Source organism: Corynebacterium freiburgense (assembly GCF_030408815.1).
In the GTDB taxonomy this organism is placed as follows: Bacteria; Actinomycetota; Actinomycetes; order Mycobacteriales; family Mycobacteriaceae; genus Corynebacterium; species Corynebacterium freiburgense.
This window is the reverse complement of record NZ_CP047355.1, coordinates 2,536,141-2,766,826: the sequence shown is the minus strand read 5'-3', so window position 1 is coordinate 2,766,826 and position 230,686 is coordinate 2,536,141. Positions and strand designations below refer to the sequence as shown.

The 230,686-nt window shown below is 49.7% G+C and carries 200 protein-coding genes and 2 tRNA genes (2 of these 202 running past the window's edge); 120 read left to right on the top strand and 82 right to left on the bottom strand.

The genetic code is table 11. From position 1 onward, the window contains the following. Positions 1 to 687, bottom strand: the 5' portion of a protein-coding gene (locus tag CFREI_RS12475) for a metalloregulator ArsR/SmtB family transcription factor (protein ID WP_205618463.1). It extends 60 nt beyond the left edge of the window; the window shows 687 of its 747 coding nt (coding positions 1-687); it begins with the start codon at positions 685 to 687; the stop codon falls past the left edge of the window. Between the two features lie 92 nt (positions 688 to 779). On the opposite strand from CFREI_RS12475, the gene arsD reads away from it, so the two are divergent. Together arsD and arsA are read left to right on the top strand one after the other, a co-directional pair. Continuing rightward, entirely contained in the window at positions 780 to 1,181 is a 402-nt protein-coding gene (gene arsD, locus CFREI_RS12470) for an arsenite efflux transporter metallochaperone ArsD (protein ID WP_027012922.1), read from the top strand. Continuing rightward, complete coding sequence (arsA, locus tag CFREI_RS12465) at positions 1,172 to 2,944, top strand: arsenical pump-driving ATPase (RefSeq protein WP_027012923.1); 1,773 nt, start codon at positions 1,172 to 1,174, stop codon at positions 2,942 to 2,944. Before arsD ends, arsA begins: the two co-directional genes overlap by 10 nt. A 563-nt stretch (positions 2,945 to 3,507) precedes the next feature. Here the strand turns inward: arsA and CFREI_RS12460 are convergent. Together CFREI_RS12460 and CFREI_RS12455 are read right to left on the bottom strand one after the other, a co-directional pair. Next, complete coding sequence (locus tag CFREI_RS12460) at positions 3,508 to 5,061, bottom strand: recombinase family protein (RefSeq protein WP_027012924.1); 1,554 nt, start codon at positions 5,059 to 5,061, stop codon at positions 3,508 to 3,510. A gap of 115 nt (positions 5,062 to 5,176) precedes the next feature. Further along, positions 5,177 to 6,151: a recombinase family protein gene (locus CFREI_RS12455; protein ID WP_156907772.1), complete on the bottom strand. Its 975-nt coding sequence runs from the start codon at positions 6,149 to 6,151 to the stop codon at positions 5,177 to 5,179. Positions 6,152 to 6,250: 99 nt separating this feature from the next. Here CFREI_RS12455 and CFREI_RS12450 point away from each other — a divergent pair, with 99 nt between their 5' ends. Beyond that, positions 6,251 to 8,467: a DEAD/DEAH box helicase family protein gene (locus tag CFREI_RS12450; protein ID WP_240483214.1), complete on the top strand. Its 2,217-nt coding sequence runs from the start codon at positions 6,251 to 6,253 to the stop codon at positions 8,465 to 8,467. Positions 8,468 to 8,549: 82 nt separating this feature from the next. On the opposite strand, the gene CFREI_RS12445 is transcribed toward CFREI_RS12450, so the two are convergent. From CFREI_RS12445 to CFREI_RS12430, 4 genes are all read right to left on the bottom strand, one after another. Further along, on the bottom strand, positions 8,550 to 9,377 hold the full coding sequence (locus CFREI_RS12445; RefSeq protein WP_205618464.1) for an NTF2 fold immunity protein: 828 nt from the start codon (positions 9,375 to 9,377) through the stop codon (positions 8,550 to 8,552). 559 nt (positions 9,378 to 9,936) lie between these two features. Beyond that, positions 9,937 to 10,010: transfer RNA gene (locus CFREI_RS12440), tRNA-Gly, on the bottom strand. A 42-nt stretch (positions 10,011 to 10,052) separates the two neighbouring features. Then, complete coding sequence (locus CFREI_RS12435) at positions 10,053 to 12,056, bottom strand: YhgE/Pip family protein (protein ID WP_027012926.1); 2,004 nt, start codon at positions 12,054 to 12,056, stop codon at positions 10,053 to 10,055. Further along, positions 12,053 to 12,739, bottom strand: coding sequence for an ATP-binding cassette domain-containing protein (locus CFREI_RS12430; protein WP_051255978.1), 687 nt, complete (start codon positions 12,737 to 12,739; stop codon positions 12,053 to 12,055). Before CFREI_RS12430 ends, CFREI_RS12435 begins: the two co-directional genes overlap by 4 nt. Positions 12,740 to 13,161: 422 nt before the next feature. Between CFREI_RS12430 and dcd the strand changes: the two genes are divergently transcribed. The 5 genes from dcd to CFREI_RS12405 are packed head-to-tail and all read left to right on the top strand — an operon-like array spanning position 13,162 to position 16,691. Continuing rightward, positions 13,162 to 13,725, top strand: a complete 564-nt coding sequence (dcd, locus tag CFREI_RS12425) for a dCTP deaminase (RefSeq protein ID WP_027012927.1) — start codon at positions 13,162 to 13,164, stop codon at positions 13,723 to 13,725. A gap of 6 nt (positions 13,726 to 13,731) precedes the next feature. Further along, positions 13,732 to 14,529 (top strand): ABC transporter ATP-binding protein, encoded by a 798-nt coding sequence (locus tag CFREI_RS12420; protein ID WP_027012928.1) that lies wholly within the window; start codon positions 13,732 to 13,734, stop codon positions 14,527 to 14,529. Beyond that, positions 14,526 to 15,182, top strand: coding sequence for an ABC transporter permease (locus tag CFREI_RS12415; protein WP_027012929.1), 657 nt, complete (start codon positions 14,526 to 14,528; stop codon positions 15,180 to 15,182). Before CFREI_RS12420 ends, CFREI_RS12415 begins: the two co-directional genes overlap by 4 nt. Further along, positions 15,175 to 15,765, top strand: a complete 591-nt coding sequence (locus CFREI_RS12410; RefSeq protein WP_051255979.1) for an ABC transporter permease — start codon at positions 15,175 to 15,177, stop codon at positions 15,763 to 15,765. The genes CFREI_RS12415 and CFREI_RS12410 overlap by 8 nt, the downstream gene beginning before the upstream one ends. Next, on the top strand, positions 15,762 to 16,691 hold the full coding sequence (locus CFREI_RS12405; protein ID WP_027012930.1) for an ABC transporter substrate-binding protein: 930 nt from the start codon (positions 15,762 to 15,764) through the stop codon (positions 16,689 to 16,691). Before CFREI_RS12410 ends, CFREI_RS12405 begins: the two co-directional genes overlap by 4 nt. Before the next feature lie 23 nt (positions 16,692 to 16,714). Here the strand turns inward: CFREI_RS12405 and CFREI_RS12400 are convergent, their stop codons facing one another. Further along, complete coding sequence (locus CFREI_RS12400; RefSeq protein WP_051255980.1) at positions 16,715 to 17,020, bottom strand: transposase; 306 nt, start codon at positions 17,018 to 17,020, stop codon at positions 16,715 to 16,717. Between the two features lie 87 nt (positions 17,021 to 17,107). On the opposite strand from CFREI_RS12400, the gene CFREI_RS12395 reads away from it, so the two are divergent. Next, the gene (locus CFREI_RS12395) at positions 17,108 to 17,701 is read left to right on the top strand and encodes a metallophosphoesterase (RefSeq protein ID WP_051255981.1); all 594 of its coding nucleotides are present in this window, start codon (positions 17,108 to 17,110) and stop codon (positions 17,699 to 17,701) included. On the opposite strand, the gene CFREI_RS12390 is transcribed toward CFREI_RS12395, so the two are convergent. The 3 genes from CFREI_RS12390 to CFREI_RS12380 all read right to left on the bottom strand — a co-directional run bounded on the left by CFREI_RS12390 (position 17,698) and on the right by CFREI_RS12380 (position 21,167). Continuing rightward, the gene (locus CFREI_RS12390; RefSeq protein ID WP_084170775.1) at positions 17,698 to 18,945 is read right to left on the bottom strand and encodes a YibE/F family protein; all 1,248 of its coding nucleotides are present in this window, start codon (positions 18,943 to 18,945) and stop codon (positions 17,698 to 17,700) included. The genes CFREI_RS12395 and CFREI_RS12390 overlap by 4 nt on opposite strands. 11 nt (positions 18,946 to 18,956) lie before the next feature. Beyond that, entirely contained in the window at positions 18,957 to 20,201 is a 1,245-nt protein-coding gene (locus tag CFREI_RS12385) for a pyridoxal phosphate-dependent aminotransferase (RefSeq protein ID WP_035112208.1), read from the bottom strand. Positions 20,202 to 20,597: 396 nt separating this feature from the next. After that, positions 20,598 to 21,167, bottom strand: coding sequence for a DUF1707 SHOCT-like domain-containing protein (locus tag CFREI_RS12380; protein WP_027012933.1), 570 nt, complete (start codon positions 21,165 to 21,167; stop codon positions 20,598 to 20,600). 67 nt (positions 21,168 to 21,234) lie between these two features. Here CFREI_RS12380 and CFREI_RS12375 point away from each other — a divergent pair, with 67 nt between their 5' ends. The 4 genes from CFREI_RS12375 to CFREI_RS12360 all read left to right on the top strand — a co-directional run bounded on the left by CFREI_RS12375 (position 21,235) and on the right by CFREI_RS12360 (position 23,828). Next, positions 21,235 to 21,861, top strand: coding sequence for a hypothetical protein (locus CFREI_RS12375; protein WP_027012934.1), 627 nt, complete (start codon positions 21,235 to 21,237; stop codon positions 21,859 to 21,861). 2 nt (positions 21,862 to 21,863) lie between these two features. Next, a complete protein-coding gene (locus CFREI_RS12370; protein ID WP_051255982.1) occupies positions 21,864 to 22,802 on the top strand; it encodes a permease in 939 nt (312 codons plus the stop codon). A gap of 22 nt (positions 22,803 to 22,824) precedes the next feature. Then, entirely contained in the window at positions 22,825 to 23,022 is a 198-nt protein-coding gene (locus CFREI_RS12365; protein WP_051255983.1) for a MarR family winged helix-turn-helix transcriptional regulator, read from the top strand. Between the two features lie 203 nt (positions 23,023 to 23,225). Then, positions 23,226 to 23,828 (top strand): DUF998 domain-containing protein, encoded by a 603-nt coding sequence (locus tag CFREI_RS12360; protein WP_027012936.1) that lies wholly within the window; start codon positions 23,226 to 23,228, stop codon positions 23,826 to 23,828. Between the two features lie 557 nt (positions 23,829 to 24,385). Here the strand turns inward: CFREI_RS12360 and CFREI_RS12355 are convergent. Further along, complete coding sequence (locus tag CFREI_RS12355) at positions 24,386 to 27,013, bottom strand: (Fe-S)-binding protein (protein WP_051255984.1); 2,628 nt, start codon at positions 27,011 to 27,013, stop codon at positions 24,386 to 24,388. 82 nt (positions 27,014 to 27,095) lie between these two features. After that, a complete protein-coding gene (locus tag CFREI_RS12350) occupies positions 27,096 to 28,742 on the bottom strand; it encodes an alkaline phosphatase D family protein (RefSeq protein ID WP_084170776.1) in 1,647 nt (548 codons plus the stop codon). A 975-nt stretch (positions 28,743 to 29,717) separates the two neighbouring features. Between CFREI_RS12350 and CFREI_RS12345 the strand changes: the two genes are divergently transcribed. Continuing rightward, the gene (locus CFREI_RS12345) at positions 29,718 to 30,605 is read left to right on the top strand and encodes a glycerophosphodiester phosphodiesterase family protein (protein ID WP_051255986.1); all 888 of its coding nucleotides are present in this window, start codon (positions 29,718 to 29,720) and stop codon (positions 30,603 to 30,605) included. Positions 30,606 to 30,684: 79 nt separating this feature from the next. Here the strand turns inward: CFREI_RS12345 and CFREI_RS12340 are convergent, their stop codons facing one another. After that, positions 30,685 to 31,821 carry an ABC transporter ATP-binding protein gene (locus tag CFREI_RS12340; RefSeq protein ID WP_027012938.1) on the bottom strand — a complete coding sequence of 379 codons (1,137 nt, stop codon included), beginning with the start codon at positions 31,819 to 31,821 and terminating at the stop codon, positions 30,685 to 30,687. Between the two features lie 296 nt (positions 31,822 to 32,117). Between CFREI_RS12340 and CFREI_RS12335 the strand changes: the two genes are divergently transcribed. The 11 genes from CFREI_RS12335 (at position 32,118) to CFREI_RS12285 (ending at position 43,246) form a co-directional block, all read left to right on the top strand. Then, a complete protein-coding gene (locus tag CFREI_RS12335; RefSeq protein WP_027012939.1) occupies positions 32,118 to 33,446 on the top strand; it encodes an ABC transporter substrate-binding protein in 1,329 nt (442 codons plus the stop codon). A 60-nt stretch (positions 33,447 to 33,506) separates the two neighbouring features. Continuing rightward, positions 33,507 to 34,352 carry a carbohydrate ABC transporter permease gene (locus CFREI_RS12330; protein WP_027012940.1) on the top strand — a complete coding sequence of 282 codons (846 nt, stop codon included), beginning with the start codon at positions 33,507 to 33,509 and terminating at the stop codon, positions 34,350 to 34,352. Then, positions 34,349 to 35,197 (top strand): carbohydrate ABC transporter permease, encoded by an 849-nt coding sequence (locus tag CFREI_RS12325; RefSeq protein ID WP_027012941.1) that lies wholly within the window; start codon positions 34,349 to 34,351, stop codon positions 35,195 to 35,197. The genes CFREI_RS12330 and CFREI_RS12325 overlap by 4 nt, the downstream gene beginning before the upstream one ends. Position 35,198: 1 nt before the next feature. Beyond that, the gene (locus CFREI_RS12320) at positions 35,199 to 35,777 is read left to right on the top strand and encodes a hypothetical protein (protein WP_027012942.1); all 579 of its coding nucleotides are present in this window, start codon (positions 35,199 to 35,201) and stop codon (positions 35,775 to 35,777) included. 159 nt (positions 35,778 to 35,936) lie between these two features. After that, positions 35,937 to 36,185, top strand: coding sequence for a hypothetical protein (locus CFREI_RS12315; RefSeq protein WP_027012943.1), 249 nt, complete (start codon positions 35,937 to 35,939; stop codon positions 36,183 to 36,185). 306 nt (positions 36,186 to 36,491) lie between these two features. Then, positions 36,492 to 37,181: a glycosyltransferase family 2 protein gene (locus CFREI_RS12310; protein ID WP_051255987.1), complete on the top strand. Its 690-nt coding sequence runs from the start codon at positions 36,492 to 36,494 to the stop codon at positions 37,179 to 37,181. Next, a complete protein-coding gene (locus CFREI_RS12305; protein ID WP_051255988.1) occupies positions 37,168 to 38,766 on the top strand; it encodes a glycosyltransferase in 1,599 nt (532 codons plus the stop codon). The genes CFREI_RS12310 and CFREI_RS12305 overlap by 14 nt, the downstream gene beginning before the upstream one ends. After that, positions 38,748 to 40,679: a hypothetical protein gene (locus tag CFREI_RS12300; protein ID WP_027012944.1), complete on the top strand. Its 1,932-nt coding sequence runs from the start codon at positions 38,748 to 38,750 to the stop codon at positions 40,677 to 40,679. The genes CFREI_RS12305 and CFREI_RS12300 overlap by 19 nt, the downstream gene beginning before the upstream one ends. Positions 40,680 to 40,839: 160 nt before the next feature. Then, entirely contained in the window at positions 40,840 to 41,649 is an 810-nt protein-coding gene (locus CFREI_RS12295; protein WP_027012945.1) for a serine hydrolase, read from the top strand. Further along, positions 41,646 to 42,590, top strand: a complete 945-nt coding sequence (locus CFREI_RS12290; protein WP_027012946.1) for a glycosyltransferase family 2 protein — start codon at positions 41,646 to 41,648, stop codon at positions 42,588 to 42,590. Before CFREI_RS12295 ends, CFREI_RS12290 begins: the two co-directional genes overlap by 4 nt. Then, positions 42,584 to 43,246 carry a glycoside hydrolase family 16 protein gene (locus tag CFREI_RS12285; protein ID WP_084170778.1) on the top strand — a complete coding sequence of 221 codons (663 nt, stop codon included), beginning with the start codon at positions 42,584 to 42,586 and terminating at the stop codon, positions 43,244 to 43,246. Before CFREI_RS12290 ends, CFREI_RS12285 begins: the two co-directional genes overlap by 7 nt. Before the next feature lie 120 nt (positions 43,247 to 43,366). Here CFREI_RS12285 and CFREI_RS12280 read toward each other — a convergent pair whose 3' ends face one another. Then, positions 43,367 to 44,497, bottom strand: coding sequence for a lipopolysaccharide biosynthesis protein (locus CFREI_RS12280; protein WP_035112209.1), 1,131 nt, complete (start codon positions 44,495 to 44,497; stop codon positions 43,367 to 43,369). Positions 44,498 to 44,798: 301 nt separating this feature from the next. Between CFREI_RS12280 and CFREI_RS12275 the strand changes: the two genes are divergently transcribed. Beyond that, a complete protein-coding gene (locus tag CFREI_RS12275; RefSeq protein ID WP_027012949.1) occupies positions 44,799 to 45,380 on the top strand; it encodes an AMP-binding protein in 582 nt (193 codons plus the stop codon). Positions 45,381 to 45,506: 126 nt separating this feature from the next. Here CFREI_RS12275 and CFREI_RS12270 read toward each other — a convergent pair whose 3' ends face one another. After that, positions 45,507 to 45,896, bottom strand: coding sequence for a hypothetical protein (locus CFREI_RS12270; protein ID WP_027012950.1), 390 nt, complete (start codon positions 45,894 to 45,896; stop codon positions 45,507 to 45,509). A gap of 194 nt (positions 45,897 to 46,090) precedes the next feature. Here CFREI_RS12270 and CFREI_RS12265 point away from each other — a divergent pair, with 194 nt between their 5' ends. After that, positions 46,091 to 46,663 carry a nucleosidase gene (locus CFREI_RS12265; protein ID WP_035112256.1) on the top strand — a complete coding sequence of 191 codons (573 nt, stop codon included), beginning with the start codon at positions 46,091 to 46,093 and terminating at the stop codon, positions 46,661 to 46,663. A 47-nt stretch (positions 46,664 to 46,710) separates the two neighbouring features. On the opposite strand, the gene CFREI_RS12260 is transcribed toward CFREI_RS12265, so the two are convergent. Next, complete coding sequence (locus CFREI_RS12260) at positions 46,711 to 48,072, bottom strand: AI-2E family transporter (RefSeq protein ID WP_051255989.1); 1,362 nt, start codon at positions 48,070 to 48,072, stop codon at positions 46,711 to 46,713. A gap of 223 nt (positions 48,073 to 48,295) precedes the next feature. Here CFREI_RS12260 and CFREI_RS12255 point away from each other — a divergent pair, with 223 nt between their 5' ends. Further along, positions 48,296 to 48,568, top strand: coding sequence for a hypothetical protein (locus tag CFREI_RS12255; RefSeq protein ID WP_027012952.1), 273 nt, complete (start codon positions 48,296 to 48,298; stop codon positions 48,566 to 48,568). Positions 48,569 to 49,511: 943 nt separating this feature from the next. On the opposite strand, the gene CFREI_RS12250 is transcribed toward CFREI_RS12255, so the two are convergent. Continuing rightward, on the bottom strand, positions 49,512 to 52,715 hold the full coding sequence (locus CFREI_RS12250; protein ID WP_035112210.1) for a bifunctional proline dehydrogenase/L-glutamate gamma-semialdehyde dehydrogenase: 3,204 nt from the start codon (positions 52,713 to 52,715) through the stop codon (positions 49,512 to 49,514). 1,222 nt (positions 52,716 to 53,937) lie between these two features. Between CFREI_RS12250 and dnaK the strand changes: the two genes are divergently transcribed. The 6 genes from dnaK to adhP all read left to right on the top strand — a co-directional run bounded on the left by dnaK (position 53,938) and on the right by adhP (position 61,131). Beyond that, on the top strand, positions 53,938 to 55,770 hold the full coding sequence (gene dnaK / locus CFREI_RS12245; protein ID WP_027012955.1) for a molecular chaperone DnaK: 1,833 nt from the start codon (positions 53,938 to 53,940) through the stop codon (positions 55,768 to 55,770). Then, the gene (grpE, locus tag CFREI_RS12240) at positions 55,767 to 56,420 is read left to right on the top strand and encodes a nucleotide exchange factor GrpE (RefSeq protein ID WP_027012956.1); all 654 of its coding nucleotides are present in this window, start codon (positions 55,767 to 55,769) and stop codon (positions 56,418 to 56,420) included. Before dnaK ends, grpE begins: the two co-directional genes overlap by 4 nt. Positions 56,421 to 56,522: 102 nt before the next feature. Next, positions 56,523 to 57,671, top strand: coding sequence for a molecular chaperone DnaJ (dnaJ, locus tag CFREI_RS12235; RefSeq protein WP_027012957.1), 1,149 nt, complete (start codon positions 56,523 to 56,525; stop codon positions 57,669 to 57,671). Continuing rightward, positions 57,668 to 58,084 (top strand): heat shock protein transcriptional repressor HspR, encoded by a 417-nt coding sequence (locus CFREI_RS12230; protein WP_027012958.1) that lies wholly within the window; start codon positions 57,668 to 57,670, stop codon positions 58,082 to 58,084. Before dnaJ ends, CFREI_RS12230 begins: the two co-directional genes overlap by 4 nt. Before the next feature lie 406 nt (positions 58,085 to 58,490). Then, positions 58,491 to 60,011, top strand: coding sequence for an acetaldehyde dehydrogenase ExaC (gene exaC, locus CFREI_RS12225; protein WP_027012959.1), 1,521 nt, complete (start codon positions 58,491 to 58,493; stop codon positions 60,009 to 60,011). A 91-nt stretch (positions 60,012 to 60,102) separates the two neighbouring features. Next, positions 60,103 to 61,131 (top strand): alcohol dehydrogenase AdhP, encoded by a 1,029-nt coding sequence (adhP, locus tag CFREI_RS12220; protein ID WP_027012960.1) that lies wholly within the window; start codon positions 60,103 to 60,105, stop codon positions 61,129 to 61,131. A gap of 531 nt (positions 61,132 to 61,662) precedes the next feature. Here adhP and CFREI_RS12215 read toward each other — a convergent pair. Together CFREI_RS12215 and CFREI_RS12210 are read right to left on the bottom strand one after the other, a co-directional pair. Beyond that, on the bottom strand, positions 61,663 to 62,748 hold the full coding sequence (locus CFREI_RS12215) for an alpha/beta hydrolase (RefSeq protein ID WP_051255990.1): 1,086 nt from the start codon (positions 62,746 to 62,748) through the stop codon (positions 61,663 to 61,665). After that, on the bottom strand, positions 62,739 to 62,978 hold the full coding sequence (locus tag CFREI_RS12210) for a hypothetical protein (RefSeq protein ID WP_027012961.1): 240 nt from the start codon (positions 62,976 to 62,978) through the stop codon (positions 62,739 to 62,741). Before CFREI_RS12210 ends, CFREI_RS12215 begins: the two co-directional genes overlap by 10 nt. Before the next feature lie 102 nt (positions 62,979 to 63,080). Here CFREI_RS12210 and CFREI_RS12205 point away from each other — a divergent pair, with 102 nt between their 5' ends. Next, positions 63,081 to 63,863 (top strand): carbon-nitrogen hydrolase family protein, encoded by a 783-nt coding sequence (locus CFREI_RS12205; RefSeq protein ID WP_027012962.1) that lies wholly within the window; start codon positions 63,081 to 63,083, stop codon positions 63,861 to 63,863. Here CFREI_RS12205 and CFREI_RS12200 read toward each other — a convergent pair. Continuing rightward, the gene (locus CFREI_RS12200) at positions 63,858 to 64,979 is read right to left on the bottom strand and encodes an FAD-binding oxidoreductase (protein WP_084170780.1); all 1,122 of its coding nucleotides are present in this window, start codon (positions 64,977 to 64,979) and stop codon (positions 63,858 to 63,860) included. The two genes, CFREI_RS12205 and CFREI_RS12200, sit on opposite strands and share 6 nt — an antisense overlap. A gap of 94 nt (positions 64,980 to 65,073) precedes the next feature. Here CFREI_RS12200 and clpB point away from each other — a divergent pair, with 94 nt between their 5' ends. Both clpB and CFREI_RS12190 read left to right on the top strand, forming a co-directional pair. Continuing rightward, entirely contained in the window at positions 65,074 to 67,596 is a 2,523-nt protein-coding gene (gene clpB / locus CFREI_RS12195) for an ATP-dependent chaperone ClpB (protein WP_027012963.1), read from the top strand. Between the two features lie 191 nt (positions 67,597 to 67,787). Then, positions 67,788 to 70,235, top strand: a complete 2,448-nt coding sequence (locus CFREI_RS12190; RefSeq protein ID WP_051255992.1) for a right-handed parallel beta-helix repeat-containing protein — start codon at positions 67,788 to 67,790, stop codon at positions 70,233 to 70,235. 84 nt (positions 70,236 to 70,319) lie between these two features. On the opposite strand, the gene CFREI_RS12185 is transcribed toward CFREI_RS12190, so the two are convergent. Next, entirely contained in the window at positions 70,320 to 71,168 is an 849-nt protein-coding gene (locus CFREI_RS12185; RefSeq protein ID WP_027012964.1) for a M48 family metallopeptidase, read from the bottom strand. A gap of 148 nt (positions 71,169 to 71,316) precedes the next feature. Between CFREI_RS12185 and CFREI_RS12180 the strand changes: the two genes are divergently transcribed. The 7 genes from CFREI_RS12180 to CFREI_RS12150 all read left to right on the top strand — a co-directional run bounded on the left by CFREI_RS12180 (position 71,317) and on the right by CFREI_RS12150 (position 77,795). Next, positions 71,317 to 71,880: a lysoplasmalogenase gene (locus CFREI_RS12180; protein ID WP_027012965.1), complete on the top strand. Its 564-nt coding sequence runs from the start codon at positions 71,317 to 71,319 to the stop codon at positions 71,878 to 71,880. Further along, positions 71,880 to 73,025: a TtfA family protein gene (locus CFREI_RS12175; RefSeq protein ID WP_027012966.1), complete on the top strand. Its 1,146-nt coding sequence runs from the start codon at positions 71,880 to 71,882 to the stop codon at positions 73,023 to 73,025. Before CFREI_RS12180 ends, CFREI_RS12175 begins: the two co-directional genes overlap by 1 nt. Then, positions 73,009 to 73,542 carry an orotate phosphoribosyltransferase gene (gene pyrE / locus CFREI_RS12170; protein ID WP_027012967.1) on the top strand — a complete coding sequence of 178 codons (534 nt, stop codon included), beginning with the start codon at positions 73,009 to 73,011 and terminating at the stop codon, positions 73,540 to 73,542. Before CFREI_RS12175 ends, pyrE begins: the two co-directional genes overlap by 17 nt. Continuing rightward, positions 73,526 to 74,191, top strand: a complete 666-nt coding sequence (locus CFREI_RS12165; RefSeq protein WP_027012968.1) for a TrmH family RNA methyltransferase — start codon at positions 73,526 to 73,528, stop codon at positions 74,189 to 74,191. Before pyrE ends, CFREI_RS12165 begins: the two co-directional genes overlap by 17 nt. A 29-nt stretch (positions 74,192 to 74,220) precedes the next feature. After that, positions 74,221 to 75,435 carry a glycoside hydrolase family 76 protein gene (locus CFREI_RS12160; protein WP_035112212.1) on the top strand — a complete coding sequence of 405 codons (1,215 nt, stop codon included), beginning with the start codon at positions 74,221 to 74,223 and terminating at the stop codon, positions 75,433 to 75,435. A 110-nt stretch (positions 75,436 to 75,545) separates the two neighbouring features. Then, positions 75,546 to 76,580 (top strand): class II fructose-bisphosphate aldolase, encoded by a 1,035-nt coding sequence (fbaA, locus tag CFREI_RS12155; RefSeq protein ID WP_027012969.1) that lies wholly within the window; start codon positions 75,546 to 75,548, stop codon positions 76,578 to 76,580. Positions 76,581 to 76,658: 78 nt separating this feature from the next. Then, the gene (locus CFREI_RS12150) at positions 76,659 to 77,795 is read left to right on the top strand and encodes an FUSC family protein (RefSeq protein WP_027012970.1); all 1,137 of its coding nucleotides are present in this window, start codon (positions 76,659 to 76,661) and stop codon (positions 77,793 to 77,795) included. Positions 77,796 to 77,913: 118 nt separating this feature from the next. Here CFREI_RS12150 and CFREI_RS12145 read toward each other — a convergent pair whose 3' ends face one another. Then, positions 77,914 to 78,741: a DUF1963 domain-containing protein gene (locus CFREI_RS12145; protein WP_027012971.1), complete on the bottom strand. Its 828-nt coding sequence runs from the start codon at positions 78,739 to 78,741 to the stop codon at positions 77,914 to 77,916. Between the two features lie 31 nt (positions 78,742 to 78,772). Next, positions 78,773 to 79,624, bottom strand: coding sequence for a hypothetical protein (locus tag CFREI_RS12140; protein WP_027012972.1), 852 nt, complete (start codon positions 79,622 to 79,624; stop codon positions 78,773 to 78,775). A 72-nt stretch (positions 79,625 to 79,696) separates the two neighbouring features. Here CFREI_RS12140 and CFREI_RS12135 point away from each other — a divergent pair, with 72 nt between their 5' ends. Then, positions 79,697 to 80,986: an adenylosuccinate synthase gene (locus CFREI_RS12135; RefSeq protein WP_027012973.1), complete on the top strand. Its 1,290-nt coding sequence runs from the start codon at positions 79,697 to 79,699 to the stop codon at positions 80,984 to 80,986. 153 nt (positions 80,987 to 81,139) lie between these two features. Further along, positions 81,140 to 82,348 carry a formate-dependent phosphoribosylglycinamide formyltransferase gene (purT, locus tag CFREI_RS12130; RefSeq protein ID WP_035112213.1) on the top strand — a complete coding sequence of 403 codons (1,209 nt, stop codon included), beginning with the start codon at positions 81,140 to 81,142 and terminating at the stop codon, positions 82,346 to 82,348. A 27-nt stretch (positions 82,349 to 82,375) separates the two neighbouring features. On the opposite strand, the gene CFREI_RS12125 is transcribed toward purT, so the two are convergent. The 3 genes from CFREI_RS12125 to CFREI_RS12115 all read right to left on the bottom strand — a co-directional run bounded on the left by CFREI_RS12125 (position 82,376) and on the right by CFREI_RS12115 (position 84,956). Further along, positions 82,376 to 82,876, bottom strand: a complete 501-nt coding sequence (locus CFREI_RS12125) for a phosphoribosyltransferase (protein WP_027012975.1) — start codon at positions 82,874 to 82,876, stop codon at positions 82,376 to 82,378. Between the two features lie 69 nt (positions 82,877 to 82,945). After that, the gene (locus CFREI_RS12120; protein WP_027012976.1) at positions 82,946 to 83,419 is read right to left on the bottom strand and encodes a GNAT family N-acetyltransferase; all 474 of its coding nucleotides are present in this window, start codon (positions 83,417 to 83,419) and stop codon (positions 82,946 to 82,948) included. Between the two features lie 172 nt (positions 83,420 to 83,591). Continuing rightward, positions 83,592 to 84,956 (bottom strand): FAD-dependent oxidoreductase, encoded by a 1,365-nt coding sequence (locus CFREI_RS12115; RefSeq protein WP_027012977.1) that lies wholly within the window; start codon positions 84,954 to 84,956, stop codon positions 83,592 to 83,594. A 285-nt stretch (positions 84,957 to 85,241) separates the two neighbouring features. Between CFREI_RS12115 and CFREI_RS12110 the strand changes: the two genes are divergently transcribed. The 3 genes from CFREI_RS12110 (at position 85,242) to CFREI_RS12100 (ending at position 89,327) form a co-directional block, all read left to right on the top strand. Next, positions 85,242 to 85,745 carry a hypothetical protein gene (locus CFREI_RS12110; protein ID WP_027012978.1) on the top strand — a complete coding sequence of 168 codons (504 nt, stop codon included), beginning with the start codon at positions 85,242 to 85,244 and terminating at the stop codon, positions 85,743 to 85,745. Positions 85,746 to 86,771: 1,026 nt separating this feature from the next. Then, complete coding sequence (gene pta / locus CFREI_RS12105; RefSeq protein ID WP_027012980.1) at positions 86,772 to 88,115, top strand: phosphate acetyltransferase; 1,344 nt, start codon at positions 86,772 to 86,774, stop codon at positions 88,113 to 88,115. Next, positions 88,116 to 89,327, top strand: a complete 1,212-nt coding sequence (locus CFREI_RS12100; RefSeq protein ID WP_027012981.1) for an acetate kinase — start codon at positions 88,116 to 88,118, stop codon at positions 89,325 to 89,327. Between the two features lie 26 nt (positions 89,328 to 89,353). On the opposite strand, the gene CFREI_RS12095 is transcribed toward CFREI_RS12100, so the two are convergent. Genes CFREI_RS12095 through CFREI_RS12085 form a run of 3 tightly spaced genes read right to left on the bottom strand, consistent with a single transcriptional unit; the run spans position 89,354 to position 94,001 of the window. Further along, the gene (locus CFREI_RS12095; RefSeq protein ID WP_084170781.1) at positions 89,354 to 91,657 is read right to left on the bottom strand and encodes a serine/threonine protein kinase; all 2,304 of its coding nucleotides are present in this window, start codon (positions 91,655 to 91,657) and stop codon (positions 89,354 to 89,356) included. Beyond that, positions 91,654 to 92,619 (bottom strand): glutamate ABC transporter substrate-binding protein, encoded by a 966-nt coding sequence (locus CFREI_RS12090; RefSeq protein ID WP_027012983.1) that lies wholly within the window; start codon positions 92,617 to 92,619, stop codon positions 91,654 to 91,656. Before CFREI_RS12090 ends, CFREI_RS12095 begins: the two co-directional genes overlap by 4 nt. Next, positions 92,616 to 94,001 (bottom strand): GlnX family signal transduction membrane protein, encoded by a 1,386-nt coding sequence (locus tag CFREI_RS12085; RefSeq protein WP_051255994.1) that lies wholly within the window; start codon positions 93,999 to 94,001, stop codon positions 92,616 to 92,618. The genes CFREI_RS12090 and CFREI_RS12085 overlap by 4 nt, the downstream gene beginning before the upstream one ends. Here CFREI_RS12085 and thiE point away from each other — a divergent pair. The 6 genes from thiE to CFREI_RS12055 are packed head-to-tail and all read left to right on the top strand — an operon-like array spanning position 94,000 to position 98,419. After that, a complete protein-coding gene (gene thiE, locus CFREI_RS12080) occupies positions 94,000 to 94,704 on the top strand; it encodes a thiamine phosphate synthase (protein WP_035112214.1) in 705 nt (234 codons plus the stop codon). The two genes, CFREI_RS12085 and thiE, sit on opposite strands and share 2 nt — an antisense overlap. Next, positions 94,701 to 95,756: a glycine oxidase ThiO gene (gene thiO, locus CFREI_RS12075; protein ID WP_027012985.1), complete on the top strand. Its 1,056-nt coding sequence runs from the start codon at positions 94,701 to 94,703 to the stop codon at positions 95,754 to 95,756. The genes thiE and thiO overlap by 4 nt, the downstream gene beginning before the upstream one ends. Next, positions 95,756 to 95,959, top strand: a complete 204-nt coding sequence (thiS, locus tag CFREI_RS12070) for a sulfur carrier protein ThiS (protein ID WP_027012986.1) — start codon at positions 95,756 to 95,758, stop codon at positions 95,957 to 95,959. Before thiO ends, thiS begins: the two co-directional genes overlap by 1 nt. Then, positions 95,910 to 96,707 carry a thiazole synthase gene (locus CFREI_RS12065; protein WP_051255995.1) on the top strand — a complete coding sequence of 266 codons (798 nt, stop codon included), beginning with the start codon at positions 95,910 to 95,912 and terminating at the stop codon, positions 96,705 to 96,707. The genes thiS and CFREI_RS12065 overlap by 50 nt, the downstream gene beginning before the upstream one ends. A gap of 29 nt (positions 96,708 to 96,736) precedes the next feature. Next, positions 96,737 to 97,657: an ATP-binding cassette domain-containing protein gene (locus CFREI_RS12060; RefSeq protein WP_027012988.1), complete on the top strand. Its 921-nt coding sequence runs from the start codon at positions 96,737 to 96,739 to the stop codon at positions 97,655 to 97,657. A gap of 3 nt (positions 97,658 to 97,660) precedes the next feature. Beyond that, positions 97,661 to 98,419 carry an ABC transporter permease subunit gene (locus tag CFREI_RS12055; protein ID WP_027012989.1) on the top strand — a complete coding sequence of 253 codons (759 nt, stop codon included), beginning with the start codon at positions 97,661 to 97,663 and terminating at the stop codon, positions 98,417 to 98,419. On the opposite strand, the gene CFREI_RS12050 is transcribed toward CFREI_RS12055, so the two are convergent. Together CFREI_RS12050 and CFREI_RS12045 are read right to left on the bottom strand one after the other, a co-directional pair. Then, entirely contained in the window at positions 98,416 to 99,480 is a 1,065-nt protein-coding gene (locus tag CFREI_RS12050) for an alpha/beta fold hydrolase (protein WP_240483224.1), read from the bottom strand. The two genes, CFREI_RS12055 and CFREI_RS12050, sit on opposite strands and share 4 nt — an antisense overlap. A 57-nt stretch (positions 99,481 to 99,537) precedes the next feature. Then, positions 99,538 to 99,891, bottom strand: coding sequence for a hypothetical protein (locus CFREI_RS12045; RefSeq protein WP_051255997.1), 354 nt, complete (start codon positions 99,889 to 99,891; stop codon positions 99,538 to 99,540). 87 nt (positions 99,892 to 99,978) lie between these two features. On the opposite strand from CFREI_RS12045, the gene CFREI_RS12040 reads away from it, so the two are divergent. Together CFREI_RS12040 and CFREI_RS12035 are read left to right on the top strand one after the other, a co-directional pair. Next, entirely contained in the window at positions 99,979 to 100,701 is a 723-nt protein-coding gene (locus tag CFREI_RS12040) for an ABC transporter ATP-binding protein (protein ID WP_051255998.1), read from the top strand. Beyond that, positions 100,702 to 103,116 (top strand): FtsX-like permease family protein, encoded by a 2,415-nt coding sequence (locus tag CFREI_RS12035; protein ID WP_027012990.1) that lies wholly within the window; start codon positions 100,702 to 100,704, stop codon positions 103,114 to 103,116. It begins immediately after the preceding gene. A 57-nt stretch (positions 103,117 to 103,173) separates the two neighbouring features. Here the strand turns inward: CFREI_RS12035 and CFREI_RS12030 are convergent, their stop codons facing one another. The 5 genes from CFREI_RS12030 to thiC all read right to left on the bottom strand — a co-directional run bounded on the left by CFREI_RS12030 (position 103,174) and on the right by thiC (position 107,624). Then, a complete protein-coding gene (locus CFREI_RS12030; RefSeq protein ID WP_027012991.1) occupies positions 103,174 to 103,680 on the bottom strand; it encodes a DUF2004 domain-containing protein in 507 nt (168 codons plus the stop codon). 212 nt (positions 103,681 to 103,892) lie between these two features. Then, the gene (locus CFREI_RS12025) at positions 103,893 to 104,036 is read right to left on the bottom strand and encodes a hypothetical protein (RefSeq protein WP_156907774.1); all 144 of its coding nucleotides are present in this window, start codon (positions 104,034 to 104,036) and stop codon (positions 103,893 to 103,895) included. Between the two features lie 164 nt (positions 104,037 to 104,200). Further along, the gene (locus CFREI_RS12020) at positions 104,201 to 104,428 is read right to left on the bottom strand and encodes a hypothetical protein (RefSeq protein WP_027012992.1); all 228 of its coding nucleotides are present in this window, start codon (positions 104,426 to 104,428) and stop codon (positions 104,201 to 104,203) included. Positions 104,429 to 104,443: 15 nt separating this feature from the next. Continuing rightward, positions 104,444 to 105,637 (bottom strand): Na/Pi symporter, encoded by a 1,194-nt coding sequence (locus CFREI_RS12015; RefSeq protein ID WP_169719163.1) that lies wholly within the window; start codon positions 105,635 to 105,637, stop codon positions 104,444 to 104,446. A 283-nt stretch (positions 105,638 to 105,920) separates the two neighbouring features. Beyond that, positions 105,921 to 107,624, bottom strand: a complete 1,704-nt coding sequence (thiC, locus tag CFREI_RS12010) for a phosphomethylpyrimidine synthase ThiC (protein WP_051255999.1) — start codon at positions 107,622 to 107,624, stop codon at positions 105,921 to 105,923. A 186-nt stretch (positions 107,625 to 107,810) separates the two neighbouring features. Here thiC and CFREI_RS12005 point away from each other — a divergent pair, with 186 nt between their 5' ends. Beyond that, entirely contained in the window at positions 107,811 to 108,986 is a 1,176-nt protein-coding gene (locus CFREI_RS12005) for a multidrug effflux MFS transporter (RefSeq protein WP_240483215.1), read from the top strand. Positions 108,987 to 109,006: 20 nt separating this feature from the next. On the opposite strand, the gene CFREI_RS12000 is transcribed toward CFREI_RS12005, so the two are convergent. From CFREI_RS12000 to CFREI_RS11980, 5 genes are all read right to left on the bottom strand, one after another. Continuing rightward, positions 109,007 to 109,483, bottom strand: a complete 477-nt coding sequence (locus CFREI_RS12000) for a MarR family winged helix-turn-helix transcriptional regulator (RefSeq protein WP_051256000.1) — start codon at positions 109,481 to 109,483, stop codon at positions 109,007 to 109,009. A gap of 106 nt (positions 109,484 to 109,589) precedes the next feature. Further along, complete coding sequence (gene cls / locus CFREI_RS11995; RefSeq protein WP_027012996.1) at positions 109,590 to 111,053, bottom strand: cardiolipin synthase; 1,464 nt, start codon at positions 111,051 to 111,053, stop codon at positions 109,590 to 109,592. Then, positions 111,053 to 111,832 carry an exodeoxyribonuclease III gene (locus tag CFREI_RS11990; RefSeq protein WP_027012997.1) on the bottom strand — a complete coding sequence of 260 codons (780 nt, stop codon included), beginning with the start codon at positions 111,830 to 111,832 and terminating at the stop codon, positions 111,053 to 111,055. Before CFREI_RS11990 ends, cls begins: the two co-directional genes overlap by 1 nt. Before the next feature lie 10 nt (positions 111,833 to 111,842). Beyond that, positions 111,843 to 112,826 carry an N-acetylglutamate synthase, CG3035 family gene (locus CFREI_RS11985; protein ID WP_027012998.1) on the bottom strand — a complete coding sequence of 328 codons (984 nt, stop codon included), beginning with the start codon at positions 112,824 to 112,826 and terminating at the stop codon, positions 111,843 to 111,845. Further along, positions 112,819 to 113,412, bottom strand: coding sequence for a peptide deformylase (locus tag CFREI_RS11980; protein WP_027012999.1), 594 nt, complete (start codon positions 113,410 to 113,412; stop codon positions 112,819 to 112,821). The genes CFREI_RS11985 and CFREI_RS11980 overlap by 8 nt, the downstream gene beginning before the upstream one ends. A gap of 43 nt (positions 113,413 to 113,455) precedes the next feature. On the opposite strand from CFREI_RS11980, the gene CFREI_RS11975 reads away from it, so the two are divergent. The 3 genes from CFREI_RS11975 to CFREI_RS11965 are packed head-to-tail and all read left to right on the top strand — an operon-like array spanning position 113,456 to position 115,413. After that, on the top strand, positions 113,456 to 113,698 hold the full coding sequence (locus CFREI_RS11975; protein WP_084170791.1) for a DUF3263 domain-containing protein: 243 nt from the start codon (positions 113,456 to 113,458) through the stop codon (positions 113,696 to 113,698). A 3-nt stretch (positions 113,699 to 113,701) separates the two neighbouring features. Continuing rightward, positions 113,702 to 114,292, top strand: coding sequence for a LytR C-terminal domain-containing protein (locus CFREI_RS11970; protein WP_084170782.1), 591 nt, complete (start codon positions 113,702 to 113,704; stop codon positions 114,290 to 114,292). Continuing rightward, positions 114,292 to 115,413: a glutamate--cysteine ligase gene (locus CFREI_RS11965; RefSeq protein WP_027013002.1), complete on the top strand. Its 1,122-nt coding sequence runs from the start codon at positions 114,292 to 114,294 to the stop codon at positions 115,411 to 115,413. The genes CFREI_RS11970 and CFREI_RS11965 overlap by 1 nt, the downstream gene beginning before the upstream one ends. Before the next feature lie 294 nt (positions 115,414 to 115,707). Here CFREI_RS11965 and mnhG read toward each other — a convergent pair whose 3' ends face one another. The 8 genes from mnhG to CFREI_RS11925 all read right to left on the bottom strand — a co-directional run bounded on the left by mnhG (position 115,708) and on the right by CFREI_RS11925 (position 124,457). After that, entirely contained in the window at positions 115,708 to 116,073 is a 366-nt protein-coding gene (mnhG, locus tag CFREI_RS11960) for a monovalent cation/H(+) antiporter subunit G (RefSeq protein WP_027013003.1), read from the bottom strand. Continuing rightward, a complete protein-coding gene (locus CFREI_RS11955; RefSeq protein ID WP_027013004.1) occupies positions 116,070 to 116,342 on the bottom strand; it encodes a monovalent cation/H+ antiporter complex subunit F in 273 nt (90 codons plus the stop codon). Before CFREI_RS11955 ends, mnhG begins: the two co-directional genes overlap by 4 nt. Positions 116,343 to 116,344: 2 nt before the next feature. After that, complete coding sequence (locus CFREI_RS11950; protein ID WP_027013005.1) at positions 116,345 to 116,839, bottom strand: Na+/H+ antiporter subunit E; 495 nt, start codon at positions 116,837 to 116,839, stop codon at positions 116,345 to 116,347. Then, a complete protein-coding gene (locus CFREI_RS11945) occupies positions 116,836 to 118,443 on the bottom strand; it encodes a Na+/H+ antiporter subunit D (protein ID WP_027013006.1) in 1,608 nt (535 codons plus the stop codon). Before CFREI_RS11945 ends, CFREI_RS11950 begins: the two co-directional genes overlap by 4 nt. Continuing rightward, on the bottom strand, positions 118,440 to 118,922 hold the full coding sequence (locus CFREI_RS11940) for a Na(+)/H(+) antiporter subunit C (RefSeq protein ID WP_027013007.1): 483 nt from the start codon (positions 118,920 to 118,922) through the stop codon (positions 118,440 to 118,442). Before CFREI_RS11940 ends, CFREI_RS11945 begins: the two co-directional genes overlap by 4 nt. A gap of 3 nt (positions 118,923 to 118,925) precedes the next feature. Continuing rightward, on the bottom strand, positions 118,926 to 121,784 hold the full coding sequence (locus CFREI_RS11935; protein WP_027013008.1) for a Na+/H+ antiporter subunit A: 2,859 nt from the start codon (positions 121,782 to 121,784) through the stop codon (positions 118,926 to 118,928). Positions 121,785 to 122,269: 485 nt separating this feature from the next. Further along, positions 122,270 to 122,851: a hypothetical protein gene (locus tag CFREI_RS11930; RefSeq protein WP_027013009.1), complete on the bottom strand. Its 582-nt coding sequence runs from the start codon at positions 122,849 to 122,851 to the stop codon at positions 122,270 to 122,272. A 250-nt stretch (positions 122,852 to 123,101) separates the two neighbouring features. Next, on the bottom strand, positions 123,102 to 124,457 hold the full coding sequence (locus CFREI_RS11925; protein WP_027013010.1) for a dipeptidase: 1,356 nt from the start codon (positions 124,455 to 124,457) through the stop codon (positions 123,102 to 123,104). Positions 124,458 to 124,772: 315 nt separating this feature from the next. Between CFREI_RS11925 and CFREI_RS11920 the strand changes: the two genes are divergently transcribed. The 14 genes from CFREI_RS11920 (at position 124,773) to ppk2 (ending at position 145,367) form a co-directional block, all read left to right on the top strand. Continuing rightward, the gene (locus CFREI_RS11920) at positions 124,773 to 125,495 is read left to right on the top strand and encodes a hypothetical protein (protein WP_027013011.1); all 723 of its coding nucleotides are present in this window, start codon (positions 124,773 to 124,775) and stop codon (positions 125,493 to 125,495) included. A 20-nt stretch (positions 125,496 to 125,515) separates the two neighbouring features. After that, positions 125,516 to 128,245: a vWA domain-containing protein gene (locus tag CFREI_RS11915; RefSeq protein WP_156907775.1), complete on the top strand. Its 2,730-nt coding sequence runs from the start codon at positions 125,516 to 125,518 to the stop codon at positions 128,243 to 128,245. A gap of 28 nt (positions 128,246 to 128,273) precedes the next feature. Further along, positions 128,274 to 131,870, top strand: a complete 3,597-nt coding sequence (locus tag CFREI_RS11910) for a tubulin-like doman-containing protein (RefSeq protein ID WP_027013012.1) — start codon at positions 128,274 to 128,276, stop codon at positions 131,868 to 131,870. Continuing rightward, positions 131,870 to 134,617: a hypothetical protein gene (locus CFREI_RS11905; protein WP_027013013.1), complete on the top strand. Its 2,748-nt coding sequence runs from the start codon at positions 131,870 to 131,872 to the stop codon at positions 134,615 to 134,617. The genes CFREI_RS11910 and CFREI_RS11905 overlap by 1 nt, the downstream gene beginning before the upstream one ends. Beyond that, a complete protein-coding gene (locus CFREI_RS11900; protein ID WP_051256003.1) occupies positions 134,617 to 136,911 on the top strand; it encodes a SaeA-related protein in 2,295 nt (764 codons plus the stop codon). The genes CFREI_RS11905 and CFREI_RS11900 overlap by 1 nt, the downstream gene beginning before the upstream one ends. A gap of 4 nt (positions 136,912 to 136,915) precedes the next feature. Continuing rightward, positions 136,916 to 139,042, top strand: coding sequence for a GAP1-N2 domain-containing protein (locus tag CFREI_RS11895; protein WP_027013014.1), 2,127 nt, complete (start codon positions 136,916 to 136,918; stop codon positions 139,040 to 139,042). After that, on the top strand, positions 139,036 to 139,971 hold the full coding sequence (locus tag CFREI_RS11890; RefSeq protein WP_027013015.1) for a hypothetical protein: 936 nt from the start codon (positions 139,036 to 139,038) through the stop codon (positions 139,969 to 139,971). The genes CFREI_RS11895 and CFREI_RS11890 overlap by 7 nt, the downstream gene beginning before the upstream one ends. A gap of 54 nt (positions 139,972 to 140,025) precedes the next feature. Next, entirely contained in the window at positions 140,026 to 141,051 is a 1,026-nt protein-coding gene (locus tag CFREI_RS11885) for a TRAFAC clade GTPase domain-containing protein (protein ID WP_051256004.1), read from the top strand. Next, positions 141,048 to 141,194, top strand: coding sequence for a hypothetical protein (locus CFREI_RS11880; RefSeq protein WP_156907776.1), 147 nt, complete (start codon positions 141,048 to 141,050; stop codon positions 141,192 to 141,194). The genes CFREI_RS11885 and CFREI_RS11880 overlap by 4 nt, the downstream gene beginning before the upstream one ends. Continuing rightward, a complete protein-coding gene (locus CFREI_RS11875; protein ID WP_027013016.1) occupies positions 141,191 to 141,487 on the top strand; it encodes a hypothetical protein in 297 nt (98 codons plus the stop codon). Before CFREI_RS11880 ends, CFREI_RS11875 begins: the two co-directional genes overlap by 4 nt. Positions 141,488 to 141,664: 177 nt before the next feature. Next, positions 141,665 to 143,308, top strand: a complete 1,644-nt coding sequence (gene groL, locus CFREI_RS11870) for a chaperonin GroEL (RefSeq protein ID WP_027013017.1) — start codon at positions 141,665 to 141,667, stop codon at positions 143,306 to 143,308. Positions 143,309 to 144,009: 701 nt separating this feature from the next. Beyond that, on the top strand, positions 144,010 to 144,147 hold the full coding sequence (locus tag CFREI_RS11865; protein ID WP_156907777.1) for a hypothetical protein: 138 nt from the start codon (positions 144,010 to 144,012) through the stop codon (positions 144,145 to 144,147). A 56-nt stretch (positions 144,148 to 144,203) separates the two neighbouring features. Then, positions 144,204 to 144,326, top strand: a complete 123-nt coding sequence (locus CFREI_RS11860; RefSeq protein ID WP_276201889.1) for a hypothetical protein — start codon at positions 144,204 to 144,206, stop codon at positions 144,324 to 144,326. Between the two features lie 141 nt (positions 144,327 to 144,467). Next, complete coding sequence (ppk2, locus tag CFREI_RS11855) at positions 144,468 to 145,367, top strand: polyphosphate kinase 2 (protein ID WP_027013018.1); 900 nt, start codon at positions 144,468 to 144,470, stop codon at positions 145,365 to 145,367. Positions 145,368 to 146,221: 854 nt separating this feature from the next. On the opposite strand, the gene CFREI_RS11850 is transcribed toward ppk2, so the two are convergent. The 4 genes from CFREI_RS11850 to CFREI_RS11835 form a co-directional block, all read right to left on the bottom strand. After that, complete coding sequence (locus tag CFREI_RS11850; RefSeq protein WP_027013019.1) at positions 146,222 to 150,028, bottom strand: Pls/PosA family non-ribosomal peptide synthetase; 3,807 nt, start codon at positions 150,026 to 150,028, stop codon at positions 146,222 to 146,224. Between the two features lie 7 nt (positions 150,029 to 150,035). Next, the gene (locus CFREI_RS11845) at positions 150,036 to 150,485 is read right to left on the bottom strand and encodes a MarR family winged helix-turn-helix transcriptional regulator (RefSeq protein ID WP_027013020.1); all 450 of its coding nucleotides are present in this window, start codon (positions 150,483 to 150,485) and stop codon (positions 150,036 to 150,038) included. A gap of 155 nt (positions 150,486 to 150,640) precedes the next feature. Then, positions 150,641 to 150,928 (bottom strand): rhodanese-like domain-containing protein, encoded by a 288-nt coding sequence (locus tag CFREI_RS11840; protein ID WP_027013021.1) that lies wholly within the window; start codon positions 150,926 to 150,928, stop codon positions 150,641 to 150,643. Between the two features lie 26 nt (positions 150,929 to 150,954). Beyond that, entirely contained in the window at positions 150,955 to 151,431 is a 477-nt protein-coding gene (locus CFREI_RS11835; protein WP_027013022.1) for an inorganic diphosphatase, read from the bottom strand. A gap of 101 nt (positions 151,432 to 151,532) precedes the next feature. On the opposite strand from CFREI_RS11835, the gene dacB reads away from it, so the two are divergent. Genes dacB through hpt form a run of 3 tightly spaced genes read left to right on the top strand, consistent with a single transcriptional unit; the run spans position 151,533 to position 154,268 of the window. Beyond that, positions 151,533 to 152,750 (top strand): D-alanyl-D-alanine carboxypeptidase/D-alanyl-D-alanine endopeptidase, encoded by a 1,218-nt coding sequence (gene dacB, locus CFREI_RS11830; protein WP_027013023.1) that lies wholly within the window; start codon positions 151,533 to 151,535, stop codon positions 152,748 to 152,750. Next, positions 152,747 to 153,655 (top strand): tRNA lysidine(34) synthetase TilS, encoded by a 909-nt coding sequence (gene tilS / locus CFREI_RS11825; protein WP_051256005.1) that lies wholly within the window; start codon positions 152,747 to 152,749, stop codon positions 153,653 to 153,655. Before dacB ends, tilS begins: the two co-directional genes overlap by 4 nt. A gap of 25 nt (positions 153,656 to 153,680) precedes the next feature. Continuing rightward, entirely contained in the window at positions 153,681 to 154,268 is a 588-nt protein-coding gene (gene hpt, locus CFREI_RS11820; RefSeq protein WP_027013025.1) for a hypoxanthine phosphoribosyltransferase, read from the top strand. Between the two features lie 638 nt (positions 154,269 to 154,906). Here the strand turns inward: hpt and CFREI_RS11815 are convergent. Together CFREI_RS11815 and CFREI_RS11810 are read right to left on the bottom strand one after the other, a co-directional pair. Next, positions 154,907 to 155,812, bottom strand: a complete 906-nt coding sequence (locus tag CFREI_RS11815) for a pirin family protein (protein ID WP_051256006.1) — start codon at positions 155,810 to 155,812, stop codon at positions 154,907 to 154,909. Further along, positions 155,812 to 157,179, bottom strand: coding sequence for a DHA2 family efflux MFS transporter permease subunit (locus tag CFREI_RS11810; RefSeq protein ID WP_240483216.1), 1,368 nt, complete (start codon positions 157,177 to 157,179; stop codon positions 155,812 to 155,814). The genes CFREI_RS11815 and CFREI_RS11810 overlap by 1 nt, the downstream gene beginning before the upstream one ends. Positions 157,180 to 157,222: 43 nt before the next feature. Between CFREI_RS11810 and CFREI_RS11805 the strand changes: the two genes are divergently transcribed. From CFREI_RS11805 to CFREI_RS11750, 12 genes are all read left to right on the top strand, one after another. Further along, positions 157,223 to 157,363 (top strand): hypothetical protein, encoded by a 141-nt coding sequence (locus CFREI_RS11805; protein ID WP_156907778.1) that lies wholly within the window; start codon positions 157,223 to 157,225, stop codon positions 157,361 to 157,363. A gap of 48 nt (positions 157,364 to 157,411) precedes the next feature. After that, on the top strand, positions 157,412 to 159,778 hold the full coding sequence (ftsH, locus tag CFREI_RS11800; RefSeq protein ID WP_051256008.1) for an ATP-dependent zinc metalloprotease FtsH: 2,367 nt from the start codon (positions 157,412 to 157,414) through the stop codon (positions 159,776 to 159,778). After that, the gene (gene folE / locus CFREI_RS11795) at positions 159,778 to 160,356 is read left to right on the top strand and encodes a GTP cyclohydrolase I FolE (RefSeq protein ID WP_027013026.1); all 579 of its coding nucleotides are present in this window, start codon (positions 159,778 to 159,780) and stop codon (positions 160,354 to 160,356) included. The genes ftsH and folE overlap by 1 nt, the downstream gene beginning before the upstream one ends. A gap of 19 nt (positions 160,357 to 160,375) precedes the next feature. Next, positions 160,376 to 161,134 carry a dihydropteroate synthase gene (gene folP, locus CFREI_RS11790; protein ID WP_240483217.1) on the top strand — a complete coding sequence of 253 codons (759 nt, stop codon included), beginning with the start codon at positions 160,376 to 160,378 and terminating at the stop codon, positions 161,132 to 161,134. Beyond that, positions 161,127 to 161,474: a dihydroneopterin aldolase gene (gene folB, locus CFREI_RS11785; RefSeq protein ID WP_027013028.1), complete on the top strand. Its 348-nt coding sequence runs from the start codon at positions 161,127 to 161,129 to the stop codon at positions 161,472 to 161,474. The genes folP and folB overlap by 8 nt, the downstream gene beginning before the upstream one ends. Then, positions 161,474 to 161,959, top strand: coding sequence for a 2-amino-4-hydroxy-6-hydroxymethyldihydropteridine diphosphokinase (gene folK, locus CFREI_RS11780; protein WP_027013029.1), 486 nt, complete (start codon positions 161,474 to 161,476; stop codon positions 161,957 to 161,959). The genes folB and folK overlap by 1 nt, the downstream gene beginning before the upstream one ends. After that, positions 161,956 to 162,423 (top strand): DUF3180 domain-containing protein, encoded by a 468-nt coding sequence (locus tag CFREI_RS11775; protein ID WP_027013030.1) that lies wholly within the window; start codon positions 161,956 to 161,958, stop codon positions 162,421 to 162,423. Before folK ends, CFREI_RS11775 begins: the two co-directional genes overlap by 4 nt. 11 nt (positions 162,424 to 162,434) lie before the next feature. After that, positions 162,435 to 163,862 carry a DUF6779 domain-containing protein gene (locus CFREI_RS11770; protein ID WP_156907779.1) on the top strand — a complete coding sequence of 476 codons (1,428 nt, stop codon included), beginning with the start codon at positions 162,435 to 162,437 and terminating at the stop codon, positions 163,860 to 163,862. A 7-nt stretch (positions 163,863 to 163,869) separates the two neighbouring features. After that, positions 163,870 to 164,292 (top strand): hypothetical protein, encoded by a 423-nt coding sequence (locus CFREI_RS11765; RefSeq protein ID WP_027013031.1) that lies wholly within the window; start codon positions 163,870 to 163,872, stop codon positions 164,290 to 164,292. Positions 164,293 to 164,328: 36 nt separating this feature from the next. Continuing rightward, positions 164,329 to 165,147: a pantoate--beta-alanine ligase gene (locus tag CFREI_RS11760; RefSeq protein WP_027013032.1), complete on the top strand. Its 819-nt coding sequence runs from the start codon at positions 164,329 to 164,331 to the stop codon at positions 165,145 to 165,147. A 170-nt stretch (positions 165,148 to 165,317) separates the two neighbouring features. Then, positions 165,318 to 165,752 (top strand): RrF2 family transcriptional regulator, encoded by a 435-nt coding sequence (locus CFREI_RS11755; RefSeq protein WP_156907780.1) that lies wholly within the window; start codon positions 165,318 to 165,320, stop codon positions 165,750 to 165,752. A 9-nt stretch (positions 165,753 to 165,761) separates the two neighbouring features. Further along, on the top strand, positions 165,762 to 166,916 hold the full coding sequence (locus tag CFREI_RS11750) for a globin domain-containing protein (RefSeq protein WP_027013034.1): 1,155 nt from the start codon (positions 165,762 to 165,764) through the stop codon (positions 166,914 to 166,916). On the opposite strand, the gene CFREI_RS11745 is transcribed toward CFREI_RS11750, so the two are convergent. Together CFREI_RS11745 and CFREI_RS11740 are read right to left on the bottom strand one after the other, a co-directional pair. Continuing rightward, a complete protein-coding gene (locus tag CFREI_RS11745; protein WP_027013035.1) occupies positions 166,913 to 167,113 on the bottom strand; it encodes a type II toxin-antitoxin system antitoxin in 201 nt (66 codons plus the stop codon). The two genes, CFREI_RS11750 and CFREI_RS11745, sit on opposite strands and share 4 nt — an antisense overlap. After that, complete coding sequence (locus CFREI_RS11740) at positions 167,106 to 167,993, bottom strand: SPFH domain-containing protein (protein WP_084170783.1); 888 nt, start codon at positions 167,991 to 167,993, stop codon at positions 167,106 to 167,108. Before CFREI_RS11740 ends, CFREI_RS11745 begins: the two co-directional genes overlap by 8 nt. A 175-nt stretch (positions 167,994 to 168,168) precedes the next feature. On the opposite strand from CFREI_RS11740, the gene lysS reads away from it, so the two are divergent. Beyond that, the gene (lysS, locus tag CFREI_RS11735) at positions 168,169 to 169,740 is read left to right on the top strand and encodes a lysine--tRNA ligase (RefSeq protein ID WP_027013037.1); all 1,572 of its coding nucleotides are present in this window, start codon (positions 168,169 to 168,171) and stop codon (positions 169,738 to 169,740) included. 12 nt (positions 169,741 to 169,752) lie between these two features. Here the strand turns inward: lysS and CFREI_RS11730 are convergent, their stop codons facing one another. The 3 genes from CFREI_RS11730 to CFREI_RS11720 form a co-directional block, all read right to left on the bottom strand. Continuing rightward, positions 169,753 to 170,394: a lipocalin family protein gene (locus CFREI_RS11730; protein ID WP_027013038.1), complete on the bottom strand. Its 642-nt coding sequence runs from the start codon at positions 170,392 to 170,394 to the stop codon at positions 169,753 to 169,755. A 128-nt stretch (positions 170,395 to 170,522) separates the two neighbouring features. Next, positions 170,523 to 171,425, bottom strand: coding sequence for a YegS/Rv2252/BmrU family lipid kinase (locus CFREI_RS11725; protein WP_027013039.1), 903 nt, complete (start codon positions 171,423 to 171,425; stop codon positions 170,523 to 170,525). 16 nt (positions 171,426 to 171,441) lie between these two features. Beyond that, positions 171,442 to 173,052: an FAD-binding oxidoreductase gene (locus tag CFREI_RS11720; protein ID WP_240483218.1), complete on the bottom strand. Its 1,611-nt coding sequence runs from the start codon at positions 173,050 to 173,052 to the stop codon at positions 171,442 to 171,444. Between the two features lie 211 nt (positions 173,053 to 173,263). On the opposite strand from CFREI_RS11720, the gene CFREI_RS11715 reads away from it, so the two are divergent. The 3 genes from CFREI_RS11715 to CFREI_RS11705 are packed head-to-tail and all read left to right on the top strand — an operon-like array spanning position 173,264 to position 175,505. Next, entirely contained in the window at positions 173,264 to 174,835 is a 1,572-nt protein-coding gene (locus CFREI_RS11715) for a glycerol-3-phosphate dehydrogenase/oxidase (protein ID WP_035112279.1), read from the top strand. Beyond that, positions 174,819 to 175,043 (top strand): hypothetical protein, encoded by a 225-nt coding sequence (locus CFREI_RS11710; protein ID WP_156907781.1) that lies wholly within the window; start codon positions 174,819 to 174,821, stop codon positions 175,041 to 175,043. The genes CFREI_RS11715 and CFREI_RS11710 overlap by 17 nt, the downstream gene beginning before the upstream one ends. A gap of 9 nt (positions 175,044 to 175,052) precedes the next feature. Beyond that, positions 175,053 to 175,505: a DIP1984 family protein gene (locus CFREI_RS11705; protein ID WP_027013041.1), complete on the top strand. Its 453-nt coding sequence runs from the start codon at positions 175,053 to 175,055 to the stop codon at positions 175,503 to 175,505. Between the two features lie 1,014 nt (positions 175,506 to 176,519). Here CFREI_RS11705 and CFREI_RS11700 read toward each other — a convergent pair. After that, complete coding sequence (locus tag CFREI_RS11700; RefSeq protein WP_027013042.1) at positions 176,520 to 177,902, bottom strand: MFS transporter; 1,383 nt, start codon at positions 177,900 to 177,902, stop codon at positions 176,520 to 176,522. Between the two features lie 268 nt (positions 177,903 to 178,170). Here CFREI_RS11700 and CFREI_RS11695 point away from each other — a divergent pair, with 268 nt between their 5' ends. The 5 genes from CFREI_RS11695 (at position 178,171) to CFREI_RS11675 (ending at position 182,798) form a co-directional block, all read left to right on the top strand. After that, on the top strand, positions 178,171 to 178,398 hold the full coding sequence (locus tag CFREI_RS11695; RefSeq protein ID WP_027013043.1) for a hypothetical protein: 228 nt from the start codon (positions 178,171 to 178,173) through the stop codon (positions 178,396 to 178,398). A gap of 255 nt (positions 178,399 to 178,653) precedes the next feature. After that, on the top strand, positions 178,654 to 179,262 hold the full coding sequence (locus tag CFREI_RS11690; protein ID WP_051256011.1) for a TetR/AcrR family transcriptional regulator: 609 nt from the start codon (positions 178,654 to 178,656) through the stop codon (positions 179,260 to 179,262). A 212-nt stretch (positions 179,263 to 179,474) separates the two neighbouring features. Beyond that, the gene (locus CFREI_RS11685; protein WP_027013044.1) at positions 179,475 to 182,024 is read left to right on the top strand and encodes an ATP-dependent Clp protease ATP-binding subunit; all 2,550 of its coding nucleotides are present in this window, start codon (positions 179,475 to 179,477) and stop codon (positions 182,022 to 182,024) included. Positions 182,025 to 182,180: 156 nt separating this feature from the next. Beyond that, positions 182,181 to 182,351: a DUF4236 domain-containing protein gene (locus CFREI_RS11680; RefSeq protein ID WP_084170784.1), complete on the top strand. Its 171-nt coding sequence runs from the start codon at positions 182,181 to 182,183 to the stop codon at positions 182,349 to 182,351. Positions 182,352 to 182,378: 27 nt separating this feature from the next. Then, positions 182,379 to 182,798 (top strand): hypothetical protein, encoded by a 420-nt coding sequence (locus CFREI_RS11675; protein ID WP_051256012.1) that lies wholly within the window; start codon positions 182,379 to 182,381, stop codon positions 182,796 to 182,798. On the opposite strand, the gene CFREI_RS11670 is transcribed toward CFREI_RS11675, so the two are convergent. The 4 genes from CFREI_RS11670 to CFREI_RS11655 are packed head-to-tail and all read right to left on the bottom strand — an operon-like array spanning position 182,795 to position 186,413. Next, positions 182,795 to 183,625: an HAD-IIB family hydrolase gene (locus CFREI_RS11670; protein ID WP_027013046.1), complete on the bottom strand. Its 831-nt coding sequence runs from the start codon at positions 183,623 to 183,625 to the stop codon at positions 182,795 to 182,797. The genes CFREI_RS11675 and CFREI_RS11670 overlap by 4 nt on opposite strands. Before the next feature lie 48 nt (positions 183,626 to 183,673). Continuing rightward, complete coding sequence (locus CFREI_RS11665; protein ID WP_051256013.1) at positions 183,674 to 184,555, bottom strand: PTS system mannose/fructose/sorbose family transporter subunit IID; 882 nt, start codon at positions 184,553 to 184,555, stop codon at positions 183,674 to 183,676. A 20-nt stretch (positions 184,556 to 184,575) separates the two neighbouring features. Continuing rightward, a complete protein-coding gene (locus CFREI_RS11660) occupies positions 184,576 to 185,379 on the bottom strand; it encodes a PTS mannose/fructose/sorbose transporter subunit IIC (protein WP_027013048.1) in 804 nt (267 codons plus the stop codon). Then, complete coding sequence (locus CFREI_RS11655) at positions 185,376 to 186,413, bottom strand: mannose/fructose/sorbose PTS transporter subunit IIA (protein ID WP_027013049.1); 1,038 nt, start codon at positions 186,411 to 186,413, stop codon at positions 185,376 to 185,378. Before CFREI_RS11655 ends, CFREI_RS11660 begins: the two co-directional genes overlap by 4 nt. Before the next feature lie 1,012 nt (positions 186,414 to 187,425). Between CFREI_RS11655 and CFREI_RS11650 the strand changes: the two genes are divergently transcribed. Continuing rightward, positions 187,426 to 188,679 carry an MDR family MFS transporter gene (locus CFREI_RS11650; protein ID WP_027013051.1) on the top strand — a complete coding sequence of 418 codons (1,254 nt, stop codon included), beginning with the start codon at positions 187,426 to 187,428 and terminating at the stop codon, positions 188,677 to 188,679. Further along, complete coding sequence (locus CFREI_RS11645) at positions 188,651 to 189,913, top strand: GNAT family N-acetyltransferase (RefSeq protein WP_027013052.1); 1,263 nt, start codon at positions 188,651 to 188,653, stop codon at positions 189,911 to 189,913. Before CFREI_RS11650 ends, CFREI_RS11645 begins: the two co-directional genes overlap by 29 nt. Positions 189,914 to 190,550: 637 nt before the next feature. On the opposite strand, the gene CFREI_RS11640 is transcribed toward CFREI_RS11645, so the two are convergent. Further along, positions 190,551 to 191,399, bottom strand: coding sequence for an HhH-GPD family protein (locus CFREI_RS11640; RefSeq protein ID WP_027013053.1), 849 nt, complete (start codon positions 191,397 to 191,399; stop codon positions 190,551 to 190,553). Positions 191,400 to 191,462: 63 nt separating this feature from the next. Here CFREI_RS11640 and CFREI_RS11635 point away from each other — a divergent pair, with 63 nt between their 5' ends. Further along, positions 191,463 to 192,101: a carbonic anhydrase gene (locus CFREI_RS11635; protein ID WP_027013054.1), complete on the top strand. Its 639-nt coding sequence runs from the start codon at positions 191,463 to 191,465 to the stop codon at positions 192,099 to 192,101. A 5-nt stretch (positions 192,102 to 192,106) separates the two neighbouring features. Continuing rightward, positions 192,107 to 192,817: a hypothetical protein gene (locus CFREI_RS11630; RefSeq protein WP_027013055.1), complete on the top strand. Its 711-nt coding sequence runs from the start codon at positions 192,107 to 192,109 to the stop codon at positions 192,815 to 192,817. 143 nt (positions 192,818 to 192,960) lie between these two features. On the opposite strand, the gene disA is transcribed toward CFREI_RS11630, so the two are convergent. From disA to CFREI_RS11615, 3 genes are all read right to left on the bottom strand, one after another. Next, positions 192,961 to 194,019: a DNA integrity scanning diadenylate cyclase DisA gene (disA, locus tag CFREI_RS11625; RefSeq protein ID WP_027013056.1), complete on the bottom strand. Its 1,059-nt coding sequence runs from the start codon at positions 194,017 to 194,019 to the stop codon at positions 192,961 to 192,963. A gap of 7 nt (positions 194,020 to 194,026) precedes the next feature. Then, positions 194,027 to 195,370 (bottom strand): DNA repair protein RadA, encoded by a 1,344-nt coding sequence (gene radA, locus CFREI_RS11620; RefSeq protein WP_027013057.1) that lies wholly within the window; start codon positions 195,368 to 195,370, stop codon positions 194,027 to 194,029. 69 nt (positions 195,371 to 195,439) lie between these two features. Next, positions 195,440 to 195,985, bottom strand: coding sequence for a hypothetical protein (locus CFREI_RS11615; RefSeq protein WP_027013058.1), 546 nt, complete (start codon positions 195,983 to 195,985; stop codon positions 195,440 to 195,442). 167 nt (positions 195,986 to 196,152) lie between these two features. Here CFREI_RS11615 and CFREI_RS11610 point away from each other — a divergent pair, with 167 nt between their 5' ends. From CFREI_RS11610 to CFREI_RS11585, 6 genes are all read left to right on the top strand, one after another. Beyond that, positions 196,153 to 196,734 carry a CarD family transcriptional regulator gene (locus CFREI_RS11610; RefSeq protein ID WP_027013059.1) on the top strand — a complete coding sequence of 194 codons (582 nt, stop codon included), beginning with the start codon at positions 196,153 to 196,155 and terminating at the stop codon, positions 196,732 to 196,734. Further along, on the top strand, positions 196,721 to 197,389 hold the full coding sequence (ispD, locus tag CFREI_RS11605) for a 2-C-methyl-D-erythritol 4-phosphate cytidylyltransferase (RefSeq protein ID WP_240483219.1): 669 nt from the start codon (positions 196,721 to 196,723) through the stop codon (positions 197,387 to 197,389). The genes CFREI_RS11610 and ispD overlap by 14 nt, the downstream gene beginning before the upstream one ends. Continuing rightward, the gene (gene ispF, locus CFREI_RS11600) at positions 197,386 to 197,868 is read left to right on the top strand and encodes a 2-C-methyl-D-erythritol 2,4-cyclodiphosphate synthase (protein ID WP_027013061.1); all 483 of its coding nucleotides are present in this window, start codon (positions 197,386 to 197,388) and stop codon (positions 197,866 to 197,868) included. Before ispD ends, ispF begins: the two co-directional genes overlap by 4 nt. An 85-nt stretch (positions 197,869 to 197,953) precedes the next feature. Continuing rightward, on the top strand, positions 197,954 to 199,330 hold the full coding sequence (gene cysS, locus CFREI_RS11595; RefSeq protein ID WP_027013062.1) for a cysteine--tRNA ligase: 1,377 nt from the start codon (positions 197,954 to 197,956) through the stop codon (positions 199,328 to 199,330). Between the two features lie 3 nt (positions 199,331 to 199,333). Beyond that, on the top strand, positions 199,334 to 200,284 hold the full coding sequence (gene rlmB, locus CFREI_RS11590) for a 23S rRNA (guanosine(2251)-2'-O)-methyltransferase RlmB (RefSeq protein WP_027013063.1): 951 nt from the start codon (positions 199,334 to 199,336) through the stop codon (positions 200,282 to 200,284). Positions 200,285 to 200,391: 107 nt separating this feature from the next. Further along, positions 200,392 to 201,165, top strand: coding sequence for an NYN domain-containing protein (locus tag CFREI_RS11585; RefSeq protein ID WP_035112216.1), 774 nt, complete (start codon positions 200,392 to 200,394; stop codon positions 201,163 to 201,165). A 78-nt stretch (positions 201,166 to 201,243) separates the two neighbouring features. On the opposite strand, the gene CFREI_RS11580 is transcribed toward CFREI_RS11585, so the two are convergent. The 3 genes from CFREI_RS11580 to CFREI_RS11570 are packed head-to-tail and all read right to left on the bottom strand — an operon-like array spanning position 201,244 to position 203,727. Next, positions 201,244 to 202,092, bottom strand: a complete 849-nt coding sequence (locus CFREI_RS11580) for a metal ABC transporter permease (RefSeq protein WP_035112217.1) — start codon at positions 202,090 to 202,092, stop codon at positions 201,244 to 201,246. A 1-nt stretch (position 202,093) separates the two neighbouring features. Further along, positions 202,094 to 202,783: a metal ABC transporter ATP-binding protein gene (locus CFREI_RS11575; RefSeq protein ID WP_027013064.1), complete on the bottom strand. Its 690-nt coding sequence runs from the start codon at positions 202,781 to 202,783 to the stop codon at positions 202,094 to 202,096. Beyond that, positions 202,780 to 203,727 carry a metal ABC transporter solute-binding protein, Zn/Mn family gene (locus CFREI_RS11570; protein WP_027013065.1) on the bottom strand — a complete coding sequence of 316 codons (948 nt, stop codon included), beginning with the start codon at positions 203,725 to 203,727 and terminating at the stop codon, positions 202,780 to 202,782. Before CFREI_RS11570 ends, CFREI_RS11575 begins: the two co-directional genes overlap by 4 nt. A gap of 69 nt (positions 203,728 to 203,796) precedes the next feature. Between CFREI_RS11570 and CFREI_RS11565 the strand changes: the two genes are divergently transcribed. Then, positions 203,797 to 204,858, top strand: a complete 1,062-nt coding sequence (locus CFREI_RS11565) for a LacI family DNA-binding transcriptional regulator (RefSeq protein WP_035112218.1) — start codon at positions 203,797 to 203,799, stop codon at positions 204,856 to 204,858. Here CFREI_RS11565 and otsB read toward each other — a convergent pair. The 5 genes from otsB to thrE form a co-directional block, all read right to left on the bottom strand. Further along, positions 204,830 to 205,513, bottom strand: coding sequence for a trehalose-phosphatase (gene otsB, locus CFREI_RS11560; protein WP_035112219.1), 684 nt, complete (start codon positions 205,511 to 205,513; stop codon positions 204,830 to 204,832). The genes CFREI_RS11565 and otsB overlap by 29 nt on opposite strands. A 950-nt stretch (positions 205,514 to 206,463) precedes the next feature. Next, positions 206,464 to 206,961, bottom strand: a complete 498-nt coding sequence (locus CFREI_RS11555) for an META domain-containing protein (RefSeq protein WP_027013069.1) — start codon at positions 206,959 to 206,961, stop codon at positions 206,464 to 206,466. Further along, a complete protein-coding gene (locus CFREI_RS11550; protein ID WP_027013070.1) occupies positions 206,949 to 208,349 on the bottom strand; it encodes an alpha,alpha-trehalose-phosphate synthase (UDP-forming) in 1,401 nt (466 codons plus the stop codon). Before CFREI_RS11550 ends, CFREI_RS11555 begins: the two co-directional genes overlap by 13 nt. Next, positions 208,346 to 208,687, bottom strand: a complete 342-nt coding sequence (locus CFREI_RS11545; RefSeq protein ID WP_027013071.1) for a hypothetical protein — start codon at positions 208,685 to 208,687, stop codon at positions 208,346 to 208,348. The genes CFREI_RS11550 and CFREI_RS11545 overlap by 4 nt, the downstream gene beginning before the upstream one ends. Positions 208,688 to 208,728: 41 nt before the next feature. Next, positions 208,729 to 210,123 carry a threonine/serine exporter ThrE gene (thrE, locus tag CFREI_RS11540; protein ID WP_051256015.1) on the bottom strand — a complete coding sequence of 465 codons (1,395 nt, stop codon included), beginning with the start codon at positions 210,121 to 210,123 and terminating at the stop codon, positions 208,729 to 208,731. Positions 210,124 to 210,181: 58 nt separating this feature from the next. Here thrE and CFREI_RS11535 point away from each other — a divergent pair. Beyond that, positions 210,182 to 210,257: transfer RNA gene (locus CFREI_RS11535), tRNA-Thr, on the top strand. An 11-nt stretch (positions 210,258 to 210,268) separates the two neighbouring features. On the opposite strand, the gene CFREI_RS11530 is transcribed toward CFREI_RS11535, so the two are convergent. The 4 genes from CFREI_RS11530 to CFREI_RS11515 all read right to left on the bottom strand — a co-directional run bounded on the left by CFREI_RS11530 (position 210,269) and on the right by CFREI_RS11515 (position 214,070). Further along, a complete protein-coding gene (locus CFREI_RS11530) occupies positions 210,269 to 211,681 on the bottom strand; it encodes an MFS transporter (protein WP_051256016.1) in 1,413 nt (470 codons plus the stop codon). 753 nt (positions 211,682 to 212,434) lie between these two features. Beyond that, positions 212,435 to 212,710: a 2Fe-2S iron-sulfur cluster-binding protein gene (locus CFREI_RS11525; protein ID WP_027013072.1), complete on the bottom strand. Its 276-nt coding sequence runs from the start codon at positions 212,708 to 212,710 to the stop codon at positions 212,435 to 212,437. Between the two features lie 100 nt (positions 212,711 to 212,810). Further along, positions 212,811 to 213,626 carry an esterase/lipase family protein gene (locus tag CFREI_RS11520; RefSeq protein WP_084170786.1) on the bottom strand — a complete coding sequence of 272 codons (816 nt, stop codon included), beginning with the start codon at positions 213,624 to 213,626 and terminating at the stop codon, positions 212,811 to 212,813. An 18-nt stretch (positions 213,627 to 213,644) separates the two neighbouring features. Continuing rightward, positions 213,645 to 214,070 (bottom strand): HIT family protein, encoded by a 426-nt coding sequence (locus CFREI_RS11515; RefSeq protein ID WP_027013073.1) that lies wholly within the window; start codon positions 214,068 to 214,070, stop codon positions 213,645 to 213,647. Positions 214,071 to 214,136: 66 nt separating this feature from the next. Here CFREI_RS11515 and purD point away from each other — a divergent pair, with 66 nt between their 5' ends. From purD to CFREI_RS11470, 9 genes are all read left to right on the top strand, one after another. Next, positions 214,137 to 215,399, top strand: a complete 1,263-nt coding sequence (purD, locus tag CFREI_RS11510; RefSeq protein WP_027013074.1) for a phosphoribosylamine--glycine ligase — start codon at positions 214,137 to 214,139, stop codon at positions 215,397 to 215,399. Between the two features lie 529 nt (positions 215,400 to 215,928). Next, the gene (locus CFREI_RS11505; RefSeq protein ID WP_027013075.1) at positions 215,929 to 218,385 is read left to right on the top strand and encodes a DUF5979 domain-containing protein; all 2,457 of its coding nucleotides are present in this window, start codon (positions 215,929 to 215,931) and stop codon (positions 218,383 to 218,385) included. A gap of 535 nt (positions 218,386 to 218,920) precedes the next feature. After that, complete coding sequence (locus tag CFREI_RS11500; RefSeq protein ID WP_290246083.1) at positions 218,921 to 221,485, top strand: DUF5979 domain-containing protein; 2,565 nt, start codon at positions 218,921 to 218,923, stop codon at positions 221,483 to 221,485. 593 nt (positions 221,486 to 222,078) lie between these two features. Beyond that, positions 222,079 to 224,484 carry a DUF5979 domain-containing protein gene (locus CFREI_RS11495; RefSeq protein ID WP_027013583.1) on the top strand — a complete coding sequence of 802 codons (2,406 nt, stop codon included), beginning with the start codon at positions 222,079 to 222,081 and terminating at the stop codon, positions 224,482 to 224,484. Between the two features lie 22 nt (positions 224,485 to 224,506). Next, on the top strand, positions 224,507 to 225,643 hold the full coding sequence (locus CFREI_RS11490; protein ID WP_027013584.1) for a pyridoxal phosphate-dependent aminotransferase: 1,137 nt from the start codon (positions 224,507 to 224,509) through the stop codon (positions 225,641 to 225,643). Positions 225,644 to 225,673: 30 nt separating this feature from the next. Next, positions 225,674 to 227,113 (top strand): adenylosuccinate lyase, encoded by a 1,440-nt coding sequence (gene purB, locus CFREI_RS11485; RefSeq protein WP_027013585.1) that lies wholly within the window; start codon positions 225,674 to 225,676, stop codon positions 227,111 to 227,113. Between the two features lie 1,145 nt (positions 227,114 to 228,258). Further along, positions 228,259 to 229,152, top strand: a complete 894-nt coding sequence (locus CFREI_RS11480; RefSeq protein WP_027013588.1) for a phosphoribosylaminoimidazolesuccinocarboxamide synthase — start codon at positions 228,259 to 228,261, stop codon at positions 229,150 to 229,152. Between the two features lie 145 nt (positions 229,153 to 229,297). Beyond that, a complete protein-coding gene (locus CFREI_RS11475; protein WP_027013589.1) occupies positions 229,298 to 230,476 on the top strand; it encodes an ABC transporter substrate-binding protein in 1,179 nt (392 codons plus the stop codon). Further along, positions 230,473 to 230,686, top strand: partial view of a FecCD family ABC transporter permease gene (locus CFREI_RS11470; protein ID WP_027013590.1) — the 5' end (the start) only. Its footprint extends 857 nt past the window's final position; the window shows 214 of its 1,071 coding nt (coding positions 1-214); its start codon is at positions 230,473 to 230,475; the stop codon falls past the right edge of the window. Before CFREI_RS11475 ends, CFREI_RS11470 begins: the two co-directional genes overlap by 4 nt.

The following is a 230,686-nucleotide window of genomic DNA, read 5'->3' as shown; positions in this document are numbered from 1 at the left end:
GCCCCGGACTTCTTCGAGTGAATGGTCGCTGGGGTCGTCGATCTTCCAATCCTGATAATGGACGCCCGGGAAGAAGGGACAGGCTTCGCCACACCCCATGGTGACGACCCAGTCAGACGTTTTCACCTGTGCGGGGTCTAGTGGTTTGGGTTGAGAATCGGGTTGGAGGCCAATCTCGTCGAGAGCCTCAACGACGACGGGATGAACCGCATCAGCAGGCTCGGATCCTGCCGACAGAATCGTCACACCTTCTGGCGCAAGCTGCTTAGCTAACGCTGCGGCAATCTGGGAACGCCCAGCATTTTGCCGGCAGGCGAACAAGATTGTGGTTTCTGAGGTTGCGTCATTGACATTCATGGCGACTCCTGACTCAAGGTTTTCAAGAAGATTGTGATCAAAGCTTGGATGGAGCGTGAAGTACGCCCATTTCCCTCGCTTCTGTCTTTCGAGAACCCCTGCTTTGACCAGCTTGCCTAAATGATGGGAGATCGTCGACTGGCTCATGCCGAAGGCTTCAGGGAAGTTGCATGCACACACTGGGGACGGTGCAGCCTGCTTGACCATCAAAGCTAGCTGCAGCCGGGTGATATCCCCCAATGCCTTGAACTGCTCCACCCAAGCTTCAAGCGACGTTGACGGCGAGGTCACCTCGCCAACAGGGCAAGCGCACATGTAACTATCGTTCACCCTTCCATCATGCCGCATATTGATAGATTTCGATATGTAGGTGTAGCATGTATCGTATCGACAATCATCGATATGACGTGTGGAGGTAAGAGATGACCAAGATCGAGATCTTTGATCCGGCGATGTGCTGTTCGTCGGGCGTATGTGGAGAGGACGTTGATCAGGGAGTCGTTGATGTGGCGGCGGCTGTGAGTGCCGCGCGGAAGGAAGGGTTAGATGTGGTGCGTCACAATTTGGCCAGCGCTCCGTTGGACTTCGCATCCACTCCGGTTGTGCGTGAGTTGCTTGAGTCTGAAGGGGCCGATTCTCTTCCCGTGGTGGTGATTAACGGCGAGATCGTCCTTAAGGGCGTGTATCCCACCCTGGCGCAATTGCGTGCGTGGGCGCGTCGGGATTCTGCGGGCGCCTCCGATTCTCAAGTTGCACGTGACGGCAGATCGGAGCTTCCAGTGGCAGGCTCGTCGTGTTGTGGAGGTGCTTCGGGATGCTGTTGAGCCAGTGGCCGCCAACAACAAAGTTTCTGATGTTCACCGGCAAGGGTGGGGTCGGTAAGACGACGGTGTCATGCGCTACCGCCCTTTCGCTTGCTGCGCAAGGGCGCAAAGTCTTGCTGGTGTCGACGGATCCGGCATCAAACGTTGCACAGGTTTTCGGGCAACCTATCGGATCTGAAATTACTGCGCTAGGTGACGTCGTCGCCAGGGAGACGGGGATAAAGGTCGAGCTTGATGCGATCGAGATCGACCCGAACATGGAGGCAGAAAAGTATCGCGAGTCGATTCTTGCGCCAGTTCGTCATCTCCTGCCGCCCGAAGTGTTGCGCGAGTCCGAGGAGACGCTCTCTGGCTCATGCACGGTGGAGGTCGCCTCATTCAACAGGTTTGTTGATTTCCTCGTTTCCTCGAACATTGTCGACGCTTACGATCACATTGTTTTCGACACCGCACCCACAGGACATACGTTGCGGCTGCTCGCGCTACCGGGTGACTGGTCGTCTTTCATTGAGAAGGGCACTGGTGACGCTTCCTGCCTTGGCCCATTGTCAGGACTCGATAAGCATCGCCAGACCTACGAAGATGCGGTCAATACACTGAAGGACCCTGCCCTGACCACTTTGGTGCTTGTGGCACGTGCTCAAGGTTCCACTCTCCAGGAGGCTGAGCGCGCAGCCAGCGAGCTCTCGGAACTCGGGGTTAATCCGCAGGCGCTGGTTATCAACGCACTCTTGCCCGAAGCAGGCAATGACCCGCTCCACCGTAGGCTTATGCTCGGCGAGCAGAGTGTCCTCAGTGGACTCGCAACTACCCATCCAGTGCTCAGTGGATTGGCATGCTTCACGATTCCCATGAACCCTGAACCTGTCATGGGAATCAAGGGACTGACCACTGTTGCCCCGCAGCCCCACGAGAGCGTGGCCGGCCTTGAGGAACTGTCCTCCGCCGAAGTTGCCGACATTAACGAGGTGGTGCAATCTGCCCTATCTCAGGCAACAGAACAGATCGTAGAAGGCAGCCCCAAAGTCGTTCTGGCTATGGGTAAAGGTGGAGTAGGTAAGACGACCGTCGCGCAGGCACTTGCCATCTCTGTTGCCAGCAAGGGGCTGCCTGTGCTTCTGGCGACCACTGACCCAGCCTCGCACCTGGATATGACTCTTCCGCAGAAATATCCAGGTCTCGATGTGGTCAGCATCGATCCTCACAAGGTCGTCGAAGAGTACCGTCAAGAAGTGCTCAACACAAAGGGTGTGACACTGGAATCTGATGGCCGAGCACAGCTTATCGAGGACCTCGCCAGCCCATGCACGGAAGAAGTTGCTGTCTTCAGAGCGTTCTCTGCTGTCCTGGAAGAAGCCGACCACCGCTGGGTCATCATCGATACAGCTCCCACCGGACACACCCTGCTGCTTTTGGACGCTACGGGTTCCTATCACCGAGAGCTCATGCGCCAGTCCGGGGCAACTGAAGGGAGCGATGGCACACTAACTGCTCTTATGCGTCTGAGAGACCAGAACCGGACATTCCCAATCCTGGTAACGCTTCCCGAGTCAACTCCGATCTTGGAAGCCAAGGAACTTGCTGATGACCTCGCCCGTGCTGGCATTACGCCACGAGCCTGGGTCATCAACCAGTACCTACCAATGAACCAGTCACAGTCAACATTCCTCAAACAACGAGCCACAGCGCAACACAACACCGTGGAGCGTCATCGGGCCACAGACCAGATGCACACCCCAATCTGGGAAATCCCAGTGGCATAGCCATATCGAGCGAAAGTGGGGTGTTCAGAAGAAATCGATTCCTGGACACCCCACCTCGATCGTTTCTAATGGCGTTACACAAAATCTACATTGAGCGCTACGCCAATTTATACAAAATAAGATCGGCTATCCCACGACTATGGCACATTCTGTATCAAGGTCGAAAAACATTCGAACGCCTAGATGATTGCACCCTCCCACGCTACATACGGCATCGGTGCATGGCTTCGGAAAACCTATTGACATTAGCCCCATACTTTTTGACGCTTCGTGCCTCAACCTGCTGAGCAAGCCCCCGAGAGGACTCTCCGAGCGCCTAATCAACCGTCTCCAGGAATCCATCAAGGGGCATCAGCGATCAGTCGCCACAGATCAAAACCGCTCCAGAACACGGAAAACGCCACCCCGTACACCGTCCAGTCAGGCCAGGATTCTTTATATCCAGAGTGATGTTCTAGGGCCAAAGGTGGTTACGCTGGATACAAAGCTTGGGGTGGGCGCATGTCGTCCGGGAGACGGGAAACCCTAGGTAAGGTGTGCCCGGGGTGAAGGATCCGGTTGGGTCAGTGTGTTGCGCCGTTGTTGAACGTGATGGTGATGGTGCCGTCTGGATGGATGGTGGCGTGGTCAACGAGGGCTCGCCAGGCTTCGGGCGTGTAGCTGATTGCGGGGTTCTCGCTGCGGTACTGGTGGAACGCGGTGATGGCAGCGCGTTTGGCTTCGAGCTCGTGTAGTTGCTTCTCGATGGTCTCGACCGTGCCGAGGTGGTGCTGGTAGTCGGCTTCGAGCCGAGCATGGTCAGCCTCGAAGGTGTCAGGGTCGAAGTCGGTGTTGGCTGCGGTTTGGATGAGTGCGTTGATCTCGTCTACCACGGTGTCGCGTGCGGTGATCGCATGGGCGAGCTTGGCCTCGAGCGCGTCCGGGTTGCCGAGCTGGTCGAGGGCTGCCTCGAGTACTTCCGGGCTGGGTGGTGGTGCGAGCTGGCGGGTGGTCTGCTCAAACGCGGCGATCAGGTCGTTGTCGGTTACGTGCTTGGTTGTGCATGGCTGATCGCCGGCGGGGTCGTATTTGCGGTTGCACCGCCAGATGCGCCGCTCGTACCGGCTGCCAGCATGCCAGGTTTTCGGCCCGTACCATCCCCCGCAGCACCCGCACTCGATCTTCGAGGCGAACGGGTGGCTGAAGGAACGTGACCTGCCTGTGCGCCTGGCCAGTTCGTGCTGGACTTGGCCCCATACGGCCGGGTCGATGATGGGCTCGTGGTTGCCACTGACGTAGTACTGGGGGATTTCTCCTTCGTTGCGTTTGGTGGTTTTGGTTAGGAAGTCCACTGTGAAGGTTTTCTGTAGTAGGGCGTCGCCTTTGTATTTTTCGTTGCGCAGGATCGAGTTGATGGTGGAGACCGACCAGGTGTTCTTTCCTAAGGGCGTGGGGATGCCGTCAGCGGTGAGTCGAGCGGCGATGGTTTTGGGTGAGTGTCCTGCCAGGTATTCGCAGTAGATGCGTCGCACGATCCGGGCTTGGTCTTCGTCGATGGAGAGCTTGCCATCGGCGCCTTTTTTGTAGCCGAGCAGGGAGGCGTAGGGCACCATGACTTTGCCTTCCGCGAAGCGTCTGCGGTGTCCCCAGGTGACGTTTTCGGAGATGGAGCGAGATTCTTCTTGGGCGAGGCTGCTCATGATGGTGATGAGTAGTTCGCCTTTGGAGTCCAGGGTCCAGATGTTTTCTTTCTCGAAGTAGACCTCGACGCCGGCTTCTTTGAGTGCGCGCACGCTGGTGAGCGAATCGACTGTGTTGCGGGCAAACCGCGAGACGCTCTTGGTGACGATCAGGTCGATTCTGCCGGATAGGGCGTCGGTGATCATGGTTTGGAAGCCTTTGCGGTGTTTGGTTGAGGTTCCTGAAATGCCTTCGTCGGCGTACATTCCGACGAAATCCCAGTCGGCTCGTCCCTGGATGTAGGTGGTGTAGTAGTCGATTTGTGTCTGGTAGGAGGATTGTTGTTCTTCCAGGTCTGTGGACACTCGCGCGTAGGCGGCGACTTTGCGCCGGGCTCGCATCGTGGTGGGGGCGAGGGTTTTGGCTGGCCTTGCCGGGATGGTGGTGATGGTGGCCATGGTTTTACTCCTTCCTTGTCATCACGGGCTCGGTTGCGTGTGTGCCTCGTTTGGTCACGGTGACTTTTCCGCTGGGTAGACGGTGACCTGCTCAAGGAGGTCGAGGACGTGCTTGTCATCCCACGCGTCCAACCCCAGGTAGGCGGTGATGGCTGTCTTTAGTTGGGCTTCCCTGATCTGGGGTGCTTGGCAGGGGGTTGCCTTGCCCGCGGGTGGCGCTTTCACACCACCAGTACTTGTAGGAGATGTGCTTGCGGGTTTTGGTGCGCCGGTGGAAGCGGCGCCCGCACTGGCTGCACACGACCCGGTGGGTGAGCGCGCACGTCCCACCACTGGGGGTCAATGCGCGTCCGCCGGATTCGCGTCTGCGGGCGAGTTCGGCTTGGACTCGGCTCCAGGTATGTGGATCAATGATGGGTGGGTTTGCTCCCTCCACCCAGTACTTGGGCAGGGCTCCGTCGTTGGCGACGCGTTTTCCTCGGGGGCTGTCGGTGTAAGTGGCTTGCAGCATTTCATTGCCGACATAGCGGGGGTTTTCCAGCCAAGTGCGAATGACTGAGCCGAGGAATGCTCCGCCTTCGCGTGCGCGTAGGCCCTCGGCGTTGAGGCGGTGGGTGATGTTTTCAGGGCTGACACCGGCCAGGTATTCACGGTAGATGCGGCGGGAGTTGGTGATGCCCGCCTTGTAGCGGTTGCGGGTTGCCCATTTGACGTTGTGTGACAGGGAGAGGGATTCCTCTTGGGCGAAGGAGGCCAGCAGGGTGAGCATGAGTTCACCCTTGGCTGTGGAGGTGTCGATGTTTTCTCTCTCGAACCGCACCACCACCCCGAGTGCGGTGAGCTCGCGTATGCATGAGAGCAGGTCGACGGTGTTGCGGGCTAGGCGGGAGATGGATTTGACCAGAAGGATCTGGAAGTCGCCGGCTCTGGCGTGGTCCATCATGTCGGAAAATCCTGGCCTGTTGCTGGTGGTGCCTGAGATGCCTTGGTCTGTGTAGATCCCGGCGAACTGCCAGGTGGGGTGAGCCTGGATGAGCTGAGAGTAGGCCGAGATCTGGGCGGCCAGGGAGCCTGCTTGGGCCTCGGACATGGTCGAGACCCGGCAGTAGGCGGCCACTCGGATGTGGCTGGTGGGTGTGCGGTGGGGTGTGATGGTCTGAAAGTGTCGGCGTCATATCTGTGGGAGAGAGTGCTGGATCGTGACGCGTGGCTGAACATCCTGGGCTCGTTCCTGCACCTCACCATCGAGCAACAGGTCGATCCGATCACTGGAGCGCGCTCGACATCCTCGAAGATCCTCTTCCCTCGTTTCCATCAGTGGGAGCTAGTTACCTCCCTGCTAGATACGGTCCGTTGCGAAGGACCAGGGAACCGCTACCTGGTTCAACACTCGGCTGGTAGCGGCAAGACAAACTCGATTGCGTGGCTCGCCCACGGCCTGTCCAAACTGCACGACGATGACAACCACAAGGTTTTTGACTCGGTTGTGGTGGTCACGGACCGCACCGTGCTTGATGACCAGCTTCAAAAGGCCATCACCAGTCTGGAAGGCACTGCAGGGACCATCGCCAGCATCAATATCGATGAGGCCCGCAGAGCCGGTGAAACCTCAAAGTCTGCTCTACTGGCTGGCTTGTTGCTGTCAGGCAAGCAGATCGTGATTGTCACGATGCAGACCTTCCCATTCGTGCTCGATGCGATTGCTCAAACCGAAGGGCTGGCTGACCGTAGCTTCGCGATCATCGCAGACGAGGCGCACTCGTCCCAGACAGGCAGAGTGTCACAGAAACTGCGGACGGTCCTCACTACCGCAGAGCAGGAAGATGTCGATGACGGTGGCGACGTTGCCCTAGAGGACATGATTGCCGCCGAGATGAGTGCCCGCGCGGATGCACCAAACTTGTCCTTCTTCGCGTTCACGGCCACCCCGAAGGCTAAGACCCTTGAGCTCTTCGGCCGGCTGGATTCAGATGGCGTTCCTCAGGCGTTCCATGTCTACACGATGCAGCAAGCCATTGAGGAAGGCTTCATCCTGGATGTGCTGCGCAACTACACCACCTACAAGACAGCCTTCCAGGTTGCTGAAAGCACGAAGAACCCATTTGCTGATGATGATCTAGTTGATGAGTCAACAGCAACCAAGGGACTAATGCGTTGGGTCTCGCTGCACCCGACGAATATCGCGCAAAAGGTACAGATCATCATCGAACACTACCGCGCCAACGTTGCTCATCTGCTTGACGGTCACGCGAAGGCCATGGTGGTCACGGCCTCACGGGTGGCGGCGGTCAAGTACAAGGAGGCCATGGATCGCTACATTCGCGACCACGGTTATGACCTGGCCACGCTTGTCGCATTCTCGGGTTCGATCACCGCCGAGCAAGCCCCCGATGTGTCTTTTGGGTACACGGAGCCGCCATACACGGAGAACACCCTCAACCGGGGTCTTCGCGGCCGTAGCCTGCCGAATGCGTTTGCAACAGACGAGTACCAGGTACTGATTGTGGCCAATAAGTACCAGACAGGGTTCGACCAGCCTCTGTTGTGTGCAATGTACGTGGACAAACGACTGTCTGGGATTACCGCTGTCCAGACGCTCTCACGTCTTAACCGCACTTATCCCGCGGCAGGCAAGGACACTACCTACGTGCTGGACTTCGTGAACGACCCTGAGGAGATCTGCAAGTCGTTCTTGCCGTACTACCGCACAGCCGAGATCCTCCAGCCCACCGATCCCGACCTGATCTACGACATCCAAGCCAAGCTAGCGATGCAAGCGATCTACACCGACCAAGAAGTCGAGAACTTCGCCGCCGCATTCCTCACCAAAGGAACCACCCATGGGGCACACGCCGGGCCTCTCAAAGCTGCAGCGGACCGCTTTAACGATCGCTACGTCCAAGCCGTACAAGGCAAGGACAAGCATCGAATCGACGAACTGGACCTGTTCAAAAAGGACGTCTCCTCCTTCGTCAAGACCTACGACTTCCTTTCGCAGATCATCGACTACCACGACACCATGCTCGAAAAGCTTGCACTGTTCCTGCGCTTGCTGCTGCCGAGACTAACGGGCAAGAAGAACGTCGAAGATCTCGACTTCTTCAGCATCGAGCTAACCCACATCAAACAAGCCCGAAAGGCCGAAGTGACAATCGACCTCAGTGGTGGGACAAGCGACAAGCTCAAGCCTGTCGGTGTGGGCAGCGGTGGCACGCACGATCCGAACCTGGTCGAGTGGAACACGATCATCGAGCGGATCAACAGCCTGTTCGCGGATGAGGATTTCAGCCCATCGGCGGTGGAGTCTTGGGTCCAAGGCGTGGTCACGATCCTCGTCGAACAAGAAGACATCCGCCAGATCAGCGACCTGGTATATAGCAAGCTGACACGCAAGGATCAGTCGTAGCCCAGAACGCCCCTGGGTTGCCTCCACCATCCATCGACGAGGGGGAGCATGGGTTGACGTTGAAGCAGCTTGAAAAACTGCGTCACAATCCTACTCGCTGCCAGCCATCCAACCGCTCCTGTACCGCGTCGATTTTCCAACTCTCTCCCACCTGCTTCATAAGGAAGCGGCGCTCGAAGCCGGCATTTTTCTCTCTGGTGTAGATGTAGAGCTTGTTTTTGTTAATCTGCTCTGCGTCAAGGAATTCCTCCCCCTCGTAGGTGCCTTGGGTGCTGTAGGAGAGGCTCAGGGGCCGGTAGCCCGGACGGGGCTTTTCACTCACGTATTTTTCCCAGATTGCCAGCAACCGAGATATCGCCTCGGCATCTTCAAACCCGGCCTGCTCCACATACTGCTCCCATCGTGTCATTTCGACAAAGAATGAGGACAACAAGCTACGACAATCCTGCGCTGCCTGCTCATCCAGCTGGGCAGACTTTTTGGCCTTTTCTCGCTGAAGCTGGGAGAAATGTTCCATCTGCTCTTCGGTGAACTGCACCTGCGCCACCGGTTTTATGTAGCTGTTGTGGGCCATGGCCAGTAAACCCTCATTGGTAACAGCGGTATGGTCGAGCTGGATGCGGGAGAGCTTGGGGATGGAGGCCGCCTGGAGCAGTCCGGCATCGTCCAGCCCGGTACGGTTGAGGGCGAGAAGGTCTAGCTTGGAGTTTTGCAGGGCCGCCAAACCGCTACCGTGAATGGCTGAATTCCCGTCCAACAGCAAATAGCGTAGCTTGGGCATGGCGGCAAAAACCGGGAAACAAGCGTCGGTGAGCGCACCGTCCTGCACACCGAAGTTAGCCATGCTTTTGTGCCCGGCAAAGGGTACAAGCAATTCATCGGTAACCGGGTAGCCTGCCCACCAGAGCATAACCGGCCAGCTGCTCTATGGTCTCTGTGGTCAGTTCTGGGACTTCAAATTGTTTCTCTCTGTCTAGGTACAGGACTCCGTTTTCCCAATCTGCGGTTCGCGCCCGTTTTGGCCATTCCATACCTTGCCCTGCCTGCCCTCGTATCCATTTAGACTTCACCCATTGCAGCCGTTCCACCCTGGACTTTGTCAACCTGACGGAGCTGTACCAACAGTATAAGTATGACCCTCCAGACTCCCCGTGACGCCCCAAACCATGCGACGCTTTCGAGATACCTGTTGATGCTTGCTCGATACCTTTTGATGCAAGCCCCATACTTTTTGACGCGGGGCTGAACCTTTTGACGCTAGGCCATACTTTTTGACGCTTCCTGCCTCAACCGGCCAAGCCACCCACTGAGAGAACGCTCCGAAGCCCCGATCCGCCCCAGCTGGGAGCCGCTCCATAGGTCCGTGCGTCCGCCCCAAACGCCCCGAAAACCGCACCAGAACAGCGAAACGCCACCCCGGAGGCTTCCCGGCCGGGCCGGAAATCCTTGTATCCAGAATGACGTGCTATTGGAGCCGATGACGGGAATCGAACCCGCGTATTCAGCTTGGGAAGCTGATGTTCTGCCATTGAACTACATCGGCGGACCGCTCAATCATAGCACTAGGGGTTCGCAACTCACGAATCTATACGCTTATCGCAGGGTGCAGGCGTTTCATTGTCCACAGACGATCTCTCCTGGCTCCTAGGGATGTGAGAGTTAAGGAAATCAGGGTAACAATAACAAGGGCGGCGATTGCTTGCGGTAGGCGGTGGTCAATGTGACCGTACATGAGTTGACGGAATCCATGTACCGAATATGTCATGGGGTTAATTGGATGGATGAGTTGGAAGAATTTCGGTTGTGTTTCTACTGGGTAGAGCCCGCCGGATGCAAGGATTTGAAGCATAAGTAATGCCATTGCCAGGACTTTGCCGGGGCCAGGACCGAATAGTACATTCAGCATTTGGTTGACTGCGGCGAACATAATAGAAACGCCGACTGCGAATGCCCAGAGTCCTATCGGGTATCGGGGGTCTAGTCCTACGGCAAACATAGTAACAGCAACAATGACTGTTGCTTGGAGTGAAGCGATTATTATTGCTGGCCAAAGTCCGTCCAATGCGGCGCGTAGTGGTGCTACCCCGGAGGCTACGGCTCGGTTTTGTATGGGGCGTAGTAGGAGGAAGATAATCAGCCCGCCGATAAACATTGCGAGCGAGAAGAAGAATGGCGCGAGTCCACCACCAAAGGTGTTCTGACCTGCTTCATTGGTTGCTTTCAGTGCGACGGGACCACCGAGTACACTTGCGGTTCCACGTCGTTGCTCTTCATCCCATTTGGGTACGGCGCTTGCTCCTTCTGTGAGTTTGTTTGCCAGAGTTGCGGAGCCGTCTTCAAGTTTATGCAATCCATCACCGAGCTTTTCGACGCCCGCGACTAGCGGTGTGGTGCCTTCGTCATGGAGTCGGTGTGCGCCCAGATTTAAGGTTTGCATTCCATCGTTGAGTTGGTTCACGCCTTGTTGAAGTTCAGTAAGTTTCCCCGAGCCTATTTGAGAAATTCCTTGGCGTACAGGGGATGTTTCATTGCTAAGTTGTGTGTTTAGCGTATGCGTTGTTTGTTCGAGGTTGCGGAGGGTGATAGTAGCGGGCGCGTTTTCTCCAAGACCCGAATTATTAAGGGTATTCGCTAGCTGGTCGAGCTGTATTACTGCGTTTTGAACATTTGGTTCTTGTATCCCACGGAGTTGATTTGCCAGGTTGCGAACGTTTTCACTGGATTGAGTTTGAAAGGCCGTCACATGGCCCAGTTCTTGATTCAGCGAGGTTATATCAGCATCGATGTTTTGGGCGGTGGCGGTGATTTCAGGCAGTTTTGCTTCAAGGTTTTGTGCATGCTGCTCAAGTTGCTGGAGTTGTGGACCGGCTTTATTAATACTGTCTGCCAGTTGCTGGGTGCCGTTGGCAAGTTGATCGCTACCAGTGGCGAGCGTTGCTACAGAATCATTGAGTTTGTGTGCACCAGCGGCGAGTTCATCGCTACCCGTCGCGGCCGAATGCAAGCCTTCATTAATTTGCTGTGCGCCTTCGGAGGCTTTTTCTAGGCCGGAGCCTGCCGATTGCACTCCAACAAGTACTTTATCAATTGCCTCTTCACCGATTTGCTGGGAAATCACCGGAATCATTGTCCGCATGACATTCTCCCCAATCATGGTTGAGAGGTAGCCGTTCGTATCGTTGTAAGTTGTTTGGATTACTGCTTGGCGGGCTTCGCCGGTGGCTGGTGAAGCTACGGCTTCGGAGAAATCTTGCGTTAATTCAACAACAAAATAGTAGCGTCCTTCGGCTACACCTTCGATTGCATCCTGATGATCTACGTATTCAAAATTGATTTCTTCAACCTTTTGGAGTCCCTCTACTACCTTATCGCCGGCCTTGAGTGGCTTTCCTTCCACAACAGTTCCATGGTCTGAATTTACAAAAGCTACGGGTAGTCGATTGATATGTGCAAAAGGATTCCAAAATGCCCACAGGTACAACGCAGAATAGAGCAAGGGCATGAGAGTAATTGCTAAAAGAGCAATACGCCCCATTTTGGAGCGTCGAAATCTCTGTAATTCACTACCGAGCGTAAGGCCGGATATCATTGTTGCTCCTTGACTGCGTGGGTGTACGAGGCGTCGGTACGCAATGCAATATGCGGAAAATCTGGGAGAGGATTGACGGCATTGACCACTACGGGCATGGTGGTTGCCAAACGCGAAAGGGTGTCGATTAATTGTTGGCGATCAGAGTCTTCGTGTACTTGTTCAAGATCGTCCATAACCAGCATTTCGATCGGTCTGCCATGGGCAGGATGCAATGCTAACGCGATGCGCAAAAGAATGCGGTCGAGTGCGGGGATTTCACTAATATATGCGGAAAGGGGAGGCAATCTGCGGTCCCCAAAGACAGGTTGGCAGAGGTTCTCATAGTAGGTTTGATCTACTTGTGGCCGCCAAATAATCCATAAGGAGGACCAAGCGCGATGTTCGTTTAAGACTGTCTTAACGCGTACGTCGCGGTCGAGTTGGTCTATTGCCTCGACTCCGGCAATCGCAACTTTCGGGCGGATTTTTGTAGGTTTTGTTTCCCCAAGAACAGTGAGTTTTCCGCCACTTGGTTTCATCCGCCCAGAAAGGGTAAGCGCCAGTGCCGTACGCCCAGAACCTCCCCTTCCGGAAAGCACCACTAGGCCGGTGGCAGGTATTTGAAAATCGAGAGGTCCATAGACGAGGCCTTCTGAACCTTCAAGAGTGATCCCTTGAGCAGTAACTGCCAGCGAATCCATAGCAATCCTTAGAATTAGCAAAAATAGGCGTATTCCGAGTTCACGGACCTTGTTTTTTATTCTGGTGCCTTGAGACTCTAATGGATTGCGTACAGGAGTTTCTAGTGAGTATGTGCTTAGGGAAAGTAAAATCCCAAAAGGAAATTAGTATATTTCCGGCATTCGAAATAGTTTCAAGTTTGATTTTCAATGTGTAGCTGGTTTCTTGCATAAGTCGATGAATATTTTGTGCAGTGCGCTCCTCCCGCTAAAAGTCGCCCTGTACAGCTTGTATGTGTTTTATTTTTGCTCGCAGCCATGTCGGATGGAATAAAATAATGACAAATTCAAAACATGCAAACGCGTGTAAGCATTATTGCTAAATGGTAAAATTGTCTCCTTGATCACCATGCTGCGTACATATACATGGCTATGATGAAAGGGTGCTTCTTTCAGATCGAGATATTCGTGCAGCAATCGATGCCGGAGCTTTAGGTATCGATCCATTCGACCCTGATCTAATTCAGCCTTCTAGTATTGATGTTCGAATGGATCGCTATTTCCGGGTGTTTAATAACTCTCGGTATACGCATATTGATCCGAAGCAACAGCAAGATGACCTCACTAGTCTTGTTGAAGTAACGGAAGGTGATGCTTTTGTTCTTCATCCCGGAGAGTTTGTCCTTGGTGCTACCTTGGAAAAATTTACATTGCCTGCGGATTTAGCTGGCCGCTTGGAGGGTAAGTCCTCACTAGGGCGCCTTGGTTTACTTACGCACTCTACGGCTGGTTTTATCGATCCTGGATTTGAGGGGCACATCACACTTGAACTTTCAAATGTGGCCAATCTCCCAATTACGCTTTGGCCTGGAATGAAAGTTGGACAACTCGCGTTGTTTTCTATGTCCTCGCCTGCAGAGACTCCCTATGGGTCTAATGTTCTTGGTTCAAAGTACCAAGGACAACGTGGGCCTACGCCTTCAAAGGCGTACCTCAATTTCCGCTAGGAATATATGATAATCTTCGACCAGGTCAGTAAGAATTTTGATGCAAAAATACCCGCAGTGGATGGGTTTTCCTACCACTTCCGCCAGGGCCGCACGACTTGCCTGGTTGGTTCTTCTGGTAGTGGGAAGACAACACTTTTACGGATGATTAACCGTATGGTCGAGCCGAGTGCTGGACGTATTACGGTTCGCGGGGAGGATATTTCCGGGGTGGATCCCGTAAAACTACGGCGTTCTATAGGTTATGTGATGCAGAGCGCCGGATTATTGCCGCACCGCACTGTTGCCCAAAATATTGGGACGGTTGCACGGCTAAATAAGTTGCCTGATATTCAATCTCGGGTAGAAAAACTTATGCAAATGCTGGACCTTTCACCAGATTTAGCTCCTCGATACCCAGCTGAATTGTCTGGTGGTCAAGCACAGCGTGTCGGGGTGGCTCGGGCACTAGCTTCGGACCCGGACATTCTGCTTATGGATGAGCCGTTCGGTGCGGTTGACCCCGTGGTGCGTCGAGAATTGCAAAATATGGTGCTTCGCCTGCAACGACGTCTTAATAAAACCATTATTTTGGTGACCCATGATATCGATGAGGCATTTCGCCTCGGTGATGATATTGTGCTGCTTTCTCAAAAAGCACATATTGAGCAGGCTGGCTCGGCGGCTGATTTTGTAACTCACCCCGCAAATGATTTTGTAGCGAGTTTTGTTGGGGTGGAAGATCGCGCGGTACACGTTGAGGAACGTGAAGGCCAGCGCGTCGTCGTTGATCGGCACGGTCGAGTAAATGGGGTGGTGACATGAAGTGGGCGCTAGCAAACTGGCAGTTTATTACCGAGCTCACCGTGGCGCATATCCAATTGTCTTGGCCGCCAATATTGTTATCGTTTCTGATTGCATTACCGCTTGGATGGCAGGCGAACCGTAATAGCCGATTGCGGGAAGTATTGGTGATTAGCACTGGGTTAATGTATGCAATCCCATCATTGGCATTATTTGTAGTGATGCCGCAGTTTATAGGGACGTCGATACTCTCACCCTGGAATGTTATTGTCGCCATGACGATTTATGGTTTGGCGCTGCAGGTGCGTTCCACCACTGATGCATTTGCCGCCATCGACGCCGATGTTTCCGACGCCGCGACTGCCATGGGGTACTCTACCTGGCGCAAGCTTTTTACCGTTGAGTTGCCACTTGCGCTCCCTATAATGATCTCTGGCCTGCGGGTAGTGAGTGCCTCAACCATTAGTTTGGTTTCTGTGGGCGCGCTGATTGGTGTGCAATCATTAGGCACATTATTTACCAATGGCTACCAACGGCTTTTTGCCACCGAAATCCTGGTGGGCATTGTGGGCACACTCATTCTGGCAATTGCCTTCGATTTAGTCCTAGTGCTGATTCAACGCATTGCCACCCCATGGGCTAAAGCACACCGGAAAGCGGGGCAATATGTCTGAGCTACTTACCCGCACCCTAGAACACTTGGCTTACTCAGGGTTGGTAGTGGGTTTGGCGGTGTTGGTTGGCATTCCGCTGGGGCTTATTATTGCCCGCACCAAGCTTGCCGACGCCATTCTCGCCTGTGCTGGCGCTTTGCGCGCGTTGCCTTCCCTCGGTGTGCTCACCCTTCTAACTTTATTATTTGGCATTAGTATTCCACTGATTCCAACAGTGATCGTTCTTCTATTCTTGGCCGTACCACCACTTCTTGCTGCGACTGTTGCGGGAGTAAGGTCAGTTCCAATTGAAGTCAGCGACGCAGCGCAAGCAATGGGTTTTACAGAACGGCAAATTATTTTGCAGGTTTCTGGTCCACTTGCATTGCCAACAATTATTGGTGGGTTACGATCTTGTATTCTTCAAGTGCTTTCCACCGCCACTATCGCCGCATATATTGGCCTAGGTGGTTTAGGTAGATATGTGTTTGACGGCCTAGCACTTCATGATTACTCTCTTGTACTCACTGGTGCGCTAACTGTAACGGTTTTGGCCCTTGTAGCGGATATTGTATTAGCAATACTGCAACGGAGACTCCGATGAAAAAGACCTTTGTTTTTGGCCTTCTAGCATTCTTACTTACTGCTTGCGGGCATGATCCCCTAAATACACCTACAGGTTCTGAATCCGCCGCCACGAACTCTACCGCGCAAAACGGTAAGCATATTACAATTGGCACCGCTAATTTCCCAGAGTCCGAAATTATTGGACAAATTTGGGCGGTGTCTTTAGAAGACGCTGGCTATGACGTCAAAGTGCAATCTGGGATTGGTTCTCGTGAGGTTTATCTTAAGGCACTCCAGGAAGGCACCGTAGACCTCGTTCCCGAATACTCAGGTAACCTCGCCCAGTATTACATTAGTGAAGCTGGGCACGAAGAACTTAAGGCTGGCGCCGACAATGCTGAAGTACTAGCCGCCTTAAATAAAGTCCTGCCTGCTGGTCTTTCCACCGGAAAAGTCGCCCCGGGGGAGTCTAAAGACTCATTCCGGGTGACTAGGGAATTCGCCGAACAACACAAACTGGTGTCCCTCGAAGACCTTGCCAATATGGAAGGCCTGCGTTTGGCTGGCAACCCCGAATTAAAAGAACGCCCCTATGGACCAAAAGGTCTTGAAGAGGTATATAACATTCCTGCGGTCGAGCTCGTGCCTATAGCCGATAGCGGTGGTCCTTTAACAGTAGCCGCATTGAACGACGGTGCTGCAGACATAGCGGATATATACACAACATCTCCTACTTATGGTCACGATCTAGTGACTTTGGAAGACCCAAAAAACCTTGTGCTTCCACAGCATGTTCTGCCGTTGATGCGAGGAAAATCCATTCATGGCGAAGCCAGAGATATTATTGGGGCAGTCACGGAGCGCTTAACCACCGAGGAACTGCAAAAACTCAACGCCCGAAATGTTGGCGATGAAAAAGCAGAACCCCGCACCATCGCGCTTGATTTTGTGCACTCTGGTTAGGGGATCGGCTTTGGCGCTACACATTATGTGCGATGATGCCGCTCTTTAAAAAATGTTTCTAAAGAATTGACAAACTCATGGTCGTGGCGGAGTGCTTCCACTTCAGCGCGGAGTTTCTCTACCTCGTCGCGTAATTGCAGTAGTTCTGCTTGTTCCTCTGCCTTGTGTGCAGCCTTCTTTCGTTCTTCTGCAGCTTGTACCCAGTCTTTGAGCGTAGACGCACTAACTCCGAATTCCCGAGCAATTTCAGGAACGCTTCGCTGGGCTTTGAGGACTTCTTTTACGGCTTTTTGTTGAAATTCAGGGGAGTACTCACGATGGATAGCCATGACTATTATCCTTTCGACCGGATGGAATAACGCATTACAGTTAGTGTAATGGGAAAAGCTAAAGCACATCGAAGGAATTGGACAATTGTGACTAACTTTGATAAGCAAGATTTTTGGATCGTTTCTGACCTGCATCTTGGACACCCCCTTATTACTGCTAAACGGGGATTCTCTACCGAGAACGAACATGATTTAGCCGTTTTGAGTCCCCTATATGAGGTGCCCGAAGGTTCCACATTGGTGTGCTTGGGAGACATTTCCGTCCGTAAAGATGAATTTGCATTAAAGAAATTACTGGCACTGAAATCTGCCAAAAACCTTCGGATGATACTTACCCCAGGCAATCATGATGCCTGCCACCCGAAATTCGGTATCGACGCCGCATTTGAGTGGATGCCTCGCTATCAACAAGTCTTCGACCTTGTGGTTTTGGAGTTTTATCTTCGCTATCAAGGTAAAAATGTGCTTTTTACTCATATACCGAGGCTGGAGGATCCATTCCGTGGGCCCAAATTGGATAGGTGGATTGCTCGGGACGGATTTGATTGTGTTGTTCATGGTCACACCCACTCATCGGTGCCAATTGATAGGCAACATGTGAATGTCTGCCTTGAAGCCACAGGTCTCAAACCATTGCATAGTTCGGACCTGTGGCCGCTCGTAGAGAAAGCGAGCGCTTAGTCCTTGGATACGGTAAACGCTGCAATGAGTGTTGTAATCGGAACAGCAAGTGTAAGAGCGAGTGCACCTATTGCGGAGCGGAGTAATTCTGTAGCCATAACATCGCTGGTTAGTACTTGCATAAATGGGCGATCTGCCACGCTGAGTAGCAATAATAGCGGCAGGGCAGCACCGGTGTAGGAAAGTACAAGGGTGTACACCATCGAAGCAATATGGTCTCGGCCCACTTTCATAGCCCCTGTAAAAAGCCGCCAAGGGGATGCGTCTGGTTCAATTTCAGCAAGCTCGTTTACGGTTGATGATTGCGCTATGGTGACATCATTGAGCACGCCAAGGGCACCAATAATGAAGCCGCAGAGCATAAGCCCAGTAACAGTTACGTCTGGTAGATACAGCTGAATGAGGAGATTATCTTCATCGCCTAAGCCGCGCAGGTGGTTAGTGGCAATTGCAATATGTGCGAGTCCTGCGGCGAGTCCCAAAGCGATAAGGGTTCCGGCCAAGGCTGAGGATGTTTTCCAACTTACGCCATGAACCACATATAGCACGGGGAATAGCACCGCCGAGCCGCAGACGATAGCTAAAAGAAGTGGCGGACCACCGTGCAGAAGTGCTGGGAGGAGGAAGAATGCCACGGCCGCGAAGGTTACAATCAACCCAAAAAGCGAACGAATTCCGGGGCCGAGTCCAATAATTACAATGGCAATTGCGGTAATTATGATCCAAAATGCAAGCGGCAATGTGCGTTGGAAATCAGTGAAGGTATAGGCGTGTGATCCGTCTGCGGCAGTGGTTTCACTCATGCGAATAACCTCGCCTTCCTTAAGATCCGGGTCGCCAGGTTTTTCGCTGACCATGAGTAGGGTACGTTTGCCCATATTGTCGCCTTCTTGGATTTCTATAATGGCGAGTTGGCATTCCTCGGATTTCTGCTCCAATGAGGTCACTGGTGAAGTATCAAATACCCGTCCCACGGAAGGGGAGTTGCATTCACCGGTGTCACGTATCAGCACTACCCCATCAACCTGAGTTTGAGAGAGTGGCGACGTCGTGTTGAATTCAGGTGCTACTCGAGGCTCGGCGCTGGAGGGCCATAGCAACACGAGCCCAATGGACGTCGCAATGAATCCGCATATGAGTAGAAAACTAAGAATCCACTGCCAAATACTGAACCCCTTGCGTTTCTCTTCCGGATAATAATCCTTCGGTGGAAATGTTGGTTGTTGCGATGTGTGGCGTCCCATAATTACTCGAATTACTGTTTGTAGCTAGCGAGGAAATTACCTAAACGTTCGATTGCTTGCGCTAGATCGGCAGCATGAGGCAAAGTAACAATCCGGAAATGATCAGGCTCCGGCCAATTAAACCCAGTTCCCTGCACCATCAGTATCTTCTCCTGGCGCAATAGGTCAAGCATTAACTGTGCATCATCGTGAATCTCATGTACATTTGGATCCATTTTCGGAAATGCATATAACGCGCCCATGGGTTTTGTGCAGCTAATGCCTGGTATCTCATTGAGCTTTTCCCAAGCCACATTGCGTTGCTCCAGCAACCGACCGCCGTGACGAGTGAGGTCGAAAATCGATTGACGGCCACCGAGAGCCACCTGAATTGCGTGTTGTGCGGGAACATTCGGACATAACCTGGTTCCAGCCAGTAATTCCAAGCCTTCCAGGAAACCAAGAGCGTGATGCTTCGGCCCAGTTACGACCATCCAACCAGCACGATATCCCGCTACCCGGTAAGCCTTGGAAAGGCCGTTATACGTAATGCACAGTAAATCTGGGCATAGTGTTGCAATCGAAACATGGTGGGCGTCGTCATATAAGATCCGGTCATAAATCTCATCTGCGAGAATTAGTAATTCGTGTTCACGAGCCACCTCTACGATAGCTTTCAAAGTCTCCTTCGAATACACGGCACCTGTTGGGTTATTAGGATTAATCACCACAATAGCTTTAGTTTTATCGGTGATTTTCGAACGGATATCATCCAGGTCTGGATTCCAATCATCCTCTTCATCGCACAAATAGTGCACAGGTTTACCGCCAGCCAATGAAGTTGCAGCAGTCCAAAGTGGATAATCTGGAGCTGGAATAAGTACTTCATCTCCATCATTAAGCAGTGCCTGAGTTGTCATAGAGATCAACTCAGAAACACCATTGCCCAAAAACACATCATCCACATCGAATGAAGGAAAACCAGGAATCACCTCATAGCGGGTAACAATTGCTCTGCGAGCAGGAATAATACCTTTTGAACTTGAATATCCCTGGCTTGTTGGTAGTGCGGCAATCATATCCCGCATAATCACATCTGGAGCATCAAATCCAAAGACTGCTGGGTTGCCGGTATTGAGCTTAAGAATCCTGTGTCCATCAAGCTCTAAACGCTCAGCCTCCGCTGCCACGGGTCCGCGGATTTCATACAGTACATCTTTCATCTTCTCGGACTGATCGAAAATACGCGGGCTACGGCGAGGGGGCAGATTATTCATTCCACTATCGTGCCACTTTCATCCGCCACAATGCGAAAATTAGGCCAATTTTTTCTAATGAATCTTATTCACGGAGCCGAACTCCAGTTGACTTACTTATCCAATGCCAAGAATCAAAGCAGATCGATGATCCTTCGATGCGTTTGCCGCAGGAATCTAACGAAGCAGAGAAGAGTAGCGCTCAATGTAAATCTGCCTGAGGCAGATTTGACGGGCCAATTTTGCGACCTGCAGAAATAGTGCACAAAATATCCGTTGATGTCAGATCTGCCTGATTTTGTCGCACCCTACATCAAATAGTGCTAGGTCACACTGGTAACCTTCGGGCACCGGCCCAAGAGCCCACAAACCCTAAACCCCACCAGCCTTGCCGTTGTTTAGCAGAGCTGACCCAATCTATGAGGTTTTCTTTTTCAAGAAACCTTCTGCAAGGTTCATTGCTTGGTTCGCTATTTCGTGTTGGCGCGCCCGACTTTCTTGTTTCATCTCAATTTCTCGCATTTTGGCGCGAGTCCGGAGTTCGCGGAGGCGTTCTCGTTCGAGTTGGTGTGGGCTCGGCATATGCCATTCGCTGGGGCCGAGTTTCATTACATATAGCAGGATATAAACCGTTGGTATAAGGAATAGTAGCAACGGTCCGACGGTGGATTGTAAGGCAATAGAGCCTGCTATTGCCGCGATTGCGGTGAGCCCTAGGATCCCGGCCTTAGGTTTTGCGTTTCGGCGCCGTAGTTCGTCGATTTCCGCTACAGAGTAGGACCGTCCGGTAGTTGCTGGGAGTCGGTCTGCGGAAGGTAAATCGGCGAAAAGTGGTTGGAGTTCGCCGCGCGTTGTGGCGGCGAATATTTGGTCGCAGCGTTCTTCATATTCTGGCAAGGTGAGACGACCCGCAGCGAAGTGTGCGCCCAATGTGTTCATTGCGTTATTGCGCTCTGCGTCGCTGATCCGGACGTGTTCATTGCTCATACACTCAAGGATAGTGAACGGCGGTTTAAAATGTTAGGCCTAAAGTGTAAGGAATGAGGGATGCGGAGTGCATAAGGCTACAGCTGGGGATACTTGGAGCGGCACACTGATCTTTACACTGGGCTTGATGCTATGTCATTTGTGTTGGTCTGGACTGGTCTTCCGGTATGTGCAGCCAGGTTTTAGGTGGGCTGTATTAGCTACTGGTTTTGGGCTTTTAATCTTGGGTACTGAGGTGTTGCGCCGGGTTTTTCTGGGGAGCGGTTTGGGGCATGGTTCGTGGATTACTGTGTTGCTTGTAGTCCCGGTGGTGCTCGTGGCGTTGGCAGCGCCCGGGCCGTTATTGCCTAGGTCTGGTGGAGTTCAGGTTGTTGGGTCGTCCGAGGTTGAGTTACCTGAGTTGCATAATGATGTGAATGATATGACGGTCTTGGATTTTCCGTTGTATAGCAAAAAGGATATCGAGGGTAAGCAAGTACGGATGATAGGCCAGGTTACTGAGGTGGAGGATGGCTGGATGCTTACCCGATATCGGGTGTTGTGTTGTGCCGCTGACGCAACGTTGCATGGCGTGAAGATGATTGGTTCGGTGCCTGATGCTGATTGGGTGGTGGTCACGGGCGTCGTAATGCAGGATGCCGTGTATGTTCACAGTGCGGCACCGATAATTCCGCCAGAAAGGCCCTACCTCTAGTTATGCGTATCGACGTCCCTACCGCCACATGGGCTTTCCCCCTGTTGAGCGCGGTGTCCCTTACGGGCGCTTTTATTGTGATTATTGCTGAGGGTCGAATTTTTACACTGCCTTCAAACATGGACATGTGGGCCACTATTTTCTTAGCGATTATGGTGCAGGCAATCCCGTTCTTGTTGCTCGGTACGCTGTTATCAGGGGCTATCGCTGCGTGGATTCCATCATCGGTGTTTCATAAAATCCCTCGTGGAATTCCATTTGCTGCATTATCAAGTATGGTGTTGCCAGCTTGTGAATGTGCGTCAGTGCCAGTGGCGAATTCCCTGATGCGGCGTGGAATTTCACAGGCCCAAGCATTGGTTTTTCTCGTGGCTTCACCAGCAATTAATCCAGTGGTACTGGTTGCTACGGCGGTAGCCTTTCCGGATAACCCCACAATGGTGTGGGCGCGTTTTCTTGCCAGCTTTCTTGCAGCAATCATCATTGGTTGGATTTGGAAAAAAGTAGGCCATGAGATCGATATCCCCCACGACCATGAACATCACCACGGATTTATAGATACCGCTGCCCGAGACTTTCTTCAAGCAGGCAGTTTCCTTGTCCCAGGTGCGATGCTTGCAGCAGCCTTTAAGACATGGATACCGCTGAATTTTGGTACGGGAATTCTAATCCCAGTTCTAATGCTCGTGGGTGCGGCAATTATCTTGAGTCTTTGTTCAGAAGCTGACGCATTCGTTGCTGCCTCATTCACAAGTGCGCCAGCAGCAGCCCAATTGGCGTTTATGGTGGTGGGGCCGATGATCGACCTTAAGCTTATTCTGTTGCATGCTGGCACTTTTGGCACTCGCTTTGCCATACGCTTTCTACCGTTGGTCCTTATATGCGCCACGACTGTTTCTATATTGGTTAGCTTTGCCTTATTTGGGATTGACGGGAGATAACTTAAGGGCTTAAGTTAGTGGTATGGACGATTTAGCCACGGAAATCCACGAGTTGGCATTGGTCTTAGGAAAGCGTGCCGAAGCAAAGCTACGTCCATTTGGGCTGACCTACCGAAAATATGTTGCGTTGTTTATTATCGCTGAGCATCCTGGCTTGACCTCGAAAGACCTTGCCTCAGCTTTGGGAGTCACAGAGTCTGCGGTGAGCCAGATGTTGTGATCGCTTTTAACCCATAGCTGGGTCATTGACACGCGCAAGCATGGAGATTCAAATAGAAAAATCCTTTCTATTACTGATTCTGGGAAAAAGGTTTTGCGGGAAGCTGCTCGCAGTCTTGGAAACTCTCTGGATGATCATGCCACAGAGCTCGGCATTGATGTTGCTGAACTAACTAAGACATTACAAACGATTAGGGAGTCATTATGATTGCGGTGGTTTGCGCTTTCATTGTGCTATTGGCGACAGTGGCCCGGCTCGGGCTGATGACAAAATTGCACACCATGCCCAGTGGATATCACCCAATCCGTCACGCTGTTAGCGACTACGGAGTCGGGCCAACTGCAAAGGTAGCCAGACTTCTTGCTGCGCCAACCGCAATTGGTTGGTGGGCATTTGCTGCCTCAGCATATGCTGCGTTTCCTCCGGGGGCCCACCGGGCCTGGACGATTGCTTGTTGTTGCGTTGCAGGTTTGAGCGTTGTAGCGATCCAATGGCTACCGACCGATTTGGAAGGCGAAAAACTAACGTTTCGAGGCTTAGCCCACTATATTTTGGCCATTGTGCAATTTGCGTGCGCCTATTCTCCAATGTCTAATATTGCGGAAGTGTTGAATTCTTCGGTGCTTTCCGGGGTGCGCGTGGCCACGTTGATTTCCTTGATCTCTGTGTGTGTGACCATCGCAGGGCCAGGCCGCCGGGTATTTGGCCTATTCGAGAGATTGTTCCTGCTGTCTGTTCTTTGCTTCTACGCTGCTGCGGCAGTATTGATTATCAATCAGTGCCTCACGCTTTATGGTGGTAGCTAGTTCTCTTTATTTTCGTTGGCTATATGTGGAGAGGGGTACGGAGATTTAAAGGTCGCGTAGCGTCGCTGGTGTCGGCACACTCGTGCCCAACTTAAGCCATCTTAGTGCGGAAACTGAGGCTGAGAATCGTGTCTGTGATGCAATAGGTTGTGCAATTGTCGCAGATTCCATAAAATCGGCCGAAAAAATGGAATTTGTGACACAAAAATAAATCGTGTGCAATCGTTGACCAGGCATCTGTCGCAAGTTCCATAAAAATCGCGAAAAAAATGGAATCTGTGACAGAAATGGCCCGATTTTGTCGCAAATTCCATAAATTTCCTCAAAAAAATGGAATCTGTGACAGATTGCAGGTCGACTATTGCGTGCAACCTAAAGTCTAGGGCGATGCGGAAGAGGGTGAGGTAGGCCAACCGGCAGACCTCAACTTGATTTGTGTCATATTGTCCGAATATTCGCAAGCAAACAATCTGCATAGTAGCAGTGTCGGATGTTTGGGCTTGGTGCGAAAATACGGTTCATAGAAAATCGCGCTACTCTCCACCTTCTGGCACTAGCTATTCCTCTTTATCCTTATCAGCTATTGGTGGAGGAGGCACCGGACTTGAAGGTGGCGTTGGTGGTGTAGGCGCACTCGGAGGTCCTGGCACACTCGGCGCAGGGGGAACCGGGGAAATACTCGAATGAGTTGGAACCTTCGGTGGGGTAGGAACCTTCGGTGGGGTAGGAACCTTCGGTGGGGTAGGAACATTACCTGGAGGTTTTGGAATATTCGACACCGCGGGCGGACCAAGGGTGGTAGAAATTGAGGGCGTTGACATGTTCGGTGGTGGCGGCACCGACGGAGTTGCTGGCGCAGCTGAAGAGATGCCGGGAGGTTTCGGATTAGATGAAACGTTCGACGGTAAAGAGGTGCTCATTGGAGGTGCTGGAACCCCAGGAGGTGCTGAAACCCCAGGAGGTGCTGGGACCCCAGGTGGCGCTGGGACCCCAGGTGGCGCTGGAACCCCAGGTAGCGCACCTTGTGGAACGGGCGTTTGTAGGCTTCTCGGGCCGAGCGCCGTCTTTGGCAGAGCCGAGGCATCTGGAGGAGTTGGAGCATTCTGCGTTGGCAAAGGTTTGGCGGTGCGTTTGGGCGGATCAAGGAATTCGAGTTTTTGTGCTGGTGGCAGGGCGCCGTCAAGCAAGATAGAGTCTCGAAGCATTTGTGCAACATCGCGAACTTTGACATTGCTTTGGTTTGCTTTTACGCCACCGACCAGCATTGTTGTGCAGTAGGGGCACGCGGTTGCGATTTCAGTGGCACCTGTGTCGACGGCTTCTTTGGCGCGGGTGTCGGAAATACGGGTGCCTAGGTTTTCTTCCATAAACATGCGTGCACCACCCGCACCGCAGCAGAAGCCTTCGTTTTTGGCGCGCTGCATATCGCGTAGTTCGGCTCCGGCGGCGTCGATAAGTTCGCGTGGTGGGTCGAACACTTTATTGTGCCGGCCAAGGAAACAAGGGTCGTGGTAGGTGATCGGTTTGCGTGCCGACGCCGGGCGGGGCACAGGTTTGAGCCGCCCTTCGCGTACCAGGCGGTTTAAAAGCTGAGTTTGATGCAAGACGTCGTAGTGTCCACCGAAATCGGGGTATTCATTGCGCAATGTATTAAAGCAATGTGCGCAGGAGGTAATGATTTTGCGTTGGCCTTGGGGCACTCCTGTAAATACATCATTGAGCGTTTCGACGTTTGCGGTGGCCAAGGTCTGGAACAGAAACTCATTGCCAGCACGGCGTGCGGGGTCTCCGGTACAGCCTTCGGACTTTGAGAGGACTGCATATTTGACGCCAGCAGTTTCTAAAAGCTCTACGATTGCTCGGGTGGTCTTTTTGCCATCATCGTCAAATGCGCCTGCGCAACCAACCCAGAAAAGGTATTCAGTGTCTTCGAAGGAACCGTCGAATTCAGGGACGGTAAGACCATCGCGGCGGGCCTCTTCGATCCAGGTGGCACGCTCGGAGTTATTGCGTCCCCACGGATTACCTTTAGTTTCTAGATTTTTGAAAAGACTCGTAAGTTCGCTGGGGAATTCTGATTCTGCGAGTACTTGGAAACGCCGGAGATTTGCCACATGATCGATGTGTTCGATATCAACTGGGCATTGTTCGACACAAGCACCACAGTTTGTGCAGCTCCATAGCTCGTCCTCGGTGATTGTTGCACCGACGAGCTGTAATACATCAGTTTCTGCGAGGGCAGCATCACGAAGGTCAGTAATAACTTTCTTGGGGCTTAAAGGCTTGCCCGTATTCCATGCGGGGCAGAGCTCCTGACAGCGACCGCATTCGGTGCAGGTCGCGGCGTCGAGAAGCATCTTCCAGGAAGCATCGGCAATGGTGCCAACCCCAAGCGACTCCTCAAGATCAATGGTAGGAACCCCTCCAAGCGCAGGTTTACCATCAGGGTTACGTTGAAAGAAAATATTGAAAAACGCCAGGAAGCGATGCCACGCGACGCCCCAATGTAATTGTTGACCAACGACAAAAAGCCAAACCATACCCGTAAGTAACTTCACTAATGCAAAGCCACTAACCAACTCTGGGCTGGCTGGAAGTACTTGGGCGACGTGCCTGCTCAAAAAATCCGCAACTGGATCGGCATGACCGTAGGTGGCGATCTTGCCGGCCTTGACTAAGATCATGCCTATGCCCTCAACCAGCACAACCGCTTCCACAAAATGCGCTGCCCGAGCATTGGATCCATAGAAACGGTCAACCCGATTGTTATTACCCACTACGATCCGAACTGCGATCAGGGCGAGTATCCCCAATACAGTCCCAAGGCCAAGAACCTCATCCAAAAAATGATAGATTCGCAGCTCATGCAATAAAGGCCAACCACCTGCAGGATTAAATGTTTGAATATAGGCTTCAAACCAAACCAAGGAGCCAATAAGGAATCCCACCATTACAAACCAGTGAGCAATAGCCACAACTGGTTTTCGAGCGAGCTCCGTATGCAAAAAAACCTCTTTGAACATGGTCCATGCTCTGAGCAAAGGTTTTGTGGTGCGGCCAGGCGAAGGCTTACCTGAAGCGATAAAACGATAGAGCCTTAAAGCCCCGCGTACGAAAAAGAACCATGCGGGCAATGAAAGCAAAATGCCAGCAATACCGAACACTGTTGTGATGGCAACAGGCATGAGAGTAGATCACGGTCCTTCAAAATAAGTGTGGGTTAGTCGCCATACAGCATAAAAGGAAAGCCGCTGAAATACGATCCTGCTAGCGAATAGGCTCGTGATAAGGCTCTATACCGCGTCCATGGTAGGCACGAAATGAATGAGACCAATACGTGGGGGATTCTGGATGCTCTTTTTCCTTCACGTAAATCCAATCATTCTGTACAAAATCGTGCGTCACATTGAGTACGCAATAACCGTGATTATCTAGATTTACAGATTTTATGTGGGGGTTGAGTTCCTGAACGGCTTGCTCAACCCCAGTAGATACAGAATTGCGCTCCGGTAACTGCAGAATATCGTCTCCATTTTTCGCGGAAACCGAAGGTCCTGCAAATTCCACACCTACTATCCCGGAATTTGGGTAGTCACCTGGCGTAATCGGCACGTCAGAAGCCCAAGAAGAGTGCAAATCACCAGTTAACCACACCACATTCCGGAGGTCTTGTTCTTGTAGAAGCTTGAATAAGCGCTTACGCTCAGCGGCATAACCATCCCATTGGTCTGTGTTTACAGGCATTCCTTCTTCAGGTAGGTCAAGAAGCTCGGTAAACATTTTGGCAGGTTCTGGATCAAGTGGGGGTATTAGTAATGGGGCAATCATTACCGAATTGCCAATGAGATTCCAGCGACTATTGGAAGTACTCAGCTTTCGATTGAGCCATTGGAATTGCTCAGATCCGAGCAGTGTACGTTGCTCGTTATCAATTTCAGAGATTTGATGAAATTCGATTTGTTGGGAACGATAGGAACGTAAATCCAACATAGAAAGCTCAACTAATGACCCGAAACTTAGGTTTCGGTAGATTTTGCCGCTTGGGGAATGCTCCGTGGTACGAACAGGCAACCATTCGAGATATGCCTGCATCGCAGCTTCCCTCCGCGCGATGAAATCGCCTTCTTCGGAAGAGTGATTTTTAGCACCAAACTCCCAAAAATTATCAGCAACTTCATGGTCATCCCAAGTGACGATCCAAGGACACGCCGCATGGGCAGCCTGTAAATCAGCATCCGTCCGTTGTACCCCATAACGAGCGCGGTAATCCGCGAGAGAGAGGAGTTCGTTTGGAGGTACGTGTGGTCGGATAACCGTATCTTTACCTGGATACTCGCCCGTGGCGTACTCATAGAGGTAATCCCCTAGGCAAAGGGCATAGTCGATATCTTGGCGTTGAGCCATATCACGATATGCCGCATAATATCCGGCTTCCCAATTGGCGCAAGAAAAAAATGCAAACCGAAGATGAGAAACAGCTTGGTCTTCACTTGGTGCTGTCTTTGTTCTCCCTACAGGTGAGCGTTGTCCGCTGTAAGGTCCGCTTACCACGGTAAAGCGGTAGAAGTAGTTTGTATGCGGTAGTAATCCAGTGGCATCCACCTTTACTGTCATATCTTTTTCAGGAGTGGCGACCCCCTGGCCTGCGGCGATATTGGAAGAGAAATCTTCATCAGAAGAAACCTCCCAATGCACAGTGGTGGGGGTACCGAGCAGTGAGCCAGGCATGTCATCCGGGTGTGAGGTTATGCGCGTCCACAACAAAACCCTGTCTGACAAGGGGTCACCTGAAGCAACACCATGCTGAAAAACAGCATGACCAAGTTCTGCGGCTGCCTCTGGAATAAAAACCGAGGAAGCTGCTAACAATGCCGCAGTACCTAAAAAATACCTACGACTGACTTGGCTGCTCATGGGGTTCAATCTAAAAGTGCATTGTGAAACTAAGATGAACTCAAAATGAGAAAAAGAGACCACAAGATAAATCTTTGAGTAGCCGCTTATTGAAACTTTGTTTCCATTGTTGACATGCTCGATCCTGTTTAATAGTGGAACTCTTTGTATTTGAGGTCAGTGATTTTTGCTTTCATATTTAATCGCATTCTCCATATGGATAAAAACGAATTTCCAGAGTTTTTGCTATATAGAACGTAGTCTTAAATTTTTAAAACGGTGATGCGTCATCGTGGGTATAAAAGTGGTGAAAATTTCGGCGAGTTGGAGAATGTGGGGAAAATAAAGATGCCCAGTCTATCGCAGGGTTAGCCTTACTTTACATAAGAAATATTGCGAAAAATCGTCGTAACCCGACCAGGTTTTTCTTGGAGCAAGCGAATTTTGCAGTTCTTGCTGGATTTTTTCATGTGTGCTGAACGCCAGACTGAGGAGGCGTGGTGGATTCTAGGCGCTAAATTCCTGTGTATATGCGATGGAATATATGTGATGGAAAGGACGGCCAAGGGGCCAGTCCTTGACGTGAAATATATATTTAGGAATCAAAATTAATGGTTGAAGATAAGGAAATGGGTGAATGCAAACAGTCAATTTGTATAAAAGGTACTAATTTGACGCTGCGCATGTAAATGAATGCGTTTTGGTTTTATGGGATGGGTGGTGCACTAATTGGAGTCGGTGAAGCTCTGAGTTTTTAAAAGGTTTCAATGTGGAATGCGTTTATTGGCGGTATAAAAAACGGTACGGAAGGTGATGTTCACTAGTACTGTCGTTCCTTTTTTCCATTAGTTTTGTGGTGCGACTCCATAATTCAAATTACAACAACAATGAATGAATAAGTCCCTTTATTTCCACCTGCCTTTTCTTGTTTTAAATTTCTTTAAAAAATTCCGCCAAGTTGATCGAATGGTAAGGTGAACTCATTTTCATATTCCCATGTGGAAAACTCTCGAGCATTCCCGAATCTGGGGGTATAACGGAGATATGGAGAGCGGAAAATCAATTGAAATCTACCCCTTACCTAGCGGATTCGACCTGCAATCTCATCGTGGTGGTCGTGGACACTGGACTGAGGAATCAGCAACGGCCTTTAGAAACTCTTTGGCGCTCGGGGTAAGTACCTTGGAATTGGACATTGTATTGACAAAAGATGGTGTTCCCGCAGTGTGGCATGATCCGATTTTGCTTCCAGAGAAATGCGGATCCCGTCATGGTGAAGTAATCCGTGAGCTTTTATGGGAAGACCTTCAACGGGTGGAGTGTGCAAAGTTGCTGCCGGACTTTCCAGAGGCGCAAGTTGTTTCGGGAAATCGGATTATCCAGTTGCGTGACGTATTCGGTCTGGCCGAAGGACATGAGGTGCATTTTAATATTGAGACGAAAATTGAGGCTGACCGACCGTATTTAAGTGCTGGGCCGGAGGAATTTGTTACAGCTATTCTGAGGGCGGTGAGAGAAGCGGGCGTCGAAAAGCGTGTAATGATTCAATCTTTTGATTGGCGAACCTTTCCCATTGTGTATGCCGCGGATCCACGCATTCCGCTAGTAGCACTTTGGGACGCAACTACCTGGTATCCAGAAAGTCCTTGGGGGCCTTATGGGCATATTATCGACGTCGCGAAGCGCCACCATATCAGTGTGCTTTCACCTGATTATGCGCTCGTCACCCAAGAATTACTTGAGCGTGCGCACGAGAATTCAATGCGGGTTGTTCCTTGGACAGTAAACACGGAGGATAAGATGCGTCAGCTGATCAATATGGGTGTTGATGGACTGATTACGGATTATCCGAAATTGCTCAAAAACGTCCTTGCGCAGACGTAGCAAATAGCAAACCCTGCCCATCAAAATTGTTGAGCAGGGTGATACTTGGCCAAATTAGCGCCAGACGAGTAGCAATCGGTTAGTTTGGCAGGCGCTCTCCAGTCGCAGGGGAGAAGTTGTGCTGTGCACCTTTCTTAATACGAACATGGATAACAGAACCAATTGGGTGAGCGGAATGTGGTGTAGTACGGACGATGATCTGGTCGGTGGATTCGCCATCAGGGTTTGCATCTGTACCAGAACCTAGGTGGCCGCCACCAACAAGATGCCCATAGAGATAAGAGTCTGAGCCAAGTTCTTCGACCATATCGATTTGAATCGGAATAGTATCGGCTTCCTCTTTTACAATTTCTAGGGATTCAGGGCGGAATCCAATAGTGATATTGCCTTTATCAGCATCAGTAAGTGCGGCGAGCGTATCTTTTGAAAGTGGTACCCTGGCCAGACCAAGGGTGGCAACGCCGTCCGATTCAACCTTAAACGTTCCAATGTTCATAGCTGGCGAACCAATAAACCCAGCAACGAATTCATTGGCTGGCTCGTCATACATTTCTCTTGGAGTACCAACCTGCTGTAATACACCATCCTTAAGGACGGCAATACGGTCGCCCATTGTCAGTGCTTCGGTCTGGTCGTGTGTGACATAGACCGTGGTTACACCCAAAGAACGTTGAAGTGCGGCAATCTGTGTACGGGTTTGTACACGGAGTTTGGCATCCAAGTTGGAAAGAGGCTCATCCATAAGGAATACCTGTGGGCGGCGAACGATTGCTCGGCCCATGGCTACGCGCTGACGTTGGCCACCCGATAGTGCTTTCGGCTTCCGATCAAGAAATTTGGTGAGGTCGAGGGTTTTCGCAATTTTCTCGACGCGCTCGTTGATTTCAGCTTTGCCCACACCCGCGATCTTCAATGCAAAACCCATGTTTTCGCGAACGGTCATATGGGGATATAGAGCGTAATTCTGGAATACCATCGCAATATCGCGATTCTTAGGTTCAACATTGGAAACATCACGGTCTCCAATAAGGATTCTGCCGGAGTTTACTTCCTCGAGGCCGGCAAGCATACGGAGTGTAGTTGATTTGCCGCAGCCCGAAGGGCCGACCAATACAAGAAACTCTCCGTCTGCGATTTCGAGATTGAATTTATCAACACTGGGGGTGTTATTGCCAGGGTAAATACGAGTGGCGTTTTCAAACGTCACAGTTGCCATAGTGGTTCCTCCATCGGCGGTACGTGCCGAGCGATCCGTGGTGAGAGGGCCAAACGACTGTTTGGCTTAAAACTGGACATTACCACTTTTAGTTCTTCTGGTTACAAATAAGGCATGGGTGATTTTGGCTATTTAAGAAGGCGAAAATTTATTTGGTTTTGAAAGCAACAGGTTCAAATTGGGGAGTGATCTACATCGATAAAGTCATCTTATTTCGTTACTGGTCACTACCTCTTGTAGACTGAGAGCATACTCACTCCTACTAAGGAGATTTCCCGTCATTGGAAGGACACTTCATGGTGAACAAGCGCATTCTTGCGACTCTTGTTGCTGGTGCCGTTGCTGCTAGCGGCCTTGTAGCTTGCTCTGGTTCAGGGGACGACGGCAAGCCCGGCGTTTACTTCCTAAACTTCAAGCCTGAACAGGAAGCCGTGTATAAAAAGATCGCGGAAGCGTACACCAAGGAGACTGGGGTGCCAGTCAAAGTGGTTACCGCTGCTTCTGGCAACTACGAACAAACGCTCAAATCTGAGATCGATAAGTCCGATGCGCCTACTCTGTACCAACTTAATGGTCCAGTAGGTTTGAAAAACTGGCAGAAGTACGCTGTTGATCTTTCAGATGCCGAAATTACAAAGGCGCTGAAAGACGATGTTCCTGCGCTAAAAGGTGAGGACGGCAAAGTATATGGTGTTCCATTTGCCGTAGAAGGCTATGGCATTATCTACAACGAGGAAATCCTCGATAAATACTTTAAGACCTCTGGCGCCAAAGCTTCGAGTGTTGAAGATATCAAGGATTTTGCAACCCTGAAGGCTGTAGCCGAGGATATGCAATCCAAGAAGTCTGCACTTGGCATCGATGGAGTATTTGCTTCTACTTCTCTTGCAACTGGTGAAGATTGGCGCTGGTACACCCACCTGGCAAACCTTCCAGTGCACTACGAGCTGAAGGATCTTGGAGTCCAGGATTCCGATGAGCTGAAATTCAAGTACAACAAAGAGTACAAGAACATCTTTGACCTGTACCTAAACAATTCAACAATTGAAAAGACTCTGGCTCCTTCAAAGTCTGTCACTGATTCCATGGCAGAGTTTGCTCAAGGCAAAGCTGCTATGGTTCAAAACGGCAACTGGGCTTGGGGACAAATTAATGAGGTCTCCGGCAACGTTGTGAAAGAAGACAAAATCAAGTTCATGCCGATTTACACCGGCATGAAGGGTGAGGAATCTCAAGGTCTGGCCGTAGGTACCGAAAACTACTTGGCTGTGAATAATAAGGCATCTGAAGAAGACCAAAAAGCAACAATTGATTTTGTGAATTGGCTCTTCACCTCCGATGCGGGTAAGAAGCACGTAGTTGAGGATTTGGGCTTTATTGCACCGTTTACCAACTACACAGAAAGCGACACTCCAAACGATCCGCTTGCCAAAGAGATTGCGGCGGCAATTAACGACGATTCACTGACGAACGTTCCTTGGGATTTCCAGTACTTCCCATCCCAGCAGTTCAAGGATGACTTTGGTCAGGCATTGGGCCAATATGCTTCCGGAAATATTAACTGGGATGAAGTAGTCAAGACATTTGTTGACAACTGGGCTGCTGAAAAAGCAGCTTCCAAGTAAGCATGAAGATTTGATGTGGGGTCGTATATGGCCCCACATCTTCTACAGAATGGCAATCTTATGCAAGCGTCATTAAAAAAGTACTTCCCAATTTTTGTGCTTCCGACGCTGATCGCTTTTGCGATCGCGTTCTTCGTACCTTTCGTAGTTGGTTTTCTGCTTTCTTTCACGGACTTCACTACGATTTCGGACGCAGAATTTAATGGTATTGAAAACTATGTACAAGCTTTCAGTGAGCGTGAAGGCTTCACAAAAGCATTCTGGTTTACTGCGCTCGTAGTTATCGTTTCTCTGGTTACGGTAAATATGTTCGCGTTTTCCATTGCCTGGATTCTTACAAGGAAGCTCGCTGGAACGAATTTCTTCCGCACGGTTTTCTTTATGCCAAACCTAATTGGCGGCATTGTGCTCGGCTATACGTGGCAATCTATGATTAATGCGGTGCTGGCCAACTACAGTACAACCATCATTTCAGATTGGAAGTACGGTTATGTTGGGTTGATCGTACTCATAAATTGGCAGCTCGTTGGCTATATGATGATCATCTACATAGCTGGTTTGCAAAATGTTCCTCCGGAACTGATCGAAGCTGCACAGCTCGATGGTGCCTCAAAGTGGGGCGTTCTACGTCACGTGACGATTCCGATGGTTATGCCGTCGATCACTATCTGTTTATTCCTTACGTTTGCAAACACCTTCAAGATGTTTGACCAAAACCTTGCATTAACTAACGGTGCTCCACAGGCGCAAACCGAAATGGTCGCGCTTAATATCGTGAACACGATGTTTAACCGGATCGGTGTTGAAGGCGTTGGCCAGGCAAAGGCCGTTATCTTCGTTCTCGTCGTGATCGTGTTCGCTTTAATTCAGTTGCGTGTCACTCGGAGCCGGGAGGTTGAAGCATGACATCAGAAAAGAAGATTACACCAGGTCAACTGCCGATCTACGCGATCTTGGTTTTTCTTACCTTTGTATTTATCGGTCCAATCCTCTTTATTCTTCTGAATTCATTCAAGAGTAAATTTGCTATCTCAAGTAATGCCTTTGCACTACCGCTTGGAGATATGTGGGCTGGCTTCGAAAATTACGCAGTTGGGCTGCTTCGCGAGGGCTTCTTCTGGGCGATTGTCTGGTCATTCGTGATCACGATTCTATCTGTGGTTTCGATTGTGTTTTTCTCTGCAATGACCGCCTACTACATCACTCGTGTAAAAACTTGGTGGACATCAGCGCTCTACTATTTGTTTGTCTTTTCAATGGTTATTCCATTCCAAATGGTGATGTTTCCAACCGTGAAGATTGCAGATAGCCTTCACCTGAATAACCCACTTGGCATTACAGTGCTTTATCTAGGTTTCGGGTCCGCACTTTCTGTCTTTATGTTTGCTGGTTTTGTGAAGTCGATTCCATTGGAAATTGAAGAAGCCGCAATGATTGATGGTTGTGGGCCGCTGCAAACTTACTTTCGAGTCGTTTTGCCTATGCTCAAACCAACCGCAATTACGGTAGCGATCCTTAATGCTATGTGGGTATGGAATGACTATCTCTTGCCATATTTGGTGATTGGATTGTCCACAGAATACAAAACTATCCCGGTGGTCGTTCAATCCTTCGTAGGTTCGAATGGCAACCGCGACCTTGGTGCGATGATGGCAATGCTCGTTCTCGCCATCATTCCCATTGTGGTGTTCTATATTTCTTCACAGAAATACATTATTGAAGGCGTAGCCGCAGGTGCGGTGAAGGGCTGATATGGGCCCGGATTCAGCTTTCCACCGCGCGTTGGAGAAGTTTTCCGATGTCGCGGTGGTTGCTGCAATTATGGTGGCTTGCTGTCTTGTAGTGGTGCCGGGGGGACGAGCAATTCGATCATCATATCGAGTTTGGCTGCTTGATTCACCACATCCTATTAGGACATTTATTCGGGGTCTTCGGGAGCCGGGTGGTGCGGTTTCGTGGTGGTGGGGTTTCACCTTGGTGATACATATTCTCGCACTGATTGAGTGGTTAGCTATTGATCATTTTGCAGTACGATCCGGAATCTTATCTGGAATTTTGATGGTGTACGCAATCTCCGCTTGGTATGTTCCACTCGCTTCTTGTGCTGGTACTGGCGTTGTAGAAACTTTTCGATCGTCTGTTGGCTTGTCTATACGACATCCTATTCGGACATGTGGAGTGCTTATCACCGCGATCGTGGTGTGGGTACTTATTTTGGCATTAATTCCTCATTCGCTGTTTTTTGGTTTTCTTATCATTGGGATCGGACAGTATCTCGCCGCATCTTTCGTCACACCCCTATTAGGGTGTAATCTTTTGGGGGGGAAGTGAATGTGGTGCAAGGAACTAGCGGGAATTAAAAAGCGAGTGTACGTAAAGAAAAAACGTGCGCTATTCAAATTATATAGATTGAGTAAACATTTCCAATAAATGTAAAAGGTTGCACTTATTTAACGCTCTAGTATTCTCCAATAGCGGAAGGACTACTAGATGTTGATTGCTGCATTTATGAAAATCAGGTCAAAGGGTTTAAATTCTACCTTTGGCGATCAAACTGACAGCGTTCAGCGTTTTATTCAAAAACGTGGTGCGCATGTCGAACACTGCAATAGCGTGCGTGTATCCACTTTACGCGATGGTGGTGTTCGGAGCCATTTGTTGGGCAAAATGCCTGGGCATCATGTATTTCCGTCCGGATATCAAGATAAAAAAATGAGCCTTGATGAGCGCCTCGAATAGTCAGCGGTAGCTTTTGGCAAGCGACAATCCCCAAATAAGTGAAAACTGGAAAATATCCCAATTTAGCTGGACTTTAGCATATTTATGCAGGTCTCAATTCCAAGCTTATGCACGATGCAAAAATCATTTCTATAAAAATATTTTAGATAATGTTTTGAGCATTTTAAGGATTCTGATGATGGTTTTAAGTTTCGCGCATGGGGTAGAAAACGTTGTTTTGCCGAGGTTATCCATTGATTTCAATAGGAAAAATATGGCTATTGGGTGAGATTCAGGGCCAGAGGCATCGCTGGAGGAACTAAGAATATGACCGTTAGCTTGATTTTGCCGTCGATGAATGAAACGGCGAATCTTCTCCGATTACTGCCGCACGTTCCAGATGACTATGAAATGGTAGTTGTCGAAGGCGGGGATATTGAACACACCAAACGAACGGTAAGTGAATACCCAGTTCGGGTGATTGGCCAGACGCGGAAAGGAAAGGGGAATGCGTTGGTCTGCGGCTGTGTAGCAGCTACCGGGAAACACCTTGTAATGGTGGATACTGATGGGTCTGCGGAAATCTCTGAAATTCCGCGTTTTATCGATGCGTTGGATTCAGGAGCGGATTTTGTAAAGGGATCCCGCTATCTTGTGGGTGGCGGGTCTGACGATCTTACGCGGCTGCGTTCAGCCGGAAATATTGGGTTTACCCAGCTAGCAAATACTTTATTTGGTACAAAATTTACTGATCTTTGCTATGGCTATAACGCTTTTACTCGTGAGATGTTCGAGTCGTGGAATCTTCCAGAGGTGAATAAGAGCAAGCCGCAATGGGGCGATGGTTTTGAAATTGAGACCCTTTTTGCCTGCCGTGCAGCAAAACTCGGCGCTGAAATAGCCGAAGTACCAAGCCACGAATACAACCGCATTCATGGTGAAAGCAATCTTCATGCGTGGCAAGACGGCAAGCGCGTGCTTCGGACTATTTGGAAGGAATGGCGTGGACGCTATTGATGTAGTGGTGTGTACGGTCACCGGCCGTGAGCATTTCCTTGATGCCTGTGTTGAAGCAATCAAAAAGGAACTACAAGAAGACGATACGTTAACAATTATTCGGGATCGCCCGCTAGCTGATGCTCGAAACGAGGGAGTTAGCCAAGGATCGAACCCAATCATTGTATTTATTGATGATGACGCTATTCCGCGTCCGGGATGGCGTGCCTCAATGAGCGTGTTTGAAGATCCTGAGATTGTCGGGATTGGAGGAGCAGTTCACCCGAGGTTTGAAGCTGGCGAAGGCGACGAACGGCATGCTTGGGTGTATGGGTGTGACCATGCAGGTTTACCTGCGGATGGGGAAGAAATCCGCAATCCTATTGGCGCAGCTATGGCATTTCGCAGGCCAATTCCGCTCTTTTCTCCTGCACTTGGCAGAGTGGGTGGAAATACTTCGGGGGGTGAAGAAACCGAGCTTTGCCAGCGTATTGATGGCAAGATTATCCGTCATACCGCTTTTGCAGTAGACCATTTTGTACCTGAGTCTCGAACTAAACTTGCCTATCACATGAAACGCTCATTTGATGAAGGGCGTATAAAGTCCTGGCTCAATGATCTTGGCTCTGAACGTGAATATGCTAGACACCCCAGCTTGCATGTAGCTGCTGCTGCCTTGGGGTTTGCGTTGGGAAAGCGTGGGTTTATCCCGCCTAAAACCCCAACGCGAGAGGCGTCGATAATCGTGTGTACGGATGGGCGCCGTCCATTGGATCTCCACCATATTGAAAAATCCATGGAAGGTATCGACGCAGAATTGATCTTGGTTGATAACTCAGCGGACGGTATCGGAATGGGGATCCGGGCCCCTCAGCCGGGCCTAGCCCGGGCCCGTAACGTCGGGATTCGTGCGGCAAATGGCAAAATTCTTGCATTCACTGATGATGATGCGCGCCCGGACCCAAATTGGCTGCGAGAACTTATCAATTCTTATGATGATGAAACCTGGGCGGTAACAGGTCGGGTAGTAAGCAAGCCTGAAACCGAGGCACAAGAGCTTTTTGAAAACCATGTCAGCTTCGATATGGGCGAGAAGCCACGTCGTTGGAGCTTAGATACTGAAGAAGCGCCGCCGCTATATCCCTATCCGGCTGGAAGCTTCGGTGCTGGAGTGAATATGTCATTCCGAGCTGAGGTTTTTCAAAAAATCGGTGGCTTTGCTGAAGAGCTTGGCACCGGACGCTGCACCCGTGGTGGTGAAGATTTGGATATGTTACGTCGTGTTGTTCTTCATGGAGGCGTTATCCAATATCAACCGAAAGCCATTGTGTGCCATATCCATAGGCATTCAAAGCGTGCTTTAGCCAAGCAAATGTTTGGATTTGGTACTGGATTTACTGCGTCGCTTGCTCGTTGTTTAGCTGACGGGAAGTTTGTGCCCACAACAATCCGAGGCAAAGTTCCCCATGGTGCTGTAAAGCCACCAACCGAGCCTTCACCTTGGTGGATGCGCACAGCTGAAATTGCAGGATATCTATGCGGCCCACCACTTTTTATGGCGGCCCGGCTTAGTGATGCGGTGGATACATGGAAAAAGACAGAGTAATCGCCTGGGGCGAGCGAATCGGGTGGGCGTTCTGTCTACTGCTACCCGCATTTGTTGTACACCCAATGTGGGTTGCGGCATTCGCACCATTTGTTATTGGTGCTGGAATTAGTTCGCGGCTTACCAACGATCGGGCTTTTTTCCTCGCACTTACTCCGGCAGTATCTCTTGCTCTTTTTATTCTGGTTTCGTTGGCTAACCAGCTGACCATACGCAGTACGCTCGTCGCGGCAATCGTGCTGGCACTACCCGCGTTGCTAGGATGTCCCGATCTACCACCTTTAAAGGAGTGGGGCCCGAGTATTCGTCGATGGTTTGAAGAAACTAAACGTCCAATCAGCGGTGCTATCCCTGAAAACGCTTCGGCTGGTCTGCTTGCTCGCATAGAGCCGTATCGTTCTGGTTGGTTAGTTGTACCTGCAACGTTATTTTGGTTTTGGTCAATTTATGCCATTGATTTGGATTCCGCAGGCTCGATTGGGATTTTGCAAGTACTGCCATGGCAATGGTTTGTTGCCTTAGCCATTGCACTTTTTGTTTGGCGACGCCCCGCTGCCATGATATTGCTTGCGGCCATGGTGGTTTCTACCGTGAATTTTGCCGATTTTGGTGCGGTGATGAACACCGGGTATGTGCATGTTGGTTTTGCAGAAGCGATTACTGACTGGGGTATTCTTACCGGCATCGATGCTCGATTTAGTTGGCCAGGTTTTCTCTCAGCTGCTGCACTAGTCCAGCAAATTAGCGGTACGACTAATCTTCTTGTGTTCTATCCAGTGGCAATTGCTATGGCGTATATGCCTGCTGTGTATGCCTTGGCAAGAACATTGGGAAGCACTCACACCCAAGGATTACTGGCGGGCATCCTATTTATTTGCATTAATTGGAGCGCACAAGATTATTTTTCACCGCAATCAGTTGCACTTTTGTTGTATTTGGTAATTATTCGACTTGTGCTTCACAGCGAGCATGAATTTGTAGCGCTTATACTAGCTGCGGCTATGGTGGTTTCTCACCAACTCACTCCAGTAACGCTCATCGTGCTTTTGGCATTGCTTGCTTTATTAAAGGCCACGGAATTCCGCACATTATGGCTAGGTGTTGCTGTAATTTTCGCTTCTTGGTTTGTATTTGGTGCTTCAGATTGGTGGTCTGGAAACCTCCCTGTGCTTATCGAAGGATTCGGTAAAGCTTCCGAAGCGGTATCCATGGGATTAACTGAACGTGTTCGTGGGGAACCGTTGTATACCCAAATGCAGCAGTTCCGGGTGCTTTTTACTTTGGTCTTAGGCTTAGCTGCTGTACTTACCTGGTGGCGTACCAAGCAACGCGTGGTTGCAGCTGCGATTCTGGCTCCGATTACCTTGATTTTTGGGCAAAGTTATGGAGGCGAAGTAATCCTTCGGGTGTTCTTATACTCCGCACCATTTTTAGCCATTATGATCGCACGACTACGGTTGCGGCCGGTGATTATTTTGGCGTTCTGCGCTGTACTTGGAGTAACTGCTCGCGGCGTGAATATTGCTTTTGAACGTACACCTCAAGACGTAGTGCAAGCCGCACGTTTTGTATTGGATCGCACACCATACGGTTCGGTAGTTGGACCATTAATTTATGAAGGCACGCTACGGATGGATCGTGTTGCTGAAATGAAGCCGCCTGAAAGCCCTGTGAGAGATTTGCTTGGTGTGCTAGCTCAGCAGCCTGATGTAGTGTTTCTGACTTCCACGCGTGAGCACTATGAACGAATGGTGAATGGGCATCCGCAAAATTTTGAAGAAATTGCACATGATTTGGAGAAGTACAGTAACTATAAAATCACGTGGGATTCTGAGCATGTCATTGTGTTGGAACGAACCGATATTCACGGCGTACCACTCGGTGATTCGCCAGGTGTAAGGGGGCTTGAATGATTGCTCAAATAATTACTATTTGTGCTGCGTTTTTAGCCTTTGGTGTCTATCTTTGGACGGTGCTAGCGCGCAGGCGTGGCTGGTGGTTTAGTTGGTGGCTGGCGGTGCCAATACTTCTGTTTGCCAGCACGATGTTTATGCTCCGATTGGCGGGTGCCACATGAAATATTTCGTAGCGATTATCGCCGTCATTCTTGTGCTTACGGCTACAGAGGAACCTATGGTGCCTCCACGTGGTGACGAAGAACTCGCCGCGAAGATCGTACCTCATACAGAAAACAACCGGATGATTGCTTCAATGGCTGTGGATAAAGAGGTTACTTTTGCGCTGGTTGAGTCTTCATTGACTACACCGTACCGGGTATCAAATCTGACTGAATTGTTCACTATTGAGCTTTACTATGCGGCACTGCGCCGCGGTGATATTCGGGAAGATACAAAACTAGGCGCTCTTGTCGACGTCCCAAATAGCCCGGCATCAAATGTAACGCTGCGCGAGCTCGCCGAACATACTGGTGGTTTTGCGGCGACAGATAACGAAAGCCTGAATTACCAGGAACTTTTGCATAAAGCGAAGTTAGATCCATTAGAAAGCCGCGGCCGCAGGAATCCTTCAACAATTGGAATATCTTTATTGGGGCATGCCCTGGCAATCGCCGCAAAAACCGACTACCCAAACCTTTTGAAAACTCGCTTTACGGAACCGATGGGTTTAGTCAACACAAGATTACTGAATGAATTTAATGCACTTTCACCGGCGGTGGGAGGCGTTTCGACCGTACAAGACATTGGCAGATTTGCTCGCTATACACTCGAATCTCCCGAGTGGGGAAATCAGCAATGGGTACAAACGGGCTCTGCGCCCGATTTTCAAAGTGCATTAGCCGTGCAACCAGGAAAAAGAGCCGTGGTGGTTTTATCACGGGGTAATGAATCAGTGGAACAAGCAGCTCTGGAGGCTCTGAAATGATCAGTGTAATTCTGCCTTTTTACAATGCGGCTGAATATCTTCCTCGGGTATTGAAATGCCTTGACCAGCTAGAAGATGTGGAATACATCCTTATTAATGATGGCTCAACAGATAATAGTGCCGAAATAGCCGAGAATTGGGGTAAAGGCCGAGTGATTTATCAAGAGCACTTGGGCATTGCTGCCGCTCGTGCTCGAGGTATTCAAGAAGCACAAGGTGATTGGATCTGGTTTGTCGATGCTGACGATACCTTCGATCCGCACATTCTCCAACGCATGATCGGTGCCAGCGAAGGTGTTGACCTCGTTATTTGCCGTGCTCACCGCTACGACAGCCTTGGGCGAATCCATCTTATGGAAGGTGTGGCAGACGAGGTAGTTATTGATGACCTTAAGCCGGTTATCTTTGATGGGACTGTTCGAGGTTATCTGTGGAACAAGCTGTTTAAAGCGGAGGTATTAAAAGAAGCGATCGAGCGATCAAATCCGGAGAAGCAGTTATCCTCGCAAGAGGATTTCATGTTGTTGCTTGATGCTCTTCCCGGCATACATAAGGCAAGATTAATTCCATTCATTGGCTACCACTACCGTGATCGTAACGACGGGGCAGTAGATACAGATCTGCGATCGGTGCAAAATACGTCGTTATGTGCGGATTCAGTGGTTGCTATGGGTGCTCCAAGTTCCTTCCGCGTATGGTTTGAAGCAGTCCCTGGAATCGCAACCGCAGCGTTATCTGGATTACCAAATTCTCGCCAATTGCAACTTTCGCTGCTAAGGTATTTGACGCCGTCGGCGTTGCTACAAACATGGAGCGACGGACACCGTCGTGAAGCAGTTCATGGCGCCGTCATGGCGGCGACAGTTCCGATAGGCGTCTACTCACCGCTATACAGAGTAGGGCGCACAATGCAAAAACTATTCGTGAGGTTCAAATGTTGAGCAGACGTGCCTTCCTACTAACACCGTTAGTGCTGGTTGCATGTAATGCCTCGTTAAAAGATTATGAAGCATACTCAGGTCGCCCATCCTCTGATCGATACGTTCAGTGGGATCCTTCCATGGTTCGCGGGAATATTCTTTACGGAGCGCCAGGTCATAATGGCTGGGTAACAGGTGGTTTAACGTATCTACAAGCGCCAAAACAGTATGGTCGCTTCGAAGTACGTCTACGTTCCACTCCACACCCGGTCCTCTCCTACCATGTACTTCTCTGGCCCGAAGCTGATCACTGGCCGCCAGAAATTGATATCGCGGAATGTTTCCGTGCGGATCGTCAACGCGTTGATGCCTTTATCCACGGTAAAGAGCGTCAACAATTCCGAGTTGACCGAGACACTACAAAACCTACGACATTTGCTGTTGAATGGCGTAAAGACAGCATCAAATTCTTCTGTGAAGGTGAACTCTTTGGTGAGACCACCAAGGATATTCCGCATGAGCCGATGCGTTTAGCAATTCAGGTGGAATCGCACGCGACTGAAGAAGGCAACAATCTTGTTGATGGCAACGGCTATACACAAGAAAAAGGGGAACCAAAAGATGAGTACCGTGTTCCCGTTGTAGAGATTCTTTCTGTCGGATATCAAGAGCTTTAGAACGGTATTTAAACTGCATGTTCTAGTAGATAGTAAGGACCCTGGACAAGTGTGCCAGGGTCCTTACTATTGCATTATGGCTGTGGGTGCGTCTTGATATTGCTTTGCATATCGATGGGTTTACAGTACCTGCGGTTCAACTTTCTTCAGGGCGATACTGAGCGCTTTCTTTAATGGCCATGCGGAAGCGAGCATGACACAAGTATCGACGATCAAATACGCGATACCTACACTTGTAATGCCCCATGTGGGAAGCATTAACCAAATCAAACCAACCACGGCCACCGAGCCTATTGCTTGAATGAGCATCGCATACCCAATGCGGCCGAAAATGCGGGCAAGCGTTGCATACAGGTATGCCGGTCCACCAATAAAATGCGCAATGCCCATGAGGATAAGAAGCATATAGCCGTTTTCGGCGTAATCAGTTCCGTACACAAACAACGCAAGAGGACCTAAACAAGAAACACCGATAAGCCTTAAGAAGCTTGTTCCTATCACAATTCGAATGAGAGTTTGGGTCGCATCTGCCATTTCAGCATCGGCATTTGCCACTTTGGAGATAAATGGACCGCCGATCATTGACATAAGGACAAATGATGTATTAACGATTACCCATGAGATATTAAAATAGGCGGCTTGATCCAACCCAGTTCGGGCAACCATTAATGGAATAACTAATCCTGGGAGCATTTGAGCCAATAGCCAACCGACACTATGGGAGAAATATAGTGATACTTCACTTACTTTAAGGTGTCTGTGAGGAAGTTTGCCAAAAAAGAAGAAAATTAATAAAACGCCAGTTGGTATTCCCCAGGCCCATTCGATTGGTAGTACGAAAACTAGTGCGAATTTAGCTATCGCGTGAATAAGGTTCTTTAAGGCCACAAGGCGTGGTCTTCCGCAGCCAATAAGATATGAATCGCATAGCGCGAACAATGCCAGGACAAGTGTCAACCAAGGTAGTTGAAATAGCCAGCCTAAGAATAATGAAAAGGCGGCGACGAAACCAATAACGCCCATCGTTTGGAGGGCTGATGCACGTGGAAGAAAACGCTCCATAAGCTGGGCAAATCCGAGCATTCCTAGTGTGGAAAGTGTTGTTGCCACAGCTATTCCAGTGCTGGCAGCGCCGACTATTTCGGCGTCATTTAATCGAGTTGCAGTAACCCAAAAAGCGAGACCAACAATTGCATTTGTAGCGCTGGATCCCATGAGTACTACAGAATCAATCGCTAAGTTTTTTTGCACACAAACCACAGTAACGGAATATGGTTCGTTAGACACCATGCAACTTGTTATGTCGAATGATTTAAAAACTTTCGGGTTGATTCTTAGTCTTTCATTCCTGGGGAAATGTCAGATGGCCAGATTCTGGTTTAGCGCACCAGCACCCGAGAAAATGAAAAAATATTCATTAAATTGCGTAAGAACTTTGCGCATGAAATCCTTGCAGTAAGGCTGTCTACCAGTATGATTGCTACATTAATTTTTATAAACACTTGGACCTATGTAACTGCACACTCTATTGAGGCTTTAGGAGCCAAAGAAGATGAATCGTCAAGATTTTGTAACGCTTTCGGATGCACTCGATTTATGTGCAAATGAAATGCCCGATATCAATGTGGCTTGGCCCAATGCTGGGATGCTTACCTACCGGCAGTTGGATGATGATTCATCGCGAGTAGCGGCTGGATTAGCGCATATTGGCGTTGGCTTAGGTGATCGTGTTTTGTATATCGGGGAGAAGTCACCGAGCTTTTGGGAAGTGCTATTTGCTTGCGTCAAACTGGGTGCTGTAATGGTGCCAGTTGACCAGAATGTGGATAGTGAGGACGTCGATTATGTTTTGGAGCAGTCTTTCGCCACTGCCATTGTGCGTTGTAGCGATTGCCATGTGATTCTAAATGTTCGAGATGCCCCAGAGATCAATGTGGATGATGGATGGGACGAGTGGAAGACACAGTTTGCTCCGTTAATGGAGTATTGTTTTGTAACTCCAGATACCCCAATCGTGGAGGAGTTTACATTTGGGCGTTCGGATGTGGCTGAGTATAAAATGCACACTCACGAAGATTGGTTTTTATTGTGGATGGACAATCGGGTTGAAAATCAAAATCATATGACCAGGTAGTGACGCCTCGCCAGTCATAGAAGTCAAATGATAGTTTCCTTGCAAGCGCCCGCCCAATGGTGCAAAATCCTTTTGGTAGATGAGATGACGATGGGCGGGCAGAATTTAGACGGTTTTGTCTGAGTGTTATAGCCACGTAGGAATTTCCTGTGCCGCGCGAAATGTAGCGAACCAATCGCGCGGTAAAGCAGGGTTTTTATCTGCTGGTTGTTTCCAAGTTGTGTGGGGTAATCCTTTATCTTGAATAAGATCGAGAATATCGCTGCTATCGGAGTTGGGGGATCGGTCGCTAAAGATTACGGCATCGTATAGTGGGTCAAGTTCTTCACGTGTAATGTCAACGCCTATTGTGATGTTTCCTATAAAACGGACTCTTGGGTTTGCGGGTCCATAATGAGTAAGGCCAAATATCGCAGGCCTGGAATCAAAAAGATCTACTTCGGTGTTTGGTAATGAGGCGAAATGCTCTGCTGTGCGAATTCCGTGGGCGGTAGCTCCAATGATTGCAATCTTCATAGTCCATCCTTTTCAATTTAATTGCTTAGGCTACTTCAATTTAGCCGATAGGTGACATAAACGCAAGATTTTCGCGTACAGGTCTGTCTATATATTTGCAGTGGTTGAAGTGTTGTCTAGGATTGATGGGTGTAGCGAGTTTCGCATTTATGTACAGATCTGTCTGGTTGGGAAAAGTGGCTACACTTGGAGCTATGGTTCTTATAGTTGCCGCCACTGAAGAGGAATCTTCGGGTATAGATGGTTACCCGTTGTTAGTCACTGGAGTCGGTACCTCAAATTGTGCAATTAGCTTGATGGAATACCTGTGGCACAATCGTCCCGATCATATTATTAATATCGGTACGGCAGGAAGTTTGAGTGGCGTACATGGAATATTTGAAATTGAACGTGTGGTTAGACATGACTTTGATGCCGATGCAATAGCAAAAATAACAGGTAAGCCAATGGTGAATGCGCTTACTCTGTCAACCACTGGTGTATATCCAAATGCTCGTTTGGCCACAGGGGATGCTTTTATTTCTGATCAGGTGGCACGAGATAAACTGGCCAAACAAGCTGATTTAGTGGATATGGAAGGCCACGTTATTGCATTGATTGGTTGGCGATATGGGATACCGGTGACCTTGTTGAAGCAGGTTAGTGATAACGCTGATCAAGATGCAGCTAGATCATGGGCTGATGCAGCGAAGGCGGGAGCAGAAGAGCTTGCCGAGGCAACCTTTAAAGTACTGGCTCTTCTCGAAAATACGAAAAAAGCGCATTAAAAAACGTGCCCAGGTGTGAAACATAGGCACGTGTGGGGTGGGGGGACTTATTTACTGGACTCTTGCTTCGCGATGCGATGTCGTCGGTTTACCAAACTTTGCATACGCGCTTTAATGTTCCTAATAGTCTCATGTTTTGAATGGGAAGCCGAGGCATTCTTTGTTTCGATCTCGATATCGTCGACGGTAGTTTCACCAGTTCGCAGGGAAACCATCTCTGCGTGGTAGCGAATCCAGACTGCAATGGCCGCAGCCACTGGGACTGAAAGGAAGGCTCCAACAATGCCGAATAGTCCGCCACCGACAAGGACAGCAAGAAGCACAATCACTGGGTGTAGATTCATTGCCTTGGATTGCAGCATTGGGGAAAGAATATTTCCCTCGACTTGCTGTACAACAAGGATAAGAATCAGCACCAAGATAGCGGTTGTTGGACCATTTGAAACAAGTGCAATAAGAACGCTAATTGCGCCAGCGGAAACCGCACCAATAATCGGAATAAAACCGGCAAAGAAAGTAATGGTCGCTAATACTAGGGCCAGGGGAACCCCAAGGGCGATTAGCCCGATGCCGATAAACACGGCGTCGATAAATGACACAATGGCTTGTGCGCGAATAAAGCCTGCGAGGGTGTTCCAAGTGCGTGTGAGCACCTCAGTAAGATGCCAGCCTGCGGTCTCGCCGACGTTTTTGCGGACCCACGGAATGAATTGATCACCGTCTTTTAGGAAGAAGAATGTAAGGACCAGAGCTACACCAATTGTGACGCCTACAGAGGAGGCTGCTGAAAGTCCTGAAAACACGCCCGATGCAATATTGCCAGCTTGGCTACTTGCTTGAGCCTGAATACGAGAGACAACCTCATTAGCAATTTCATTAATACCTTCTGCATCCAGGTTTAATGGTGGACCTTTCATCCATTCTTGGATGGTCCGAATGCCAACCATTGCTTGGGCAAACAGTATCTTTGTTTGGCTTGAAACATTTGGCGCCATGGAAGCAAATAGGCCACCAATGGCTGCAAACATTGCAATAAGAACCAAAGCTGAGGCTATACCTCCATTGATACCGCGGTCGCGCAGCCACTTTACCGGGGGCCAAAGCACAGTGGACATTAAAATCGCAAGTAATATAGGCAAGAGTCCTTGCCAGACTTGAGCTAACCCCAGCCAAAGAATATATGCTGCTCCGGCCATCACAATAAAACGTAAGGCCCAACCAGCCACCCATCGCCCATCTTGGCCGAGGATTAATGCGCGGTCTACTTTTGGAGCCGGGCGCGACGATCCAGGTACAGCGTCGTCGTGGGTTCCGGAATCACTATGAGGCGGAGTTGCCTTAGGATGGGTACCCCGCTCGCCTTCAACAAAATTCATGATTGATTCCGTTGGATCAGATTGGTTATTCATTATCGGTTCACTTTGCCATAAGAAAACGTACGAACCAACATACTTCGCCGATTTGTTACGTTTATGGGGATAGAGAATGCTTGTAGAGCATATAGTATCGGAAATGTTCCAAGTAACCCAACAGAGAATATATTTTATACAACTTAATTGTTGGCATTTGCTTTAATTTAAATGCTTAAATTATGAATAGTTGGAAGTTGCTATCAAAGTTAGGAGGTGCAGAATGGCAACTATCGCAATTATCGTCGTGCTGTTTATTGCGTCTGCCGCTGGGCTGGTCGGGAGTCTTAAATCGGCCATCGCGGGTAACGCTCAGGGTGTGCACTTAGGGCTGCTTATTGGCATAGTGACTATGCTCATTGCTGTGGGAGTAATTCTCTATAGTTCATACTGGCAACGCCCGCTTAATACGCTCGAACTTTTGATTTTCGTGGCGGTTATGGGGGCTGCTTCCTGGCTGGCTTTTCGGAAGACTGATCTTCCGGAAAACCAGTAATTCTGCGATACACATACGTTTGGGATAGTAAAAAACTGGCATTATAATTACCATTAAAATTCCAAACGTTAGAGTCGTGGCAAACCTGGTGTATGAGGTGAAAATACTAAACACCACGAGTTGGGGGTAATGTGTTCTCCCAGCTTGGAATCCAAGGGAAATGCGACTCTAAATGCTACCCTGATTATCCGCAGAGTAATTTACCCAAAGTAGTAGTAGTGGATTTATAAAAACTAGAATCGCTGTCATTAATAGTGGAAATACGAATCCGGTTACCAGTGAAAAAGCGAATATTCTTGTGTCAAGATCGCTTCCGGGTATTGGGAAATTATAAAAAATTGGGCATATTGAATTGGTAAAGAGGTGTATGAAAGAACAATAGAATTAATAAAAATAATGGCGCAGCTATTTAGGAAATTTAGCTGTTTGATAATGTAGCGAACACTTGGTGTTATTCCTAATGTTGATGCGGTAGCGGCATGGCGAAACACGGCTAATATCGGTACGTCTACGCATGTACTGGCAGCTCCTGCAGGTAGTGATGCAGTGACCAACGAGTTGGAATAGGTGTACGTGAAGCTCGGTAGATCTTGGATAATATTGTAAACAAAAACTTCAAGGGCTATAGAGAGTACATAGAAAATAAAATGTGGTACCCGAAAACCAAAAAAGCGGCTTTTTGAATGCTGCCTTAAAGCCAAATAGTACTGCTTCTGTGAAGTCGATTGTATTTTAGGAAGTAGTGGAATGCGCAGACGATTGGGTTCTATTGAAGCTATAAGGGGCATGGGGGTATATCGGATATGCCTGGGTCATTATTGTCTGTTCCTTGATTCAGAATAGTTTCTTACTATGCACAGCTTTTGTTTGTGCAGTATAGGCAACTGAAAAAGGGCTACCCAGAAACAGGTAGCCCAAACACGAAAAGTTCGTGCAGTTGAGGTTAGCTAGTCTCCTCCTTGATATAGCCGAATCGATGGTTTGTTGTTGATACGGCTTGTTCTTTGAGGAAGTGCAGCAGTTCGCGGCGGCCATCGGCAAGTACGGGGCCATCAATAACTACTGAGCCATTGAGTGCTGCCCATTCGTAGATTGTGGTGGGAACGGGTGCGTCGCCAATGGCACGGATTCGTGAATGTGGTGGGAACCATTCGTGGGTTTCCAATTTGCGTAATTCGGTGCCAGTGCGCAGTGCGGCCAGCTTAAGGCGATTAAATTGTTCTTCATCATCGCCGACCACATACAGGGTTTCTAGCGGACGGTATCGGAACACATTGGATTCGCAACGCAGGCCAGTAAAATCTTGCTCCACACCAAATTCTGTGCGCCATGCGATTTCATCGAGGGCAGCAGCACGCTTTAGGAATTCTGTATTCGCTAATTCCCGGTAAGCAGGAGGCAAACTCACTGATGGAACATCGGATTCAATATCCTCCCATGTACCCAATTGGGCCACATAGTTTGGTCCTCCAGCTTTAGCGCCGACGCCCACAGAGGAGTTCTTCCAACCGCCGAATGGCTGCCGCTGAACAATCGCGCCAGTAATGCCGCGGTTGATATAGGCGTTACCAACCTCAACTTTTTCTTTCCACAATTCCACTTCATCTTCGTCCAATGAGTGGATACCACCGGTCAGGCCAAAACCGGTGCTGTTTTGCCATTCAATGGCTTGCTCTAGTGACTCAGCGTGCATAATGCCAAGTACCGGACCAAAGCATTCATGGGTATGGAACCAGCTACCTGGACGAACATTATCACGAATACCAGGAGACCATAGGGTGCCTTCATCATTGAGTTTTTCTGGCTTTACCAGCCAAGATTCCCCAGTTTCCAGAGTGGTTAAACCACGGTGGAGTTTTTCTCCTGGAGGGGAAATTAAACCATTCATTGTGGTGGAAAGTTCGTGGCCATAGCCTACGCGTAGGGTGCGGGTGGCGTCGATAAGCTGATCGGTAAAGCGCCCAACGTCACCGACCAGAATAACTAATGAAGCCGCAGAACACTTCTGACCGGCATGGCCGAATGCAGATTTATACACATCGGCAACAGCCAAATCCGGATCAGCAGATGGGGTAACAATAATGGCATTCTTACCGGAGGTTTCTGCATGAATATTCATTTCTGGTTTCCATCCGCGGAATAGCGATGCAGTTTCGGAAGCACCAGTAAGAATAATTGCATCCACATCAGGGTGGGACATAAGGCGGCGTCCGGCGTCAGCTTCATCGGTGTGCATAAGCTGTACAAGGTCTTCGCCAATGCCGGCCTTGCGGAGTGCAGTTAGTGCCACCTCAGCGCATCGCCGCACTTCAGGCGCTGGTTTCAGGATCGCTTTTGCACCCGCTGCCAATGATGCAAATACGCCACCGAGCGGAATAGCCACTGGGAAGTTCCATGGCGAAGCAACTACTACCAGATTATGTGGGGTGAACTTTGAGTGTCCGGGAGTATTCAGTGCGTTTGCACAGCGAGCATAGTAGCGAGCAAAGTCAATGGCCTCAGAAACCTCTGGGTCTGCTTCTGCAATGGTTTTACCAGCCTCATGGGTCATGACGCCCAATAGATCTTGGCGGATATTTTCAAGTTCATCGGCGGCACGCTGCAATAATGCGGTGCGCTCGGCGATATCTAAACGGGGTGACTTTAAAAGACCCGCGACCGTTTTATCAACTTCTTCCACATCTGTAATGAGCCTCCACTTTGGCTGTGGATCCTCCAAAGTACGCGCCCATTCCAGGGTGGAAAGCAGTGCCGGGTCGGAATCGGAAGCATTGAAGGTTTCTGGGGTGGAGAGGCGTCGAGAATCCTCAGCAACCTTCCAGCGTTGGGCAACAGACTCCCGGAACCGTGCTTCCTGCTCAGTAAGGTCGCCACCGAAAAGTGCATACAGGAAGTTTTCGGGTGCGCCATTTTCCTCAAGGCGGCGCACTAGATAGCTCACCGCGACGTCAAAATCCTCGGCGTGTACCACCGGCGTATATAAAATAACGGTACCCACGGCTTGGCGCACAGCTTCTGCTTGGGCTGGGGCCATACCCTGCAGCATTTCCACATCGAGTTGCGTTTCGACGCCGCGCTCAACGCTAAGCTCATACGCAGAAGCCACCGAAAAAAGATTGTGGGACGCAATACCCACACGAACATTCTCATGCTCAGGACGCAAAATGTAGTCCATCATGCGCAGGAAGTTTGCATCTACTTCCTCTTTAGTGGCATATGGAGCTGGATACCAGCCATGTAGCTCAGCATCCACTTTCTCCATAGACAAGTTCGCCCCTTTCACCAGGCGGATCTTAATCTTTGCACCACCAGCTGCTGCTCGCCGTTTAGCAAAATCAGCTAATTGCTGGAGCGCCTGGAAGGAGTCCGGCAGATATGCTTGCAATACAATGCCTGCTTCAAGGCCTAGGAACTCTTCCTCCATAAGGAGCTCTTCAAACAGGCGAATTGTTACGTGGAGGTCTTTATATTCCTCCATATCCAAATTAATAAAAGGATGCGGACTGCGCTGCAAAGCCAAGCGATACAGTGGGCGGAGCCGCTCCTTTAAAAGCTCGGTATTGCCATCAATATCCCACGGGTTTAACTGTGCAACTACCGATGTAGCTTTAATGGAAACATAGTCCACTCGTGGGTTTTTCAGTAGCTCCATAGTGCGGGTCAATCGGTTATTTGCTTCACCATCGCCAAGGACGGCCTCACCGAGAAGATTGACATTCAGACGATAGCCCTTGGCTTTCGACTCATCCAGCAATTTATTGAGGGCCTTGCCTTCAGCGTCAAGCACCAAATGGCTTACCATCTGCCGCAGCCGAGTACGAGCAGCAGGCATAATGAAATTAGGCACAAACTTTGCCATCTTTGCGCCAGTATTTACTAGTGCGCGATCAATTGGTCCAATAAATCCAGGAAGCTCAGTATCCGTAAGTTTGGTGAGCTCCCGCGCAGCTACCTGATTATCCTGCGGGCGAGCAACACGATCCACAAAGCGCATAGTGAATTCCACGCCCGAAGGATCGTGCACCATCGCCGCAAGTTGTTCCGTTTCTTTTGACTTAGCGGATTTCTGCTCTGCAGCTAGCCACTCATTGGCGCGTGCAATAATGCGCTCCTGCAGGTTTTCAAGATCACGATTGATATAGCTCATGAGTTGTTCTCCTTCTTGTATTACATACTGAACAGTTTTGAACTGGTTGGGGGAGTAGTACACAAGAGGGTCGGGGGCCGATCCCCTGCAGGGCGAACTCGGCCACCCACCGTTTGGGGCAGTAATGCGGACACAGCGTTCCTGGCTGCGAGGGTACTGCAGGATAAAAGAACCTCATGCTTGAGTGTGGGACACAGCGACAGTTGCGCCTCCGAAGGGGCTGCCAAGAGTGCCTCACTTTCGCTTTTGTAGTGGGAAAATACGAATTTTTAGTAGGTGCCAAATTTGGATGTATGCGTGACATAACCCGAATACTAGGAATTTTATGGTTCACATCACCTAATAGCTAGAGGGGGTAAGGGAGGGGTTAAGAACTGAACTGTTTCCCGTTTGTTCGACTGTACTTGGCTGAGGTTTGGGACTGGCTTGGCTTTTGGCCTGGTTTTGCCCTGGTTTTGCCCTGGTTTTGCCCTGGTTTTGCCCGGTGGTTTGGTTGTGTGCGTCTGGTGACCTGGGATTTGGTTAGGGTTGGGTGGGCTCTCGTCGGGAGGTGCTTGGTCTTTTTGGGTGCTGGTTGGGTGCCGGTTGGGCGTGTTGTCACAGATTCCATTTTTTCGGCGGATTTTATGGAATCTGCGACAAACCCCAGGTCAACGGTTGTGTGCAATGTTGCTTGCTGTCACAAATTCCATTTTTAAAGGCGATTTTATGGAATCTGCGACAGTAGGGATGAAAACATCGCTAGTTCGATAGGGTGTGCCTATCAAGCACTCCTGGAGAGCCTGGAAACTTCAGCCCATGCGCCTGTGAGTCAGCCCGTGTTCTGAGTGGTCAGTTACATGGGTTGTGCTCAAACCAAAACTTCCAGCCGCAAAGAGTATGGAAAGAAAACTAGTTGAACTTACGGGATAGGTTCTGGGCCGTTGTATGTGGCCGCTTCGATTGCGGGGGTTATCGAGGGAAGGTTATTCGTACAAACTTATGGAAGATTGAATTCAGGAGTGCTTAGCATATGGAAAGAGGCTCCTTGAGCTGCGAAAACAAAAAAGTTGAGTCGAACGGGAACAAGTTTGTTAGATTGTCCGTTATACAGATTGAAAAGCTTGAGTGGTTTTGGCTCAAGGTGGCTGCTAATCTAGTGACTGAAGGTTGAGCCGAGCTGTATCAATCTCAAGCTTTGATGAAGTTGCACTAATAACCCGAAATATCAGGAGGAAAAACTATGGGACGTGCAGTAGGCATTGACCTCGGCACCACAAACTCAGTTGTTGCAGTGCTTGAAGGTGGTGATCCGGTAGTTATTGCAAATGCCGAAGGTTCTCGCACCACACCATCTGTGGTAGCTTTCGCGAAAAACGGCGAAGTATTAGTTGGTCAGTCAGCTAAAAACCAGGCTGTCACCAACGTGGATCGCACCATTCGTTCCGTAAAGCGTCACATGGGTGAGGATTGGAATGTTGGTATCGATGAGAAGAAGTACACTCCTCAGGAAATTTCCGCACGTACCCTGATGAAGCTGAAGCGCGATGCTGAAGCGTACCTTGGAGAAGAAGTTACTGATGCGGTCATTACCGTTCCTGCTTACTTCGAAGATGCTCAGCGTCAGGCAACAAAAGAAGCCGGCCAGATTGCTGGTTTGAATGTGCTCCGCATTATTAACGAGCCTACGGCCGCTGCACTTGCTTATGGTCTTGAAAAAGGTGATAAAGAGCAAACCATCCTGGTATTTGACCTCGGCGGTGGCACCTTTGACGTTTCTTTGTTGGAAATTGGTGATGGTGTTGTAGAGGTTCGCGCAACCGCTGGTGACAATGCCCTCGGTGGTGATGACTGGGATCAGCGCATTGTTGATTGGCTTGTGGAGAAGTTTAAGGCAAGCTCCGGTATTGATCTGACCAAGGACAAGATGGCTATGCAGCGTCTCCGTGAGGCAGCTGAAAAAGCCAAGATTGAACTATCTTCAGCACAGACTGCAAGCATTAACCTGCCTTATATCACTGTTGATGCAGACAAAAACCCATTGTTCTTGGATGAGACCCTGTCTCGGACAGAATTCCAGCGGATCACCCAAGACCTTCTGGATCGCACAAAGGCACCGTTTAACCAGGTTATTAAGGATGCAGGTGTCTCCATTAAAGATGTAGACCATGTTGTGCTTGTTGGCGGTTCTACCCGTATGCCTGCAGTAACTGATTTGGTAAAGGAGCTCACGGGTGGACGTGAACCCAATAAGGGTGTGAACCCAGATGAGGTTGTTGCCGTTGGTGCTGCACTTCAAGCTGGTGTTATCCGTGGCGAAGTAAAGGATGTGCTGCTCCTCGACGTCACTCCGCTGTCACTCGGTATTGAAACCAAGGGTGGGGTTATGACCAAGCTCATTGAGCGGAATACTGCTATCCCGACCACGCGTTCCGAGACCTTTACCACTGCTGAAGACAACCAGCCTTCGGTACAGATTCAGGTTTTCCAGGGTGAGCGTGAAATCGCACAACACAATAAGTTGCTTGGCTCCTTTGAACTTGGTGGTATTGCTCCGGCGCCTCGCGGTCTGCCTCAAATCGAAGTCACCTTCGACATTGACGTTAACGGTATCGTGCACGTAACTGCGAAGGATAAGGGTACCGGCAAGGAAAACACCATTAAGATCCAAGATGGTTCTGGCCTGTCCCAGGAAGAAATTGATCGGATGATCAAGGACGCTGAAACCCATGCTGAGGAAGACAAGCGTCGCCGCGAAGAGCAAGAAGTACGTAACTCTGCAGAGTCCATGGTCTACCAGACTCGTAAGTTCGTTACCGATAATGAGGACAAGATCTCCGATGAGATCAAGGACAAGGTTGAAGGTGCGGCAAAAGACGTTGAAGAGTCACTCAAGGGTGACAATATCGACGACATTAAGAAGGCTGTAGATACTCTTTCCACCGTTTCTCAAGAGTTGGGCAAGGCGATTTACGAAGCTGAAGCTGCGAACGCTTCCACTGCTTCGAGCACCACAACAACCGATAACGATGTTGTTGATGCTGAGGTAGTTGACGAGGAAGAAGAGAAGAAGTGACCGACAACCCGCGTGACCCTGAACTAGATAAGGCGATTGACGAGGCGCTTGCTGAAGCTGAGGTCGCGGCTGCCGAAGCAGAAGCTGCAGATTCGGAGGCTTCTCCAGATGCATCCGAAGATGTGAAGGCGGATGCTGAACCTGATGAAGCCGAAGACTCTACTACTGCCGAATCAGTTGATGGGGTAGAGGTCGAGCCGGATCATGATGGGGATGGTGAGGTCTCTGATACGGAAGCGGAACTTGCTGAACGCACAGAAGATCTGCTACGTATTACCGCGGAGTACACCAATTATCGACGCCGCACGGAGCGGGAACGTACTGTAGCAATCGAAATGGCAAAAGCCCAGGTAGTAACTGCGTTATTGCCATTGCTCGACGATCTAGATCTGGCGGCTCAACATGGCGCACTGGATGAGGCTGGTCCTTTGAAGTCCTTGAACGATAAGTTCCGGGCTACATTGACTTCCATGAAGGTTGCGGAGTTTGGTGCTGAAGGTGATGATTTTGACCCTGAGCGCCACGAAGCTGTCCAAGATCTTTCCGAAGGCGACGATAAGGCAATTGGAACTGTGCTTCGACGTGGCTATGTTATGGGTGATCGATTGCTTCGAACCGCCATGGTGATTATTGCGGATCGTAAACAGTAGACCGCTACGGGCCCACATTGTCGTGGGCCCGTGAGTGTGTCACTAGCTTTGTTGAACACAATTAATTTCATTGTTTATGACTCAGGAAGGAGGAGCCCAGTAATGCGAAGTGAATGGGCGGAAAAAGACTACTATGCGGACCTGGGTGTCTCCTCGTCCGCGAGCGCCGATGAGATTAAGCGGGCTTACCGTACCCTCGCTCGGGCAAATCACCCAGATAAAAACCCAGGAGACAAAGCTGCGGAGCAGCGTTTTAAAAAAGCTGCAGAAGCATATGATGTTCTTGGCGATGAATCGAAACGTGCCGAATACGATGAGTTCAAACGAACCTTTGCCGCTGGTGGGTTCGGTGGACTCGGAGGTTATGGTGCCGGGTTTCGCGGACAGGACTTCTCGGATATTTTCGGCGGGGGAGGATATAGCCAAGAAGGTGGTTTTGGTGACATCTTCAGTGGCCTTTTCAACCGCAGTGGTGCTACTCGCAACACGGCTCGGGCTACACGAGGGGCCGACGTTGAAACGGAAATTACGCTAGATTTCCGCGAGGCCGCCAAAGGTACAGTTTTCCCAATACAACTCACTGGTCAAGCTCCGTGCTCGGCATGTCATGGGTCGGGTTCTCGTACCGGAAAAACGTCTACATGTACTACATGTAATGGTTCTGGTTTTCGTAGCGAAACTCGCGGCGCTTTCGGCCTTTCCGCTCCGTGTGAAGATTGTGAAGGCACTGGTCAACGTGTTATAGACCCATGCCATGAGTGCTCCGGACTTGGGACGGTTCATAGGACACGGTCCATTACCGTGCGTATCCCAACTGGTGTGATTGATGGCCAGAAAGTTCGTCTTGCCGGCAAGGGTGAAGCTGGGCCGAAAGGCAAGCCTGCTGGCGATCTATTTGTCACGGTACACGTTCGTCCAGACCCCGTATTCACACGTACTGGTGATGATCTTGAAGTAACTATTCCAGTAAGTTTTGCTGAACTCGCATTGGGCGATACCGTTAGCGTGCCTACTTTAGATTTACCCGTACGGGTAAAAATTCCCGCTGGAACGCCGAACGGACGCACATTGCGGGTGCGTGGTCGGGGCGTCGAAAAGCGTGATGGTAGCGCCGGTGACCTTTTGGTAACCGTAAATGTGACTGTGCCTCAGCATCTCGACGCCGCTGCCGCCACCGCACTCCGTACTTATGCTGAAGCGGAGCGTGTCTCAGGTTTTGATCCGCGAGAAGGGTGGGCTGGAGCGAAATGAGTAGGGATAAACCAGATGTAGAGTTTTTTGTCATTTCCGTTGCTGCTGAACTTGCTGGATTGCATGCTCAAACTCTTCGAGCCTACGATCGAATGGGTTTGGTAACGCCGCTGCGATCTCGCGGCGGCGGTCGCCGTTATACCCGCCGTGATGTGGATTTGCTCCGCGAAATCCACCGATTAAGCCAAGAAGAAGGCGTGAATCTTGCAGGTATCAAAACGATTATTTCGTTGGAAACTAAAAATGAACGTCTGCAACGGGATAATGAACGGCTCAATGCGGAAAACAATGAGCTGAAATTGGAACTTGAAAAGCTACGCAATAAGCAGGAGCGGCCTCGCGGTGAAATCGTTCATGTGCCACGCTCAACAGCGGTAGTGATGTGGGAGCCGCGCCGTCGGAAACGCTCGTAGCGCTTTGTGGTGAGGCGCTAATTGTATCGGGGGTGAACACTGTTTTGCTTTTAAAGTTGTGCCCTGATTTCGCATTTTTTCAGTAAAGAATTTTAATCAGTTTTTTTATGTCAAAAATTTAGGATTATCTAGTTTTCCAGTTTTAAGACTCTTGGGGGTGTGAAGCGTGTCTGATAAATGGTTTTAGCGACATAATGCTGATAATGTGGGGGTATCTCGCGGGGGTAATTTTAGCTTGTTGTAGAATTAGTAAATTCATTGTAAATCGCCTGCAAAACCATTGATTTTGGGGCGAAATTGAGCTGGGCGTGAATGCATCAAGATAACTATGACGCACAACACTTCGTTCCATCATTAGGCTTTGGGTTACGCATCCAGTATCGAGTCGAGGAAGGTAACTTGCCTAATGACCATCTATGCAAATCCAGGGGCTGAAGGGTCGCTGATCACCTTCAAGCAGCGTTATGAAAACTTCATTGGTGGTAAGTGGGTGCCACCGATCGGTGGCGAATATATGGAAAACATCACCCCGGTGACTGGTCAAGTGATTTGCGAAGTGCCCCGGTCGAAAGCAGAAGATGTCGAGCTAGCCCTTGATGCAGCCCATGCCGCAAAAGATGCTTGGGCGAGAACATCTCAAGCCGAGCGGGCCCTTATTCTTCATCGAATTGCAGATCGCATGGAAGAGCACCTGGAAATGCTTGCGGTTGCGGAAACATGGGAAAACGGAAAAGCGGTGCGTGAAACGCTGCTAGCGGATATACCACTAGCAATCGACCATTTCCGGTACTTTGCGGGTATTGCGCGAGCCCAAGAAGGGCGTATTTCTCAAATTGACGATGATACTGTTGCGTATCACTTCAAGGAACCAATTGGTGTGGTTGGCCAGATTATTCCTTGGAACTTCCCAATCCTTATGGCTACCTGGAAACTTGCACCTGCGCTTGCCGCAGGCAACTGTATTGTTTTGAAGCCAGCAGCGCAAACACCGGTTTCCATTCTTGTTGTCATAGAGTTAATACAAGATTTACTCCCACCCGGCGTGCTTAATGTGGTGAACGGGCGTGGTACTGAAGTTGGAGATGCGATTACCTCCTCCGACCGAATTTCCAAGATTGCATTTACTGGTTCTACCGCGGTAGGACAGCAAATTCACAGGGCGGTATCCGAAAAAGTTATTCCAGTAACCCTTGAACTTGGCGGAAAGTCACCTTCGGTCTTTTTCCCAGACATTATGGATAAAGACGATGATTTCCGGGAAAAGTGCATTGAAGGTTTAGCCATGTTCGCATTGAACCAAGGTGAAATCTGTACTTGTCCGTCACGAGCCCTTGTACATGAATCCATAGCTGATGAGTTTTTGAAACTTGCAGTGGAGAAGGTGCGGAATATTCGTACTGGTAACCCATTGGACACTGAAACCATGATGGGTGCTCAAGCTTCCCAGGATCAAATGGATAAGATCGCCGGTTATCTTAAGTCTGGCCCTGCCGAAGGCGCAGAAGTTCTCACTGGTGGCCACGTGGCAACCATTGAAGGCTTTGAGGGTGGGTTCTATATCGAGCCGACCATTCTTAAGGGCGATAATTCTATGCAGTGCTTCCAGGAAGAAATCTTCGGCCCGGTCCTAGCTGTGACTACCTTTAAGACCTTTGAAGAGGCAATGGAGATCGCCAATGACACCGTATATGGATTGGGTGCTGGTGTTTGGACGCGTAATCAAAATACTGCGTACCGTGCAGGCCGGGAAATTCAGGCTGGCCGGGTTTGGGTAAATAACTACCATTCGTATCCTGCACATGCTGCGTTTGGCGGCTATAAGTTGTCTGGAATTGGGCGTGAAAATCACGCGATGATGATGGACCACTATCAGGAAACAAAGTGCATGTTGGTTTCTTATAGCGAGAAACCATTGGGCTTCTTCTAATCGTTGAAGCGTATGCGCGTAAAGACCGGTGTAGACCGGTCTTTCGCCATTTTTACACCATATTGAAAAATATTTCCCTTAAGGAGGGGTCATGTCAGATACATTTACAGCGGCAATCGTCGAAGAATTCGGCCCTAATTTGGTAATCGGTGACCTGGAACTGCCAAAGCCGGGCCCGAATCAGGCATTGGTGAAACTTCATGCATCCGGTGTGTGTCATACGGATTTGCATGCCGCAGAAGGCGATTGGCCAGTGAAACCAGAACCGCCATTTGTGCCAGGCCATGAAGGTGTTGGCGAAGTTGTTGCACTTGGGCCAGGAAAACATAGTGTGGATATTGGCGATATTGTTGGCAATGTTTGGCTATGGTCTGCATGCGGTGAATGCGAGCACTGTCGCACTGGTTGGGAAACCTTGTGTAATGATGCAGAATATGGTGGTTACACGGTAGATGGCTCTTTCGGAGAGTACATGCTGGTAGATACTCGTTATTGCGCGCGAATCCCCGAGGGATCCAATCCGGTTGAGGTTGCGCCGATTCTTTGCGCCGGCGTAACGGTATACAAGGGATTGAAGGTTACTGATACCCGTCCTGGGCAATTCGTGGTCATTTCCGGTGTGGGTGGTCTTGGGCATATTGCGGTGCAATATGCCGTTGCGATGGGGTTACGAGTCATTGCCGTGGATATTGCTGATGAGAAATTGGAACTGGCCAAAAAGCATGGTGCTGAGTTTGTGGTAAATGCTCGTGAGCGTGAGCCAGGCCCAGCAATTACCGAATACACAAAGGGTGGTGCACATGGTGTGCTGGTTACCGCTGTCCATCCTCAGGCATTTGGCCAGGCTATAGACATGGCGCGCAAGGGTGGAACCATTGTGTTTAATGGGCTGCCTCCAGGTGACTTCCCCGCACCGATCTTCGATATTGTATTTAAAGCGCTGACCATTCGCGGTTCGCTGGTGGGCACCCGCCAAGACCTCGAGGAAGCGCTTGACTTTTATGCTCGCGGCATGATTAAGCCAACAGTCACAGAGTGCAAGCTCGATGACATCAATACCGTATTCGAAGATATGCGCAAAGGCCGTATTGACGGACGCATGTCGATCCGCTACCCATAAGCCCAGCGGTTTTTGAACCAGCGGTTTTGACCCTGTCCCCGAAAACCAGAATAGTTTTGTTCTAGGCTGTTTGGGGGCGGGGTTATTGTAAAATCTGCCTGTTGTTTTCGGTGGCGGAGCTGGTTTTTCGGAGTCTCCTGGTGTGGCGGCTGCTTTGCCTGGGGTTTGAGGTGGTTTCCTGGGTGTTTGATAGGCTAGCCCTATTGAACTGGTGATGTTTTCATACTGAGTGTCGCAGATTCCATAAAATCGCCTGAAAAAATGGAATTTGTGACAGCAACCAAGATTGCGCACAATCGTTGACCTGGGGTGTGTCGCAGATTCCATAAAAACAGCGAAAAAAATGGAATCTGTGACAGGTTCCCTACCTATCGTGTCACAGATTCCATAAAATCCGCCGAAAAAATGGAATCTGTGACAACACGCCCAACCAGCACCCGAAAGGACCAGGTCGCCGGACGTGCACAACCAAATCCCAGTTCACCACAAGCGCACAAACCCAAGCACAGTGTAGTCCGGCAAACGTGTTTATTATCTGTATGGGAGTTGTGAGATCTGATGGAGGAAGGTTTGGTCTTCCCAGTATCCACTGTGATCGGTTTGGGAATGCCAAACCTCCGCACCAAATTGTGGGTGTGTTGGATCGGGGCCGTGCACGCCTCCAGTTGCTGATGCGCTTAATGCTATCGGATCACGGTCCCCAGTAATCGCAATTATTCTTGGCTCATCTGAGTAAAGATGCAGTTCGGAAGTATTATTTGCACCTGTTCCAGGGCTTCCCATAAAGATTATGGCGTCTGCGTCAAGTCCAGATTGTGCTGCTTTGCCAGCGACTACGGTGCCATAACTATGGGCGAGAATGCTGTGATATTGATCTGGGTTTCGGCGTGCAAGTGCGGCTTGAAATTCGCGTAGCTCAATGGCTCCATATTCTGCAGGCAGAGGAGCAATGCCCGCGGGTACGTTTGGAGGTGCTTGGTAGCCAAGCCAAATAATGGCGGCTCCGGTTTCCTTTGCTAAACGACGCCCCCGGTCCGCATACTGTGGCCAATGCTCGGGGTTGGAACTTCCAACGCCGGGCACAATAGTAGCAACGTGTGGAGAATGCTCTATATCGCCATACGCAACCACGATATGCTCATCTCCTAGTTCTAATATTTTTCCATCACTACCGATAATCTGTTCGATGGCGGTATTGGTATTGAATTCATGCAATGCTGCTATGGAAAGTGAATCAGAATCCGCGAATCTTCGTTCAATACGGTTAGGGGCTGGAGTACAAAGAAAATCTATTTCTGCAGCGCAGGCGGCATCAAGGGCTTCGCCCATGGCTTGGATGTGTCGCAAAAAATCCGTTACGAGTTCAGATTCATCGCCAAATGCCCGGGCTTTTTCCCATGCAAAATCCAAATCCATTTGTGCTTGTGCTGTTGCTATAAGGACATCCGCAACTAGATCTTGGATTTTTCCAATCTCTTCCCAATGGCTCTGTATCTGCTTGGCTTCTTCCCGTGCACGATCGAAAAATACGCCAGTGCCATTGAGTACGGGATTAAAAAACTGTGTTGTACGTAAGCTTTGAGCGCACTCTTCGGCGCATAAAGCATTTATAGGCATGCAAGCCGCCATGCGGTGGCAAGGTCTCTATCGTACGCACTATTTAAAAACTGTTGGACATGAACGGTCCAATCATTAGTGGCATCCCGTAAATGGTCTGCGTGCGCCTGCCAATTCGCCGAAGCCCGGGCGAGAGCGGCGTCGGTAAGCGGTCCACCAATGGGAATACTTGTACCTAATTGGGGCGCAGGGAAATGGACTGTTTGATGAGGGTCAAATTCAAGAGTCATACCTTTGACACTGACATGGGCTAGTGACAATACGCATTATGAAGGCAAAATATCAACCAAAAACTGTGGAGAACTCCAAGAAACTCACATACAGTGAGCACTATGCGAATCGCAGCGGTGCAAATCCAAACCGGGCCCGATATCCTGGAGAATTTAGCAAAAGTAGAGCACTGGGCGCGGAAAGCCGCGAACCTTGGTGTTGAGCTTATGGTGTTCCCCGAGGCCACAATGAAAGCATTTGGTACTGGGCGCCTGGACAATATTGCGGAAGACCTCGATGATGCATTTGCTAGTAAAATTCGGGAACTTGCAGAAGAGCTCGAAGTGGTCATCGTACTTGGCATGTTCTGCCCAGCAGATATTCATCAAGGGAAAAACCGGATTTATAATACTGCGCTAATTACTGGGCCAGGCATACATCGTGGATACCAGAAAATACATACATATGATGCTTTTGGTTTCCGCGAATCCGATACCGTAAAACCAGGGACAGAACTTGTGGTCTTTCCTTGGAAAGGCGCAAACATTGGGGTAGCAGTATGCTTTGACGTGCGATTTCCGCAGCAATTCCAGGATTTGGCGCGAAATGGTGCTCAGGTCATTGTGCTTCCAGCATCTTGGTCATCTGGGCCGGGGAAAGTAGAGCAATGGCAATTGCTTACTGCCGCTAGGGCACTTGATTCCACTTCATTTCTTATCGCCTGTGATCAAGCATTACCTGTAACAGAAAACTCTGATGGGGCTCCGACTGGGGTGGGCCGTTCCGCAATTATTGGACCAACGGGCGTGAGAATCGCAGAAGCCAACGAACAAGAAGAAATTATCTATGCCGATATCGATATTTCACAGGTGGAACGCGTGCGAACAACGATCCCGGTGCTATAGCGGGTCATGCTGGATAATTGCCAATGGGGTTCCAGCTTCAATCATGGCTTCTTTAATGGCTTTTACTTCATTTGGTGGGCCAGCGATAAGAATATCTCGGTCATCCCATGTTCCATATGATGTAACAACTTCACCTAAGGTTCCGGTTTGTCGCAAATGAAGTCCGCGGGGTGGCTGTGAATGTTTGGTAGCACCAACAAGCCAACTATCCTTTGGATTTGTTGAAACTGGTATTACAGATAACCACGGTGCCGTGCCTGCAATATTCCATAAATCAAGGAGATCGTATAATTCGCCAGGGTACTCGGCGCCGAAAAAGAGGTGTACCCGTGGTTGTCCTTGGCGTGCCGCAAGTTCAAGCAATATGGCGCGCATGGGGGCGAGCCCGGTGGTATGCGCGATCATGAGGATATCTCGGCGGTAATCAACATGCATTTGTCCGAGCGGAGTTCCGAAAATCCATTCGTCCCCAATTCTTGCTTTGGCAAGTGTGCGCGAACATTCATCTGTTGCGCGCACATGAAATTCCATATGTCCATACCTATTTGGGGGTAATGCTGGGGAAAGGAAGCGCCAATGGCCGCCTAATAAAGGCATGGTGACAGGAAGATATTGGCCAGCTGTAAAAGGTATGGGTTCTGCTTCTAGGCGCACTACATAGATATCACGACTGCGCTGCTGCGTTGCTACCACGCGACCGTGATAGGTAATTCGTTCGCCGCCTGCTTCGGCTTCCCTGGCGGCATTGGACATAATCTCCGCAGCTTTTACGAATATCAACTCGGTTTCGCTGATTTCTGTAGCAGGTACGGTATCTTTGGCCACGGAACGCAGGGCGCTGCACATTGCCTGGGCGAATATTTCATAGTGTTCTGGTCGTGCCCCAAAACGAAGGTGTTCCTCGGCAAGTTGGCGAAGTACGCTGACGGTTTTCTCGTCGAATGGGGAGCGTTGAATCAAATAACAAACTGCATCAACGAGAGAACTATGCGCAGGTGAGGGAAACAGTAGCAACGTTTCTGGGCGTGCTCTTGTAAAGAGTTGCTGGGTGCGTTCCCGGAACTCTTCTGCATTGGCGCGAAGGCAGTCGATGATCACGACTACATTTTGCCTCATATTTGCAGGTTGAGTGATACCGACTCAACGGGAATAAAAATTTTTCTGATAGGTTGAGTCTAGTAGACGCAACTACGACTAGGGAGATGAACATATGAGTAACTACACAACAAAGACACAAGAGGCCTTACAGGCTGCGGTGCAACGGGCCTCAGCGCTTGGAAATCCTGATATCCGGCCAGCACATGTTCTTGCGGCCATCTTGGAACAGACTGATAGCATCGCGATTCCAGTAATCGAAGCTGCTGGCGGAAACGTTGACGCCATTCGCAAGGGCGCTCGAAATCAAATTGAGGGCTTTCCAAAAGCTGCTGGCGCGAATATGGCGAATCCAAACTTTAACCGCGATATGGTTGCAGCCATTGGGGTTGCGAACGATCTAGCTGCTGAACTCGGAGATTCGTTCTTATCGACGGAAGTGTTAGTTGCAGGTATCGCACATGGTAGCGATGAGACTGCGAAGTTATTGCCATCCTATGAACAAATCAGGGAAGCGTTCCCTCAGGTCCGCGGCAATAAGAAGGTCACAAATGAAGATCCAGAAGGCCAATTCCAGGCTTTGGAGAAATACTCAACCGACTTAACCAAGCATGCGCGGGAAGGAAAGATTGACCCAGTTGTTGGTCGAGATTCTGAAATTCGCCGTGTTGTGCAGGTATTGTCACGTCGTACTAAAAACAATCCGGTGCTTATTGGTGAACCTGGCGTTGGTAAAACTGCCATTGTAGAAGGTTTAGCGCGTCGAATTGTGGCGGGTGACGTACCAGAATCCTTAAAGGGCAAAACTCTTATTAGCCTTGATCTGGGTTCGATGGTTGCTGGTGCGAAATACCGCGGGGAGTTTGAAGAGCGTCTTAAGGCGGTTCTGGATGAAATCAAAGACTCTGACGGCCAAATAATCACGTTTATTGACGAGCTCCACACCATTGTCGGCGCTGGCGCAACCGGTGAATCTGCAATGGATGCAGGAAACATGATTAAGCCAATGTTGGCTCGCGGTGAGCTGCGCTTAGTTGGTGCGACAACCTTGGAGGAATACCGGAAGTACATTGAAAAGGACGCTGCTCTTGAACGTCGCTTCCAGCAGGTGTACGTTGGCGAGCCTTCGGTAGAAGACGCCATTGGTATTTTGCGTGGGTTGAAGGAACGCTATGAGGTTCATCATGGTGTCCGAATCCAAGACTCTGCATTGGTTGCGGCAGCAACGCTTTCTGATCGGTATATTACGTCGCGGTTTTTGCCGGATAAAGCGATTGATCTTGTGGATGAGGCTGCGTCGCGGCTTCGTATGGAGATTGATTCGTCCCCGCAAGAGATTGATGAACTAGAGCGTTCTGTGCGCCGCTTGGAAATCGAAGAGATGGCATTGGCTAAGGAAACCGATGAGGCATCGAAGGATCGTCTTGAAGTTTTGCGGAAAGAGTTGGCGGATGAGCGGGAAAAGCTTGGTTCGTTAACTGCGACATGGACGAATGAAAAGCGAGCTTTAGACACAGTTCGTCAGGTAAAGGAGGAGTTGGAAAATCTTCGCCAGGAATCCGAGATTGCGGAGCGTGATGGTGATTATGGCAGGGTTGCTGAGCTGCGTTATGGGCGGATTCCAGAGTTGGAAAAGCAACTCGCGGAATCGACTGTAGAAACCACTATCTTGGATGAAGAGGTTACTCCTGACACTATTGCGGAGGTTGTGTCCGCTTGGACTGGTATTCCGGCGGGCAAAATGATGCAGGGTGAGACGGAAAAACTCCTGGCCATGGAGCAGGAATTAGGTCGACGGGTTGTTGGCCAATTGGATGCTGTGCAGGCAGTTTCTGATGCGGTGCGTCGCGCTCGTGCGGGTGTTGCTGATCCAAACCGGCCAATGGGTTCCTTCTTGTTCTTAGGGCCCACTGGTGTGGGTAAGACCGAGTTGGCCAAGGCCCTAGCTGGGTTCTTGTTTGATGACGATCATGCGATTGTCCGTATTGATATGTCCGAGTACGGCGAAAAGCATTCTGTTGCGCGTTTGGTTGGTGCCCCTCCCGGCTATGTTGGGTACGACGCTGGTGGCCAGCTCACTGAGGCAGTTCGACGTCGCCCATATTCGGTGGTGCTGTTTGATGAGGTGGAGAAGGCACATCCAGATGTATTTGATGTGTTGCTTCAGGTGCTTGATGAAGGCCGTCTTACCGATGGTCAGGGGCGGACTGTAGATTTCCGCAATACTATCCTGATTCTTACTTCGAATTTGGGTGCGGGCGGAACTTCTGAGCAAATGTTGGAGGCAGTCAAGCGTGCATTTAAGCCAGAGTTTATTAATCGCCTCGACGATGTTGTTGTGTTTGATGCGCTCTCGCCCGAACAGCTCGCAAGTATTGTGGATATTCAGGTTGCGCAGCTCGCAGAGCGTTTAGCGGCTCGACGGCTCACCTTGGACCTCGATAGTGCAAGCCGTGCGTGGCTGGCCGAACGTGGTTACGATCCGGCATACGGTGCTCGGCCATTGCGTCGGTTGATTCAGCAGGCAATCGGTGACGCCTTAGCGAAAAAGCTCTTAGCGGGAGAAATTCGTGACGGTGACACTGTACATGTCCGCAGCGGAGAGGGCGTCGACAAGTTAGAGATTACCGGTAGCTAACGCTGCACAGCTTTTCGACGGCCGCGTTTGCCCCCGCTTCACACCCATCTCCGCGCCCCATAGCACAAATGGGGGTGGGTGTGCTGTAGGGCGTAGTGAGAGGCACCAATACTGCTACCATCGGCGGAAGCAAGTTTGCCACTAACAACTTGAATCCAACGAAGTTGGCAAAACTGATTGGAGCCTAAACCATGCGACCCTCATCCCGCCTTATGAAGGGAACCGCTGCCGGACTCTTTGCTTGTCTTATCCTCACTGGCTGTGAGGAAAAAACCGCAGATAAACTCGCAATTACTCAAGCCCAACAACAACCCGCCAGCACCCCCGAAACCCAAATACAACAAATTCCAACAATCTCTGGACAGCCCGCAACAAAACCCCTCTACACCCAAGCAAACGAACCTCACTTCGAAGAAAGTGAAGTGCCAAAAGTTCCAAAGATCTTAGGGGAAGAACTCCGTCCACAAGAGCCCCAAGCAGAAAAAATAGCGCAACAAGTTATTGAAAACCCGCAAGTGCCTGCTGTAGATAACAATGCGCCGCAGGCCAATATTGCGCCAAACAATAGCAATCCGGAGCCAGCGCCAATGCCACAAGGCAATGCTGAGCCCCAAAGCCTGCAATCTCAACCACCAAATACGGCACAACCAAGCATTGCCGCACCGGATGCAGTTGAACCAGAAATAGTAGCTCCGCAACCACCTGCGTCCAATACTCCTGCACCAAAACCTGATACTCCGGGGCCTGAAATACAACATTCTGTTGTGCCGGACGCTGAACAACCAGAAGTAAGCGGGCCTATTACAGGAGACCGAGGGCGCCTTGAACCAGAAATACCTGATTCAACAGGCATTGGTGATCCAGAACCATTAACGACTGCGCCGAAGAATACGAGCCCTTCAGCAGACTCAACTGAGTTGCCGGATATTGGCGATGGTGACGATCAAAGCGAAGAAAACACGTTCACCGAGGAGCCAAGGCCAGGCGAGAAGACAAAAGAAAACTCTCCGTCGGCGAAACCTAATGAAACAAACGCAACGTTTGTTTCACTCGTTGATGCAAAAAACTCCCAAACCAAAGCCGCTGAGGTCATGCTGAAAGATGAACACTCAGAGGTGAAACTAGTACGTGAACTTACCAAGGCGAAAGGTGCAGATCTAGAAGTTGAAATAGCTGGTGAGGTTTACGGTACAAAATTTGAAAAAGAAGTCTCGCTCCTTGCCTTTGAATTCGGTGATGATTGCAGTGAAGCACTCCAACAAGCACTCAATATTGCTGGTGAACGCAGTATTGGGGTGAGTATGAGTCCAACGCAAAAATATGTAATTACTAAGCGGATCTCAATTCCCAAGGGCGTTACATACCTCGATGGAAAGGGCGCGAGCATCGATGTAAACACTGGCGCCAATGAAGCAAACCCAACGAGCACATTTGAATTTGTTCGTGGTGCAAAAGGCACCACAATTACAGATTTTTCCCTGGACCTGGCAGATTCCCCCTTTACCCGAGGCATTGCAGCAGTGGCTGTGCAAGACATTACGATGTCTAAAATCACTATGACAGGGCTGAGCTATCGTGGCATTGAGATGGCAGCCGATGGTGGAGATCTTAAAAACATTAAGGTGGAAAATAACCGGATTGAAAATATTAAAGGTGAAAAAGAAACTAAAGGTCAGGTAGTAACGATCTCGGTGAATTCCGAGCGAGAAGATCCTGACGACCGGTTTAAAAACAGCCCAAGCCCGATTTGGGATCGATACGCCTCTGATGGCACTGTGAGCCCAAACAAATACGAAAACTCCGGCATTTCCATTATTGGAAATGAAATTTATGGAGGATATTACGGCATTAGCTTCTCGGGTGTTTCCGATAGTGTAATTCGAGATAATAAAGTCACGGCGAACACTAGAAACATCTCCATGCAAAACAATTGCAATAACAATATTGTTGAGCATAATGATTTAAGTAATAGTTATTCATCGAGTGTGCATATAGCTTATAACTCCAACAATAACCAAGTGCAGAACAATAGCATTTTTAGCGAAGTATCGCATGGGCAGGGGTTATTGCAGGCATACCAAGACAGTGATGCAAATACTTTTACCGGAAACTCTGTAACCATAGTTGGCGAAAACCAACCCAGTTGGATACTTTATGTAGGTCCTGACTCTGATAACAATAAATTCCTGCATAACACCATAGATGGAGCGGCACGCAGGGCAGTGGTTGGTGTGGAATCTATTTGGGATGGACTCTCCGCCGAATCTAATCTCAATGGTGAAAGCACAAACCTTCATTCATATATGTCAAATGGTGTTGTAGAAAGCCCTGTTGATAAATCAAAAGTCACATATGGTGGTGGCCGTGGGGCTATCAATAACGTGGCAGTGGAAGAAAACGTATTTACGCCGAGAAATGCGCAAACTCCACTCATCTATATAGGTGCAGAGGTGACCGGAGGACGAATCGGAAATGAACGGCTAATCGGCGATATCAAGGGAGTCTCACTGGCGAATAATACGATTGTCGGAAGTGCATTCTCCGATAAATTGAAAACTCATACGGGAGAGCTACCTGAAATTGGAAAAGCGAACATTGAATTTGTAAATGATACGGTTGGAGAGCAGAAAACCAATTAAAAAATATCCCCCGAAACAACACTAGGAGGTTGCGTTAGGCAAGCAACCCTCCTGGTTTTTCTTTTATGTGACTTGTTCTAATAATTAGAGCATTTTGCCGTGAATATTCCAGCCTTTTAAATCAGTTTCACGCAGAGTTTTCATTCTCCGATAGCCAACCGCGTGAGTGCTGAAGAAATTAGCAACACGCAACCAGAACCCATTTTTATGGGAATCAATACTTCTAAAGTATTCGTCCAGGTCCACGTGTTTACCTAGATGTTTTCCCGCGTATAAACTAATCATGCCTTTATAGTCGCCAGGCGCATAAAAACAAGCAACACGATCCGCGGTGTATTCTTGAGCTCGAGTTACACTTCGATCTAAAAATAAAGCAGTGGTTACTGGAGTAATTATAGTGCGCCAAAGGTTTACATGACCGCACCGAATATGGGCAAGCTCATGGGCAAGAATAAAACGCAGAGTTTTAAAATCCCCGTGGGTATAAGCAATATCTACAAGATCGCTAAACAGAACTACGTAGCCACGGTGAAGTTGACACTTTGATGCAAAGGCATTCATTTTTCCGTTTCCATTTGTAATGTATAGCCGCGGTAATTTTCGCAGTCCGGACGCATCGTGGTGGAATCCCATTGCGTGTGCAATCTCAATATAGATTGAATGGATTTCCGGAAACTGGCGTTCCGTAACCTCAATGGCGCTGCTGATTGTGTTCCAGTAGTGGTAACGGATAAAGAAGGAGACAATGAGAGGGGTTGCTAAACCGAACACAACACCTTCAGCGAATGAGCTTAATGTGTCTCCCCGAAGCACCACATACAATGCGCCAAAGGTAACAGCTGTGGTGAGCAGAACCCCAAGGGCAAGAAGAGGGATTTCCGCTTTATGTCGAAATTCCTTAACTGATGGAACGTGTTTAGGGTAATTGTCCACGGTATAAAGATCCTTGGTAATACAGCGAATAACGGGGAATAGGCTGTGATCTTTTCTATCAAGTTCCAAACTCTCTTGCTCGTATGGGCAGGGGTGATATCGAATCTGCCTGACACTCTTTTTGCAGATCGGACTACGCTATTGCGGTATGGGTTCTCGCACAATTTTTCGGGCAATTTCGGCATCGGCTACAGCAACAAACGTTGTGGCGAAACTGGCTGGTAACCAAAGGTTACGGAGGGCGTCGAAATTATTGATTGTGCCGCCACTTCTTGATTATCGTGACCCATTGATGGTTTTGGGTGGGGTAGGGCATACGCTGGGTGATCTGGTACTGATGTTGAAGAATCCAAACGTATATTCGGGGGCTATGTGTTTTGGAATTGGGCACTGTGCACTTATTGCTCGACAAATTCGTCTGGGTGTTCGCCCGAAATATCCGCTGGTCCATGCATTGGTATGGGCTAGTGCTGCACCTTTAATACGTGATCCAAGGCTGATCACCTACGCTGGAGTTCTTACAGCGTACAGCAGTTTTTCAGCATCCTGGGGTGGGCCTCTATTTATGCTTAGTGATGTTTTTGTATATTTGAACAAGCGTTTCCCTCACAAGATTTTGGATGCTGTCGCAATAGCTACTTACGGAAGTGCCCAATTATTGCTTTTCGCTCCCAATGTAAAGGCTAATCTGCAGGTAAACTCACATGGGTGATGAATGGTTTACTGATCATTGGCGCAGGCATTGTATTTGGAGTGTGCGGAGGCGCACTCTGGTTTCGGGATGCGCGCCAGTCAGCAGGTTCGAATAATGAGCGTAGGAAATGGGCGAAAGCGCAGGGATATTCGTACGCTCGTAAGAATCAGCACCTCATTCGTGATTGGTCTTTTTTGGAGCAAACCGGTGCAGCCCGTGATGTTGTTTCGGGTTCTGTGCGGGATGTAGATTTTTATATTACTGATATTGGGGAATGCACCTTTGTTGGTATTCGGCGTGGGGATGCTTCGCGGGTGTCAGTGCAAGCTATCCGAGCGAATGCTCTTGATTCCATTGAAACTCCATTGGAACGTGTTCTTTACACGTCAGGATTTGCGGTGGTATCCAATGATGCTGGGGCAGCCGAACGTTTTGTAGATGAACGCGTTGATGCTGCATTGGAAGCGTTGGAAAGCGCCGAGTATATTTGGATTGACGGGGAATGGGTTGTCGGGCAGGTTTCCGATGAAATGGCCAGTGTCCAACCATTGACGCTGCTTGCGGAGGCTGCTCGTGCGTTGCCTCCTGCGGTTGATACACCGTTGGATTTTGAAAACGGCAATGCAACTCGCGCATTACCAGCGAGGTTGGAAGTTGGTAGTGAACCTGAAGTGTTGGAGGATCACTCGGGGCCAACATTGCATGTAGTTGCGGACCCAGATTCGGAAACGGTGGAATCGACAGGATCCTCGGAAGGCGAAGAAACCGCAAAGATTAACGAATCCACAGAAGCTCAATTTGAGCTAGACGAATCAAATGCCCATGAGTTAGATTCCGAACATTCGGCTGACACGGACTTTGCCGGGGCAGAGCCGTACGAGCCAGAACCCATGTTTGAACCGGAGCTTCCGCGTCCGAAGGTAGATTTGCCGTCACGCTCGGTGTCAGAGACTCGGGGGCATCTTCCTGCGCATATGGTTGGTGGCGATGCTGTAGATAGTATTGGTGACCGGGGGTATGCACCATCTGAGGAGGATTATATTTCTCCCAAGGTTGCTCGTGATCTTTCCAAAGGGTCCAGTATTTTCGATGACCTTTCTGATGAATTGGGGATTACAGTGGATGGGAAGAATAAAGGAGACAAGAATGTCGAAAAAGAGTGAGCTCGCTGAGCTTATTAAAAAGCTCGCAGTGGTGCACGGTAGAGTAACGCTTTCTTCGGGGAAAGAAGCGGATTATTACGTGGATTTGCGTCGGGCGACGCTCCATAGTCGTGCTTCAAAACTCATTGGGGAATTATTACGCGAGCTTACTGCGGATTGGGATTATGTTGCTGTTGGTGGTTTGACATTGGGTGCGGACCCGGTCGCTACGGCTGTGATGCACGCACCAGGGCGGGATATCGATGCTTTTGTAGTACGTAAAGAGGCTAAGAAGCATGGAATGCAGCGTCGTATTGAAGGCCCAGATATTATTGGCAAAAAAGTGTTGGTGGTAGAAGATACGACCACTACAGGTAATTCGCCTTTGACTGCGGTTGCGGCATTACGTGAGGCAGGGGCTGAGGTTGTGGGGGTTGCCACTGTGGTTGACCGTAATACTGGTGCCGGTGATGTAATTGCTGCTGCTGGTTTAGAGTATCGCTATCTTTTGGGGTTGGAGGATCTTGGTCTTGGATAAGCCAGGGCCCACTGAGTGGGGAACTTCGGTGGGGGTGGGACCTTGGGATGAACAGTACCCTGAGGTACCCCGACCCACTGATGCGCGTTATGATGTCGAATTGCTTGAGCAGGGCGATCGTCGAAACGTAGTTGATGCGTACCGGTATTGGACGCGGGAAGCTATTGTGGCGGACATTGACTCACGTCGGCACAGTTTGCATGTGGCGATTGAGAATTTTGAAAACGATGCCAATATTGGCACGGTGGTGCGGACTGCTAATGCGTTTGCTGTGGCTACGGTGCATATTGTGGGGCGTCGGCGGTGGAATCGGCGAGGTGCAATGGTGACGGATCGCTACCAGCACTTATTGCACCACCCTGATGTGAATTCCTTGTTAGCATGGTCGAAAGCACATGATCTAACGGTAGTGAGTATCGATAATACGCCGGGGTCGGTGCCACTGGAAACCACCATATTGCCACAAAACTGCATGTTATTGTTTGGGCAGGAGGGGCCAGGGGTTACTGAAGCCGCACGCGCAGGGTCACTTATGACCTGTTCAATTGCGCAATTTGGTTCCACTCGTTCGATTAATGCTGGTGTGGCAGCGGGAATCGCTATGCATACCTGGATTCGGCAACATGCTGATCTGCAACTGGCCTGGTAGCAACGTTATTGAATAAGAAAGGCTCTGACGTGGAAGAGAAATGGGCGCATCGCGCAGACCTCGCCGAAGCCGCGATTAATGATCGACATGCGCGCCGTGTATGGGGAATTCCAAAAACAAATCTTTGCGTAGTATGCTGGCCGCCAACCACTCGGGATAATCTGTTTCAGCATTGGCATTATTGGTGGCAGGCGCATTATTTGGACTGTCTCGTTGATGCTGCTCATCGTCGGAATACCCGGCTACGTCAACAGCGAATTAAAGACACCCAACGGGGTATACGAATTCGAAATCTGCGGAGTTGGAAGCATAACCGCTACTATGATGACAAAGCTTGGCTCGCATTAGCTGCACACCGTGCAGGGCTATTACGGCGGCAACGTTTTGCAAAAGGTTTAAAAGCTCTGGAAAGCGATATTATGCGCGGCATTGATTCCCTTACCGGAGTATTACCATGGCGCACCAATGAAACCTTTTACAATGTTCCAACAAATGGTCCGGCCGCAATTATGATGGCTCGCATTGGGGAACTCACCCAAGCAAAAGAACTCACTGATTGGGTTTTTGACAACCTTATCGACGACCGCGGGCTTGTAATGGACGGCATACGTTTACGCATGCACGGGCCCGAAGTAGTCAAAGATATCCACCCATATTGCCAAGGTGTGATGATCGGTGCTTGTCTGGAAATTGCCGAGCGATTGCGCGAACAATCTGGAGTGGATTCCCACGCCGACTTTGATTCCGTGGAAGGTGCGGAACAAGCTTCCCCTGTCATGACGTATATCACTCAATTACGTCAACTGGTTCAGGCAGTAGCCAGCGAGATGGCCACTCCAGCAGGAGTTATTGACTGGCAAACTGGTGGTGGCGATGGCGGGCTTTTTAAAGGAATTCTGGTTCGCTACCTTGCGGAAGTGGCTGTCCGACTCCCCGCAGACACAAGGTTAAACCGGGCAACGAAAAAGTTAGCTGCCCGTCTTGTGCTCGCTTCGGCTTCTAGTGTGTGGAATCACCGTCTGGAGGTTGATGGCCTGCCAGTATTTGCTGCTGATTGGACGCAAGACGCCAAGCTACCCCGCAATACCGGTCCGGTAGGTTCCTCAATTGCTGGAGCTGTAACGAGTTCTCAGGTTCCAGAGCGAGATCTATCCGTGCAATTATCAGGATGGATGCTTATGGAAGCGGCCGCTAAAGTGGCCAAAGTCACTGAACGGGTTGATTCAGAAATAAGCCCACGTTAATCAAACAAAATTAAATGTCCGAACAAAAAAAGCTGTGAGATGCCCCTACGTCTCGTGCGAGATCAGGGCATAATCTAAAGCAGAGAAACCATCTACTTGGAGGAACTTTTATGCCTATTGCAACTCCCGAGGTCTATAACGAGATGCTGAATCGTGCCAAGGAAGGCGGTTTCGCTTTCCCGGCCATCAACTGCACCTCCTCCGAGACCATTAATGCGGCACTACGTGGTTTTGCCGAAGCCGAATCTGACGGCATTATCCAATTCTCAACCGGTGGCGCAGAATTTGGTTCTGGTCTTTCTGTAAAGAACAAAGTCGCTGGTGCTTCTGCCTTGGCGGCATTCGCACATGAGGCCGCTAAGCACTACAACATCAATGTTGCCCTGCACACCGACCACTGCCAAAAAGAAGTGCTCGATGAGTACGTCCGTCCGCTTATTGCGATCTCCCAAGAGCGTGTAGACCGCGGCGAAATCCCATTGTTCCAATCCCATATGTGGGATGGCTCTGCTGTGCCAATCGACGAGAACCTAGAAATCGCTCAGGAACTCCTTGAAAAGGCTCGCAAAGCGCACATTATTTTGGAGGTGGAGATCGGCGTTGTTGGTGGCGAAGAAGACGGCGTTGAGGCTAAGGCTGGCGCGAACCTCTACACCACCGAAGAAGACTTTGTAAAGACTGTCGACGCCCTGGGCACCGGTGAAAACGGCCGCTACCTGCTGGCAGCCACTTTTGGCAACGTACACGGTGTGTATAAGCCAGGCAATGTAAAGCTTCGCCCAGAGGTTCTTGATATGGGCCAGAAAGCAGCGATTAAAAAACTTGGTTTAGCTGATGGTTCTCTTCCATTCGACTTTGTATTCCACGGTGGATCTGGTTCTGAAAAGGAAAAGATTGAAGAATCACTGCGGTACGGCGTAATTAAGATGAATGTGGACACCGACACCCAATACGCATTCACCCGCCCAATCGTAGGACACATGTTCTCTAACTATGATGGTGTGCTCAAGGTAGACGGTGAAGTGGGCAATAAGAAGGTTTATGACCCACGCTCCTATATGAAGCTCGCAGAGCAAGGCATGGCTGATCGCATCGTTGAAGCCTGCCAAGATCTCCACTCCGTGGGTACTACTCTAAGTAAGTAACCCCTCACGTCCTTTCCCCGCAGCGTCGATGAAGGTGTTGCGGGGATTCGTGTATGTAAAACCAAAGGTGTGAAAGTAATGGCAGTGAATCGTGTGAGTATTCGACTACAACACGGCTGGAATCGGCTTACCGCATCTTGGATTTACATTATCCAAGCGGGCCTAGCCGCTGGCTTATCGTATTGGATTGGCGTTCACATTATCCACCACCCGCAGCCATTCTTTGCGCCAATGGCCACGATTATTGTGCTGTCCACCACCGGTGGTGAACGCTTCCGCCGTTCGTTGGAACTTGTCGCTGGTGTCAGTATTGGTGTTGGCCTTGGCGACCTTATGATCGCCTTTGTTGGTACAGGTGTTTGGCAGATTTCAGTCGGGGTAATCGTAGCTATCGCCTTAGGAACTTTTATAGATAAAGGCGTCCTAGTGGCCAACCAAGCTGCCTTTGCCTCTATCCTTATTGCCACTATCCTTCCACCGGGAACCTCAGGTGGAACCGACCGGATGATCGACGCTTTTTTGGGTGGCGTTGTTGGGCTGATTGTAATGGGACTCTTTCCAGAATCTCCCTTACGTCATGGTCGTAAAGAAATAGCCAAGATACTCGGGATTACCGCGAGTGTGCTCCACGAAGTAGCCCAAGCGCTCCGTACAAACGATACAGAAGCTATTGCTGAAGCTCTCGCCAGTGCACGAGGAACACAAGGCGGAATTAATAATATGATTGCTGCGGCTAAGGCAGGTAAGGAAAGTATCGACGTCTCGCCCTTACTCTGGCATCAACGGCGCCGGGTTCGTTCGCTAATTCGTATTTTAAATCCAGTGGATAATGCGATTCGAAATACTCGGGTACTTGCCCGCAGAGCACTGATCCTTGCCGAAGACAATGATGCAGTTTCCCCATGCCAGATCGAGATTATCGAAGAACTCGCAGCGATTACCAGCAGGCTTCACATACTCTTCGATGGCAAAGACAATGTAATGGAGCACACCGAGCTACCTGAACTAGTGAAACGTCTGCGAATCCTTGGTGGCAAAGTAGGAATCGAAGTCACCGATGGTTGTGTACTCTCTGCTCAAGTAATTTTGGCGCAATCACGCTCACTCATTGTTGACCTACTACAAATCTGCGGACTTTCTCGAAGGAGCGCCGCCGCTGTACTGAAGCCAACTTCGGACACTCCCGCGCAACCGCCCGAATTGTGGGATAAATGATGTAGCGCTGATATAGCGCGTGTTGGATTACCCCGGACCTTGTAGATCAAGACCCAGCCCTGAGGTTCCTTGTTCTCATCTATCCCAAAACTTTGGTGTGGGCAGTACGGCACCTAAATTAGTGAGAATCCCAGTAGTAGCGTGCGTTATTGAAGGTAAGGGCGCGCAAGTCGGTGGTTGGAATGAAGTAATTAAGGATGCCGGAATTTGCGATCTCTAAGCTGACCTCGCCGATGGGAAAATCATAGGCATCAATTTGGAGTAATAGAGAGAGGCTATGATCGGGCTCGCGAGGATCAGATTGGACAAAGCGGGCCCAGCCGCCATTAAACACGGTTGCGTGTTGGGCGTTAAGGAATTCGTCAAGACGCTCGGGGTGTTCGTCCCATAAATCGATCTGGCGGAGAAGTCGTAAATCTTCAGGAGCGAAACTGGTGTCCGAAAAAACGGGGTACTGATCGTAAGGAGTTGCGGTGATCTTGAAATAGCCGCCAGAAACGAGAGCGAACTCAGGAATTGCGTGGAATTCGAGACGCATATCAGGTATATCGCGGGCCGGAATATAGCGCACTAATGTGGCAATATTTTCAACCGGTTTCAGCTCAAATAAACCCAGCGGATCTTCTTCAGTAAAAAACTGCAACAAACCATCGGACGGTAAATTTGGTTGAGGTGGTAACTCGGCGAGATTGAGTTGGGTGACTAGGTACATTGGTAGGTCGCTAGGGTCTATAGGCCAAGGGTGCTGGGCACTTACAAGGCCTGGTCCACCAATGCGAGAACTTGCGGGATTTTGCTCAGCTGCATCCAACATTGCTTCGAGGGTGGGGGCTGGAACGGGAAGTGGACGCAACATCGTAGTGGGGCGAGTGAGGCTACGTAGAGCAGGTTCATACTTTTCAATTTGGCTGTCCAGGGGCTCTAGGTACACATCAGTGATTGACATGATGTGCAGCCTATCGGCGTGCCCAAACAGGCTAGCCAGCGTGTTTGATCCGCACCGCCTGGAGGTCGCGTAAGTGGCGGTAGAAAGTTACGTGTTTGACGGGGCGAGGGCGAGTGATGCCATCAACGGTAACTTTGAGTTGTTTGCCGCCAGCTTGAAGGGCGCGTCCGGTGGCGAGCCGAGAGGAATCGACGGAGCCGCGTGGGCTGCGGTCGCGGAGTCCTAGGAAGCCGGTACGGGGTTCCAAGCTTGTAGTGTAGGGGACTGCGGCGATTCCAGGGGCTTTTAGCATGGGAACAAGCTTTGTGCCGTATGTTCCTATTTTGCGGCGAAGGCCTTCTTCAAAGCCTGCACATAAAGTTTCGGAATCGACGATAATTTCGCCGTAGAGTTCGGTGCCGTCCCAGGTGGTAATGGATGCACTTCCGGCGATGGCAATGCCGGCATCGTCGCGAATTAAGGGGGTTGGGGCGATGGACCCTTCCAGTGCAAGCTTCCAAGGGTCACCAGCAATATTCCAGCTTGTTGCGGTGGTTGAGGAAACCTGGGGAATAAAGGCGATTTCGACCCAGAGGGCGTCGATACGCATAAGGCGGGTGAGGATAGCAGACAGTGCGGCGTCAGAACCCACCACAATAAAGCGGAGTGGTTCGGTGAGATGCTCACGTTGAGGAGCAAGCTTAGGTTCCGAAAGGTGTGCGACGTCGGGCTGGCGAGTGATTTCTTCGAGCGTGGGTGTGGGATCGTGCGGTAGGTGCACGCTGGTGATTTCATTAAGCAGTTGGAGGTCGCGACGCCCTGGGAGGTTTGGCAATGCATGGATTTGGGGGTCGGTCGGAAGGGGGCCGTCATAAGGGCCGCAAAGCAGGACGTGCGTTCGCATGGAACGAGAGTTTAGCGCGTAGTAGAATCTTAAGCCGTCTTCTTTACATTTCTACAGGAAGTGACTTTTTCAATGGCCGCAATCGTAATCGTCGGTGCCCAGTGGGGCGATGAAGGCAAAGGCAAAGCCACCGATATCCTTGGTGGGCTCGTCGACTACGTGGTCAAACCCAACGGTGGAAACAACGCTGGGCATACCGTTGTTGTTGGCGGCGAAAAGTACGAACTTAAGCTCCTGCCAGCGGGCGTGCTTTCAGAAAACGCAATCCCAGTGTTGGGTAATGGCGTTGTTATTAATCTTGAAGCGTTATTTGAAGAAATTGACGGTCTAGAAGCCCGTGGTTGTAATGCGTCTCGGTTACGTATTTCCGCTAATGCACATGTGGTTGCTCCTTATCATCAGGTGCTTGATCGGGTGCAAGAACGATTCTTAGGCAAACGAGCAATTGGCACTACGGGACGGGGTATTGGGCCTACCTATGCTGACAAAGTCTCGCGCGTGGGAATCCGCATTCAGGATATTTTCGATGAATCCATTTTGCGCCAGAAAGTGGAATCCGCCCTGGATGTAAAAAACCAAATTCTGGTGAAAATGTATAACCGGAAAGCCATTGTTGCGGAAGAAATCGTGCAATATTTCCTTGGCTATGCTGAGCGACTCCGCCCTATGGTCATTGAAAGCGAACTGGAGCTTAACCAAGCTCTAGACGCTGGAAAGCATGTGCTTATGGAAGGTGGCCAGGCCACCATGCTTGATGTTGACCACGGGACCTATCCATTTGTTACTTCCTCCAACCCAACTGCTGGCGGGGCATGCGTAGGTGCCGGAATTGGTCCGACACGCATTACCTCATCCTTGGGCATTATTAAGGCCTATACAACTCGTGTGGGTGCGGGGCCATTCCCTACTGAACTTTTTGATAAATGGGGCGAGTACCTCCAGGTCACCGGTGGCGAGGTGGGAGTAAATACCGGGCGCAAACGTCGTTGTGGTTGGTACGACTCTGTTATCGCGCGCTATGCCTCGCGAGTGAATGGTTTTACAGATTTATTCTTAACTAAACTGGACGTACTTACCGGAATTGGTGAAATCCCCATTTGCGTTGCCTATGACGTCGATGGAAAACGCTATGACGAAATGCCAGTAACGCAATCCGAGTTTCACCATGCGACTCCGATTTATGAAACTATGCCAGCCTGGGATGAAGATATCACTGACTGCAAAACCTTTGCGGATTTGCCGCAACGCGCTCAGGACTATGTGCGTAGGCTTGAAGAACTTTCAGGCTGCCGAATTTCTTATATTGGTGTCGGCCCTGGACGTGATCAAACGATCGTTCTCCATGATGTTATGGGATCCTAATGTTTTGGCCCGCACGGCCAGAAAATTCATATTTTGCAATAAAACTCGCAAATCACTTGGATAAAATAATGAGACACTGAATGGAATCTAAAGGCTCGTTATACTTTGTGTAGTCCTTATCGCCAATGACCTGATCGAAGGAGCATTTTCAACGTGCTTACGCCTGAAAAGATCGGCACTCCACTTTCTCGAACCGCGACCCGTGTACTGCTTCTCGGTTCGGGGGAATTGGGCAAGGAAGTTGCAATTGCTTTTCAGCGTTTGGGGGTGGAGGTTCACGCGGCTGACCGGTATCAATACGCGCCAGCACAGCAGGTTTCGCATTATTACTACACGCTCGATATGACTGATCCCGTGGCTATCCATGAGTTAGTCGCGCGGGTTCAGCCAGATTTTATTGTGCCTGAAATTGAGGCATTGGCTACTGGTGCATTGGTGGAGATTGAGTCGGCAGGAACTACTGTTATTCCTTCCGCTCGAGCTACCCAGCTCACTATGAATAGAGAGGGAATTCGAAGGCTTGCTGCGGAGCGGCTTGGACTTCCAACTTCCGCATATGCCTTTGCTGGTACCTATGAGGAGTACCAACAAGGGGTGGCTCATATGGGATTTCCGTGTGTGGTCAAACCGGTTATGAGTTCATCTGGAAAAGGGCAATCGATCGTACATTCGGAAGATGAGATGTATGCCGCATGGGATTATGCTCGCAGCGGTGGGCGTGTTGCCGGAGGCCGGGTAATTATCGAACGCTTTGTCCCATTTGATTACGAAATTACAATGCTTACGGTTCGGTCAATTGATCCTTCAACTGGTGAAGATGCAACCTGGTTCTGTGAACCAATCGGGCATGTCCAGCAGGATGGTGATTATGTAGAATCCTGGCAACCTACCCAAATGAGCCCTATCGCACTGGCAAATGCACGTTCGGTTGCAGCGCGTATTACTGGCGCGCTCGGTGGTCGTGGAGTATTTGGTGTGGAATTGTTTGTTGCGGGTGATGATGTGTATTTTTCGGAGGTTTCTCCACGCCCGCACGATACTGGCATGGTTACAATGGTCAGCCAGCGGATCTCCGAATTTGAGTTGCATGCGCGCGCTGTATTGGGTCTGCCTATTGATGTGACCTGCGTATCTCCGGGTGCTTCCGCCGTGATTTATGGCGGGGTGGATCAAGTAGGGGTTTCCTATACAGGTTTAGCTGAAGCGCTAGCCATTGAGGAAACTGATGTTCGATTGTTTGGTAAGCCTGAAGCCCATATTAAACGACGTATGGGGGTTGCACTGGCCACCGCCGAAAATATTTCAACGGCTCGGGAACGCGCGCGTCAGGCCGCGGCAGCTATCAAAGTAGCGCAAGATTAACGACGCCGCGACCGTCAAACGTACTGCCTACTTTGCTGTGACCGGTGGTTTCTCAGACCAAGGGAACACAATCCACTCATCGGTGTGCTTCCAAACATAATCAGGGGTTATTTCTGAGCGGCTTTTTGCAAACAAGCAAGCACTCCGTACCTCTGCTCCTTGTTGTTCAAGTAATTTCAATGCCAGGGCGAGTGTACGTCCAGAGTCGGCAACATCATCAACCAACAGAAGTTTATGGCCAGCGATGGACTTTTCATCCAAGAGGGGTTCAAGGAGGATGGGGTCCGGAAGGGTCTCATTTACATCCGTATAAAACTCAACGTTCATTGTGTCATTGAGCTTGATGCCAAGCGCATACGATAAAGCGCCCGCAGGGACAAGGCCGCCACGAGCGATAGCAATAATGATTTCAGGTTCAAAGCCACTATCGACGATTTCTTGTGCGAGTTCCCGGGATGCCGTTCCAAACAACTCCCAAGTGAGCACTTCTTTTCTTGTAAGTTCAGCAGAGTCCGCATGATAAGCCATGGATTAACTTTACCGCTGGAATAGTGCCCAATCGAGTTGGCCCCTTGGTTTCTGGCAGAAGAAACAATGCTATGCGAACATAGCAGCTAATTCATCGGCTTTGAGTAGCATTGGCACGTGTGATACACCATCAAGATCGAACGCCTCGCCGGTTGCTTTAAAGCCAAGGTTTTCGTAGAACTTTAGATGTTGTTCTTGAGCTTCAATAAAAACATCAAATTCTGGATTCTGCTCGAATGCTAGGCGAAGTGTCTGGTGCATAATCTCAGCGCCAAGACCAGTACCTCGATACGGCTTGGCTACGCACACGCGTCCGAGGTGCCAGCGATCATTTTCTGGATACAGGCGAGCAGTTCCCAGGAGATGTTTGTCTGAGTCCCAAGCCTGCATGTGATTGGTGGTTGGCAGGGCGTCGATATCGTCAATTTCTGCATAGGGAGATCGTTGTTCATGCACGAAAACGTCAACGCGAAGCTTATAGAGCTTATGAACCTCAAGGGCGCTGAGCTGAGTGAGGTGAGAAACAGCAAAGTAGTTGTTCATGGCGTCTCAAGATACACGCCGTAGCTAAAAATTGCGTTATATTTCCCGGGGAGAGCCCAAAAAGCAAGAAAAATAACACCCCCATATGCCTGTAACGGGGGTGTCTTGAGGGGTGTGGAAACGGTTTTACGCCGTTTTACATGTACTGCCTAACTCGTTTGATGTGAGCGAATTAACTAGCGTCGTGGCGGGCATGATCAACCATATCGTCCCATTCAACGATCTTTTTACGTTCGCGACCTTCCGCCTCACCTAGTCCACGTTCAGCGGCATCGAGCTTATGCCAACCTGCCCACGTGGTGTACGCAATACCTTTTTCTTTAAGAAACTCAAGAACGGCATCTTCGCTTGGGTTTGGTGCGGTGGCGAGCTCACCAGCGTTCCAATCCGCAAGCAACATATCTGTGGTCTCTTTTGCATCAGACTTGGTATTCCCAATCAGGCCAACAGGGCCGCGTTTAATCCATCCTGTGGTGTAAAGCCCTGGAATTGGCTCGCCGGTTTCAGGGTCAATGACATGGCCACCATCATTAGGGATCACAGCACGCTCATTATCAAATGGAACATCATTCATAGCATCGGAGCGGTACCCAACTGCGCGATACACCGCCTGCACCGGCCAAATTTTGAACTCCCCAGTGCCCCGAACATTTCCGGTGCCATCCAATTCAGTGCGCTCGGTTTTTAAACCAACAACCTTGCCGTCTTCTCCGAGGATCTCTACTGGTGATTCAAAAAAGTGAATAATCAATTTATGTGGAGCACCTTTGGGATCACGCATAGCGTATTGCTCAAGAATGGAGCAGACTAAGTCTTGAGTCTTTGAATTACGGCGAGCTTCTTCGGATGCTTCGTCGTAATCGATGTCCAAAGGATCAACAATAACTTCAATCGTGGGGGAATGATCGAGTTCTTTAAGCTCCAATGGCGTGAATTTCGCTTGTGCCGGTCCGCGCCGACCAAAGACATGGATTTCTTCAGCACGGTTTTGTTTTAGCGTGTTATATACATTATCTGGGATTTCGGTCACAAGGAGTTCATCGCCAGTCTTTGCGAGAATGCGGGCAACATCCAAGCCAACATTGCCAACGCCAATAACTGCAACTTTATTGGCATCGAGGTTCCAAGAGCGCTCGAATTCCGGGTTTCCATCATAAAAACCAACAAATTCTGCAGCACCATGAGAACCTTCTAGATCAGCGCCTGGGATTTCAAGGTCGCGGTCACCAACAGCGCCTGTGGAGAAGATGATTGCATCGTAGAATTCTCGCAGCTCATCGGTGGTCACTTCATTGCCTACATCGATATTTCCTAGTAGCCGTAGCTCTGGTTTGTCTAACACCTTATAGAGCGAATTTACAATGCCTTTAATGCGTGGATGGTCGGGTGCAACACCGTAGCGAATAAGCCCAAACGGGGCAGGCATACGTTCGTATAGATCGATGGTGCAGTCCGTTTCGGACTTCATAAGCAGGTCGGAGGCGTAAATTCCTGCAGGGCCGGCACCAACAACGGCAACACGCAACGGTCGAGACATAGTGTTAGGCATCCTTGAGATGGTTTGACGTTCAATTCTTCCCCACTACCTTACGCTGCCTAACTTCCTAACTCTCCTTCTAGTCTGGGTAATTGACAGTTTGGGTAATTCATACGGATCGGGGGGATCTGGACGGCAATTTTTTATTCAGTTTTGTAGCGTAAATGGTACCCTACTTACAGGAGTTATTTCAGGCTCTTAGTGCTGTTCAGTGGGAATTCTTTTGGCAAATCTATCAACTTCCACGATCAGCATTTTGCTTTATTGTGTGGAGGAGGCAGTAGGGTGACACGTTCGGTGTTCAAACCTGTGTTGGATTTTCTTCGGCAACACGGTTCAACGCTGGGCTTCCTTGTGAGTTTATTGGTTGCTCTTGTTTCAGGGAACCAGGATGCACAAGGGTTATTAGGGCAAGAAGCTACAAACCCACAAAGTGGGCATACGGTGAACCTAACAATGTCCGAAGCGAACACTCTTGCTACTGCTATTCGAAACCAAATGCCTCCTAATTTCGGCAATCTGATGGTCGTTGATGAATATGAAAAGGTAGCTGCGGCCAATGCTCGTGCATCGGAGATACTTAATGGAGCTAGCACTGAGCCGATTGAGGGAGAGAAGGAAGTTGCGTATGTGTACGACCTTGGTGCGCAGCTTAACGCCCAAAGTGTTGCTTCAAAATTCCTTGAGGATGAGGCATTCCACAATTACTCACAAACAAGCACGCATTATTGCATGGGGTATGCATATAGCCCGGAACAATTGGTGGTTGTTCTTCGTTTCACAAACTAGTTTTTACGAAATGCGAACTGGTCCCCGTATGTCGAGCTGTACTGTGCGGGGATTTTAAGGGAGGATTTGGGGGTTGTTGGGGCGAGTTCATGCTCCAGCTTTTTGGGGATGTTGTGACTGGTGGGGTTTTAGGGTCGATAGGGTTGCAATTTCATGGATTCCGCTGACTTTGGCTGGTTTTAGTTTAGTTTTGACCTGGTTTTGCTGGTTTTTGTCCGGTGGTTTGGTTGTGTGCTTGTGGTGAGCTGGGATTTGGTTGGGAGGTGCTTGGTCTGGTTGGCTGCTGACCGGTCTTTTTGGGCGCTGGTTGGGAAGTGCTTGGTCTGGTTGGGCGCTGGTTGGGCGTGTTGTCACAGATTCCATTTTTTCGGCGGATTTTATGGAATCTGCGACACGATAGGTAGGGAACCTGTCACAAATTCCATTTTTTTCACTGTTTTTATGGAATCTGCGACAAACCCCAGGTCAACGGTTGTGTGCAATGTTGGTTGCTGTCACAAATTCCATTTTTTCAGGCGATTTTATGGAATCTGCGACACTCAGTATGAAAACATCACTAGTTCGATAGGGTTAGCCTATCAAACCGCAGGTAAAGCGGCTCAAAGGCTCGGGAAACCAGCCAACCCGCCCCGAAAACCAACTCAAACACCCGGGAAACCCTGGATTTCCAGCCAACCCGCCCCGAAAACCAGCCCCACAAGCCCAAAATATCAGGCAGATCTGACACAACCCACCACCCAACAAAGGCAGATTTTTTACAATAACCCCGCCCCTAAACAAGCTAGAACAAAAACTGGTCTAACTTTCAGGAGCAGGTTCACTTCGAGTACCGGCCAGTAGATCACTGCTCACAACTATTACCACCGGCCGCTTTTGTATAGCCTTCATATAACGGCAGCAGGTTTTTCTTGCATTGTTTATATGCCGAGGTATGCCTAATGTGAGTTCACTCCGCTAAGCTTATGGGGCGAATCACATGTAGCTCTTTTATGCTTGCTACTCACAATCTTATGGAAAGGACCTCTGGTGACTAATCTCGCTCGCTCCATTTTACTTTCGGCCCTAGGTCGTAGTTTGGATCCAGAAGACGCCCAGCCATTTGGTTTGCCGGTCCGTCCGCTTGTTCGAGGTAGTGCCGAAATTTCCGATGTAGTTGCAGATGCAGCCAGCGAAGCGGTGGTATACTTAGGTACCGGAAATCTTAATTTTGATGCCCAATGTGGTGCAGCGTTGGGTGTCCCACTGGCTATTCTGGGTGAACCGGGTTTAGCGGTTGATCTAACAGTAAGGGAGGCTGAGTCTTTAGGTGCGGTAGTTGCTGGGGTTGGGAATGATCCTGCCGAATTGGCGGCTAAGACCGCAGGTGCGGAAGCAGAGCAGGTTATGAGTGCTGTTGTTTTTGAGCATTGGTTGTTGGAAAAAGCTAAAAAGACCAAGGCTCATATTGTCTTGCCTGAGGGGGATGACGATCGAATTCTGCAGGCGGCGCATCAGCTATTGGCCAAGGATGTTTGCGAATTAACTATCCTTGGTGTGCCAGCGGAAGTAACTGCTCGTGCAACTGAACTGGGGCTCGACATATCAAAAGCTCATCTTTCTGATCCTTTAACGGATCCACGTGCGGAAGAGTTTGCGCAAGAATTTGCGGAGCTCCGTAAGTCCAAGGGCATGACTATTGAGGAAGCCCGTGAGACGATGAAGGATATTTCCTACTACGCGACCATGATGATTCACAAAGGCATGGCCGATGGCATGGTTTCGGGGGCCGCTCACACTACCGCTCACACGATTAAACCAAGTTTCCAGATTATTAAGACTTCACCTGGGACTTCAGTGGTTTCCTCGATTTTCCTTATGGTGATGCGTGGTCGCCTTTGGGCTTTCGGTGACTGTGCTGTTAACCCAAATCCCACTGCAGAGCAATTGGGTGAAATCGCGGTGGTCTCGGCTCGTACTGCCTCCCAATTTGGTATTGATCCACGCGTCGCAATCTTGAGTTATTCCACGGGAACTTCTGGCACCGGTCCTGATGTAGACCGCGCGACTGCGGCAGTTGAAGCAGCGCATAAACTCGATCCAGAAGTGCTTGTCGACGGCCCCCTCCAGTTCGACGCCGCATGTGATCCTGGTGTTGCAGCGAAGAAAATGCCTGAGTCTAAGGTTGCTGGCCACGCAAATGTGTTTATTTTCCCGGATCTGGAAGCTGGAAATATTGGATATAAGACTGCGCAACGAACTGGCCATGCACTGGCAGTCGGCCCAATTTTGCAAGGTTTAAATAAACCCGTGAATGACTTGTCCCGTGGTGCAACGGTTCCAGATATTGTAAATACTGTTGCTATTACTGCGATCCAAGCTGGAGGCAAGTAAATGTCTGCCTTGGTTTTGGTGCTGAATTCTGGTTCTTCCTCCATTAAATTTCAGCTCGTTGATCCTAAAAAGCACGCCACCGATGAACCATTTGCCTCTGGTTTAGTGGAGCAAATTGGAGAGCCACTAGGCAATGTCACCTTGAAATTTGATGGTGAAAAGTATGTAAAGCAAGCTCCGATTCCAGATCATTCTATTGGTTTGGCAATGGCGTTTCAGCTTATGACAGAGCATGGCTGTGGCCCATCAAATGTGGAGATTGCGGCGGTTGGTCACCGTGTAGTCCATGGTGGGATCCTGTTCTCCCAGCCAGAGATTATTACCAATGAGATCTTAAATATGATTCGGGATCTTATTCCATTGGCTCCATTGCATAATCCGGCCAATATCGACGGTATTGAAGTTGCCCGTGCAATTCTGCCTGATGTGCCCCATGTGGCAGTTTTTGATACTGGTTTCTTCCATTCAATGCCTCCAGCTGCGGCATTGTATGCGATCAATGCAGAGGTAGCAGCAGTTCATGGGGTGCGTAGATATGGTTTCCATGGAACTAGCCATGAGTATGTTTCGCAGCATGTGCCGCCGCTGCTTGATATGCCAGCGGAAGCAGTCAACCAAATCACGCTGCACTTGGGTAATGGTGCTTCAGCTGCGGCGATTCGGGGTGGCAAAGCGATCGATACATCTATGGGGATGACGCCGCTTGCAGGCTTGGTTATGGGAACTCGTTCTGGTGACATTGATCCAGGGATTGTGTTCCATCTTCATCGCAGTGCAGGAATGAGCATTGATGAAATTGATGCGCTTTTGAACCGACAATCCGGTGTAAAAGGCATTTCAGGTGTGAATGATTTCCGGGAATTAAGTCAGCTTATCGAGCAGGAAAACCAAGACGCTTGGTTGGCTTATAACGTCTATATCCACCAATTACGGCGTTATATTGGTTCCTATATGATTGCCCTTGGTCGAGTAAATGCTATTACTTTTACTGCTGGTGTAGGGGAGAATGCCCCTAATGTTCGTGCGGATGCACTTGCTGGTCTGGAAGGTTTTGGCATCAAGATTGATCCGGAGCGAAATGCACTGCCAAACGACGGTGCACGAGAAATATCCACGGATGATTCGCAAATCAAGGTATTCGTAATTCCGACGAATGAGGAGCTTGCTATTGCCCGTAAAGCAATGAAGCTCGCTACCAAAACTGAGTCCTAGGCGGTTTTAAGACTGAACGCGCGCTGTTAGAACCAGGTGGTCGGTCGAACGGTATTGGCCATATCAACAAGTGCATAGCGGTGTCGTGCAAAGGGTGATGATCGAGCTTGTAGCCTAAGTCCTTTGGCGATACCGCGGCGCAATCCCCGTTGTGTAAACGGGACGTCGAAAATATCGTCAGTGGCGGCCGCACAATCGAGTTCGGTGGCGCGGAGCCAGTTCAAAGCGGCATTCATAACTGCGATTTTGATTTGCAGGAACCGTGGCTCATTGGTCGGGATTTCCTCGAGGCGTCTGGCAGCGCGTCTAATCCGCGATTCCGTAAGTTGCTCTGGTGGGCCTGACACCAGATGGAGAATCGTAGTAAGTTTTGCCATCCGATGGTGTCGGGAAGGCTGCGGCACACTATCGAGGGCGGCTACCGCTTGTTCTACTTGGCCTTCGGCCATCAGCATGCGAGTAAGCCCAAATGCAGAGGAAATCGTTGTTGGGTTTGTAGCCCACACCAAACTATAAAGCCGCATGGCATGAAAACGCAGGGCGGCTGGCTCCTGATTAAGGTGTGACCATGTTGGGTCAACAATATTAAAATCAACTACGCTATCTGTGGCGGAATCGAGGAGTTGTGCAGCGGCGATCATTGGGGCGTCGAGAAGCGGAGTTTGTTCAAAGCCGGCCTGTTGCAGCAGTAATTCATCTACCACGGCCAAGGCAAGTTTGGGTGCCGCTTCGCCAGGCAAAATAATAAGCACGTTATTAAAGTGTTCCTGGGCTGCTTTGTAATCATCCAGAAGTAGATCGGTAATCCCTGAATACCACTGGTGGCGCCAATCTGTATTGAAGTGGTCGAGGGAATTCAACATGGCACGGGCCTCGGCAGTAAGCCCAAGGTCTAGGAGTGCGCGAACCATGCCTAAGGGGATTTCCCTACTGGTTGGGTATTCATCCATAGCTTCACGGATTGTTTCAATCGCTTCATGTGGTTCTGCATACGAATAACCAGTGAGCATATGTGCGCCGGGATCGGTAGTATCAAGCAGTGGTACTGGAAGTGCTGCAACTATTTCAGGGGGTGTAATGCGAACCGTGCGGGCAATACCGTCAATCAATTGGTCTGTGCGAAATACCGTGTGCTTAGTGCCAAAAGTTGTACGTTGCGGGGAAAATACCGAATATTGGGCGGGGAATTGCTTGCCATCACGAACAGCGAGAATTTCTCTTAGGACACCATAGAGCTGGGTTTGTAGTTCTCTTACACTGCTAAAACGTGATTCAGGATTTGGATCTGTAGCCCGCAAAAGGAGCCGGTAAAGGCTTAAATAGCGGCGGAAAATTGGTTCATCACTGGGGGATGGAATACCCGGTGCAAATATGCCATCAACCACTGGCAGGTCACAGATTAGCGAGGCTAGAGTGCGGCCAACAGTGTAAATATCTGAAGCTACTGAAGGGCCATCTTTGGAAACTTCTGGTGCTTGAAATCCTTTTGTTCCGTAAATGTAGCCGAATGCACCGATTCCGGAGACAGCGCCAAGATCAATTAGCTTTACCTGGTCTTCAGTAATGATAATATTATCTGGTTTAAGGTCGTTATAGACCACTCCGCGGGAATGTAAATAATCTAATGCGGGTAGTACTTCGAGAATATAGCCAATGGCAATATCGGGGCTAATAATCCCATCTTTCCGGCGGTCTCGTAAAGATGGCCCGGAAGCGTATTCCATAACAATGAGTTCGCCGCGAGGGTCATCAATAAAATTAAAGATCTTAATAATGCCGGGGTGTGTAATATCTGCAAGAAATTCGCGTTCCGCATCGGCTACTGCTCGATCGTGGTCTGCCAGTGATGTTGCCAAACCTTTAAGGACCACAACGCGGCCAGAAACATTGCGGTCGTTTGCCAGGTAGATCCAGCCGAGGCCGCCATGCGCGAGGACACCGAGTACTTCATATTGCCCTGCAACAACGTCGCCTCGTTGTAAGACAGGTGGATCATATTTGCTATTCGGCTCAATAAGTTCAGCTTCGGGATCAGTAGGTGCAACGAAAGGTAATTGCACCATGCCATCGGCGACGGCGCGTTGGTTTCTATGCGTGCCACGCCGCTGGCGGAAAGTAGTCAGCGCTTCATTTCGAGAGCGAGTACTAGAATCTACTGGGATACCGAATGAGACTTCGTATTCATCTTCATCGCCATCATCCGCAAAAGGGTCGAATGGAACAGCAGCGGTGCGGGCTTCTGATATTGGTCCGGTGACTGGCCCGGTGCTTACTTCCGTGATTGGTCCGGTGATTGGGCCAGTAATCGGTCCCGTGGTTGCTTCCGTCATCGCTCCTCCCGGTATTCAAAGGGCGGTGGCCCGGGGGTCGTTTGGTAGGGTTCCAACCATCGTTGGTACATAGCCCACCAAGTATTGTCGTTTTGAATACGCTCAATAGTAAAATTGACCTGCCGGATAAGGCCGTCGGTGGGGTGCCTATGGCCGGGTTTTGCTATTGCAACTCCATAGTTTTCCTCTCCGAGCACTTGGGGAAGGATTTTTGTATAGGGGTCTTGGGCAGCAATCCCGGACAAAATTGCGTCGTCAGAAATAATGGCTGCGGCCTGGTTTTGTTGCAGTGCAACAAGGCAATCAGACCAGTTGCGTACCCGGAGTATGCGGGATTCCGGTGCTTCTCGACGCGTCGTGTCCAGCCCCGTTGATTGGTCGGTGACGCACACTGTACTTCCAGCAAGATCCTTGGCGGATTGAATATCCGTATTAGTAACAGTAAGTATTCGAGTTTGAGCCGTGAAGTAGGGGGTGGAAAAAGCCACTTGATCTTGGCGTTTCCGAGTTATTGTCATTGCCTGTACAACGATATCTACTTGGTTGGACTCTAATGCGCGGATGCGATCTGTGGAATCCACAAAGCGGAATTCAATACGGTTGGGGTCTCCAAAAATATCCTGTGCGATTTCTTTTGCCAACTCGACTTCGAAGCCCCGTAACTCGCCACTTGTTGGGTCGCTAAAACTCATAAGGTTCTGGGATTGGTCAACACCAACAATAATGCGACCGCGTTCAATAATATGAGGTACACGCTCCTGGGGAGTGCGCTGATCGGGGCGCAAGGAACCTAAAAATTCCCGCGAAGCTGGACGAGTAATAGCGCCTGGTTCTTCAATAATCGCCCCGGGTGGCAGGGGGAGTGCAACAGGGGAGACAATATTTGTTTCCGGTTCCGGTTGTACTTCTGCTCCGCACGCAACCAAAGCGACGCAACAAGCGATACTAATAAACCGCTTCATAGGTACTCCTGGAACCTTGGTCGGATACCGATCCATACTGCAAATACGGAAAGTAGTGAAAGAATCAGCACCGGAGTGGCAACCAGCCGGGTAGCCGAAAGTCCTTCACTAATATACGAGCGTAGTGATGTTCGTGCTTTCCCCATAAGTGCCGCTAGGCTTTGATCGAGCGCATCGAATGATGAAGGTTTGCCGGAGGTGTGCAATACCGCAGCTTGATGATCTCCTGTGCGCTGGGCGTCGAGAAGCGAGCGATGGTGTTTAGTCCAGGACTCTAAATTTGTGCGTGCTGTGGCGAGGGTATTTGCATCGGACACCTGCTCGTTTAGGGAGCTTTGTTCAAATTCATCAAGCGCTTCACTTACCCGTTTGGAGGCTTGTACAAACGTACTATCGGAGGGATCCAAATTTTGGCGGTGGACTAGTGCCAGCGTTTCCTCAGTGCGTGCTTTCTGTGCCTGGATTCGCGCATTGGTAAGTGAAAACAGTGGTCCCGAAGCCTGTTTATAAGCGGCCGATCCTGCACTCCAATTCATCCAATTCGCTGTACCAACCCACGCCGTTGCAGCCACCATTAATACGGTTGCCACTACAAACCCAATATTCAGCCGACGTCGTGTCATAGTAAACAGCCACCATTGAATAATCACCAGCAAAATCACCGCAGCAACTAATCCTGAAATGGGAATCCATTGAACACGGGTTAGCTGTTCCTGTTGGGTGGCCATTTCATCGGAGGTTTTTAAATACAATGTGGAGGCTGCGGGCAGGATTTGTTCCCGCATTAATGCGGAAGCTTCCGCCATATATGCAGCACCCACCGGATTTCCAACTCGATTATTTGCCCGAGCTGCCTCTACCAGCCCGGTATACACTGGTAAGTGTTGCTGCACAGTGAGAATAAGTGGTGCAGTATCTTCATTTTGTTTGGCTGCGGCTTCAGCTAAGGAAACACTTGCAAGGCGAATAGCTTCTGAATAACGTTCCCGGTTTGCGGGGTCTTCGACGCCAGCTTGAACAAAACCAGTAGCGGCTGTGGTGTCCGCTATTGATAATGAGGAATACACACTATGTGAGGCATAGGCCATAGGTTCGGTATTGGTTATGAGCGTATCCAGTGCTTGCTGCCGTTCATCCGAAGACACTGACATGGAATAGCCGGCGGCGAAAATTCCTATGCTGACCAGTACAGTTGCGGCCACAAGTTTTCCTGGAGATGTGGAGATAAATCCGAAACTATCTAGCCAACGTCGCACAATAGCAAAGGCGCGCTGACGTTTGGAGGGCTCGTGTGATCCCACCGCATCAAGCCAATGATCATGAGTGACGGGGGTGCTCATTGCTTCAGAATACCCGTCAAGGGCACTAGGCTGGTGACTCATGGACTCCGCAACATTGTATTTGGTCACCGATGCTCGGCGTCATGTGTATGGAAATAACCCACGTGGGCTTGTAGAACTTGCTGAACAAGCGTGTGCTGCAGGAGTGGATATTATTCAACTTCGGGATAAAAATTCTCCAGGGGTACACGAATTTGGTGCGATGGAAGCGGGCCAAGAATTGGAATTTCTTAGTGCGCTACGGGAAGTATGTCAGCGCTATGGCAAACTCATGGCCGTTAATGATCGCGCCGATATTGCTTATGCGGCAAAGTCGGATGTATTCCATATTGGTCAGAAAGACTTACCTCCACTATTTGCCCGGGAGATACTAGGGCCAGATGTAATTATTGGAAAATCCTGCCATACAGCTTCGGATATTGATGTTGCACTAGCGGACCCATGTGTAGATTATTTTTGTACTGGCCCGGTATGGTCTACACCTACAAAACCGGGGCGGGCTGCGGTGGGATTAGATTTAGTTCGGGTTGCTGCAGAAAAAGAAAAACAAAGTGTGCAAAACCAAACAGTGTTTAAACCTTGGTTTGCTATTGGGGGAATAAATAAAGGGAGTGTCGGTTCCACAATCGCTGCAGGTGCAAGGCGTATTGTGGTTGTTCGGGCCATTACTGAAGCTCCCGATCCAGGGGTTGCGGTAACAGAACTTTTAGCAGCAATCAATCATTCAATTAAGGAGGGACAGTGAACATAAGTGTCATTGGCGGTTCAATTGTCGGCTTGGCCTGTGCATACCGACTGGCAAGTGCAGGATGCAAGGTGACAATATATGCGCCCGAAATGCCAGGTACTGATGGCGCGGGCTGGGTCGCTGGTGGCATGCTCGGCGCATACACGGAGGCTTGGCCGGGAGAGCAGGATATGTTATTCCTGGGCGTTGCTGCGCTGGATAGTTGGTTACATATGGGGGCCGAATTAGGTGGCGATATGTTTACCGGCGAAGGGACATTAGTTACCGGTGTAGATGAGGCTGATGCTGCTGAAATTGCCACGATTAGGGAATTTGTAGCTGGGTATTATCCAGATGCTTTCCGCACAGTTACGCGACGCGAATTGCGGGTAATTGAACCGAGTTTACGTCGTGGATTGCGTGGCGGAATTGTATGTGATGATGAACATGCAGTGGATAATCGTATTGCAATGACTTCTCTTGCACGTGGTTGCAATAACCTCGGTGTGGACTGGGTTCGCACTGTGGTTGAGGATATTCATGAAGTTCCGGGGGAGAGGGTTGTAGTTGCTGCTGGTGCAGGTTCTGAAAAACTTATTGGGCTACCCATTCGAGAGGTAAAAGGTGAGGTTTTACGTCTGCGTCGGCGGGCGTCTTCACAGGAACCACCACGCCGTACTATTCGTGCACGTGTACATGGGCGTTCGGTGTATTTAGTTCCACGGGATTGGGGTCTTGCGGTTGGTGCAACTGAGTATGAGCAGGGGCATGATGTGGAGCCCACAGCTGGGGGTGTTCGTCAATTGCTTGACGACGCCGCACTTATCTTCCCAGGCATTGAAGATTACGCATTCGACGAGGTTATTGCCGGACTGCGACCATATTCTCCCGATAATAAACCATATATTGGCGCTGTTGATGATCGTATTATTGCCGCCTGTGGGCATGGTCGAAACGGTATTCTATTGTCGGCGCTTACGGCTGATGCGGTGCTGGCTGAAATCGCAGGGGAACCTCTGCCAATTATGCGCCTAACAGACCCACACCGCTTTGAGAAAGTGGAGCAATAATGGACGTTGAGCTCAATGGTGAGCTTCAGACGGTCGGTAAAGAAATTACTATCCGTGCTCTTGTCAATGAGGTTGCTGGACAAGAGCGTGGAGTAGCGGTGGCAGTAAATGGTGCTGTTCTGCCCCGCGCTCAATGGGATATCACGCTTGCTGATGCGCAAGCAGTATCAATCGATATTATTACGGCGGTGCAAGGTGGATAACCTTGTGATTGCTGGCCGTGAATTTAGCTCTCGGCTCATTATGGGCACCGGTGGCGCCGCCAACCAACATATTCTCCGCGAAGCACTGGTTGCGTCTGGTACTGAAATTACTACAGTGGCAATGCGAAGGGTTGATTCTAAAACTGGCACTGGCATGATTCGTCTGCTTGATGAGCTCGGCATTTTTGTGCTCCCCAATACTGCTGGTTGCCATACCGCTGCGGAAGCAGTACTTACCGCACAATTAGCGCGCGAAGCTTTGCAAACTAACTGGATCAAACTGGAAGTTATCGCGGATGATCGCACATTACTCCCCGATGGTATTGAGCTTCTCGACGCCGCCGAACAACTCGTCGATGATGGCTTTGTGGTGCTTCCATACACCACCGATGACCCCATCCTTGCCCGACAACTTGAAGAGGCCGGATGCGCCGCTGTAATGCCGCTTGCCGCTCCAATTGGAACGGGCCTAGGGATTCAAAATCCGCATAATCTTTCGATGATTACAGCGGCGGCCAAGGTTCCAGTGATTTGTGATGCTGGTATTGGTACCGCATCAGATGCTGCAATGGCCATGGAACTCGGATGCTCTGCTGTACTGCTTGCCACCGCGGTGACGAGAGCAGATAATCCAGTACAAATGGCAGTAGCTATGAAGCATGCCGTGATTGCGGGGCGAGAAGCACATCAGGCAGGAAGGATTCCAAAGCGATTTTGGGGACAAGCTAGTTCCCCCGAACGCGACTAATAGATCCCTTATGTGCCACACTAGTGTGCATGATCGAAGTCAAAGGGCTCACAAAGCAATACGGCCGGGTGCGGGCCGTAGACAACCTGAGTTTCGCTGTGAAACCAGGGATTGTCACTGGCTTTTTAGGGCCCAACGGTGCAGGTAAATCCACTACTATGCGCATGATTCTTGGGTTAGACCGGCCGAGCGCGGGCACTGCACTTATTAATGGTAAAAAGTATCGCAGCCTACGTAATCCACTGAATGAAGTAGGTGCGCTGTTGGATGCGAAGGCAGTGCACCCTAACCGCACTGCCGCCAACCATTTAAAATGGGTCGCTGCTTCGAATGGTATTCCGAAACGTCGAGTTGATGAAGTACTTGGTCTAGTTGGACTCTCCGGAGTAGCTGGTAAAAAAGCCGGTAAATTTTCCCTTGGTATGGGCCAGCGTCTTGGCCTAGCTACAGCACTTCTTGGCGATCCCGGAATCCTTTTGCTGGATGAACCGGTAAATGGCCTTGATCCTGAAGGCATTCGGTGGGTTCGGAACTTCCTGAAAGGGTTGGCTGCCGAGGGGCGTACCGTTATGGTGAGTTCGCACATGCTTTCAGAGATGTCCTTAACTGCGGATCATCTTATTGTGATTGGGCGAGGCCAATTAGTAGCAGATTCCTCGACCTATGACTTTATTAAACACTCTTCCCAAACTTCCGTGCTTGTGCGCACGCCTCATATTACAGAGTTTGAGGGCGTGCTTACTGATGAAGGCGTGGAATTTGAACAAGAAAAGGATGCGGAAGGTCGTCTGGTATTTGTTATTAAAGACCAAGAAATTGATTATATTGGGGATTTAGCGTATTCGACCCAAATTAATATTAGAGAGCTTTCGGAGCGAAAAGCCTCACTTGAAGACGCATTTATGACAATGACTGGTCATGCTGTTGAATATCAGGCAAAGGGGCGGTAACAGGTGAATCCTTTCTTTACGATTCGATCCGAATGGATTAAGCTTCGCACCACAAAAGCGCTTTTCTGGACCTCAGGGGTTTTTATTGCGCTTGGATTGCTTCTTCCTGGTCTTGCTGGCTGGAGTGCTAACCAAACCGAAGGCGGTTATATTGAAGTCACCCTCCTGCCTATGGGAATCTATTATTTCGGGATGCTGGTAATCATTATCCAGTCGATTATGGTTGTCACTTCCGAATACCGTCACAATAGCATTAGTGTCACATTTGCGGCTACGCCACAGCGAATTCTTGTCATGCTATGTAAATGGTTTTTATATAGCGTGATCGCAATACTGCTTACGTTTTTTACACTCTTAGCGGGCTTCTATTTGGCCAAGCTTACGGGAGGCGCAGAACTTAGCGCTCAAATAGATATTTGGAATGATACAAACCTGCTCCGCATGATGTGGGTTTACCCCCTAATTGTCTTTCTTGTGGTGAGTATCTGTATGGGGGTTGCAATGCTAGTTCGCCAGACAGCAGGTGCAATTGCCATTATGTTGGCATGGTTCCTTGGCTTGGAAAAAGGCTTGTACTTTTTGCCTAAACACGGGCCCAAGATTGCTAATCATGGGCCGTTTTCAAACCTTGAAGCATTTGTAAATAGGGCCGGCCTGACACACACTTCATGGGATTACACCGGATCTCTGTACTATTTTATTGCTTGGGCTGCGGTACTATTTATTCTCGGTTTAATTGCAGTGCGTTTGCGGGATGCCTAGGGTTCCGGCTTAGGATCAATCCCAGCGATCTTAGTTTCAGTTGTGCTCCCTGTGCGCAAGTATTCGCCAATGATTTTATTGAGTTCTTTATTTCCCGTAAGGCCTTGTACGTGTCCTGGTCCTTCAACGGTAAGAACATGACTTTGCATTGCCTGGGCCATATCTTGGAAATTCCAATACGGAGTATTAGGGTCACGGGTGCCCTGAATCTGCAAAGGTTTTATAGCCAGTTTTTCACCTGAAATAGCTGGCGCCGGTTGTTTGGTTTCTGCGCCTGCACAGAGGACGCCGCTGGCTATGAGGTGAATGGTGGCGTAAGGGTGTCCGGTGATTTGGGACCACATCCCGGACGCAAGGTGGGTGGGGCGTATTGGTACGTTGCGGTCATTACATATAACGATTGGTGCCATAGGTGCCATTTCAAATGTTTGGAGCGATTCCGGTAGCACCGTTGGTTCTGGGCTCGCAATAGTTTTTGCAAGTTTTGGCCATTCGGTAGGAATCCCAAGATATACCTGGGTGAGCAGTAGTGTTGGCGAATTCACTTGATTACCTCCACCACTCGTGATTTGGGTCCAAAGCCCTTTGAGATCTGTGCTAACTCGCTCGAGGTTTGTTGCGTTTGGTGGGGTGATAGTTGGACTTGCACCAGTTTCATCCGTAATGCGTTGTGACCATCTTGCATATACGGCTTCCGGGGTGGTGCCTAGGTGGTAGGTCGCATCATGTCGGGCCACCCATGTGAGAAAATCAGCCATGGCTTCATCGAAGCCCCGAAGCTGCTCGGTAGTATCCGCGTCTACGTTGTAACCAGAATCAAGTATCACTTTATCCGTATTATTTGGAAATTTGGTTGCATACATAGATGCAAGGTACGTACCGTACGATGTTCCTAATAAAGAAATTTTTTCCTCGCCTAGTGCTTTGCGCACTTCATCCCAATCATGTGCGGTGGTTTCTGTATTGATATTGTCGGTATAGCCAGGAATGTTTTGGTCACAGGTTTCCTTGAGCTTTCCGCCGAAATTTATTAGTCCTATTAGGGATTGATCGGCAGGAATTTCGCATTCTAGTGGTGTAGAACCTTCAAGACCACGCGGTTGAACTGCAATAATGTCCTATTCTTTACGTATTTCTTCCGGCCAAGTGACTGGAATCAAAGAGTTTGCGTCAAGAACATCGTAGACACTGCCGCCGGGGCCACCCGGATTGAAAAATAGCGATCCTCTACTTTGCTGTTTTGCTGGTAATTTTACCAATCCCACGTCAATGCGTTTACCTGAGTGGTTGGCGTAATTCATGGGGACGTCGATACGCCCGCATTGAGCATTTTGAATATTGACCTCGGCTGGGCATTGCTCCCATGAAATCTGTGTTGGTGCTGCGGTTGCAGTGCTTATACCGTTTAAGCTAAGTGTCAAAGCCGCGAAAGCTGCGGCAAGGTATTGGCGTCGCCGTGTTAAAAATTGCATAGATATAGCGTGTATTAGAACTCTATGTGAATACATCAGGGTGTTTCCTGATTTACACCCCTATTTTCACTTGAAGGGACACCCAAAATGAATTTCGCAGTTACCGCACGTAACCTGGTAAAACAATACTATTCTGGAGCTTCAAATATCACTGCCATTAATGATGTTTCAATGGGTATTCAATATGGCGAATTCGTTGCAATAATGGGGCCATCTGGATCAGGAAAATCTACACTTATGCAATGTTTGGCGGGGTTAGATACGCCAACTGCCGGGCGCTGTTGGATTGGCGAAACTGAAATTACGGGCTTGCCAGATTCCGAATTAACAAGGATCCGTAGGGAGCAAATTGGCTTTATTTTCCAGGCCTTTAATTTGCTGCCCACACTGACAGCCCGCGAAAACATTATTCTCCCTTTGAGATTATCTAAGCGTGCTGTTGATGAATCATATTTGCAAGCCCTCGTGGAAAAGCTGGGGATTAAGGACCGATTATCCCACAGACCAGCAGAACTATCTGGTGGTCAACAACAACGAGTGGCGGTCGCTCGTGCGCTTTTAAGCAGACCTACGGTGGTTTTCGCAGATGAACCCACTGGTGCTTTGGATAGGGAATCCAGCCGGAACCTTATTGATGTATTGGCTCAGGGCGTTCGATCACAAGGTCAAACAGTGGTAATGGTGACCCACGATCCGGTGGTAGCGCAACAGGCTTCAAGAATCATTGAAATTGAAGACGGCAAAATACTTAACGATGGCCTCGGTGGAAACTTTGTGGCACAGCAGCAATCTCCATGGCGGATCAAATAAATGCTCGGAAAACTACAACTTAGAGGCCTAATCCCATCGATTTTTACAGTGGCGATCGGCGTATTTATGCTCACCTTTGCACTTACATTGGGGGATTCCGTTCGATCTGGTTTGGAAGCGAGTGCCCGCGCCATCGTTGGGCAAGCCGGCGTTGTGGTCTCTGGCAGTGCGAAAACCAACCACAGTGTGGATGAAATTGCTATTGCCGAGATTACAGAGCTTGACCAATCTGTGCAGATTCGAACATTTTCAAACACAGTTGCATATATCGCAGGTGGGAAAACCAGTTCAAAAGTGGTTATTGAAAGCGTTCCGGAATTTTCTGCTACAACAAAATTGGTGTCTGGCAGATTACCGACCGCGCCGCAGGAAGTAGCCATAAGTCAGAGCGTTTTTAGGTCGCAAGGCTATTCGGAAGGCTCGGTTATTCAGCTTTTTGATAATAATCAGAAACCCACTATTAAAGTCACGGTGGTTGGAGTTATTTCCCCAGGTGGTGATGCTGCCACGGATACTGGAACCCTTCGCCTTTATGCGCAAGACACCGAAATTATGGAATCTCATGGTTTGGCAGGGTATTCCAAAGTGTATGTGTTTTCGGAAGATCCTCAAATTTTAGAACGGATTACCGATCTCCCGGCTGTGCGGGACAATGAGCTTCAGGTTACCTCGGCCGAGGCGGAGGTGCAGAGATTAATGCGTGCAAGCACTCCAAAAGCAGACCTAATCGTGTCGGTCATGGCTGCGCTCGGCGTACTTTGCGTTGTAGTTACAGCAATTGTTGTAGCCAGTGTTTTCCAAACGTTTGCTTTACGACGTCGCCGCGAATTTGCGCTATTGCGGTGTTTGGGGGCTTCAAAACATACTGTGTTTTTATTGGTGTGCAAAGAGGGCTTATTTGTAGGTGTGCTGGGTTCAATAATTGGGTTAATACTGGGGATTTCCGCAACGAAGATATTTGTAGACGGGCAAAGTGGTTTTCTTGGGTCCACTGTTAATTTTTCGGTATCGGTGCTTAGTGTAGTGCTCGCGTTGAGCGTAGGAATTATCAGCACAATGGGGGCGTCGTTACGCCCTGCCAAACTAGCAAACAGTGCGTCACCTGCATTAATAGTGGATACATATGCGCTGTTGCCTGGAGCGCGAACAATATCGGGGATGAGGGCAATCATCGCATTATTGTTGCTAGCGATAAGCGTTGGGATGCTTATATTTGCGAACTCTTTACGTTCGTTAATTCTTTCGGTTTCGGGAGGTCTAGTTTTCTTGATAGCAATAATCCTTATGCTCCCGCCGCTGGTTATGGCAGCAGGAAAGCTATTGAGTATTATTGCCAAAGCGCTAGGCAATATTCCATTTACCCTTGGGATGGAAAACATGGTGCGAAATGTACACCGTTCCGCAAACGCTGCTCTAGCAATATCAGTAGTGGCAGCTCTGGCCGCGATGGCTACTGTTGGTTTCGCAACGGTATATGCCACCACGCTGGACTTTTCTGACCGAAAAACACCGGTAGACGCTATCCTTGTCGGCGCGATAAACGAACAAACCCTTAATAGTTTCTCAGAAATACGTGGTGTAGAAACCGCTCGTCTACTACCCATAGCTGAAGTAACAATTCAAACTCCAGGACAGCCAAACCACCAGGCAGAAATCATTGGAGTTTCTACTGTAGATCAAGCAATGCTCCGAACTGATACTCTCGGTGGACCAATTACATCGGACACAATCATCCTTGGAGATGCCTATCAAATTCCTAATGGCGAATCAGCCACCGTAGTAGCCGGACCAAAGCAAGTTACACTGCAAACAAAGATCTTGGAATCTCGAGTTGCCGGGGCGATTGTCTCCAAAGAAGTATTTGACAGGTTAGCAGGGCAACAACAAGCACATGTGCTTTGGATTCGTTTTGCGGGTGCGGGAATTGAGCCAGCAGCTAGAGATCAGGTTATGGACCTTGCGGCAAACCAAGAACTTGAAGTGATTGGGCAGGTAGCGCCCAGAATTGACGCGCTTAACCTAGTGAAACGGTATCACTATATCGCCTTAGGAATCGTTTTATTGGCGCTATTTGTGGCACTAGTAGGTGTAGTGACTACAGCTGGACTATCAGTATTCGAACGTAATGAAGAAATCCTGTTACTTCGTGCGTTAGGAGCAACACCACGCACGGTGGTGAGTGCTTTTGCTCTTGAAGCATTAGCTATTGCCGGAATTGGTGCAATCGCAGGAACCGTTCTCGGGGCGGCTGCAGGAGTTATTGGGGTATGGGGAGTATTCGCTGGTGGAGAACTCCCACCGGTATTCGACTTCAATATTCCACAACTGGCAATGGTGTGCATTGGTTGTACGATCTTTGGAGGGTTAAGCACTTTAAGTGCTAGCTACCGGGCTGTCCGCGCTACGAAACTATAGCTCAGGCAACGTTTGGGATCCTTACCTTTCAATGTGCGGGTGTGTTGCTTGGAGAGCCTAACTTTCCATTGCGATTTCAGAGATCGTTGCGTCAAGTGCGAATTTTACGGTGAGTACGTAGTTTGTGTATTCCTTCCCTACTGTGAAATCAAAGCTAGCCAAGTGGCTTTCTTCATCGTCTTCAGACAGCGGGGCGGAACTAATGGCGTGTAGTCTCAGATTCTTTGCCAGTTGCTCAGCAGAAGCTTGCTCAGGATTTGTTCCAATGATTGCTTTTAAGTCTTCATTAGACAGTTCGGCGAGATGGTGGTCAACATATGCTTTTGCCCACTCATGGTCTTCGTGGAACGCGCGGAGGATAGCATTATGGGCGCGTTGCGTATGCTCATTAAGTTTCGGGAGAAAAGAACTCAATGCGTTCAATGTAGGGAGCGCTTCGTCCAGGGCTTCAATTTCTTCTAAATCGAGTTCAATGTGAATTTCTTGCCCCTCCACCGAGGCTATTTGACTGTAGTACTGGCCAGCAGAGACTTCTCCAAAGGGGGCAAGATTGAATGTAGACATGGAAGCGGCCTTTCAACTAAACGCATGACATACTTACCGTGTATTGAAGAGTTTACTGCCTCTTGCCAAATCCACTTTCTACTGCAATATTGATAACTTTTATTTATCCAGGCGAGCGGTGCCGGTGGGCAACCATAAAAAAGAAATTCAAAACCCAGTTCAAGGGTGAAACCCCCCGAATATACACGCACAAGATTACCTGCGGTGAATGGTTACGCCGCGTGAGAAATTTCGTGGAAGGCGTCCTTTAGTAGTGCCCAACTTCCCCGGAGGCTGAACAGATTTTCTGGCAGAAGTTCAATCTCGGCGTGGGCTAGGGATTCACGCTGGGAGTCGGTAAGTGTGGAGTCGTTCATGACGGGGAATGTGTCACCACCTTCAAATTTCTTGGGTGAAAACCCATTATTGGTTAATGCGACCCACTATACAAGAAGTAGCAAGTTTTTGAAAAGACAAACGCGCCGATTTTCTGTGACGGTATCTCGGCGCGCACTACTTCATGCTGTCGTGTGGAGAAGTTTCAACGCTCACTCATAATTGTTCGAACAACTTTGACCAGATTTAACCAACCGCCTTCAAGTTGCGAAAGATCTTCCGGAAGGGCCTGCATCTGTAAATGTCGTTGCTCCTGACGTCGAAGTGCTATCTCTGCACGAAGAGCCTTGATTTCTTCTTCAGCGTGGGCAAGCATGCGTTCAAGCTCGTCGAGTCCAGCGTTGTGGATTCGCTCAAGTTCGGCGTCGTTCATTGAGGCCCCAAAGGTTTATGTAAATTGCGTATGAATCAAGATTGCAAGCGCAGGGATGGCTAGGAACACTGTTACTACCCAGGCTAATGCCAACGACTTATGTTCGGTGGCAACTTTAGCAAGGAATTCTGCACAGACTAGTGGGATATTGCGGAGGAATGGCAAAACATAAATAAGGACAATGCCAAACACATTAAATAAAACGTGAACTAGCGCAATTTCTAACGCCAATGCTGCACCTTGACCCGTGACCGCCATAGCCGCAATCAGGGCAGTAATAGTAGTGCCAACATTTGCACCAAGGGTAAGCGGATAGATCTGTTTTGTGGTCAGCGCGCCAGAGCCAGCAAATGGGACCATGACTGAAGTGGTAACGGAGGAAGATTGCACCAGTGCGGTAACGCCAACGCCTGCAGCCATTGCGGTAGCTGGGTGCCCACCGACAGACTTTTCCAAAATAGTCTTGGCCTTACCAACCATAAGAATCTGGAGAATCTTGCCTAGCCACCGTACTGCCATAAAGATTGCGGCAATTCCTAGTGCGATGGTTAGTGAAGCGGAAAGAATGCCACCTTGAAGCGATCCCATAATTCCGTTCATGCCAAGTAAGTTGACTGCCGGTTTGGTTAACGCACCAATGAGGTCAGCGTTACCCGGTTCTGGTAGCACGGTCCCATAAAGCGCATCAGCTAACCATGCTGCGGAGCGTTGAATCGGTTGGAAGAAAAGCTCCAAGGGTAGAAGGACAATAACAGCCAAAAGATTAAAGAAATCATGCACTGTCGACGCCGCGAAGGCGCGGCGGAATTCATCTTTATGCCCAATATGTCCCAAGGAGGCGAGAGTATTAGTTACAGATGTACCAACATTGGCGCCCATAATCATTGGTACGGCGACCTCAACAGGTAAAGCGCCTGCGCCAACGGCAGTAACAACAAGAGTTGTGGTGGTTGAAGAAGATTGAATAATGGCGGTCGCCAAGATTCCTACAAAAAGGCCGATAAAAGGATTCGTGGCAAAATCGAAAAGCCCTTGAGCTGCGTCTTTTCCAAGCCCTTTGAATCCGTCGCCAATAATCCCAATAGCAACAATCAACATATATAGGGTGGCCAATGCCCCAAGCCAAAGCACCCAGCGTGGTAATGCGCGGCGTCGAGAAACGTGGCCTTGAGTCACCTGCGTACTGCTGGTGGTGAGTTGCTGCGTCACGGTGGAGAAACCTCCGAGAGTTCATGAGTGAAACTTAGACACTTACTACTCAACACCGTGTGGGCTACGAATAGACCTACAAAAGGTAAACATCAGATGAACATTGCAGAAAACCTTGGTGGATCGGGGAGGGCTGCTGGAAAGGCGGCGATGTTAGGTAGGTGCTGTCCGGCTCGACTGCCTAAGCAGGGTTGAAATGCGGGCTGTAAAACCCCTGGTGGTCCGGACCACCACGGGTTTAGTGCGAAAGTGCCGCCGCGCGAGCTGATTATTGCTTTCCGCGTTACTGCGTAGATATCGGGAGGTATACGCGATCGCCGCCTGCTTGGAATTCTGCGGATTTTTCGGCCATGCCTGCTTCGATGGCTTCAACGGTATCCAGGCCGTGGGCTGCGGCGTAGTCTCGAACATCTTGGGAGATACGCATTGAGCAGAATTTTGGCCCACACATTGAACAGAAATGCGCGGTTTTTGCAGGTTCGGCGGGCAGGGTTTCGTCGTGGAACTCTAGTGCGGTATCCGGGTCCAGCGCCAAAGCGAATTGATCGTGCCAGCGGAACTCAAAGCGTGCCTTTGAAAGTTCATCGTCGCGTTCCTGGGCTCGGGGGTGGCCTTTGCCAAGGTCGGCTGCATGGGCGGCGATTTTATAAGTGATTACGCCGGTTTTTACGTCGTCTCGATTCGGTAAGCCAAGGTGTTCTTTTGGCGTCACGTAGCAGAGCATTGCGGTGCCTGCTTGGCCAATAATTGCCGCGCCAATGGCAGAGGTTATATGGTCGTAACCAGGGGCGATATCGGTTGCTAGGGGGCCGAGGGTGTAGAATGGAGCGCCGTGGCACCACTCTTCTTCCCATTCCACATTGATGGCAATCTTGTGCATGGGTACGTGGCCCGGTCCTTCGATCATGACTTGGCAGCCACGGGATCGAGCAATCAATGTCAGCTCACCTAGGGTGCGTAGTTCGGCGAGTTGTGCCTCGTCGTTAGCGTCGGCAATGGAGCCGGGGCGGAGGCCGTCGCCAAGCGAAAAGGTAACGTCGTAGCTTGCCAAAATATCGCACAATTCCGCGAAGTGCGTGTATAGGAACGATTCTTGGTGGCGGTGCAAACACCAGGCTGCCATAATAGAGCCCCCACGGGACACAATTCCGGTCACGCGATTGGCGGCGAGGGGGATATAGCGAAGCAGTACACCCGCATGTACGGTCATGTAATCGACCCCCTGTTCGCACTGCTCAATAATTGTGTCGCGGTAGATTTCCCAGGTTAGTTTCGTGGGGTCACCGCCTACTTTTTCCAACGCCTGGTAGATCGGCACGGTGCCCACCGGCACGGGAGAATTGCGCAGGATCCATTCGCGGGTTTCATGGATATCGTTGCCGGTGGAGAGGTCCATAATGGTGTCTGCGCCCCAGCGTGTGGCCCACACCATTTTCTCAACTTCCTCTGCAATAGAGGAGGTTACGGCGGAATTACCCATATTGGCATTGATCTTCACAGCAAATTTGCGGCCAATAACCATCGGCTCAATTTCTGGATGGTTTCGGTTTGCGCAAATCACTGCGCGGCCCGCAGCAACTTCCTCTCGCACTTCTTCTGGGGTAAAACCTTCACGTGCCGCGCAAAACGCCATTTCTGGGGTAACTATTCCGGCGCGTGCCCAGGACAATTGAGTTTGTACTAGAAGTTCTGGGTGTTCTTCTGAGGCTGGTACCGGTGCGTGTTTTGGCCAGGTATCTCGGGTTTTTGTTAGTCCTTGCTCAAGGTTAAGCTGCGGATCAACTTCGGTATACACACCAGAAGTGTCATAGACATCAAAAGTTGTGTTGTTGGTGAGTTCGATCCTTCGAGCAGGTATTTGCAAGGTAACGCTCTGGTATTGCACTGGGTTATACACTTTATGGCTGCGATAAATGGGCCCAGTGGTAACTTGCCCTGCTTCTGGTGGTGCGCTTTTCAGGTTTCGAGCATGCACACGTTGATTCATTGAGTACTCCTCCCTACGCCGGCATGATCCGGACAGGTTCAAATACGGTCGACGCCCCGTGTTAGGCGTCCTCTCAGCGTGGTTTCTATGGCCACACTCCCGTGGACAACGGCTTCTACTGTAATAGAATTCGTGCGTGTTTACTCGTGGTTTAGCAGGATCAGTTGCACACATTAGGGTGAATGTGTGATTCAGCGCTTAAACACTTCATTGCTTGCGGCCTTGGCTTTGCTTGCTGCGGGCGGTCCATTTGCTATCGATATGTATTTGCCAACTTTGCCAAATATTGCGGTGGATTTACATACAAGTGCTGCTGCGGTACAGCTCACTATTAGCGGTTTTATGTTTGGTATGGCGGTTGGTCAGATCGCTATTGGTCCGGTGTCCGATACATTTGGGCGTCGTGGTTTGTTACTAATGGGGGCGTCGCTTGCCGCTGTTTCGGCATTTGCGTGTGCGGTAGCTCCAACTATTGAGGTGCTTATTGCTTCGCGTTTTGCCTTGGGTTTGGGGTCCGGCGCCTGCATTGTTTTGGCGCGGTCTGTGGTTGCGGATTTAGCTACGGGGGCCGCTGCTGCAAAAGCTTTTTCGATAATGATGACTATCCAGGGGTTAGCGCCAGTAATTGCACCGGTTATTGGTGGCATTCTTGCCGAACCACTCGGATGGCGTGGGCTTTTTATGGTGTTAGCCATTATCGCACTATTGCAATTGGTAGTGGCGTTTATCATGATCAAAGAAAGCTTGCCGGTAGAACGTCGGGCAAATTCTGGTGCTGCGGAGTTTTTTCGAGGTATCCGTTTTGTTTTAAGTAATAGGGGTTTTCGGGGCTATACCATTGCGTACGCCCTTTCATTTGGTGGATTATTCTCTTATATTTCGGCTTCCCCTTTTGTGTACCAGCAGCAACTTGGGGTTTCGCCGGTGTGGTTTTCCGCTTTGTTTGCCCTTAATTCGCTCGGGCTAATGTTGGGCAGTGCTGTAAATGCTCGGCTTGTTGATCGCGCCGATCCGCATGTTTTGGTGCGGAATTCCATGTGGGTTATGGCTATCTGCGGTTTCGGGATACTTATCGACGCCCTGTTCGGCCCACATTTGTTTGTGGTTGCGGCATTGCTTTTTATTGCTGTGCTTAATCTAGGTTTTATTTTAGGAAATGCAACAGCGCTAGGAACTGGGATGGTTCGTGAACGTGCTGGAGCTGGGTCCGCAGTTATGGGATTTAGCCAGTTTGTCGTGGCCGGAATTATTAGTGCCCTTATGGGCATTGGTTCGAATCCGGCACTTGCGCTGGGAATAGGAATGGCAGGTTGCCTAACACTTGGTTTGGTGGGTTTAAAAAACTGCAGGGCTTCTCAATAAACCCTGCAGTTTTTTAAAAGCTAGGAGCCAGTGTCCGAGGCATATTCGTGCGCGGCATGCCAGAGCTTTTCAAAAGCATCTGAGTAGCCGCGCAAAGCCATGACATCGTCCGGCTTCATACGCTCGACAATACCGCCAACAATTTCCGCCCAATAGTCAAAGATGCGGGAAATGCACTCAAGTCCGGTTTCCGTGAGATATAGCTGCTGGCAGCGTCGATCGGTCGTACTATCGGTACGGCGAATAAAGCCCTGTTTGGTAAGCAGTCGAACAGTAGAGCTTACGTTTGGGGTGCGAAGCTGACGTACCCTAGCAATTTCGCTAATGCTACAACCGGGGTTCCGCTTGACGTAGTAGAGAATTTCTACTTCCGACTGAGTTAAGTCCAATTCTTCATTGGGGCGCTCCGCAAGACGGCGCAATGATGCAACGGTCCCATAGAGGGAACGCGCGAATTCTTGCAGGTGGGCTTCATTCATTGGTGGTCGCTCAACCATATTTGTGCTCCTACGAGACGCAACATAACGATATTATTAATTCTATTGTTGAGTCTTTTGGCGGCCTAATCAATACTGGCCGTGTATCCCCCAGATAGGTGAAACACTATTGCAATGCCGAGGTCAGACGCATTGCGTTATCGACATATCGCCTCCAGAATCCACGTTCGGACCATTCCTCTAAGGATAGCGTACGCGAGTTTTCGATATACCGTTCGGTTAGCTCAGTGAGTTGGTCGATCAGTACACCGCGTGCTGCCATTAACGAGACCTCGTAATTTAAGCCGAAACTCCGCATATCCATATTGGAAGAGCCCATTATGGCAACTGCATCACCGTGAGGGTCAGCTACCATATACTTGGAATGTAGCACATCTGGTGCATTGTACATGTAAATGTTTACCCCAGCTTCCAGTAATCCCTGGTAGTAGCTTGATTGAGCGTGCCCCACCATAAACTGATCGGACTTTTCATTTACCAATAGATCAACCTGGACACCCCGATAGCAAGCGGTAGTTATCGCTTCGAGTAGAGATTCGTCTGGAATAAAGTAGGGTGAGCACAAGATAATCCGGTCTTTGGCGTGGTGGACGATCGTATTGAAAATCCGTAAGTTTGGCTCAGTAGTATATCCCGGTCCAGAAGGCACCAACTGGAGAATATTTTCCGCCGATGATTCGACGTTTGGGGGGCGTTCGATCTTAAGGTTTTCTCCGGATTCTTGGTACCAGTCAACGGCAAAAACCATTTCTAACGATGCAACGATTGGTCCGGTAAGCTCGACCATAATATCGACCCAATGGCGTTGTTTTCGCCGGTTTTTTCGGGTGAGGTAGGAAGAGTCAATAAGGTTTTGTGAGCCCATAAACCCCACGCGGCCGTCGATAATGACGAGCTTGCGGTGATTGCGTAGATCGGGGCGTCGAAAACGCCAACGCCAGGGTTGCAGGGGAAGCATAAGGTGCCAGTCGATACCAATAGCGGTAAGGCGGCGCCCCAACTTTAAATAGCCGGGATACTTCCAAGAGCCAACCTGATCGAAGAGCAACCGAACTTTTACTCCGCGGGCTACTGCACGTTCGAGGGCGCGAAACAATACATCTGTACTGGAATCCCAAGCGACGATGTAAATCTCCACATGGATATATTCCTTTGCTTGGTCAATAACCTCCGCCATGCGTTCAAAAGAGCCTTGATAATCGCAGTGCAAGTCGGTAATTACACCAGGTAACGCTGGCATTCCGGTAAGGCGGCGATTAAGTTTCACCATAGATGTCAATTCAGAGCCAACATCTTCGCCTTTGGGCAAATCTGGAAGATCCGAGTGAATATCATCCGTCATAGCGTTTGCTTCTTGCTGAACACGGTGACGACGCCGATTAATATATGGGCTGCCCATCAAAAGGAATAGCGGAAGACCAACAAGGGGCAATACCAAAATTGCCAAAAGCCAGGCATTAGAGGAGCCAGGCTTGCGTCCCTCAGGGACGGTTCCAATGGCCATGATCTTGATTGTGTAATCGATAATCAGGCCAAAGGTCTGCCACCATTCCAAATTAATTTCGAACATTACACGTTGTAATCCACGATCACCGGAGCATGGTCTGATGCCCCTTTGCCGGAGCGTTCCTCACGATCAATAAAACCGCCGGTTGCTCGTATTGCTAGGGCAGGAGTAGCCAATTGGAAATCAATTTTCATGCCCTCTCCGCGCTGAAACCGTGCACCTTTGTAATCCCAATAGGAAAACCCGCCATCAAATCTGCGGGAAGTTTCCACTAGTCCCGCATCTTCTAGCAGTGCAAAGGCAGCGCGCTCTGGTTCGGTGACATGTGTTGCACCAGCAAATGCAGCGATATCCCAAACATCTGTATCAAGTGGTGCGATATTAAAATCACCTAGATAAACGGCAAGTTCGGGACTTTGCAATGCAAGGCGACGCAGCGCATCCAGCCAGCGGAGCTTGTAATCATAATGCCGATCGGCGATCTCGCGGCCATTCGGGACGTAGAGGCTCCAGACGCGAACACCACCACATGTAGCGCCAAGAGCGCGGGCCTCAAGATTCTGCGGCTTTAAGGGATCTTTATCAAACCCAGGTTGATTGGGAAAATGATCAGCTACTTCGGTTAATCCAACACGTGAGAGAATTGCTACGCCATTCCACTGGTTATAACCCACATGCGCTATTTCATAGCCAGCTTGTTGAAACACCAGGTGGGGGAATTGTTCATCCTTGCATTTTGTCTCCTGCATGGCAAGAACATCGACGTCGTGTCGTTGTAGAAAGTCAAGTACCCGGTCGGCGCGCGTCCGAATCGAGTTCACATTCCAATTGACAATTCGCATGCGTTAAAGATTATCCTTCCTCCGCATAGCGGTGTCGATGGTGCTCAAAGAAACCCAGTTTTTTATATAGTCCTATACCAGCGGTATTTGATGCAATTACTTGTAAATATGCTTGCCCAGCACCAGAAGATTGCCCCCAATGCAACATTGCGTTGCCGAGGGCGGTGCCGAGGCCGCGGCGTCGAAAATCTGGAGCGACTTCCACTGCGGAATAACCCAACCAGTGGCGCTCATCTTCCGATTGGGTAATCGTGCCGCGGGTAATTGCGACAGTTTCGTTCTTATGTGTTAATCGGGCGAATACCATTGACCCCTCAATTGCATCCCTAAGCAGATTTAATGCATGCGTGGGCAATGGTTCACCACGGAAATGATACAAATTCAACCAGGACTTATCGGGCTCGGTATCCACATGGAATGCGAATCCTGGCGGTAATTCGGTTACGGTAGTTTCCTCTAATTTGCGAGTCATCACCACAATTTCGGGGCCTAACTTCCAATTCGCACAGACGATTTCTGCGGAACGCGCAATTCGGTCCGGAATAAGAATTCTTGTAGGCATATTGTGGCTACGGTAAAAGGCGCGGATTTCTTCTAAGGGTACTTCTGAAAGTCCTGCTGAAGCTCCAAGTGGTGCAGCTGAATTTGAACGTTCTGTAATACCGTCACCGGCCCTTAAAAGCCACCCATTGTGCCAAATATGTTCGATGCCTGGGAAGGCTGCAGCGGTTGCCTGTTCTACCGCACGTATGTCCGAATTTCGAACGCGTCGCGGGGGAAGGACTTTACATACCTGCACTAATTCTTGGGGGATAGTGATCGCTTCCGCCGTAGAGGGGAGTCCGCCGACTGCTTGTGGACGCACAATAAGCGGGTCGAGGGATAGAACATGCCCAATGACATCGGTTATGTGCCCGGGTGTATTGGGAATGCGGCGACGAACGATCACACGATCGCCGATTTCAGGTGTGGTTTTTCGCCACATCTTATTCATGGACGTCCTCGTCATGTCCGAATGGGTCTTCGTCTACGCCGGGGAGCCATGTAAGCCCTGCAGTGGTCCAACCATTTCGCTTAATGGTCTTTTTGGCTTGGCGCTTCCAGCGGCCAATCAGGGTGTCGGTATAGAGGAACCCATCAAGGTGTCCGACTTCATGCTGTAAACATCGTGCAAAGAATCCGGTGCCCTCGACGGTTACGGGTTCACCGTGCTCATCCACGCCAGTTACTCGCGCCCATGATGCTCGGCCAGTGGGAAATGATTCACCTGGAACAGAAAGGCAGCCTTCGTCATCGTCGCCATTGTCGTTAGGCATTGTTTCTGGAATTTCGGAGGTTTCAAGCACTGGATTAATTACGCAACCACGCCGGTACTTCCCGTTTTCATCGGGACAGTTATATACGAAAAGACGTTTGCTTACGCCGATTTGATTGGCGGCTAGCCCGACGCCGTGGGCTCGATCCATGGTTTCGTACATATCTGCAATGAGTTCTTGCAATTCTGCTATGGGTTCAGTAACGGGCGAAGTCGGGTTATGGAGTACTGGGTCGCCGTGGATAACAATGGGCCTAACTGTCATGTCTATACCCTACTTGCTTGGCCCACCCACTAATCTGTTGTGCATGACTAAATTGAGCGCTTTCGATTCTTCGGTACTAATGTTCGAATCAACTGCGCCGCGGTGCTTGGGTGCGAAAGAAGTTGCTATTCGCAATGAATTTGGCGTGAGTACAATTCGATATCATCAATATTTAAATAAGCTTATCGACGTCCCGGCGGCATATGCAGAGCATCCGCAGCTGGTGGCACGACTCCGCCGAATTCGAGATAACCGCTCTCAGCGTCGAGCTGCCGCTAAACTCTAAAACATGAGTAAGCCAGAGCAGAAGCCCACAGCCGAGCCGCGGTTACCGTTACGCGGACTCGCAATGATCCTCCTGGCGATTGGGGCACTTTTTATCGCCTGGGGAGTATTTATGTTGTCTCAAGGTGCTGAAACTGCCCCGACTGAGACAAATAACGCCCAAGCTGCCCCAAGTAGTTCCATTGGTCAAGCGACTACTGCGCAGCAAACACCAACTTCTAACGAGCAGCAAGCAGTAGCAACTAGCGAAACCCAACAAACGGAAAAATCAAGCGAATCACCAGTATCTGGCAATGAGGTCCAATCCGGAGGTGAGCCCATACATGTTTTGAATAATTCAACAATTCAAGGACTGGGTCAGCGCGTTGCCGACGAAGTTGGTAAACATAATTTCGATGTCGCGGAAGTCGGAAACCACTCCGAAACTACGTTCCCATCATCGGTTGTGTACTTCACACAAGGGAAAGATAAAGAGGAAAAAACCGCCCGCGCCCTTGCCGATAAACTCGGGATTACGGCTGCGCCACGCGGCTCCGAATTGGAAAATGCACCAACTGGTGTAGTCCTTGTAGTCACTCAAGACCTGAATCGCTAATGGAACAACCTTTTAACTCATCGCCAAAACCAACACTGGGCATCGAGTGGGAAGTCGCGCTTGTTGACCCCATAACCAGAGACCTTGCACCATGTGCAGATGCGGTAATTGCTCGTGTCAATGAAGCGCATCCAGAAATTCACCTTGAAAAAGAATTTTTGAAAAATACGGTGGAGATCGTTACTGGTGTGCATTCAAATGTTCCCGATGCAGTAGCAGAACTTCGCAATGGCCTAAGCGCCGTGATTGAAGCAGCAAAACAAGAGCGTGTGCGCGTCTGGGCGTCGGGAAGCCATCCATTTAGCGACTGGCGTACGCAGCCAGTATCGGATAAAGAAATTTATAAGGAGATTATCGAGCGTACCCAATACTGGGGCAGGCAAATGCTCATTTGGGGTATACACGTCCACGTTGGAATCTCCGATGCCGAACGCGTATGGCCAATTATCAATGCCCTTATGACGCACTACCCGCATTTGTTAGTGCTCTCTGCGAGCTCTCCGGCATGGAATGGGCTTGATACCGGCTACGCCTCGAACCGCACCATGCTCTACCAGCAACTTCCAACTGCTGGCGCGCCATTTGGTTTTGTTGATTGGGCGCAATGGTCCGAATATATGTCTGACCAAGCAATCTCCGGGGTAATTAACCACACCGGAGCAATGCATTTTGATATTCGCCCAGCTGGTAAATGGGGAACAATCGAAGTTCGCGTAGCAGATGCAACCAGTACACTGCGAGAACTATCTGCGGTGGTTGCCTTAACCCATTGCCTTGTTGTCTACTACGATCGCCTAATAGACAGGGGCGAAAAACTGCCATCTCTCCAACCGTGGCATATCGCCGAAAACAAATGGCGTGCTGCACGTTATGGCCTAGATGCTGAGATCATTGTTAGCCGGCAAACTGATGAAGTACTGGTCAAAGACGATCTTATCCGAATGGCGGGTTTGCTGACCCCATTGGCCCGCGAACTGGGATGCGAAAAAGAAATCGCCTATATTCCAAGCTTGATTGAGCGTGGTGCTGCATATCAACGCCAACGTGAGCTTTATGAGTCCACAGGTTCCTGGAAGGCAGTTGTAGATGCGACCTGCGATGAAGTGGAAAGTCTGCAATAACACGCTTTGAAGACCAAAACCGCCTAACTTTTACAAGTTAGGCGGTTGGTGTTTTTGTGTAAATGATCCGACAGGGTGGATCAAGTAGTAGCCAGTAGACACCTACTGAAATGTTGAATTTTTGTGCCGCAAAGCACTTTGTAGAACATAGAAATACAAACGCACATTTTGCATTTCTGATTGGACTATCGGAAGTTCCGAAAGAAATGTTACATAGCTGCTGCATTTCAAATCTTGCCCCAATAAATAGGGGCAAATAAAGTGAAGTTCTTTCTGGAGCCGTGCTTCCGCAAATTAGACGTGTTTTCGAGCGGGTTTTTTCCCGTCGGTGTCATCCCGAGAAAGATAATCCTCTTCATATAGTCCCTCTTTGCGGGCTATACGTCCTACACGTTGTGCTACCACGGGTGCGGTGAGCAGGGCAAAAAGAATAATCAGAAAGAGTACTCCCATATCACCGCGTTCGCCAGGGCCGAGTTTTTCATAATCAAGAACACGCAAAATCGTTCCTGTAATCGTGCAAATTAACCCTAATGTTTGAGGTTTAGTCACCGCATGAAGGCGTGACATAGTGTCACGGAACCGTACTAATCCGATTGCCGCAGATAATGCGAGAAGTGCCCCGCAGAGCAGGAAAAATAAACTCAATATATTCATCATGACGCATCATCTCGTTTCCGGAATCGCGTAAGCGCAACGGTGCCAATAAAACCGAGCAAGGCGACAACCATCATAGTGTTAGAAACAGTAGTATCTATGGTCCAGCAAATATATACAGCGAGTGCACACTGGATCATTGCTGCGGTGGCGTCAAGTGCTACCAGCCGGTCTAAAGAATTCGGTCCAACAAGCAGGCGGTATCCCGTAATAAGTAGCGAGAGCAGGAAGATAGCGCTAGCTAGTGCTAATCCAATGGTGTAATAATCCATAATTACCTCGCAACGAAAATCTGGTTGAGCCGGGTTTCCAGCTGGTTGATATTGGAAATTTCTTGCTCGATTGCTTTCTGCGATGAGCCATTAAGCAAATGCACAGTGATTTCCTGCGTATCTAAATCGAAATCGCTTACGGTGCCACCTGGCTGCAAATTGAGGATCCCCACAGCGAATGCGAACACTAAGTCATCTGCTACACGCATTGGAACTTTCACGAAGGCCGCTGGAGGCTGAGGCGAGGAACGCATGGCAATCCAAGCGACATGCAGTGAAGAAAACACTAGGTCCTTGCAAAATTCTAGTAATAAGCCTAGAAGCGGTATCCAGCGAATTTTTTGTACATTTACGGGTAGTTTGGGCAAAGGGAGGGAAAATGTAATGAGTACGGCAAGGAAGAATCCGGCGGCCACATTACCAATAGACAATTCACCCCACATTAAAACCCACATGACAGTAAGCCAGAGGATTGAAAATGGGCGTACACGACTCATTTTTCCGCTCCTGTAGGTAGTGTTCGACCAGGTGCAGAGATCTCAGTGCCAAGTACTGCATTACGGTAATTATTTACGTCTTGTGCGGAGTCTGCGGAACGTCCAGTAATGCCAGAGATCGGTCCCGCTAAAAGCGTGACTGCCAAGGAAACAGAGACCAAGATTGCTGTTGGCAGCACCATACCTACTGGCATACGGCCAACATCTGGACGCTCCGAAACCGGCACCATATTCACTGTTTCGGTAAGTGGTCGTGGTTGCGCAAATGCCATAGCGCCGTCCGGAGCATCGGAACGGTCGCGCCAAAATGCCTTAGCCCATACCAGCGTCATTGTGTACAAGGTAAGTAGAGATGTAATTAAAGCGCCGCCTACGAGCAGCCATGCCATAGTTCCACCGTTTTCGGCAGCAGCTTCAAGGAGTAAAAGCTTGCCCAAGAAACCGGAGAATGGCGGAATACCACCAAGATTAAGCGCTGGTAACAGGTAGAGGGCTGCTAATAAAGGTGATGTGTAGGCCAACGACCCCAAACGTCGGAGGGAGGAAGAGCCCGCTTGACGTTCTATAAGGCCGACCACTAGGAATAATGCAGTTTGTACAAGAATGTGGTGGACCGCATAGAAAATAGCGCCAGAAAGCCCGAGGGCGGAACCAAGAGAAATGCCCATAACCATATAGCCAATATGGCTGACCAGTGTAAACGACAATAGCCGTTTAATATCGTTTTGAGCCATTGCACCGAGGATTCCCACAATCATTGTTGCTAGGGCAGCCCACATAAGCCAGTTATCCAGACGGCCATCAGTAAATACAACGGAGCGTAAGCGAATAATGGAATATACGCCTACCTTTGTAAGTAACCCCGCAAAAACGGCGGTCACTAGGGCGGGTGCGGTGGGGTAGGAGTCTGGGAGCCAAGAATAAAGGGGAAATACTGCAGCTTTAATGCCAAAGGCGACCAAAAGTACGGCAAATAAAGCGCCCCGAGTTCCAGCTGGTATTTCTTCCATACGAAGCGAAATTTGCGCCATATTCATAGTGCCTACAGCGGCATAAATCAGTGCAAGTGCCAGCAGAAATACTAGCGAACTCAGCATAGATACCATGACATAGGAAACACCTGCGCGAACACGCCCTGGGGAAGCGCCGAGTGTAAGCAATACATAGGAAGCCACCAGGAACACCTCAAAACCCACATAGAGGTTAAATAAGTCCCCCGCAAGGAAACTCATATTCACGCCCATACTAAGCAGCAAGTACGCTGGCATAAAGACGGCTACTGGTTCATCTTTGCTGCCGTCTCGCACACCCTGGGCAATGGCATACCACATAACGGTAAACAGTACGAGGGCACTGACCGCGAGCATGAGTGCGGAAAGACGGTCTGCAACGAGTGTGATACCTACGGGTGCGTCCCAGCCACCTATCTGGACAACCTGGGTACCGCGGGCGTCTACAAGCATTACGAGCGTAACAGTCAAGGCGATAAGCCCAGTCAGCGTCATTAATGCAATAGCGCGTTGCACAATCCGGTTGGGAGTAACCAGTGTCAATGCAGCACCAATTGCCGGCAAAATAATCGGCAATGGAATAAGGTAATTCATCGCTCCACCTGCTTTTCCACGGGAGCCTCGAAGCATTCCGGGCCGAATTTATCGCCGCTTGCGGTTGGTTTGCCAGTAAGGGGATCGTCTGAAGCATCACGGTCAGGTGCTGCTGCCGTGGTGCGGGTTGCCAATGCGGTGTCTTCAGAATCATTATCAATCAAATCCGCAGTGCGATAACGATACTGCCGATACGCCAACGCCAAAATAAACGCGGTCATAGCCATAGAAATCACAATCGCGGTTAAGATCATGCCCTGTGCAAGTGGATCAGAATCCTGCGCAATGAGCGCCGAATTACGGCCCTGAATAGGAGGAGCCCCAGCCTTACCGCCAGCCGTAAGCATGAGTAAATTTAGGCCATTACCCATAAGTAATAAGCCCAAAAGCATACGGGTCATCGCACGATCGAGTAATAGGTATGCTCCACTAGCCACGAGGACGCCGCAAGTGAGAAGCAAAAAGAAATTCGCAACCATAACCTAAGACTCCTTTCGGGCAAGACGGCGAGCACGATCCCGGGCACGTTGTTTACGCATTTCTTCATCAATATCCAGTTGGGCGCCCAAACTACGCAAAATATGAAGTACCAATCCAATAACAATGAGGTACACACCGGCATCAAAGAACATGGCGGACACAATATGGACTTCGCCGATCCAGGGCAGCGGAATATCCCAAACCGTGCTTGTGAGCGGTGGATACCCAAATGCCACAGGGGTTATGGCGGCAGCAGCAGACAACAATAAGCCGACGCCGAGGATACGCCCAGCGTCGATTGGAATTGCTTCATCGAGTTCATGACGTCCACCAGCTAAATACCGCAATGTAAACGCCAAGGCAGCCACCAAACCACCAGCAAAACCGCCACCTGGAGCATTATGCCCGGCGAAGAAGAAATACAAACTCAACAAGATCATGCTGCTAAAAAGCACGCGAGTACTAACTTCGACCATTAGGGAGCGATTGCGGTTTGCACCGGCATCGGGCGCATTTGTGGCCAGCCAAGGGCTACCGCCGAGGCGGAGGATGGGGCGTCGAGAAGCGCGCGTAAAGCTGCGAGTGCGGTACACCAATGATGCAACGCCGGTTGCCACAATTACTAATACGGAAATCTCGCCAAAGGTATCCCATGCACGAATATCCACGAGCAGGACATTTACTGCATTTGCGCCATGTCCAATTTCCTTAGCCAGCTTTGGAATCACATCAGAAACCGGAGTGGTATTCCGGGCGCTTATTGCAAATGCGCCCAAAATAGTCACCGTAAGCCCGACAGCAACAGCAAGCCACGCCCGCAGCCGAATATACCCCTGCGGAGTCGGGGCATTACTGGGAAGCTTGCGCAATACCAGGACAAACACAACCATAGAAATGGTTTCTACAAGCATTTGTGTCAACGCAAGATCCGGGGCGCCATGAATAGCAAAAAGAATTGAAATGCCGTACCCCGTCAACCCCACCATAATCAGTGCGGAAAGCCGGTTCCGCAGCACCGTTGCAGCGATGGCGGCGACCATAATCAATACCGCCATAAAGCCCTGCACAGGTGTGTCCCACAATTCCATCCGAATGGTATTGCGCCTGCCGCCAATCAGCGTAATAAGTGGGAATAGTACTAGCGTTCCCAAAATAATGGCTTCATTGAGCGGCAATGAGCCGCGTTGTGTAATTGCAGTCATTTTGAGCGAAAGCTTATGCAAGCTTTGAATCACTAGGTCATATGCGGCATCCGCGCTGCCTAATGCTGGTTTTTGGAAATGGAACTTAGCCACCGTTACGCGCTGCCAATATAACACCGAACCGATTGCAATAATCGCACATGTAAGCGCAAGTACTGGCGTAAAACCGTGCCATAACGCTAAATGATGATCGCTTGACGACGACCCGAAGGTCTGCGCTATATGCGTACCGATCACTGTATCCACCGGCTTCGGCATCACACCAAAAGCCACAGAAAGAACAGCCAATAATAGCGGTGGGATCCATAGATTAGGCAAAATATGGTGCATATTTTCTACAGCAGGGCTGGTTTTCTGCTTAGTGCCAAATGCCCCGTAGAGGAAGTACAAACTATAGGCGACCGTAAGTACCGAACCAATCACTGCACCGGCCAATGTTAACTTCGCTGGCATGCCTACAAGTGCTTGCTCATATATTAAAACATCAAGCACTTGTTCCTTAGCCACAAAGCCAAGTGCTGGTGCAATCCCCGCCATCGATGCTGCAGCAACAGTAGCAATAATCGCTAATCCTGGTTGTTTTGCCCCCAAGCCATCAAGTTTTCGAATATCCCGTGTTCCGGCAGCATGATCGATCGCACCAACTACCATAAACAAACAAGCCTTAAAACACGCATGTGCGACCGTAACTGCGAGCCCAGCAAGCATTGCGGCACGAGAACCAGTACCAACAATAGACACAATAAAACCAAGCTGTGAAACAGTGCCGTAGGCAAGAATTAGCTTTAAATCATGCTGGCGCAAAGCCATCCAGCCAGCCATAATCATGGTGAAAATACCGCAGGGAATCACCACCAAATGCCAAGCCGGAATAACCGACAATGTTGGTGATAACCGGGCCACCAAGTAAATTCCAGCCTTCACCATCGCCGCTGAATGCAAATATGCACTTACTGGAGTTGGCGCAGCCATCGCGCCAGGCAACCAAAAGTGCGCCGGAGCAATAGCCGACTTCGAAAGCGCGCCTGCCAGCAACAATACAACTGCAATGCGAACATTCGGCGTGCTATATAAATTCTTATATTCGGCGAGCTCACTAAAGGTCCACACCCCAGTTTGCTGCCCCAGCATCACAATGCCCATAAGCATTGCTAAACCACCAAGTGTGGTTACCATCAATGCCTGACCAGCGGCGCGCCGAGACGAAGCCCGCTCGCCGTAATACCCAACCAGCAAAAACGACAAAATCGACGTGATTTCCCAAAACACGTACATTAATAGCAAGCTATCCGAAATAACCAAGCCGACCATGGCAAATGCAAAGGCTGCCATCTGCATGGCAAATACCGAAAGCCTACGGCGTGTGAACTCGAAGTAGCCCCAGGAATAAACCAAGACCAAAGCGCCAATACCTAAAATAATTAGGCAAAATAGCGCTGCGAGGGCATCTAGCCGAAAATCAATTCCCAAATTCGCTGCCGGGAACCAATCAAAATGAAACTCCTGTATACGAAACTCACTTTGAAACAGCGAAACAGTCCAAAAAAACCCGGCTGCAGGAACTAGCGCTAAAACCCCGAAAGCTCGATTCCCCATGCGGAGAACCAATAAAGGGGCAATGCATGAACTTAAAGCTAAAGCGGTAAGAAGAGTAATCACGAGGTGATTCTTTGAGTCCTTAGATAACGGGCAATGGAACGAGCCGGACTCACTTAACGTTGCAGCAAGTGTGTCGCGAGCAACAATGACAAGTGTACCTATGGTCCGGCAACGAGAAACGAAACTGCCTTTACAGTAGGTGAAATGTCCACAACCTACAACCTGGGCGCGAAATCATGAAAAAACCACACAAAACCATATTGGCTTTATGTGGTGGGCTGGGTGGTCTGGCTGGGTGGTCTGGCTGGGGCTTTTGAACTACGTTCCTGGGGTTTGATACAAAAAGGGTAACTTTTTCAAAAACTCCTCCATTTTGTACCACCTAGCTAAATCTGAACTGGGGTTTTAGAAGGCCAAATGATACAAAAGGGATAAGTTTAAAAAAGAGTTTTCCATTTTGTATCACCGCCATCGCAACCGTCACCACCACAGCTCGCGGTGTGTACGAAGTTTCCTGCGTTCATGGGTGCTGCAACCATTGAGGTTTAACTATGTAAGCGGTGCGCTGCGGAAGTTAATGCAGATGCGGCGGAAAGGTCCTGGTTTGAACCGAATCCCATTGCCCATGCGCGTTTGTTGTTTTCGCAGGTGTAAATAAAGGTGACGGTTGCTTCGAAGATTTCGAACTGATGGAATTCCAGGATCTCAACGCGTCGTCCGGCATTTGCAAGGAGGTGTGTGCATGCGGAAACCGGTCCAGTTGCATGGATTTCCTCATGGCTGGTGGTGCGAGTCCCACTTCGGGAGTCCGTTATGGTGGCGTTGAACCGGTAAGTATTGCCACGCAGTTTTGTGGATTCGATGTGGTGGATCCGTAGCGCGCTTGTTGGTGCATAGGTTGCGGTAAAGGTGCGCCATTCCATGCCGCGTGCTTCTTCGCGGAGTCCGCGCGGGAGTTGGTGTCCGAACCGTGCGCGGAATGGATCATCTGCATAGAATCGCGTGGTGGTGCGAATTGGGTTGCCAACTGGCTCGCGTTGAGTGTCGCGATGGTATTCGATGGTGGTGGATCGGATGGAGCGCGTCGATTGGTGAGCGCGGGTTCGTGTCGTTGTGGAAGTCATCATTGGGGTCCGGTCCTTTGCTGTGTTTGTTGATGTATTTTTGGGGACCGACTCTGTTGCTAGTTTGATAACGACTACTTCCCCAAAGTGAAGGGGTCAGTCCTTATCCTTCACTGGGGTACGTAGCCTTGGCCACTCGCCTAAGTTCAATGATGTAAGTCACAAAAGGCATAGTAACTAGCATCACACCACCATGCAAAAAAATGAGAAATAGGGGGTGTGGTTTTACACCCCCTATATTGGGTAATTTGGTCTATTTTCCGTGGTTAAGTAGGAAAATCGCTTCCGCTACAGCAATGTCTATAATCTCATCTGGTGAGACGGATTCGTTTGGTGAATGGATTGTTGTGAGTGGTTCCTCCACGCCAAAGAGGGCCAGTTCCGCATTTGGGAAGGCATTGGTGAGTGTCGTGCATAGGGGGATCGAGCCTCCGGTACCCACCGTTACTGTTGGTTTGCCGTTGTAAGCGGCCGAAAGTGCTTCCGATAATGCCTGGACGGCGGGGCCGTCGATACGCGCTGTAAAAGGATCGAACATTTCAAAGGGTGTGCATTCAATGTGTGCGCCCCATGGAACATGTTTTTGCAGGTGGGCAATAAGTGCTTCCACTAAGTCTGCGGTGTTCATTCCTGGGGGTACGCGAAGATTAAGGCGCGCGGTTGCGGTGGCGGGAACGGCATTGACCGCTTCTGCAACTGGGGTGGAGGTGAAGCCGGTGATGGAGATGGCAGGCCGTGCCCACACCATATCGGCTGGGTGGTCGGCGTCGGTGCCCATGATTTCGACGCCCTCGAGGATGCCGGCGTCGGCACGGAAATTGGCAACTGGGTATTCCTCGCCTTCCCAAACGCTTGTGCAATCAACGCCGTCGATACGGGTGCGGCCATATTCATCTTTAAGGGTGTCTAGTAGGCGAATTAATGCGGCAGTTGCATCCGGTGCTGCACCGCCAAAACCACCCGAATGCACAGGCGCCTGAAGAGTATCAATTCGTACATCAATTTGAGCGCCACCACGAAGGGTCGTGGTAAGGGTGGGTACACCGAGTGTCACATTGCCAGTATCGGCGATAAAAATAATATCAGCGGCGAAAAGCTCAGGACGCGTGGCAATTAGCTCTTCAAGGCCTTCTCCGCCGCGTTCTTCGGATCCTTCGATAACTACGCGAATGCCTAGTTCAGTGCCGCCAAGCTCAGCGATGGCACGCAGTGCAGCCAAGTGCATAACCAGGTTGCCCTTACAGTCAGCCGTGCCGCGGCCGTACCAACGTCCATTACGCTCTGTAAGAGTAAAGGGATCGGAATCCCATGTATTTGGGTCTCCTGCCGGAACCACATCATAGTGCGAATACAGCAACACAGTTTGCTTGCCTGGGCGATTTCCAATAATCGTGGGGGCGCTATCCGATGTCTCGTGTTTTTCAACATCCAACCCCAGCTTTTCCAGGGCTGTAACCACCCATTGAGCTGCGGCAGCGTGCTCACTTTCGCATGCCAGTTCGTTGGATACAGAATTAAATGAAACAAGCTCGGTCAAATCTTGCTGGATTTGTTCTCGCTGCTTTTCGACGGCCGCGCGCACAGCCGCAACATCAATTTTTAGGCTCATAACGGCCCATTGTAATTCCATGAGTCTTGGTGAAAGTTCGTGAAGCTTCCAACTGATTCCGAATAAATCTACTTTTTGAGGAAAAGTCGTTGGAGGGGTGGAGAGAGTCTTTCTGGTTGATCAACCCATAAGAGCTGGATTTTTGCGCTGCAATAATCTGCCTGGTGGGGAGTCAGGCGAATACACTGTTGTATATCGGGATCCAATAGCTGATGTGGAGTATATATGTCAGGCTAGACTGGGTGCATTTCGTCCCTCGTGTATTTCAAATCCAGAAGGTCGAAGCCATTGCATATATATGGATAGGAGAAACGAATGTCCGAGCGGAACAGTGACTTCGGAGGCTTCGAGGAGGCGCATCCCCGAAATAATAGTTCGCGACCAGGATTTACCGATTTCCCGGCAGGACATGATATGCCCATGGAAAATGGTTTCGGCTCATTTGGCGGCTTTGATGGCGGTGAATCACGCCCAAAGCAAACAGAATCTTTTGCAGCACCTTCATTTCAAGAAAATACAGGCGGTCAAGGTTTCTCTCCACCTGGTTTTGGGCCAGTGGACTCATACCAGACTCAGTCTCCTTCGCAACCGCAGACTAATTCCAACTGGGGTTCTGGGTTTGGGGAAAGCTTTGGCTCAAATACGCTTCCGGAAAGTTCGTCCTCTCCCGTACCGCAAGCTAGCGGCCCACCACCAGTGGCTGCCTTCCAGCAAAACTCCGCGCCCACCTATGTGTTGTTGCCCAGTATTGTGATGGGCGTCGTCAGCATTGTTCTTTCAATGATCTTAACCTTTGGTGGTTTTACCCCAACAGAAGCAATGTATAAGGTGTTGTCGGTTGTGGCATGGCTCGCTGCGGGAATCTTTGGCGTTACCTTGCTTGGATTGTATTTCAATGCAGATAACCGTCGCCGTGCTTCTGGTTTCTATTCCATTCTTGGTTGGAAAACTGGTGTGTATTGGGGCACGATCACACTTTTAATTCTTGGAATCCTGTGGTCAGCGGTAGAAATCGGACAATGGGTAGGCAAGCTGTGAACACAACTACACTGCCGCGAATGGAGAAAAGTATGGTTTTTGTGCGGCGCGTAGCTGCCATTTGCTGTGCGGGAGTTATTGCGATAGCCGGCGGCTCATTTGCAAATCTCAATACGGCCTATGGGCAAGCACCTCCGCCACCTCCAGAGCAAGGTTTGGCGCCAATATTGCCACCGCCTTCTCCGAATCAGGTGGCACCAGTGCAGCCTGAAGCCAATACGCCGACAGTGCCTGCGCAATCGACGCCGGGGAATTCGAGTTTGAGTGCTCTAGGTTCGTGTGTGGCATCCAAAGGGCAACTGGACGTTATTTTGATGATCGATGAAACTGAATCGCTGATTCATCAAGTCAAAGACGGCAATATTGATCCAAATACTCCTGGTGCTGATGCGAGCCATAATAGGGTTCCTGCCGCACAGAGTTTTGTTAACCAGCTTTTGGCAAAGCACAATAGCGAAGGCGTAGACGTTCGTATCCGTGTTGCGGGTTTTGGGCAGGAATATAAAAACGGTTTTTCGGACCCAGTTTATGGCGAGTGGGTTCAGTTAGATGACCAATCGATCAAGGGCGTGAAAAATACAATCGCGGGTTTTGCTGATCGAACCTCTGAGCAATATACAAACTATGCAAATGCTTTTGCGGGTGCGTATCAGGATTTTCCGCGTTCTGGAGCCACAGACAGCTGTAAAATGCTCGTTACATTCACAGATGGAGCATTAACTGCGCAAGAGGGGCAAGAGGTCGCCCAAGATGCAGTTTGTCGACCAAACGGCATTACTGATCAATTCCGTTCTGCGGGAATTACCAATATTGGTATTGGTTTATCGGATCCTAAAAATCCATCAAATTTTGAGTTATTTGCCGGCATTACGGAAGGTACTGGCACTCGATGCGGAACTCTAGATCCGAATGGGGCGTTCTTCCCAGCGGATAGTGTTGGGAGTCTATTTGCCAGCTTCCACCAGGCCCTAGGTAATGGGGGTGTGTATTCGGAAGAAACCGCCGCTAGCGATCCATTTGAATTTGTTTTGGATGATTCAGTTGATTCTGTTCGGTTTACAGCATTGGCTAAAGATGACCTTGGGCCAAATGCAAAGCTGAATCTTATTGCGCCGGATGGTTCGAAGCTAGTGCTGGATGGAGAAGGTAGTAGCAGTGTTGGAGGGGCCGAAGTTACATGGGCTGCTTCTCATGACCCAGTGCAACAGGCCGATGGGGAGATGAAACTTAAAAAGCCAGGTGGCTGGGCCGGGGCTTGGCGTCTGCAATTTGAAGGCTTTGGCGAGGATCGCTCAGATCACAAGGTATTTAATTCGGTGAAAATTCAACCGGATTTACAGATTCAGTTTCATGGGCCAGAAGGACCGGCTACTTCAAATCTTAGTGCTCGCAGCAATGAGGAGATTGCTCTAAGTCTTGTTGGCCTTGATAGGCAGCCTCGGAAATTGCAAGGTGATGCCAAGATCAACTTGGATTTTGTTCCTGCAGATGGTGGAAGCCGTGTGGATTTGCTGTCCGGGGTGGATGTTTCCAAAGGTAAGGAAGCAAAGGTTCAGCTCGATACATTAGCTAATTTGCCTACGTCCGGGACTTTGGAGGCGAGCGTCAATATTGTGACCGCTGGACCGAATGGCCGTCCTGGTACAGCATTGGAGCCGGTGACAAACCAGATTGATATTGCGGTGTCTCGGCAGGATATGCCGGTGGTGCCTGGTGCCGTGAGTTTTACTATGGAGGCCCCGGAGGTAACTGTTCCTATTGCAGTGACTGGCCCCGGCAAGGTTTGGGTCCCTGCAGGCAGTACCTTGGAGACGGAGATTCTGCCTGAGGGTATTGATGCTATTCAGTTGTCCAGTGAACATACTGATGCGGCGTCGGCTCTTACGCTCAGCGAAGGCGAGCAGGCAACATTGCCGGTAAAGGTTTCAGTGGCACAATTGCGCGATGGTGTAGTTACAGGTTCCATACCTGTTTCGCTCGCACGTGCGGATGGTAGTGAGGAAACTACGGTTCCGGTTCAGGCAACAGGCAATTTATCAGTTCCACTCAATAAAACGGCATTCACTTTAGCGTTTTTGGCGGCGGTGCTTTTAGGGCTTTTGATTCCACTTGGGCTGTTGTATTTAGTCAGATTCCTTACCGCTCGGATTCCGCAGCAGTATTTTGGTGCTCAGCGAATCGCATTGAGTTTTGAAGGTGCCTCTGTGCGTTATGATGGCGCACCAGCACCGACCATTGACCTCGATCAGGCGTCACGCAATCAAGTGCTTCACGACGGCCGCTCCGCCGACGTTCTTGGATATAGGTTGCGGGTGCGCAGTTTCCACTGGAATCCACTTGCAGAATCAAAGGTGGTTGTGGAATCCGCCCCCTCGGTTGGTGCATCCGGAAAGCAATTGCATGGCCAGGCGGTATTACCATTGGCAGTGCAAGGTGAATGGTTTATTGCTGCCGCACATGGCCAGCTAGAACTTATTGTTTTGCCACGGCTGCCAATTGATCAGCAATCGGCTCGGAGTTTAGAGGAAGCGATTACTGACCGTGTACCTGAGCTTGCTGTCCGTATCCAACAAACGCTTGATCAGCAACGTAGTACACAACCACCGGAACCTGCTGGTGGTACGCCGACTGCCGCGGCGTCGACAAGCGAATCGTGGGATCAGCCAGCCTCTTCCTGGGGAACATCCTGGGACGGCAAAACAAATAATCAATCTGATCCCGGCTGGGGCGAAGCCCCTAAGTGGAACTAACAAGATCAACTAGGAGAAAACAAACACTATGCATAAAGTCCTTGTCGTTGGTTGTGGTGGTTCCGGCGCCCAAACGCTGGCCTATTTAATGGATCAATTGAAAACCACACTGGCTGAACGTTTGCCGCAACGGTATCCAACGCCGAAAGACGTTGTACTCCCCGCAGCTTGGCAATTTGTAAGTATCGACGTACCAACGGTTGCGGAAAAAGCAGGTCCAAACCTCCCCAATGTTTCTGAAGCAGGTGGCCACTATATTTCCTGCGGAAGCAGTGACCGCTACGCAACGGTTGATGCCGCCGTGTCCCAACAATTAGGTTCACGGCGCGAACTGGGGACAATCGCAAGCTGGGCATTACGCAACCCCACCGCCGAAACCACGGTCGTGGGCTCAGGAGCTGGCCAATTCCGGGCGATTGGGCGAATGCTGATTTTGAGCAAGCTCAAAGAAGTACAAGCGGAAATTGCCAAAGCCTGGGACATCCTTTTTAAATCCGAAACCAATAGAGAACTTTCTGATCTCCGATCCGAACTCTATGGTCGAGCCCAGCTTTCCGGAGAAACCAGTAACGAACAACCACTCGTGTTTGTTGTATCCTCCATGGCTGGTGGTGCTGGTGCATCAATGGCGATTGACGTTTGTAGGCTACTTACCGGCCTCGATGGCCTTGCGCCATCATTGACGTCGCTATTTATGGTGACACCTGATATTTTCTCCAGCCTTTCCGCAGACGCTGTGGCTGGCACAAATCCCAATGCACTCTCGATGTTTGCAGAATTAGTAGCAGCCCAATTCGGCGCCGCCACTGATGAAGATGTACGAGTCTTCCGAGCACTCGGTGTTCCAGTAGGTGCTACTGATGAGGTTCCTGTGGGACGTATATTCCCAGTGGGCATACGTTCTGGTGAAAAAGGCGCTCGACTAGGTAATGGTGAACCCAAAACTGTCTACCGGGCGCTCGGGCGAGGTCTAGCAGCCCTTATGGTTGATCACAACGCTATGCAAGGATTTGGTTCCTTTACATTGGGCAATAAAGGTGGTTTATCGGCGGACCATAGTCGTTTTGCTTGGGGCGTAGAAGAAACAAAAAACGTTCCGTGGGGGACCTACGGATATGCACAACTGTCCATGGGGCGGGATCGTTATGGGGAGTACGCGGCACAACGTCTGGCAAGTTCTGCGGTAAAAAAGCTGCTCCAAGGCCATTTTGATGCAACAAACCCAGCTTCGGGCGATGCTCAAATTGAAGAAAAGCTCACCAATAACCTTAATGGAATTCATAGCCGAGTAGCAGTAATCCTGCCGCCGCCTGGGCAGAGTGGCAATTGGATTATGTACACGTTCCAAGATGAGATAAATCAGTGGGCGCAGCGCATTGGAAGCCGCCTAGAAGCACGAATACCAAGTTCAGCTGGCCAGAAGGGACGTGATTGGCTGCCAGCTATCGAGCAGGCTTTACAGTCGGTGAATCAAGACGCAAAACAAGATGTTGACGGCTTGCTGTATGCGGCCGTATACCACTGGGCCAGCCGTGAAGTAATCCAAGAAAAGCTCCTGGATTTGATTCGCGTTGAAGTTTCTAAATACGGCGTGCCGTATGGAAACGCCGTATTAGCCAAAGTGCGAAGCTACCTTGAAGAATCCATGATTGGAGATGCTCGCAATGTGGCAAACACCCAGGTAGGCATTGGACTTTCGCCAGAACTGCGAACAAGTCTGGCAAATAATAAAGGCAAAATCACCGATGATGCGGCCTATATTCGCAGCATTGTTGATGACGCCATTCCGCAGCTGCGGCGTTGTGCTGTGGTCTATATAGCTCGTCTTTTTGCTCCAGTATTGGAGGATTTCCTTAAGAACTTTATCGGGCCATTGGAAGCCACAATGCGGCGGGCACACAGTGAACTCGAATCAGCGGCAGCTGCGAGCAACGACCCAGATCTTGGCGTTGCCCAACTTAAAACAAATGTACCCAACCTATGGCCGGATGAACGCCAAGCAAGTGTTCCAGACCGCTTTAGCCAAGCAGCCAATGAAGTGTTCCTTACCGATGTGGAAACTTTCCCGAATCAATTCGAACACGACATTATTGAATCTGCTCGTGATGCATCGACCGGAGACGTCGATTTCTTGTCTGGACTTTATATTTCGGCGCAACGCGTCATAGGCGCTGATTGGGAATCAAAGTCCGGTGCGGAGCAAGCGCCACGTGATCTTCTGCTCCTTAAAGAATCTTGGATCGCACGAGACCTTACGGTTGCTCCAGGAGAAGCGAATATTCATGGTGACCCGCGCCCGGCTCGTTTTGCATTCCAAATTTCACCGGCTGAGGTATTGGAGCGTAGCCGCCAGTATATCCGGCGCCCTGGTTTTTCTTTCCACCGGTTTATTGCCACATCACTGCGAGAGTATGTGACTAATGATGCGTTGCCTGAGCATGAGCGCGAGCGGAGGCGTCAACAGGTACTGAGTCGGTTTACTGAGGCAATGACCAATGCGCTTCCATTGGCCCAGGTAAATCCCCAATTGGTACAGGCTATTTACAATAAAGAACTGAGCTATGCGTTTAATTTCTCCCGAATTCCATTCGGTGGCGATAGTATCGCTCCACTATTGGAAAAAACCGTGGCGGATTATCCAAACCATGCTCCGGCAGACCGTTCAAAGCCACTCGGTGATGCATTAAGCAATCAGGGTGATGAACGTTCAATTGATATTTTTGGTTCGTACCCGAATTACATGCCTATTGTTTTTGAATCTCTTTTGCCTCCAATCGCGGCGCAGTGGGATCGGACTGCCGGAAATCGCTCAGAATTTTGGGCTGCGCGCCGGGCACGTCCACTGACCGCAGCATTACCTATGTCAGATAAAGAACGGCATGCGATGGTTGCGGGCTGGTATATCGGCAGGCTTACCGGAACTGTGTATTGTCCCGGCACCATGGATGCCCGGGATGATGAACCCGTACAAGTCTATGACCATAGTGAGCAGAAGTGGGTGGATTTTGCCACTCCAATGCTTACCCCGGTTTCACGTTTCCGTTCTACTCTGGATTGGTTGCCGAACCTACTTGAATCTGCATCTTTGGCATGGGCGAGGGTAGGAGACTACCCGCTATTTGAGTCGATCCGGCCATATGTTCTGCTACGGAAGCTCTATGATTCTGAGGATCAACCTGCGAATGAAAACCGGACGCTTCAGGCCCAAAGGTTGTTACAGCAATGGCTCTTTAGCGGTGAGCGTAAATCTGGCGAAATTCACCAGATTCCTGGCACGGAAGCCTCAGTAGCGCCTGAGGACCGGTTAGCCGCAGCGAAGGAATGGTTGCAGAAACAGGGGCAAAATGCTCAAGCATATGTTCCTTCTTCGCAAGCAGGTGCGGGTCAATTGCATATTAGTTCGGATCGCCAGTTTGGGGATATTACAGATAGGAATCTTGCGGCTCGGCTACCGGTATTTCATGATATCGCCGCAGATGTTGTCCAGGTAAGTGCAGAATTGATTCGCATTTTGGATAAAGCCTATGCGGCTGGCCCACCGCGAGCCGCTGCAACAGTGGATCCGTTCGCTCCTGCATCAAATCCTGCGAATACTATTGAAATGCCAGGTGAAGGGGACTTTTAATGAGTAGTCTCACTGTATTTGTTGGTCGAGGTTCGTTGGCCGCTGGGATTCGTCAAACTCTTGAAGACCTCGCGGCATTAAACCTGGTGGGCGACTACATTTGGGTTGATGCCGATACCTTCACTAGTTCTGCTTCGATGACGAGTTGTGCGGTTACCGCGCCTGATGGCACAACAACCGTGCAGCAAATGCCCCTTAATGAGGCTCTGACTCGTTCGCGTGCGGAGCGCCTTATGGTTGGGGTGATTAATGACGTATCGACGCCGCAGGGCACTATGTCCAGCGAAAATCTTGCGCCATTTATAGAAGCTATCGACGCCGTCCGAATTGGCCAACGCGCACAGCGCGCTAACCTTATGATCGCGGCAGTTAATACGCCAACAGCAGGTGAACTCCCAATACTTCGTGGTTACATTAACCTGATGCTCGCCCCGGAAGACAGTATTGGGCCCGAAGCAACACCGATTTCATATGTCCATGAGCGACTCACGAGTAAATTTGTGTTGCACTGCGCCACTGGAATAGCAAGTCTTTTTGGCATTTGGGAGGGACACTCTAAAGCTCCTGTGGCGCGGATGGAACCCGGACATGGCGAAACTTTCCGCCTTGTACGAACCTTTTACCGACGCATTGACGGGCAGGAAGTTCAGCAAAAACTCAAAGAACGCATTTTTGATATAAAGCGTAATCCGCTCCCCATTTTGCCGCATTCCGGTCGGAAGGTTACGGCTCAATACACCAATGATCACCGCACTATGAATGCGGAATGTGCTGAGGAGTTAATCCAGGAATATCTACCTTTATTAAAGGGTCCACGCAGCCAAGGTTCTGGCGAACTCACTCGGCTGCAAACAAATTCGGGCGCTGCATCGGAGTATTTCGGCCGATTTGGTAAAAACCTTTTGTCTGCCCCGGTTCGATGGTTCCGAAACAGTAGTGATGAACTCAGCAATTTAACTAGTCAAGCAATCCAAAGTTCGCTCTATGGCACCGATTCCAGAGTGCAGGTTGGCAGTGGTCCAGTGCTCGGAGCGGAAAATCCTCGCCAAATAGTCGAACAGCGGATGAATAGGGAACAAGTGGCTCGGGAGTATGCGCCACTGTGGCAGAGCTACGAAAACATGGCAATGACCATGGTCGATGCAAAACCACGCCCATTTGGGCAATCAAATTTACCTAGATATCCAAAAGCTGTAGCTCAAGGCGAAACCGAACCAGTGTATGTTGTGCCTGACGCCCAAGTGGTTATTCCTGGGCCCCGAGTGCGTTTTGGCAATGATTTACCTCCACAGCTAAAAGCAATGCTCAATATGGATTCCATTGCCTCGTATGACTTAATGGAAGCCGAACGTTATGAGCGGACTTTATCCCAACAATCCAATATTCAACACCGCGATATTGGTCGGATTATTGGAGAATTTGGCCAATGGCGAAATACACATTCGGACAGCTTTGCTGCAAATGTAAGCAGAAGGCTCGGAAGCACTGTTCGAGATTTGGAAGCTGAAGCGCAATCATGGAAACAACGCGCTGAACAATTGCGCAACCAACGGCAAGAAGGACCCAAAACAGCTGCATTGCTTATTGGCATTCTCCGCTGGTTAGGGTATGTGACGTTTTGGTCTTGGGCGGCATTCATTGGAATGTGGTTGGCCTTCCGCGGTGATGTAAATGAGCAAGGTTTGCCGGTATATCAATGGGTGCGGGCATTTGAAATGTCTGCAGCTAGTACAAAATCCACGTTTTTAGTGGTTTGGTTTGTGTTGTGGATGGTGCTTTTCTTCACCCAAATAGCATTGGAAACTCGGGATGAAATCCGCATACTGAATCGCCGACGCACATTGGTAAGTGAAATTGAAGCGGCGGAAAAAAATTATTTCACTTGTGTGGAAGCCCAAGAACGAATCCGGACTGGCTACCACCAATTTGTAGCTATTTCACATCAGCTCGGTGCGGTGATGGAGCAGCCGTTTGGAACAGTGCGACAGTATCGAGTTGAAGGTGTAATACCAGTAAACGATATGCCAGCATCTGTCGTGCTTGCAGAAGCTAACCCAGATGAAGCCGTAATTGAAAACGTTGCTCGTCGCTTCCGCGAAAACCTTTACCATCAAGGTTGGATGCAATCACATGTACAGGAAGCCCGTGGGGCTGCTACCGCACAATTGGAGCAACAAGAGGGTATTCCGATTCGTACCGAGAATATGCATGCACTTACAGGCCGCGGTACTGGTACGGCCTTGGACCGCATGGCTCACCTTATGTCGAGCCCACAATATAACTTTGTGGATCGCAGCACGGATGAATGGAATGCTATTACGAAACAACTCAAAGATGTTGTGCGTATTGAGCGGGGGGATATTCTGCAACCTGTACAAATCAGCCGCGGCGGTGAGAAAACGCAGGTGCCAAAGCTACAACAATTAAGCAGCTCCGTGCACCAAGGCTCGTTTAATGCGGAATTTATTACAGAAGCTGGTCGTGTTCATGGTGTTGAAACAGTGGATCGTTTCTTTTTGCAAGAAGGTGGATCCGAGCTTGATGCCATTGGCGTTAGTGAAGTGCTTGTACAAATAGGACGACCGGCGCGGGCGGGAGATATTCGGGTTATAACACCACAGCGCATAAAAGTTGAGCCGCAAAACGCCCCCGTGCCACCGACTTCTGACGATGATTGGGCTATTCCGCAGGATTATCAGATGCCACGGGTAAATAAGCAAGACATGCCTGGTGAGGGAGAATTCTAATGGCTACAAGGGCGGAGATTGTTTTCGATTTGTATTTGCGTTGGCGGCAGCGTGCTGCGAGCCAATTTACAGACGAGCAATTACCTACAATTGATCAGCTAAAAGAAGTGGCCCTTAATACCACATTGCTCCGTAAAGAAAATGCTGCTCCGTTGGTGAATGTTTGGAATAAACCGCTTACGATGATCAGGGCATTGGTGGATACTGATAATGCTCATGGCTTTGAGAAACTCCCTGAAGCATTGCTTTTCACTCCTGTGCTTGAAGCGGGGGTTTGGCCAAGCCCAGAAGTATCGCGACCAAGGCATAATCCGCCGCGAACGGTGTTTCAACCAACGCAACAAACATCGCCGCCTGCCCCGCCACAGCGGCACGTTCATGAAACTCTGCAAATGCGGCGTGATTCATTACGACCATCGGCGCCAGCACAACCCCCAGCTTTCACGACGCCGGTACCTGAACCGCCGAAGCCTTCACTTACCGCGGTTCCAGAACCATCGGTGTCAGTATCGACGCCCCAACCGCCTAAGGTTGCTGATGTTCCGTCACCTCCACCACCACCTCCCGCCCAGAGTCCTGCACCACCTGTAGGTATAGACCAGCAAGATTCTTTTAGGGTCAATGAAGCGGATTTTCGGGACTACGTGTTTACGGATTTCCGCAGGCTTGATGGTTTTGCGGATCCCGTTGCCGTTGGGACCGTGAAAGCCCGCCAACAAGACGACTACATTCATATCGAATGGTCAATGCCGAAACCCTCTGGAAATGAGGTTCGGCTTTTTAGGGTGATTAGTGATGAAGAAGAATTCGATTTGGACCCCGAAATCGGCGAGCAGCGGTGCGTAACTATCGGTTCGGTATGGGTAGATACTGCGCCACTGACCAGCGCAGTTCGTATGTATCAAGTTTGGGTACATACTGGGCCGACTGAGTTACTGGCATTACAATCTGAACCAGTTTTCGTTGGTGAAGACTACGTAATTGAACCTGTGGATGACCTTGAACTGTCGGTTGCTGGTGGAGAGATTTGTGGTCAGTGGTCACCGAAACGTGGGACATATCGTGTAGCTGTGTACCGAGCAACCGATAAAGATCGGGTGACATTTAAACCGAAAAACGAAATCGAATTATCAAAACAGAATTTGCAAGGTTTTCGTTTTATTCCAGACCAGCGCGGTGTTTCCTACAAATTTATTGTGCAGCGACAGGTTCGCTTACGTAATTCGGTGGTTTCTTCACGTCCTTCTCAAGAGCAATCGATTGATGTGCCAGCTGAGGTCTCACAAGTAGATATACGTGTAGTTCGTACAGACATCGAAGGCGATGTACGTTTTGATATTTCTTGGGAAAACCCGAGTTCCGGAGAAGTGCGTTTGTACCGGACGCAAAATGCGCCAGAAGATGGGTTAAGTGGAAAGATTATTGACCTTGCGCATTTAGAGGATTATGGATTATCGCAGCGTGATTGGGCCAATGATTTGGAGCGTGGAGAAAACCACTGCACTGTTGCGTGGCCCGTTGATTGGTTCACAATCTATCTAACCCCAGTATCTGTTGTCGGTGATAAATGTATGGTTGGACAATCTCATTCGCAGGTGCGGGTGGGCGAAGTGACAAATCAATTTATCCGAGAACGGGTGGTAAACCAACTGGTCACCTTTGGTTGGCCAAGAAATGCGCATGAGGTAACTGCGTTTTTAGGCACCGGTGCGAAACGCGAGCAATTAGCGGCAATAGATGCGCAAACATACCAGGCTGAAGGTGGTATGCGTTTATCATTACGAACCCCCGGAGATATTTATCTTGTGCCATCTGTACATCATCGTGGTGAGATTATTTGGGGTGAAGAGACTCAACTGCACTACGCAGGCGTAACGCGTTTGGCATATAACATTTATCCTCACGAGGGACGGGTGTATGTGCTGTTATATGCAGAGTATCCAGAGCAAGTTTCTCGTTCATTTACGCTGCGGTTTCAGCAGCATCGGTTGCCTTTAGAGGCAGGTGATGGGTTAGAGGTAAAAACCCGAAAGCACAGTCCACAAAATGCAAATTCCGTGTTTTTACCTGGTATTCATGCCACGGAGCTATACCCGGAGAAAACGGTGGAATATTGGGAGGTTGATCCGCAGTTATTTGAATTTGGCCGCGGTGGATTTATTCGGCTTTTTAGCCATGAACAGTTTGGATCCGATGGTCGGGCTATCGCATTGCAGGATCCGCATGTTGGCCGTCTTATGGTTGATGAGTTAGCGCGTCGGGCACACGCCCACCACCAGCAAGGAGGATCATAAGGCCGTGGACGGGGCACACAATCGTTGGGCTCATGCAACTTACGCTTCCTTCCGGAAATCTCATGGTGGTGGTGGGGGTTGGCGTTTGGGTCCTACCAGTGGGATTGATGCTGGGGAAGCAGAATGGCTGCGTGAACATGCTCCTACTCGCCTAGTTCCAGTGGAAGCATTCAATGATTTTATTAGCCAAGACGAAATCGACCAATTGCCGCGTCGCTTTGAGTTTCTTCCTGATGCACTGCATGGTTCCGGTATTTATATGCATTCGGTACCGGCAGGTAAAGATGCCACGGGGCGTCCGGGCAATGTGTTTACTCATGCAGTGTTTGATCATTGCTTAGATCAACCTTCGTCGGTGGATTACCCTATTGAGCTTTATGGTTCACCTGGTTTCGTGGCCCCATTTCGTGCAAATGCGGTGAATAATGCGGATATAGGTGCTGGTGGGGAGCTTCCTCGCGGTTCGCTGGATCCGGAAGTTGCTTGGTTTATGGTCGATGTTATGCTCGGCGATCGCGTGGGTGCACTGTACGCTTTGCAGGATGCTGTCGAACGTGGGGCCGTAGTGTTGTTAACTCAAACTACGCAGGAGGCAGCGTATTGGGTGTATGCATTGTCTATGACTATGGCGCCCTCCCAGGCAAAAGGGTTAGGATTTTGTACTTTTGACCGGGGCGATATGGTCGTTGTAAAGCCACATTGCGTGAGTTGTGTGCCGGTGCATGATCGGCACATATTGTCGGTGGATTGTCCGATTGTGGACGTAAGCGATCCGAGTACGTTTATTGAGCCAACCTCCCCTTGGAGTGTGTTTACCCAAGCGTTGCGGGGGACGCCATGGGCCGAGGTCGTCGAAAAGCTGCGGGCAAAAGACAAAGGTGAGGGTGAGTTTGCTTCGGGGCTGGCAGAACTCGTATTGGAATCACAACAAAGTTTCGACGTCGCGACCGTCTCCCTTGCGCGGCAGTTTGCTAAGGTGACGTTAGTATCAGCGTTTACAGATCCAATGTGGTTGGCACATGAGTTTCCGGAACCATTGCCGCTGTTAGAAGATGATAAAGAGCGTTTTGCGGGAATTCTAACGCAAGTGCCTGAACTGGCATTAGCGCAGGATCTTCGCGGTGAGTTATTTGTGCGATGGCTAGAATATGGTGTGCGTTCCGGTGTTGTGAGTGTAGAACAACTGTGCACTTCAGTATATAGCCAGCTCATTGCAAACAATGGCGATGTTTTTGTGTGGTTATGCACTCTAACGAGCTTGGAAAACTTGGTATGTGCGCCGGCCTTAACGGTTGCTTGGCAGCGTCGCTTTGATCTTTATGGGGCGTTTGCACAGGATTGGCTGGGCGCGCCGGGAGCCACGATTCATCCTGTAGCAGCGCAGCAATTGGGCTTCGCTAAAGCACCATCTCTGCAGCTCCAACTTACGGAGATTGCCGCAAGGATTCGGCAGGAGGGACTCGGTGCTGCAGCGCCTTTTGAATATGCGACTTTGTTTCGTGAAATGGCGCGTTTGCAATGCAAGTATTCGTATATTTTGCCGGATAGTGGTGATGAGCTTACTGCATTGTGGGAACAAGTAGGTGAGGGGTTACAGGACACCGGCTTTCAAACATGGATAGATTATTTGCGCCAAGACAATGATGTTTTGGCGTTATTAGATACATCAAGGTTTCTTGGCGATATTGTGCCTGTGCTTTGTGAAGAAGAATTTCAAACGATGTTATGGAACCTGCCGAAAGCCTTTGATACTTGCGAGGAGTTCCGTAATGCCATTGTGCGGCTGGTTAGCGTATTCGTTCCATTTTCGCAGGTTGCTCCGCTGTTTAGTAATGACTCCGCAACCGAGCGCGAGATTTTAGACATGCTACTGCATACGCTGGTACATGGAATTTCCTGGCAGGATATTCCAATGGATGATTCTGAGCTCCATAGTTTATTTTCTTCCGTGATTTGGCCGGATTATCTTGCGGCCTCCGCCGATAAATCGAATGTTTTTGCTGCAGTGGACAAATTATTAGCTTGGGTTGCTGCGAGCCCGAATACTCTGTTGATTGCGCCATATGCGCAGCATTCCATTGCTAGGCTTGCCACATTTATTGCTGAACGTAAAGGAGAGATCACGTGCTAGCTAAAAAGCTGACTCCTGGGCAACGGTATGTTGTTGAAGGTATTTCTGAATTAAATGCACAATTCTCGGTGAGTACCAGCAATGATTGTGGGTTCCAGTTTTCCGTTCCTGGGGTTGATTCTCGACGCCGCGGTAATAGAATCGCCACCCGGAATCTCGTGGACACCACAAAGATTATCGTGACGCCGGAGGGTGAGTATTTTCCTTCGCGAACAACCCTGTTTGTGTCGTTGACGTTACTTGAAGAACAGCGTGAAAATGATCTTCAAATAGATTTTCCGCCGTTCGATGTATCGAATCTTTCGACGTTTACTTTGGGATCGTTAACTATAACGCCAGCAGGGTTGGTTTTAGAGGCTGCGGAGCTCTCTGAAGATGTTGGACTGGACTCTACATCGAGTGAAATTCGCTCTGTAGCCCGCTCAACGGTAGGCGTTGAATCCCTTTCGGATACTCGGAAGCGCAATACTACTTTGATTTTGGATGTGAGCACTTCTATGGGGCGCTCGCTCAAACAAGAGCAATTTATAGCGATGTGTCAGTTTGCTAGCGGAGTTTTGGCAGTTGCCGCTGCAGATCGGCGGATTAGTTTCTGCACCAGTTCGGCAAATGCACGTCCGACGGTGATACATAGCAATGATGTTGAGTCCATACCGTCTCGGAATTTCCAATTTACAGAGGCTGGCTGGAACTTAGATATGGATACTATTGATCCTCAAGACGCCCTGGTCATTATTTCCGATGATATTCCAGCAGCATTGAGTGGCCGAGATGCCGTACATGTGCTGACGCCGCGTCAACCAATCTATACCGGAGCTACATATACGCTTTTCGACGCCGCCCTAATACAGGCCGTTCAAAGCAACCGCAGCGATATTCTTGCGCGGGAAACAGAGACCATGTTAAAGACTCTTACGGGAGAGAAATAAATGGAACCTTATAGAGGGCAATTGGACACGAAATGTCCGTATACGTTCCAACGGATGGATCCCGATGCCACGACATCACCATTTGTTTCCAATCCGGAAGAGTCTCCACTGCCTGAGGGTTGGCAAGGCTCCGGAACAATTACTTTTGCTATGGCGGGAGCCCGTGCTTCTGGAAAAAGCCTGTATATCGCCGTGGTAGTAAAATTGCTGAAGCAATTGGCTATTGCCAATAATGGGATTTTTAGCCCTGCCGATGAACACACTCGGCGTACCTACGAGGAAAAATACGAGCAGCCACTGTTTAAACAAATGGGCTTGCTGCAATCGACGCCTTCTGCAGCATCAGCGGATGCACACCAACGACGCCCGCTTATCTTTGATATTGGTATGCATCAACGTGACGGTGTGCGCCAAAAAATATTTGTGGTTTTTCGCGATGTTGCTGGTGAAGATCTGAAAGAAGAAAACTTTTTTAGCCGGAAAGATGATTTATCGTTTTTCCGCTACGCCGACCGGATTATCTTCCTTTTTGATCCTATGGCTGTGCCACGTATCCAACAATTATTGGCTGGCGCGGTACCGCGCCATGAAGTTGGGGACGATGATCCTACCGTGGTTTTACAGAATGTTTTACGTGTTTTGGGGGCGGAACATCGTCCTGATATTGCTTTGGCGCTTTCAAAGTTCGATACAATGCAGCGTCTTGCCGATGTAAATCAAGGAGACCAATACTATTCTGGCAGCGTTAATTGGCAGCGAGTAATGAATAACTTTGGTGCTGGTTTTTGCAGAGAAAACTCGGCGATCACCGAAAAGTTTAATAACGATAACAGCCTACTTTTGCATTTTGAAGTATTGAGTCTCTTAGATTGCCTTGGCGCCACCCAGCTCATTAATCAATTGCGCCAGCCCATGTACGGTGTCGAACCATATCGCTTTCAGTGTTTTGCAGTTTCCGCATTGGGGGCACCGCCCGATGGAGACCAAATTAGCCGCAGTGGTATCGCGCCATTTCGTTGCCTTGATCCGCTACGTGATTTATTTAGCAGACTCGATTTAATGAATGGAAATAGCCTGTGAGGTATTGGTTTGATGAAGCCCGTCAACGCCTAACCCAAATCGTGGAGACTGAGCAGGGAGGGCGTCGAGAAGCAGCATTGGATACGGAAGCACTATTTGTGAGCTATACGCCACCCGAACGTGAAGGCAGGAGCCTACAATGACCGAACACCCATTTGCGGGCCAAAGCCCCTTCCAACAGCAACAAAACCAGCGTAATTGGCAGCAGCCTGAGTCTTCTATGGCGAAAGCCGATATTGAAAAACTCGAAGAAGCACAAGCAGCGCAACAACAACGAGGGCTTTCAAAAGTAGGCAAACTTGTACTTGCATTTGCAACTGCAGTGATCACCATTATCTGCGTATTACTGCTCATGATTTGGTTGTGGGGTAGTGGGACAATGTTGTCTGCATTCGAGGATCCTGCGCTCAAACCATACCTGGATAGTCTGCGGTAGGTTGCACACGAGCACAGTGACTGCTAAAAACGGACTTAGCACTCTGCATAAGCAAGTGCCAATCAAACGTTGAAGCGGGTGAGGGTGGTACTTCACTCACACGCCACCCCTGCCGTCGCGGGCGCCCGTTTCAAAAGAAGTGAGTGTCGTCCTATATAACAAGGAGCACAAACAAACATGGCAAAGATCATCGCATTCGATGAAGAAGCACGCCGCGGCCTGGAAAAGGGCCTGAATACCTTGGCTGACGCAGTCAAGGTTACGCTCGGCCCAAAGGGCCGTAACGTAGTCCTGGAAAAGTCCTGGGGCGCCCCGACCATCACCAACGACGGTGTTTCTATCGCTCGCGAGATCGAGCTTGAAGACCCGTACGAAAAGATTGGTGCTGAGCTAGTCAAGGAAGTGGCAAAGAAGACTGACGACGTCGCAGGTGATGGCACCACGACGGCAACCGTGCTAGCACAGGCCCTGGTTCGCGAAGGCTTGCGCAATGTTGCAGCTGGCTCAAACCCAATGGGCATTAAGCGGGGCATTGAAAAGGCGGTAGCAAAAGTCACCGATCAGTTGCTTTCCTCTGCAAAAGAAATTGAAACCGAAGAAGAAATCGCAGCAACCGCTGGTATTTCCGCTGGTGATCCAGCAATCGGTGCGAAAATTGCAGAGGCAATGTACGCAGTTGGCGGCGGCAAGCTCAATAAAGAGTCCGTTATTACCGTTGAAGAATCAAACACCTTCGGTGTAGAACTCGAAGTCACCGAGGGTATGCGCTTTGATAAAGGCTATATTTCGGGCTACTTCGCTACCGATATGGAGCGCCAAGAAGCCGTTCTTGAAGATCCATATATCTTGTTGGTGTCCTCCAAGATCTCCAATATCAAAGAACTGCTTCCACTATTGGAAAAGGTTATGCAGACCGGCAAGCCACTGCTGATTATCGCCGAAGACGTTGAAGGCGAAGCCTTGTCAACGCTGGTAGTGAATAAGATTCGTGGCACCTTTAAGTCTGTTGCAGTAAAGGCTCCTGGTTTCGGCGATCGCCGTAAAGCACAATTGCAGGATATGGCAATCCTTACGGGTGGTCAGGTTATTTCCGAGGAAGTTGGACTCTCCCTGGAAACTGCAGACCTGCCACTGCTCGGCCGCGCACGTAAGGTAGTTGTCACGAAAGACGACACCACCATCGTTGAAGGTGCAGGCGACGCAAAGCAGATCGAAGGTCGTGTAAATCAAATCCGTGCAGAGATCGAAAATTCTGATTCGGAATACGACCGCGAAAAACTTCAGGAGCGTCTAGCAAAGCTGGCTGGCGGTGTTGCCGTAATCAAGGTAGGCGCAGCTACCGAGGTTGAGCTAAAAGAACGCAAGCACCGCATTGAAGACGCCGTGCGAAACGCAAAGGCGGCCGTTGAAGAGGGCATTGTTGCAGGCGGTGGTGTTGCACTTCTGCAAGCTGCTCACGTACTCGACGGTGACCTTGACCTCCACGGTGATGAAGCAACAGGTGTCAAGATCGTTCGCACCGCACTTTCTGCTCCACTGAAGCAAATTGCAGTGAATGCTGGCTACGAAGCTGGTGTGGTAGCAGACAAAGTTGCATCGCTGCCTGCTGGTGAGGGGCTTAACGCTGCGACTGGCGAGTATGTAGACCTGATGGCCGCAGGTATTAATGACCCGGTTAAGGTGACTCGTTCCGCATTGCAGAACGCTGCCTCCATCGCTGCGCTCTTCCTTACCACTGAGGTGGTTGTAGCTGACAAGCCGCAGCCAGCAAACGCTGGTGTTCCAGGCGCCGATGAAATGGGTGGTATGGGCGGTTTCTAAACCCCGTAAAATCCCGAAAAGCCCTAGGGGCATGAGATCCAGTCTTATGCCCTTCTTGGGTTTTTATTTTGCATATGACCGTTTATATTAGTGGGTTAAATATAATTCGAAAAAGCGCTTTGATTTTGGGGAAAAACGAGGCGCCTAGCTTGATAAAACATATAGAGAATATAAGACGCGACTGGTGCTCAAATGTTCGCCTTGTGTGCGTAGAGTGCCTTCTCTGGGGTTGAGGCGGCAAGTTGTTATGAAGTTGCTATGAAAGCAAAGTTTCTGGATAGCACTCAGCAGGTTCGTGTATAAGTGGGTTGCGTTTACATTTGTCTAAAATAGCCCCGGAAGGGGGTATTTTGAGGGACTTTCCTTTGCGAATTTTTAGTGATTCCGACGGAGATTTTTGCAACTCGCAAGTTATCGTATGTTTCCGTTCAGGTGTTACTTGCTTCTCGGGAAAATCTTGGAAAAGTTAGAGGAAACGTCTTCTAGCGGCGAAAACAGCCAGGTCATAGTTGATTGTTTGCTCATCACACTTTCTTTATAAAGTGATTTGAACTACATTGGATCTTTGGGTGTGTAACCATGAGTCGTGGTTGACGAGACGATGGTGACACGCTTAGATTGTTGTCAGACGTCCTGAGGGCGTCAGCAACTGGAAACTTCACCAGCATCCACATTGCTGGTCCCTCTAATAGGAGATAAACATGGATCTCAAAGCTATTGGCAATCAACTGGGTGACTTCTCCACTCTCGTTGAGAACGTGAACGGTTTCTTCAAGAACCTCATTCCTGCTTATGGGGAAGCATGGGACCTTTCCTACTTCTGGATCTTCGGTTCCTAATCAGCTCAGGTACTGAGCAACCCAAACTTCAAAAGACCTAACACATAGGAGTAATAATGTTCTCTGATTACATCGTACTGTCACTCGACGACTCCCTCATCAAGCACTTCTTCGCTTCCATCGAGCACATTGGCAAGCTCGCTGGCAACGTTTCCAAGATTCTTGGCCTGATCAAGTAATCACTTGATGTAGTAAACGTATTTGCAACCCCGCTAGGTGACGATCTAGTGGGGTTTTCGCATTTCTTTTTGAACGTGGGCCAGGGAGTGCTGTGGTAGAAAGCAGCCCGATAGATAGTTCCAACGAGTAGAATTACGTGTATGGCTGACAATACCGAGACTGAGCTCCCTGTAGTCGACTTGGCTGCTACCCAAGGCTACATAGTTGATGATTCTGATGAAGATGATCCGGTACTGATCCAACCTGATGGCACTCCAGTGGAAACATGGCGGGAAAATTACCCGTATCAAGAGCGCATGTCGAGGAAAGAATACGAACGCACCAAGCGCGCGCTACAAATTGAGCTACTGAAATGGCAGAACTGGACCAAAGACACCGGTCAGCGTCATATTATCCTTTTCGAGGGCCGGGATGCGGCTGGTAAAGGCGGTACGATCAAGCGCTTTAACGAGCATTTGAATCCTCGTGGCGCTCGTACGGTGGCATTGGAAAAACCGTCGCCGCGTGAATCTACCTCTTGGTATTTTCAGCGGTATATTGAGCATTTTCCTTGCGCAGGGGAGATCGTGTTTTTCGATAGGTCTTGGTATAACCGATCCGGCGTCGAGCGTGTAATGGGGTTCTGTACAGAATCTCAACACGGCGAATTTTTACGAGAAGTCCCAATGCTTGAAAATATGATTATGGGCTCCGGCATTTCACTCACAAAGTTCTGGTTCTCAGTTACTCAGAAAGAACAAAGAACACGATTTGCTATTCGGCAAGTGGATCCAGTGCGGCAGTGGAAGCTTTCTCCAATGGATTTGGCTTCTCTTGATAAATGGGACGACTATACGCGTGCGAAAGAAGAGCAATTCCGTTATACGGATACTGATGAATCTCCCTGGATCACTATTAAATCCAATGACAAAAAACGGGCTCGTATTAATGCAATGCGATTTGTATTAAGCAAGTTTGAATATACGGGTAAGGATTATGAAGTTGTTGGGGAGCCTGATCCCAAAATTGTTCTCAGGGGACTTGATCAAATTGGGGATTGATTGTTAGTCATTCTTAAAAAGACCTCCTTGGTTACTCTGCCAAAGGGGGTCATTTTTATTGGAGTGTAATGAACTCAAAGACGCAAACAAAGGTTTGAAAAATTACGGTGGGGGTGTTTTTAGATTGCTTCTTCAGAAACTATCGGACATTCTTTTGAGTTCGGCGCCCTAAAAAAGGGGGCTGCGCAATGTATATTTACCCCCAGAAGATAGTGAAAGTGATAACGGGAAGATAAATTAGATTCCAAGTCCTTGCATAGGTTCAGCTTATTGGTAAATTAAGAGTTGACCGCTTCAAAAGACGCGGAGTTCGCTCAAAACTGAAAGGTTCTATCATGTGGTATGACTGGTTCTTCTATCCATTGTCTTGGGCATTTGGCTCATGGGGCTGGTATGACTGGTACTGGTGGTGCTAATCTCCGCCAGTTAGTAAAATAATGTAAGCTTCCGCTTTTTCAGCTTGGCGGAAGCTTGCAAAGCTGAAAACCTCCAATATCTTTACGGGACTTTAAATACCCCTGCAAATGGGGGCTATAGAAACTTGCAAAGTTTCTCAAGTTCTGTAAAGATAGAAGCAAGTCAGCTCATATGAACTGACTAAAATCACTATTGAAAGGCACTTGATATGCTCGCTTGGCTCGACACGGTTCTCTTCACCCTTTCCTGGGACCTTGGCTCCTTCGGCTGGTGGCCATTCTTCGTCTAAGGGTAGATGAACTAAAATAACTTTAAGGACTGGTATAGTCCTTAATTACATACCGGATGAAAATCCAAAAATTCTCGAGAAATAATATAGATCTATATTGAAGTAGGCGCTTGCTGGGTGACGATCCGGCGGGCGCTTTACTTTTTGTTTACTCTTTCTTTATTGGTCGGAGAATTTCGATGGGGTTACCGAGCCACCTTGTGTAGGGCGGTAACGAATCTCCACGCATAACCAATGAACGGGGGCCAACAGTTGCGGCGTTTCCTATGGTAGAAGCGGGAAGTGACACTGAATGCGGTCCGAGAGTTGCTCCTTGACCAATTCGTACAGTGTCCAGACTCATAACGCGATCTTGGAAAAGATGTGTTTGCACTACACAGCCAGGACCAATTGATGCTCCTTCGCCTACTTGGCATAGGTCTGCCTCGGGGAACCAATAACTTTCAATCCAAGCGCCGCGTCCTATTTTTGCGCCAAGTTCTCTCAGGAACCAGTTCAGTGCTGCTGTTCCATGGTGGTATCGGCTAAACCAGGGGGCGGCGACGACCTCTACAAAGGTATCTTGCAGTTCGTTCCACCAAATAAAGCTACTCCAAAGTGGATGCTGACCTGGGGTAACGTGGCCTATGCAGAGCCATTTTATAGTGATTGTGAGCCATGCCGCGAAGAATCCTGCGGCCATGAATGCAAACCCACTGAGAGCATAGGCAATTCCCCAGCCGTAGGTTTTGGAAATCCAATAGAGGCCAAGGAGAAGGCAAACGGCAATGTTCGCTGAGGCTATGGGGGCAAGGATTCTCATTGATTCAACACAGGCGCGTTTTAGTTTCATATGAAATTGCGGTGTGTATGTGCGTGAGTCGTCGGTAGTTTGTATGGTTACTCTGCGCAAGCGTTCTGGTGGGCTTCCCCACCAGTTACTTTTTGCTTTACTCCGTTTGGGGGTGAGTGAAAGGACTGCCACGAGGGAGTCTTTGCGGAGCTTTATCCCAGGAGGCAGGACTCCGGAATTTCCTAGGAAACTACGTTTACCCACTTGGTTATTCCCGGTAAGTAGCCATCCATGTCCCAGGGCATATCCACCAACAAGAGTGTCGTCGGCAAGGAACGATCCTTCTTTAACCTCCAAAAATCGAGGGATTGCTACAGTCGTTGAAATTTCCACTTCACGACCAATCCGGGCGCCGAGCATACGGAACCATAGAGGCGTGATTTGGGATGCATAGATGGGGAATAAATGTTGGCGTGCTTCATCCATAAGCCGAGTGATTGCCCAGGAGCGTAGGCCTTGAGAGGATCGAACTGGATGGATTCCAGGGGTAAGCCCTAAGCTTAGGATTCTTACTAGAATAAACGTGGTTAGTGCATACAAAACAAAAGCGAAGATTGCCCCTAGTGTGCCTATAGCCCAAAGGCGTTCAGTAAAATGCCATGCTGCGTAAAAACCTGCGGCTAATGACGCTACGGGAAGGATTCCGAGGATATTTGCGCATAGTGTGTACATACCAGCCCAGACGGGGCGTCGTGGAGGGATATTGTCGGGGAATTGGGATGTTGCACGGGAGATTTTTTTGGCGGGTGATCCCGCCCAACGAGAGCGTGGTTTAACTCTGCCATTTATTGTGGAACCAGGTTCTACTTGTGCATTTTTATCTATGACGGTATCTGGCATAAGCACTGTTCGGGTTCCAATGCGTGCGTTTGTGCCAATGCTTATGCTGCCAATATGCAGGATGTCACCATCAAGCCAATATCCGCTAAGGTCTACTTCGGGTTCGATAGCGCAACGGTCGTTGAGACGCAAAAGTCCGGTTACGGGAGGCACGCTGTGCATATCGACGCCGCGGCCGACACGTGAGCCAGTGAGTCGCGCAAACATTGGCATCAGCGTTGAACATGATGCGGAGTGGACACCGGAAGCAATGACTATTTGTTCCGCTGCCCAAATTCGTAGGTGAATCTGTCCGCCTCGCGGATAGCTACCAGGTTGAATGTTGTGGGTGAGGCAGCGAATAGCGATGGCTGCTAGAGGAATTCTGCCAAACGGTGTGAGAAATAGCAGAGCCATTGCGAGTACTAGTTGCCAGGATGGACCAAAACCTAAAAATGCAGTAATGAGCATTAGCCAGGTGACCCATTGAGCGCCTTGCCAGGTCATTGTGGCACATTGGATTAGATTTTGGGCGATACGAGTGCGCAGTGGCACTTTTTCAATAATGCGTTCGTCGATTACATCATCGGCTTCATCGTCTAGACACTCTGCAAACATGCTGAGTCGTGGGCGGTCGTAAAGGTCTCGGACTGAGACATTTCTATAGCGTTCGCGGACTCGTGCGATTACAGTAGCAGCGGCAAGTGAAGTTCCACCGAGTGCAAAGAAATCTGCATCAGAACTACTTACTTTTGCGCCTAAAACTTCAACCCAGATTTCAGCAACCCACTGTTCAATTTGACTTAAATTTGTTGCACTTACTTCGGCGCCAGGAAGTGGCCAAGGTAATGCTCGTTTATCAACCTTTCCTGAAGTGGTAACTGGCAGTTCATCCATAACGAAAAGCCGCGGCACAAGTGGTGCCGGCATAGCTGTAGATAACGTTGCGTAAGCGGCGTCGATATCAAAACCCGCAGCAGGGGTTTCCAAAGATAGATATCCAACTAAAACTGTGGTGCCTGTATTTGTTGATTGTGGAATAACGCATGCGCCGAGCACATTTGGAAGGGCGGATACATGGGATTCAACTTCGCCGAGTTCGATACGCCGTCCGCCAATTTTTACTTGGTCATCAACACGGCCAATAAAATATAGGCCGTCTGATTCAAGCCGCACATGGTCGCCTGAGCGATACGCGCGCGCCCAACCGACTGATGGCAATGGTGAATATTTTTCCTTGTCTTTTGCTTCGTCGAGGTACCGGCCTAGGCCAACGCCTGCAATTACCAATTCGCCGACTTGACCAATGTCAACAGGATTACCCTCAGCGTTGACCACAGCCAGGTCCCAACCTTGCAATGGAAGGCCAATTGACACCGTTTGACCAGGGAAAACTCGGGAAGCGCAAGCCACAACGGTCGCCTCAGTTGGGCCGTATGTGTTCCATACTTCACGGTCAGCTGTGGCTACACGATCAACTAGTTCTGGTGGACAAGCTTCGCCGCCGAAAATAAGTAATCGGACGTTGTCAAGCGCCTCAGCAGGCCAAAGATTTGCCAAGGTTGGCACCGTAGAAACCACAGTGATATTTCGACTGATCAGCCACGGTCCAAGATCCATGCCGGAACGCACAAGTGAGCGTGGGGCGGGGACTAAACAAGCGCCGTGGGCCCAGGCTAGCCACATTTCCTCACAGGATGCATCGAAGGCTACAGATAATCCCGCTAGGACGCGGTCGTCTGGTCCAAGGGGGGAGTTTTGTAGGAATAATGCAGATTCTGCATCGATAAATGCCGCCGCATTACGATGCGTAATTGCGACGCCTTTTGGGGTTCCAGTTGAGCCAGAGGTAAAGATGATCCAGGCGTCGTTGGTATGTCGTGGTGGGCGAGTGTCTCCGCCGGGCGTGGCCCGTAGGATTTCGATACCAGCGGATGTAATAGCTGCGTGTACTTTAGCTTCACCGAAGACTAATTCTGCACGCTCATCTGGATCATCTGCGTCTACAGGAACATAGGCCGCCCCAGCGGCCAGTGTGGCCAATATGGCGATATAGAGTTCCCTCGAGCCGGAGGGCATCCGAATACCAATGCGGTTTCCCCGTCGAATTCCAAGAGCATGAAGTTCTTTTGCTTTAGTATGGATTGCTTCCCACAACTCAGAGTATGTTAATACAGTGCCGTCATCGATGGCGGACGCATTTGGGTAGGCATCCACTGTTTGCCGGAGAATATCTATAAGGGTACGTTTCGGGGAAGCTTCATTTGAGCGTAGAAATTGGCTAGGTATCTGCGACAACGGCATCGGATGCTCAAACCTCCTCAGCGGCGAAAATAGCTTGAGCGAGTTTACGCAGATGTTTAAGTTGTTTTGGGGTCGATTCTTCTAAGGCGGTGTCTTCGGCCTGGGACACGAGGATTGAGAGCCGTTTCTGTGCGGCACGTCCTTTCTTAGTTGCAGAAACAATTTGTCGGCGGCGATCTTTGGGATCACGGGAGCGTTTTGCCCAACCGTGTTTTTCAAGAACATCAATCAAACGCACCATATCGGAGGCATCCATTGTAAGAATGCTGCAAAGCGTTGATTGGCTGGAAGCATTTGATGATGTTAGGCAGGTAAGCACCCAATAACCTCGCAATGAGATGTTTTCGTGCGAGAGTACGGATTCGATACGATCGCGAGTGCGTCGCCGAAGTCGTTCTAATTGGAATGATGGTGATTCCAAAAGATCGGCAGGTATATCAAGTGCGGCTGAACCCATGATTCCATCGTAGCGGCGAATGTATCAGGGTTTGAAATGATGGAGGGCACCCATAAATTTTAATATTTATGCAGCTAATGAGGGGTAGCTGAAGAAAGAATAAATAAAAAAGTGGTGAACCATCAAGTAGTTCACCACCGAAAGGTTTGCTGTTGCTACTCGGTAGGTAGACCAGCGGTAATCCAAGCGCCGGTGCCGCCAGCAATATTGATAGGATCAAGCCCACGGGCGATCAGGTATTCGCATACTTGAGCGGAGCGTCCGCCAGCTTGGCAAATTACGTAAATATCGGATTCGGTATCAATTTCCGCGACTCGGCTTGGAAACTCCGACATTGGGATATTTGTAGCACCTACAGCGTGGCCAGCCGCGAACTCATCTGGTTCGCGTACATCAATAAGTTGAACTCCGGCGGGGACTTCCGTTACTGAAACACTGCGCATACTGAAACCTCCAAAAGTGTTTTAAATTAATGCTTATAGCGTTCTACGGCTTCAGTGTAGATGCGCTCTGCTTCTGCCTTATCGCCCCAACCAGAACCGGTGACTTCTTTATTGGGCTCAAGGTCCTTGTAGTGAACAAAGAAATGCTCGATTTCGTCTTTAAGGAAATCGGAAATGTCGCTGATGTTTTGGAAATGATCCCAGCGAGGATCATCGAGTACACACAAGAGTTTGTCGTCGCCGCCAGCTTCATCAGTCATTTTGAAGACGCCGACTGGACGTGCCTTGACGATCACACCAGGGAATACTGGTTCTGGGAGGATTACCAGAGCGTCTAGTGGATCACCGTCTTCACCGAGGGTGTGATCAATAAAACCATAGTCCAGTGGGTATGCCATTGGGGTGAACAAATACCGATCAAGGTAGACTTTTCCGGTCACATGGTCTACCTCGTATTTATTGCGGGAACCCTTGGGAATCTCTATGGTGACTTCGATGCTCATACGGCACACGTCCTTAAAAATCAGAAAGGTTTTGGTTTCCCGACTATCCTAGCGCTGTCTACCCTGGGTGGAAACGTTGGGATCGATTGGAAAGAGATGGCATGGCAAGTTCAAAGTGGTGGGCGGCGTCTGTCGTCGTGGCAATTGTAGGAGTGGGTTCGATCGCCGGATACGCGGGATTTAAAGCGGCCGAGCAAAAAGCAATTCAACATGATGCGCCAGCATCGTTGCCGGTGGTTCACCAGTTGGTGCATAAAGCCGATAATAAAGGTGAACAGGCACATAACCTTGAGAGCTTAATCCAAAACCCTGCATTAGGGTCCTTTGTCGGGCGTATTACTAATGCTTCAACTGGCGAAACTGTATGGAGCCAAGAAGACAATACGCCTGCTCGTCCTGCGTCAACTATGAAGGTACTTACCGCTGCGGCCGCATTGCTTAAGCTGCCGCACGATCATACGGTGGAGACGGCCGTCGTTAAGCAAAATGAGCAAACGGTGGTGATTCGTGGCGGCGGTGACGTCCAACTTACGGAAGAAAACCTAAATACTCTTGCGGAAGCTGCCGGTGACGTTGACCAAGTGCTTGTGGATACTAGCGCCTGGAAATGGGAACCAATGCATCCAGCGTGGCACCCAGAAGATATTCCCGCAGGTTTTATCGCACCCATGGAACCGGTGATGCTCGATCAAAGCCCTAGGAGTGCAACACCAGGGTTAGATGTTGCAAAAGCGATTGCTGATCGAGTTGGCGCAACGAGTTTTGGGTATACAACCTCATCTGAAGGCGAAGTGCTCAAAACCATTCAATCGAAACCATTATTTGATCGCCTGCATTTTATGATGCTTGAAAGTGACAATATCGTTGCCGAATCTATTGGCCGGGAGGTCGCTCTTGCTGTTGATTCGTCCGGGAAAGTTGATCCACCAACGGCAATTACCCAGGTACTTAAAGAACACGGCATTAATCTTGATGGTGTACGTATTGAAGATTCGTCCGGTCTGTCTGAAGGCAATCTGCTCACCGCAAAAGTGCTTGACAATATTTTGCTAAAAGCGGTTACCAGCGATCAATTACGTGATTTGCTCTACACATTGCCCATTGCAGGTGGTACAGGAACACTAAAAACTCGATTTAATGATACGGAAGGCGAGGGATGGGTCCGGGCAAAAACCGGCACCCTTACAGACACTTCATCACTCGCTGGAACAGTAACTTCACGCGACGGTGTGGTGTATACCTTTGCATTGATTTCCAATGAATCCGATGTGCTATCCGCCCGTGAAGCGCTTGATGCCCTGACCAGTGCATTGCGATGAGCACACCATTCTGGCCACGCAAAAGCCCGGCGTTTCTGCGGATTCGTCTAGCTGTACGACCATTTGCCTTAGGTAAGCCGGTAATCGGAGTTTCCGGAGGGCCTGATTCCTTAGCGTTAGTCGCCGCAGCATTAGCCGAGCGAGTTGAAGCACACGCTGTAATTATTGATCACGGATTACAACCAGGAAGCGAAACGATTGCCGCACAGGCTGCTCGCCAAGTGGAGCAATGCGGCGGTACCGCAAGCATTGTGCGTGTCGACGTCGCGACCCACCAAGGTGGACTTGAAGCAGCGGCGAGACACGCCCGCTATAAAGCGCTTTTTCACGCTGCGGACGGTGCCGAGATCTGGGTGGGGCACACCATGGATGATCAAGCTGAGACTTTACTGCTTGGTGCCCTACGGGGGCGTGTTACTGGTATGCAATCGCGGAACGGTCAATTAGTGCGCCCACTACTGGGAGTCCGCCGTTCGGATACTTTGGAAGCATGCCGCGAACTGGGGTTAGCTGCATGGCAGGATCCACACAACCAAGACACTCGCTTTCGTCGGGTGGCAATCCGGCAAGAAATTATCCCGCAGCTCAGTGAGCTTATTGGCGGAGATTGTGTTCCAGCATTAGCTCAAGCAGGCGAAGAGGCGGCGCTTACAAATTCGTATGTTAGTGAAGGAATTCGTGTTGGGGACACACTCGCGGTGGCGGAATTGCAAGTGCATCCGGCGCGGCGTCGACAATTGATCGTTGCTTGGTTGCAACACCATAATGCGCAGGTCACTGGCGCTACCATTCGTGCTATCGAGCGTCTGGTTACTGATTGGCATGGCCAAGGCGCGGTGTTAGTTGGTGCACAAAGCTTGGCTGTACGGCGAATAGGTGGCATTCTTTCAATGTCTGACCATTGACCTTTGAAGGGTGCCTTAAAACGCCATGCACGACACCAAAGACTTCAATATTCCTGAAACCCGCTACGGAGACGATATCGAAGCGGTGCTCATCAGCGAAGAAGCGCTAAAGCAACGAATTCAACAACTCGCAGATCGAGTATCTGAACAGTACCGCGACGAAGAAGACGATCTGATTCTTGTGTGTGTGCTGAAAGGAGCCGTCTTCTTTATTACCGACTTTGCGCGGGCTTTAAGCATCCCCAGCCAAATGGAATTTATGGCTGTTTCCTCATACGGGAACTCTGTCTCATCATCGGGGGTGGTACGGATTCTTATGGACCTTGATCGGGATATCGAGGGCAAAAACGTTCTTATCGTAGAAGACATTATCGATTCCGGCCTTACCTTGAGCTGGCTTATGAAAAACCTGCGCAACCGAAAGCCGAAGTCTTTAGAAGTGGTTACACTTCTGCGGAAACCAGAAGCCGTAAAAACCAAGGTTGATCTTTTTGATGTTGGTTTTGATATCCCCAATGAATTCGTTATCGGATACGGCCTCGATTATGCAGAACGCTACCGTGACCTCCCATTTGTAGGTACGTTACACCCCCGTGTCTACGTGGGTGAATAATAAACTTGCCCCAAAAGTTAGATTGGTTCCCTTTCTATACTTTTTGGGGTTTGTATGTCTTGTATGTCTTGGCTTGAATGCGCCTGCCGTAGCTGGTTTCCCTAGAGGTTCCCGGGGGTTCGGTCGGTTTCTGGCGTGTGGGCTGGTTTTCCAGTGGTCTGGCTGGTTTCCCGGGTGTTTGATAGGCCCACCCTATCAAACTAGTGATGTTTTTATCCCTACTGTCGCAGATTCCATAAAATCGCCTGAAAAAATGGAATTTGCGACAGCAAGCAACATTGCACACAATCGTTGACCTGGGGTTTGTCGCAGATTCCATAAAAACAGCGAAAAAAATGGAATTCGTGACAGGTTCCCTACCTATCGTGTCGCAGATTCCATAAAAACAGCCGAAAAAATGGAATCTGTGACAACACGCCCAACCAGCGCCCAAAAAAGTCTGGCCAGCGCCCAACCAGACCAAGCACCTCCCGGCCAGAGCCCGCCCAACCCCAACCAAATCCCAGGTCACCGAACGTGCACAACCCAACTACCAGACGAAAGACCAGCCCCAAGCTCAACCCAAAACCACACCTGCGCTAAGCCCCCACGGTGAGGCTTAGTAAGTAGGAGGTAGTTCATTCCCCAAGGCGCTTGGATTAACGCAAGCGCCTATTGCCGCGAGGGCGCATCAATACCCCAGGTACTGGCGGAGCCGGAATGCGTTCCCCTTCACCGGTATAACCTTCAACATTGCCAAAGCGAATTGCTCGAGTTTCTGGATCCTCCCAATCAGCCCGTTGTTGAGCTACTTCGGCGTGATCCGTGCCAATGAAATTCCAAAACATTACAACGTCTTCATTGAACGGTTCGCCGCCAAGGATTATTACGCGGGTATCCTTGCCTAGATTCGTAATGTGCAAGTTTTCTATCCCTGGATCCACATACCAAAGATCGCCAGGTTCCAAGCGATCGCCATTAACTTCAAGCGGTTCGGTGTCAGCTAAAACGGCATATTCAAGAGTCTTATCAACGGGGAGTTGAACACTCCGAGTACTTGGGAGTCGAACCTCTGCGCCGAGAGCGCGTTTCGGGGCGTCGATAGGCGAAGGGGTAAAACCGGGAAGTGACCCCATAAATAGCAGTACGGTGGCCACGCCAATTTTCTCAGGTTTTGGAGCATAGTGCTGCAAGCGGCGATCAAGGCTTCGTTGATCCTTCGGGTAAGCCAACCAAAGTTGAACGCCATGAAGCCACTCGGATTTAGAAACCTCAGTGTGCGCAATGCCGTGGCCAGCAGTCATCATATTCAATTCGCCTGGCAGTACCTGTGTATGGTTACCTGCGGTGTCATCATGGCGAATTTCACCAGTAAATAGCCAAGAGACAGTGGCTAATCCCGTATGTGGGTGTGGAGCCACATCCATTGTGGTTTTTTCTGGGCCGTATTGGTCACAAAAAATCCACGGCCCCACAGTGGTGCGTTCCCGGTGAGGAAGGGTGCGGCGCACTTCCATGGCGCGAATGCCGCCAAGTGGTACTGGGCGAGCTGCAAGAATTGGCATTATGGTTCCTTTACGTTATTCCTTGCAATAAACAACACTGCGATGAACGTCGAAATTCCCAATGCGGTACCTACGCGAAAAGCTATCGACGTCCCGTTCGCTGTTGTGTCAGCAAGAGTCATTGTAGCAATAAATATCGCTGTGCCTGAAGCGCCGCCTAGTTGCTGTAGTGTGCTCAAAATAGCAGATCCATGCCCATATAAATTTTGCGGTAATGCCGAGAGTGTATTGGTCATTAGTGGTGTCATAATAAACGCCATGCTTAACGCTAAAATAATATGTAAAATCAAAACCATATAAAGAGGCGAATTTGAATCCAAAGTAGAGAAACCGAATTGCGTAAGAAATACGCCTGCCGCCCCAGGTAAAGCTAGCTTTCGTGCGCCATGTCGATCATAAAGTCGGCCGACAAAGGGGCTGGCAAAGCCTTGTAATAGGCCACCTGGCAGGACTAGAAGTCCGGACAATAATGCGGAAGCGCCAAGTGATTGTTGAATGAAAAACGGTAAAATAACGGCAGTGCCGAGAATAATTCCCATGCTGCATGCAATGGCAAATACCGAGACGCGAAACACGCTTATGCGGAATGGTTGCAAATTTAATAAAGCACGGTTTTTTCTGCCCAAACTAATTTGCCGTTGAATAAACCAAACTAAAAATAGGGCACCTATAGTAAGTGAAATAAGAGGCGCGCTATTGCCACTATGGATAAAATCTGTAATTTGCGAAAGTCCAAACACTAATCCGCCGAAACCAAGTGCGGAAAGAGGTATGGAAAATATGTCAAGGTATGTGTTTTCTTGTTCAGAAATATTTTGGATGAACTTTAAACCAGCAATGAGGCAAATGGAGATAATGGGCAAAATGATCCAAAATAGTGCATGCCAAGTATATGTGCTGAGTACTACTCCAGAAACGGTAGGACCGAGTGCGGGTGCAACTGAAATGACTACACCGATTAAACCCATAGTTGCGCCACGGCGCTCTGGCGGGACGATGGTCATAGCGACAGTCATGAGAAGAGGAACGATAATTGCGGTTCCTACGGCCTGCAGTACTCGGGCGAATAGCAGCACTGGAAAAGTTGGTGATATTGCGGCAAGCGCGGTGCCAACCGTAAAAAGTATTAGAGCGCCCGTAAAGACGGCACGTGTGGAAAACCGCTGCAGTAAATATCCAGTCATGGGGATAACGACGGCCATGACAAGCAGAAATCCGGTGGTGAGCCACTGAACGGTGGTTGCATCAACCTGAAAATCCTGCGAAATAATAGGAAGGGCGACAGAAAGCACCGTTTCATTGAGGATCATTACGCTCGTAGAAAGAACGAGGATCCATAATAAAAGCTTCTGTTTGAGTTCGTACACGATTGCGCTTTCTGGAAGTAATGAGAGTCCAAACTGGGCCCGTATGGTAAAGCGAATACTGAGTCTAGTGTTTGCACACGTATCAACGCATATTGAATATATTTCTCGCAGAGCAGATAAGGTGTGCGCTGCATTGTTGTACGGTGCACTAGGGAACGAAGTAGGCTTGGAACGCGTTACGTAAAGTAAAAGATGCGTGAATTAAGTAGAAAGGCCGACGAGCGGCAGCCCCATGGATAACAAGAAATTGCTGAAGTACGGCGGTATTGCTGCCGTGGTCCTTATGACCCTGTTCGCAATTACTGTGCTTACAGATGATTCACGGAGCTTCCAACGTGTGGATACCTCTGTTGCAATAAAGCAACTGGAATTGAAAAACGTGGAAGAAGCGAAAATTGAAGACCGCGAGCAGCGCCTTCGCTTAAAGCTTAAAAAAGAAATCTCCGTAGATGAGCGGGATGGAATAAAAGAGATAATCGCGGACTATCCGGCCCGAACCGCACCATTAATTTTTGACAAAGTTGCGGCTGCGGACGCCAAAAAGTACACCACGTCGGTGACGCGAGAAGGCTTCTTCTACACGCTGATTACTACGATGTTGCCGATCCTTATTATTTTCGGCCTTATGATGTGGGTGTTCAGTCGTATCCAGGGTGGCGGTATGAGCATGTTTGGGTTTGGCGGCTCCCGAGCCAAAGAACTCACCAAAGATATGCCCACAAATACGTTTGCAGATGTAGCTGGCGCGGATGAAGCCGTTGACGAACTGCATGAAATTAAAGACTTTTTACAAGACCCCGCTCGCTATGAAGCCCTTGGTGCCAAAATCCCACGTGGCGTACTACTGTATGGTCCGCCTGGTACCGGTAAAACGTTGCTTGCACGCGCCGTAGCCGGTGAAGCGGGAGTACCGTTCTACTCGATTTCTGGTTCGGACTTTGTGGAAATGTTTGTTGGTGTTGGTGCCTCCCGTGTCCGCGATTTGTTTAAGCAGGCCAAGGAAAATAGCCCCTGCATCATTTTCGTCGATGAGATTGATGCGGTTGGCCGCCAGCGTGGTTCTGGTATGGGTGGAGGCCATGATGAGCGTGAGCAAACACTCAACCAATTACTTGTTGAAATGGATGGTTTTGGTGATCGCCAAGGCGTGATTCTTATTGCAGCTACGAACCGCCCGGATATTCTGGATCAAGCATTATTACGTCCCGGACGTTTTGACCGCCAAATCCCGGTAACAAACCCAGATCTTAAAGGCCGTGAGCAGATTCTTGAGGTGCATGCTAAAGGTAAGCCATTTGCAAAAGATGCGGACCTAAAATCTTTGGCTAAGCGTACTGCAGGCATGTCTGGCGCTGACCTTGCAAACGTGCTGAATGAGGCAGCTCTGTTAACTGCACGCATTGGTGGAACAGTCATTACCGCTGATGCGTTGGAGGAAGCAACTGACCGCGTGATTGGTGGCCCTCGCCGCAGCAGCAAGATTATTTCCGAAAAGGAAAAGAAGGTTACTGCTTACCACGAAGGTGGGCATACTCTTGCCGCGTGGGCAATGAAGGATATTGAGCGGGTATATAAGGTCACTATTTTGGCTCGTGGACGTACAGGCGGCTTTGCCATGACTGCCGATGAAGATGACAAAGGTATGTATAACCGCGCTGAGCTTTTTGCCCGCATTGTGTTCGCTATGGGTGGCCGTTCGGCTGAGGAGCTTGTATTTGGTGAACCAACCACTGGTGCGTCAAATGATATTGAGCAGGCGACAAAGATCGCTCGTGCAATGATTACGGAATATGGAATGTCGCCTGCGATTGGCACGGTGAAATATGGTGAAGAGCAGGGTAGCCCGTTTGGACATATGCCAGGCATGGGTGAGCGTATTGAGTATTCGCAACAGGTGGCAAGCACTATTGATGAGCAAGTCCGGTATGTAGTAAACCTAGCGCATCAAGAGGCTTATGATATTCTGCGCGAACACCGTGACGTATTAGACAAACTCGCAGAAAAACTGTTGGAAAAAGAAACGTTACGACGCCCCGACCTTGAGGCTCTATTCGAAGGTATTACGCCGCGCGAACGTATTGAAGTGTTCCCTGGTGAAAGTGGCTGGTTCCCAGGACAAACAGACCGTGAACCAGTGAAAACACCAACTGAGCTCGCAATTGAACGTGGTGAGGAACCACCAAAGCGGTTTAGCATTCTAGAAGCTTCGAAGGCAGCTCGGGAAAAGCGGCAAGCCGAATTGGCTCAGCAACGAGGACAACAACAAACCCCGATGCCCTTACCAGTTCCAGCACAGGGACAGCAGGGGGAATCCCCAAGCTCTGCTCAAACTGGGCCCTTCCCAGCACAACGCACCTATGGTGGTACACAACCTCCAGCTGACTGGGTTGTCCCCGGTTGGCCGCCAGCCACGGGGGCGCAACCTCCCGCGCCGCAGCAACAGAGTGAAGGCCGCCATCCTGGTTCGATGGGTTCCTACCAACCGGCACCTGTGCAACAGCCGGAGGAGGAAATCGGATTCCGGCTTCCAGAGCACGAACGCTCCGAGCAACCCGAGGAGGAATCGAAAGATTCTGCGGATCAGAAGGACAAATGGTAATGGCTGAACCTGTTTTTGATCAGGATCGTGCCGAGGCAGCTGTTCGAGAATTGCTTCTAGCGGTTGGGGAAAACCCTGACCGTGAAGGACTCCGGGAAACTCCAGCACGTGTTGCTCGCGCATACGCCGAGATTTTTGCCGGCTTGCATACTGATCCAACGGAAGTACTTAATAAGACTTTTTCTGAGGATCACCAAGAGCTTGTCTTAGTTCGGGATATTCCGATCTACTCCACATGCGAGCATCATTTGGTGCCGTTTTATGGAAAAGCCCACATTGGATATATTCCGGGTGAATCTGGACAGGTCACCGGGCTATCAAAGCTGGCACGGCTGGTAGACCTTTTTGCTAAACGCCCTCAAGTTCAAGAACGTTTAACCTCGCAAGTTGCAGATGCGTTAGTGGAAAAACTCGGTGCCCAGGCGGTTATTGTGGTGATCGAGTGTGAGCATTTGTGTATGGCAATGAGAGGGATTCGAAAGCCTGGCACATTAACAACTACTTCGGCGGTTCGGGGTGGTTTTAAAAAGAATGCTGCTTCTCGAGCAGAGGTCCTTAGTCTTATCCGGGGGTGCTAGGTTTATGCGCTGCCAAGTTATGGGAATTTTGAATATTACTTCAGATTCTTTTTCGGATGGTGGCAAGTGGTTGGATCTCGACGCCGCGGCGGCGCACGCAAAAGAGATGGTTGCGCAGGGTGCTGATCTTATTGATGTGGGCGGCGAATCAACCCGGCCTGGTGCGGTGAGGGTGGACCCTAATATCGAATTGCGCCGTGTTGTCCCTGTGATTCAAACGCTACATCAAGAAGGCATTGTGACCAGTGTAGACACAATGCGGGCATCCGTCGCGGAAGCAGCAGTAGTAGCAGGTGCAAGCATTATTAATGATGTTTCTGGCGGGCTGGCCGATCCAAATATGTTGCGTGTGATGGCAGAAACTCAAGCTACCGCGTGCCTTATGCACTGGGAAACCAAGCAATTCGGCGATGCATCCGGAAGTGCACACCAGACAAGCAATGTTGTCGTCGATGTGATTGAAGGCCTGAAGCGCCTTATTGAGCGAGCGAGTAAGGAGGGCGTCGAAAAGCTAATAGTGGACCCTGGTTTAGGGTTCGCAAAAACCCCCGAAGATAATTGGGCATTGCTCCGTGCGCTGCCTGAAATCGCACAACTCGGCTACCCAGTATTGGTTGGTGCATCCCGTAAGCGTTTTCTAGAGGGGTCAGACGCTGCAACTGCAGCAGTGAGCGCATTAGCCGCGCAAGCAGGTGCCTGGGGTGTGCGTGTACATGAAATACCCGCGAATCGTGCAGCGGTTGATATTGCTTGGAAATGGAAAGGCGAATATGGCTGACCGGATTACGCTTACAGGTCTGGAAACCTATGGCTACCACGGGGTATTTGAAGAAGAAAAGAAAACGGGACAGAAATTCCTTATCGATATCACCTGTTGGGTGCGATTTCCACTCGAAGATGACCTTACGCAAACTATCAATTATGCCGAACTCGCTGAAATCGCGGTGCGGATTGTTACTGGTCCTTCGCGAGATTTAATTGAAACTGTAGCAGCTGAAATCGCTGACACAATTAAAGCGAATTATCGAATTCATGCGGTTGAGGTGACGGTGCACAAGCCCCAAGCACCCATTCCTCATACATTTGCTGATGTTGCGGTTACCGCAAGGAGAAGCTAATGCATGTAGTGCTTTCAGTTGGTTCGAATATAGGGGATAGAACTGCACATTTGCGTAGTGCTGTGAATGGGTTTTCGGAAGAAATTGTTGGTGTTTCACCGCTGTATCAAACACCACCATGGGGTGGTGTTGACCAAGATGACTTTTATAATGCGGTACTACTTTTGGAAACTCAACGTTCACCAGAGGAAATCTTGCGACATGGTCAATCATTAGAACGGGAAGCCGCACGGAGCCGGGTTCAACATTGGGGCCCACGCACCCTTGACGTAGATATTGTGACGTGTGTGCGTAATGGACATGAAGTACGTTCGCGTACTCCTGAGCTATTATTGCCGCATCCATATGCCCATCAACGGGCATTCGTATTGATCCCGTGGGTTGCATTAGTGCCAAATGCCACGCTTGGGGGTCGTGCAATTTCGGAATTAGTGGCAGAGTTAGATACCCAAGACATCTCATTGGTGGCAAAGGAGTGGGTATGACACAGACACGCGTGTCGCATCTTTTTGTCGCTGGATTTTTTACGGCAGCAATTGCTGGAATCTTAAGCTGGAGATTTTATGATGAACTCTTTGCAATTCCTGTCACGGTGTCTTTAACGTTATGGCTTATGACCCTGTTATGTGTGGTCTTAGCCTTAAAAATTAAGGGTCATATTGAAGGGGGCACAATTGGCTTTGACAGTACTCAATTGGACCCTTTACGTGCAGCAATGTGGTTTGCGATTGGTCGAGCTTCAGCTTGGACTGGGGCGCTTGTTGGGGGCGCTTATTTAGGCCTAGCAAGTTATGTGGTTCCGAATGCGGGAGAGTTAGTAGCAGCCAGTGAAGACCTTGCGGGTGTCTTAGCTAGCCTTTTGGGTGGTATCAGTTTATCTGCAGCCGGCGTATATTTAGAACGCGCCTGTACTCTTCCACCTCCCACAGATGCTGAATCCATTGGCTAAAGTTGGTAGCCATGAGCACCAGAGACGTACCAGGGACCAAGCCGAAGCGGGGAATCGACCTCGGCCAAATACTCATGGGCGTAATGGTGGCCTTAGCCCTACTCGCAGGAGTGATTGGGCTATTTTCGGGTAGCAGTCTTGCCCTGAAGTTGGCCATGCTTATTGCGTTATGGGCTTGTGTCGTGGCAGCTTTCCTTGTTGCGAATAAACGCAAACAATATGATGAAGAGCTATTAAAAAAGCAGCGGAGTCTTGATGCTGACAGGCTGAGAGCTCAGCAAGATTATCAACGCCAGCTCAATGAGCAGCGTGAAGAAACCCTTGAAAGCATCCGTGGGCAACTTGATGCGATGCGAAACCAACTTGAAGAATTATCCGGTGTTATGTTGGCCTATGAGCCTGCTGCACTAAAGGCAGAGGCCCGTAGAATTCCTGCTATTGAATTGGATAGTTCTAAAGGTGGGGCAAGTTTTTCCAAGGAAACTGAGGCACTCATTCCGGTTGTGCCTGAGCCTGTGGAAGTAGATGTTGAGGATTCGTTTATTAGCGAACCTTTGGCGAAAAAGCCGGATTATGTGGCGAAACCTTTTGCAAAACCAACTGCTGGTCCCAGCGCCGCCACAGGTGCTACTGCGGCACCGCGGTTTAATTCTGGTGCGTTTTCCTCCACTCGTTGGGACGCTGGCGGCATTGAAAAAAACCCACCTGTTTCAGAATCGCGCCACACAACAGATAACCCATTCCGTGCGGAACCTACACCACAGCCTTCGCGTTCGCAGCAGTCACCGCAGCGTGCGGGCACTCGTCCGCAACAGCAGCAGCCGCAACGATCGCAACGGGTAGCGGCGAATCAACAATCCGGTAGTACTCGCTCACGGGCGACTAGGCCGCAAGCGCCTACGCCGTCAGAGCCTCGGGAACAGCTTGGTTCAAGCTTTAACCCCAATGCAAGTCCAAACTTTGCAGCGGATCCTGCTAACAGTCCACAGAAAAATGACTTCGCCGCGGCAAATACCTCCGCAGGCTTTGGTACTGGGCAGTTTAAAGCTCAACCTCAGGCTGGTGCTGGGCACCAAGATGACCAGTTCGGTGGACGTTCTCAAGCGGCTACACCCGAGCCCCAAGGTGATGATTCATTATTGCGGTCACGATTCCGATCCTCGACCTGGCAAGAGCCGGAAAAAGCGGCTGCACGTCCGGCGCCCGCCACTCCAAAACCACAGCCGAAACCGAAACCAAAGCCACAACCAAAACCTGAACCATTGCGGCCGGCTGCGCATCGTCCTGCGGCAGAATCACCGAAGCGTCCGGCCCCGGAGCCAGTTTCTCAGCCGGTGTCGCATGCTGCGGAACCCCGTGGACGCGGGGGACGGCGGCGTCGAGACGAGCATCAACAAGGCGTATCTGTTGCGGATTTGCTGAAAAATTTGAAGCAGTGAGTTGCTTATGAAGCCTCCTCGCATGCGCATTAGTGTTCTCGGTGGTGACGCTGCGTTTGAGCATGAGCTTGGTGTGGTCGGGCACCAAGTTGTGCGTTCATTTCGGGATATAGATATGTTTTTGATCGCGGAAACTACCCCGAAAAACGTTGTGAAAGCTGCGGAAACACTTCCCAATGTGCGAGGGAAAGTTATAGCGCATATGTGCCCGACACTGCCGCCCCTAACGTTGCCTGGGGCGGTGAGTTTGGTATTGGCGCGGATTCATCCAGCCCTTGATGCATTGTTTGTTATAGGTCAAGATGAGGTGGCAGAGGTGGTGGGGGAGTTATTGTGTAGGGAAGTGGGCTATGAGCTTGTAGACGCTGAATATCGTAAGCAAATAGCGGAAATCTACAATACGTTAATCCATGTGGAAGACTTGCCATAAGTAATTGTCATTAGCCTTGGTAAGGAGCTTCCCAGCATGGTTTTTATGCCGAAAAGCGCTACGTCATTTCAGTCCATCGCTGATCTTCAGCAAGTTGTACGTGCCTATAAAAAGCTTGGCAAACCTGTAGTGATGATTCCAGTTTGGTCTGGTTTGCATGCCGGTGATGTGCAACGTATGCGGTTAGCCCGGCGTATTCCAGGGGCTCTCACCGTGGCGACGCTTATCGACGCCCCTCCAGCGGATAGGGTGCTATTGGCTACGGAAAAGATTGATTGCGTTCTGGAGCTTACAGAAGAAGAGCTCTTTCCAAATGGTAGGCGAACTACTATCGCTGCCGGTGGGGTCACTCCTTCTTTAGGTATGCAACTAGGTTCGTTATTGGCCCTATTAAATATTGTCCAGCCAAATGACCTTTTTATTAGTGAGAAAGACTATGAATTTCTTATTAGTGCGCAGCATATGATTACTGACTTCCATATGGGCATTCGCGTACTCGGTGTACCGGTTGTGCGCGAACCAGATGGTTTGGCGTGTGATTTAAAAAATCAGGATCTTACGGCTGAAGGAAGGGAAAGTGCGCTAGCGATATCAGCTGCTCTTGTAGCTGGTGCACATGCTGCTGAAGGTGGGGCTGTGGCGGTGCTTGATGCTGCGCATTCCGTATTGCGTGAGGTGCCGTTGCTTAAGGTTGAATCAATTCAGCTTTGCAGTGCCCATTTAGGTGATGCACCTGAAGTTGGAGAGGCGCGACTCTTTATTAAAGCAACCATTGATGGAATCACACTTTCAGACAATGCGGCCGTTCCTTTAGGTGTGGGATTCCGCGGGCAAGATATACACGTTGCTGAATAGATAGTGTTGGAATCATGCACGGTATATCTGGGGGTGTTTTTTGCTACCCCCGTTAAGGTGAAAAATGATCGCACAGCGCTCGTTACAGGGCTTTTGTATAACCTGAAGTTAGCCTGAGAATAAAAGGTGTAACAAAAATACATGTTTTAGGTAAGGTGGTTCTCGTGCATGTGACGCGCTTTTCTGACCTCGGCTTACGTCTTGTTATGCGGCTTGGAGTTGCAACTCTCGAAGAGCGGCTTACGGTGAGTAAGCTTGCCTCGGATATCGGCGCGTCCGAAGCACATGTAGCGAAAGTTGTTGCGAAACTAGTGGACTTACAGATTGCGCGAAGTGTTCGAGGGCGTCTCGGTGGAATCTATATCCGCGAAGATGCGTACCCAATAAGGCTCGGAGAGCTGTTTCGCCAGCTTGAGGGCGATGAAGAGGTCATTAACTGTGATCACCCAGACCCGTGTCCGCTTGTGCGTTATGACTGTTTGCTGCGAAACAAGCTTGCCGAAGCAAAAGAAGCTTTTTATGGCTCACTCGATCAAATTACCCTTGGTGAGCTGCTTTCGGATGCTCGGGAGCGTTATCCAATAGGCATCCTTCTCAAGGAGTAATACTTACCCATGTACGTAACCCACCAGCCCAATACTAAATTGCGTACACTTTCCGATGAACACGCTGAGGTGGTTCGCGCCACCCTCCCAGCAATCGGCGCTCATATCAATGAGATCACACCGCTGTTCTATCAGAAAATGTTCGCAGCGCACCCCGAACTCATTTCCGATACCTTTAATCGTGGAAACCAAAAACAGGGTGACCAACAAAAAGCTCTCGCGGCGTCGATAGCCGTTTTTGCGTCGATGTTGGTCGACCCAGAAGCACCGGATCCAGTGGAGATGTTGTCCCGAATTGGGCATAAACATGTATCACTTGGCATTGTCGAAGACCAGTACCCAATTGTGCATAAGCACCTATTTGAAGCCATTGTTGAGGTGCTTGGCGACGCCGTGACCCCCGAGGTTGCCGCGGCATGGGACGCGGTGTACTGGATTATGGCTGACGTGCTCATTCAATATGAAAAAGACTTGTACGAATCCGACAATGTTGCACACGGTGATGTATTTCGCAAGGCTACAGTTGCAGCGCGTGAAGACCTAAATAACAGGGTCACGCTTTACACGCTACGCGGTGAAGACCTGATCGCAGGACTACCTGGCCAATACACCTCCATTGGTGTCACTCTTGATGATGGCGCCCGCCAATTGCGTCAATATTCTCTAGTAAAAGCCGATCAGGGAGAGTGGCAAATCGCAGTAGCACGCGATGGGGAAGTTTCATCATTTCTTCGTGATCGTGTAAATATTGGCGACGAAATTGAAGCAACACTCCCAGCGGGTGAACTTGTTCTTGCTGATGGAGACGCGCCTGTGGTGTTGATTTCGCAAGGCATCGGTTCTACACCAATGGTTGGTATGCTTTCGGCCATAAACCCGAGCCGGAAGGTCGTTGTGCTACACGCAGACGAATCCGAAACTGATCACGCACAACGTGCACAAACCGAAGCTCTATTGGAAAAACTCCCAAATGCACAATACGAAACCTTTTATCGCTCCAATGGGCAGCGTCTTGAAGTAGCTGGGAAAATACCGGAAGGCGCCGAAGTGTATCTGTGCGGAGGAACGTCTTTCCTTCAAAACGTTCGTGATCAACTCCAGGCAGAAAAACCTGTGAGGATTCACTATGAACTATTCTCACCAAACGACTGGTTAATCGGTTAATCCCCGATCTTTTTCCGAGGTCGCCCTCGTTGAGGTAGGTTTCCTGCGTTTTTAGGGAGTCGCCCAGCCCGGCGAAGGCTATCACGCAGAAGGATCTCAATTTGCGCATTCACGCTATTGAGATCCTCAGAAGCCCACCGAGCTATCGCATCATAGATCGCAGGATCGATGCGAAGCGGAACGCTTTTTCTAGCCATAAATTGATCCAGCATTAACAACAGGTTGGGTACTAGAATCCGAGCACAGAACCACGAGCAGATTAGATACCATTGCTGCGCGACGCTCAGGATCTAATTCTACGATGTCACGGTGTTCAAGTTGCTCCAAGGCGGTCTCGACCATTGACACCGCACCTTCAACGATTGTTTCGCGGGCATCAACAATAGCTGAAGCTTGTTGACGTTGTAGCATTGCTTGCGCAATTTCAGGAGCATAGGACAATGCGGAAATTCGGGCTTCAATAATCTCAAGACCGGCTAAGGCCGCACGTGCCGCTACCTCATTGGCTAGCTCAGTGGAAACTAAATCAGTAGAGCCAGAAAGTGAAGGTACAGTCGAAGCATCCGCAGAATCATATGGGTGAGTCGTAGCCACATGGCGCAAGGCGGATTCGGCTTGCGAGTGAATGAACTGATCCATATTTTCTACAGCGAATACGGCTTTAGCGGTATCCGCTACCTGCCACACAATAATCGCACCGATCTTGATCGGATTGCCATTTAAATCATTGACTTTAATTTCGTGTGTTTCAAAGTTGCGAACGCGAACACTGACCCTTCTTGTGGTACAAAACGGCGGTATTAGCGAAAGTCCGGTATGGCGAGAGGTTCCCACATAGCGGCCAAAGAATTGAACGACCAGTGTGTGGCCTGGGCTAATTACGCGAATCATCGAGAGCAAAATAGTTCCGATAAAAGATGCAATGACCAAAACTATAACGGTAACTACTGATGGTTGGCCCTTGGTTGCGATCTCGGAGAGGATCTTAATAAGCGGCAAACCGGTCAGAACGAGAGCGAACAAGAGGGCGATAGCAACCGCACCTGCTCCGGCTGAAAAAGCTTTTGTTTCCGTCATGTTGACCGCTGCGCCTTTATGGCCTACGGGGTCCGCCGAGTTTTGCTGAAGAATCTGGGTCGCCAATGTAAGAACCTTTCTGTCCGAAGATTTAATGTGATATCAGATTATCAAAAAGTGATATCACTTTTCAAGGTTCGCTGCATAAGGCTGCTATGGGCTACCCTTAAAAACCGTGACTGACGTAAAAAACTCTTCCGCAACCAATGAGATTCCAGAGCAGCTGAGGATTCGTAGAGAAAAACGTGCTCGCCTGCTGGAACATGGTGAAGCGTATCCCGTCGAAGTGCCCCGAACACATGGACTAGCAGAGCTGCGAAAGCTTTATGTAGTCATCGCGGAAGAGGCGGACGTCGAAAAGCAAGAAGGTGTTACCTACCTTGGCGTTGGCGACGAAACCCAAGACGTGGTCTCCGTAGCCGCACGCGTAATTTTTGTGCGCAATACCGGAAAACTCTGCTTTGCAACTCTGCAAGATGGTGATGGCACCAAAATCCAAGTGATGCTTTCACTCGCAGAAGTTGGCGAACAGCGACTGGTGGACTGGAAAGCTGACGTTGACCTTGGTGACTTTGTTTCAGTAACGGGCAGGGTTATTTCATCACGCCGTGGTGAACTCTCAGTGCTGGCAAAAGAATGGACAATGGCGGCCAAAGCATTACGTCCACTTCCAGTAGCGCACAAAGAACTCAGCGAAGACACACGTATCCGGCAACGCTATACCGACCTCATCATGCGTGAACAAGCACGCACGAATGCAATGACCCGAATTAAGGTTATGCGGGCCCTACGAAATCACTTAGAGTCGCGCGGTTTTGTTGAAGTGGAAACACCAATGCTACAAACCCTTCACGGTGGTGCCGCAGCGAGACCATTTCAAACGCACTCCAATGCGCTAGATATTGATCTCTATCTTCGTATTGCTCCCGAGCTCTATCTAAAACGCTGTGTAGTTGGCGGAATCGATCGGGTATTTGAAGTGAATAGGAATTTCCGCAATGAAGGCGTGGATTCCTCCCACAGCCCTGAATTCGCAATGCTGGAAACCTACCAAGCTTGGGGCACCTATGATGATTGCGCGGAGACAATTCAAAAACTTATTCAAGCCGTGGCAATCGACGTATTCGGTTCAACAACCGTCACCCTTGCGGATGGCACCGAATATGACCTTGGCGGTGAATGGGAAACAATGGAAATGTACCCTTCACTCAATGAAGCTCTTCAACGGAAATTCCCAGGATCACCTGAAGTTACAGTTGAAAGTAGTGTTGAAGAACTCCTTGCACTAGCTAAAAAAATAGGTGTAGAACCCGGTAAAGGTTGGGGCCACGGCAAACTCGTAGAAGAAATCTGGGAAGAACTCTGTAGCGACCAACTCTATGGTCCAGTATTTGTACGTAACTTCCCAGTGGAAACCTCACCTCTTACAAGAGCACACCGCACCGAACCAGGTGTAACTGAAAAATGGGACCTTTATGTGCGGGGATTTGAACTAGCAACCGGGTATTCCGAACTCATTGACCCAGTAATTCAGCGTGAACGTTTTGAAGATCAAGCTCGTTTGGCAGCTGGCGGCGATGAAGAAGCTATGGTGCTGGACGAAGATTTCCTCGCCGCAATGGAACAAGGTATGCCGCCAACGGCCGGATCAGGCATGGGGATTGATCGTCTACTAATGGCATTAACCGGCTTGGGAATACGGGAAACTGTGCTGTTCCCGATGGTAAAACCAGAAGCAAAACAATAAATCTCGTAATGGTTAATTAATGGCGCAAAGCGGGGTTACATCCCCGCGGCCACCCGCCATAGGCGTAGTGAGAAAAGCACAAGGCCACCAACCACGCTGCTCCACAATTCCACGAACTTCACGCCATTGCTCCGGAGAAAGCGATGGCGTTCGGGAAAGCACGAAACCAGCATTACGATTTGGGCTACCGACAATGGAAAGAGAGTAATCCTCGGCAAGATGGGTTACGCGGTAATTGTCTGGCTTATTTTGTGGCTGGAAAGGAATCCCGTTGAAATCTACGCGCAATGTGGCTTGGCTGCGCACAGTAGCTTGGCCATCGATCCGTGAGGGTTCCAGGGGAGTTCCACATGAATTCACAACACTAATGGTGGTGTCATCCACTTTTTCATACTGGGCCTTAGTGTCATGAGTGCACATTAATGTATATGGCTGGGGGATAGCAGCCACTTGGTACCATGTACCAGCGTACTTATCCAGATCTACTGTGCGACCGAATTCTGGAAGTTCTGGTCCTGTGGAAGAAAGTGGCTGTACTAGGTCGGAAGAACCTCCGGCGAAACGACCCCCATTGAAAATATCTTCGGCTTGGGCCGGGGTGGCAAATAAAATGCCCAGGCATACTACTGAGAAAATGCTAGAAACAAAACGCATAAGAAAATCCTTTGTACGAGGAGTTCGCTTTGATGGCAAGGCTTCTAATGCAGACGTGGCACGTCAAGGACTCGATAGAACACTTGTTGTAGGCATTGTAACGAATATCCCAGTAGTTAGTGAGGCTCTTAAGGGACTAGGTAAAGTCCAGCTCCAGGAAGAATTTCTGCTTCTACTGGAGTAAGGCCAAAACGTTCTCCATCCGCAAAGCTGGGAATGTTTCCTTCCATCTCGATTCGAATTTTCTTGGCACGTAGGGAAATTACTTCCGGGTCCTCATGTTTTTCGCCTTTAAAATACGTTGCTAGTTTTCCGATCGCCTGCAGCTTTGACATTCCCCGAATAATAGTGACGTCGAAAAGCCCATCTGTTGGGTCGGCATTAGGGCAGATAAATGAGCCCCCACCGTAAGTATTTGTATTGCCAACGGCGATTAATGTTGTATCGAGCTCCATAGGTTCTTTTTGATCGTCTACAAATATGCGTGTCGGAATACTATGGAACGTTGCAATTTCAATAAACGAAGCAACAGTATAGCGTGCTGCTCCTGTGGGCCATTTCAATGCGTTTGTGCGCTCATTAACTAAAGAGTCAAAGCCTTGGCAAGCGATTGTGCCAAAATACATAGAACGGGTTTGATCATTTACTGATCTGAGTTGGCCAATATCGGTCTGCTTTGTTGTGCCTTGTGCAACGATTTCTGCGGCTTTGACTGGGTCAGATGGAATGCCGAAGCTACGCGCAAAGTCGTTACCAGTGCCCGCCGGGATAATACCCAGCGGGACACCACTATGAACCTGCTTCTGTAAAGCAAGGTTGAGGATACCGTCACCACCACAGGCAACGAGAGCATCAATATCTTCTTGGAGTACCTGCTCGGCCTTTTCCATCGACTCATCCCAGGAAGAGCCGCTAATGCTGAGGACTTCAACCCCAAGTTCGGCAAATCTTTTGCGAGCTGCTTCAGAGGCGGCAACTGCAGTACCGCGGCCAGCTGTCGGATTTGTCAGTAGGGCGATTTTCTTCAGCATGGCGACGCAGTGCTCCTTAAATTATGAGTTTTCCTGGGTTCAATATTGATTTGGGATCGAGTGTGTTTTTCACAGCACGAAGTATTTCCAATGAAAGTGGATCAAATTCATTGTGAATATAGGGTAGATGATCAGTGCCAACCGAATGGTGGTGAGTGATAGTCCCGCCATTGTGAACAATGGCTTCACTTGCGGCCCTCTTTACATTTGCCCATTGGGAATGGGGATTATCGCTTTGACTAGCGATAATCGTGAAATAAAGAGAGCAACCAGTCGGATAGACATGACTAATATGGCACATTACTACGGCCATAGTGCCGCTGTCAGTAATAGACTTTGCTATCGCAAGTCCTACCGCAGACTTCAAAACTTCTACGTTTGACCAGTCAGTGGCGGTTTCCAGAGTTTCGCAAACCCCGCCGATATCCAAAATCGAATCTCGGAGTACCGGAGCCCCAAACCGGCCTTGTTCCCAAGCGCGAGCGGGCCCCTCGCCCAATGAGGTACCACCGCAAGAAAGAATCAGTTCGCGGGTCTCCTGCTGGGCGGTGTAGGTTTGGTCTTTATCGCCTTCATACATTGTGACGCATAGGCATCCAGTAATTTCGGCATCACTGCCAATCTGGTGCGTAGTCGCAAGATTCAGGCTAGTTTCGATTTCATCAGATAGCCTGATAACCGTAGGCCTGGTCTTGCGCTGCTCAATAAGCCGTAGAGCGTGTGCGCCAGTATGAAAATCCGGAAATTGAAATGCTTCATACCGCTTAAACTTTGGGATGGGATGGACAGTGCAACGCACGCGGGTAATAATTCCCAGCGCTCCTTCTGACCCCAAGAAAAGCTCGCGTAAATCAGGCCCGGCTGCTGAAGCCGGAGAATTACCGCCTATCTGCATAATTCCCTTTGGGGTGACTACGGTAAATGAATGCACCATTTCGTCGAATCTTCCATAGCCTGCAGAATTTTGACCAGCTGATCGTGTTGCGGCGAAACCACCAATAGTCGCATACGGGAATGATTGTGGGAAATGCCCTAATTGGAGGTCGTACTCGGAGAGGCCAATTTCAGCATCAGGTCCGGATAACCCGGCACCTAAAGTGGCTAGTCCGGAAATAAGATCCACATCTTCAATTTCATTAAATCTAGCCAGATCAAGGCTGATTACTGCGCGATGTCCACCATCTAATGGGGTAATGCCGCCTACTACGCTTGTACCACCCCCAAATGGAATAACAGCTATTCCCTCTTGCGAGCAGTATTGCAAGACTGCAAGGATTTCTTCCTCGGTGTGAGGAGCGACCACGCCGTCGGGGGCGTCGATAATTTTTTGAGTACGCCAATCAATAAGGTCTAGGTAAGACTTGCCTCGAGCCCTTGGAAGGCGGTGTGTATCTTCTGTTGAAATGTATGCTTCGCCGACGATCTCTGCCAGGCGGGTTGTATCGGCTGCCGTAAGACGAGATTCACTAAGTGTAATGTCCGCTTCGGAGTAAGCAGGGGTTGATACTGGTTTCAGTCCAAGGGTGGTTTTTAAGATGCGCAAAATTCCTGGACTTAGTGGTTTGGCTTCGTCAGGGGTGCCCCAAAGATTAAAAGCCATGGGCGGGATTGGCAACTGTGCACTCATGTTCGGAAGTTTACACTTTTTCAAAAGTGTAACGCCTTTTAGAGGCTATTTAAAGGGGATTAAAAGCTATTTCTACTTCTAAATTGTGGCAGCAATTTTGCCACTTATTATCCAACTCTTAATGAGTACCTTTTGCGATTTTCATTAACTGAACTGAGTAGGCTAGAAGGTGAATAAAAAGTGTTACGAGTGCGAGGACTTTGATGTGGCTATGCCTAACTCTGCGTTACATGCAGCGCGTCGGTCGGCGGATTTACAAGCTCTGAAAAAGGGAGAAGAGCTTGATATTTTGGTTGTGGGCGGCGGCATAACTGGTGTTGGGATCGCCCTTGATGCTGCCAGTCGAGGATTGCGTACAGCGCTTGTAGAAAAACATGATTTAGCATTCGGGACATCACGTTTTTCTTCTAAACTTATTCACGGTGGCTTGAGGTATTTAGCCAAATTAGAATTCGGAATTGCTTATAATTCAGCGGTTGAGCGAGGACGTCTTTTAGAAGTAATCGCTCCTCATTTGGTGAAACCTCTGGCACAGATTAGCGCTCTGGGGCCCGATACAACACTAGCCCAGAAAATTGCTACCCGGATCGGCTATTTGGCTGGTGATGTGCTTCGGAGTTTTGCTGGCACTCCTACTTCGGTGCTTCCGCGATCCCGGTATATTACGCCCGCCACTACCTGCCGATTGTTTCCGGCTGTGAACCGCGCGGGTTTACTCGGGGCTTGGCTAAACTACGACGGCCAAATGATTGACGACGCCCGGCTAGTCATGGCTGTGGCAAGAACTGCGGCTGAACACGAGGCCCGGATTATTACTCGATGTGCTGCAACTCACCTTACTGGCACATCCGCAACCTTAACGGACGTGCTTACCGGTGATACATACACCGTTCGTGCTAAAGCGGTTGTAAATGCCACAGGCGTTTGGGCTGGAACTGTTGAACCGACCATATCGATCCGGCCTTCGCGCGGCACCCACCTCGTGTTCGACGCCGAGAAATTTGGAAACCCAACGGGATCACTTGTGTTTCCACTCAAAGGATCCTTTACCCGGTTTCTATTTATAATTCCAGAACAATTTGGGCGTTGTTACCTTGGGCTGACCGATGAAGAGAGCCCAGGAGATATACCCGACGTCCCCGAAACTCCAGATACGGATATAGCCTTCTTGCTCGATGGCGTAAACCAGTCACTGGGAATGCATTTAACTACCGACGATGTTCGTGGAGTTTTTACAGGACTTCGTCCCCTTATTGATGCCGGTAGCGGCCAAACCGCTGATGTTTCCCGAAAGCATGCAATTATTACATCGCCAGACGGTGTAGTTTCTGTGGTTGGAGGGAAATATACCGAGTATCGCCTGATGGCTGAAGAAACAATTGATGCAGTTCTGGAAGCTACTGGAATATCCACCGCTACATGTAAAACGAAAACACTGCCTCTAGTTGGCGCGCCGGGACATATTGAAAGCATGCATATAGATATGACTCGGTATAACGAGCTTCCTGAATCGATGATTGCTCGATTCGGTTATGAAGCACCGACAGTACTTTCAACCGCCACAATTTCGGATCCTTTAGGGAAGATCGCTGGTCTGGATGTGACTCGGGCTGAAATAGAGTTTGCGTTTACCCATGAAGGTGCCCTGAATATCGATGATGTTCTTGATCGTCGTACTCGAATTGGTTTAGTGCCAGAAGACCGACAACAGGCACTATCTGAAATAGAAGCCATTTATCAATACCTTCAACGACCAGGAGATCATAATGAATCGTTTACATAACATCTGCAATAAAGCTTTTACATTTGCTCAAGTTAAGCACCCTCAAAAAACTACAAAATTGATCAGGGTTGCACTAAAAGTCAATTCCCGATTAAAGCGCCGTAAGTCCCCTGCGGGCGTGTCTCCTCACAAGCCTGCACGATCGCCGTTTCCGGGGCGTCGTAACGGAATTGAAGCAGCGAACTGGGCTGCGGGAGTGCCGTGGTAGCCTGCACTTATGAAGCTATCCGAGGCGCTTGCGGCACGAGCAGACGCTCAACGAAAATTTGGACAGATTAAGGATCGCATTCAGCGGGTGAGCCTGGTTCAAGAAGGAGATACTCCAAACGAAGATCCAGCAACGCTCATTGCTGAAGCAGAAGCTATTCTGGATTCACTGGAAACACTGATCCGAAGAATTAATGCAACGAACGCTGCGACCAAGTTTGACCAAAACCTTACGCTTACTGATGCTATCGCAGCGAGGGATACCGCTAAGCGACGCAGCGAAATGTATCGCGAAATAGCCAACGCAGCTAATCCAACAGTGCGTTATTCGGCCAATGAAATCCGGTCGACCTCTACGGTAAAGGTATCGGAGATGCAAGCTAAAGCAGACCAGGCCGCGCAACAATACCGTGAGTTAGATTTGAAAATACAACAGCTTAACTGGGTGGTTGAACTCTTGTAACGTACGATAGTTGGTAGCTTCCGGGTCGGCGAGTACACCGTTTTGTCATTGGATGACCCTCATATTCGCCAAAGGGCTGGCACTTCATTACTTACAGTGCATGCCCCAATCGAGTACAGGTGCACATGGCATTGTCACAAATCACTACCAAGTACTGAGGCTCCGGAGTGAGGGCTGGGTTTGGGGACTATTTCAAAGTACGTATGGGGTCTGATTGAGCTTATGTATCAAATGTAAAACCGTTCTGACGTCGTAATATTTGATGCAAGCGCACGTGCAATTTGGCTGCATATTGTCTTTATACGAAATTGTGTAGCACTGTTGCGTGTTTTCCTTCGAGGTGGTTTTTAAAGTCTAGGCTGAATCGCTTTAGAAAGGCGTGCTACCAACGATAGGCCAATGAATTCATTTGAATTTATTGCTGGATTTGGTCAAATAGCGGCTCGGGTGGTCGATCAGCGAGTGAGTTTAGCTTGTCCGAGATAGCGGCTACCTATCCTCTAATCCGAGGGGGAGAGGGGATGATTTCCATTTTGCTTTTTATGTTGCACGTAATCTAGTGAAGGATATTTAGTAAATGGATAATATGGTGTAGGGATAAATCCAGAGATGTGGAAACAGTTGCTGCAGGTCATTCTATACTAAGCAGAAAATACGGCTTGGTAAAAAGTACTAAACCTTGCTTTGGCGTAACTGAGCAAGTTTTCAGTAATTGGCGAAAGTAAAAATCGTCAGACATTTATATTATCCATTCTGCAATATTGAATTTTTATGTAACGCTAAATTTTGAGAAGAAAGCTATTGTAATTAAACGGGAATCCGAAAACTTTGCGTTGTGCTACGTATTTGTTTGAAATAATTTCGCATACAGCCCCAAGTTCATTGCAGGCGGGATTCGTGCATAAGCGTCTTCTATATTAAGGGATCAGTGAAAGTTGTGAATCAAGAAAATTGGGGAACCCTGTTCCCCAATTCTTCTATTATCTAATCATGCAACAGCACGAACTTGATGGATTATTTTGCTGGCTCACCACGCTTTTTAATAAGTTCGCGTTCGGCTTTGCCAATAAAAATCAAAATCCATAGAGTAAGCGCCGTAAAAGCCAAGAATGTAATAAAAGTAACATTCCAGTCTGTATAGTGCACTAAATATCCGACTCCCGTTGAAGCAAGTGTTGCGCCAAGTAGATAGCCAAATAGTCCCGTGAAGCCAGCGGCAGTACCAGCAATGTCTTTGGGGGAAAGGTCGAGTGCCTGTAATCCAATAAGAGCAACTGGTCCGTAGATAAAACCGCCGATAAGGGAGACGAGTAGGACCATTGCCCAAAACGGCGTGCCAATTGGCGCAAGCCAGTAGCCTGCAATGGAAAGTCCTGCTGCGAGCACAAAAATGCCGATTGTAATGCTTCGGTTGCTGTGGAATACCTTGTCTGAAACCCAACCAGCGAGCACTGTTCCCAATACGCCAGCCAGTTCGAATGCGGCGAAGCTCACGAGTCCATTGGTAATACTCATATGGTGAACTTCTGAGAGGTATGTTGTAATCCAGTTCAGCACGCCGTATCGCAACGCGTAGATAAATACGTTGGCGATCGCCAATAATACGATGACGCGGCTTTTCAGAATGTGGTCAAAGACCAGTTCTTTGGTAGAAAGCTTAGTTCCTTTTGGTGCATCTGCTTCGACTTTTGGCGGGTCATTCCGGTATTCGTCGATCGGTGGAAGCCCAACAGATGGGGGATTATCCCGGATTAAAAGAAAAGCCAAAAAGGCCACGACAAGTGCGACGACGGCGGGGAGCCAGTAGGCAGACCTCCAGTTTTGATCGCTAAGGTGAAGCCCCCAAGCGACTAGTACAGGTAGCCCAAGTCCCCCTACATTGTGAGAAGTATTCCAGAGTGACCCTTTCCAGCCGCGTTCACTGGTACTAAACCACTGAACTATGATTCGTCCACATGGTGGCCAGCCCATACCCTGCACCCAGCCATTGATAAACATTATGGTGGCAAATAGGCCAACACTGGCGGAAATCCATGGGGTCACCGCTACGATCAGATTCATGATTGCCGAAAGGGCTAGACCTAGTGGCAGAAAGTATCGAGCATTCGAACGATCTGAAAGCATTGCCATAAAAAACTTAGACAAACCGTAGCTGATTAATACCGCGTTACTAATCACGCCAACTGCGGGTTTGTCAATTACTCCTCCTTCGTCAAGCAGGAGAGGTGCAATGGTGGAGATGTTATTACGGATGAGGTAGAAACCTGCGTAACCAATAAAAATCCCCATAAAAACTTGGAAACGTAGACGTGGGTATCGAGCTTTGGTTTGCTCGGGATTTAGCTGAGGCGCCGGGCTTGGTGATTGGAGCCATTTCGGCAGTGTTGGAGTGCGCATATTCTTCTCCTCGGGTAGCGCTGAGTACTTCACTCTCCTTATATTCTTGTAGTTTTTCTGAGCATAACCGGTCTCAATATATGTAATAACCGGTAACAATTGCGTTAATATACCCAGTGGAGTGTCACTTACTGGGGGCTTTACAGAAGCTAAGCTTCTAATGAATTAACCATGAGCCTCTTGTCAAAGTGAAGTATTCGATAAAGTGTTTGCCTTTGGTATGGTGTTTGGCGCCTGAAAATAGGGAAAATATACACCGTGTGGGGTCATGCATTTTCAAGTTTTGAATGACTGGTGTTTTTGTGCGGTTTTTCAATTGTCACTAAGCGGGGATTGGGGGATTTGGCTATCGGCTGGAATTTTTGTAGAGAGTTTTGTGTCATTGAAAAAGGAGGGGGTGTTGATGGGGGTAGAAAATTTAGTTCTAAAAATAAAAATACTGAAACTGGTTGTGCAAGAACTTACTGTAGAAAACTACGTAGAGAATAGAAGCTAAACTGCTATAAGTGCAGGATTCTTAGTGCATTAACTATCGTCATGGCTTGGCGTAAGCTGCGATGTTGGGAAGTCAACGTCTGTGCAAAATCTGGGCAATCGTGCTTGCTACTTTTGATTGGATAGGTTTTTCTTTTCGGAAATCTATTGGATAGTTATGCATCCTTGGCTTGCAATTAGGGTATATTTAACTTGGATCTTGAATCTGTTTTTCAGTTTCTAAGCACACGAAATTCACTCATGGTTTGATGGTCTTATGGATATAGAATCTGCGATTTTGGATGCTGGGCGAGTTTGCATCCTGCGAGACGGAATTCAACGCACCACTATGGCTGGCGTTGCTCGTGAAGCGGGGGTAAGTCGTCCAACTCTGTATCGCCGATTTAGCGGAGTGGATGAGCTTTTAGGCGACCTACTGACGCGGGAACTTGTTTCTGTGTTAGACCTTGCTTATCCGCTTCCGGAAACTCTCGATGAAGTCATTAACGTCATTTTGGATTGCACTGAAGCAGTACGGACGAATGAACTATTACAAGCAATGGTGCAGAGTGATCCGGAAATTTTAAGTAAGTACGTTGTGCAGCGATTTGGTAGAACCCAGCAACGGCTTATGAGGTTTCTGGCTGCATTATTCCGTAATCTAGAAGGCGAGATTCGCGAGGGTGACCCAGATAAGATGGCTGCAATAGTCCTGGTGTCCACGCAGATTCTCTCGCTAAGTGGTAATGCGCTTTTGCAAATGAATCCAGAGCCGAATGTTTGGCGCCGGGAATTGGAATACCTGATCCGGGGGTATCTCACGCCGTCAGTGCAAGACCAACTGGAACTTTTTGAAACGAACATTTCAGAAGAATCCGTCCAGTAAGACGTTTTGGGGATCGGGGGTTTTATTAGGGGGCTGTGGTTGCCGCAAAGAGCAGCTGCTTCGGCTTCGATAAGCCTTGTTCGCTATCGGCGTACACTACGTTAACCTGCATAAATAGGGGAAAACTGTGTGGTTTTGGTGCGTTTGAGGCATGCGACGGTGACCATCCACGTTAGAGTGGGTGCGACTGAAGAATACATAAAGGGAGAGACATGTTCGAAAGGTTTACTGATCGCGCTCGTCGCGTTATCGTGCTAGCCCAAGAAGAAGCTCAAATGCTGAACCATAATTACATCGGCACCGAGCATATTTTGTTGGGACTTATCCAAGAAGGCGAGGGTGTTGCCGCCAAAGCATTAGAGTCTATGGGTATTTCTCTTGACGCGGTACGCCAAGAGGTAGAGGAAATCATTGGTCACGGCACCACACCGCACCAAGGGCATATTCCTTTTACTCCTCGCGCAAAGAAAGTCTTGGAGCTTTCCCTGCGTGAAGGACTTCAAATGGGCCATAAGTATATTGGCACGGAGTTCTTATTGTTAGGGCTTATCCGCGAAGGCGAGGGCGTTGCTGCCCAAGTATTAGTCAAACTTGGTGCTGATTTGCCTCGGGTTCGTCAACAAGTTATTCAATTACTGTCCGGGTATGAAAACAATGCTGAAACCCGACGTGATGATACGGTCGGTGCCGGCTCTACTCCAGGTGGGCGCGCACAAAGCAATGTGGGTGAACGCTCCAGCTCACTTGTATTAGATCAATTTGGCCGCAACCTTACCCAAGCTGCCAAGGACGGCAAACTCGACCCTGTAGTTGGACGTGAAAAAGAAATCGAGCGTCTTATGCAGGTGCTTTCCCGCCGCACAAAGAACAACCCAGTGCTTATTGGTGAGCCAGGTGTGGGTAAAACCGCTGTGGTTGAAGGCTTAGCATTAGATATTGTTAATGGGAAGGTTCCGGAAACCCTGCGGGATAAGCAGGTATATTCCCTTGATTTAGGTTCCCTGGTTGCTGGATCCCGTTACCGCGGTGACTTTGAAGAGCGGCTTAAAAAAGTGCTCAAAGAGATTAACCAGCGTGGCGACATTATCCTCTTTATTGATGAAATCCATACCCTCGTCGGCGCGGGTGCTGCTGAAGGCGCTATTGACGCGGCGTCGTTACTTAAGCCAAAGCTCGCGCGCGGTGAGCTACAAACCATTGGTGCAACCACGCTCGACGAATACCGCAAGCACATTGAAAAAGATGCCGCCTTGGAGCGCCGCTTCCAGCCTGTGCAGGTGCCTGAGCCAAGCGTGGAAATGACCATTGACATTCTTAAAGGTTTGCGTGACCGCTATGAGGCACACCACCGCGTCTCTATTACCGACGGCGCACTAGCCGCCGCCGCACACCTGTCCGACCGCTATATCAACGACCGCTTCCTACCAGATAAAGCCGTAGACCTTATCGACGAAGCAGGTGCCCGCATGCGCATTAAGCGCATGACCGCACCAGCCGGACTACGCGAAATTGATGATCGGATTGCCAAAGTCCGCCGTGAAAAAGAAGCCGCCATCGATGGCCAAGACTTTGAAAAAGCCGCTGGATTGCGCGATAAAGAACGCATCCTCGGCGAAGAACGCGCTGCCAAAGAAAAACAGTGGCGTGAAGGTGATCTTGAAGAAATCGCTGAAGTTGGCGAAGAACAAATCGCCGAAGTGTTGGGTACCTGGACGGGAATTCCGGTATTCAAACTCACCGAAGAAGAATCCACTCGTCTGCTGCGCATGGAGGAAGAGCTGCATAAGCGGATTATCGGCCAAGATGACGCTGTAAAAGCCGTGTCGCGTGCAATCCGCCGTACCCGTGCAGGTTTGAAAGATCCACGGCGCCCCTCCGGCTCCTTTATCTTCGCTGGCCCATCCGGTGTTGGTAAAACCGAGCTATCCAAGGCACTGGCTGAGTTTTTGTTCGGTGAAGATGACGCGTTAATCCAGATTGACATGGGCGAGTACCATGATCGCTTCACAGCCTCACGTTTGTTCGGTGCGCCTCCCGGATATGTTGGCTATGAAGAGGGCGGCCAACTCACCGAAAAAGTTCGCCGTAAGCCATTCTCTGTTGTTCTGTTTGATGAGATTGAAAAGGCACACAAGGAGATCTACAACACCCTGCTTCAGGTGCTGGAAGACGGCCGACTTACCGACGGCCAAGGCAGGGTCGTGGACTTTAAAAACACCGTGCTGATCTTTACCTCCAACCTTGGTACCCAAGACATTTCCAAGGCTGTGGGCATGGGCTTTAGTGCAGTAGGCGAAGCAGACGCCGATGGCCAATATGAGCGCATGAAAAATAAGGTGAATGACGAACTGAAGAAACACTTCCGGCCTGAGTTCTTAAACCGTATCGACGATATTGTGGTGTTCCATCAACTCACCCAAGATCAAATCGTGCAAATGGTCGACCTACTTATTGGTCGCGTGGCCAAGGCTTTGGAAGCCAAGGATATGGAGATTGAACTTACCGAAGACGCCAAGAACCTTTTGGCCAAGCGTGGCTTCGATCCGGTTTTGGGTGCCCGGCCATTACGCCGCACCATCCAGCGCGAAATTGAAGATGTTTTGTCTGAAAAGATTCTGTTTGGCGAACTCGGTGCCGGTGAGATCATTACCGTGGATGTAAAGGATGATGCTTTCACATTTACTCCACGTCCAAAGCCTCTCCCAGATGGCACCTTTGATGAGCTTGCAGCGGAAGCGGCAGAACTCACCGCGGATTCCTAAACACCGCAACCATTAACTCGAAAAACTGGCGTAGCGAATACTCAGCGTTGCGCCAGTTTTTGTAGGTAGCATTGAATTACGCGAGGACACCTCGTACAAACCAACGACCGTGTGAGCGGTTTCGGCTCAGCACAATAGAAAGGTTTTGATGTTGGTATGGGCATCACATTTCGTAAACGGAAAAAATTAGGCAAAAACAGCTGGATCAATATTTCCGGTTCTGGTGCCTCAGCATCCACCAAAATTGGTCCAGTGACAGTCAATAGCCGCGGTGGGCTCTGGGTCAACCTTCCTGGTGGATTGACCTACCGTGGACGCTGGCGTTAAAACGCACCCATCACTAAGGGTTGGGTAATGAATGAGCACATAGTCCGGCGGATATTGTTTGGTCTTGCTGTGTTCCAGAGTTTGTCCACCCTGATCGGCTTTGTACAATTACTAGTTATGCCGCACCTTTATGAGGCATTCCTGCGGGGGACAGTGGTGGAAGGGCAATTTATACTTGCGGCAGTGTTGCTCGGCGTGGTCGTTGGTGGGTTTCAATGGGCTGCGGTATGGATTCACTTGCGATCGAAGCCCTGGCTGGCGTCCGCTCACTCGTTGGCAGGGCTGGTAATGCTTGGCTGGATCGCAGGAGAGTGCCTTGTGCTCGGAATATTCATTTGGCCGCATGCATTATGGGGTGGCATTGGTGCACTTCAACTTTTCCTGGTCACGGTGTATTTAGGAGCATTTCAACCAGAGCGTCAGTTTGGTGGATTTAGGCCGACTTAGCTGGAGAGTAGCTGGTAAATATACTCAGCTGCGGTTGGTGTAACTGCGTCAGTGAGGTTCTGTATCTCCTTTGGGGAATGAGGAAACGATGCAGAATAATCTGCCCATTGGTGCATATCAATGTCGTTCCAAGAATCGCCGAGTGAATACGTTTCAAACATGGATCCTGTGGTTTCCTGCAGGTAGCGCACGAGCCATGCCAGTCCGCTTGCTTTACTGCAAGCTGGCGGCACGATATCCAAAAAGTTTTGGTTTCGGTGGCAATCTATACGGCCTTTGTACTCGCTAGTAATCCAAGAGTGTAATCGCGTAATGGCTTCTTCAGCGTCCTTTTTCTGAGCGACACCTTGAACACTACTGCGTGTATCAACCCAAATAGGAATCCCCACAAATGTATGGTGGGGAATCTCTGATATATCCATTGGGTCAAAATACTGCACCATATCGGTAGTGAGATCCGCCGGGAGGGTGCTTGCTAAACGCACATCATTGGTATCTAGCGTGGTAGCAAAAATCCCTACAGAATCTTCCTGGCTTATTGCCTGTACTAGCTCCATAACTAATAAGGACGGAAGCGTAATGCTTCGTAATATTTCAAACGATGCATTAGTGACCACGGCACCCGTATAGAGGACGTAGTAATCAAACTCTAAATTGCTTTCCCGTAGAGCATGTTGGGTAGCGGCGATTGATTTACCTGTGGCGCACACCGCGAGATGACCGGCGTCCTGCCAAGCATGAATTGCGTCGATCGTGTCGCGGCTAATGCGCTTGTGGAAGATAAGTGTGCCATCAAGGTCACTGGCTAAAAGCTTCTTGGTATTCATAGTTCCGGTGGTGGTTCGAAAGGATTCAAAAGCCAGGAGGCGAGAATCTTACTCAGGTGGCAGTGCAAGAATGCCAGTCATATGGCCAAGAATGCCAATGGCGAACATCGCAAAGATAATCCAAATAGCATTGACCTTTTTGCGGAGTAGCCACATGCATAAAAAGGTCAAAAGCAATGCAGCCAGACCAGGCAAGAGTGTGTCCAGAATGTCTTGCAGTGTGGTAACAACCTCTTTATTGTCTTGGTCGGTGTATCGAGACACCACCAAAGGAATATGAATAGAGGTCCACTTTGAAACCAGGGAGCCCATAACAAACAACCCCATAATCGAGGCCATTTGTGTGAGTTTCCTCAGGGTATTACCACCGACTTCTGAAACTACTTCCACTCCTTTTTGGTAGCCCAATTTAAAACCGTACCAACGCGTAAGCATGCGGAAGACGGAGAGCACTACGAAAAATAAGATTGGTCCGAGGATATTGCCATTAATGGCTAACGACGCCCCAAGCGCGGCCAATACTGGACGTGCGGTGCCCCAAAATAATGGATCGCCCACACCAGCGAGCGGTCCCATTAATCCGACCTTCACATTGGTGATATCCGCCTCGGAAATATCCTCGCCAGCGGCTTTTTGGCGCTCCATTGCCGCAGTGACACCGAAAATTGGGGAAGCGATCCATGGGTGAGTATTAAAAAACTCTAAATGCCTGGATAATGCCGCAGCTCGGTCTTCCTTTTTTGTATAAAACCGCTTAATCGCTGGCATCATTGAAACACAGACACCAATGGCCTGCATACGCTCAAAGTTAAACGAGCCGAGCATAAACGAAGACCGAATATACATTGAGATATAGTCCCGTTTAGTCAATTCTGGGGGTTCACCCGGAAGCTGTTCGACCTCAGATTTTGGTGTTATTGGTGTATTCATAATGAAATCACGCTTCCTGATTATTCGAGCCGATTGTCATAGTTTGGGCCGCTGTGAGCCGCAACCTTTGCGGGCGTCGATACGCCTTCATTGAAAACTGGGTTGAGCTGCACATAAACAAACGCCAGGCAGGCGCCGATAATGCCAAGGCCCACTAAATTCAAATCCGGAATAAACGCGGCGAGTACAAAACCAAGGAAGAAAAACGGCATAAGAATGCGGGCCTTCATCATATTGATCACCATTGCGTAACCAACAACAACAATAAAGCCGCCAGCAATCTGCAACCCCACCGACACTGACTCCGGAATAGCAGAAAGCCAGCGCTCTACAGTGCTCGTACCCGCCACAGCAGCAACGGCAGCCGTAGGAATAGCAACCCGCAAACCTTGAAGGAACAATGCACTGAAGTGCATTACCTCAATACCTCTAAAGTTTGCGTTTTTAGCAAACCTATCTGCCTGATGCTGGAAAAACACCGCAATAGTACGAACGAAAATTGTAAGAACCTGCCCGGCCGCAGCCAGCGGTACTGCAACTGTAATTCCCGTAGCCAGGGGCTGCCCGCCCGCGATTACAACCACCGACGCAATTGTCGACGCCAACGCCGCATCGGGCGCCATGGCGGCCCCGACATTCATCCACCCCAACGCGATCAGTTCCAACATGCCGCCAAGAATCACACCAGTAGTGACATCACCAAGCACTAGGCCCATTAAAGTGCAAGCAACCAAAGGTCGATGAAGCTGACGCTCATCCAACACTGATGCCATGCCTACGACAAGTGAAACGAGCACAACAAGAATCAAAGTAATTGTGCTCATGAGAGAAGTCCTTTCTCCTTGAGTTTGGTCATCATATTCGTTCTGGAACTTGTAGGAACCTGTTGTAAGACCAAGGGCACCCCAAGTTCATGAATTGCCTTATACGCCGCAATATGTTCATCGTTTACAGACACTGCCTCCGAAATTAAAGTCATGCCTGGCTTAAACGTCACTCCACCCACATTGACTTCATCCACAGTTACGCCCGCCTCAAGCAGGCGTAATGCGTCCATTGGAGACTCCACGACAATCATCGTGCGCATCCCCTTATATTCCGGATTGAAATACACACGAATCGTTTTCGCGATATCTAATACATTCGTTCGGGCAGAAGCTGGCCCTACCTGCAATAACAAAGACTTACGCAATTCATCATTTGCTGCCGCATCGCATGCCGCAATCAGGGTTTTCGGGGCCACGTGATTCACCCAAGAACCCGCAACCTGGCCGTGAATCAACCGAGAATCAATGCGTAATAGTGCAATATCCATGGTGGCATTAGGATCCCGAGGAAAATTCGGATCAATCACAGCTTCTGATTCCGGCTGCTGGTCATCCTGTCCTTGGGATTGTGAGGATTGATTTGCCGATTCGGCCATAGATTGATCCGCTGGGGGTTTGTGGCCTGGGGGTTTCGGAGGCTTACCCGCCTTCAATGCCCGAGTCCCGGTAGCACCAGCTTTCAACGCTTTACCGACTAATTTATCCAAAGTGACATTAGGCCGACGGGCAGCCGTAAATACCTCAATTAACATCGGGATATTCACACCAGAGACAACATCAGCGCGGTCTCGATCCGCCACGAAACGTGCCCCGGCATTAAAGGGGCTGCCGCCAAACAAATCCACCAGTAGAAGCAGATCATCGGTGCTTTCGCCGACGATATTTCCATACTCTTCCAATAGGTCCTCAGGGCCCTGTCCGGGTAGGAACGTGACTGCATGAACGTTTTCTAACTTGCCAGCGATCATTTCGGCAGAATCAATGAGCGCAGGAGCGCATTTTCCGTGGGCCGCAATTATTATACAAACCATATGACCCTCCATCTTTGTGGGTAAAAATTTTTGATAATAGTTAAAGTTTGCGGGCTGCCTTTGGTTTCATATGGTATTTCTGGGTTTTTACTAGGGCAATATAATATTGCACAATGTAATTCTTATTACACCTTTATGTAGCTGTCGGATAGGTGTTTGATTTATATGAGTATTTGGCGGCAAAATAGGTATGATGTTTCGAACGTCACTGTGGTATCAAATTGCAATTCAAGATATGCAATTATGAAACAAATACGTGGTAGTGAAAAACGTGTTCAAGTGGGGTGTTGGGTGGCGATGTAGCGCGTTAGTGGCGGTCGAAGGCGGTTTTATAGAGTGGTCTGATTTGATAATTTAACTGAGGTTCAATGGGGGAATTTAAAGTGCTTTATTGTTAATTGCGTCTTGGTTGTTTGAGGTGTTTTTGAAAGATTAGCGTCTATGTTTGACGTGTGTGAAACTATTGAAATCAATGAAAGCTATTTTTGTCATTGGGTAGTTTATGTAATGCATGGTCGATGATTTTTTCGTGGAACAGTAAACTGTAGATCAATCCTGTCTGGAAATTTCGCCGCTTATTTTCGCGGCTGGTGAATATAGATTGTGATGGTGCTAAAAAAGTTAGTACTTCAAGATCTGACGCTGTGGGTCTTAAGATTCGCTATTTCGTCATTTTTGCCTTAAGGGCTTTTGGCGTGTGGGTTCGTATAGGGTATTTAAGTCACGTTGCGTAAATGCTTCTGCTGTTAGTGATACAAAAAGGGCAACTTTTTTAAAAACTAGGTGATTTTGTATCACCGGCCGATGTAAAACCCCAGGTGGGGAAAGTCTATCTGATACAAAAAGGGCAACTTTTTTAAAAAGTTGGTGATTTTGTATCACTCCCGGTTGAAAGCTACCGATGAATGACACCTTTGGTCCAAAAGGTCAGCAATCGTTGTTCTAGCGGCGAACCCTTGGGTTAAGATTTTCTGAAACTTACATATGGCCAGGGAAAGGATGGTGTCCAAGCATGAACAATATTTCTTCTAAGGTATTGGGCACCGTAGTATCTCGCGGGCAAAAGTCTTTTGGAAAAATCTTTGGTGGTTTACCTGGCCAATTTTTTATTATTTGGAGCGGGACCTTTATAAATCGGGCAGGTACGTTTGTTGCGCCATTTTTAACTTTGTATCTGACTCGAGAAGAAAATATTCGGGAAACTGTCGCCGCCGTGATCTTAATGTCCTATAGTGTTGGCGTCGTCATAAGTGGCCTAGTTGGTGGTTTTTTAGCCGACTTTATTGGCCGCAAACGCACAATGGTCTTTGGTCTTGCAGGCGCTGCGGTTGTTCAAGTTGCGTTGGTGCTCAGTAATGGTATTGCAATGGTCGCCATATGCTGCGTGTTTCTGGGTTTACTCAGTGATGTGTACCGTCCGGCTGCCAGTGCGATGGTTGCAGATCTTGTCGGTGATAGGGCGCCGCAGGCTTTTGGTCTTTTGCATTGGGCTACAAACCTTGGCGTGCCAATTGCGTCAATCGGGGCTGGGTATTTTGCCACTCGAAGTTGGGGTTTGCTGTTTGCGATAGACGCACTTACTGCACTGGTGTTCGCTGTATTGGTATTTTGGAAGATTCAAGAGCCTGAGCGAGTGGGCAATAAGAAGGATGACAGTCCATCCGCAGGTGTTGTAGATGCGAGCCTGATGTTCAAGTTGCTTGGGATCACGGGTATTTCATTTGCGGTTTTCGCGATCTACTTTCAAAATACGACAACATTACCGTTACGGGTCATCGATGCTGGTCACAGCGAAAGTGATTTTGGGTTTCTTTTAGCTATTAATGGTGTTTTGATTGCGATAGCACAGCCATTGCTTGGCCCAATATTGTCTTCCTGGGAACAGCGAAGAGCGTTGTCCTTAGGATTAATGCTTACTGGATTTGGGATTGCGTTATCCGGTGCCGGGGAGCCGTTATGGTTTTTGGTTATTACCGTTGTTCTTTGGAGCTTTGGGGAAATTATTCTAGCGGCACTATTGCCTGCGGTCATTGCGGAATTAGCTCCAGCTCATGCTAGGGGCAGGTATCTGGGTTTCTTCGGAACGAGTATCGGATTGGGTGGCGTAGTCGCTCCGCTGGGAATTGTGATCTATCGAGCAGAGCCAAATGCGCTATGGGTGGGGTGCGCGCTTATCCCTATGTGTTTAGTAATAGGGCAGTATCTACTGCTGCGGGAAAAGAAAACGAGAAATACACATGAAAATTTCGAAGCACACGTCGATTGATCAGATCGCCGATCCGTGGAAAACCATTGCACGTAATGATTCACTGTATTTGCATCCTACGTGGATTCGAGGATCCGAACCCGAATCCGAGGAAGATCGAATGTATGGATTGGCGTATGAGGAATCGGTACCAATTGGGGGCATAGCGGTTCGGCGAATTAATGGAAATGTTTTTGCCACCTATGACCCGGTAGAAGCACTCTTTGCCACGCCTGAGCCAGAGGTGCACGATATCCACACTGAGGCCTTAACGGGGCACTCAGGACAGGGCGAGACTTTAGGCGCCGAACAGCGTCGGCTTTTTCAGAGCCAGCAGCGGTTGGCTGAGTGCAAGGAACGTTTGCAGCCAGCGGCGGTGGCGTTGTTGCCGGGTTCGTATGTTGCTGGGCTGGTAAGGAGCACATTTGATAGTCGCAAGGATTTAGAAACTATGAGCGAATTAGCGCGAAGACCTGGATTGGATGAGGTCGCGGTACTCAACGGTTTAATTGATTTTCTAGAGGATGTAGCCGACCGATGGAGAACGGATTTGCGGAGTGTAATGCATGTGCCAGAGGAGGATAAGACGCTGGTTCGGGTATTGCAAAAACGGGGATACATAGGGTGCGTGGTTACTGCGCAGTGTGAGATTCCCGTTCCCGAAAATGGGTTTGAAGGCTACCTCTCTGGGCTGTCAGGCGATCGGCGAAGGAAGGTTCGAAAAGAGCTAGCTGGCTTCGAGCGCTCTGGGTTTGTAGTGCGCAGACTAGGTGCAGACGCTCTGAACGATGATGCGCTTGCCTGGCGAATGGCGGAATTGCAGGCCAACCAGCTAAAACGGTACGGGCATAATGTTTCAGTTGAGCGACTACGTGGGATTGTTGAGCAGGCCGCGACGTCGTTAAGCCCTTGGGCGAGGGTTGTGGTCGCTGAGCGTGAAGGAGAGGTAGAAGCGTTTGTTTTGAGCTATGCGGACGGCACGACAATCTATCCGAAAATGGCGGGTTGGACGGAGGCGGCACGCCAAGCTGGGTGCTATTTTGTGCTGGGCTACTACGAACAAATCAAACAAGCTGGTGAAGCTGGGTTGCGGGTGGTGAATATGGGGCCGGAAGCGTTTTACCCAAAGGTGCGACGTGGTGCGCAGCTGCGGCCGCGCATGATGTTTGTGCGTACCGCCGGTGGTGAAATTCCTGGGCTAAGGGAAACCATGGAAAGCCTTGATGCACTCCATCGGCGACGGATTGGGGTATAGGTCGGCGGGAAAAGGGTAGAGTGCGTCTATAAGTGAACTCCACGGTGATTGCATGTGGCATTATCGGGTGTAAACACTTTTGCGTATCGGGGTCTACCCGTGTGTGGTGTGCCAACAATTCGCCAGGTCTTCTGTGAGAAAAACGCATTCTTTGATTTTTTCAGTGACTATAAGGTCAAGACATCTCAATGATTCGTTGTTGTGATGTGAGTGGGCGGGGGTCTTTAGACGTGAAGATCGCGACGTCGAGAACCTGCTGCCAACGCGACGGATTCGAATCACTGGCAGTATGTGTGTGCATTGCAACCCACCCTACAAAACGACAAAATATTATGCTCGGCAGTTGAGTGTTGGCTTTTTGACGCCGCCAAACATTTTGGTCATTGAACTGGGAGGTGTCACATATTCCATAAAACGGTGAAATTTATGGATTTTGCGACAAAAATGGGCTAAATATGTCGCATATTCCATAAAAAAATCGAATTTTATGGAATCTGTGACAGATGCCTGGTAAATGCTTGTATGCAATATAATTTTTTGTCACAAATTTCGCTAAAACAGCCCCTTCTAATGGAATTTGTGACAATAGCCCACAACCTATCCGTTTACGCAGGAAAGTAGATCCTAGAAAGTTCTGCTACACCACAGGCAGCCGAAATTTTCCGGGAGTATGTTCCTCAGCCAACCCGTCCTTTAGCAGGGAGAATAGCGAGCGGTCGAGTTGGATGCTATCGGGCCAGAGTACGTCGATACTGGCTCGTGAAGCCTCTGGGTGATTACGGAGATGGGCCATAATAATGCCGCGAACTTGGCGGTCAGTACCGGCAAATTTTTGGGTGCGGCGTTTTGGGGGCTCGGCAGGTTTGGGGCATCCGGCGAGTTGCCAAGCACAGGTTTGCTGAATAGGGCACTGTTCGCATTTAGGTTCGGGGATACAGACGAGTGCGCCGAGTTCCATCAGTGCGACTGAAACATCTGGCGCATTTTCCTCCGGTAGGAGAGCTTCCACGGCTGCAAGGTCGGCGGCTCGAGGGTTTCCTTGATGAAATTCAGCTTGTTTATATCGCCGCAATACGCGCCGCACATTTGTATCAACGACGGGGACGCGGCGTCGATACGCAAATGCGGCAATGGCGCGCGCAGTATATGCGCCGACCCCAGGCAAGGCTAGTAAATCCGTAACTGTGTTTGGTACCTCGCCGCCGTGCTTTTCGACGATCGCGCGCGCACAGTCCAGCAGCCGCAGTGCGCGCCGCGGATATCCAAGGCTGCCCCAGGCGCGCAAAATTTCGTCGGGTGAGGCTTTGGCAAAATCCTTTGGGGTGGGCCAGCGTTCCATCCATGCCTCCCACTGCGGTTCTACCCGAGAAACCTGGGTTTGCTGGCTCATAACCTCACTAAGTAGAACTCCCCAAGGAGTGGTGCCGCGACGCCAAACAATGTCACGAGCATTGTTTTTATACCAAGCTAAAAGTTCATCAATCATTAGCTTAAAAGTGTACCCCCGGAAAATTCCCCCGAAATGCCTCCGGGGGTGCACAATAACACTATGGCTTCCTATGAATATGACCGCGAAAAAACTCCACGCAAAGTATGGGAAATGCTACAAGCAGGTAATAAACGCTTTATGCACTTCCAAGAGGAACGCCCAAACCAAGATATGGACCGCAGGCACGAACTCACCCAAGGCCAAAACCCAATTGCTGCAGTCCTCGCCTGCTCTGATTCCCGAGTGCCTGTTGAAATGATTTTTGACCAAGGTTTAGGGGATGTCTTTGTTATCCGCACAGCAGGAGAAATTATCGACCTCGCCGTGTTGGGGAGCCTAGAATACGCCGTTGAATCCTTGGGTGTGCCGCTAGTGGTTGTAATGGGACATGAATCATGCGGCGCAGTTGCAGCAACCCAAGCCGCCCTAGACGGACATGAAATCCCCGGCGGATTCCAACGCGTGCTTATTGAAAAAGTCAGCCCCTCAATCTTAGAGGCGCGAGCGGCAGGCGACACCACCACAACCCAATTCGAAGCCCGTCATGTTGCTGAAACCGTAGACCAAATTATTAGCCGCTCACCAGAAATCAAAGCAAAAGTTGCCCGCGGAACCTGTGGAATTGTAGGAGTACGATATAGACTTTCTGATGGCCTCGCCGAGCCTGTCGTAACAGTCGGAGTTGACTCACTAGACTAAAGTGCGTGCAACGTAACTCCCGACGACTCCCAGAAGTAATCTACATCCGCCGACGCGTCGCGGCGCTCGTAGTGCTTCTCGTGCTCATCGGCTCGGTGACCAGCATCTTGGTATACATAAACAAGAGCTCAAGCACGGAAATCATTACCGCCAACACGACAACCTCTCAACCCACCTCCACTAACAAAGCTGAACAAACCAGTGCGAGTACCAGTAGCAGCACTGGTGAACTTACTAGCGAAAGTACTGGCGAAAGTACCGCCAGTGCCGTTGGTAGCAGCACTAACAGCACTGGCGAAACCAAACCAACACCAGTGAAAAAAGATACCTGCGAACTGCAAGACCTCATTGTGGAAGCTAAAAGTGATCAACCAAACTACGCCACTGGTGATCAACCACACTTTTACCTCACCGTCCGCAATCCAACCACGGCCGATTGCATAATTGACCTGCGAGAAGAACAACTCCGATTTGAAGTTTATGACCTTGCAACAAACACACGCATTTGGTCAGACATTGATTGCAACGCCTCTGAAGACACCTCCGCCCGCACCTTCCCAGCGGAATCCGAACGCCACTATGAAGCGATCTGGTCCCGAACATATTCATCACCAGGAACTTGTACGGGAAGACAATCGGTTCCTTCAGGTTCCTATCTGCTCTACACGCTCGTAGGATCAAACAACTCCGACGGCCAAACCTTTAACCTCAACTAACCCACAAAGGCAAGAGCGCTGAGACCTACGTTGCGCCGCCTGCACAAAACGAAACCCGTTGGCTAGAGCTGGCGGGTTTTATGATTGCGGTGGGTTTTTATGTCAGCTGCGCCCCAAGAAAAGTGGTTGATTAAGGAAAAACCCTATCTCCTAAGTCTGCTTAATCCGTCGTGGATGTGTCGGGCCCATAGTGTTCCAACGTTTTCCACTTTGGCAATGTCGTCGATATTGGCTTCCATAAGTCGGTTGAGGTCGCCAAATGCTGCGACTAGCTTGTCCATAACAAATGTTTGAACACGGGGCACGCGGTTGAGTATTCGGTAGCCTCTGGGCACGATCCACTGATTTAAGGATTCATCTGTAATAGGTAGTCCGAGTATTCGGGCAATATAGTTGCCATTCATTACATTGGCATCAGAGAGTTTTTCCAGCGCAAGTAGGGCTTTTTCTACGGTTTCTTCGGCTGGGATATTGCTGTCGCTTACAAGGTAGTCTCGAACGATTATTGCCAGGTCATGTTCGTTATCGCCATGGAGTTCAGCGAGCTGGATGCCAAGTTGCTTGCCGTCTACACCCAGTTCAATGACGTTTTGGTGGATTGTGGTGGCGGCACGGCGTAGTAGTTCCATGCGTTGGACCACTGAGATAACGTCAGAGACTGATGCATAGTGGTTGAGTTCAGCGCGAAAAAGGTACTGGTTATCTTGGTCTAGGCGTTGTCGATACCGCTCCATTGTGGCTAATGCTTGATTGGCTCTCGAAAGGATTTCTGAGGATCCTTGGAGGACATGGCGTTGGCCGCCAACGTATACGGTGATTAATTTCATTGATTGGCTTACTGCTATGACGGGAAAGCCTGTTTGGAGGGAGGTTCGTTCGGCGGAACGATGCCGGGTGCCTGATTCTCCTGTTGGGTAGGTGGGGTCGGGCATGAGTTGCACATTCGCGCGGCGGATTTCGGTGCCGTTGGTGGAGAGAATGACTGCTCCGTCCATTTTGCAGAGTTCGCGGAGTCGCGTGGCGGAGAACGCGACGTCGATTTCAAATCCTCCATCACAAATTTCGGCTACCCGTTCGTTATAGCCGAGTACTATGAGTGCACCTGTTTGTCCCCGTAAGATTCGTTCGAGGCCATCCCGGAGAGCCGTGCCAGGGGCAAGGCGCTCTAAGGTTGCGTTTAGGATTGGCTCATGTGAATTCATAATGCGTTTAGCTTACTGCTTTTAGGGCTGCCTGAATATCTGGCACGTAATGAATCTTCATGCCGGTGATTGTAACGCTTTCACCTGCGGGAACAATAGCCTGCGTATATCCGAGTCGGTGTGCTTCTTGGAGTCTGCGCCGTAGATTAGGGATGCGGCGGATTTCTCCAGCGAGGCCGATTTCGCCAAGTACAACGGTTTTTGGTGGCAGGGGTTTTTGTAGCATTGAAGACGCCGTGGCCAGTGCGATTGCTAGGTCGGCTGCGGGTTCGCTGACCTTCATTCCGCCAACAGTTGCGATATACACTTCTTTTTCGACGGTGGGTTTTCCGGCGCGGGCCGCCAATACGGCAAGGACCATTGGAACCCGGGTGGCGTCAAGACCAGTGACCGCACGCCGCGGGTTTTTAGTGTAGGTATCTACTAGAAGACTTTGGACTTCAGCAAGTATTGGGCGAACACCATCCATGGCTACCGTAACTGCAGTGCCATCTGGGGTAGTTTCGCGGTGGGAAAGAAAAAGACCAGAAGGGTCTTCTACTTCATGGATACCGTCAGAGCTTTGTTCGAAGCATCCAACCTCGTCTGTGGCGCCGAACCGATTTTTGATGCCGCGGAGCATTCGTAAGCTGGAGTGGCGGTCCCCCTCAAAGTTAAGCACGACGTCGACAAGGTGTTCTAGCACGCGGGGGCCTGCAACATTGCCGTCTTTTGTGACGTGTCCCACGAGAAGTACCGGTATGCCGGAGGTTTTTGCCAATGTGGTTAGCGCGGCGGTTACGGCACGTGATTGGGCGACACCTCCGGGCACACCTTCGACGCCTGAAGCGCTCATTGTTTGCACTGAATCGACAATAAGTAGCGTGGGTTTCAGTTCTTTGACGTGGCCAAACACAATGTCGAGGTTGTGCTCACTGGTTAGATATAGCTTTTCCTGTAGGGCGCCGGTGCGTTCTGCACGAAGCCTTACTTGGCCTGCGGATTCTTCGGCAGTTACATAAAGAACGGTGCGGCCAAGTTGGGCCCACCGTGAGGCAACTTCCAAAAGGAGTGTCGATTTACCCACGCCAGGTTCGCCAGCCATAAGTACGACGCTGCCAGGCACAATTCCCTGTCCGAGCACACGGTCTAACTCGCCAATGCCGGTAGTAATGCTTATCGACGCCGCTGGATCTACAGTCACAATCGGAATTGCGGGTGAGCTGGGTGCGAGCGATGTGATTTTTTCGGCGCCAGGGGCGGATTCTTCAAGCGTCCCCCAGGAGCCACATTCTGGGCAGCGGCCCAACCATTTTGGGCTGGAATACCCGCATTCTGTGCAGGTATGGATTGTGCGTTCCTTTTTGGCCATAAGGAGCATTGTAGGCAGTGGGCAAAACAAAAGGCCCCTTGCAAGGGGCCTTGAATATTGAGCGAGTATTTAGTGCTTGTGGTCCTTCATTTTATCGGAAACCACGCGATCGTTTTGTCCGGCTTCGTGGAGATTGCCGGCGATCGGTGCGTCTACGGTAATTGTTCCAGTATCGAACGTGAATTCAACTTCCTTGTGGCCACCGATTGCAAAGCCAGGGTTATCGAGTTCGGTGCTGATATGGGTAATGCAGACGCCTTCTGATTCGGTCAACTTATCGGTGTACTCAGCTGCATCTGCAACGATGGAACAATTGCGTTCCATAGTGGGGGTATCCGAAAGTGTGACCTCTTTGTTGCCCACCTTCACCTTCTTGAGCGAATGTGAAGTCATCTTTGTATCGTCATTGATTGCAGTGAATTTTACGGCTGCAGAGGAATCATCGTTAACGACAATGGTGACGTCTCGAACGAGGACTTTTTTGTCTTGGGATTCACCCGGTACGCCATCAACAGCGGCGACCTGATCGGCCGTTTGGGAAATCTGACCAGCGCCGCAGGCGGTCAGGGTGGCCAGTGCAGCGATACCGGCGATTGCAATGCGGAGGGTTTTCACTTCTATGTCACTCCAACAGGAAAAGGGGGTCAGACAGGTGTTACGCGATTATCTTAGTCTTTCGCAACCTTTAGCGCACCACACGGGGGGAAGTGCGGCCGAAACACGCAGGTCGCCCGCATGATACTATGAACGCTGTTTATAAGAGAAAGCCGCTAGGAGTGGGTATGGAATTCAAGGTCGGTGACGTGGTGGTATATCCGCACCACGGCGCGGCGGTCATCGAGGCCATCGAACAGCGTGAACTCAATGGCCAAGTCGTTGACTACCTTGTGCTACAAATCAACCAGTCGGATCTCACTGTTCGCGTGCCTGCTAAAAATGCCGAATATGTTGGCGTACGTGATGTTGTAGGCGAAGAAGGGCTGCAAAAAGTCTTTTCTGTACTCCGCGAAACCGATGTGGAGGAAGCGGGCAACTGGTCTCGTCGCTATAAGGCTAACCAAGAGCGGTTGGCTTCAGGTGATGTGAATAAGGTCGCCGAGGTTGTGCGCGATTTGTGGCGTCGGGATCAGGATCGGGGCTTGTCGGCAGGGGAAAAGCGGATGCTGGCAAAAGCGCGTCAAGTATTAGTTGGTGAGCTTGCACTCGCAAAAAACATCGATGAAGCGAAATCCGATGATTTACTAGCCCAAATTGATGCCACCATTGAACGCCATAAGGCGCTCAAGATCGAGGATGAGCCGGAGAAGAAGCCAATCGACGATATTGATCTCGATGACATCAATTTCGACGATGACGAAGTCTAAACCAGTTACGGCCTTGGTCGCGGCTGCTGGCCAAGGCAATCGCCTGGGGGCGGGGATTCCAAAGGCCTTAGTTGAGGTGGGTGGAAAGACGCTTCTGGAGCGTAGTGTGGACGGTCTACAGGCTGCCGGTGTGGATCGAATTGTGGTGGTTATAAGTCCACCCATGGTTCCGCAGGTGCAGGCGATACTGGAAGATCGTGTGGAGATTGTGCTTGGGGGAGCCGAACGCATGGATTCGGTGCAGCAGGGATTGCGGCATATTGGGGAGGGAACTGTACTGATCCATGATGCTGCCCGAGCGTTTACACCTGTGGATATGATCCAACGAATCATTGCCGCATCTCTTGAACACAAGGCCGTAATACCGGTACTCCCGGTAACCGATACTGTGAAGCGAGTGCGGGGTGAGGTGGTCGTCGAAACGCTTGAGCGAAGCGAATTGCGTGCTGTGCAAACCCCGCAAGCATTCGATATTGCGACCTTAAAGGCGGCATATGAGGCCAGGCCAGTGGGCAGCTTAGCTACTGACGATGCCAGCATTATGGAATGGTTTGGTGTAACCGTGCATTGCGTTGCCGGAGATGTGCATGCCCTAAAAGTGACAACACCCCTAGATTTAGTGCTTGCCAAAGCCCTCGCCAAAGGAGAACAATGATTATTCCCAGAGTTGGTATCGCTACGGATGCACACCAAGTGGAAGCCGGAAAACCTTGCTGGATTGCCTGCTTGCATTTCGAAAACGTTGATGGATGTGAGGGGCATTCCGATGGCGACGTCGTTGCGCACGCTGTTGTGGACGCTTTGTTGTCCGCATCGGGGCTCGGTGATCTGGGCAGCTTTGTGGGGGTAGGGCAGCGCGAGTATGACAATGTTTCAGGCGAAAGGTTGCTAAAAGAAGTCCGAGAACTCTTAGAAACTGAAGGATTTATTATTGGCAATGCCGCGGTACAGCTTGTAGGCAATAGTCCTAAAATGGGACCGCGCCGCAAGGAAGCCGAAAAAATCATGAGCGAATATATTGGCGCACCAGTATCGGTATCTGCAACCACTACGGATCAGCTTGGTTTTACTGGCCGCGGTGAAGGGCGTGCGGCCGTGGCCACAGCGGTTGTATGGAAACGCCCCGAACAATAAACCAAGCCTGGCGCGGAGAACTTCCCACGGCCTGCTGGAGGCTTATGCCACAAGGCGGCCGGGGGTGGCGTTACACTAAGGAATTGTGAACTTACGACTCTTTGACACCAATACTCGTACGCTGCGCGACTTTACCCCAATCCGAAAAGGCCACGCATCGGTGTACTTGTGTGGTGCCACAGTGCAAACCATTCCACATATTGGGCACGTTCGTTCTGGCGTGGCTTTTGATATTTTGCGGAATTGGCTTGAAGCAAAAGGGCTTGATGTTGCATTTGTTCGTAATGTTACAGATATTGATGACAAAATTATCGCAAAAGCTGCAGAACATGGTCGCCCTTGGTGGGAATGGGCAGCAACTCATGAACGAGAATTCCAGTGGGCGTATCGGCAATTAGGTGTTCGACCTCCATCAATAGAGCCACGGGCCACCGGGCACGTTACTGAAATGATCGAATATATCCAACGGATTATTGATAATGGACACGGTTATGCCGCCGATGGAAATGTGTATTTTCAACCCACAAGTATCCCCGATTATGGCAAACTTTCCGGCCAGAAACTCGATGAAATGGACCAAGGGGAGTCCGCTGGTACCGGTAAATTAGATCCTCGGGATTTTACTATGTGGAAGGCCGCAAAACCAGGCGAGCCTAGCTGGCCGACGCCTTGGGGCCCAGGTCGCCCAGGCTGGCATATTGAATGTTCCGCTATGGCGACCAAGTATCTTGGAAGTGAATTTGATATTCACTGCGGTGGTTTAGATTTACAATTCCCGCACCACGAAAATGAGATCGCACAAGCGCACGGTGCTGGCGATGGGTTTGCTCGGTATTGGTTGCACAACGGTTGGGTGACAATGTCTGGGGAGAAAATGAGTAAATCCCTGGGCAATGTGCTGAGTGTGCCAAATGTGCTCACTATTGTTCGCCCCGTTGAACTGCGGTATTACCTTGGCAGCGCACATTATCGTTCAATGCTCGAGTATTCAGAAGAATCGCTTAAAGAAGCCGCCGCTGGGTATCGCAGGGTCGAGGCGTTTTTACATCGCCTTGGCGATGTACCTAAAACAACCTGGACACCTGAGTTTGAAAAAGCCCTTGATGATGATCTTGGTGTCCCTGCTGCTTTAGCCGAAGTTCATAACTCTGTTCGTGCAGGTAATACGGCACTTGCTAGCGGCAACCATGCGGAAGCTGTGCGAATTGGCGGTCAAGTACGTGCAATGATGGCTGTACTGGGCGTTGATCCGTTGAGCGATACATGGCGTGAAACCGCTTCAACGAAGGCTATTGACGCCCTCGACATCCTTGTAAAAGCGGAACTTGAGCGCCGTGCAGTAGCTCGGGCAGAAAAAGACTGGGCAACCGCAGATGAAGTCCGTGACCGCCTGAATCACGCGGGCATTGAAGTAGTAGACACCCCATCCGGCCCCGAATGGTCGCTTAAAGAAGAGGAATAAACAATGGCAGGCAATTCTCGACGCCAAGGCGCTGTTCGGAAAACAAATAAAAAAGGCGCTCAAATCGGATCAGGCGGACAACGACGCCGCGGGCTACGCGGTAAAGGTCCTACCCCGAAAGCAGAAGACCGCGTTTATCACCCCGCGCATAAGCGAAAGCTGGAACGTGAACGCCGGGACTCAGGGCGCCATGTAAAGGAACAAACCAGCGAACTCGTGGTTGGACGTAACCCAGTCGTCGAATGTCTGCATGCAAAAGTTCCAGCCAGTACGTTGTACGTAGTCCAGGGAGCGACTAACGACGACCGCCTTACCGAAGCAGTCCATACTTGTGCGGCTCGCAGCATTCCCATTTTAGAAATATCCAAGCATGAAATGGACCGCATGACCGGCAACCCCATGCACCAGGGCATTGGTCTACAAATCCCAAACTACAAGTATGTGGATGTTGAAGACCTTATTGCCCAAGTAGATGCCGCCGGGGAGGATGGGCTGATAGTTTGCCTGGACAATATCACCGATCCCCGTAATCTCGGCGCAGTGATCCGCTCAGTTGCTGCATTCGGTGGCCACGGTGTAGTAATCCCCGAACGCCGCTCAGCATCCGTTACAGCTGTAGCCTGGCGCACCTCAGCAGGAACAGCCGCAAGGTTGCCAGTGGCAAAAGCCACCAATATGACTCGAACCCTTAAGCGGTTCCAGCAGGCAGGATACCAAGTAGTAGGGTTGGACACTGGCGGAGATCACACCATTGACACCTACGACGGGACTGGCCCGACTGTGATTGTTGTTGGTTCTGAAGGCAAAGGCATGTCTCGCTTAGTACACGAAACCTGCGACACCATTATGTCTATTCCAATGACAGATTGGGTTGAGTCTCTTAACGCTTCTGTAGCCGCCGGTGTAGTGCTCAGTGAATTTGCCCGACAGCGGCGAAAGACGCATTCATCCTAGTTTTTCTGCTGTTAACTATTTCGGCGAAGCGCAAAATTTTTGGCAAGGGAATGACAATTTACATGTAATGGTAATATTGTCATTATTGCCGAAAATGAGAGGGAGAAATGGTAACGCGCGTTGGCGTCTATTTTGATGGTTATAACGTGTATTACGGGGGTCGTTCGCTTTTTAAAGAGAGAACAGAGCAATGGAAGTGGTATTCGCCTAGAATTCTTGCAAAATACGTAGTTGATTGCATTAGAAAAACAGGGTTTTACGGTCAGCATAAACAGATGAAAGAAACTTGGGGGGATATTGATTTTGCAAAAATTGTCTTTTGCTCAGCTAAAATTTCTGAGTCACGTGACCTCCAAGCTCTCTATGATCAAACAAGTTACTTTAACGCGATACAAGACGGCAACCATATCGATCATCTAGAACTGGGCCGCTATGTAAGTCGGGTAAAATACGCTCCCCTAGCTATCAAAGGCAGTGGTGGAAGGCCTGAGGTTTACCATTCACAGTGGCCAATAAAGGTGAGAGACAAAGCTGGAGTAAATATTGATGATGCAACTTTTCTAGTTTCCTATTTTCATAGCGAGGAAAAGGGGAGTGACGTCAATTTGGCTACGCATTTGATGCGGGACGTATATGAAAACATGATCGATGCCGCGATTGTTTTTTCGAATGATTCAGACTTGTCGCTGCCCGTTGAATTTGTTCGTTCACGGGTTCCTCTGGGAATAGTTAATCCACAGGGGCAACGTCCCCATAATTCCCTATTGAAGAATGCGAAAAATGAGCGCGGTGATTGGCATTTTTACTTAACATGTGACGCATTTATTCGCTGTCAAATGCCTGATACGGTTGGGAAGAATAGCAAGCCTCCCTCCTGGTAGGGGCGCACTTTTGACAAATTTTGCAACTTATGTAGAATTTGAGCCATAACTCCCCCGTCCTCTTCGGAGGCGGGTTTTTTATTTTGCTTGTTGCCTTTTGTTAGTAGTTATGCGCTGTTCTTTTAGAGCACCGATACCGCGGCAGATTAGATAAATAACAAAGGAAATGCTGGTTACAAACACGCTTACCGGGAGCCCTGGTGCCAGCGATAATACAAATCCACCGACTGCGGCACTGAGTGAAAACAAGGTAGATAGAACAACGGCAAGCATTGGATTTGCGGTAACACTTACAGCTGCGGCTCCCGGTGTAATAAGCAGCGCCATAACCAAAAGCGCCCCTACGATTTGTACGGATTGGGCAGATGTGAGTCCGACCAAAACGGCGAATATTACCGACATTAGTTTGATATTTATACCCGATGCAGATGCCAAAATAGGGTCAGCCGCAGCGTAGAGGAGAGGCCGCCAAAGCAAAGCGATCGTGCCAATTACGATAACGACAATAATGGCAAGCAATTTGACATTGGCACCAGATACGCCAACGATTTGTCCGGTCAGGAGGGTAAAAGCTGTGCTGGCTCGGCCGGGGTAGAGGTGGATAAATAACACCGAGAGACCCATACCAAAACTAAACACCACACCAATTGCGCTATCTTGGTTTTTCATGCCCAAAAGGGCAAGGATTATGGCTGCAACAATGGATCCAATTACAGCGCCGATACCGATATTAAGGCCGGCGAGTAGTGCTGCCGAAGCGCCCATGAGTGCGAGTTCAGAAGTGCCGTGCACCGCAAAGGACATTCTTCGAATAACTACAAACGGTGCCATAACACCAGAAACAATGCCGAGTAGCGTGGCGGCGATAAGCCCTTGTATAACAAAATCGACGTTTAGTAACCGTAGGGTTTCTTCATAGAATTCCATGTCACACCACAATCATTCGATCGCCAACACGTACTACTTCAATATGGGTGCCATAGAGTTCGGAAAGAACGTCACTACGCATAACGGATTCCACGGCCCCAATCACATGCCCATGAGGAGCGAGGTAAAGAACTCGGTCGGTGGCTTTTATAACTGGATTAATGGAATGGGTAACAAAAACAATGGCACTACCGGAAGATTTCAGGAGTTCAACAGTGCGTTTCTCCATATGAGGGTCGAGGCTTAGCAGTGGCTCATCGCATAGTAAAAGCTCCGGATTGCCGGCAAGGGCTTGGGCTTGGCGGAGAAGTTGCTGTTGGCCTCCAGAGAGCGAACCGACTCGCTGATCGGCTAAATGTGCGGCTCCAACGCGATCGAGGAGATTTTCGACGTCGCGGCGGTTGGCGCGGCGCTTTGAGGTTACGCCGTGGGCAAGTGCGAGACTCACTAGGTCTCTAGCGCGGAGCGGAAGCTCTGAAGGAAACATGCGCTGTTGGGGAATATAGCCAACCCGGGAGGTACTGGAAACAGAGCCAGAAGTAAGTTTTCGGGTACCTAGAATAATCGAAAGTAAAGTTGATTTTCCCACCCCATTGGGCCCGAGCACAGTAAGGAATTCACCTTGCTGAAGTTCTAAATTGAGCCCCGACCAAAGGGGCTCAATAGTGGCGTTTGAAAGCGAAAGGATCACTTTGCTGCATCCGAAAGACGCTGAGCAAAATCATTCAAAAAGTCGAAATAGTTTTCGTCCTTCTTGGGCATTTCGTACACATCAACGATTTTAATTCCCTGCTGTTCCGCAGCTTCGCGGATACGTTTGGTGGTGTCTGTTGCAGTTTGCGGGGCGTCGATAAGCACGTCTAAACCTTTTGCATTCACTAAATCGAGGAATGCTGCAACATCGGCGGCGGTGGGTTCGGATTCATTTACGGAAGAATGGTGGTAGCCCTCCGGGGTAACATCCTGCATATTGCTATGCGCAATGACGAGGTCCGCAATGGCATGGGTTTGTGCAACCTTGGCGTCGGGAAGCGCGTGAATCAGATCATTGGCCTGCTTGAGTGAATCCTCTACTTTTTCCGGGGTGGTTTCCGTTGTGGGGGATACTTCATTGACCTTCTTGGCGAGATCTACCGCGAGGTCTGCAACTGCGTGAGTATCGAACCAAATATGTTCATTGGCGCCATGCCCATGGTGATTGTGGTCACCCTCGCCCTCATGGGAGTGCTCTTTATGGGAGTGATCGTCGTGGGAATGTCCTTGGTGGGAGTGCCCTTCTGAAAGCGGAAGCGCGTGTATGACCTTTTGTTCTTCAACGCCGTTATACAACCACGCATCATATCCGCCACCGCCAACAACAATAATATCTGCGTCGCGGGCTTCAGCAAGGTCTGAAGCAGTCGGCTCAAACGAGTGGGGATCAATATCTTGACCAGTAATAATAGGTTTGATCTCCGCATTAGGGACAACTTTTTCAGCGACATCTGCCCAAACCTGAGTGGAGGCAACAATCTGCACGGTGTCAGTATTTGCTGAAGAACTGGCGCTGCTTGCATTCGATTCTGTTGTCGAGGGGGATGAGCAAGAAACTGCCAGTAGCGCAACAGCAGAAATAGATAGTAAGCGACGAATCATGAATTCCACGATTGTGAAAATGGAAATGTTTGTCAAGTGCGTCGAGCGTGAAACTGTTAAATTCGATATATGGCAAAGCAAACCCTCGCCACACTGGCGCGCGAGTTGGGTGTTTCACGGACTACAGTTTCAAATGCATATAATCGACCCGAACAGCTCTCGCCTGAGCTTAGAGAACGTATTCTAGCCACTGCCACGCGATTGGGGTATGCAGGACCCGATCCCACTGCGCGGTCATTGCGACGTCGACGTACTGGCACCATCGGAGTTCTATTTACTGACCATCTCACATACGCGTTCGAAGACTTGGCGTCAGTAGATTTTCTGGCCGGAATGGCGGAAGTAGGACAACACCGTGGGGCGGCGCTAACACTGGTGCCCGCAAAACCATCGGGATCAGTGGCTCCCGAATTAGTTAACTCCGCTGTGGTTGATGGGTTTGTAGTGTATTCAGTAGCCGCGAATGATCCCTACTTACAGGCTGCTATAGCCCGCCAATTGCCACTCGTTGTGTGTGATCAACCCGCAGATACAAGTTTGCCATTTGTAGGTATCGACGACCGCGCCGCTATCGCCCCGGCTGCTCAAGCATTGGTTGATGCTGGTCACCGCCGAATTGGTATCTTATGCATTCGTCTTGATCGTGTTCGAAATGATGGGCCAGTAAGTAAAGAACGCTTAGATACAGCTTCTCTCCATGTCCAACGGTCACGAGTTATGGGGGCATTGGATGTGTTTAAGCAAGCAGGAATAGAGCACAATATTCCTGTGGTAGAACGGCATATTAACGATCGGCAAAATAACCGCGAAGCAGCACGTGAACTCCTAGAATCCAACCCCGATATTACTGCCGTACTATGCACTACGGATTCAATGGCATTGGGCGTGCTAGATTACGCCGACCAAAAAGGCATTCGAGTGCCGGAGGACTTATCGGTGACGGGCTTCGATGGTATTTCCACTGCGATTCACCGAAATATAGCCACTGTAATGCAACCAAACCGGGAAAAAGGTGCAGCGGCTGGGCAAACACTATTTCGACTTATCGAAGGTGAAGACATTGAACCTCGAAGAATCCTAGAAACCACGTGGTTCGAAGGCGCTACGATCGCTGCGCCGCGAGTGCACTAAGAAAATCGGCAACGTCATGTAGGGACGCGAGCCGTAAAAGTGCTTGAGTGTCTCCTGGGCCGACTTTAATGCCCATATCAGTCGGTCCAAGAACGGCAAAACCAGTTTCATCTGTAGCGTCGTCGCCAATAAAAATCACATTGGCATCCCCGCGATGAGCGCGAATCCAACCGCCTTTGGAGGTATCCAAAACCGAAAACTCTAAAATGCACTTGCCGTGAGTAACATGCACCCCAGGACGGGATAATGCCATGGCTTGTTGCAATAATTCTTCACCGTCGCCAGGCATGCCTCGGGTATGCAAAACCCTATGAAATGGCTTCACTTCTAAGCGGGCACCATTATGGTTTGTGATTAACGCTCTAAGGTCATGTTCGATTTCGGCAAGGAGACGTTGCTGCTCTAAGGAAAGCACAGCCGGTTTTGTACCCTCCGCTCCATGGCTGCCTACAAGCTCAATCGCATCCGTCACAGGTGCAAGTTGCTGCAAATCAACCAGTGAACGCCCCGAAAGGATAACCACGCGGGTATTTGGTTGAGTAGCGAGTTGTTCAAGGGCTGCAATCGACTTTGAATTCACTGGAACATTCATGGGGTTGGTATTAAAACCCGCGAGTGTGCCATCGAAATCAGAAATTACTAGTAGCGGGGCCATGCTCTCTATCTTGCCAGCAATCTCAACGAGTATGGGGTGTCTGAATTTTTTGAGTGAGCGGGAAGATGAACGAAATGCCCCTAGAAGGCATTGATATAGGACTGGCCGGCAGATTTGTGTTGTGGGCTCTTGGTCTTGGGGTGTGAGCTGGGGAAATGTGGTGGTGGGTTGTGGGTGATGTGAAATCTGCCTGATTTCGGGGGGGTGGGGTGTGTTAGATCTGCCTGGTTTTCGGGTTGGTGGGGTTGAAAATCCAGGGCTTCGCGGGGTTTGAGCTGGTTTTCGGGGTGAGATGGATGGTTTCCCGAGCCTTCGAGCCGCTTTCCGGGGTGTTTGATAGGCCCACCCTATTGAACTAGTGATGTTTTTATGCCGACTGTCGCAGATTCCATAAAATCCGCCGAAAAAATGGAATTTGTGACAGCAACCAACATTGCGCACAAGCGTTGACCTGGGGTTTGTCACAGATTCCATCAAAACAACGAAAAAAATGGAATCTGTGACAGGTTCCCTACCTATCGTGTCACAAATTCCATAAAAACAGCCGAAAAAATGGAATCTGTGACAACACACCCAACCAGCACCCGAAAGGACCGACCAGCTTTCATCCAGAGCCAACCAAATCCCAGGTCACCGGACTTACACAACCAAATCCCAAGTCACCACAAGCACACAACCCGACCACCGGCCAAACCACCGGCCAAACTACCGGCCAAACCACCGGCCAAAAACCACAAACGCCACATACCCCGCAAAAGCCAGGTCAAAACAAGCCCTCCACCAGGCCGACTCAGCGGAATATGTGACAACTTAAGCCCACAAACCCCAAAAACCCCACCAGCCACATTGGCCTCCAAAGCTAGGATTAAAGCCAAACCTTCGAGCTCTAAAACCCCGCATGAGGTCCAGCCCAACAAACAAGGAACAATTCAGAGGCCCTACTACGACTATTAATCCACGAGCCGAAACCCAGGACGATCAATGTCTTCACCATTTTGGGTAAACACTAATTCATCTCCGTCGTGGGTGATGCTAAATCCGCCTTGTAGCATTTCGGCCAAGGCGTCATGATAAAAACGTTCTTTGCCAGAGCATTCTGGTTCGCGCATTTCTATGCGAATAAACTCTACATGGTCTGCTTCGGCCGCAGGTGCTGCACTGCCATCTTTTGTAAATTTCACTTGGCCTTGAAATGGCGAGCACCCAGTAAAACCGGCAACTGTGGATTCCCCAAAAACCATAGTTGCGCTTCCTGCGACTGTGTCGGGCAATCCGCTTGGTGTTCCTGGTTTGGTATACACATTGGTGATTTGCCAGGTTGATTGCACTACTTCCCGAGGGGAATTGCAGCCTACTAATCCGAGGATTGTGCTGCTGAGTAGCAGCATAGCGGCGGTAGTTCGAACCCCGGTTTTGCGGAGGTGTGGTTGCCTGGTCATTGCAAGCATTCCAAAAAGCTCCTTGCCCATAGATTTACATCACACGTTAGAACCTGTTCATGTAATTCAAGCATTCGAGCTTTTGCGTCTTCGGGATCTGCAGTTAGAGCATTGAGTAGTTGGCGTTTTACCGATTCAATATCGTGCGGATTGCACAACCAAGCTCGTTGAAGTTCAATTGCAGAACCAGCAAATTCGCTTAATACTAAGGCGCCTGATCCATCTTTATGGCAGCATACGTATTCTTTTGCAACCAAGTTCATGCCGTCTTTATATGGTGTAACGAGCATTACATCGGCTCGTTTGTAGTATCGGAGCAATTCGGACTTAGGAAGTGATCGGTGCATATAGTGCACAACGGGATGTTCTACCGTTCCAAATCGACCATTGATTCGCCCTACGGCTTCTTCGACGAGCGAACGCGTCTTTCGGTAGTGGTCAATGCGTTCTCGCGAGGGGGTGGCAATTTGAATCAGCATAATTTCTGACGGCTCCAAAGCCCCCGATTCGAGCAATTCTTCGAAGGCAAGGAGGCGCTGCAAAATGCCTTTGGTGTAGTCCAAGCGATCAACCCCAAGAATTACCGTCCCTGAGGCTTCGATAGGTTCAATTTCGCTCGCGGCAGCCACCACCTCGGCCGAATCAATCGAAATTGGAAACGCCGCCACACCCACCTTGCGTCCGTCCGGCGCGGTAATATACGCCGTCACCTTGCGTATCGACGCCGTCCCCTCTACCTGTAGTTTGTCAGGTTGCCCGATCGTCGACCCGGTGAGAGTGACCTGGCGAGCAAGCGATAGGAAGTTTTCAGTATTTACTTCCAAATGGAAACCAATAAGGTCCGCCCCCAGCAACCCCCGCATAAGCTCTTCCCGCCAAGGCAGTTGCCTAAATAGATCAGCAGATGGGAAGGGAATATGTAAAAAGAATCCGATTTTTAAGTCGGGTCGCATTTGTCGCAGAATACCGGGCACTAATTGAAGCTGATAGTCCTGTACCCAAACCGTGGCGTTTTCTGAAGCTACTTCCGCTACTTCTTGTGCATACTTTAGATTCACATTTCGGTAGGTTTCCCACCATGTTCTATGAAACTCCGGGGGTACAATCAGATCGTGGTAAAGCGGCCACAATGTGGCATTTGAAAACCCTTCGTAGAACTCCTGAAAGTCTGTTTCAGTCAGGGTGACGGGATGTAGCAGTACGCCATCTGCTTCAAATGGTTCTGGTGCGGCATCAGGAACACCTGGCCATCCCACCCAGCAACCTTGGTGGCGTGCCAGCACTGGAGACAGTGCGGTAACTAAGCCGCCGGGACTTGGCAACCACTCCTGAGTTCCATCTGGGTGGGTTGTTAAATCTACCGGCAGCCGATTGGCTACCACCACAAAATTGCTCATGCTTTCTTTGTAGTCTTTTTTGTGGTCTTTTTGGTGGTTTTCTTGGCGGCTTTCTTTGTTGTTTTTTTAGTTGTTTTCTTGGCGGCTTTCTTTGTAGTCTTTTTAGCTGCCTTTTTGGTCGTCTTTTTAGGAGCGTTCGCCTCTGCATGCTCCGCCGCAATTCGCTTATAGCGCAAACCCTCAGGCTCAACACCTAACATGCACAACAGCGTTGCGCAGTCAAAAAAATCTGTAGAGTATGTAGCAACAATCCGGCGAGCTGCCTTGGCGGTCTCTTCCTCCACCGCGTGCAAGGAATCGGCATTATTATTACGGGTATCAGTGACCTTCGGTGGCACGGATCCTCCTGGGTGATAAAAGACAAACTTGGATGCTTATTCTACGCCATTCGTTTTGCAAAAGCGCGGTACCTCAGTAACGCTGGGGGGCGTCGTAACTTTCGTGCGCACCATTCACCAAGCACCACTCCGGCTGCCAGGGCCGAACCAATGGCTAGCGCCAAAACCATATTCGAAAAGCCAACCAAGGTTTGGGAATGAAGGATTGCGTACATGCCTCGGTAAATAGATAAACCAGGCAACAGCGGAGTGATACCCGCCACGGCGGTAATCAATGGCGGAATCAAAAAACGGCGAGCTAAAAGACCACCCGCAAGACCAATAATTGTCGCAGCAATGCTAATAGCCACCACGGGCGGCACTCCAATGGGCAAAAGCACTGCATAGTACATAAATGAACCAGTCGTCGCGGCTAAACCTGCAACAATTACCGACGACCATTCCGCATAGCACGCCACGCCATAAAACGCCGCGGCAATCCCCCCAGCTATCACCTTTAAAGTAACCGAAGTCAGATTAATTGGTGGCGTAGTTTGCAGCTCAGGCAATGTCACACCGAGTGCACCAGAAACCTGAATTCCAATCGCCACACCTGCAACGATGCCACCTGTAAGCATCATGGTCTCAAAGAACCGTGCACTTGCAGTTACAGGAGCCCCGGTAATACCGTCCTGCATTGCCTGTACCAGTGTTAAACCAGCAAGCATTACCACAATTCCAGAGGCCACAATCTGCGAAGGTGAAAGTTCGAACCCTAAGGTATTAGCCCACCGATACGAAAGTGCAGCCGGTACGGTAGATACAAAACCACCAAAAACATTTTGGAAAAAAGCTGGTAAACCACGTTGTTCCAACCATGTGCTTCCGCCCATAATGACTGCAGCAACAATAAAAGAAATACCTGCCACAACGAATCCGCCACCCAAGAGTACGGCGACGGCGGCGCCAAAAACAGCCCAACCAAAAAGCGCCGTTCGAAAACCATATGGCGGTGGAGTATGCAACAGTTCGTCAAGGATCTTATCGGCTACCTCTGGAGGGGTGGCCCCTGCACAAATTGAGCGAATAAGACGATCAACCTCTGACAATTTGGAAAAATCAATTGCCAGACGACGTACTACACGAAACACACTCAAAGGCGTCTTTTTATCAGTGCCAATATTCGTGAAAATCGTGATTGTATTTAACGTGATATCAACGTGGCAATAATGCAAACCATATGCTGAAGTAACTGCACGAATTTGGGCTTTTGTGTCATTATTTCCGGTGCCGGAGGACAAGAGAATATCCCCGATACGCGAAGCTAAATCCATTACAGCGGAAACTTGGGCGTGGTCTGTAAGATCCACTGGCGCCAGAGGCGACGGTGGTGGCGCAGCCTTGACCGTGTCGATTGTGGCGACGCGGCCAGAAAGCAAACGATCAAAGATTTTCATGCTGCTGCCTTTGTAAATTGGGATATATAGGGGACGTAAGGTACGATCTCATGGCAGTGCTGGAGTGGCGCAATCGGTAGCGCAACGGTCTTGTAAACCGTAGGTTGCGAGTTCAAGTCTCGTCTCCAGCTCCAACGAAAAGGTCTTAAGGTTTTTCCTTAGGGCCTTTTTCTTTTGCCCCTACTGTTGCACTTGTGGTGGAAACTTGTTTGGCAGCAAGAGTTGGTGGTCGTACCGGTAGCAACAATATAGCGCCTGCTGCCAAAATAATCGCAATACCAATGATGCCAGCACGATCAGAACCACCAACTGATACCGAAACACTAAAGGCAATCGGTGCAAGCCAACTTACAGCTCGCCCAGTCGTGGCATACAAACCAAACATTTGTCCATCTCGTCCTTCTGAGGTCATCCGGGAAAGAAAAGACCGACAAGAGCTTTGAGCAGGACCAACAAAAAGCGTAAGAATTAGACCAAAAATCCAGAAATTTAGCGGTCCATCCAAGAAAAATATAACCAAACAAACTACGACCATAGCGAGCAATGAAAAGATAATCACTGGCTTAGGGCCAATCTTGTCATCAACAACCCCCATACCCAGAGCCCCGAGCGCACTCACAACATTCGCTGCAACGCCGAATAACAGGACGTCGCCAGCCGAAAGCCCGTACGAAGAAACCGCAAGAATAGCGCCGAACGTAAACACACCTGCAAGCCCATCGCGCAACACCGCAGAAGCCAATAAAAAGTACACCGCGTGACGGTCTTCTTGCCAAAGCTCCTTAAACTCTCGAAAAAGCCGAGCATACGAATCCCTAATCCCGCCGACTTGTGCAGTAGGATCAGGCTCAATTTCCGGAACACGAACCATCAATGGAATCGCCGAAACAATAAACCAAAAGGCGGCAAATAACGCGACAACACGAATATTCCAACCGCCCTCTGTAGAAAGCCCTAAAAAACCTCGCGTTGGCCCGTCACCTTGAATAAACCCCAAATAACAAATAAGCAAAACAAAAATTCCCCCGAAATAGCCCATTGACCAGCCAAAACCAGAAATCCTGCCAACATTCTCCGGGGTAGAAACCTGGCGCAACATGGCGAAATAACTTACTTCAGCCAACTGGAAAATCACCGAAGCCACACCCATAATGAGTAGTGCTATCCAGAAATAAAAAATATGGTCATTTCGGATAAAAAACAACGAGGCCATAAGGAAAAAGGCCACAATTGACCACACAGTGACACTACGTTTCCTGGTGCCGCGAATGTCTGTGCGACGGCCAATAACAGGTGCGGTTAACGCGATAAATACACCCGCAATGCCCATTGCATAGCCATACCAGCCAGAAGCAGTCACTGAACTTGCACGAAGGAAACTTGGCCAAGATTCCGCAACGTATTCTTGCACATTCGCCCCGACCGAATCAGTCAAATACACTGCAAAAATAAACGTCACCAACACGGCATTAAAAGCAGCAGAACCCCAATCCCAGAGGGCCCAAGCCAAAACAGTTCGTTTATCTGTGCGGGCGTGAGTTTGCGTCTTCGTGCTCATGCTAAAAACCTTAGTACGAAGCGCCACAAACTATCGCGCTGAAAACCACACCAAAACCAACCATCCAAAAAAATTGCTTAACTAGTGAGGTTGACAAAAGGGAAACTAAGGAGCGAGGTTGGCGTGGCTTCGGAAGAGCTTGGCGTAGGCTTGAGGAAGGCCTGAACAGGCAGATTTGTGTTGTGGGCTTCTGGTCTTGTGGTGTGAGCTGGGGAAATGCGGTGGTGGGTTGTGGGTGATGTGAAATCTGCCTGATTTTCGGGTGGGGGGTGTCAGATCTGCCTGGTTTTCGGGTTGGTGGGGTTGAAAATCCAGGGCTTCGCGGGGTTTGAGCTGGTTTTCGGGGTGAGATGGATGGTTTCCCGAGCCTTCGGGCCGCTTTCCGGGGTGTTTGATAGGCTCACCCTATTGAACTAGTGATGTTTTCAGTCCTACTGTCACGGATTCCATAAAATCGCCTGAAAAAATGGAATTTGTGACAGCAAGCAACATTGTACACAATCGTTGACCTGGGGTTTGTCGCAGATTCCATTAAAACAGCGAAAAAAATGGAATTCGTGACAGGTTCCCTACCTATCGTGTCGCAGATTCCATAAAATCGGCCGAAAAAATGGAATCTGTGACAACACGCCCAACCAGCACCCGAAAGGACCGACCAGCTTTCATCCAGAGCCAACCAAATCCCAGGTCACCACAAGCACACAACCAAACCAACGCCCAAAGACAAAGAATCACCCTGCAACTCTTAACTACTTAAAACCAATAGATCGCTTGATAAGGGCCTTCTTCGTCTCGATAGGTTTGGCAGGCCAGGACTTCGCCATCGCGAATGTCGTAGTCGCTGAGTACGTGGTTTTCTTTCATATGGGATTTCCCGCCTTCGAGGGAGCATTGGCAGGCACCGCATTGGCCTTGTTGGCATGAGTAGTTTGCGGGAATGTCGGCGGCGAGGAGTGCTTCAAGGAGGGTTTGGTTGTCATTCCATCGGAAGGTGTACTCGGTGTTGTCTATTTGCGCGATATGTTCCATGATGTGGTTTCTGGTCTTGTGGGAAGGCTGGAGGTACTCTGCCCGGCACGTTACTTGAAGCCTTGACCCGGCACGTTACTTGAAGCCTTGACCCGGCACGTTACTTGAAGCCTTGACCCGGCACGTTACTAGTGGCCTGGCCTGGTGTGTGCATTGTTGTTTTTGGGTTGATGGGTTTGAGTCCTTCGAGGGTTTCTGTGACGAGTGCACGTACGCGACGGTCGCGGGGCATTTCGTCATGGCGGATTACTGCGAGGGGGTATTGATCTTGGATCCAGAGATTATTTGCTTTGTCTAGGAAGCATGATTCAGCTGGGACGACGGTGGCGTCTGTTCGGGTTGCTATACAGGTGTAGCCGACTCCGGGCAGGCATTCGGGTCCGGTGTTGAGGTTTTGGAGGAATGGTGATCCAGCGATTTGTTGCATTCCTGCGGGGCCGAAGTAGGTATCGATCATTTTGGTCATAATTTCGGCTTGTTTATTGGTGGCTACGAGTTTTCCGAGCATTCCGCCGAGGGTGGTGCCATGGTTGGGGCTGGAGAGGCAGATAAGGTGTTTGGTTCGTTCGGCTCCTTGGAGGAATTTCATGTAGTGGCGTGCTAGGACACCGCCTTGGGAGTGTCCGACAAGGATGGTTTTTTGGGCTCCGGTAGTGGCGAGGACGAGGTCGATATAGGCTTTGATTTGGGCCGCTGAGTCGGTAATAAGGTTGGTTCCGCGTTGGCCATATCCAGGGATAAAGACTGCCCAACCTAGGTTCCGTAGTTGGGTGGTGAGTTCTTTCCAGTCACCGGGGCTGCCGGAGGTTCCGTGGATTAGGATTACTGGCCAAGGGCGTTGTGGTGTGGGGCGGGCTCGCCAGTCGTCTTCGACCCAACCACGGGACGGGATTTTGGTGCCTAGTGGTTCCGACATTGGGGGTGATGTTCCTTTCTATAGTGGGTTCCCAAGTTCATCGGTGCCTAGTGCTGTTCGTAGTTTTGCTGCGGCGGCGTCCATACGAGATTGATCGGTTTCATTCATGGGGATGACATTGGCAAAGTTATAGTCACGCATGGTTGCGGTGGGGAAGATATGAATGTGGGTGTGGGGGACGTCGAAACCCGCAATAATATAGCCTGCTCGGGGAACGTTAAAGGCGTCGATCATAGCGTTGCCAATTGCGTGGGCGACTTCATTTACACGAGCCCAAACGTGGGGGTCAAGGTCGGTCCAGCGGTCAACTTCGGCGACTGGCACTACTAGGGTGTGACCGTAGGTCAAGGGTTCGATTGTTAGGAATGCAACGACGTCCTCAGAGCGGTAAATAAATCGCCCTGGAAGTTCGCCTTGAATGATTTTGGTAAATACAGTGCTCATGTCTTTCCAGAGTAGCGGTGGTTGGCGTATCGACGCTGCCTGGGTGGGCGTCGATACACTATGTACATGCGCATTCTGGTAATCGGCTCGGGCGCCCGTGAGCACGCCCTACTACTTGGACTTTCGCAGGACCCGGCGGTGACTGAACTGCATATTGCGCCGGGAAATGCGGGCATGGAACCCCTCGCAAAGCTGCACGCAGTGAAGGCGGATGATCCTAGTGCGGTAACGGCACTGGCTCAGGAACTTGGTGTGGATTTTGTGGTGATAGGTCCGGAAATCCCCCTAGTTGCTGGAGTGGCTGATGCGTTGCGGGCGGCAAACATTGCGGTTTTTGGCCCGAATAAGGATGCTGCCCGCATTGAAGGTTCGAAAGCTTTTGCAAAAGACGTTATGGCTGCGGCGGGGGTACGAACCGCGCATGCAGAGTCAATATTGCCAGGTGCTGAAGCTGCGGAGATCGATGCCGTACTCGATCGCTTCGGGCCGGTATGGGTGGTAAAAGACGATGGGTTGGCTGCTGGAAAAGGCGTGGTAGTAACGCCAGATCGTGAAGCGGCGCGTCAGCATATCCTGGATGTTCATGAATCTGGCAACCCGGTATTACTGGAAACATTTTTAGAAGGCCCTGAAGTTTCATTGTTCTGTCTTGTTGACGGTGAAACGGTGGTTCCATTGCTCCCGGCGCAGGACCATAAACGAGTTCATGACAATGATGAAGGTCCGAACACTGGAGGCATGGGTGCGTATTGCCCGCTGCCATGGTTGCCGGAAAATGGTGTGCAGCGCATTGTTGATGAAGTATGCGTTCCAGTGGCTCAAGAAATGGTGCGACGCGGTTGCTCGTATTCTGGTTTGCTATATGCGGGTCTTGCGTGGGGGCCGGAGGGGCCCGCCGTTGTAGAATTTAACTGTCGTTTCGGCGATCCTGAAACTCAGGCGGTATTAGCACTGCTTAAAACCCCGCTCGGTGTACTTTTGCGTTCCGTAGCAGATGGCACTTTACAGGAGCAACCACCATTGCTTTGGGAAGACGGGTATGCACTCACTGTGGTGTTAGCCGCCCATAATTATCCTGATACTCCGCGCACTGGCGATATTATTACCGGTGCTGAGCATGCTCAGGTGCGCCATGCAGGAACCGCTAAAAACGCTAATGGTGACTATATTTCCGCTGGTGGTCGCGTTTTAAATGTGGTGGGTACCGGACCAACGCTTGCCGACGCCCGCGACTCGGCCTATGCAGTATTGTCGGGCATCACCATGGATGGGGGACATTATCGAAGTGATATTGCATTACCTGCGGTAGATGGGCGTATCACTGTTTAAAAAACCTGAGAATTTTCCATGAGTGCAGGGCACATCTTCAATACGGTGTGTCCTGCCTTATATGTTTGTTGCTGCCTTGTGTGGGGTAAATCGGCGGATGTGTTTATGTGTAAGCAAGTGCGAATACTTGAGGGAAAAAGTCGAAATGGTCGCAGGTTGAGCGCATTTGCTACATGCTGATGTTTGATGCCGCACATTTAAATCGTGGATAATTGATCTGACATTTCGTGTATTGAGAGCTAAAAATGTCTTTAGGTCAATTTGGGGGTAATTTTAGCGACCATGAATGAAAAGCTCGAACCTTCGAAGCGAAATTGCTAATAAAAGACGCAGCTCGCGGCATGTTTGCTAAAAAGTTACATTTCTTGGTAAATCATGCGACTTGCAGCTTATTGATGGTTAAGTTAGTTCTTATTAAACTGTCGTTTGTCGAAGCTGCTATGACTGGGCTTCACTCATGCTCAGGATCACTTAAGGCACCCCCGCAAAGTGTCTTAGTGGCTAGCAAAGCTGAAAGGAATTCGATGTTATGCGATTAAATTTGGTCACATGGAAGCGGCTTTGGGCTGTATTTGTAGCCCTGGCGGTGACCTTGGCATTTATAGTAGTGCCAAATGCTAGAGCCCAAGAAGATATATTTGAAGACGAGCTGGATGCAGCCCCGCTTCTACCTGCGAAAACGGTAGAATTTGGTGAATTCAGAGTTTCTAATCAGCACTATTATGAAGGCGATAATGCTGAGGAAATTCGCCTCTGGGAATTTGCAACCTTCGATGTTGATTGGACAGCTCCCGAAGGTGTTGTCGAAGGGCAAACATTCACCGTCCAATTTCCAGAGCAATTCCGTCTTTACGGGGATGAAAAATTTAACCTCGTAAGTACTGCGGGTGTTATCGGCGGCACATGTGATGTTGATGCCAACAAGCAGTCCATTTCATGTGTATTTAACGAAAAATTTGTAAATAAGTACGATGTTAAAGGTACGCTGCAAACTAAGTTGCAAGCTCATCAGACAGTAGATAAAGATGAGTTGAGCTTAATCATCGATGGCAAGGGGCGGGTCCTCGATTTACCAGGTAAACGTGGCATTATTGGTCCACTGGATCGTGTAGGCGGGGACCCCTTTAAAGTAGGTTGGTTTGACCCGAACTGGTCCACTTCTGGGTGGCGCATCGATATTCCCGGAACAAAGCTTGAATCTCAGAAATCGAATCCTGTCAAGGTCACAGATGAATTTGATGGCTATTTTAAATTTACAAAGAAAACTCCATTTATCGAGGCCTATAAGATTGATGAACAGAATCCGAATGTTATCAATGAGAGTCTAAAAGTCGCGGAAAAGAACGTTAGCAACTATGACGTTTCAGCTGATGGCAAAAAGGCAACATTTGAAATCACGCCTCCAAATGAGAGTGGTAAGTGGGAGCCAAACCTCCATTACCGTATTCGCTATGAAGCGGAAACACTTGACGGTCGACCAGTTCCTGTAAACACGAAAGTTACGAACCATGTAGTAATTGCGGGACTTCCGGATTTGCACTCCACCATTGAACGAAATCAGCACAGTAGCGGAACGATTCAAGGTGTGGATCGAGGTTCCTATAAAGTACGCAAAGTTCTGGCGGATTCGCCCCTGAACAATCGTGTTCCAGCTGATGCAGAATTCACTGTTCACGCAGACATCACCTTGCCGAATGGTCAAAATAAGACTGAAGAGGTAAAGGTTTCCCTTAATGGCGAACGTGCTGGAAACGAACAGCTTCCAGTGGGGTCTACCGTAATCCTTAGCGAAGTTACACTGCCAAACATCCCAGGTGTGGAATTTGGTAAGCCGAAATTCTCAGTTGATCAAGCTGACGACGTATCCAATGTTGAAATCCTCGAGGATGGTGCGAAGGCTCGCATTACCACCGTTAGTGAAGAAAATATTGACCTTCTTCTGACCAATACTGTGAAGTCGGGCTCCGGCAAACTTGCAGTTGTGAAAAAGACCGCCGGTGTGGACGTCGCAAAGAACAAAGACTACAAGTTCAACTATGAGTGCAATGTCGAAGGCGAAATAAAGTCTGGTGTTGTCATCGCTAAGGGCGATGAACAGCCGGTATTTGTGGATGAAATCTTCCCAATTGGTACTACTTGCACAATTACCGAAGACGAGCGTGCTGCTCAGATCGACGGTTATACGCTAGTTCCACAACCGCAGGACTTTAAACAAACCATCACTATTAGTGGTGATGACACCGTGCAAGTCACTTTTATTAATACCTATGCACGTATGGCTGGTGGTTTGGCAGTGACCAAACACATTGATGACCGTGCAATTGCACGTATTTCTGATGATGAGGAATTCAAGTTTGAGGCCTCCTGGGAAGCAAACGGCAAAGTGGAAAAGCGTGAGTTCACGTTGCGTGATGGGGATGTGTTTGATGATTTCCCTCGTTTGCCGCTTGGTACGAAGGTGACGATCAAGGAATTGTTGCCAGATGATTCAATGTGGGTTGCTCCAGTTTTTACCGCCAATGTTAGTGGTGCCGTTGATGATAAAGGCGACGGAACTGCTGTAGTTACCGTACTCGCTGAAGACGCAAATCTGCTTGTAAACGTAACAAACTCGATGGGCCGTGGACCTGGTGTTCCTCCTGGTGGTAGTGGAGGCCTTGGTTGGTTGGCGTTGTTGGGGTTGATTCCGTTGTTGGGTGGTCTTGGTTCCTCGCAGTCTGGTGGTTCGTCTACACCGGGTGCTCCGGCTCCTAGTGCGCCTGCGCCGAATGTTGCGGCGCCTGGTCAGTCGCCTGATGGTGTTGGTGGTGGACAGCCGCAGAAGGGGGTTCCGGCTCCTGGTGCTCAGGCTCCTGCGCAGGGTGCGCCTGTGAAGGCTTCGCCTCAGCTTGCGCGTACTGGTGCTGGTGTGTTGGGTGTGGTTGCGCTTGCGTTGGTTGCGGTTGCTGTTGGTGTGTTCTTGGTTCGTCGGGCACGTCGGCAGTAGGTCGTTGGCCGTGTAGGTGCGGTTTGACCTGAGTTTGTTGTTGGCTCGTGGTGTGGATGTTGGATAGTCCCACCACGAGCCTTTCCATATGGTGGGGATCGAGTGATTACAGGCCACTATGCTAAAAGCATAAATGAAGCATAAGAACCACACGTGCTATAGGCGTAGATTTTCTCAGAATTGTGCGCAATTTGATGCAAATCAGGATATTCGTGTACGGCGAATCGGGCACTACGTGTATCGGTTGTGCGGATAAAAATTAGACTAATTTGGGGGTAGTTAAGGTTCGCATAAATTTATTTGCGAGCAAAATCTGAATGTTTTCGCACTGCAAACGTCAAGCGTGCTTGAGATTTATTAAATTGTTATCGTTGCTGGGATTTTATTCACAGTGCAGCTTATTGATAGCTGAGTAATCTCTTATTAAGCTATCGGAGTCAAGAAAATATGAGCTTCAATTTTGTAGCAAAACCCGTAGAGAACTCATGTCTGCCAGCCGGTGTCGCCAACGGCAAGACGAAAGGTAACTAGTCTCATGCAATTAAATTTGAGCATATGGAAACGGCTTTGGGTGGTGTTGACCGTTCTTGCCGTTGCGTTTGCTTTGGTGGTGGTCCCACAAGCTCGTGCCCAAGAAACCACAACGCCAAATGTCGAATCAACAACCTCAAGCGCAGCCGAGGAAGCTGGTGGCGAGCCGGATCCTCTTAACCCTGGTGAGGAACCAGGGGCAGATACTGTCCCGCCAGTGGTGGAAAACGCTCAGCAGCCAGTGTTAGAGCAGGTTGCTAACCCAAGAGCCATTAAATTTAGTGACTTTAAAATTACCCGTAAAGATGGCAAGAGTGAGCCGGAACTATTCCAGCATGATTTCGCATTCGTCGACGTTGATTGGGAGGCACCCAATGGAATTACCGCAAATCAAAACTTTGTAATTCGCCTTCCAAAAGAGCTTCGGCTTTACGGTGCTTCATTCCCATTGATGGGCGAAGGTCGCCAGGGTGGCACGTGTACCACTTCTGATGGTTATCAGCAGCTCAATTGTGTGTTTAATGACGAGTTTGAAAAGGACTTTGATGTAAACGGCTCGATCCATATCGAGGTGCAAGCACAGCGTACTACCAGCGAAGATAAGTTGCCGATTTCCGTAGATGATACAAATGGCCTGCTTGACCTGCCAGGCACCAAGGGGATTTTAGGTCGGCCTGATGTTATCGGTAAAGACATTAATAAAGTTGGTTGGTACAACAATGACTGGATTACCGGTGGTTGGCGTGTGGACATCCCGGGTGGTGCTGTAGACGGTAAGGGTTCGGAGCCCGTAGAAGTTACGGACGTCCTAGACAACCATGTTTTTGATGAGAGCAAGGTTCCAACTATCTCCGCTCACGAAGTGGAAGTAAAAGCCGATGGAACCTTTGAAATTAAGAACACCCTGGCTACGAAAAATGTAGATAGCTTCGTTGTTACAAATGGCGGTAAGAACGCTACATTTAAGATTTCTCCGCCGAATAAGAGCGGTAAATGGGAGCCAAATCTCCATTATAGGCTTCGGTATAACTCGAAGACGGAGAACGGCAAGGAAGCAGAGCTTAACCAGCTTACTTGGAATAATGTGACTATCTTCGGTGATGAACCCCAAAGCAAAAAGACTGCGGTTAAACGTTCGTACTCTAATAGTGGAGTGATTCGTGGTGTAAAGCGCGCGTCCTATGGTGTAAAGAAAGTTCTCTCGGATCCATCCTTTGAAAAGTTCATTCCGGAAAGCACTCGTTTTGAGGTGCAAGCCGATATTCAATTAGCTACTGGCGGAACGAAGCAAGAAAAGATTTTCGTTGCACTCAATGGTGAACACAATGGATTGCAGGAGCTTCCTGAAGGTTCCATCGTGACCCTTAGCGAGCCAAACATGCCTGATGTATTGGGTATGAAATTCAGTAAACCAGTGTTCTCGGCGGGGGAAAACACCAATCCAGCAGACCTGGAAATCCTTGATAATGGTGCACGGGTTCGCTTTAAGACCGTAGCTGGCCCCAATATCAATGTGGTGCTGACAAATCACGTGGAAGCGGGCCCAGCACAGTTCGCTATCGTCAAGAGGACGGCGGGGGCTGATGCTGCGAAAACAAAAGATTTCAAGTTCACGTATGTTTGTGACGTAAATGGTGAGAAGAAGACTGGCGAAATTATCGCTAAAGGTGATGGGGAATCTGTACTAAGTGCAGAAAAGTTCCCAGTGGGAACCAGCTGTGAAATCACCGAAGACGAGCGCACCGCCCAAATTGATGGTTACACATTGATCACTGAGCCAGCGAACTTTACGCAGAATATTACGATTGCTCGTGAAGATTCCATCGCCTACGCCACATTTACCAATACGTATGCACGTATGGCTGGTGGTTTGGCAGTGACCAAACACATTGATGACCGTGCAATTGCACGTATTTCTGATGATGAGGAATTCAAGTTTGAGGCCTCCTGGGAAGCAAACGGCAAAGTGGAAAAGCGTGAGTTCACGTTGCGTGATGGGGATGTGTTTGATGATTTCCCTCGTTTGCCGCTTGGTACGAAGGTGACGATCAAGGAATTGTTGCCAGATGATTCAATGTGGGTTGCTCCAGTTTTTACCGCCAATGTTAGTGGTGCCGTTGATGATAAAGGCGACGGAACTGCTGTAGTTACCGTACTCGCTGAAGACGCAAATCTGCTTGTAAACGTAACAAACTCGATGGGCCGTGGACCTGGTGTTCCTCCTGGTGGTAGTGGAGGCCTTGGTTGGTTGGCGTTGTTGGGGTTGATTCCGTTGTTGGGTGGTCTTGGTTCCTCGCAGTCTGGTGGTTCGTCTACACCGGGTGCTCCGGCTCCTAGTGCGCCTGCGCCGAATGTTGCGGCGCCTGGTCAGTCGCCTGATGGTGTTGGTGGTGGACAGCCGCAGAAGGGGGTTCCGGCTCCTGGTGCTCAGGCTCCTGCGCAGGGTGCGCCTGTGAAGGCTTCGCCTCAGCTTGCGCGTACTGGTGCTGGTGTGTTGGGTGTGGTTGCGCTTGCGTTGGTTGCGGTTGCTGTTGGTGTGTTCTTGGTTCGTCGGGCACGTCGGCAGTAGGTCGTTGGCCGTGTAGGTGCGGTTTGACCTGAGTTTGTTGTTGGCTCGTGGTGTGGATGTTGGATAGTCCCACCACGAGCCTTTCCATATGGTGGGGAAATTTAAAACGGCTATTTCGTTTTAAAAGTATCTAACTAAGAAAAGCTTAAAATATCTCAGGCTTGGTGGTTTTGATGTTAGTTTGTCTGCGTTTTAAATTTGTGGGCTTGCCACACGGATGTCAAGGCTAAGAAAAGCAGGTCACGGCTACCAAAAGTCCAGTAGGTTGAGTGTTGATTCAGGGGTTGCATAGCGCCTTGTGTGGCTTAGGAAAGTATTTGCAGCGGGGGTAAAAATATCTGGGAGTCAAGATAATTATTGTGTCGTTCCGGTGGTCAAAAGCTAGCAAATAAGCAGCTAGTCATCGGTTTATTGAAACGTTATCTACCTAGGCTTTTCTTTTGGGGTGAAGCTCATTGCAGCTTAAGGTTTGACTTATTAATCTGTGAATGTCGAAGTTGCTGTTCTCGTGGTGAAGCTGGGTCCTGGATACCCCAAAATGCGTTCGTCTTCGAATTGAGAACACAGACAAAAGCTGAAAGGAACCCTGCTAGATGCGGATGCCATCGGTCGCGTGGATTACCCTACGGACCATCTTCGTCATTGTTCTGGTAGTGATCGGAATTGCTGCGGTACCAACACAAGTAGCAGCCCAAGAGCATAATCATCAAGATGAAAAGCCAATTGAAATTGGAGATATTCGGATAGCGCCGGTAGTCAACGGTGTGCCAGAACCGCATGAGACCATTCGCCAGTGGAATCGCGTGGCATTTGATATTGATTGGTTTGCCCCGAATGGCATATTTATTGGTCAGGAATTCACAATCGAATATCCTGAGCATTTTAGCCATTTTGCATCTGGTGATTTTCCGCTAAAAGGCGAGGGCGACACAGAATATGGTGTCTGCGTAACAAAACCGCATGAGCGAAGCATGCATTGCCGCTTGGATGAAAAAGCAACGCCGTTTTTGGAAAAGCAAGATATACGCGGCACAGTTTCGACCCAGATTCAGGCAACGAAAGAGCTTGAGGCTCGGGACGTCGTTATGCGTTTCAATGGTGAGCAGCGGACAGTAAAGCTACCAGGGCCGGAGGATGGTTCGGGCGTCGGTGTAATTGGTGTGCAGGATACCTTTCCAAAAACGCTGCGCAAGTGGGGTTGGTATGGCAGTGACCAAATTACTGCACACTGGACAATCAATATTCCAGGCAGGGAATTAGTAGAGTGGGCAAATTCGCAGGGCGGTAATGAAGTTCCGGTTGCCGATACACTCGGTGGATTTGCCCATGTGTTTACGGGCCCGCCAACGATTACGGAGTATGAGGTCGGGGAGCGTGGCGATGGCGAATGGATAGCCAAGCAACAAATTGGAAACCCGCGTGTTATTGAACCATTTCATGCAGAAGGAGCCACCGGACGTTTTACACTCGTGCCACCAGAAGGTGGTTGGGTTGCGGAGCACTACTACCGAGTTCGCTACCAAACTAAAACACATGACGGGAAATTTGCACCCGATAAAACCCCTACAACAAATGCGGCAGAATTATTAGGTAAACGTGTTGATACTGGTAATAGTGTTCAACGCATGCAATTATCCAGTGCCGCAATTCAGGGTGTGGATCGGGAGTCTTTTACTGTTCATAACGTGTTGGCGGAAGGAAATGACCCCGCATTAGTACCTCCAGGCACAGAATTTCGTGTGAAAGCCGAAATACTATTGCCAGATCAGCAGGTTCGGGAAGAAACCTTAGTGGTGCCAGTTGAGGCAGCTTCGAGTGGTAATACTCCTTTGCCGCCAGGTACGATTGTCAAACTTACGGAACTAACTCGCCCCGAGATTTCGGGCATTCAATTTGGTGAACCGCAGTTTTCCATAGCGCCAGGCGAAGGTGAAAACGTAGTTGAACTTGCGGAAGATGGCAAAAGCATTACCATTCGCACTGTTGCTGGTCGCAATGTTGGGGTAGTGCTTTCTCACTCGGTTGGGCGTTCTGATGCCCCGTTTGCTGTGGTAAAACGCACGGCAGGAGTAGATGCAGCTCGCGACGCTGAATATAAATTTCAGTATGTGTGCGATAGCAACGACGGAACAAAACAAGGCACCTTAGTGGCACGAGGTGATGGAGTGCCAGTAAGTACAGGAAATGAGCGTTTCCCACTCGGTGCAATGTGCATTATTACGGAAGAGGGCACCAGCGAAGCCTTTGCAGGTTTTAGTATGGTTTCGGAACCTAGGGATCGGAAACGAACTATTACAATTCAGCCGGAACCGAACATTACTCATGCAGAGTTTATATCTACATACTCACGGATGTCAGGAAGCCTTGGGATTACAAAAAACATTGAAAACCCTACGGTAGCCACTGCCAAAAGTGATGAAGAATTCGAGTTTGAAGTTTCTTGGAGCAAAGACGGCATTATGGAAACCCGGGCGTTTACCCTTCGGCATGGAGACGTATATACCGATTTTCCAAAATTGCCGCTCGGTACCAAAGTAACTGTAAAGGAAAAACTCCCAGAAGATTCCATATGGCATACCCCAACATTTAAAGGCAGTGTTGGGGCTGCGGTAGAAGACCATGGTGATAATAGTGCCACTGCCATTGTGGTTGCCGATGACGCAGGAATGCTGGTCACGGTTACTAATAGCACTGGAAACCCAACTGTGGTTTCTAAAGTGAGTGGTGCGGGAATTCTCGGAATACTGGGTCTAAGCGCATTATTGGGAGAAGATACGGGGTCTTCACATATTGGTGGAAATGAGGTGTTAACCAGCATTCCCAGGACCCCGGAGGAAGCGAAAACATTTCAGCAGCAACGCCAAGAGGAGCAAACTGCATCCCAATACAATGCTCAACAATTGGCGCGGACAGGCGCCAGTGTACTTGGGTTTGTGGTAGCGGCATTGCTTATGGGGTTGGTTGGATTCTGGTTGGTTCGGAGATCTCGTCGAAAATAAGCGCGGGCATTACCATGGCTATATGAGTTTTGTGAGTGCCCGAAGCCAGATTGAACCGTTTCGCGTCATGCAGATTCTTGCTGCTGCGCAAGCGAAACCCAATGCAATCGCAATGTGTGTTGGTCAGCCAGCAACGGGCGCGCCACAGGCTGTGGTTACACATGCGCAAAAGTGCTTGGCTGAACATACCCTAGGCTATACACCAACGTTGGGTATTCCCGAACTGCGGGAATGCATAGCCCAATGGCATCGGAATACGTATGGCAGCGATACACAAGCAAATAATATTGTCATTACTACAGGTTCGTCCGGTGGCTTTGTGGCATTGTTTCTTGCTGCTTTGGAAGCGGGTGACACGATTGCAATGACTCGCCCAGGCTATCCCGCATACCGGAATGCGCTCCATGCGCTCGGCGTAAAGATTATGGAAGTGCCATGCGGGCCAGAGACAAGATTCCAACCAACTGTTGAAATTCTTGATTCCTTAGAAACTATTCCCAGGGCGCTTATAGTCACGAGTCCGGATAACCCTACTGGAACGATTATTGAACCCCAAGAACTACAACGAATCGCTCAGTGGTGCGAAGCAAAGGGCTGCCTACTTATTTCGGATGAGATCTATCACGGGATTAGTTATGGCAGGGAGTGCGCTACGGCCAGGAATTTCTCTGATCGAGCGGTGGTAGTTGGTAGTCTAAGTAAATATTTTTCTATGACCGGCTGGCGCCTAGGTTGGCTTATTGTCCCTGAATATCTTATTGAACCACTGGAAAATCTTGAAGCGAATCTTGCGCTGTGTCCACCGGCGATTTCGCAATATGCAGCACTCGCTTCCTTTAGTGAGGAGGCCTTGGCAGAGGTTCGTGGGCACGTTGAGCGGTACGCGGCGTCGAGAAGCCTGCTTTTAAAACGCCTGCCACAGTTAGGGCTTGGCAAGTTCGCCCCGCCGGACGGGGGTTTCTACCTTTATGTTGATGTATCGCACCTGACAGATAATTCCGAAATCTGGTGCCGTGAGCTTCTCGACGCCACGGGAGTAGCGTTCGCACCCGGCATAGACTTCGATCCAGTCAACGGCCATCAGTATGTACGAATAAGCTTTTGTGTGGCGCCTGAACTTATCGAAGAAGCCTGTACAAGACTTGCGGAAGTACTGTAAGACCGTCATGCACAACCAGGTCGTGCGATAATGAAAAACGTGGCTGAAACGAAGAAGATCGCAAACGTCCTATCCAATCGATATGCATCTGCCGACCTCAATAGTTTGTGGAGTGCGGAATCAAAAATCATTCTTGAACGGCAACTCTGGATCGCCGTTATGAAGGCACAAAAAGACCTGGGGGTGGATATTCCCCTTGAGGTGATCGACGCTTATGAAGCCGTCATCGACAATGTTGACCTCGATTCCATTGCCGCCCGAGAACGCATTACCCGCCACGATGTAAAAGCCCGCATCGAAGAATTCAATGAACTCGCAGGCCACGAGCATATTCACAAAGGAATGACCAGCCGCGACCTCACTGAAAACGTAGAGCAACTCCAAGTAGTCCGATCGCTTGAACTCATTCGCGACAAAGCCGTAGCCGTTGTAGCGCGCATTGGCGAACGCGCCGCCGAATACCAATCCATAGTTATGGCAGGACGCTCCCATAATGTCGCTGCTCAAGCAACCACATTAGGAAAGCGATTTGCCACAGCCGCCGACGAAATGCTTGTGGGAATCGAACGCGTAGAAGAACTCCTAGGCAGATACCCCCTGCGTGGCATAAAAGGACCCATGGGTACCTCCCAAGACATGCTAGACCTTATGGGCGGAAACGAAATGAAACTCGCCTCTTTGGAGACCCGCATCGCCGATCACCTCGGCTTCCTTCGGGTATTTGATTCAGTAGGGCAAGTGTATCCACGTTCACTGGATTTCGACGCCGTGTCCGCGCTTGTCCAGCTCGGTGCGGGCCCTTCTTCCCTCGCCACCACAATTAGACTGATGGCTGGCAATGAAATTGTGACCGAAGGATTTAAAGAAGGCCAAGTTGGCTCGTCCGCCATGCCCCATAAAATGAACGCCCGCTCATGTGAACGAGTCGGCGGACTGCAAGTGGTGTTACGTGGCTACCTGACCATGCTTGCTGATCTCTCCGGCCAACAATGGAATGAAGGTGACGTATTCTGCTCGGTGGTACGCCGAGTGGCCCTCCCAGACGCTTTCTTTGCAATTGATGGAATGTTTGAAACATTCTTAACAGTGCTAGAAGAATTCGGTGCATTCCCCGCAATGATCAGCCGAGAACTTGAACGCTACCTCCCATTCCTAGCCACCACCCGCATCCTAATGGAAGCAGTCCGCGCTGGCCTTGGCCGCGAAACCGCGCACGAAATCATTAAAGAACACGCCGTAGCCGTGGCCCTAAATATGCGCGAACAAGGAGGCGAACAAGACCTAATCCAGCGTCTTGCCGCAGACAGTCGAATGCCCCTTACCGAAAGCCAACTCCAAGAAGCCCTGGAAGACCGCCACGCATTTATCGGTGCAGCAGAATCGCAAGTCTCCCGAGTAATAGTCCGAATCCAAGAACTCGTATACCGGCACCCCGAGGCCGCACAATACAAACCAGGCGAAATCCTTTAAACCTGGGGTCCTTTGGGGCTGGGGGTCCTTTGGGGCTGGGGGTCCTTTGGGGCTGGGGAAGATTTAGCTTTGCCCTTGAGGGTTTGGCACCTGGGGCCTTCCCACTGGGGCCTTGGTTAAAAACCACTTGGCTTTAGGAGCCGTTGTGTCTGTTGGTTTGGTTGTGCGCGGCTGGTGACCTGGTCTTTTTGGGCGCTGGTTGGGCGCTGGTTGGGCGTGTTGTCACAGATTCCATTTTTTCGGCTGTTTTTATGGAATCTGCGACACGATAGGTAGGGAACCTGTCACGAATTCCATTTTTTTCGCTGTTTTTATGGAATCTGCGACAAACCCCAGGTCAACGATTGTGTGCAATGTTGCTTGCTGTCGCAAATTCCATTTTTTCAGGCGATTTTATGGAATCTGCGACAGTAGGGATGAAAACATATCTAGTTCAATAGGGTGAGCCTATCAAACCGCAGGGAATGCGGCTCGAAGGCTCGGAAAGCCAGCCAACTCACCCAGGAAACCAACTCAAATACTCGGAAAGCCCTGGTTTTTCAGCCCACCAGCCCAAAATATCAGGCAGATCTGACACACCCCACCACCCAACAAGGCAGATTTCACATCACCCACAACCCACCACCGCATTTCCCCAGCTCACACCACAAGACCAGAAGCCCACAACACAAATCTGCCTTTCCCGGGCATTCCCGGGCATTCCCGTGCCATTCTTGGGGCTCGCGCAGACCGGCCAGGCCTTTCGGGGTCTTTCGGTCCAAGGTTACTTAAATTTGGGCCATTCTAATGATGTTTTCTGAAGAGCCGTCTGCGTTGCCTCACATTTAAGGTAGAGAACTCAATTGAAAGTGATTTCAATGGGTTGGTGTTGTTCGTTGTAGCTGATGTCTGCTTGGGCTTTAGGGAGGGGTTCGGCTTGGGTGGGGGAGCAGGGGCTCGTAATTGAGAAAGGGGTACCCTCCTAAAGGGGTGCTGGACAGTATGAAGAGTCTGCTTTGTGGGTGCGTTTTCCTTGGTTATTGATGCTGTTGAGGGGCTGTGTGTGTTGTGTGGTTTTTGTGGCTGATGTGCTGATGAATGGGTTTTTATGGTTGTGATTGCTACCAAATGACATTGAGGGAAGGGGAGGACTAGAATCATTTGCTATGCGTCCAGAACTGTCCTCGTATAACCACCTTTCTGCAGGTAAGGTTCGCGAGATTTACGAAATCGATGATGAAACCCTATTAATGGTGGTTTCGGATCGCATCTCGGCTTTTGATCACATATTGGAGACGGAGATCCCGGATAAAGGCCGGGTTCTTACCGCAATGAGCATGTTCTTTTTTGATGCTATTGATTTCCCTAATCATTTGGCGGGTCCACTGGATGATCCGCGGATCCCTGATGAAGTATTGGGTAGGGCTTTAGTTTGCAAAAAGCTCAACATGGTTCCATTTGAATGTGTTGCCCGTGGGTATCTCACTGGATCTGCGTTGGCTGAGTACAAAGAGACCGGGGAAGTGTGTGGGGTAAAGCTGCCGGAAGGGTTGCGGGAAGCATCGCGGTTACCGGAGCCGATTTTTACTCCAGCCACGAAAGCCGATCTTGGCGATCATGATGAAAACGTGAGCTTCGATGCTGTAGTGGAAAAACTTGGCGAAGCTCGCGCGGAAGAACTACGTAAAGCAACATTGGAGATTTATTCGAAGGCTGCTGAGCTGGCCTTGGAAAAGGGGCTGATTCTCGCGGATACCAAATTTGAATTTGGGATCGATGAAGAAGGCAAATTGGTTTTGGCAGATGAGGTGCTTACGCCTGATTCGTCTCGGTACTGGCCAGCTGAGGGGTATGTTGAGGGGAAAGTTCAACCAAGTTTTGATAAACAGTACGTTCGGAACTGGTTGATGAGTTCAAAATCGGGATGGGAGAAATGTAGTGCGATGCCGCCACCTCCGCTGCCTGGATCGGTAATCGAGGCTACGAGGGAACGCTATATTGAGGCGTATGAAAGGATTTCTGGAAAGAAATTCTCGGAGTGGATTGGCTGCTGTGTATAGCAGTTTCTAATACAGGTGCCCTGCAGTTTTGCTGCAGGGTTTATTTATTTGGGAAAAAACTCTTGTCAGGAAAGGCTAGCCTTATTAGTATTTATTTTGGCCAATCGAAAGATTGATCTCGGATTCAAACTAATGAAGGGCAGCCATGTTAAAAAGAACCGCTACTGCCATAGTTTTGGCATGTTTAACACTGAGTGCGTGTAGCGCACCGCAATCAGGGACAACTGGCGGGGGAAGTACAACGGCGAGTGAGGGGGCGTCGAAAAGCACTGGTAGCGTAACGGTTACAGATGTGTTGGGGCGGGAAGTTTCCTTTGAGAAGCACCCTGAACGGGTGGTGCTCGGGGAGGGGCGCGGAGTGTTTGCAACATCGATTCTGGATAAAAATAATCCGCTGGATAAGGTGGTGGCCCTCGGTAGTGATTTGGCGACGGCGGCCCCCACGTACCACAAAAATTTGATCGAAGCGGTACCTGAAACGAAAGATGTTCCGGAGATCGGCAGTCTTTCTAAAGGGGATGTGACGGTAGAAAATCTAGTTTCCTTTGAGCCCGATGTAGTTGTGATAACCGCAGACCATTATGAATCGATATCCACAACGGGCATGGTGGAGAAAATGGAAGCCGCAGGGCTGAAATTTGTGGTGACGGATTTCCGGCAGCACCCATTGGAAAACACAACAAAATCAATGGAATTGCTTGGTGCGTTATTTAATAAAGAAGACCAAGCGAAAAAATTCAATGAAGACTGGCAAAAGACAGTCGATACCATTCGCGAAGGTGCTGCAAAGGCAGAAAAACGTCCAAAGACATTTTTATGGCGCGCGGCTGGGCTTAAAGACTGTTGTGCAACAGTAAAAGAATCAAACCTTGGCGAGCTTATTAATCTTGCCGGTGGCGACAATCTTGGTGATCACCTACTCGATGGTGATGAAGGTGACCTTACTGCAGAGAAAATAATTGCAGAACAACCAGAAGTGATTATTGCAACAGGGGGCTCGTGGGCGCCCGATAAAGATAAGCCTGAAGTAGTTCCCCATGTTGAATTAGGGTATGACACTACAAAAGATGTTTCAGAGAAAACACTCGAGGGGTTGCGCGCAACGCCAGGTTTTGATCAATTAAACGGTGATCTACATGCAGTGTGGCACCAATTCTATGATTCGCCATTTAATTATCTGGCGTTGGAGCAATTCGCGATGTGGCTCCAACCTGAACTCTTTAAGGACCTTGATCCAGAGGCTCATTTAGCGGAAGCTCATAAGGAGTACCTGCCATTTGAGGCATCGGGAGTGTTCTTTGTAAGTAGTCCGAAGAACAAATGACCACGACAACTGAGCAAGTAGCGCCGTCAGTTCAAGAAATTGTTACCGAGCATCGTCGAACTGTTGTTCTTAGATGGGCGATTATTTTCGGTTTAACACTGGCGGCGCTTGTCGCATTTATTATCGGTACGATCGTTGGGCCAGTAGACCTTAGCGTTGGTGATGTAGTACGCGGGATCGTAGACCCCAGCGCACTGAGCGAGCGCGATT

Coding starts and splice junctions, on each gene's coding strand:
- arsD (WP_027012922.1), top strand. CDS start 780: ATGACCAAGATCGAGATCTTTGATCCGGCGATGTGCTGTTCGTCGGGC.
- arsA (WP_027012923.1), top strand. CDS start 1,172: ATGCTGTTGAGCCAGTGGCCGCCAACAACAAAGTTTCTGATGTTCACC.
- CFREI_RS12460 (WP_027012924.1), bottom strand. CDS start 5,061: ATGGCCACCATCACCACCATCCCGGCAAGGCCAGCCAAAACCCTCGCC.
- CFREI_RS12455 (WP_156907772.1), bottom strand. CDS start 6,151: ATGTCCGAGGCCCAAGCAGGCTCCCTGGCCGCCCAGATCTCGGCCTAC.
- CFREI_RS12445 (WP_205618464.1), bottom strand. CDS start 9,377: ATGCTCTGGTGGGCAGGCTACCCGGTTACCGATGAATTGCTTGTACCC.
- CFREI_RS12435 (WP_027012926.1), bottom strand. CDS start 12,056: ATGATATCCGGCCTTACGCTCGGTAGTGAATTACAGAGATTTCGACGC.
- CFREI_RS12430 (WP_051255978.1), bottom strand. CDS start 12,739: ATGGATTCGCTGGCAGTTACTGCTCAAGGGATCACTCTTGAAGGTTCA.
- CFREI_RS12420 (WP_027012928.1), top strand. CDS start 13,732: ATGATAATCTTCGACCAGGTCAGTAAGAATTTTGATGCAAAAATACCC.
- CFREI_RS12415 (WP_027012929.1), top strand. CDS start 14,526: ATGAAGTGGGCGCTAGCAAACTGGCAGTTTATTACCGAGCTCACCGTG.
- CFREI_RS12410 (WP_051255979.1), top strand. CDS start 15,175: ATGTCTGAGCTACTTACCCGCACCCTAGAACACTTGGCTTACTCAGGG.
- CFREI_RS12405 (WP_027012930.1), top strand. CDS start 15,762: ATGAAAAAGACCTTTGTTTTTGGCCTTCTAGCATTCTTACTTACTGCT.
- CFREI_RS12400 (WP_051255980.1), bottom strand. CDS start 17,020: ATGGCTATCCATCGTGAGTACTCCCCTGAATTTCAACAAAAAGCCGTA.
- CFREI_RS12390 (WP_084170775.1), bottom strand. CDS start 18,945: ATGGGACGCCACACATCGCAACAACCAACATTTCCACCGAAGGATTAT.
- CFREI_RS12385 (WP_035112208.1), bottom strand. CDS start 20,201: ATGAATAATCTGCCCCCTCGCCGTAGCCCGCGTATTTTCGATCAGTCC.
- CFREI_RS12380 (WP_027012933.1), bottom strand. CDS start 21,167: ATGAGCAATGAACACGTCCGGATCAGCGACGCAGAGCGCAATAACGCA.
- CFREI_RS12370 (WP_051255982.1), top strand. CDS start 21,864: ATGCGTATCGACGTCCCTACCGCCACATGGGCTTTCCCCCTGTTGAGC.
- CFREI_RS12365 (WP_051255983.1), top strand. CDS start 22,825: ATGGACGATTTAGCCACGGAAATCCACGAGTTGGCATTGGTCTTAGGA.
- CFREI_RS12360 (WP_027012936.1), top strand. CDS start 23,226: ATGATTGCGGTGGTTTGCGCTTTCATTGTGCTATTGGCGACAGTGGCC.
- CFREI_RS12355 (WP_051255984.1), bottom strand. CDS start 27,013: ATGCCTGTTGCCATCACAACAGTGTTCGGTATTGCTGGCATTTTGCTT.
- CFREI_RS12350 (WP_084170776.1), bottom strand. CDS start 28,742: ATGAGCAGCCAAGTCAGTCGTAGGTATTTTTTAGGTACTGCGGCATTG.
- CFREI_RS12345 (WP_051255986.1), top strand. CDS start 29,718: ATGTGGAAAACTCTCGAGCATTCCCGAATCTGGGGGTATAACGGAGAT.
- CFREI_RS12340 (WP_027012938.1), bottom strand. CDS start 31,821: ATGGCAACTGTGACGTTTGAAAACGCCACTCGTATTTACCCTGGCAAT.
- CFREI_RS12335 (WP_027012939.1), top strand. CDS start 32,118: ATGGTGAACAAGCGCATTCTTGCGACTCTTGTTGCTGGTGCCGTTGCT.
- CFREI_RS12330 (WP_027012940.1), top strand. CDS start 33,507: ATGCAAGCGTCATTAAAAAAGTACTTCCCAATTTTTGTGCTTCCGACG.
- CFREI_RS12325 (WP_027012941.1), top strand. CDS start 34,349: ATGACATCAGAAAAGAAGATTACACCAGGTCAACTGCCGATCTACGCG.
- CFREI_RS12320 (WP_027012942.1), top strand. CDS start 35,199: ATGGGCCCGGATTCAGCTTTCCACCGCGCGTTGGAGAAGTTTTCCGAT.
- CFREI_RS12315 (WP_027012943.1), top strand. CDS start 35,937: ATGTTGATTGCTGCATTTATGAAAATCAGGTCAAAGGGTTTAAATTCT.
- CFREI_RS12310 (WP_051255987.1), top strand. CDS start 36,492: ATGACCGTTAGCTTGATTTTGCCGTCGATGAATGAAACGGCGAATCTT.
- CFREI_RS12300 (WP_027012944.1), top strand. CDS start 38,748: ATGGAAAAAGACAGAGTAATCGCCTGGGGCGAGCGAATCGGGTGGGCG.
- CFREI_RS12295 (WP_027012945.1), top strand. CDS start 40,840: ATGAAATATTTCGTAGCGATTATCGCCGTCATTCTTGTGCTTACGGCT.
- CFREI_RS12290 (WP_027012946.1), top strand. CDS start 41,646: ATGATCAGTGTAATTCTGCCTTTTTACAATGCGGCTGAATATCTTCCT.
- CFREI_RS12285 (WP_084170778.1), top strand. CDS start 42,584: ATGTTGAGCAGACGTGCCTTCCTACTAACACCGTTAGTGCTGGTTGCA.
- CFREI_RS12275 (WP_027012949.1), top strand. CDS start 44,799: ATGAATCGTCAAGATTTTGTAACGCTTTCGGATGCACTCGATTTATGT.
- CFREI_RS12270 (WP_027012950.1), bottom strand. CDS start 45,896: ATGAAGATTGCAATCATTGGAGCTACCGCCCACGGAATTCGCACAGCA.
- CFREI_RS12265 (WP_035112256.1), top strand. CDS start 46,091: ATGGTTCTTATAGTTGCCGCCACTGAAGAGGAATCTTCGGGTATAGAT.
- CFREI_RS12260 (WP_051255989.1), bottom strand. CDS start 48,072: ATGAATAACCAATCTGATCCAACGGAATCAATCATGAATTTTGTTGAA.
- CFREI_RS12255 (WP_027012952.1), top strand. CDS start 48,296: ATGGCAACTATCGCAATTATCGTCGTGCTGTTTATTGCGTCTGCCGCT.
- CFREI_RS12250 (WP_035112210.1), bottom strand. CDS start 52,715: ATGAGCTATATCAATCGTGATCTTGAAAACCTGCAGGAGCGCATTATT.
- dnaK (WP_027012955.1), top strand. CDS start 53,938: ATGGGACGTGCAGTAGGCATTGACCTCGGCACCACAAACTCAGTTGTT.
- dnaJ (WP_027012957.1), top strand. CDS start 56,523: ATGCGAAGTGAATGGGCGGAAAAAGACTACTATGCGGACCTGGGTGTC.
- CFREI_RS12230 (WP_027012958.1), top strand. CDS start 57,668: ATGAGTAGGGATAAACCAGATGTAGAGTTTTTTGTCATTTCCGTTGCT.
- exaC (WP_027012959.1), top strand. CDS start 58,491: ATGACCATCTATGCAAATCCAGGGGCTGAAGGGTCGCTGATCACCTTC.
- adhP (WP_027012960.1), top strand. CDS start 60,103: ATGTCAGATACATTTACAGCGGCAATCGTCGAAGAATTCGGCCCTAAT.
- CFREI_RS12215 (WP_051255990.1), bottom strand. CDS start 62,748: ATGCCTATAAATGCTTTATGCGCCGAAGAGTGCGCTCAAAGCTTACGT.
- CFREI_RS12210 (WP_027012961.1), bottom strand. CDS start 62,978: ATGACTCTTGAATTTGACCCTCATCAAACAGTCCATTTCCCTGCGCCC.
- CFREI_RS12205 (WP_027012962.1), top strand. CDS start 63,081: ATGCGAATCGCAGCGGTGCAAATCCAAACCGGGCCCGATATCCTGGAG.
- CFREI_RS12200 (WP_084170780.1), bottom strand. CDS start 64,979: ATGAGGCAAAATGTAGTCGTGATCATCGACTGCCTTCGCGCCAATGCA.
- clpB (WP_027012963.1), top strand. CDS start 65,074: ATGAGTAACTACACAACAAAGACACAAGAGGCCTTACAGGCTGCGGTG.
- CFREI_RS12190 (WP_051255992.1), top strand. CDS start 67,788: ATGCGACCCTCATCCCGCCTTATGAAGGGAACCGCTGCCGGACTCTTT.
- CFREI_RS12180 (WP_027012965.1), top strand. CDS start 71,317: ATGGGTTCTCGCACAATTTTTCGGGCAATTTCGGCATCGGCTACAGCA.
- CFREI_RS12175 (WP_027012966.1), top strand. CDS start 71,880: ATGAATGGTTTACTGATCATTGGCGCAGGCATTGTATTTGGAGTGTGC.
- pyrE (WP_027012967.1), top strand. CDS start 73,009: ATGTCGAAAAAGAGTGAGCTCGCTGAGCTTATTAAAAAGCTCGCAGTG.
- fbaA (WP_027012969.1), top strand. CDS start 75,546: ATGCCTATTGCAACTCCCGAGGTCTATAACGAGATGCTGAATCGTGCC.
- CFREI_RS12150 (WP_027012970.1), top strand. CDS start 76,659: ATGGCAGTGAATCGTGTGAGTATTCGACTACAACACGGCTGGAATCGG.
- CFREI_RS12145 (WP_027012971.1), bottom strand. CDS start 78,741: ATGTCAATCACTGATGTGTACCTAGAGCCCCTGGACAGCCAAATTGAA.
- CFREI_RS12140 (WP_027012972.1), bottom strand. CDS start 79,624: ATGCGAACGCACGTCCTGCTTTGCGGCCCTTATGACGGCCCCCTTCCG.
- CFREI_RS12135 (WP_027012973.1), top strand. CDS start 79,697: ATGGCCGCAATCGTAATCGTCGGTGCCCAGTGGGGCGATGAAGGCAAA.
- CFREI_RS12125 (WP_027012975.1), bottom strand. CDS start 82,876: ATGGCTTATCATGCGGACTCTGCTGAACTTACAAGAAAAGAAGTGCTC.
- CFREI_RS12120 (WP_027012976.1), bottom strand. CDS start 83,419: ATGAACAACTACTTTGCTGTTTCTCACCTCACTCAGCTCAGCGCCCTT.
- CFREI_RS12115 (WP_027012977.1), bottom strand. CDS start 84,956: ATGTCTCGACCGTTGCGTGTTGCCGTTGTTGGTGCCGGCCCTGCAGGA.
- CFREI_RS12100 (WP_027012981.1), top strand. CDS start 88,116: ATGTCTGCCTTGGTTTTGGTGCTGAATTCTGGTTCTTCCTCCATTAAA.
- CFREI_RS12095 (WP_084170781.1), bottom strand. CDS start 91,657: ATGACGGAAGCAACCACGGGACCGATTACTGGCCCAATCACCGGACCA.
- CFREI_RS12090 (WP_027012983.1), bottom strand. CDS start 92,619: ATGAAGCGGTTTATTAGTATCGCTTGTTGCGTCGCTTTGGTTGCGTGC.
- thiE (WP_035112214.1), top strand. CDS start 94,000: ATGGACTCCGCAACATTGTATTTGGTCACCGATGCTCGGCGTCATGTG.
- CFREI_RS12085 (WP_051255994.1), bottom strand. CDS start 94,001: ATGAGTCACCAGCCTAGTGCCCTTGACGGGTATTCTGAAGCAATGAGC.
- thiS (WP_027012986.1), top strand. CDS start 95,756: ATGGACGTTGAGCTCAATGGTGAGCTTCAGACGGTCGGTAAAGAAATT.
- CFREI_RS12065 (WP_051255995.1), top strand. CDS start 95,910: ATGCGCAAGCAGTATCAATCGATATTATTACGGCGGTGCAAGGTGGAT.
- CFREI_RS12060 (WP_027012988.1), top strand. CDS start 96,737: ATGATCGAAGTCAAAGGGCTCACAAAGCAATACGGCCGGGTGCGGGCC.
- CFREI_RS12045 (WP_051255997.1), bottom strand. CDS start 99,891: ATGCAATTTTTAACACGGCGACGCCAATACCTTGCCGCAGCTTTCGCG.
- CFREI_RS12040 (WP_051255998.1), top strand. CDS start 99,979: ATGAATTTCGCAGTTACCGCACGTAACCTGGTAAAACAATACTATTCT.
- CFREI_RS12035 (WP_027012990.1), top strand. CDS start 100,702: ATGCTCGGAAAACTACAACTTAGAGGCCTAATCCCATCGATTTTTACA.
- CFREI_RS12030 (WP_027012991.1), bottom strand. CDS start 103,680: ATGTCTACATTCAATCTTGCCCCCTTTGGAGAAGTCTCTGCTGGCCAG.
- CFREI_RS12025 (WP_156907774.1), bottom strand. CDS start 104,036: ATGAACGACTCCACACTTACCGACTCCCAGCGTGAATCCCTAGCCCAC.
- CFREI_RS12020 (WP_027012992.1), bottom strand. CDS start 104,428: ATGAACGACGCCGAACTTGAGCGAATCCACAACGCTGGACTCGACGAG.
- thiC (WP_051255999.1), bottom strand. CDS start 107,624: ATGAATCAACGTGTGCATGCTCGAAACCTGAAAAGCGCACCACCAGAA.
- CFREI_RS12000 (WP_051256000.1), bottom strand. CDS start 109,483: ATGGTTGAGCGACCACCAATGAATGAAGCCCACCTGCAAGAATTCGCG.
- cls (WP_027012996.1), bottom strand. CDS start 111,053: ATGTTCGAAATTAATTTGGAATGGTGGCAGACCTTTGGCCTGATTATC.
- CFREI_RS11990 (WP_027012997.1), bottom strand. CDS start 111,832: ATGCGAATTGTCAATTGGAATGTGAACTCGATTCGGACGCGCGCCGAC.
- CFREI_RS11985 (WP_027012998.1), bottom strand. CDS start 112,826: ATGAATAAGATGTGGCGAAAAACCACACCTGAAATCGGCGATCGTGTG.
- CFREI_RS11980 (WP_027012999.1), bottom strand. CDS start 113,412: ATGACAGTTAGGCCCATTGTTATCCACGGCGACCCAGTACTCCATAAC.
- CFREI_RS11975 (WP_084170791.1), top strand. CDS start 113,456: ATGACTAAATTGAGCGCTTTCGATTCTTCGGTACTAATGTTCGAATCA.
- CFREI_RS11970 (WP_084170782.1), top strand. CDS start 113,702: ATGAGTAAGCCAGAGCAGAAGCCCACAGCCGAGCCGCGGTTACCGTTA.
- CFREI_RS11965 (WP_027013002.1), top strand. CDS start 114,292: ATGGAACAACCTTTTAACTCATCGCCAAAACCAACACTGGGCATCGAG.
- mnhG (WP_027013003.1), bottom strand. CDS start 116,073: ATGATGAATATATTGAGTTTATTTTTCCTGCTCTGCGGGGCACTTCTC.
- CFREI_RS11955 (WP_027013004.1), bottom strand. CDS start 116,342: ATGGATTATTACACCATTGGATTAGCACTAGCTAGCGCTATCTTCCTG.
- CFREI_RS11950 (WP_027013005.1), bottom strand. CDS start 116,839: ATGAGTCGTGTACGCCCATTTTCAATCCTCTGGCTTACTGTCATGTGG.
- CFREI_RS11945 (WP_027013006.1), bottom strand. CDS start 118,443: ATGAATTACCTTATTCCATTGCCGATTATTTTGCCGGCAATTGGTGCT.
- CFREI_RS11940 (WP_027013007.1), bottom strand. CDS start 118,922: ATGGTTGCGAATTTCTTTTTGCTTCTCACTTGCGGCGTCCTCGTGGCT.
- CFREI_RS11930 (WP_027013009.1), bottom strand. CDS start 122,851: ATGATGACTTCCACAACGACACGAACCCGCGCTCACCAATCGACGCGC.
- CFREI_RS11925 (WP_027013010.1), bottom strand. CDS start 124,457: ATGAGCCTAAAAATTGATGTTGCGGCTGTGCGCGCGGCCGTCGAAAAG.
- CFREI_RS11920 (WP_027013011.1), top strand. CDS start 124,773: ATGTCCGAGCGGAACAGTGACTTCGGAGGCTTCGAGGAGGCGCATCCC.
- CFREI_RS11915 (WP_156907775.1), top strand. CDS start 125,516: ATGGAGAAAAGTATGGTTTTTGTGCGGCGCGTAGCTGCCATTTGCTGT.
- CFREI_RS11910 (WP_027013012.1), top strand. CDS start 128,274: ATGCATAAAGTCCTTGTCGTTGGTTGTGGTGGTTCCGGCGCCCAAACG.
- CFREI_RS11905 (WP_027013013.1), top strand. CDS start 131,870: ATGAGTAGTCTCACTGTATTTGTTGGTCGAGGTTCGTTGGCCGCTGGG.
- CFREI_RS11900 (WP_051256003.1), top strand. CDS start 134,617: ATGGCTACAAGGGCGGAGATTGTTTTCGATTTGTATTTGCGTTGGCGG.
- CFREI_RS11885 (WP_051256004.1), top strand. CDS start 140,026: ATGGATCCCGATGCCACGACATCACCATTTGTTTCCAATCCGGAAGAG.
- CFREI_RS11875 (WP_027013016.1), top strand. CDS start 141,191: ATGACCGAACACCCATTTGCGGGCCAAAGCCCCTTCCAACAGCAACAA.
- groL (WP_027013017.1), top strand. CDS start 141,665: ATGGCAAAGATCATCGCATTCGATGAAGAAGCACGCCGCGGCCTGGAA.
- CFREI_RS11865 (WP_156907777.1), top strand. CDS start 144,010: ATGGATCTCAAAGCTATTGGCAATCAACTGGGTGACTTCTCCACTCTC.
- CFREI_RS11860 (WP_276201889.1), top strand. CDS start 144,204: ATGTTCTCTGATTACATCGTACTGTCACTCGACGACTCCCTCATCAAG.
- ppk2 (WP_027013018.1), top strand. CDS start 144,468: ATGGCTGACAATACCGAGACTGAGCTCCCTGTAGTCGACTTGGCTGCT.
- CFREI_RS11850 (WP_027013019.1), bottom strand. CDS start 150,028: ATGCCGTTGTCGCAGATACCTAGCCAATTTCTACGCTCAAATGAAGCT.
- CFREI_RS11845 (WP_027013020.1), bottom strand. CDS start 150,485: ATGGGTTCAGCCGCACTTGATATACCTGCCGATCTTTTGGAATCACCA.
- CFREI_RS11840 (WP_027013021.1), bottom strand. CDS start 150,928: ATGCGCAGTGTTTCAGTAACGGAAGTCCCCGCCGGAGTTCAACTTATT.
- CFREI_RS11835 (WP_027013022.1), bottom strand. CDS start 151,431: ATGAGCATCGAAGTCACCATAGAGATTCCCAAGGGTTCCCGCAATAAA.
- dacB (WP_027013023.1), top strand. CDS start 151,533: ATGGCAAGTTCAAAGTGGTGGGCGGCGTCTGTCGTCGTGGCAATTGTA.
- tilS (WP_051256005.1), top strand. CDS start 152,747: ATGAGCACACCATTCTGGCCACGCAAAAGCCCGGCGTTTCTGCGGATT.
- hpt (WP_027013025.1), top strand. CDS start 153,681: ATGCACGACACCAAAGACTTCAATATTCCTGAAACCCGCTACGGAGAC.
- CFREI_RS11815 (WP_051256006.1), bottom strand. CDS start 155,812: ATGCCAATTCTTGCAGCTCGCCCAGTACCACTTGGCGGCATTCGCGCC.
- CFREI_RS11805 (WP_156907778.1), top strand. CDS start 157,223: ATGGTAAAGCGAATACTGAGTCTAGTGTTTGCACACGTATCAACGCAT.
- ftsH (WP_051256008.1), top strand. CDS start 157,412: ATGGATAACAAGAAATTGCTGAAGTACGGCGGTATTGCTGCCGTGGTC.
- folE (WP_027013026.1), top strand. CDS start 159,778: ATGGCTGAACCTGTTTTTGATCAGGATCGTGCCGAGGCAGCTGTTCGA.
- folP (WP_240483217.1), top strand. CDS start 160,376: ATGGGAATTTTGAATATTACTTCAGATTCTTTTTCGGATGGTGGCAAG.
- folB (WP_027013028.1), top strand. CDS start 161,127: ATGGCTGACCGGATTACGCTTACAGGTCTGGAAACCTATGGCTACCAC.
- folK (WP_027013029.1), top strand. CDS start 161,474: ATGCATGTAGTGCTTTCAGTTGGTTCGAATATAGGGGATAGAACTGCA.
- CFREI_RS11775 (WP_027013030.1), top strand. CDS start 161,956: ATGACACAGACACGCGTGTCGCATCTTTTTGTCGCTGGATTTTTTACG.
- CFREI_RS11770 (WP_156907779.1), top strand. CDS start 162,435: ATGAGCACCAGAGACGTACCAGGGACCAAGCCGAAGCGGGGAATCGAC.
- CFREI_RS11765 (WP_027013031.1), top strand. CDS start 163,870: ATGAAGCCTCCTCGCATGCGCATTAGTGTTCTCGGTGGTGACGCTGCG.
- CFREI_RS11760 (WP_027013032.1), top strand. CDS start 164,329: ATGGTTTTTATGCCGAAAAGCGCTACGTCATTTCAGTCCATCGCTGAT.
- CFREI_RS11750 (WP_027013034.1), top strand. CDS start 165,762: ATGTACGTAACCCACCAGCCCAATACTAAATTGCGTACACTTTCCGAT.
- CFREI_RS11745 (WP_027013035.1), bottom strand. CDS start 167,113: ATGGCTAGAAAAAGCGTTCCGCTTCGCATCGATCCTGCGATCTATGAT.
- CFREI_RS11740 (WP_084170783.1), bottom strand. CDS start 167,993: ATGACGGAAACAAAAGCTTTTTCAGCCGGAGCAGGTGCGGTTGCTATC.
- CFREI_RS11730 (WP_027013038.1), bottom strand. CDS start 170,394: ATGCGTTTTGTTTCTAGCATTTTCTCAGTAGTATGCCTGGGCATTTTA.
- CFREI_RS11725 (WP_027013039.1), bottom strand. CDS start 171,425: ATGCTGAAGAAAATCGCCCTACTGACAAATCCGACAGCTGGCCGCGGT.
- CFREI_RS11720 (WP_240483218.1), bottom strand. CDS start 173,052: ATGAGTGCACAGTTGCCAATCCCGCCCATGGCTTTTAATCTTTGGGGC.
- CFREI_RS11715 (WP_035112279.1), top strand. CDS start 173,264: ATGCCTAACTCTGCGTTACATGCAGCGCGTCGGTCGGCGGATTTACAA.
- CFREI_RS11710 (WP_156907781.1), top strand. CDS start 174,819: ATGAATCGTTTACATAACATCTGCAATAAAGCTTTTACATTTGCTCAA.
- CFREI_RS11705 (WP_027013041.1), top strand. CDS start 175,053: ATGAAGCTATCCGAGGCGCTTGCGGCACGAGCAGACGCTCAACGAAAA.
- CFREI_RS11700 (WP_027013042.1), bottom strand. CDS start 177,902: ATGCGCACTCCAACACTGCCGAAATGGCTCCAATCACCAAGCCCGGCG.
- CFREI_RS11695 (WP_027013043.1), top strand. CDS start 178,171: ATGCATTTTCAAGTTTTGAATGACTGGTGTTTTTGTGCGGTTTTTCAA.
- CFREI_RS11690 (WP_051256011.1), top strand. CDS start 178,654: ATGGATATAGAATCTGCGATTTTGGATGCTGGGCGAGTTTGCATCCTG.
- CFREI_RS11685 (WP_027013044.1), top strand. CDS start 179,475: ATGTTCGAAAGGTTTACTGATCGCGCTCGTCGCGTTATCGTGCTAGCC.
- CFREI_RS11680 (WP_084170784.1), top strand. CDS start 182,181: ATGGGCATCACATTTCGTAAACGGAAAAAATTAGGCAAAAACAGCTGG.
- CFREI_RS11675 (WP_051256012.1), top strand. CDS start 182,379: ATGAATGAGCACATAGTCCGGCGGATATTGTTTGGTCTTGCTGTGTTC.
- CFREI_RS11670 (WP_027013046.1), bottom strand. CDS start 183,625: ATGAATACCAAGAAGCTTTTAGCCAGTGACCTTGATGGCACACTTATC.
- CFREI_RS11665 (WP_051256013.1), bottom strand. CDS start 184,555: ATGAATACACCAATAACACCAAAATCTGAGGTCGAACAGCTTCCGGGT.
- CFREI_RS11660 (WP_027013048.1), bottom strand. CDS start 185,379: ATGAGCACAATTACTTTGATTCTTGTTGTGCTCGTTTCACTTGTCGTA.
- CFREI_RS11655 (WP_027013049.1), bottom strand. CDS start 186,413: ATGGTTTGTATAATAATTGCGGCCCACGGAAAATGCGCTCCTGCGCTC.
- CFREI_RS11650 (WP_027013051.1), top strand. CDS start 187,426: ATGAACAATATTTCTTCTAAGGTATTGGGCACCGTAGTATCTCGCGGG.
- CFREI_RS11645 (WP_027013052.1), top strand. CDS start 188,651: ATGAAAATTTCGAAGCACACGTCGATTGATCAGATCGCCGATCCGTGG.
- CFREI_RS11640 (WP_027013053.1), bottom strand. CDS start 191,399: ATGATTGATGAACTTTTAGCTTGGTATAAAAACAATGCTCGTGACATT.
- CFREI_RS11635 (WP_027013054.1), top strand. CDS start 191,463: ATGGCTTCCTATGAATATGACCGCGAAAAAACTCCACGCAAAGTATGG.
- disA (WP_027013056.1), bottom strand. CDS start 194,019: ATGAATTCACATGAGCCAATCCTAAACGCAACCTTAGAGCGCCTTGCC.
- radA (WP_027013057.1), bottom strand. CDS start 195,370: ATGGCCAAAAAGGAACGCACAATCCATACCTGCACAGAATGCGGGTAT.
- CFREI_RS11610 (WP_027013059.1), top strand. CDS start 196,153: ATGGAATTCAAGGTCGGTGACGTGGTGGTATATCCGCACCACGGCGCG.
- ispD (WP_240483219.1), top strand. CDS start 196,721: ATGACGAAGTCTAAACCAGTTACGGCCTTGGTCGCGGCTGCTGGCCAA.
- ispF (WP_027013061.1), top strand. CDS start 197,386: ATGATTATTCCCAGAGTTGGTATCGCTACGGATGCACACCAAGTGGAA.
- rlmB (WP_027013063.1), top strand. CDS start 199,334: ATGGCAGGCAATTCTCGACGCCAAGGCGCTGTTCGGAAAACAAATAAA.
- CFREI_RS11585 (WP_035112216.1), top strand. CDS start 200,392: ATGGTAACGCGCGTTGGCGTCTATTTTGATGGTTATAACGTGTATTAC.
- CFREI_RS11580 (WP_035112217.1), bottom strand. CDS start 202,092: ATGGAATTCTATGAAGAAACCCTACGGTTACTAAACGTCGATTTTGTT.
- CFREI_RS11570 (WP_027013065.1), bottom strand. CDS start 203,727: ATGATTCGTCGCTTACTATCTATTTCTGCTGTTGCGCTACTGGCAGTT.
- CFREI_RS11565 (WP_035112218.1), top strand. CDS start 203,797: ATGGCAAAGCAAACCCTCGCCACACTGGCGCGCGAGTTGGGTGTTTCA.
- otsB (WP_035112219.1), bottom strand. CDS start 205,513: ATGGCCCCGCTACTAGTAATTTCTGATTTCGATGGCACACTCGCGGGT.
- CFREI_RS11555 (WP_027013069.1), bottom strand. CDS start 206,961: ATGCTTGCAATGACCAGGCAACCACACCTCCGCAAAACCGGGGTTCGA.
- CFREI_RS11550 (WP_027013070.1), bottom strand. CDS start 208,349: ATGAGCAATTTTGTGGTGGTAGCCAATCGGCTGCCGGTAGATTTAACA.
- thrE (WP_051256015.1), bottom strand. CDS start 210,123: ATGAAAATCTTTGATCGTTTGCTTTCTGGCCGCGTCGCCACAATCGAC.
- CFREI_RS11530 (WP_051256016.1), bottom strand. CDS start 211,681: ATGAGCACGAAGACGCAAACTCACGCCCGCACAGATAAACGAACTGTT.
- CFREI_RS11525 (WP_027013072.1), bottom strand. CDS start 212,710: ATGGAACATATCGCGCAAATAGACAACACCGAGTACACCTTCCGATGG.
- CFREI_RS11520 (WP_084170786.1), bottom strand. CDS start 213,626: ATGTCGGAACCACTAGGCACCAAAATCCCGTCCCGTGGTTGGGTCGAA.
- CFREI_RS11515 (WP_027013073.1), bottom strand. CDS start 214,070: ATGAGCACTGTATTTACCAAAATCATTCAAGGCGAACTTCCAGGGCGA.
- purD (WP_027013074.1), top strand. CDS start 214,137: ATGCGCATTCTGGTAATCGGCTCGGGCGCCCGTGAGCACGCCCTACTA.
- CFREI_RS11505 (WP_027013075.1), top strand. CDS start 215,929: ATGCGATTAAATTTGGTCACATGGAAGCGGCTTTGGGCTGTATTTGTA.
- CFREI_RS11500 (WP_290246083.1), top strand. CDS start 218,921: ATGCAATTAAATTTGAGCATATGGAAACGGCTTTGGGTGGTGTTGACC.
- CFREI_RS11495 (WP_027013583.1), top strand. CDS start 222,079: ATGCGGATGCCATCGGTCGCGTGGATTACCCTACGGACCATCTTCGTC.
- CFREI_RS11490 (WP_027013584.1), top strand. CDS start 224,507: ATGAGTTTTGTGAGTGCCCGAAGCCAGATTGAACCGTTTCGCGTCATG.
- purB (WP_027013585.1), top strand. CDS start 225,674: ATGAAAAACGTGGCTGAAACGAAGAAGATCGCAAACGTCCTATCCAAT.
- CFREI_RS11480 (WP_027013588.1), top strand. CDS start 228,259: ATGCGTCCAGAACTGTCCTCGTATAACCACCTTTCTGCAGGTAAGGTT.
- CFREI_RS11475 (WP_027013589.1), top strand. CDS start 229,298: ATGTTAAAAAGAACCGCTACTGCCATAGTTTTGGCATGTTTAACACTG.